Annotated in this window: 155 protein-coding genes (2 of these 155 running past the window's edge); 100 read left to right on the top strand and 55 right to left on the bottom strand. The window is 43.6% G+C overall.

The window, feature by feature from the left end:
- The 10 genes from DWW91_RS00945 to DWW91_RS00900 form a co-directional block, all read right to left on the bottom strand.
- A protein-coding gene (locus DWW91_RS00945; protein ID WP_010801245.1) for a FecR family protein crosses the window boundary here: on the bottom strand, positions 1-638 show its 5' portion. The gene continues 376 nt to the left of window position 1, outside the view; only the first 638 of its 1,014 coding nucleotides appear in the window; it begins with the start codon at positions 636-638; its stop codon lies off the left edge, out of view.
- A gap of 56 nt (positions 639-694) precedes the next feature.
- On the bottom strand, positions 695-1,258 hold the full coding sequence (locus DWW91_RS00940) for an RNA polymerase sigma-70 factor (RefSeq protein ID WP_009860543.1): 564 nt from the start codon (positions 1,256-1,258) through the stop codon (positions 695-697).
- 217 nt (positions 1,259-1,475) lie between these two features.
- Entirely contained in the window at positions 1,476-2,687 is a 1,212-nt protein-coding gene (locus DWW91_RS00935) for an ROK family transcriptional regulator (protein ID WP_010801244.1), read from the bottom strand.
- A 500-nt stretch (positions 2,688-3,187) separates the two neighbouring features.
- Positions 3,188-3,607: a DUF4405 domain-containing protein gene (locus DWW91_RS00930; RefSeq protein WP_028726265.1), complete on the bottom strand. Its 420-nt coding sequence runs from the start codon at positions 3,605-3,607 to the stop codon at positions 3,188-3,190.
- An 80-nt stretch (positions 3,608-3,687) separates the two neighbouring features.
- On the bottom strand, positions 3,688-4,221 hold the full coding sequence (locus DWW91_RS00925) for a Crp/Fnr family transcriptional regulator (protein WP_028726264.1): 534 nt from the start codon (positions 4,219-4,221) through the stop codon (positions 3,688-3,690).
- 30 nt (positions 4,222-4,251) lie between these two features.
- Positions 4,252-4,770 (bottom strand): GNAT family N-acetyltransferase, encoded by a 519-nt coding sequence (locus DWW91_RS00920; RefSeq protein WP_044191324.1) that lies wholly within the window; start codon positions 4,768-4,770, stop codon positions 4,252-4,254.
- Between the two features lie 97 nt (positions 4,771-4,867).
- Positions 4,868-6,235 carry a MobV family relaxase gene (gene mobV / locus DWW91_RS00915; protein WP_028726262.1) on the bottom strand — a complete coding sequence of 456 codons (1,368 nt, stop codon included), beginning with the start codon at positions 6,233-6,235 and terminating at the stop codon, positions 4,868-4,870.
- Between the two features lie 156 nt (positions 6,236-6,391).
- Positions 6,392-6,553 carry a hypothetical protein gene (locus DWW91_RS27785; protein WP_167331487.1) on the bottom strand — a complete coding sequence of 54 codons (162 nt, stop codon included), beginning with the start codon at positions 6,551-6,553 and terminating at the stop codon, positions 6,392-6,394.
- A 276-nt stretch (positions 6,554-6,829) separates the two neighbouring features.
- Positions 6,830-7,222: a hypothetical protein gene (locus DWW91_RS00905; RefSeq protein ID WP_028726261.1), complete on the bottom strand. Its 393-nt coding sequence runs from the start codon at positions 7,220-7,222 to the stop codon at positions 6,830-6,832.
- A 21-nt stretch (positions 7,223-7,243) separates the two neighbouring features.
- Complete coding sequence (locus tag DWW91_RS00900) at positions 7,244-8,476, bottom strand: site-specific integrase (protein WP_028726260.1); 1,233 nt, start codon at positions 8,474-8,476, stop codon at positions 7,244-7,246.
- Positions 8,477-9,557: 1,081 nt separating this feature from the next.
- Between DWW91_RS00900 and DWW91_RS00890 the strand changes: the two genes are divergently transcribed.
- The 9 genes from DWW91_RS00890 (at position 9,558) to DWW91_RS00850 (ending at position 25,134) form a co-directional block, all read left to right on the top strand.
- Positions 9,558-12,866 (top strand): TonB-dependent receptor, encoded by a 3,309-nt coding sequence (locus tag DWW91_RS00890; protein WP_010801242.1) that lies wholly within the window; start codon positions 9,558-9,560, stop codon positions 12,864-12,866.
- Between the two features lie 34 nt (positions 12,867-12,900).
- Positions 12,901-14,517 (top strand): RagB/SusD family nutrient uptake outer membrane protein, encoded by a 1,617-nt coding sequence (locus DWW91_RS00885; protein WP_010801241.1) that lies wholly within the window; start codon positions 12,901-12,903, stop codon positions 14,515-14,517.
- A 182-nt stretch (positions 14,518-14,699) separates the two neighbouring features.
- Positions 14,700-15,617: a dihydrodipicolinate synthase family protein gene (locus tag DWW91_RS00880; protein ID WP_122326672.1), complete on the top strand. Its 918-nt coding sequence runs from the start codon at positions 14,700-14,702 to the stop codon at positions 15,615-15,617.
- 5 nt (positions 15,618-15,622) lie between these two features.
- A complete protein-coding gene (locus DWW91_RS00875; RefSeq protein WP_122326671.1) occupies positions 15,623-16,825 on the top strand; it encodes an AGE family epimerase/isomerase in 1,203 nt (400 codons plus the stop codon).
- A 5-nt stretch (positions 16,826-16,830) separates the two neighbouring features.
- A complete protein-coding gene (locus tag DWW91_RS00870) occupies positions 16,831-18,075 on the top strand; it encodes an MFS transporter (protein WP_046145818.1) in 1,245 nt (414 codons plus the stop codon).
- Positions 18,076-18,138: 63 nt separating this feature from the next.
- On the top strand, positions 18,139-19,761 hold the full coding sequence (locus DWW91_RS00865; RefSeq protein WP_122326670.1) for a sialidase family protein: 1,623 nt from the start codon (positions 18,139-18,141) through the stop codon (positions 19,759-19,761).
- A gap of 5 nt (positions 19,762-19,766) precedes the next feature.
- The gene (locus DWW91_RS00860; RefSeq protein ID WP_122326669.1) at positions 19,767-21,776 is read left to right on the top strand and encodes a family 20 glycosylhydrolase; all 2,010 of its coding nucleotides are present in this window, start codon (positions 19,767-19,769) and stop codon (positions 21,774-21,776) included.
- 15 nt (positions 21,777-21,791) lie between these two features.
- On the top strand, positions 21,792-23,900 hold the full coding sequence (locus DWW91_RS00855) for a GDSL-type esterase/lipase family protein (protein WP_122326668.1): 2,109 nt from the start codon (positions 21,792-21,794) through the stop codon (positions 23,898-23,900).
- A gap of 4 nt (positions 23,901-23,904) precedes the next feature.
- Entirely contained in the window at positions 23,905-25,134 is a 1,230-nt protein-coding gene (locus tag DWW91_RS00850) for a cyclically-permuted mutarotase family protein (RefSeq protein WP_122326667.1), read from the top strand.
- Between the two features lie 351 nt (positions 25,135-25,485).
- Here the strand turns inward: DWW91_RS00850 and DWW91_RS00845 are convergent, their stop codons facing one another.
- From DWW91_RS00845 to DWW91_RS00830, 4 genes are read right to left on the bottom strand one after another with little or no spacing between them, the layout of a single operon-like run.
- Positions 25,486-26,256, bottom strand: a complete 771-nt coding sequence (locus DWW91_RS00845; RefSeq protein ID WP_122326666.1) for a TIGR02757 family protein — start codon at positions 26,254-26,256, stop codon at positions 25,486-25,488.
- A complete protein-coding gene (locus DWW91_RS00840; protein ID WP_122326665.1) occupies positions 26,249-27,274 on the bottom strand; it encodes a virulence RhuM family protein in 1,026 nt (341 codons plus the stop codon). The genes DWW91_RS00845 and DWW91_RS00840 overlap by 8 nt, the downstream gene beginning before the upstream one ends.
- 1 nt (position 27,275) lies before the next feature.
- Entirely contained in the window at positions 27,276-27,977 is a 702-nt protein-coding gene (locus DWW91_RS00835) for a DNA alkylation repair protein (RefSeq protein WP_009860529.1), read from the bottom strand.
- Positions 27,974-28,936 (bottom strand): 2-hydroxyacid dehydrogenase family protein, encoded by a 963-nt coding sequence (locus DWW91_RS00830; RefSeq protein ID WP_122326664.1) that lies wholly within the window; start codon positions 28,934-28,936, stop codon positions 27,974-27,976. Before DWW91_RS00830 ends, DWW91_RS00835 begins: the two co-directional genes overlap by 4 nt.
- 92 nt (positions 28,937-29,028) lie before the next feature.
- Here DWW91_RS00830 and DWW91_RS00825 point away from each other — a divergent pair, with 92 nt between their 5' ends.
- Entirely contained in the window at positions 29,029-30,261 is a 1,233-nt protein-coding gene (locus DWW91_RS00825; RefSeq protein WP_122326663.1) for a nucleoside recognition domain-containing protein, read from the top strand.
- Positions 30,262-30,405: 144 nt separating this feature from the next.
- Positions 30,406-30,840, top strand: coding sequence for an rRNA maturation RNase YbeY (gene ybeY / locus DWW91_RS00820; RefSeq protein ID WP_122326662.1), 435 nt, complete (start codon positions 30,406-30,408; stop codon positions 30,838-30,840).
- A 39-nt stretch (positions 30,841-30,879) separates the two neighbouring features.
- Here ybeY and DWW91_RS00815 read toward each other — a convergent pair whose 3' ends face one another.
- Entirely contained in the window at positions 30,880-31,506 is a 627-nt protein-coding gene (locus tag DWW91_RS00815) for a porin family protein (protein ID WP_009860520.1), read from the bottom strand.
- Positions 31,507-31,657: 151 nt separating this feature from the next.
- Here DWW91_RS00815 and DWW91_RS00810 point away from each other — a divergent pair, with 151 nt between their 5' ends.
- The 3 genes from DWW91_RS00810 (at position 31,658) to DWW91_RS00800 (ending at position 35,589) form a co-directional block, all read left to right on the top strand.
- Complete coding sequence (locus tag DWW91_RS00810) at positions 31,658-32,074, top strand: hypothetical protein (protein WP_122326661.1); 417 nt, start codon at positions 31,658-31,660, stop codon at positions 32,072-32,074.
- Positions 32,075-32,219: 145 nt separating this feature from the next.
- The gene (locus DWW91_RS00805) at positions 32,220-34,823 is read left to right on the top strand and encodes a sensor histidine kinase (protein ID WP_122326660.1); all 2,604 of its coding nucleotides are present in this window, start codon (positions 32,220-32,222) and stop codon (positions 34,821-34,823) included.
- A 10-nt stretch (positions 34,824-34,833) separates the two neighbouring features.
- Entirely contained in the window at positions 34,834-35,589 is a 756-nt protein-coding gene (locus DWW91_RS00800) for a LytTR family DNA-binding domain-containing protein (protein ID WP_122326659.1), read from the top strand.
- Positions 35,590-35,612: 23 nt separating this feature from the next.
- Here the strand turns inward: DWW91_RS00800 and DWW91_RS00795 are convergent, their stop codons facing one another.
- Positions 35,613-36,035 (bottom strand): hypothetical protein, encoded by a 423-nt coding sequence (locus DWW91_RS00795; RefSeq protein WP_122326658.1) that lies wholly within the window; start codon positions 36,033-36,035, stop codon positions 35,613-35,615.
- A 12-nt stretch (positions 36,036-36,047) separates the two neighbouring features.
- The gene (locus DWW91_RS00790) at positions 36,048-36,707 is read right to left on the bottom strand and encodes an outer membrane beta-barrel protein (RefSeq protein WP_010801228.1); all 660 of its coding nucleotides are present in this window, start codon (positions 36,705-36,707) and stop codon (positions 36,048-36,050) included.
- A 215-nt stretch (positions 36,708-36,922) separates the two neighbouring features.
- On the opposite strand from DWW91_RS00790, the gene mnmG reads away from it, so the two are divergent.
- The 5 genes from mnmG (at position 36,923) to deoC (ending at position 42,429) form a co-directional block, all read left to right on the top strand.
- Positions 36,923-38,800: a tRNA uridine-5-carboxymethylaminomethyl(34) synthesis enzyme MnmG gene (gene mnmG / locus DWW91_RS00785; protein WP_048314865.1), complete on the top strand. Its 1,878-nt coding sequence runs from the start codon at positions 36,923-36,925 to the stop codon at positions 38,798-38,800.
- Between the two features lie 83 nt (positions 38,801-38,883).
- Complete coding sequence (uvrC, locus tag DWW91_RS00780) at positions 38,884-40,692, top strand: excinuclease ABC subunit UvrC (protein WP_122326657.1); 1,809 nt, start codon at positions 38,884-38,886, stop codon at positions 40,690-40,692.
- A gap of 8 nt (positions 40,693-40,700) precedes the next feature.
- Positions 40,701-41,153: a D-aminoacyl-tRNA deacylase gene (gene dtd / locus DWW91_RS00775; protein WP_010801225.1), complete on the top strand. Its 453-nt coding sequence runs from the start codon at positions 40,701-40,703 to the stop codon at positions 41,151-41,153.
- Position 41,154: 1 nt separating this feature from the next.
- Entirely contained in the window at positions 41,155-41,487 is a 333-nt protein-coding gene (locus DWW91_RS00770; protein ID WP_009860511.1) for a nucleotide pyrophosphohydrolase, read from the top strand.
- Between the two features lie 3 nt (positions 41,488-41,490).
- Positions 41,491-42,429: a deoxyribose-phosphate aldolase gene (gene deoC, locus DWW91_RS00765; protein WP_046145833.1), complete on the top strand. Its 939-nt coding sequence runs from the start codon at positions 41,491-41,493 to the stop codon at positions 42,427-42,429.
- A 175-nt stretch (positions 42,430-42,604) separates the two neighbouring features.
- On the opposite strand, the gene DWW91_RS00760 is transcribed toward deoC, so the two are convergent.
- A complete protein-coding gene (locus DWW91_RS00760) occupies positions 42,605-43,579 on the bottom strand; it encodes a polyprenyl synthetase family protein (protein WP_009860509.1) in 975 nt (324 codons plus the stop codon).
- 99 nt (positions 43,580-43,678) lie between these two features.
- Here DWW91_RS00760 and polA point away from each other — a divergent pair, with 99 nt between their 5' ends.
- The 7 genes from polA (at position 43,679) to ychF (ending at position 50,347) form a co-directional block, all read left to right on the top strand.
- Complete coding sequence (gene polA / locus DWW91_RS00755) at positions 43,679-46,465, top strand: DNA polymerase I (protein WP_122326656.1); 2,787 nt, start codon at positions 43,679-43,681, stop codon at positions 46,463-46,465.
- A 44-nt stretch (positions 46,466-46,509) separates the two neighbouring features.
- A complete protein-coding gene (locus DWW91_RS27515) occupies positions 46,510-46,866 on the top strand; it encodes a hypothetical protein (protein ID WP_129697236.1) in 357 nt (118 codons plus the stop codon).
- A 67-nt stretch (positions 46,867-46,933) separates the two neighbouring features.
- Complete coding sequence (locus DWW91_RS00745; protein ID WP_122326655.1) at positions 46,934-47,953, top strand: hypothetical protein; 1,020 nt, start codon at positions 46,934-46,936, stop codon at positions 47,951-47,953.
- A 218-nt stretch (positions 47,954-48,171) separates the two neighbouring features.
- Entirely contained in the window at positions 48,172-48,408 is a 237-nt protein-coding gene (locus DWW91_RS00740; RefSeq protein ID WP_009860504.1) for a DUF3791 domain-containing protein, read from the top strand.
- Entirely contained in the window at positions 48,405-48,890 is a 486-nt protein-coding gene (locus tag DWW91_RS00735; protein ID WP_046145836.1) for a DUF3990 domain-containing protein, read from the top strand. Before DWW91_RS00740 ends, DWW91_RS00735 begins: the two co-directional genes overlap by 4 nt.
- Before the next feature lie 6 nt (positions 48,891-48,896).
- Positions 48,897-49,109, top strand: coding sequence for a hypothetical protein (locus DWW91_RS00730; RefSeq protein ID WP_009860502.1), 213 nt, complete (start codon positions 48,897-48,899; stop codon positions 49,107-49,109).
- 134 nt (positions 49,110-49,243) lie between these two features.
- A complete protein-coding gene (ychF, locus tag DWW91_RS00725; protein ID WP_048314875.1) occupies positions 49,244-50,347 on the top strand; it encodes a redox-regulated ATPase YchF in 1,104 nt (367 codons plus the stop codon).
- 175 nt (positions 50,348-50,522) lie between these two features.
- Here the strand turns inward: ychF and DWW91_RS00720 are convergent, their stop codons facing one another.
- Positions 50,523-52,247 carry an MG2 domain-containing protein gene (locus DWW91_RS00720; protein WP_122326654.1) on the bottom strand — a complete coding sequence of 575 codons (1,725 nt, stop codon included), beginning with the start codon at positions 52,245-52,247 and terminating at the stop codon, positions 50,523-50,525.
- A 494-nt stretch (positions 52,248-52,741) separates the two neighbouring features.
- Positions 52,742-56,707: an ATP-binding protein gene (locus DWW91_RS00715; protein ID WP_122326653.1), complete on the bottom strand. Its 3,966-nt coding sequence runs from the start codon at positions 56,705-56,707 to the stop codon at positions 52,742-52,744.
- A gap of 388 nt (positions 56,708-57,095) precedes the next feature.
- Here DWW91_RS00715 and DWW91_RS00710 point away from each other — a divergent pair, with 388 nt between their 5' ends.
- The 10 genes from DWW91_RS00710 (at position 57,096) to DWW91_RS00665 (ending at position 73,538) form a co-directional block, all read left to right on the top strand.
- Entirely contained in the window at positions 57,096-60,383 is a 3,288-nt protein-coding gene (locus tag DWW91_RS00710) for a SusC/RagA family TonB-linked outer membrane protein (protein WP_122326652.1), read from the top strand.
- A 36-nt stretch (positions 60,384-60,419) separates the two neighbouring features.
- Positions 60,420-62,036 carry a SusD/RagB family nutrient-binding outer membrane lipoprotein gene (locus DWW91_RS00705; protein WP_122326651.1) on the top strand — a complete coding sequence of 539 codons (1,617 nt, stop codon included), beginning with the start codon at positions 60,420-60,422 and terminating at the stop codon, positions 62,034-62,036.
- A gap of 121 nt (positions 62,037-62,157) precedes the next feature.
- Positions 62,158-64,557, top strand: coding sequence for a glycoside hydrolase family 3 N-terminal domain-containing protein (locus DWW91_RS00700; RefSeq protein ID WP_122326650.1), 2,400 nt, complete (start codon positions 62,158-62,160; stop codon positions 64,555-64,557).
- 143 nt (positions 64,558-64,700) lie between these two features.
- Positions 64,701-65,282 (top strand): RNA polymerase sigma-70 factor, encoded by a 582-nt coding sequence (locus DWW91_RS00695; protein WP_370449545.1) that lies wholly within the window; start codon positions 64,701-64,703, stop codon positions 65,280-65,282.
- 108 nt (positions 65,283-65,390) lie between these two features.
- Positions 65,391-66,356, top strand: a complete 966-nt coding sequence (locus tag DWW91_RS00690; RefSeq protein ID WP_122326829.1) for a FecR family protein — start codon at positions 65,391-65,393, stop codon at positions 66,354-66,356.
- Positions 66,357-66,523: 167 nt separating this feature from the next.
- Complete coding sequence (locus DWW91_RS00685) at positions 66,524-69,925, top strand: SusC/RagA family TonB-linked outer membrane protein (RefSeq protein ID WP_122326649.1); 3,402 nt, start codon at positions 66,524-66,526, stop codon at positions 69,923-69,925.
- A gap of 11 nt (positions 69,926-69,936) precedes the next feature.
- Positions 69,937-71,460, top strand: a complete 1,524-nt coding sequence (locus DWW91_RS00680) for a SusD/RagB family nutrient-binding outer membrane lipoprotein (RefSeq protein ID WP_122326648.1) — start codon at positions 69,937-69,939, stop codon at positions 71,458-71,460.
- Between the two features lie 13 nt (positions 71,461-71,473).
- Positions 71,474-72,382 (top strand): alkaline phosphatase, encoded by a 909-nt coding sequence (locus DWW91_RS00675; RefSeq protein ID WP_199722532.1) that lies wholly within the window; start codon positions 71,474-71,476, stop codon positions 72,380-72,382.
- 158 nt (positions 72,383-72,540) lie between these two features.
- Entirely contained in the window at positions 72,541-72,900 is a 360-nt protein-coding gene (locus DWW91_RS00670) for a hypothetical protein (RefSeq protein ID WP_122326647.1), read from the top strand.
- Positions 72,879-73,538, top strand: coding sequence for an ATP-binding cassette domain-containing protein (locus DWW91_RS00665; protein WP_122326646.1), 660 nt, complete (start codon positions 72,879-72,881; stop codon positions 73,536-73,538). The genes DWW91_RS00670 and DWW91_RS00665 overlap by 22 nt, the downstream gene beginning before the upstream one ends.
- Positions 73,539-73,822: 284 nt before the next feature.
- Here the strand turns inward: DWW91_RS00665 and DWW91_RS00660 are convergent, their stop codons facing one another.
- Together DWW91_RS00660 and DWW91_RS00655 are read right to left on the bottom strand one after the other, a co-directional pair.
- Positions 73,823-74,962 carry an acyltransferase gene (locus DWW91_RS00660; RefSeq protein WP_044245301.1) on the bottom strand — a complete coding sequence of 380 codons (1,140 nt, stop codon included), beginning with the start codon at positions 74,960-74,962 and terminating at the stop codon, positions 73,823-73,825.
- A 190-nt stretch (positions 74,963-75,152) separates the two neighbouring features.
- Positions 75,153-76,277 (bottom strand): helix-turn-helix domain-containing protein, encoded by a 1,125-nt coding sequence (locus DWW91_RS00655; protein WP_010801207.1) that lies wholly within the window; start codon positions 76,275-76,277, stop codon positions 75,153-75,155.
- A 205-nt stretch (positions 76,278-76,482) separates the two neighbouring features.
- Between DWW91_RS00655 and DWW91_RS00650 the strand changes: the two genes are divergently transcribed.
- The 15 genes from DWW91_RS00650 to DWW91_RS00575 all read left to right on the top strand — a co-directional run bounded on the left by DWW91_RS00650 (position 76,483) and on the right by DWW91_RS00575 (position 100,983).
- Positions 76,483-77,442, top strand: coding sequence for a fimbrillin family protein (locus DWW91_RS00650; protein WP_122326645.1), 960 nt, complete (start codon positions 76,483-76,485; stop codon positions 77,440-77,442).
- A gap of 623 nt (positions 77,443-78,065) precedes the next feature.
- A complete protein-coding gene (locus tag DWW91_RS00645) occupies positions 78,066-78,626 on the top strand; it encodes an RNA polymerase sigma-70 factor (protein ID WP_010801205.1) in 561 nt (186 codons plus the stop codon).
- An 85-nt stretch (positions 78,627-78,711) separates the two neighbouring features.
- The gene (locus DWW91_RS00640; protein ID WP_010801204.1) at positions 78,712-79,662 is read left to right on the top strand and encodes a FecR domain-containing protein; all 951 of its coding nucleotides are present in this window, start codon (positions 78,712-78,714) and stop codon (positions 79,660-79,662) included.
- A 148-nt stretch (positions 79,663-79,810) separates the two neighbouring features.
- A complete protein-coding gene (locus DWW91_RS00635) occupies positions 79,811-83,263 on the top strand; it encodes a TonB-dependent receptor (RefSeq protein ID WP_199722531.1) in 3,453 nt (1,150 codons plus the stop codon).
- 18 nt (positions 83,264-83,281) lie between these two features.
- Positions 83,282-84,901, top strand: coding sequence for a RagB/SusD family nutrient uptake outer membrane protein (locus DWW91_RS00630; RefSeq protein WP_046145847.1), 1,620 nt, complete (start codon positions 83,282-83,284; stop codon positions 84,899-84,901).
- Positions 84,902-84,930: 29 nt separating this feature from the next.
- Positions 84,931-85,299, top strand: coding sequence for a hypothetical protein (locus tag DWW91_RS00625; RefSeq protein WP_010801201.1), 369 nt, complete (start codon positions 84,931-84,933; stop codon positions 85,297-85,299).
- Positions 85,300-85,362: 63 nt separating this feature from the next.
- Positions 85,363-86,223 (top strand): sugar phosphate isomerase/epimerase, encoded by an 861-nt coding sequence (locus tag DWW91_RS00620; protein WP_157310087.1) that lies wholly within the window; start codon positions 85,363-85,365, stop codon positions 86,221-86,223.
- Positions 86,224-86,307: 84 nt separating this feature from the next.
- On the top strand, positions 86,308-86,502 hold the full coding sequence (locus DWW91_RS00615) for a hypothetical protein (protein ID WP_147426525.1): 195 nt from the start codon (positions 86,308-86,310) through the stop codon (positions 86,500-86,502).
- A 780-nt stretch (positions 86,503-87,282) separates the two neighbouring features.
- Positions 87,283-87,861, top strand: a complete 579-nt coding sequence (locus DWW91_RS00610; RefSeq protein WP_048314880.1) for an RNA polymerase sigma-70 factor — start codon at positions 87,283-87,285, stop codon at positions 87,859-87,861.
- Positions 87,862-87,936: 75 nt separating this feature from the next.
- A complete protein-coding gene (locus DWW91_RS00605) occupies positions 87,937-88,914 on the top strand; it encodes a FecR family protein (RefSeq protein ID WP_048314881.1) in 978 nt (325 codons plus the stop codon).
- Positions 88,915-89,172: 258 nt separating this feature from the next.
- The gene (locus DWW91_RS00595) at positions 89,173-92,397 is read left to right on the top strand and encodes a TonB-dependent receptor (protein WP_233584374.1); all 3,225 of its coding nucleotides are present in this window, start codon (positions 89,173-89,175) and stop codon (positions 92,395-92,397) included.
- A 6-nt stretch (positions 92,398-92,403) separates the two neighbouring features.
- The gene (locus DWW91_RS00590) at positions 92,404-94,035 is read left to right on the top strand and encodes a RagB/SusD family nutrient uptake outer membrane protein (RefSeq protein WP_122326642.1); all 1,632 of its coding nucleotides are present in this window, start codon (positions 92,404-92,406) and stop codon (positions 94,033-94,035) included.
- Between the two features lie 65 nt (positions 94,036-94,100).
- Positions 94,101-96,644, top strand: coding sequence for a GH116 family glycosyl-hydrolase (locus DWW91_RS00585; protein ID WP_122326641.1), 2,544 nt, complete (start codon positions 94,101-94,103; stop codon positions 96,642-96,644).
- A gap of 4 nt (positions 96,645-96,648) precedes the next feature.
- Positions 96,649-97,236 (top strand): hypothetical protein, encoded by a 588-nt coding sequence (locus tag DWW91_RS00580; RefSeq protein WP_122326640.1) that lies wholly within the window; start codon positions 96,649-96,651, stop codon positions 97,234-97,236.
- A gap of 138 nt (positions 97,237-97,374) precedes the next feature.
- Complete coding sequence (locus tag DWW91_RS00575) at positions 97,375-100,983, top strand: glycosyl hydrolase (protein WP_122326639.1); 3,609 nt, start codon at positions 97,375-97,377, stop codon at positions 100,981-100,983.
- 94 nt (positions 100,984-101,077) lie between these two features.
- Here the strand turns inward: DWW91_RS00575 and gadC are convergent, their stop codons facing one another.
- Positions 101,078-102,637, bottom strand: a complete 1,560-nt coding sequence (gene gadC, locus DWW91_RS00570; protein ID WP_122326638.1) for a putative glutamine/gamma-aminobutyrate antiporter GadC — start codon at positions 102,635-102,637, stop codon at positions 101,078-101,080.
- Positions 102,638-102,837: 200 nt separating this feature from the next.
- Between gadC and DWW91_RS00565 the strand changes: the two genes are divergently transcribed.
- Positions 102,838-103,608 (top strand): potassium channel family protein, encoded by a 771-nt coding sequence (locus tag DWW91_RS00565; protein ID WP_010801188.1) that lies wholly within the window; start codon positions 102,838-102,840, stop codon positions 103,606-103,608.
- Positions 103,609-103,710: 102 nt separating this feature from the next.
- On the opposite strand, the gene DWW91_RS00560 is transcribed toward DWW91_RS00565, so the two are convergent.
- The 3 genes from DWW91_RS00560 to DWW91_RS00550 form a co-directional block, all read right to left on the bottom strand.
- On the bottom strand, positions 103,711-107,157 hold the full coding sequence (locus DWW91_RS00560) for a hypothetical protein (RefSeq protein ID WP_122326637.1): 3,447 nt from the start codon (positions 107,155-107,157) through the stop codon (positions 103,711-103,713).
- Between the two features lie 158 nt (positions 107,158-107,315).
- Positions 107,316-108,074, bottom strand: coding sequence for a DUF4469 domain-containing protein (locus tag DWW91_RS00555; RefSeq protein ID WP_122326636.1), 759 nt, complete (start codon positions 108,072-108,074; stop codon positions 107,316-107,318).
- Positions 108,075-108,566: 492 nt separating this feature from the next.
- The gene (locus DWW91_RS00550) at positions 108,567-109,496 is read right to left on the bottom strand and encodes a site-specific integrase (protein ID WP_122326827.1); all 930 of its coding nucleotides are present in this window, start codon (positions 109,494-109,496) and stop codon (positions 108,567-108,569) included.
- Between the two features lie 135 nt (positions 109,497-109,631).
- Between DWW91_RS00550 and DWW91_RS00545 the strand changes: the two genes are divergently transcribed.
- Entirely contained in the window at positions 109,632-110,213 is a 582-nt protein-coding gene (locus DWW91_RS00545) for an ORF6N domain-containing protein (RefSeq protein WP_122326635.1), read from the top strand.
- 68 nt (positions 110,214-110,281) lie between these two features.
- On the opposite strand, the gene glsA is transcribed toward DWW91_RS00545, so the two are convergent.
- Together glsA and DWW91_RS00535 are read right to left on the bottom strand one after the other, a co-directional pair.
- The gene (gene glsA / locus DWW91_RS00540; RefSeq protein WP_046145853.1) at positions 110,282-111,247 is read right to left on the bottom strand and encodes a glutaminase A; all 966 of its coding nucleotides are present in this window, start codon (positions 111,245-111,247) and stop codon (positions 110,282-110,284) included.
- Between the two features lie 11 nt (positions 111,248-111,258).
- Positions 111,259-112,698, bottom strand: coding sequence for a glutamate decarboxylase (locus DWW91_RS00535; RefSeq protein ID WP_046145854.1), 1,440 nt, complete (start codon positions 112,696-112,698; stop codon positions 111,259-111,261).
- A gap of 257 nt (positions 112,699-112,955) precedes the next feature.
- Here DWW91_RS00535 and DWW91_RS00530 point away from each other — a divergent pair, with 257 nt between their 5' ends.
- The 7 genes from DWW91_RS00530 to DWW91_RS00500 all read left to right on the top strand — a co-directional run bounded on the left by DWW91_RS00530 (position 112,956) and on the right by DWW91_RS00500 (position 118,518).
- On the top strand, positions 112,956-114,176 hold the full coding sequence (locus tag DWW91_RS00530) for an MFS transporter (protein WP_010801182.1): 1,221 nt from the start codon (positions 112,956-112,958) through the stop codon (positions 114,174-114,176).
- A 153-nt stretch (positions 114,177-114,329) separates the two neighbouring features.
- The gene (locus tag DWW91_RS00525) at positions 114,330-115,229 is read left to right on the top strand and encodes a DMT family transporter (protein ID WP_010801181.1); all 900 of its coding nucleotides are present in this window, start codon (positions 114,330-114,332) and stop codon (positions 115,227-115,229) included.
- 124 nt (positions 115,230-115,353) lie between these two features.
- Positions 115,354-115,803, top strand: coding sequence for a DUF4252 domain-containing protein (locus tag DWW91_RS00520; protein WP_009860466.1), 450 nt, complete (start codon positions 115,354-115,356; stop codon positions 115,801-115,803).
- Entirely contained in the window at positions 115,793-116,305 is a 513-nt protein-coding gene (locus tag DWW91_RS00515) for an RNA polymerase sigma factor (RefSeq protein ID WP_044215113.1), read from the top strand. The genes DWW91_RS00520 and DWW91_RS00515 overlap by 11 nt, the downstream gene beginning before the upstream one ends.
- Entirely contained in the window at positions 116,295-116,696 is a 402-nt protein-coding gene (locus tag DWW91_RS00510; RefSeq protein WP_010801180.1) for a hypothetical protein, read from the top strand. The genes DWW91_RS00515 and DWW91_RS00510 overlap by 11 nt, the downstream gene beginning before the upstream one ends.
- A 4-nt stretch (positions 116,697-116,700) precedes the next feature.
- A complete protein-coding gene (locus DWW91_RS00505; RefSeq protein ID WP_010801179.1) occupies positions 116,701-117,162 on the top strand; it encodes a DUF4252 domain-containing protein in 462 nt (153 codons plus the stop codon).
- Positions 117,163-117,267: 105 nt separating this feature from the next.
- On the top strand, positions 117,268-118,518 hold the full coding sequence (locus tag DWW91_RS00500) for an acyloxyacyl hydrolase (protein ID WP_010801178.1): 1,251 nt from the start codon (positions 117,268-117,270) through the stop codon (positions 118,516-118,518).
- A gap of 2 nt (positions 118,519-118,520) precedes the next feature.
- Here the strand turns inward: DWW91_RS00500 and mutS are convergent, their stop codons facing one another.
- Positions 118,521-121,136: a DNA mismatch repair protein MutS gene (gene mutS, locus DWW91_RS00495; protein ID WP_370449552.1), complete on the bottom strand. Its 2,616-nt coding sequence runs from the start codon at positions 121,134-121,136 to the stop codon at positions 118,521-118,523.
- A 198-nt stretch (positions 121,137-121,334) separates the two neighbouring features.
- Between mutS and DWW91_RS00490 the strand changes: the two genes are divergently transcribed.
- Positions 121,335-122,774: an arylsulfatase gene (locus DWW91_RS00490; RefSeq protein WP_122326826.1), complete on the top strand. Its 1,440-nt coding sequence runs from the start codon at positions 121,335-121,337 to the stop codon at positions 122,772-122,774.
- A 59-nt stretch (positions 122,775-122,833) separates the two neighbouring features.
- Here DWW91_RS00490 and DWW91_RS00485 read toward each other — a convergent pair whose 3' ends face one another.
- Positions 122,834-124,654: a thiol protease/hemagglutinin PrtT gene (locus DWW91_RS00485; protein WP_122326633.1), complete on the bottom strand. Its 1,821-nt coding sequence runs from the start codon at positions 124,652-124,654 to the stop codon at positions 122,834-122,836.
- Positions 124,655-125,030: 376 nt separating this feature from the next.
- Between DWW91_RS00485 and leuS the strand changes: the two genes are divergently transcribed.
- From leuS to DWW91_RS00465, 4 genes are all read left to right on the top strand, one after another.
- Positions 125,031-127,868: a leucine--tRNA ligase gene (gene leuS, locus DWW91_RS00480; protein ID WP_122326632.1), complete on the top strand. Its 2,838-nt coding sequence runs from the start codon at positions 125,031-125,033 to the stop codon at positions 127,866-127,868.
- On the top strand, positions 127,868-128,749 hold the full coding sequence (locus DWW91_RS00475; RefSeq protein ID WP_009860457.1) for a YitT family protein: 882 nt from the start codon (positions 127,868-127,870) through the stop codon (positions 128,747-128,749). Before leuS ends, DWW91_RS00475 begins: the two co-directional genes overlap by 1 nt.
- Before the next feature lie 81 nt (positions 128,750-128,830).
- Complete coding sequence (locus tag DWW91_RS00470; protein ID WP_122326631.1) at positions 128,831-129,412, top strand: non-canonical purine NTP diphosphatase; 582 nt, start codon at positions 128,831-128,833, stop codon at positions 129,410-129,412.
- A 3-nt stretch (positions 129,413-129,415) separates the two neighbouring features.
- Positions 129,416-131,731 (top strand): two-component regulator propeller domain-containing protein, encoded by a 2,316-nt coding sequence (locus DWW91_RS00465; RefSeq protein WP_122326630.1) that lies wholly within the window; start codon positions 129,416-129,418, stop codon positions 131,729-131,731.
- Here DWW91_RS00465 and DWW91_RS00460 read toward each other — a convergent pair.
- Genes DWW91_RS00460 through nadA form a run of 3 tightly spaced genes read right to left on the bottom strand, consistent with a single transcriptional unit; the run spans position 131,715 to position 135,182 of the window.
- On the bottom strand, positions 131,715-132,686 hold the full coding sequence (locus DWW91_RS00460) for a hypothetical protein (RefSeq protein ID WP_122326629.1): 972 nt from the start codon (positions 132,684-132,686) through the stop codon (positions 131,715-131,717). The two genes, DWW91_RS00465 and DWW91_RS00460, sit on opposite strands and share 17 nt — an antisense overlap.
- Positions 132,687-132,692: 6 nt before the next feature.
- Positions 132,693-134,156: an MBOAT family protein gene (locus DWW91_RS00455; protein ID WP_122326628.1), complete on the bottom strand. Its 1,464-nt coding sequence runs from the start codon at positions 134,154-134,156 to the stop codon at positions 132,693-132,695.
- Between the two features lie 39 nt (positions 134,157-134,195).
- Positions 134,196-135,182, bottom strand: coding sequence for a quinolinate synthase NadA (nadA, locus tag DWW91_RS00450; protein ID WP_122326627.1), 987 nt, complete (start codon positions 135,180-135,182; stop codon positions 134,196-134,198).
- Between the two features lie 1,098 nt (positions 135,183-136,280).
- Here nadA and DWW91_RS00445 point away from each other — a divergent pair.
- Positions 136,281-136,811 carry an RNA methyltransferase gene (locus DWW91_RS00445; protein WP_009860453.1) on the top strand — a complete coding sequence of 177 codons (531 nt, stop codon included), beginning with the start codon at positions 136,281-136,283 and terminating at the stop codon, positions 136,809-136,811.
- Here the strand turns inward: DWW91_RS00445 and DWW91_RS00440 are convergent.
- On the bottom strand, positions 136,803-137,408 hold the full coding sequence (locus DWW91_RS00440; protein WP_048314139.1) for a DUF4294 domain-containing protein: 606 nt from the start codon (positions 137,406-137,408) through the stop codon (positions 136,803-136,805). The genes DWW91_RS00445 and DWW91_RS00440 overlap by 9 nt on opposite strands.
- A 222-nt stretch (positions 137,409-137,630) precedes the next feature.
- Between DWW91_RS00440 and DWW91_RS00435 the strand changes: the two genes are divergently transcribed.
- On the top strand, positions 137,631-138,437 hold the full coding sequence (locus DWW91_RS00435; RefSeq protein ID WP_122326626.1) for a hypothetical protein: 807 nt from the start codon (positions 137,631-137,633) through the stop codon (positions 138,435-138,437).
- 13 nt (positions 138,438-138,450) lie between these two features.
- Positions 138,451-140,514: a helix-hairpin-helix domain-containing protein gene (locus DWW91_RS00430; protein ID WP_122326825.1), complete on the top strand. Its 2,064-nt coding sequence runs from the start codon at positions 138,451-138,453 to the stop codon at positions 140,512-140,514.
- A gap of 9 nt (positions 140,515-140,523) precedes the next feature.
- Here DWW91_RS00430 and DWW91_RS00425 read toward each other — a convergent pair whose 3' ends face one another.
- Together DWW91_RS00425 and DWW91_RS00420 are read right to left on the bottom strand one after the other, a co-directional pair.
- A complete protein-coding gene (locus tag DWW91_RS00425) occupies positions 140,524-141,417 on the bottom strand; it encodes an SGNH/GDSL hydrolase family protein (protein WP_122326625.1) in 894 nt (297 codons plus the stop codon).
- A gap of 5 nt (positions 141,418-141,422) precedes the next feature.
- The gene (locus DWW91_RS00420) at positions 141,423-142,862 is read right to left on the bottom strand and encodes an MBOAT family protein (RefSeq protein ID WP_122326824.1); all 1,440 of its coding nucleotides are present in this window, start codon (positions 142,860-142,862) and stop codon (positions 141,423-141,425) included.
- A gap of 467 nt (positions 142,863-143,329) precedes the next feature.
- On the opposite strand from DWW91_RS00420, the gene DWW91_RS00415 reads away from it, so the two are divergent.
- Positions 143,330-144,109: a radical SAM protein gene (locus DWW91_RS00415; RefSeq protein WP_122326624.1), complete on the top strand. Its 780-nt coding sequence runs from the start codon at positions 143,330-143,332 to the stop codon at positions 144,107-144,109.
- A gap of 656 nt (positions 144,110-144,765) precedes the next feature.
- Here DWW91_RS00415 and DWW91_RS00410 read toward each other — a convergent pair.
- Both DWW91_RS00410 and DWW91_RS00405 read right to left on the bottom strand, forming a co-directional pair.
- A complete protein-coding gene (locus DWW91_RS00410; RefSeq protein WP_122326623.1) occupies positions 144,766-147,255 on the bottom strand; it encodes a T9SS type A sorting domain-containing protein in 2,490 nt (829 codons plus the stop codon).
- Positions 147,255-148,358 carry an acyltransferase family protein gene (locus DWW91_RS00405; RefSeq protein WP_122326622.1) on the bottom strand — a complete coding sequence of 368 codons (1,104 nt, stop codon included), beginning with the start codon at positions 148,356-148,358 and terminating at the stop codon, positions 147,255-147,257. Before DWW91_RS00405 ends, DWW91_RS00410 begins: the two co-directional genes overlap by 1 nt.
- A gap of 218 nt (positions 148,359-148,576) precedes the next feature.
- Between DWW91_RS00405 and DWW91_RS00400 the strand changes: the two genes are divergently transcribed.
- Positions 148,577-149,245 carry a porin family protein gene (locus DWW91_RS00400; protein WP_010801161.1) on the top strand — a complete coding sequence of 223 codons (669 nt, stop codon included), beginning with the start codon at positions 148,577-148,579 and terminating at the stop codon, positions 149,243-149,245.
- Between the two features lie 178 nt (positions 149,246-149,423).
- On the top strand, positions 149,424-150,101 hold the full coding sequence (locus tag DWW91_RS00395) for a hypothetical protein (RefSeq protein WP_010801160.1): 678 nt from the start codon (positions 149,424-149,426) through the stop codon (positions 150,099-150,101).
- Between the two features lie 3 nt (positions 150,102-150,104).
- Here the strand turns inward: DWW91_RS00395 and DWW91_RS00390 are convergent, their stop codons facing one another.
- Positions 150,105-151,781 carry a SulP family inorganic anion transporter gene (locus DWW91_RS00390; protein WP_046145872.1) on the bottom strand — a complete coding sequence of 559 codons (1,677 nt, stop codon included), beginning with the start codon at positions 151,779-151,781 and terminating at the stop codon, positions 150,105-150,107.
- Between the two features lie 300 nt (positions 151,782-152,081).
- Between DWW91_RS00390 and rbr the strand changes: the two genes are divergently transcribed.
- The 8 genes from rbr (at position 152,082) to DWW91_RS00350 (ending at position 168,714) form a co-directional block, all read left to right on the top strand.
- Complete coding sequence (gene rbr, locus DWW91_RS00385) at positions 152,082-152,660, top strand: rubrerythrin (RefSeq protein WP_009860442.1); 579 nt, start codon at positions 152,082-152,084, stop codon at positions 152,658-152,660.
- 142 nt (positions 152,661-152,802) lie between these two features.
- The gene (locus DWW91_RS00380; RefSeq protein ID WP_044215046.1) at positions 152,803-153,696 is read left to right on the top strand and encodes an ABC transporter ATP-binding protein; all 894 of its coding nucleotides are present in this window, start codon (positions 152,803-152,805) and stop codon (positions 153,694-153,696) included.
- Positions 153,697-153,717: 21 nt separating this feature from the next.
- Positions 153,718-157,035, top strand: a complete 3,318-nt coding sequence (locus DWW91_RS00375) for a xanthan lyase (RefSeq protein ID WP_122326621.1) — start codon at positions 153,718-153,720, stop codon at positions 157,033-157,035.
- 21 nt (positions 157,036-157,056) lie between these two features.
- Positions 157,057-158,553 (top strand): TolC family protein, encoded by a 1,497-nt coding sequence (locus DWW91_RS00370; protein WP_009860439.1) that lies wholly within the window; start codon positions 157,057-157,059, stop codon positions 158,551-158,553.
- A gap of 6 nt (positions 158,554-158,559) precedes the next feature.
- A complete protein-coding gene (locus tag DWW91_RS00365; RefSeq protein WP_122326620.1) occupies positions 158,560-159,621 on the top strand; it encodes an efflux RND transporter periplasmic adaptor subunit in 1,062 nt (353 codons plus the stop codon).
- A 185-nt stretch (positions 159,622-159,806) separates the two neighbouring features.
- Complete coding sequence (locus DWW91_RS00360; protein ID WP_122326619.1) at positions 159,807-162,965, top strand: efflux RND transporter permease subunit; 3,159 nt, start codon at positions 159,807-159,809, stop codon at positions 162,963-162,965.
- A 226-nt stretch (positions 162,966-163,191) separates the two neighbouring features.
- Complete coding sequence (locus DWW91_RS00355; RefSeq protein WP_122326823.1) at positions 163,192-167,934, top strand: efflux RND transporter permease subunit; 4,743 nt, start codon at positions 163,192-163,194, stop codon at positions 167,932-167,934.
- 66 nt (positions 167,935-168,000) lie between these two features.
- Positions 168,001-168,714, top strand: a complete 714-nt coding sequence (locus DWW91_RS00350; protein WP_009860435.1) for a hypothetical protein — start codon at positions 168,001-168,003, stop codon at positions 168,712-168,714.
- 240 nt (positions 168,715-168,954) lie between these two features.
- On the opposite strand, the gene DWW91_RS00345 is transcribed toward DWW91_RS00350, so the two are convergent.
- The 7 genes from DWW91_RS00345 to DWW91_RS00315 all read right to left on the bottom strand — a co-directional run bounded on the left by DWW91_RS00345 (position 168,955) and on the right by DWW91_RS00315 (position 181,034).
- Entirely contained in the window at positions 168,955-169,149 is a 195-nt protein-coding gene (locus tag DWW91_RS00345) for a DUF6722 family protein (protein WP_010801152.1), read from the bottom strand.
- Between the two features lie 70 nt (positions 169,150-169,219).
- Positions 169,220-170,761 (bottom strand): sulfatase, encoded by a 1,542-nt coding sequence (locus DWW91_RS00340; protein WP_122326618.1) that lies wholly within the window; start codon positions 170,759-170,761, stop codon positions 169,220-169,222.
- A gap of 18 nt (positions 170,762-170,779) precedes the next feature.
- The gene (locus DWW91_RS00335; protein ID WP_122326617.1) at positions 170,780-172,858 is read right to left on the bottom strand and encodes a Sip1-related alpha-galactosidase; all 2,079 of its coding nucleotides are present in this window, start codon (positions 172,856-172,858) and stop codon (positions 170,780-170,782) included.
- On the bottom strand, positions 172,855-174,252 hold the full coding sequence (locus DWW91_RS00330) for an alpha-L-fucosidase (protein WP_122326616.1): 1,398 nt from the start codon (positions 174,250-174,252) through the stop codon (positions 172,855-172,857). Before DWW91_RS00330 ends, DWW91_RS00335 begins: the two co-directional genes overlap by 4 nt.
- An 11-nt stretch (positions 174,253-174,263) precedes the next feature.
- Entirely contained in the window at positions 174,264-175,718 is a 1,455-nt protein-coding gene (locus tag DWW91_RS00325; protein WP_122326615.1) for a sulfatase, read from the bottom strand.
- A 157-nt stretch (positions 175,719-175,875) separates the two neighbouring features.
- On the bottom strand, positions 175,876-177,783 hold the full coding sequence (locus DWW91_RS00320; RefSeq protein WP_122326614.1) for a RagB/SusD family nutrient uptake outer membrane protein: 1,908 nt from the start codon (positions 177,781-177,783) through the stop codon (positions 175,876-175,878).
- A gap of 14 nt (positions 177,784-177,797) precedes the next feature.
- Positions 177,798-181,034, bottom strand: coding sequence for a TonB-dependent receptor (locus DWW91_RS00315; protein ID WP_122326613.1), 3,237 nt, complete (start codon positions 181,032-181,034; stop codon positions 177,798-177,800).
- A 295-nt stretch (positions 181,035-181,329) separates the two neighbouring features.
- Here DWW91_RS00315 and DWW91_RS00310 point away from each other — a divergent pair, with 295 nt between their 5' ends.
- Positions 181,330-185,361 (top strand): two-component regulator propeller domain-containing protein, encoded by a 4,032-nt coding sequence (locus DWW91_RS00310; protein ID WP_199722530.1) that lies wholly within the window; start codon positions 181,330-181,332, stop codon positions 185,359-185,361.
- A gap of 292 nt (positions 185,362-185,653) precedes the next feature.
- Positions 185,654-186,202, top strand: coding sequence for an RNA polymerase sigma-70 factor (locus tag DWW91_RS00305; protein WP_009860425.1), 549 nt, complete (start codon positions 185,654-185,656; stop codon positions 186,200-186,202).
- 64 nt (positions 186,203-186,266) lie between these two features.
- On the opposite strand, the gene DWW91_RS00300 is transcribed toward DWW91_RS00305, so the two are convergent.
- The 7 genes from DWW91_RS00300 to nadB all read right to left on the bottom strand — a co-directional run bounded on the left by DWW91_RS00300 (position 186,267) and on the right by nadB (position 202,929).
- Positions 186,267-188,294 carry a beta-L-arabinofuranosidase domain-containing protein gene (locus tag DWW91_RS00300; protein WP_009860424.1) on the bottom strand — a complete coding sequence of 676 codons (2,028 nt, stop codon included), beginning with the start codon at positions 188,292-188,294 and terminating at the stop codon, positions 186,267-186,269.
- 14 nt (positions 188,295-188,308) lie between these two features.
- The gene (locus tag DWW91_RS00295) at positions 188,309-191,593 is read right to left on the bottom strand and encodes a glycosyl hydrolase (RefSeq protein ID WP_233584370.1); all 3,285 of its coding nucleotides are present in this window, start codon (positions 191,591-191,593) and stop codon (positions 188,309-188,311) included.
- 100 nt (positions 191,594-191,693) lie between these two features.
- The gene (locus DWW91_RS00290; RefSeq protein WP_122326612.1) at positions 191,694-194,960 is read right to left on the bottom strand and encodes a glycosyl hydrolase; all 3,267 of its coding nucleotides are present in this window, start codon (positions 194,958-194,960) and stop codon (positions 191,694-191,696) included.
- 167 nt (positions 194,961-195,127) lie between these two features.
- Positions 195,128-196,759 (bottom strand): RagB/SusD family nutrient uptake outer membrane protein, encoded by a 1,632-nt coding sequence (locus DWW91_RS00285; protein ID WP_233584369.1) that lies wholly within the window; start codon positions 196,757-196,759, stop codon positions 195,128-195,130.
- An 11-nt stretch (positions 196,760-196,770) separates the two neighbouring features.
- Positions 196,771-200,085 (bottom strand): TonB-dependent receptor, encoded by a 3,315-nt coding sequence (locus DWW91_RS00280; protein WP_233584367.1) that lies wholly within the window; start codon positions 200,083-200,085, stop codon positions 196,771-196,773.
- 202 nt (positions 200,086-200,287) lie between these two features.
- Positions 200,288-201,223 carry a FecR family protein gene (locus DWW91_RS00275; protein WP_122326609.1) on the bottom strand — a complete coding sequence of 312 codons (936 nt, stop codon included), beginning with the start codon at positions 201,221-201,223 and terminating at the stop codon, positions 200,288-200,290.
- 131 nt (positions 201,224-201,354) lie between these two features.
- A complete protein-coding gene (gene nadB, locus DWW91_RS00270; RefSeq protein ID WP_010801140.1) occupies positions 201,355-202,929 on the bottom strand; it encodes an L-aspartate oxidase in 1,575 nt (524 codons plus the stop codon).
- A gap of 203 nt (positions 202,930-203,132) precedes the next feature.
- Here nadB and DWW91_RS00265 point away from each other — a divergent pair, with 203 nt between their 5' ends.
- Positions 203,133-203,828, top strand: a complete 696-nt coding sequence (locus tag DWW91_RS00265; RefSeq protein ID WP_046145883.1) for a hypothetical protein — start codon at positions 203,133-203,135, stop codon at positions 203,826-203,828.
- 88 nt (positions 203,829-203,916) lie between these two features.
- Here DWW91_RS00265 and DWW91_RS00260 read toward each other — a convergent pair whose 3' ends face one another.
- Positions 203,917-207,861 carry a two-component regulator propeller domain-containing protein gene (locus DWW91_RS00260; RefSeq protein WP_122326608.1) on the bottom strand — a complete coding sequence of 1,315 codons (3,945 nt, stop codon included), beginning with the start codon at positions 207,859-207,861 and terminating at the stop codon, positions 203,917-203,919.
- 324 nt (positions 207,862-208,185) lie between these two features.
- Here DWW91_RS00260 and DWW91_RS00255 point away from each other — a divergent pair, with 324 nt between their 5' ends.
- The 14 genes from DWW91_RS00255 to DWW91_RS00190 all read left to right on the top strand — a co-directional run bounded on the left by DWW91_RS00255 (position 208,186) and on the right by DWW91_RS00190 (position 225,419).
- A complete protein-coding gene (locus tag DWW91_RS00255; RefSeq protein WP_122326607.1) occupies positions 208,186-211,395 on the top strand; it encodes a TonB-dependent receptor in 3,210 nt (1,069 codons plus the stop codon).
- A 13-nt stretch (positions 211,396-211,408) separates the two neighbouring features.
- The gene (locus DWW91_RS00250; protein ID WP_010801137.1) at positions 211,409-213,169 is read left to right on the top strand and encodes a RagB/SusD family nutrient uptake outer membrane protein; all 1,761 of its coding nucleotides are present in this window, start codon (positions 211,409-211,411) and stop codon (positions 213,167-213,169) included.
- Between the two features lie 28 nt (positions 213,170-213,197).
- A complete protein-coding gene (locus DWW91_RS00245) occupies positions 213,198-215,960 on the top strand; it encodes a TonB-dependent receptor (RefSeq protein WP_009860412.1) in 2,763 nt (920 codons plus the stop codon).
- A gap of 11 nt (positions 215,961-215,971) precedes the next feature.
- The gene (locus DWW91_RS00240) at positions 215,972-217,612 is read left to right on the top strand and encodes a RagB/SusD family nutrient uptake outer membrane protein (protein ID WP_122326606.1); all 1,641 of its coding nucleotides are present in this window, start codon (positions 215,972-215,974) and stop codon (positions 217,610-217,612) included.
- Between the two features lie 90 nt (positions 217,613-217,702).
- Complete coding sequence (locus DWW91_RS00235) at positions 217,703-219,160, top strand: right-handed parallel beta-helix repeat-containing protein (protein WP_122326605.1); 1,458 nt, start codon at positions 217,703-217,705, stop codon at positions 219,158-219,160.
- 807 nt (positions 219,161-219,967) lie between these two features.
- Positions 219,968-220,351: a hypothetical protein gene (locus DWW91_RS00230; protein WP_009860409.1), complete on the top strand. Its 384-nt coding sequence runs from the start codon at positions 219,968-219,970 to the stop codon at positions 220,349-220,351.
- Between the two features lies 1 nt (position 220,352).
- Entirely contained in the window at positions 220,353-220,775 is a 423-nt protein-coding gene (locus tag DWW91_RS00225) for a PH domain-containing protein (protein WP_009860408.1), read from the top strand.
- A complete protein-coding gene (locus tag DWW91_RS00220) occupies positions 220,772-221,158 on the top strand; it encodes a hypothetical protein (RefSeq protein WP_009860407.1) in 387 nt (128 codons plus the stop codon). The genes DWW91_RS00225 and DWW91_RS00220 overlap by 4 nt, the downstream gene beginning before the upstream one ends.
- Before the next feature lie 10 nt (positions 221,159-221,168).
- Positions 221,169-222,518, top strand: a complete 1,350-nt coding sequence (gene lpdA, locus DWW91_RS00215) for a dihydrolipoyl dehydrogenase (protein ID WP_122326604.1) — start codon at positions 221,169-221,171, stop codon at positions 222,516-222,518.
- A 37-nt stretch (positions 222,519-222,555) separates the two neighbouring features.
- Positions 222,556-223,284, top strand: coding sequence for a DUF4271 domain-containing protein (locus tag DWW91_RS00210; RefSeq protein ID WP_199722529.1), 729 nt, complete (start codon positions 222,556-222,558; stop codon positions 223,282-223,284).
- Positions 223,281-224,048, top strand: a complete 768-nt coding sequence (locus DWW91_RS00205) for a uroporphyrinogen-III synthase (RefSeq protein WP_044215119.1) — start codon at positions 223,281-223,283, stop codon at positions 224,046-224,048. Before DWW91_RS00210 ends, DWW91_RS00205 begins: the two co-directional genes overlap by 4 nt.
- A complete protein-coding gene (gene rnpA, locus DWW91_RS00200; RefSeq protein ID WP_046145890.1) occupies positions 224,038-224,424 on the top strand; it encodes a ribonuclease P protein component in 387 nt (128 codons plus the stop codon). Before DWW91_RS00205 ends, rnpA begins: the two co-directional genes overlap by 11 nt.
- Complete coding sequence (yidD, locus tag DWW91_RS00195; protein WP_009860402.1) at positions 224,424-224,645, top strand: membrane protein insertion efficiency factor YidD; 222 nt, start codon at positions 224,424-224,426, stop codon at positions 224,643-224,645. Before rnpA ends, yidD begins: the two co-directional genes overlap by 1 nt.
- A gap of 84 nt (positions 224,646-224,729) precedes the next feature.
- Positions 224,730-225,419: a TatD family hydrolase gene (locus tag DWW91_RS00190; RefSeq protein ID WP_009860401.1), complete on the top strand. Its 690-nt coding sequence runs from the start codon at positions 224,730-224,732 to the stop codon at positions 225,417-225,419.
- A 243-nt stretch (positions 225,420-225,662) separates the two neighbouring features.
- On the opposite strand, the gene DWW91_RS00185 is transcribed toward DWW91_RS00190, so the two are convergent.
- Positions 225,663-225,989, bottom strand: a complete 327-nt coding sequence (locus tag DWW91_RS00185; RefSeq protein ID WP_122326603.1) for a hypothetical protein — start codon at positions 225,987-225,989, stop codon at positions 225,663-225,665.
- Between the two features lie 511 nt (positions 225,990-226,500).
- Here DWW91_RS00185 and tyrS point away from each other — a divergent pair.
- The 4 genes from tyrS to DWW91_RS00160 form a co-directional block, all read left to right on the top strand.
- A complete protein-coding gene (tyrS, locus tag DWW91_RS00180; protein WP_122326602.1) occupies positions 226,501-227,793 on the top strand; it encodes a tyrosine--tRNA ligase in 1,293 nt (430 codons plus the stop codon).
- Positions 227,794-228,024: 231 nt separating this feature from the next.
- A complete protein-coding gene (locus DWW91_RS00170; protein ID WP_048314113.1) occupies positions 228,025-228,594 on the top strand; it encodes an ORF6N domain-containing protein in 570 nt (189 codons plus the stop codon).
- A 171-nt stretch (positions 228,595-228,765) separates the two neighbouring features.
- Positions 228,766-230,280 carry a Gfo/Idh/MocA family protein gene (locus tag DWW91_RS00165; protein WP_009860392.1) on the top strand — a complete coding sequence of 505 codons (1,515 nt, stop codon included), beginning with the start codon at positions 228,766-228,768 and terminating at the stop codon, positions 230,278-230,280.
- A gap of 16 nt (positions 230,281-230,296) precedes the next feature.
- Positions 230,297-230,686, top strand: the 5' end (the start) of a protein-coding gene (locus DWW91_RS00160) for a sugar phosphate isomerase/epimerase (protein WP_046145894.1). Its footprint extends 462 nt past the window's final position; 390 of the gene's 852 nt are visible here — the first part of the coding sequence; its start codon is at positions 230,297-230,299; the stop codon falls past the right edge of the window.

The following is a 230,686-nucleotide window of genomic DNA, read 5'->3' as shown; positions in this document are numbered from 1 at the left end:
GTCGCAATCTGCCCTATTTCAGGATAAGCAAAAAGATTGAACCGGGTACCCAACACCTCGACATTCAGTGTCCGGGCTTTAACGATAAACGGTTGTTCCGCATTCTTTTCCACCTCAAAATAACCTTCACCTGACAAATAAACTTCACGTCTGTCTCCCACAAATATAGAAGGGTATATCAGTACACTACCGGAATTCAACCAAACCCGGCTACTATCAGGCAAAACAACCTGCTCACGCTTTCCCGCAGGAACAAAATGTTCTATCAGCGAAACAGTCGCCAACACATCTTTCACACTGGTTGCTTGCCAATAAAAATAAACGGATGTGGAAAACATAATCAATGGTAAAAGCCATATAGCTGTCAGTTTTACCCAAAACGGCATGATCCGCACATTTTTTGATGCAGATTTTTTCTGTTCCGTAAAACCTAAATTCCTACTCAATATGGAATAAGCCTGCCGGGGACGAGCTTCATTCATTTCCGGAAATCCCATAGTATCCCAAACCGATTGCAATGCCTCATCAACTTCCGGTCTGTCCTCTTTTTTCAATAGCCGTCGATGTATCTTCCAGTTCATCTCCTCCGGGAGATCATGGTGAAAGAAATAATCAACTATTTTTTTTATATAACTCATTTCTCCTTTACGATTATATTATAAAGACTACTCTCATGCTATTCACCCCTAATTTTTTAACACAAATAAAGTATCAATAGGTATAATAAGATTTTTCTTAACTCTTTTAACGCCAGATTCAAGTGATTCTCTACCGTCTTCTTGCTCAGATCCAATTTCTCTGCGATCTCTGCATTCGATAATCCCGCTTCACGGCTCAGCTGATAAATCAGTTTACGCTGAGGCGGCATATTAGCCACTACCATATCTATCAAAAGTTGTAAATCTTTTGCTATCAGATCTTCATCCGGTGAGTCATGAGCCTCTTCCTCAAAAGGCTTTTCATTCAACCTTTCTATACGTATTTGTCGAGCCTCCAAAAAATTAAAAGTAGTATTTTTAGATAAAATGAACAGATAAGCTCCCAAATTCCTGACATCGGCAAACATACTGCGACTTCCCCACACTTTTGAAAAAACCTCCTGGGTAATATCTTCCGCATCTTGTTGCGATTTAACCAAGCCGTATACAAAATTGTGGACTTTAGGATAATAGTGCATGAATATTGCCTGAAAAGCATCTTGGCTTCCCTGGACCAGTTCCTTCACTAATAGTTCCTCGTTGATAGATTTTGTTAGCATAGCAGCAAATATACGAAGCTAATATTTAAATCAAAACGAACACTGACAATTTATTTTGTCTAAGTTGATCTTAATAGGATATTTAAGGTATTTCAATTATAGTTCCATCCCAATGAAACTTTTTCCCCACTGTAACGGGTTTTATTCCCCACTGTAATGGGGAAAAATCCCCACTTCAATAAAATAGTGGGGAATATTGAGATAACAGACCGACAAATTAATAATGAATCATCCCAAGCATTTTACTTCTGGAAAGCAGACATGCTCCTAATGCACCTGCACGTTCTCCTAACTTAGAAACTTTGATCTCAGTATCCTGAGAAACCAGATTCAGTGAATATTTCCGTATCGCACTTTTAATAGGCAGACTGATATATTCGCTGGTCAAAGACAAAGTTCCGCCGAGTACCACCAGCTCCGGATTGAAAATATTCATAAGCCCGGCAATTCCACGACCCAGCTTCTCACCCATTTCTTCCAGGATTTCGATGCAAAGCACATCTTCCTTCTGGATTGCCTCTATCATATCGGCCATTTTTATCTTCTCCTTTTTCTCTATTTTCTCAGCGAGAATAGTACTGCTACCTTCGCGGTAACGTTCCAGCAACTTACGATGCAAGGCAGAGCCGGATGCTTCGGTTTCAATACATCCCTTTTTACCGCAGTGGCACAGAATTTCGTTATCAAAGAAACAGAAATGCCCGAATTCACCGGAAAAACCGGACTTACCATAATACAGTTCACCGTTTATAAAGATGGAAAGTCCTAATCCCCATCCCATATTAATGAACAATATATTTTTTTCACCCTTTACGACACCCTGCATATATTCACCATACATCATCGCACGAGTATCATTTTCGATATAAATTTTTATATTAATGCGTTCTTCCAGAATCTGGGACAACGGTTTCTCTTCGAAATAGAAAATACTGTAGCTATAACCTGACACAGGGTTGACACGCCCGGAAATATTAACGCCTACCGCCAATACTTTTTCGCGAGGGACACTCAACCGGTCAATAAAATCATTAATTAGATTGCATAACATCTCCAAAGCCTCCGGCGTATTCTCCAATGAATACGGGATATTTTCTTCCACACGCAGCTTGTCTCCTTTAAAATCGACTGCTGCAATATTAATTTTACTCCGGAAAACATCCACTCCGACAAAATAACCGGAAACCGGGTTCAAACCATAGATATTCGGCTTGCGTCCTCCATTTGTCTCCTGTTTTCCAAAATCCAGGATATAACCGTCATCTAGTAATTCTCCTACCAATTTCGTTACGGTAGGAATACTCAAATCCATTTCCTTGCATAACTCTGCAATTGTGGCATCGCCATTGGCTATATAATAATGTATAATCTTCTTTTTTAATAATGCACTACGATTGCTATCGGCCGTGATAAGGAATTTTGTATTCATGGTGTTCTTTTTTGTCTACTATAAATTTGAATAAACAAAAGTAGATAAATATTCTTCAAATAGTCCTCTGAGTAAATAAAAAAAATCGACAATAAACGTTCATATAAGCCCCATTCATAAGCCAAAGATGAGACTTACTTTCAAAAATAAGGTTTCCTTTTAAACAAAAAAATAGAGAATATCATAGTCTTTTAAGAACTAAGATACAAAAAGAGAGTGTTTTGGCATATTAACAGAGATCTCCGGCATCCTCATAGCTGATTCATTAAAAATTCGAAAATCATAAGTTTATTTTAGATTTTCATCGGTTTGACTTAACCGATTGAGGAATAAACTTTTAGCGAATTATTTGAGAAGTAATGGTAACGAGTTAGCAACCGTGCGAATTTCAGCGATTTGCGGTGCTATGCTGTCAAATAACTCTTTCTGAAAACAAAGATACAATAATTTTAATAATCCACAAAACAAAGGACTATTTATTTAGCCCTATGCTTTGTGTATTATTTCAGAGATTTACGTAATAAAGGAATTCGTTTTAGTATATGCCCAATACATAGAACGATTGTAATAATCCCTATTTTATAGTGCAATAGCCCTATGTAGGAGTTAGCCCCGTTTACTCCTAATAGGATAATTCCCGTAACCGATACAAGAAAGAATACAACTGACAGAACTACTGTAATTTTACTTTTTTTGCCAAGCCCATTTTTTATTATTCCTTTATACCATCCCCAATGTGTTGTTATATGGAATATTGCCGCCACAAAAAATAAAAAGCTGGTCAAAACATGAAATACAGCCCAATTATGCCATACTTCGTGGCTGTTGCCATATCCGGCAATATGCAATCCTATTCCGGAAAATGCAGATAAAACAAACACAAAAACCAAAATCCAGTCTATTACAAAAATCTTCTTCATTGCTTACCGTTTTCATATTTACGGTGCAAAATTCGGTATTCAAGTAGAATCAGAACGATAACAATTGTAAAGAAATGAAGTTAATGACGGTTTCTGATGCGTGATAAAGAAACGGGAGTTATGCCAAGATAAGACGCTATATAATGTTGCGGAACACGCTGTATTATGTTGGGATACTCTTTCAGCAATTCTTCATATCGCTGTTGTGGCGTGTTTTTTATTCTTGACAAGAACAGTTGTTGATAAGCATGAAAACGGTCTATGAGTTTTTCTTCATACAACTGTCTCAACGACAAATTATTGTTGATTAGGTTATAAAAATCCTCTCTCCTTATAGCCGTGAGTTCCGTTGGCTCGATACTCTCCAAATAGAAAAGACTCGGCGTGCGTTTATATAGGCTATCGAATGAGGCGACAAAATCCCCCTCAAAAAAGAATTGAAAAGTAATATCTTTCCCTTCATTATAGAAAAACAGCCGCAGACAGCCTTTACGGATTAGATAGAGTTTTTCTGCAACTTTTCCTTCCTCCAAAAGAATTGCTTTGGAAGGAACGGACAAGTATTCAGATTTTATCTGTGATTCAATATGATTTAAATGACTGTTTTTTATCATATAGTAAATGTAGGGGCATTCATAAATTTATCATTTTTTTACACAATATACCAAATGGGGCATATCAACTTCACGATAGTGTTTAACAATAGAATCAATCGGATTCATACCATTGCGAAGTGCCACTTTTTGTGATGCAACGTTGGTATCTCTAATAATTGAATATAATTCATCAAATTTCAGCGTATTAAACCCATACTCCCGACAAGCCGTTGCGGCTTCAACAGCATAACCTTTATGCCAATATTTATGAGCCAGCAAGTAGCCGATTTCGGGAACTTGCGCAGTCTTGTATTCCTGCATAGTAATACCGCATTGTCCGATCATTTCGTCGGTATCTTTAAGAAATACGCCCCACAATCCGAATCCATAATCTTTATATCGTTGAAGTTGCTTTTGCATCCAAACAAGAGTTTCTTTATCACTGAAAGCTCCATTATAAGCATACATTACTTTTTCATCTTGTAATATTAAGGATAATGCGCCCATATCAGAAAGTGTCATTTCTCGCAATAGCAATCTATTAGTTTCTAAAATTATACGATTCATAAACTTGTTCTATCATTTCGGGTGCAAAATTACAAAAAAGTACCGTTCATCAGTCATTTATGAACGGTACTTTTTGTTTTTCAGCGCAATAAGGCTGTTACAATTTCATTCCTCTGCTTTTCCTTTGCGGTTGTATGGGACGGCGTATGTTCTGCCTTAGCTTGTCGAATTGCTCCTTGAACCATTCGGCAATGGGCTTTCGGTCGATGGCAAGGACTAACTTCGTTTTGTCATTCGTGTCTTTCATCACTTGGAAGCCAGCCTTTTCGGTCGTGAATTTACGCTTGTGTTCCTCCGAATAGAGTTCCCCTGCATACTCCAACGGCTTGCCGCTGACGAGCGTTGCGGTCTGTCTTTCATCGAACCCGACAAGGCGGCAGAGGTTTTCGATACGGAGCATTTCACGCAGGTAGGGAAACCATGCCGCCGCCTTTGCGATTACCGTTTTCAGAAACGATATTTCCTGCTTGTGCCTTGTTTCTTTGTCCGCCATCTCCTTTCGGTGCTTCTGCTGCATATCCAACAGTTGTCGGCTATGGTCGGTCTGCATGGTCTGTATCTTGTCTTGCAGTGCCTCTATCGTTTCCTCGTGGTCGGCAACCTCCCTATGCAGGGCGGTGTTCTCCCTTTCCAATGTCTTGACCTTATTACTGCCGAAAAGAGAACCCACGCTTTCGGCTATGTTGGCGGCTGCGACGGTTGCCGCCCCTTTCAGCTTCTCGGTCTGTATTTCTTTTTTCGCCCGTTTTAGTTCCTCCCGTGCCGTTTCTTTCTGCTGCTGCAAATCCACCACTTCCGCTTTGAGGTTGTCGGCGAGTTTCTGTATGTCCCGATAATACTGCTGCGTGGACTTATGGCGAGCCTTCGAGCCGTCTATGCCCCTTTGCAGCCCGTATTTCGCCATCGCTTCGGCATAGGTATCTTGGTAGGACTTCAATTTCAGCCGTGTCATAATATCGTCTGCGCACAGCCTCACGGTATCGGTCGGCTTCTTGCGGTATCGCTTCTTCGCCTGCTCCTCCCTTTTCCTGCGTTTGCGCTCTCCCTTGACGATGGGGACAAGTGTAACGTGTATGTGCGGCGTTTCCTCGTCCCTGTGCAGGTGAGCCGCCACGATGTTCTCCTTTCCGAACGTGTCGGCGAAGTATTTCAGATTGTCGGCGCACCACTCGTCCAAACGCCCCTCCCTTTCGATGCGTTCCATGTCCTCGTGCGTTCCCGACACGTTGATGCGGATTGCCCGCACTTGGTTGCTTCCGATTTTGCGTGTCAGTCCCGCTTCTTCCAGTCTTCTCTGAACAGCCGCCGAACGGTCTTTCACCCCGTCGGGGTATTCGATGAGCCTGCGGTTCAGGTGCGTGCGTGTGGGATCGGCGTTCTTCGGTATGATGAACCGCTCAATATGCGCGGTCGTTCCGCTGTCGCTACCGTGCGCCTTTTCCATGTGTAAAACTACGAAACCCATATATTCTTCCTTTCTTTTTTTGGCTTGTGAAACAATGATTCTGACTATCTTTGAGGGCGGCGAAATGCCGCCCTCAACAGGGTGTGCAGAGGGGCTTGCCCCTTGCCTTATTGGGGAATTTTCAGCGATACGAAGTATTGCGGCTCGGAAAATTCCCTAATAAGCTACGGTATTTTCTCCGTAAATACCCTGCGGCGTGCCGTCCGTCTGCCTTTCGGTGGTGGCTGTCCCTGCCGTCTGCTTCCCCGTATAACCCCACCTTATTATTTTTCCCTTTCGGTCGGTGGTGGGCGGCGGGGCGGTCGTTTCCGTTTTCAAAGGCTCTTTTGCACGGGGCGGTTGGATACAAGGTTTTCCCGATAAATACGCTCGCAGCGAAGCGAGAGGAAGATTTATCGGGAAACGGCGTAGCCGCTTGACCTTTTAGCTGACATAAAGCCCCGTGCTTGCTTTGCCTTTGTAAACGGAAATGATTGCTCCGCTTTCCTCTGAAAAGAGGAATAGACCCTGCAATATATATCACCATAGTGATAGGTTTGCATGTTGGTATGCTGGCATGTTGGTATGTTTGCATGTTGATATGTTGGTATATCATCACGCTTTCCAACGGCTGTTGGGGTTGCCGTCCGAAACAACCGACACGAATACCGTCGTTTTTTTCTTTCGCCCGTGTATAATCCTCTTTAATAATGCCTTGCGGACTTTCGCCGCCCCGAACGATTCGATACGGAAAGCGAGGGCGGCTATCGTTTCGAGGTTGTAAACCTCCGCGCTGTATCTGTCCGATAGGCGGATAATGCGCTTTATGTCATATATACACAAAACTCCGCTTTTGCAGAGTGTCTTTATCCCTGCCCGAACAGTCGGGGCGATAACCCCGAACAGTTCGCAGATTTCCCACTCGGTCATGGCGGTTGCACCTATGTCGGTTGGCAAAGAGATACTGCCGTATTCATCTATCGTGATGATGTTTCTTTCTTCTTTCATCGCTGTTCTGTTTTAAGGTTGTTAAATGGCTCGGCAGATGCTCTTTTCCATGTCCTCTAACTTGTGCGACAAGGTTTCCATGTCTTGGCTTATCTTCTGGGCGGTGATTTTGGCGTAAATTTGGGTGGTTTTTATGTTCGTGTGCCCCAAAAGGCGGCTCACGGTTTCGATGGGCACGCCATGCGATAAAAGTACGGTCGTGGCGTTCGTGTGCCTTGCGACATGGTAGGTCAAACGCACCTTGAACCCGCATTGTCTGCCTATATCTTTGAGTATCTTGTTGCAACTGCCGTTGCTCGGAACGGGGAACACATGACCGCCCCTTGCCAGCCCCTTGTATTTCTCTATGATACGCTTGGGAACGTCCAACAGACGGATGTTCGATTCGGTGTTGGTTTTCTTTCTTCGGGTGATTATCCATAGATTGCCGTCGAAGAATGTTTGCAGGCGGTCGGCGGTGAGGTTCTTCACATCGGAATACGCCAAACCCGTGAACACCGAAAAGACGAACAAGTCCCGTACAAGTTCATGGGCGGCGTTCTTCATCGGTGCGTCCATGAGCGTTTGTATCTCCGTTTGGGTGAGGTAGCCCCTGTCCACGCTTTCGGGAGAGTTGATATACCCTGCAAAGGGGTTGAACGGCAAACGTCCGTCGTTCCTCGCTATGGAAACGATGTGTTTCAACACAATCATGTAGCCCCAAACGGTGTTGGTGCGGCATTTCTTCTCCGTTCTGAGGAAATACTCGAAGTCGTTGATGAAAGTAAGGTTGAGTTCCTTTAACGGAATGTCCTCACGCTTGTAGGTATGGGGCAGGAACTCCCGAATATGGTTGCAGACCGTTTGATAGCGTCGGAATGTTCCCTGCGCCCTGCTGTGCCCGACTTTCTTGGCAAACTCGGCGTTGTGCTGCTCAAACAGCTTCAACAGGGTTTCCTGCTTGACACCGATACCGAGATAGGCGTCTTTGAGCTTGGCAGCGGTAACATAACCGTCCGTCTGCATCAACTCTTGATAGCGGCGGTTTACCTCCACACGAATTTTATCTACCGCAAGATTGATTCTCTGCGCTTCGATGCTCTTGCCCGAAGCACGGTTGTTCTTCACGTCCCACAAGCGTAGGGGAACGTCCATCTTGCAACTGAACTGTTTAATCTCGCCGTCCACCGTGATACGGCACATCAAAGGCAGGTTGCCGTTCGGCTTTTCGCTGCCTTTCTTCACGTAAAATAAGACCTTGAATGTACTACGCATAACTCACTCCTTTTTTGGGTTACAAAATTAAGTTACAGTGAGTTATCGACTGCTATGCAAATCTACGCAAATCGCAGAAAAAGAACCTTTTAGCAAGAAATACGCACCCGTTACGGGAGTAATGAGGTGGTAACTGAACTCTTGCGCCGTTTGGCTTCATGTTGGCTTTCCGTTGGCTATGCCCAATAGAAAAACAAAGCGTAACGAACGCTGTTTCAGCCAATTCGCTACGCTTTGCTCAAATTTACTTTTTCGCTATGTGTTTATTTTAATTCATCTTATTATAATGAAAAAGTAAGCCATAGTTCATACAAGACTCAGGTTCATTACAATGAATAACATCCTTCACCTGTAACCAGACTGATGATATTTCGTGATTAAGAATATCATTTAGATCGCTAATATCCAACCCTTTGAGCATAAACAGATCATATTTATCTTTCTCATTCATACATATCACTTTAATAAAGATATAAAATTAGCATATTATCAAAGTAGGAATTAGGTACCAAAAAAACTCTTTTTCATTGTCAGCTCACAATACCCTTTTCGCTCTTTTTTTAAATACAGCGCAAATATAAATAAATATTTTTAATAATATACTCCACAAACAGAAAATTATTTCATATATATCGTAGAAAAGATCCATTTAGAAGGCATTCTTCAAATAAAACAATCTGTAATACAAAACTTTCCTAATTCCGCAAAACACATAATATTGCATATAAACAATGATATACAAAACATAGACACATATATCATATTTATAAAAAACATATAAGCTTCATTCAACACCTGAGTCTTGTATGAACTCTGGCGTACTCTTATCCTACTCTTTCCCATTCAATTATATCCAAAAGTCGGAAAACATTTCAGATTCTCTATCGAATTAAAATAAAAATATGTATCACCTAAAAATCAATGCTTATGAAAATGAGATGAATCTACCCGAATGCTACTAAACGTACATTGAATGCAAATGTTCCCACGGCTAAAAAACTGCCGTATTAATCGATTTATTTTAAAACAAAAGGATTATTGTATTACTCCTTTATACGATTCAAACAAAAATAACATCATTATGAAGAAGAATCTTTTTATTCTAATACTATTCTCTCTTTTACCGGTTATTACATGGGCTCAAGAGAGTATAAGTGTTAAAGGGGTTGTCTTTGATAACCTAAATATGACCGTGCCAGGTGCTTCCGTAGTTGAAAAAGGAACACAAAACGGAACCGTAACGGATATGGATGGTAATTTCACTCTACAAGCGAAAAAAGGATCTAAACTCGTAGTTTCCTTCATCGGATACAAAACGGTTGAAATTACAGCGACAGATAAACAAGTATTAAAAATCATTCTTAATGAAGATAGTCAAACATTGGATGAAGTCGTTGTTACCGGTTATTCCGGAACTCAGCTACGCTCCAAAACGACTAATTCCATAGCAAAAGTCAAACAAGAAACATTAAATGTAGGTTTGTTCTCCAATCCGGCGCAAGCACTCTCCGGAGCTGTCTCCGGATTGAAAGTAATCCAATCATCGGGAAGTCCGGGAGCCGCTCCGACAATCGTCCTCCGTGGTGGTACTAACCTCGATGGAACAGGATCACCTCTGGTTATAGTCGACGGACAATTGCGTGACGGCTTAAATGACATAAACCCGGAAGACATAGAATCAATGGAGGTTATGAAAGATGCGGGAGCAACTGCCATTTACGGAGCACGTGCCAGTAACGGTGTAATTCTCGTCACAACTAAAAAAGGAAAGGCCGGACACCGGGAAATAAACTTTAAGGCTAAAGTCGGTTTAAACTATGCTTATATGCCTTATGAGTTTTTAAATGGAGGCGAATATATCTCGGCTTTACGCCAAGCCGTCTATAATGCGGGTAATCTCTTTACCGACAAAAATGGAACTGTAAAAGGCTACGGTCCTTATTCAGGCGGTTCATTGGAAGGGGCACAACCTTATGGTACCGGTAACGTATATGGAAAATCAGTGTACAGTCCTATGTTTTTAAGTAACGAGAACGCTAACCTTCTGGAAAAAGGATGGCAAAAAATGACAGACCCGATCACCGGAAAAGAAATTATTTACAAAGACACGGACCTTGCCAGTTATAACCTGAACAACCCGTCTCTCACTCAAGATTATAACATAAATATGTCCGGAGGAAATGATCGTGCAACTTATTATGCAGGTCTGGGATACAATCATCAGGAAGCCGTCCCTATTAATACTTACTACGAACGGTATTCATTTGTAACTAATGCAAGTTACAAAATTGCAGATTGGCTGACCTCCAAATCCTCTCTGAATTACAACCGTGCAAACTGGAAAAACATGCCGGGATCAAACGGGTCGGAAGCAAACTATTTCGGTCGTATCATGTCTTTACCTCCTACGGTTATCTTCGAAGATGAAGAAGGCAACATGCAATTAGGACCGGGAACCGCTGACGGAAACCAGTCCTATCAACCGGAAAAATGGGAGAATTTTAACCAGTCCGACAAGTTCACGATGGTACAGGCATTTCAGGTTGACCTAATGAAAGGATTAACACTTAACGCATCTGCCAATTGGTATTACGCCGAGCAATTAACAGAATCTTTTACAAAAGATTACGAGAAAACTCCTGGGGTATTCGACCGTACACGCAGCAGCAAAGCTGATTACAGCCGTGATTTCAGACAAACTTACAATGCCGTCCTAAATTTCACACGAACTTTTGCGCGTGATCATAACGTTGATTTAATGTTGGGTACCGAATATTACGATAAATACTACCGGTATTATAAAGCGGAAGGTCAGGGTGCACCGACAGATGACTTTGGAGATTTAGGACTTACAGATAAAGGCGAAAACAAACGTACAATAGATTCAGAACATAAACAACTGAGAATACTTTCTTTCTTCGGACGTTTAAATTATGATTTTAAGAATAAATATTTACTTTCAGCTGTTTTCCGCCGTGACGGTTATTCTTCTTTACTGGGAGACAACCGCTGGGGATTCTTCCCAGGCGTTTCGGCCGGTTGGATATTTGGACGCGAAGATTTTGTAAAAGACAATTTGCCAGTCCTTTCCTTTGGTAAATTACGCATGAGTTATGGTATCAACGGAAATGCCTCTGGTATCGGAGAGTATACGCTGCAAGGCTCTTACAACACGCAGACATACAATGGCAACATCGGTTACCTCATAGGAAGTCTGCCTAATGCCGGATTACGCTGGGAAAAGACAGCGACATTTGAAGCAGGTCTCGATATGAGCTTTTTTGAAAACAGGCTGACAACCAATTTTACTTATTACAACCGCCTGACTTCCGATAAATATGCCAATCTGAGCTTTCCGACTTCAACCGGCTTCTCCTCTGTAACCAACAACAACGGGGAGTTACGTAATCAAGGTCTTGAAATTGAATTATCCGGAAAAATATTCGAGAACAAAGACTGGTCATGGACTGCCAGCGGTAATATTTCATTCAACAAGAATAAAATCGTATCGTTGCCTTATAATAATCTGGAAAGAAACAGACAAGATGCATTCGAAATCTATTCCGGCAATAAACTGCCAGACGGTTCATATGAAAAAATCTGGGTCGGTGGCTATCAGGAAGGATATGAACCTAATGTTCTGTATATGTATAAAGCCGAAGGTATTTACAAATCGAAAGACGAAATTCCAACCAACCTGATTGACAAACACCTGGGAGACAAGACTCTCTATGGAACAGGAGTATGGGATAACCTTAGCGCAAGCGAACAAAACGGTACCAGCAACCTACCGATCCAACCGGGTGATGTTAAATGGAAAGATGTAAACGGCGATGGTGTAATCGACCAGTACGATAGAGTAAAAGTCGGAAATACGGATCCGCATTGGACAGGCGGCTTCAATACAACCTTGCGCTGGAAAGGATTACAACTGTATGCCCGCTTTGACTTTGCCCTCGACTTCTGGATTTATGAGAACTCTGCCCAAAGTAAAACACCCTGGTATATGGGCTGTATGCAAGGTTCCTACAATGTACCGGCCGAATTATACTACGACACATGGTCGGAAGACAATCCCAATGCAAAATATCCGCGTTTCCTTTGGGCAGACCAGTTAGGGAAAGGCAATTATAACACAGCGTCCACCCTTTTCGCCTATAAAGGGAATTATCTTGCCATACGTGAATTGTCGTTAAGTTATTCGCTGCCTAAAACATGGACGGATATGGCTAAAATGCAACAAGCGTCTGTCTCTATCACAGGACAAAATCTCGGATATCTGACCGGAGCCAAGAATGTGGCAACACCTGAAGTGGCAGCCAACGGCCAGGCTGGATCCGGTTATGCCCTGCCCCGCTCAGTTTTATTTGGGATAAACGTTACTTTCTAATTCAATAGTAATAATAATTTAAAGTATACACAATATGAATATCTTAAAATCAACAATACGATTCGGTGTTCTGGCGACAACAGTTTATCTGTGTAGCGCTTGTGATGCACTTGACTTGTCGCCTATCGACTATTACGGTAGTTCGAATTACTGGACAAAGCCGGAGCATATCATAGGATATATGGACGGACTCCATAAAAACCTGCGTGACAAAACATACCAGCACCAGTTTATTTTCGGTGAAGTCCGCGGTGGTTCCAATGTGGAAACATTAGCCATAGATGGCACCAGTGTATCCGACCAAGGACTGAAACTACAGAAACTTTCAGCCGTTACTTCAGGCGTAAGCAAATGGGGAGAATTATATGGTCTCATAGCTAATATCAATATTTTCCTTCAAAATACGAAAGAAGCCACTTATATGTCGGATGCCGACAAGGCTTATTACCTGGGCCAGGCCTACGGCTTACGGGCTTTCCACTACTTCGATTTATACAGGACTTACGGAACAGCCCCGTTGCAACTGGACCCGAACAAAGTCGTAAACGGAAATTTCAATCCGGAAGATTTATACGAAGGCCGTGCAAGTGGTTCCGCCATGATGGCACAAATCAAATCAGACCTCGAAGAATCATTGAAATATTTCGGAGACAACAATTCCTTCGACCCATCCAACAGAAGCAACAAGAAAGCCTATTGGTCAAAGGCTGCTACCGAATGCCTGATGGGAGAAGTATATCTCTGGAACGCAAAAGTGTCGACCGATGACAATCAGGCCAATGAAGCAGATCTGGCAATAGCCAAAAATCATTTATTGAATGTTGTCAACAATTACGGTTTGTCGTTGCAAGAGGATTTTACCAATGTATTTTCCTCCACAAATAAAGGTAATTCCGAAATCATTATGGCTGTACGATACACTGAAGGTGAAGCGGCTAACAGCTATACCAGTTTCATGTACAATTACCAAACCGGACAATTCAAAACAATCGGTTATAATAGCGAAGATGGTGTTCTGATGGGCGATACTCTTCAGGTTGGGACCACCGCGCAACAACGACATGAGTTTAAAAAAGAGATGTTCCTGAAATATGATAAAGCAGACAGTCGTCGCGATGCTACATTTCTGGCAGCTTATTATCAGGTTTCCGACGAACATCCGAACGGAGAACTGGCCGGTACTTTTTTAAGGAAAATAATGGGACATTTCAATGTAAGCACTAACCAGTACGTATGGGATGCGGATGCTGTTATTTACCGTTTACCTCTCGTCTACCTGATGCTTGCCGAAATTGAGAATATGCAGAATGGCGATGTGGCTAAATATATCAACATGATTCGCGAACGCGCGTATGGTAATAATTGGGATATTAGCAAGTACGGTTATGTAAATGCGGATTTCACAACGAACGAACTGGCAATCCTCAACGAAAAAGATAAAGAATTCGTTGGAGAAGGACAGCGTTGGTGGGATGTACGGCGTATGACCCTCACCAAAGGAGGCAAACATTTAGTATTCTGTAAAGAAGGGAGCATCGGAACAACCGAGCCTATCCTAAGCGAAGCAGAGTCATATAAAGTGCTTTGGCCCATTGAAACAGAAATGTTGAACAAAGACCCCAAGCTGGTTCAAACACCAGGTTACGAATAATCTATTTCATCTAACTGTTACCTGTAAACCGACCTGTTTTTATCGACAGCCGGTTTACAGGTAACTTTATACACCATCTAGCACAAATTATTTCATATCGCTACAGCAATTATTAAATTATTTTATTATATTTGCCTCATATTTAAAATAACACACATAACAACTATTAAATACTGCGTACCATGGAAAAGATTAAAGGTCTGATTGATGCCCCTTTTACTCCGTTTTATGAAAATGGAGAAGTGAATTACGAACCCATTGAAGCCTATGCCAAACTTTTAGCCAACAACGGTTTGAAAGGTGTTTTCATCAACGGCTCATCGGGCGAAGGCTATATGCTGACGGAAGAAGAGCGTATTAAACTGGCCGAAAGATGGATGGAAGTTGTGCCGGAAGGGTTCAAAGTAATCGTACATGTAGGTAGTACTTGTGTAAAGACCAGCCGCAACCTGGCTGCCCACGCACAAAAGATCGGAGCATGGGGGATAGGCGCCATGGCTTCTCCGTTCCCTAAAGTAAACCGTGTGGAAGAACTGATGAAATATTGCGAAGAAATTGCTTGCGGGGCACCGGAACTGCCTTTCTATTATTATCATATTCCGGCATTCAACGGCGCATTCCTTTCAATGGTAGATTTCTTAAAAGCTGTAGACGGACGCATCCCTAATTTCGCAGGAATCAAATATACCTATGAAAGCCTTTACGAATATAACCAGTGCAGGTTATATAAAGACGGCAAATTCGACATGCTTCACGGACAGGACGAAACTATTCTGCCCTGCCTGGCTATGGGTGGCGCACAAGGCGGCATCGGCGGAACAACCAACTATAACGGCAAGGAACTGGTCGGTATCATCACAGCCTGGGAAGCCGGAGACCTGGAAACAGCCCGCGAAAAACAAAACTTCTCACAGGATGTGATTAACGTAATCTGTCATTACCGCGGAAACATCGTAGGAGGCAAGCGTATCATGAAACTGATTGGTCTGGACCTGGGCAAAAACCGTACACCGTTCCAGAATATGACCGATGCCGAAGAAGCGGCTATGAAAGCTGAACTCGAAGCTATCAATTTCTTTGAAAGATGTAACAAATTCTAACGACTATGGAAGCAAAAACAAACATATCCCAACCGGCAGAATATCTGGGTTACTGGGAAGAAACATACAAAAACGACCTCGTGAACGATGTCATGCCTTTCTGGCTGAAATACGGCATCGACAAAGAGAACGGCGGTTATTTCACCTGCCTCAACCGGGACGGTTCCCTGATGGATTCGAACAAATCGGTATGGTTTCAGGGACGTTTCGCTTTCATCCTGGCCTATGCCTACAATCATATAGAGAAACGTCAAGAATGGTTGCAGGCTTGTAAGAATGGCATTGATTTCATCGAGAAATATTGCTTCGACACGGATGGCCGCATGTTTTATGAGGTGACGGCAACCGGCGTTCCGGTCCGCAAAAGAAGATATGTCTTTTCCGAAACTTTTGCCGCTATCGCCATGGCGCAATATTCCATCGCATCGGGAGACAAAAGCTATGCGGAGAAAGCAGTCAACCTCTTCAAACAAGTCCTTCATTATAAAAATACACCGGGATTGCTTGAACCTAAATTCCGCGAAGGCTTCGTCGCCAAAGGGCATTCCTTATGCATGATACTGATTGATACGGCCGCCCGCATCCGCGAAGCTATCGACGATGAAATACTGACAAAACAGATAGACGAGTCCATCAGCGAACTCCGCCGCGACTTCATGAAGCCGGAATTCAAAACAATCCTCGAAACAGTCGGACCGAATGGCGAATTCATCGACTCCATCCCCGGACGAACCATCAATCCGGGCCATTCCATCGAGACAGCCTGGTTTATCCTGGAAGAAGCCAAGTACCGCAACTGGGACCCGGAATTGAAAGAAATGGGACTGACTATCCTCAACTGGGCCTGGGAATGGGGCTGGGACAAAACATACGGTGGAATCACTTATTTCAAAGACTGCAAGAACCTTCCGCAGCAAGAATACTGGCACGATATGAAATTCTGGTGGCCGCAATGCGAAGCCATCATCGCCACACTTTATGCCTATGAAGCTACCGGCGACAAGAAATACCTTGAAATGCACCGGATGATTAATGAATACACATACGCCCGTTTCCCGGACAGGGAATATGGGGAATGGTACGGCTATTTCCATTATGACGGGACATTGTCACAGCCGGCCAAAGGTAATATGTATAAAGGCCCGTTCCACATCCCCCGGATGCTTCTGAAATGTAACCAGCTTTGTAAAGAAATGCTTTCAAAATAAACGATATGAGCAATAAGAAAATCTATCCCTGGGTAGTTGTCGGCCTGTTGTGGGGCGTAGCCTTACTGAACTATATGGACCGGCAAATGCTCTCCACCATGAAAGACGCGATGATGATAGACATCACCGAACTGGAATCGGCAGCCAACTTCGGCCGCCTGATGGCCGTGTTCCTGTGGATATACGGATTCATGAGCCCTGTAGCGGGAATGATAGCCGACAGGGTAAACCGCAAATGGTTGATCGTCGGCAGCCTGTTCGTCTGGTCGTTCGTCACGCTGATGATGGGTTATTGCACGACTTTCAACCAGATTTATTTCCTGCGCGCCCTCATGGGGGTAAGCGAAGCCTTGTATATCCCGGCAGGATTGTCGCTGATAACCGATTACCACCAGGGGAAAACCCGTTCGCTGGCAGTAGGCATCCACATGACCGGCCTTTACACCGGACAGGCTTTAGGCGGTTTCGGTGCGACAGTGGCAAGCGCCTTTACCTGGGAAACGACTTTCCACTGGTTCGGGATTGTCGGTATTGCATACAGCGTGATTCTTATTCTGTTCCTGAAAGATAAAAAAGACCATATCGTTCATAAAATCAAAGAGGCGGGCGCTGCCGTCGAGAATCCGGTGAAAGGGGCTCTCAAAGGGATGGGTATGTTGTTTACGAACATCTCTTTCTGGATTATCCTGCTTTATTTTGCAACCCCGAGTCTACCGGGCTGGGCTACCAAGAACTGGTTACCGACATTATTCTCCGAAAATCTGTCAATCGACATGTCGGAAGCAGGTCCGTTATCAACGATTACAATCGCTTTATCTTCGTTTATCGGAGTCATTGCAGGCGGTATCTTATCCGATAAATGGATACAGACCAACGTACGCGGCCGTGTTTATACCGGAGCTATCGGACTGGCATTGACCATTCCATCGCTCTTATTGCTCGGTTTCGGACATAACTTCCTGATGATTGTCGGCGGAGGCTTGTGTTTCGGTATCGGTTTCGGTATCTTTGATGCCAATAATATGCCGATACTCTGCCAGTTCATCTCACCACGTTACCGGGCTACGGCTTACGGTATCATGAATATGACCGGTGTATTTGCCGGGGCAGCCATTACAGACCTGCTGGGCAGATCGACAGATGCCGGCAACCTGGGGCACGACTTTGCCATGTTGGCAGGACTCGTCGCAATCGCTTTACTCATTCAGATTTGCTTCCTTCGACCGAAAGTGGCAAATATGACGGATTAGTTGAAAATAATATGATTATATTTGACTCAGTATTTAACAAACAACACATATAGAACAATCACCATGAAAAAAAGCATCTTTTATCTCTGTCTTCTATTCATCGCACAAACCGCCTTTGCAGCAGACAGCTTGTACGTAAGGGAACAGCAGATTCCTATTCTGATAGACCGTACGGACAATGTACTGTTGGAAATGCGTATTCCCGCTCAGAAGGGAGATGTATTAAATAATTTCACACTCCAATTCGGAGAAGAGACGAACCTGTCTGACATAAAAGCCGTACGGTTATACTATAGCGGCACGGAAGCGCCATCCAGGGAAGGCACGCACTTCAACCCGGTGACATACGTTACCAGTTACACACCGGGCAAGACACGGGTAGCGAACCCTTCTTATTCTGTCAAACAAGATGAAGTTACCGCCCCGGCAAAGACAATCAGGCTGTCTTCCAAACAACCAATGATTAAAGGTCCCAACTACTTCTGGGTAAGCATCGAAATGAAACCGGAGACCTCTTTATTGTCGAGAGTATCCTTCACGATGCCGGAGGCCACCATCAATAACAAACCCGCAGCCATCGAATGGAAAGGGAAAGCAGAAACACCCCGTCGCGTAGGCGTCGGCGTACGCCAGGCAGGCGATGACGGCTCGGCAGCCTTCCGTATCCCGGGACTGGTTACGACCAACAACGGCACGCTTCTCGGCGTTTACGATATCCGTTACAACAGCAGTGTCGACTTACAGGAAATGGTCGACATAGGCGTGAGCCGCAGTACGGACAAGGGACAAACCTGGGAGCCGATGCGCGTAGCCATGACCTTCGGTGAAACCGGCGGTCTGCCTCATGCACAAAACGGAGTAGGTGACCCGTCCATCCTGGTAGACGAAAAGACAAACACCATCTGGATTGTTGCCGCCTGGACTCACGGAATGGGTAACGGACGCGCCTGGTGGAACTCCATGCCGGACATGACTCCCGATGAAACGGCCCAATTGATGCTTGTCAAGAGCGAAGACGACGGAAAGACCTGGAGCGAACCTATCAACATCACTTCGCAGGTGAAAGACCCTTCCTGGTATTTCCTGTTGCAGGGTCCGGGACGCGGCATCACCATGCAGGACGGCACGCTGGTTTTCCCCATCCAGTTCATCGACGCGACGCGTGTACCGAATGCAGGCGTGATGTACAGCAAAGACCGTGGCAAAACCTGGCATCTGCATAACCTGGCACGCACCAATACCACCGAAGCACAGGTAGCAGAAGTTGAACCCGGCGTGCTCATGCTCAACATGCGCGATAACCGTGGCGGTAGCCGTGCCGTAGCCGTTACCAAAGACCTGGGCAAGACCTGGACCGAACATCCCTCAAGCCGCAGTGCCTTGCAGGAACCGGTTTGTATGGCAAGCCTCATCAAAGTGGATGCGAAAGACAACATCACCGGAAAGAAACTGTTATTGTTCTCCAATCCGAACACCACGAAAGGACGCAACCATATCACGATTAAAGCCAGTCTCGACGGTGGCCTGACCTGGCCGGCAGAACATCAGGTATTACTGGACGAAAACGAAGGATGGGGATATTCCTGCCTGTCCATGATCGACAAGGAAACAGTCGGTATCTTCTACGAATCAAGTGTGGCACACATGACCTTCCAGGCTGTCAAACTAACAGACCTGATTAAATAAATACGATGAAACAAAAGCTGTTCATAACATTCATATTATGTGTATGGATACCGGTGGCCTATGCTACCGGTATCCCGAACTTACTTCCCTGGCCGCAACAGGTAGACTGGAACAAGCAAACGTTTTCCGGAAAAGAAATCGCCCTCCAGACAGAAGGAAATACGGAGCAGATGGTTACGGCCTGGTTGCAGGAGAATAACATCGGCATCAACCCCGCCAGCAAACACAAATTACAAATAAAACTTGTAAAAGAACTGCCGGAGGCAAAGCTGAACGCAAACGAAGCCTATAAACTACAAGTATCCTCCCAGGGTATCACCATCGAAGCCACCACGGAACAGGGAATATACTGGGCTATTCAAACCCTTCGCCAACTAACGGAAAAGAAAGGGGACAGAGCCTATATCACGGGATGCCGGATTACAGACTGGCCTGCCTTCCGTATCCGCGGATTCATGCAGGACGTAGGCCGCAGTTATATCTCCCTGGAAGAACTGAAACGGGAAATAGCCATTTTATCCCGTTACAAAATCAATGTTTTCCACTGGCATCTCACCGAGAACCAGTCCTGGCGCCTGGAAAGCAAAGTCTTTCCGATGATAAACGACAGCATCAATACAACCCGCATGCCGGGCAAATATTATACCCTGGAAGAGGCCAAAGAACTCGTTGCTTTCTGCAAACAACACCATGTGATGCTGATACCCGAACTCGACATGCCCGGGCACAGTGCCGCTTTCGAACGGACCTTCCGCCACGACATGCAAAGTCCGGAAGGAATGAAAATACTGAAACTGCTCATAGAAGAAGTCTGCGAAACATTCGATACGCCTTATCTGCATATCGGGACCGACGAAGTGGAGTTCACCAATCCCCGGTTTGTACCGGAGATGGTCGCATTCGTCCGGTCGAAAGGCAAAAAAGCAATCTCCTGGAACCCTGGCTGGCATTACCAACCGGGTGAAATAGATATGACACACCTGTGGAGCTATCGGGGAAAAGCCCAACCGGGAATACCGGCCATCGACTCCCGTTTCCATTATCTGAACCATTTCGATACCTTTGCCGACATCCGTGCTTTATACAACAGTACCGTCTACGGGCATACCGAAGGTAGCGATGATATGGCAGGTGTCATTCTGGCCGTCTGGAACGACCGCCTGGTACAACCGGAAGAAAACATGATACGGGAAAACCACCTGTATCCCAACATGCTCGCCATAGCCGACCGTGCCTGGCGGGGAGGAGGCTACGAATACTTCGATAAAGAAGGGACCAACCTGTCTTCCGAAGACAGCCGCGCATACACTTCCTTTGCCGAATTCGAACAACGAATGCTCTGGCATAAAGAGCATCATTTCAAAGGATATCCGTTTTCATACGTAAAACAGACAAACGTGAAATGGCGCATCACCGACGCATTCCCCAACAACGGTGACCTGAATAGCGTGTTCCCGCCCGAAACAGCCTTGCAAAACAGCTATACCTACGACGGGAAAACCTACGAAACAAACGAAACCATCGGTGCCGGAATCTATCTGCGCCACGTATGGGGCACACTCGTTCCCGGCTTTTACAAAGACCCGAAAGAAAACCATACCGCTTATGCCTGGACCTGGGTATATTCGCCCAAAGACCAGGAAGCTGGTGCCTGGATAGAATTCCAAAACTACGGCCGTTCGGAAATGGACCTGGCGCCACCACAGGGCAAGTGGGACTACAAAGGCAGCCGCGTATGGCTGAACGACCGGGAACTGCTTCCGCCGGAATGGACTGCGACCCATACCGTGAAATCGAATGAAATCGCGCTGGGGAATGAGAACTGTGTTGCCAGGGAACCGCTCAGGGTACATCTGCAAAAGGGATGGAACAAGGTTTTCCTGAAACTTCCCGTCGGAAAGTTCACGCTTCCCGAAGTCAGGCTGAACAAATGGATGTTCACATTCGTCTTTGTCACCCCGGACGGTGAAAAGGCGGTAGACGGCCTGGTCTATTCACCGGATAAAAAGAAATAAACAGACTATCATACAATGAAAAAAACTCTTTTACTATTATGCCTGTTACTTTGCACAACCGCCTACGGTCAAAATAAGATTAAGGTAGCTTGTGTAGGTAATAGTGTGACATACGGTGCAGGCATAGAGAACCGGGAGGTCAATTCTTATCCGGCTCAACTGCAACGCATGCTGGGAGACGGCTACGAAGTGGTGAATTTCGGTAAAAGCGGTGCCACGCTGCTCAACAAAGGACATCGCCCTTACTGCAAGCAGGAAGAATACAAAGCGGCACTCGACTTTGCCGGCGACAGGGTAGTCATCCATCTCGGACTGAACGATACCGACCCGCGCAACTGGCCTAACTACCGGGATCATTTCGTGAAAGACTATCTTTCTCTGATAGCGTCGTTCCGCGAAGCTAATCCGGATTGCCGGATATGGATTTGCCGGATGACACCCATCTCACACCGGCATCCGCGTTTCAAATCGGGTACCCGCGACTGGTACTGGATGGAGCAGGAGACAATCGAAGAAATAGCCCGACTGGCCAACACCGGACTGATCGATTTGCAGGAAGGACTCTACAACCGCCCTGACCTGTTACCCGATGCCCTTCATCCGAACACGGAAGGAGCCGGTATCCTCGCTAAAACGGTTTACGGGGAACTGACCGGCAACTACGAAGGTCTCCGTATGCCTGCTACGTTCTCCGACAATATGGTCTTACAGCGGGAAAAACCCTTACTCATCTCCGGGACTGCCAATGCCGGTGAGAAAGTAACCGTGCAGATTGCCGGACAAAAGAAAGAGTCTGTAACCGCCTCCAACGGCAAATGGTCTGTCACGCTCGCCCCGTTACAGGCAGGAGGTCCTTATGAACTGACCATCGAAGCCTCGCCCGCCACTGAAAAGAAAAGCAAAAAGAAAGTACCGGCTTCACAGAAACTGACCTATAAAGAGGTACTGGTCGGCGAAGTATGGCTCTGTTCCGGGCAGTCCAACATGGCTTTCCGGGTAGACGAACTGGCAGACAGCCAGCGGAAGGAACTACTCGAATATGCGGACAGCCAACCACAGATACGTCTCTTCAATATGCAGCCCCGCTGGTATACGAATGCGGTGGAATGGGACATTTCTGCCATGGATTCGCTCAACCGCCTGCAATATTACCACGACACCCGGTGGACGCCGTGCAACGAACAGACAGCCGATAAGTTCTCGGCCGTAGCCTTTGCCTTCGGACGGATGTTGTCGGACAGCCTGCAAGTTCCGGTCGGACTCGTCCTGAATGCCATAGGGGGGTCGAGTACCGAAGCCTGGATAGACCGGAAAACACTGGAATTCGAATTTACCGATATACTGTACAACTGGACACAGAACGACTTTATCCAGGACTGGGTACGCGGTCGTGCGGTTCTCAACACGAAGAAATCATCCGACAAACTGCAACGCCATCCGTATGAGCCTTGCTATCTGTACGAAACGGGAATCCAGCCATTGCAACAATATCCAATCAAAGGAGTCATCTGGTACCAGGGCGAATCGAATGCCCAGAATATCGAAACACACGAACGTTTGTTCCCGTTGCTGGTGGAAAGCTGGCGCAAAAACTGGGGAGAAGAGTTTCCGTTCTATTACGTTCAGCTATCGAGTATCGACCGTCCGAGCTGGACCTGGTTCCGCAACAGCCAACGTGAACTGATGGAAACGATTCCGAACAGCGGCATGGCCGTCAGCAGCGACCGGGGAGATTCGTTGAATGTGCATCCGGTATACAAACGCGAAATAGGGGAACGCCTGGCCCGTTGGGCACTCAACAAGACATACGGACATGCACTCACTCCGTCAGGTCCTTTATTCCGTTCAGTCGAATTCAGGGACAACGCCGCCTACATCACCTTCGATTACGCCGACGGCCTGCACACCTCCGATGGGCAACCGATACGCACATTCGAAATAGCGGAACACGACGGGCTATTCTTCCCCGCCCAGGCCGAAATAATAGATGGAAAGGTGAAAATCCGCAGTGAGAAGGTTACGAATCCGAAGCTGGTCCGCTACGGCTGGCAACCATTCACCCGTGCCAACCTGGTCAACAGCGATGAACTCCCGGCTTCAACATTCAGAACAAAGAAACAATAGTATCATGTACAACAAATCCATATTAACCGGATGTCTTCTCCTGCTGGCAGTCATGTTAGCCGGATGCAGTCAGCCACCAACATCTAAACCGAATCATATGATTACCTGTACCTGGAATAAACTACCCGATTTGCCGGGCATGGCAGACACCGCCTCATTAGGGGTTTCAGCCCCTTTTGTCGGCATCAGTAACGGAATACTGCTGGTTGCCGGCGGTTGTAATTTCCCCGACAAACCGGTCACCGAGGGAGGAGCCAAACGATATTACAGCGATATATTCGCCCTCGACCTTTCAGACAAAAACGCCCAATGGCAGAAAGCCGGCAACCTGCCTCTTCCAGTTGCCTACGGAGCCTCCGTCACGACGCCGGAAGGTATCGTCTGCATAGGGGGAAACAACAGCACCGATTTTTTAGCCGATGTCTATCTGCTGTCCATGTCCAGGTCCGATGAAAAGGCACATATTTGCAAATTGGATACACTTCCCGTATCGATGGATAATCTTTCTGCGGCCTATATCGACCACACGATCTATGTAGCCGGAGGAAATGAGAACGGGAAACCCGGCCATAGCTTCTATTCAATGAAACTGAACAAAAACCTCGATGGAAACTGGGAAAAACTGCCGGACTTCCCCGGTCAGACGCGCCTTCAACCGGTCTTAGCCGCCCAACAGTCGGCCGACGGAGTACGTATTTACCTGTCGAGCGGCTTTCAGCCTGTTTCCAAGGATGCGTATGGAAAGGATGTGGATGCAATTGTCTCTTCAGATATGCTCTCATACCATCCGGCTACAAAAAGTTGGACTACGGAGACTAAATTGCCTTCAGTCAAAGGCCAAGTCTGGCGTACCTTCACCGGAGGTTGCGCAATTGCTTACGGCGACAGTTCAATCCTACTTATGGGCGGCGTCAACTACGGCCGTTTCTTAACAGCCCTCAACCGTTCCATCTATATGGAGCGGGCCGAAGAAAGATTAGAGTTCGAAGGACTCGAAAGGCTGATAAAAGAGGGAAAAGAGTACATGCATTATCCGGTGGAATGGTACAAATTCAATACATTCCTCTTACAATACAACACCTTTACCAAAGAATGGACCGAGCTGGGAGATTACGAACAGTTAGCCCGTGCCGGGGCAGGAGCCGTATTGAAAGGTGACAGCCTGATCATCGTCAACGGTGAACTGAAGCCGGGTATCCGGACACCGCAGGTGAATTGCGCAGAGATTAAATAGTTCTACATAAAGTTTCTGGAAACAATCTGCCATCTGTCACCTCTTCCCATAAACTACTATCAATCAACAAATATAAGGTTGCAGATACATTCTTTTCATCTGCAACCTTATCTGTCATCAGCCACCAACACAGATGCTCCGGGTAAGAACTAACCCGAATATAGTATACAACTAACTTCAAAGTAATAAGGAACTAGCCCGAAAGTCCTTACCCACTAAAACTACCCTGTACAGGATAATCGACCAGGGTGTACAGGATAGTTACGCAAGGTGTACACCTTAATAAGCCAGGGTGTACAGGGTAATAATACAAAGTCATGACCCGAGGATTAGTTTCTCCCTTAGTTGACGCTAAAAGATGCCAGGGTTGGATATAGTTTGCCTCCGGTTTATATCATACCCGAACAAGGCGAAATCCCCTAGACACGGGTCATCCGGGAATACCTGCTTTAAGGCTTCGGTAATCTCGACAGCGGTTTTGAGGGTAGCATTCTTTTGCTCGGTCAATCCCAGTTCCAACGAAATCTGATGGACGTGGGTATCTAAAGGAATGATTAACTCATGCGGTTTGATGGCTGTTTCCCAGATGCCGAAGTCGACAATACCGTCTTTCCGGACCATCCACCGGAGGAACATGGCAAGACGTTTACAGGCAGACGTCCCCGTCAGTACGGGAATCCCTTCGATTCCTGAGAAAATATCCTGTATCTTTGTCACCGGATTCGGATAAGGACTGGCAGACAAAGCATCTTCCAGCGAGTCATATTCTTCATAAATACTTTTCAGCCGGTCGCACAACTGACGTAGATGGGAGTAGGTGTAGAAACGGTAAAAAGTATCTCTCTTACCGAGTTCTACCGAATTTCCCGCCAAGTTCTTATATCCTTCATTCCTAATCCAACGGTAAGGACTAGGGCCCATTGCATCATGCAGTTCGTTCGCTTTTCGGAGGATTAGTTCCCTGCGTCCGTAAGAAATCCAGGAGGTAATAAAAGCGGACACCTCAATATCCCTTTTCTCCGTGTACCGATGGGGAAACTGGACAGGGTCGTCCTTGATAAAACCGCTAACATTATATTCATTCGCCCACCGGCGGAGTTTTTCTTTTATTTCTTCATTCATTCTTTTTACCTGTATCAGTATCTTTCCTTTTCAATCGCTTTATATCTTCATCCAATTCCTTAATACTATTCAGACGTTCGGATGCACGCTGCACCTCTTTATATTGCGTATATTCCTGTCCGGCTTTTTGTACAGCCAACTGATGGGAAATACGTCCCGCATCTTCCAGAATACTTTTTTCATTCATAGTCAGAACCAGTTTCAACTTTTCTATCCAATCTTTCATATACAAAGGCTTATGAGCCATTGCCTGTGCTTCTGCGAAGGCTAAAAACTGTTCGACTATTAGTTTCAACATCTTTACTTCTTCTTCATTCAGATAGTTTTTACCAATAGCTATATCCGCTTTAAGTACTTTATCGGGATAGGTCGTAGAAGTCAATCCCATCATAGGTAACGACGCATTGGCCCGGTAATAAACCAATTCTGCGGCAGTTTTACCACAGACAGCCCAAAGTAGCTTATTCTGTACTTCCTTATAAAAAGAAAGCGTCATCTCATCAGACGGGTCGTAATCGATACTTGTGGCATAAATATCTTTGATTTGCTGGTAAAAGACTCGTTCCGAAATCCGGATTTCCCTGATACGTTCCAGCAATTCCTTAAAATAATTCATGGAAGAGCCTGTTTTGAAACGTTCGTCATTCAATGCGAAACCTTTAGTGATATAATCACGAAGCCGTTGAGTTGCCCAAATCCGGAATTGGGTACCTTGCTGTGATTTTACCCGATAGCCGACGGATATGATGACATCCAGATTATAGTAATTGGTATTATATTCTTTTCCGTCTTCGGCAGTTGTTCGGAAATTCCGAACAACTGCCGAAGAATCCAATTCTCCTTCTTCAAAGATATGTTTAATATGTTCACTTATGGTCGATTTAGACTTTCCGAATAAAGTACTCAACTGCGATTGTGACAGCCACACAGTTTCCCCCTCAAACAGAACATCCACTTTAATAGTTCCATCCTGTGATTGGTATATTAATATCTCGTTGTTATTATTTTTCTCATCCATGTTACTTCTTCTTCAGGAAATACTGCCGTTGTTCCTCCGGATAATGTTCGATGGCATAACGGAGAGCTGTGCGGGGGAGGCGTGTAGCGTGTTTTTCGAGAAAGTCGGTTAATGTTTCCCGGTCTTTTTTGCCGACTTCGCGGAGCATCCAGCCCACCGCTTTATGCATCAGGTCATGTGTATGCGTCATCAGCTTTTCTGCCAATGCCAATGTATCGGTATATTCGCGGTTACGGATGAAAGTGACGGTAGAAACCATAGCAATCCGCTGCTCCCACAAACAGTCGCTATCCGCCAGTTCATATAATCGGGTGCGGTCTTTATCCAGCAGGTAAAGACCTACCAGATGCGGACAGGTAACGTCTACCAGGTCCCAGTTATTGATGCGCCGGGCATTATCCAGATAGAAATCATACAATTTCTTACGGTCGGCCTCAGAGGCCTTCTTGAACTGCTCGACCGCAATCAGCAGGGCACAAAGGCGAGCTTCATGGTATTCGCTTTCAATCAATAACTGCAACTCGGATAAAGGCGTCTGCTTATTCGCTTTTGCAATGCTGCGGGTGAGGGGAACGACCAGCCCGAGGAACACATCACCTTCGGCATACTCACCAGGCCCCGTCTTGAAAAAACGTTGCAGGAAAGCGGCCTTCTCCGGATTTGCCACCGAGAGAAGTTCGCTCAACACAAAAGCTGCCGTCATGGACGCATGACGCGTGACACAGGACGGTCGCCTTCCAAGAATCCGATTACGTTGTTGCAAACGGTACGTGCCATAACGATACGTACATCCATCGTCTGCGTGCCGATATGAGGCGTCAGTACCACATTTTCCATTTCCAGCAATTCGGGCAGCGGATAGTCGCCAAATTCAAATACATCCAGTCCGGCGCCATGAATCGTTCCGTCCTGCAAGGCCTTTACCAGCGCATGTTCGTCCACCAGCGGGCCACGGGCGGTATTAATCAGGATAGCCGACGGTTTCATCTGCTTCAGTTCCGCTTCGCCGATGATATGGTAGGTATCGGGAGTATAAGGAGCATTCAGGGAGACAAAATCGGACTTCGCCAACAGCTCTTCCTTAGAGACGTACATCACATTCAGTTTCGTCTCTTCCTCCACGTAAAGTGGGCGACGGTTATGGTAAACCACTTCCATACCGCAGGCATTCGCACGTTTGGCCAACGCTTTTCCGATACGTCCCATGCCGATGATACCGAGTGTCTGTCCGGTAATATTCACGCCGAGATTTTCGAGTACACCCACCTTCATCTCTTTGCCGAGCGTACGCAGTTTGCGGTCGCATTCGGTGATACGGCGGGCGGTATCGATCATCAGTCCCAAAGCCAGGTTGGCGGTAGGGGAGGTGACGGGGTCGGGAGTATTGGCTACGGTGATACCTTTTTCCAGGCAATACGCCACATCTATATTATTATAACCCACCGCGTAGTTGGCTACCAACTTCAGATTCGGGGCATGGTCGACCAGTTCCTTATTCACCGGAAAGTCGAACATGGAACATAGAACATCGTATTCCGGAATCATTTCCAACACTTCTTCATAGGTGAAATCTCTTCCTTCGGGAAAAGTCACGTCATAATTGCTTTCCAGCTCGGTGAACCCTTCGCGGAACATGTCGTAGGTTACTAATATCTTTGCCATAAGTCTTTACGTTTTATTATTCAGGCAAAAATACAAATCTATTGTTAATTAATTCCTATTTTTGCAGGTATAATATCAATAACAACTAACATATGATTCTGAACTACATCTGGATCGCTTTCTTTCTAATCGCTTTCGTCGTCGCGCTGGGCAAACTTATCTTTGCCGGAGATACGGTTGTCTTCACAGAGATTATCAATTCCTCTTTTGTGTCTGCCAAGACCGGATTCGAGATATCGCTCGGACTGACCGGTATCTTGTCGCTCTGGCTGGGTATTATGAAGATTGGCGAAAGGGGGGGAGTCATCCAGTCGTTTGCCCGGTTGGGGGCACCGGTTTTCAGCAAGCTCTTCCCGGGCATACCGAAAGAGCATCCGGTAACGGGTTCTATCTTTATGAATATCTCCGCCAACCTGCTGGGGCTGGACAACGCTGCGACACCGATGGGTCTGAAAGCAATGCAGCAACTACAAGAACTGAATACTGAAAAGGATTCTGCCAGCAACCCGATGATTATGTTCCTTTGCATCAATGCTTCGGGGTTAACCCTTATCCCAATCACTATCATGATGTACCGGGCACAGATGGGGGCAGCCAATCCATCGGACGTTTTCCTGCCGATTATGCTGGCGACATTCTCATCCACATTGGTTGCCATACTAGCCGTCTGCATCAAACAACGCATCAATATACTCCAAAGAAATCTGGTACTGTTCTTCGGAGGCCTGGCTGCCTTTATAGGCGGACTGGTCTGGTTGTTCAACTCATTGGAACAGGAACAGGTTTCGCTTTATTCCACCTTGTTTGCAAACACATTATTGTTTACTATAATCTGCGGATTCATTGTCAGCGGCATACGAAAAAAAATCAATGTATATGACACATTTATAGAAGGAGCCAAAGAAGGCTTTAAAACGGCAATAACGATTATACCGTATCTGGTCGCCATATTGGTCGGGATAGGGGTATTCCGTGCCTCAGGAGCGATGGATTTTATCATTGAAGGAATCCGTGTGGGTGTCGGTGCATTAGGGATCAATACTGATTTTGTCGGTGGCCTGCCGACCATCCTGATGAAGCCGCTTAGCGGAAGCGGTGCACGCGGAATGATGCTGGATGCGATGAATACCTATGGTGCCGATTCGTTTGTCGGACGGCTGGCTTCCATCGTACAAGGCTCGACGGATACGACTTTTTACGTAGTCGCACTTTATTACGGAAGCGTTGGCATCCGCAATACCCGTTACACCATACAATGTTCATTGATGGCAGACCTGGTAGGGGCTATTGCCGCAATAACTTTGACATATATATTCTTTGCCTGACAACAAATTTCCGATTATCAAAATGTCACTACTATACCGGGTAAATCGGATTAATATGGCAGATATTTGAAAATACTATACCGGGTAATATTTTTTAACATATCATTCAGAAAGACAAATAATAATAATAATAATAATAGCATTATGACAATATCATTTTACGCAGAAGACATCGAACTTCCGGCCATCAAGAAAGAGGCTGTCAGCAACTGGATCAGGAAAGTTGCCGAAACATACGGTAAAAAGACAGGGGATATCAGTTACATCTTCTGTTCCGACGAAAAGATCCTGGAAGTAAACCGCCAGTATCTGCAACATGATTATTATACGGATATCATCACATTCGATTATACCAGCGGAAACAAGATATCAGGCGACCTTTTCATCAGTCTGGACACGGTAAAAACAAATGCGGAAAAGTTCGAAACTCCATACAACGAAGAACTGCATCGTACCATCATCCACGGAATCCTTCATCTGTGCGGCATCAACGACAAAGGGCCAGGGGAGAGGGAGATCATGGAAGAGAACGAAAATAAAGCACTGGCTATTTTGCCGGAAGAGTGCCGGGAGAGTTAATTCCGGCATTTTTCATCTGTTGTTTCTAATAAACCAAAATCAGAAACGCCATCCGACATTAAACTGGATAACGCCATTATGATCTTTTCCCCTGAAAAGATTACTGCCACCCAAAGTATATTCCGACTCCTTAAAGATATAAGTACAACCTAAATTATAATTGACGGAAACGATTAATCCCATATCAAACGTGTAACCGGCACCCATGGAAAAAGAAAGATCACACGGACTCATATCATCCTTTATATTCCTCGAAACGGTTTTTGTTTCAAAAGGAGGGTAACCCAACGAATATTTGAAGTTGGTTCCTTTTGCCCGGACATTAATACCTAATTGCGGACCACCAAACATATGGAAACCTTTATACAAATAGAACTTTGCATAAATAGGAATATTTAAATAATCAATGTCCAATTTGGATGTTTCACCTTTATATTTATAGCGGTATCCCTGCATGGAATAATAAACTCCCGGTTCCAGTGCAAACAATTTGGAAAAACGGATTTCTCCGGCAACTCCGACATTTACACCAGGCCGCATATCCGCAAAACTTTCCGGGTAGGTATTAGCCAGATTAAACCCGATACGGGGAATAAAATGAAACTCTTGTGCAGATATCTGAATAGAGATAAGGGCAACAAACAAAAGGAGTACTAACTTTTTCATAACATATCTAATAACATTGTTAAATATATAGATGCCGGATATTACTAATATGTTGCATGAGTACTTAATTTTTAATGTATAAAGTCATTGAAGCAATAAAACTGGTAAATACTTCGTTTATTAATTAGTAGTCACTCAAAAACATATTATCATGAACACAACCTCTTTAAAACTCGGAATCCAAAAAGCTATCAATAATATATCTGAGATTTGGTTCCTGTTGATTTTGGCTGTACCGACTATTTTCGACGCAATCTTCGAAATAGGAAGCAAAGGGAAATGGACAATTCCTTTCATTCTTCTTTCAATAGCGGTCATTTTAATAAACATACTTATCAAACAATTGATTCAAAAAACTGCATGGATAAGCCTTGTACTGGGAGTTGTTTTGTGTTTCTTTTCTTCATTTTTTATAGCAGCAGCCCTCTCCGAGTATGATGAATTTCCACTAGGAACCGAACCTAATGCCCTTTCATTACTTGCCTTCGGAACAATCGTCGGTGGAATATCATTCGCCTTGGCTATCAAAATGAGTTTCCAAGGAGCATACAAACTGTATACCGATTAACAGCAAAAATATCCTCTACAAACAAAAGTTTAAAATAAATCCTGATACTCATCAGAACTTGCCATTTACTCATTGTTCAAACAGATAAGAGTCTTTCGCCTATACTTTTGAACTGTAATCAGATTTTTCATTTAAATTTACAGTTATGAAAGCGAGACTCTTATTTTTATTCCTGTGCCTGACATGGAACGGCTGGGCGGACACATTCGTCCCTTACAATCCCGACTCACTGAAAAAGGGAGATTGGATAACCCTCGAAACTGTCCATTACTATCCCTATATCGCTCCGGGTATTAAAGAAGAAATCCCTTGGAGGGCGGAGAATATACGCCGGATCACCATACTAGCTACAGTGGCAGAAAAAACAGACAAGTCCATTTCTATCGACTATACGCTGGATAACCTGTACGATTGCCATAACGCCAAAGAGAAACCCGGCTTTTATTATTTCGACAGCCGTTATCAGCAGGATTTTGCTTTCGAAAATAATACGTCAGACAAACAGATTTTACATGTCACGTACGACCGGAAAAGCCGGAAACCACTCGTATTCGATAAAGAGAACTCATCCTATTCCTATTCGAAAACGTATGTTCCTTTCGGAGTAAGATCGGAAAGATTATCCGATTATATGGCAATTACTATCCGCGACTCGGTTAACCTGGAACAGTTACTGACTCCGATAACCTACGATATCCTGACCAAATGGAAAACAGATGGAACTATCTTATTCGCACCGGATACACGGGTTGTGGATGCCTCATTTGCTCTTCCTCCGAATACAGAATTTACCTGTAGTAATTATGGTCTCGATACATCTAAAGATTCGACTATTCACAAGAAAATATTTATCGCTTACCCGACAGAATATAAAGTAGGAGAACGAATAAAACTTCTGCTTACTCCGGGAGATTCCATTATTCAAGACAAAGAGGCATTTACGAATGCACATACCTATCGTTACGAGGGACGAGGTAGTGAACAGAATAACCTACAATACAACACTCAACGATTTTCTTATTACAATTCTGAATACGGCAACATTTCTCCTGACGAGTTAAAAAAATCCTTCCTGCACCGTGATTCTCTTTTTCAAACTACCTTAGAAAAAGATTTTAAGAAAATGGATCCTTATTGGAAGAGAGTATTTGAATTATCGGAACAGTATTTCAAAGGAGGATTTATCCTACGGTGCTACATGTTTAAGAGCGACAAAGAAGCCTGGTATGATAGCAGTTTACTCGATTGGCAAGCTCCTCCTTTCGCATCAGTCAATCCGCTTATTGATAATGCCTACCACTTGAAGAATCCTTATTCAGCACATTACGGTTTTTTCCTGCATATGTATGCTACCTATAAAAAGCAGGAGCTCAAATCGGACAATCTGTGTCTGAACAAACAAAAAATAACTCCACAAGAAGACTATCTGCTAAATAAACAAATCTTCTCTGGCTATCCTAAATACTTTTTAAACGGAGCGAACCTGACAAGTTTGATGTATAGTAAGACACTACATGAAATAGAAGATGATTATAACGATTTTATCGCTTCCTGTCCAGATACCAGCCTGACAAACGAAATACAAAGAGTATACAATAAACTATTACCTTTCGAATATGGTAAGAATATCAAGGAAACCGGTCTGATCATAACCGACAGCCTACATTTGGTGAAAGGAAGCGATCGGAAATATATCCTGTTATATTTATCCGGCTATCATGGTCTCCCTGCACCCTATCTTCAAGGGGCACTCGACTTGAAAAAACTCCTTCAAGAGAAAGGATTGGCCTCCACTGTACAATTCGAACTTTATTCAGACTTTGAGCCCCGCAATGCTGAAGTGGTAAAGCCATTCAAAGCTATACCCGAAAAACAGTCACAAGATTTGATGTTTAAATCGCGTTTTGGTGCCATAACTATCCTGATGCGTGAAGACGGGACTATTCTCTATCGGAGATTTGGAGGGTTGGAAACAGAGCCTATTCTTGGATTAGTTCAAAAAGATCTGAACAGAGAAGACAAATCTTTCAACGATTTTATGAAAGGATTCAAAGAGGGCATTTTAGGTGCGCTCCTAATCGCAGCAATCATCGGTATCATATACTATTTCCGAAACAAAAACAAACAGAAGCAGGAACGTAACCGCCGTCATATCCGCGAACTCGAACTCCGTGCCATTCGTTCCCAGATGAACCCGCATTTCATCTTTAATGCGCTAAGTTCGATACAGAATCTGATCAATCGCTCGGCCAATCAGGAGGCGAACAAATACCTGATCGATTTCTCACGTTTACTGCGCAAAGTTCTGGCTACATCCGAAAAGAAACTGGTTCCTCTCTCGGATGAGATCGAGCAACTGGAACTATATCTGAAACTCGAACAACTTCGTTATCCTTTCTCTTACTCGTTGACAGTCGATCAGAATATCGAGCCGGATGCAATCGAAATACCGGGAATGCTGATACAACCTTTCGTTGAAAACGCTGTTAAGCACGGAATCGCTCCGCGCGGTACGGGAGAAATCATAATTCGATTATCTTTGCAGGATCAGTTGTTGATAATCGATATCACTGACGATGGTCCCGGATTGAAAACAGAGGCAAATGGAGGCTTCGGTATCCGTGCCGTCACCAATGAGTTCGAAATATTAAAGACTTTGTACAATACGGAAATCGGTATTACGATCGAAAACAGGCAAGAGAAAGAGACTGTTTCCGGTTGCCACGTCCAATTATCCATTCCTCTATAAAAACAAAAATATGGAGACAAAAATAACCGCAGCAATTGTTGATGACGAGCAGGGGAACCAGGAAAACCTGCTCCGCATGCTCGGCACCTATTGTCCGCAAATCAAAATATCGGCTATTTGCAGTTCAGTCACGGAAGCTCGTACCGTCCTGCCCGAAGCTAAACCGGATATCCTTTTTCTGGATATCCGGCTGGGCGACGATACCGGTTTCTCCCTCCTGGAAAGTCTGCCGGATATTCCTTTTGAAGTGATCTTTGTAACGGCTTACGACAGCTATGCGATCCAGGCTATCCGCTTCAGCGCACTCGACTATTTACTGAAGCCTATTGACCCGGAAGAACTGACACATGCTGTAGATAAAGCCGTCCAGGTCGTCTTACGAAAACAGGAAAACAAGCGGATGCAAAACCTTCTACAAAATAAGCGGGCACTGGATAAACAAAAGAAAATAGCCCTGTCAGTCGCCGACAAAATTGAATTTGTTGAAATCGGCTCTATCGTCCGTTGCGAATCGGAAAGCAACTATACCACTTTTTATCTTAAATCGGGAGAGAAGCTGATCGTATCAAAAACATTAAAAGAATTTGACGACTTGCTGACACCTTACAATTTCCTCCGTGTTCATCAATCACATCTGATCAATCTGGAAGAAATAAAAAGTTTCATTAAAAGCGATGGGGGATATATCCGCATGAAGGATGGTTCTTCCATCAGCATTTCCCGTCAACGACGGAATTATGTGATGGAAGTTTTAAAGCAGTTGTAAGCCGTAGCGGCCCGGATTCCCGTTCACTCTTTATATTTCAGGTCGAAGCGTCCTTCTGTAATACGGTCTCCCTCAAAAGTCCCGCTGAATATCCCGTCAGACATCCGGGTAATGTGGACTTTTCCATCTCCGATTTTTTGGTTATCAAAAGAGACATTCGTGTACGGAAGCGTTTCTCCCTGTTTGGGATTGGGTATTGAAAAGCGAAGGTAAGAATCGAAGCCGATTTGTGCCGAAACCGTCATACTGGTACTATCTTCCAGCTGGGTAAATTCAGCAACCGGTAACCCCCAGCGGCCACTTACAGATACCCAACCGTCAACCAGGCAACCGAATGTATTCGCACCGGTCGCAGTAGCCTCAGGCATAAGAGTGGGATCAACCGATTTATTCTCTTCACAGGCTATACAGAAAAAAAGCAAACAGATAAATAATATATGTTTCATAATGGTGTCTAATTAAAAATGAAAATTCATACCGAACAACAACGATAATTGAGAAAAACAGCCGCCACCGCCATTCAATTCAGGTGACTCGACCTGCCATTTCTGACCATGGTATTTGACGGAATAACTGTCCGAAGAGGTAACGATCCAATTCACCTTTGCAGAGATTCCTATATGTTGGGAAAAGAGATATTCACCGCCTGCGGATAAGTTATAAGCGAGCTTGTTCATCGACACATTCCGCGGTTTATCGTACACCAAACTTTTATCTTTGTAAAGCTGGTATCCCAAACCCGTCGACAAAGACAAATTAAACTTCTGCTTGACGTAGAACAGGGCGATTTGTGGCGCAATGTAGTTCATCAGAATTTTATCGGAGCCTTCATCATGACTGTTTTTATACTGTCCACCCTGATAAATGAGACCGGGAGACAGTTTAAATGAATCGAAGATATATTTATCCCCCAGATAATAGTAGTTAACACCCCAGGAAACCCCGTTCCGCAAATCACTGCGATAAGCATCGGAGTTGTTTGTAATCCCGATCATCTTTCCCAAATACCAGGAGGGACCCGCATGGACAGAAAACAACGATTTTCCGACCGACGCCTCCTGGGCAAACAACGAAAGGGTTGACATCAACAGCCCCAATAAAAACAAATACTTTTTCATAACATTCTTTTTAGACTTATATTAATATATGATGGACTATAGAATTTAAAAGCTGCATAGAAACATATAAAAAACATATTTAGGATAAAGCCACCAACAGATCTGCATCCGTAGAATCTTTAACGAAACAAAGCATAAGCAAAATATCCTTTGGGATGGTGGCTAAAAGGCGGAGTATGACTATCTTTGCAAAAGAAACAAAGAGAATTACGACAATGACTTTCAATTACGATGTGATCGTGGTAGGTGCTGGCCATGCAGGCTGTGAAGCCGCAGCAGCTGCCGCCAACCTGGGTTCTAAAACGCTTCTTATCACCATGGACATGAATAAGATTGCACAGATGAGTTGCAATCCGGCCGTAGGCGGTATCGCCAAAGGACAGATCGTCCGTGAAATAGACGCGCTGGGTGGTTATATGGGGATTGTAACAGACCGCACTGCGATTCAATTTCGCATGCTGAACCGGAGCAAAGGGCCGGCTATGTGGAGCCCGCGTGCCCAGAGTGACCGTGCCCGCTTTATCGATTGCTGGCGGGGAATACTGGAGAACCTTCCGAACTTATACATCTGGCAGGATACTGTCCGCGAAATAATGCTGGACGGAGATACTGTCTGTGGTGTAAAAACCAATATGGATGTAGAATTCCGGGCAAAGAGCGTAGTCTTAACAAACGGAACGTTCCTGAACGGCTTAATGCATATCGGACGTACACAATTACGTGGCGGACGCATCTCGGAACCGGCAGCAACGGGGCTCACGGAACAACTGGTTTCTCTGGGAATAAAATCGGAACGGATGAAGACCGGAACACCTGTACGTATCGACGGTCGCAGCATACACTTCGATGAAATGGGCGAACAACCGGGAGAGAACGACTTTCATAAATTCTCTTATCTCGATTTCCAGCCGCGCCCGTTAAAACAACTTAGCTGCTGGACGACTTTCACAAACGAAGCATGTCATGATATTTTGCGTGAAGGTCTCCCCGACTCTCCCCTATACAACGGACAAATTCAGAGTATCGGCCCACGCTATTGTCCTAGCATCGAAACAAAGATCGTAACATTTGCAGATAAAACCCAGCATCAACTGTTCCTGGAACCGGAAGGCGAAACAACACAGGAGTATTACCTGAACGGCTTCTCCTCCTCTCTCCCATTAGACATCCAGTTGCGTGCGCTGCAAGCAATCCCTGCATTCAGAGATATTCAGATCTATCGCCCGGGATATGCAATCGAATACGATTTCTTTGATCCGACGCAATTGCATCATAACCTGGAAACAAAACAAATCCGTAACCTGTTCTTTGCCGGACAAATTAACGGTACGACCGGTTACGAAGAGGCAGGCGGACAAGGATTGATAGCCGGCATCAACGCACATATCAATTGCCACGGAGGCGAACCGTTTATCCTAGGACGCGATGAAGCCTATATCGGCGTACTTATTGACGACCTCGTAACGAAAGGTGTAGACGAACCTTACCGTATGTTTACCTCCCGTGCCGAATATCGCATCCTGCTCCGCCAGGATGATGCCGATATGCGCCTGACAGAAAAAGCCTACAAAATAGGTTTGGCTAAACAAGAGCGTTACGACCTGCTGACAGAGAAAAAAGAACACAGGGATGCTATTATCAACTTTGCAGAAAACTATTCCGTAAAGTCGCAATACATAAACGAAGGATTGGAAAAGCTGGGTACTACCCCACTCGCTCACGGTTGTAAACTGATCGACCTGATCCTTCGTCCGCAACTCACTTTGGAAAGCGTTGCCACCCTCGTCCCCGCACTCCGCACAGAGTTGGACAAGGTTCCTGCTTCACGTAAAGAAGAGATTATCGAAGCAGCAGAAATCCTGATCAAGTATAGCGGTTATATCCGGCGCGAACAGATCATCGCAGAGAAAATAAACCGCCTGGAGAATATCCACATCAAAGGTAAATTCGACTACAATTCGATCCAATCTTTATCGACCGAAGCAAGGCAAAAGCTCACGAAGATCGACCCGGATACGATTGCGCAGGCAAGCCGTATTCCAGGCATCTCCCCCAGCGATATAAATATTCTGCTGGTACTCCTCGGAAGATAAAACGCGAATTGTTCCACGTGAAACATTTACTTTAGGTAAAAGAAGCTAAAACACTGGGTATAGGACAGAAACAGTTAAACAAGATGAGTCCAGAAACGGAGAAACATATAAAAATGATACTTTCTATCTTGCCGGACAAGCCTGGTTGCTACCAGTACTTCGACGACAAGGGAACAATCATTTATGTAGGCAAGGCAAAGAACCTGAAGCGCCGTGTATCCTCCTATTTTAATAAGGAACACGACAGCAATAAGACACGTGTACTGGTGAAGCAAATCCGCGACATCAAATACATTGTTGTCAACACAGAAGAGGATGCCTTGCTGCTCGAGAATAATCTGATCAAACAGTATCGTCCCCGGTACAACGTCATGCTGAAGGATGACAAAACATATCCTTCGATTACCGTAAAGAACGAATATTTTCCCCGCATATTTCAGACCCGGAATATAGTAAAGGATGGCTCACAATATTACGGTCCCTACCCGTCCGTATACACTGCCAAAGTCATGCTTCAGATGCTGAAGGAACTTTACCCGTTACGTACCTGCAAATATCCATTGACACCGGAATCTATCGCAGCGGGGAAATACGAGGTCTGCCTGGAATACCATATCAAACGTTGCAAAGGGCCTTGCGTAGGTTTGCAATCTATAGAAGAATACCAGCAAAACATTTCCGAAATAAAGGAAATCCTTCGCGGAAATATTTCCCAGATCAGTAAACACCTCTATGAAGAGATGCAGGTTTTGGCCGGAGAACTGAAGTTTGAAGAAGCTCAAAAAATAAAGGAGAAATACGAAGTAATAGAAAACTACCGCGCAAAATCGACAGTAGTTACGCCTATGCTTCATAATATAGATGTATTCTCTTTTGCAGAGAATGAGAAGTCGGCTTATATCAATTTCATGCATATTGGAAACGGGGCGATCGTACAGGCTTATACTTTTGAATACAAAAAACGGCTGGACGAAACCAAAGAAGAACTGCTCAGCCTGGGTATCGTAGAAATGCGCGATCGTTTTAAAAGTACGGCACGCGAAATCATCGTTCCTTTCGAAATGGAAATGGAATTAGGTAATGTGACCTTTACGGTTCCACAGCGTGGCGATAAAAAGAAATTGCTGGAACTGTCTGAAATGAATGTAAAGCAATTTAAGGTAGACCGACTGAAGCAAGCGGAAAAACTCAACCCGGAACAACGAAGCACACGTATTCTGAAAGAAGTACAGGACGCTTTGCACCTGCCCAAATTACCGATACATATCGAATGTTTCGACAACTCAAACATACAGGGAAGCGATGCCGTGGCAGCCTGCGTTGTCTTCAAAATGGCGAAACCATCAAAGAAAGACTACCGCAAATACATTATCAAGACGGTGGTCGGCCCCGATGATTACGCATCCATGAAAGAGGTGGTACGCCGCCGTTACCAGAGAGCAGTAAACGAAGGTTCTCCCCTGCCCGACCTGATCCTTACCGACGGTGGAAAGGGGCAAATGGAAGTTGTCCGGGAAGTCATACAAGACGAACTCCATCTCGACATACCGATAGCCGGACTGGCGAAAGACGGAAAGCACCGGACCTCCGAACTTCTTTTCGGCTTCCCTCCCGTTACGGTCGGTATGCCGATACAAAGCCAGATGTTCCGTTTCTTTACACAGATACAGGACGAAGTGCACCGCTTTGCCATCACTTTCCACAAGGACAAGCGCAGCAAAAGCCAGACCCGCTCCGAACTGGACAGCATCAATGGAATCGGAGAAAAGACTAAAGTATTACTTTTGCGTCATTATAAGAGCGTAAAGAGAATACGGGAAGCCAGCTTCGATGAATTGAAGGAATTGATCGGGGAAGCTAAAACAAAAGCATTAATAAATGGTTTAAAGTAAACATACAAATGAGAACAGTTATACAGCGTGTACAGCATTGCTCCGTTACAATCGACGGACAACTCAAATCCAATATAGGAAACGGGATGCTGGTATTGGTCGGTATCGAGGACCGCGACACACAGGAGGACATTGAATGGTTGTGCAAGAAGATTGCCAACCTGCGCATTTTCGACGATGAAAACGGGGTTATGAACCGCTCTGTAATCGATACGGGCGGCGAGGTAATGGTGGTTAGCCAATTCACTTTACATGCCTCTACAAAGAAGGGAAACCGCCCCTCCTACATCCATGCCTCCAAACCGGACTTTGCCATCCCGATGTATGAATCATTCTGTGCCGAAATGGGACTGCAAATCGGCAAGAATGTCGCCACCGGAGAGTTTGGCGCAGATATGAAAATAGAGTTACTGAATGACGGGCCGGTCACTATCCTGATCGACTCGCAAAATAAAGAATAAGATGGCTGATATTACCTTGCAACAAGCCCAGGAGAAAGTGGACCAGTGGATCAAAACGTATGGCGTACGCTACTTCAACGAGCTTACCAATATGACGATCCTGACCGAAGAAGTTGGCGAACTGGCGCGGATCATGGCACGCACCTACGGCGAACAATCGTTCAAAGAAAGCGATAAAAACCGCGATCTGGGCGATGAAATGGCCGATGTGCTATGGGTATTGATCTGCCTGGCAAACCAGACCGGCGTGGACCTGACCGCAGCATTCGAAAAGAATATGCAGAAGAAAACCAGCCGGGACAAAGAACGACATATAAACAACAATAAATTATAATTTATGGCACACGAACACAATTGCAGCTGCGGTCACGACCATGATCATGAACATCATCACGATCATGAACACGAACACATGGACAAATACCATGAAGCGTTCGCCAAATTCGACCCGGCCGGAACGGAAGAAATAGTAGGAAAGCACGTCGCATCCATTCTGGAGAAACACGAAAAAGAGAACTTCACTCCCGAAGTCCTGAAACAAATCCACGGATGCATCGACCTGACTTCGCTGACCAGCATCGACACAAAAGAAAGTATCTGGAAACTGGTAGACCGGGTAAATGATTTCGAAGGTACCCGCCCCGACGTTCCGAATGTCGCTGCCATCTGCACCTATCCCCTATTCGTGGAAACAGTCAAGCAGGCATTGACGGCACAGGAAGTAAAGATCGCCTCGGTAGCTGCCGGGTTCCCCTCCTCACAGACATTCATCGAAGTGAAGATTGCAGAAACAGCCATGGCAGTCATGACGGGAGCCGACGAGATAGACGTAGTGATGAACCTCGGTTATTTCATGGAAGATAACTATGAAGAATTGACCGAAGAGATACAGGAGATCAAAGAAAGCTGCCGCGAAAGCAAACTGAAAGTGATTCTCGAAACCGGTGCCCTGGTCACTCCGGAGAATATCCGGAAAGCTGCTATCTTAGCCCTGTATTCAGGCGCAGATTTCATTAAAACATCCACAGGCAAAGGTTACCCCGGTGCAACCCCGGAAGCCGTCTATACGATGTGTAAAGTGATCAAAAAGTACCATTCCATCACAGGAAAGCAGATCGGTATAAAAGTATCGGGAGGTGTACGCACTGCCGAAGATGGTGTCAAATACTATACAATCGTCAAAGAAGTACTGGGCAACGACTGGCTGAACAAGGAACTGTTCCGTATCGGTGCCAGCAGCCTGGTTGAAGATATTGAGCACCGCCTGGGGATATAAATTCATCTCCGGAAAAGCGATCTTAGAAAAAAGGGACGCGGATTACGCAGACGGGCGCAAAGAAACGCAGATAATTATTGTTCAAAAACAAAAAGTCTGTGTTCATCTGCGCCCGTCTGCGTAATCCGCGTCCCCTTTCTAAGATATCAGATACAACCAACAAACTTGGAAGCTATTACTTCTGCCGTTCCATAATATAATCGGCCAACGCCAGCAAACCTTCGCGGGCATCCGATTCCGGAAGCTGCATAAGCACCTCCACTGCTTTGTCGTGATACTCTTTCATACGCATTTCTGCATATTCAATACCGCCGTTCGCCTTGGCAAACTCGATCAAAGCATCAATATTCCCGGATGAGAAATCCTTTTCATTAATCACTTTCAAGAAAGACTCCACCTCTTCTCTCCTGCCACTTTCAAGTGCATGCAGCAAAGGCAGCGTCACCTTTCCCTCACGTATATCGTTACCGGTCGGTTTGCCGATATTCATTTCTTTGAAGTAGTCGAAAATATCATCCTTGATCTGGAAACAATACCCCAGATACTCTCCGAACTTACGGCATTTAAGCACCAGTTCCTGCGGAGCATCCGCCGAAATAGCACCGATCTCCGTGCAGGAAGAAAGCAGCGTAGCCGTCTTTTTCTTAATCACCTGCATATAGCAAGCCTCGTCGAGGATACTCTCTTCGGCCGTTTCGAGCTGCTTGATCTCACCCTCCGATAGGTCACGTCCGAGGTTGGATACGATATTTATGATTTGCAAATTGCCTGTTTGAATAGAACGAATCAATGCGGTGGAAAGGACATAATCACCTACCAACACCGAAATGCGGTTATCGAAAATAGCATTCAGCGAAGGGACTCCCCTACGCTGTTTCGTCTCGTCGATAACATCATCATGTATCAGGGTAGCCGTATGCAACAATTCAAGGAAAACGGCCGAATTGATCGTATGGTCGGTTACTTTTCCACAAGCTTTTGCTGTGAGAAGTACCAGTAACGGGCGGACATGTTTGCCACTGGCATGCAAGAGCTGGTCGATAGCTGATTGCAACCTATGCGTCTCACTACGAAGTGAATCCGCAAACTCATCGTTAAAGCGTTTAAACTCTTCCGCAACCGGTTGTTCTATTTTCTTTCTATCATTCATAATCTATCCAAAGATTCGCAAAAGTAACAAAAAGTATTGAGTAAGCGAGTTTTTTCGTACATTTACCGTCTATTGTCACCCTAAAACGTGTTAAAAGAGATGAAGCTATTCCTCATAGACGCGTATGCACTGATCTATCGGTCGTACTACGCATTTCTTAAAAATCCGCGTATCAACTCGAAAGGCATGAACACTTCTGCCATTTTCGGTTTTATCAACAGTCTGGAAGACGTTCTGAAACGCGAGAACCCGACGCATATCGCCGTGGCTTTCGACCCGAAAGGCCCGACCTTCCGTCACGAAGCCTACGAGTTATACAAGGCACAGCGGGAAGAAACCCCAGAAGTGATCCGGCAATCCGTTCCTATTATAAAGGATATTATAGAAGCATACAATATCCCTATACTGGAAGTCCCCCGCTTTGAAGCAGACGATGTGATCGGCACCGTATCGAAGCAGGCCGAGAAAGAGGGATTCGAAGTTTATATGATGACACCCGACAAAGACTACGGCCAGCTGGTATCCGAACATATATTTATGTACCGCCCCAAGTTCGGAGGCGACTACGAGGTAATGGGCGTCAAAGAAGTCCTGAATAAATACTCGCTGACTTCGGTCGACCAGGTGATCGACCTGCTGGGTCTGATGGGTGACAGTTCCGATAACATTCCCGGCTGCCCGGGTGTCGGAGAGAAGACGGCGCAGAAACTTCTCGAGGAATATGGCTCGATCGAAAATCTGTTGGAGAATACCGACAAGCTGAAAGGTGCCCTCCAGAAGAGAGTGACGGAGAATGCCGAACAAATCCGTTTCTCCAAATTCCTGGCAACGATCAAGACGGACGTCCCCATCCAGTTCGATGCCGCGAAATGCGTCCGTGAAAAACCGAACGAAACCCGTCTGACCGAGATTTACACGGAATTAGAATTCAGAACATTTATTAACAAAATGACAGGCGAAGAGAAAAAGTCCGCCCCCGCCCCGCAGAAGGTAGTAGCGAAAGGCCCTGTTCAAGGCAATCTCTTTGACTTATTTGCGACCGAGGAGCCGAGTGTTCCAAAATATTCGACTCTCGCGAACTTAAAAACGATCCTTCATGTATATAAAACCGTTGATACTGAAGAAGAAATGGCTAAATTAGGCCGTTTTTTAGCAGATCAGGATTTTTTCGCTTTTGACACGGAAACAGATGGCATTGACCCGCTTACTGCCGGATTAGTCGGAATGTCGTTCGCGGTGAAGGAAAACGAAGCCTGGTACGTCCCGGTTCCGGCCGACAAGGAAGAAGCTACGAAAGTTGTCGCCCACTTCTCCCCTGCCCTCCAAAATCGCAAATCACAGAAAATCGGACAAAACATCAAATTCGATATTATCGTCCTCCGCAAGTATGGAGTCCGCGTGGCCGGTCCGTTATTCGACACGATGATCGCCCACTACCTGCTGAACCCGGAACTTCGTCACGGGATGGACTACCTGGCGGAAACGTATCTCAAATATAAACCTGTCCCCATCTCGCAGCTGATCGGTCCGAAAGGGAAAAACCAGCTTTGCATGCGCGACGTACCTCTCGCCCAGATCGCCGAGTACGCCGCCGAAGATGCCGACGTCACCCTCAAGCTCAAAAACTTCTTTGCCCCCGAATTGAAGAAAGCCGGTATCGAGTCTCTCTTCTTCGACATCGAAATGCCTTTAATATATGTATTGGTAGAAATGGAGGTGACAGGCGTCAAGCTCGACACGGTTGCGTTGAAGCAGTCATCGGAAGAACTGACCGCCGCACTCAACAATCTGGAAAAAGAGATTTACGAACTGGCAGGAGTCAAATTCAATATCAATTCCAGCAAACAGGTGGGCGAAGTCCTTTTCGAACATCTCAAGATCGAAGAGAAAGCCAAAAAGACAAAAACAGGCAGTTACAGTACGAGCGAAGATATTCTGGAAAAAATGCGTTCCAAACACCCGGTGGTAGGCAAGCTGCTGGAATATCGCGGACTGAAAAAACTGTTGAGTACCTATATAGATGCCCTTCCCGAACTGATTAATCCGGAAACAGGCAAGGTCCACACCTCGTTCAACCAGACCGTCACGGCTACCGGCCGCCTGAGTTCGACGAATCCGAATCTCCAGAATATCCCTATCCGCGACGAACTGGGACGTGAGATCCGTAAAGCATTCATTCCCGACAACGAAGATTGCACCTTCTTCTCGGCGGACTACTCGCAGATCGAACTCCGCATCATGGCCCATCTGAGCCAGGACGAGCACATGATCGAAGCCTTCCGCAGCGGCGCCGATATCCACTCCGCAACCGCTGCCAAGATATATGGCATCCCGGTAGAGGAAGTGACCGGCGACATGCGCCGCAAGGCAAAAACGGCCAATTTCGGGATCATCTACGGCATCTCCATATTCGGACTTGCCGAACGGCTGAACATTCCCCGGGCAGAATCCAAAGAGCTTATAGAAGGTTATTTCAAAAGCTATCCGGGTATCCGCGATTACATGGACGAGAGTATCCGCATCGCAAAAGAAAAAGGCTATGTCGAAACGATATTCAAACGCAAACGTTACCTGCCGGACATCAATTCGCACAACGCCATCGTACGCGGTTATGCCGAACGAAATGCGATCAACGCCCCTATCCAGGGTAGCGCCGCCGACATCATCAAGGTAGCGATGGTACGCATCTACAACCGTTTCGAAGAAGAAGGTCTGAAAAGCAAAATGATCCTTCAGGTACACGACGAACTCAACTTTAACGTCTGCCAAGACGAGCAGGAAAAAGTACGTCAGATCGTTCTGGAAGAAATGGAAAACGCCATCCAGCTCCAAGTCCCCCTGATCGCCGACTGCGGTGAAGGGAAGAACTGGCTGGAGGCACATTAAACAGAGGTCTGATAAAACATACTAGTATATGAAATACCTCATTCTTGCCCTGGCATTATCGTTCGTTTGCTCCTGTAAGCAAACGAACGATAAAAACATACAACTGGTCACAGTCGACGTCGCAAAGGACTATCCACCCAAAGAAGTCTGGTTGCAAGATATCGCCGAAATGGTGCGAACCGGTCTATCGCAACCGTGCCATAAACAACCGCGAGATGGACCCGAAGTTCATCAACACTACAGCTGTCCCCTACGGCTACGGCCTGATCGAACTGAATGCCATGGACCTGGCAGAAGCCTACGCCAATAACCAGATAACGGACGAGAAACTGAAAGAAATAGCCTCCAACCTAAAGGAAGAAGATAACCCGGTCTTGATGATCCTGAAATTCAAAAACTAAAAGACAGACGGATAGTGCATGAAACAGCATCAGTATAATACGGTAATATGAAATAAATCAAAGAAAGATGACTAAAAGAAACATTTTATCTGTTCTATTCGCAAGTTTACTGGCCGGCAGTTGCTCAGGGCCGGAAGTGAGATTAGAAAAGATCGACCCATACGCAGTCCCACAAATCTCAATCGAAGAAGAGGCATTGGCCGATCTTCCGGACCTGTTCGCTCCTCCCCTGCATCTGCTGAACGATACATTACTCTGCCTGCTGAACCAGCAGGATGCCTCCTCCATCCGTATCTTCCAGACTACAGGCAAAGAAATGAACCAGTATACGCTAAAGAAGAAAGACACCGCCATCGTCATATCTCCCGACAAGAATTTACAGGCCCGGCTCGAATATCTGAACCCGGCCAACAACGTTTATTACGAACTCGCTATAGACCGCGGAGAAATGTCGATCGCCGATTTCACCCGCCTGCGGTTAAGTAAATTCTCGCCCAAAGAAGCGTTCAAGGTAGGCGATAAACTGTTTGTCGGTCTCGGCCCTTACCTCAAAGGACTACTCAGTGTTTTCGACAAAGACAAACAAAGCAAAGAAATCAACTTCTTCGGAAATTATCCCGTTGCCGGCACGGAATATCAATACCAGGAATACCTCGACTATTTCCAGGGACATCTGGCCCGGCACGACAACCAGTTCATATACGCCAGCACCTATTTCGGTTATATCGCTTCCTATTCTTACGAAAACGAACGCCTGACCAAACAATGGGAAAAGCAAACATCCGACTTCCTGTACCAAAGGGTAAACAACCGCATCGAATTCGACAACCTTCACCACGAGGGATTCGGATGCATCACAGCCGGAAAAGAACATATCTACGCCTTCAGCCAGTACCTGTCGGAAAAACAGATGAAAGAAAACGGAATATTAGTATTCGACAAAAGCGGAAAGCTACTCTCCTGCCTCCGGATAAAAAACCCCGTCGTCTACCTGGTAACAGACAGCCGTGAGGAAAATTTATATGCCGTCTCTTACGACATAGAAGAACAACATTTGTACCTAAGCAAATTAAAAACAACCCTATAAACCCACCGATTATGTCACTCTACGATTACATCTGGAAAATAATGCTGCGTAAAATCCTTTACGAAAAAGAAGGCACCCGCTACACCGCAGGTCACAGGCATCTGGCCTTCTCCCGCAGCAGCATAAATTAACTGTAAAAACCAGGATAATCCCTGTTCTTGAAGAATATACAAGAAAGAATGGTTATCTTTGCCAACTCCAATTAACAACAAAAATCTATGAGCGATGCAGAATATAATAATATGACACCCCGGCAAATGGAATTTGCTGTTTTTTGTGTGATGTGCGTTGCTGAAGAACTGCAAAAACCGGCAACAGAAATATATGACCTCATGATGCAAAACCGGGTTCTGCAAGACTATATCGTCGAGTTTTATGATGTACTACACACACAAAGCCGGGAATATATAGTGGAAGATATTATCAACTTAATGAAAGAAAATCAGATCCTATGATTGTTTATCACGGTTCATATTGCAGGGTGGAGAGGCCGGAACTCACTTTCTCCCGGGAAAAGTTAGACTTTGGTAAAGGCTTCTATATAACCCCTATCCGCGAGCAGGCAGAACGTTGGAGCAAACGTTTTCTAAGAGCCCGAAAAGCAGCTATACTCAATGTATACGAACTGGATGAAAATCTTTTAAAGTCCTCCGGCTTCAAGGTAAAAACATTTACTGCCTATGATGAAGAATGGCTGGATTTTATATTCGCTTGCCGGAAGGGAGAAACTATTTATCTACAATACGATGTAATAATCGGAGGTGTGGCGAATGATAATGTGTTTGCCACATTGGATGCTTATTTTTCAGGATATATGAGTAAAGACATTGCATTGGACAGGTTGAAATATGAAAAGCCTAACCATCAGATTTGCATATTGAATGATGCTATCCTGGAGCAATATCTGGTATTTAAAGAAGCAATCGATTTGATATAAAAAGTTATGGATGCAGTCGGAACATTAAAGCTATTGAAATATGCACGAATCATCAAAGGGTTCGCAGAGCAAATGAAAATACCTTACGCAAAAGCTATGGATTTATTTTTCCATTCCCTTACATTTCAATTATTGCAGGATGGAGAAGCCGATTTACATTGCCGAAGCGATTTGTATCTGATAGACGAACTCAAGTTGGAAATCTACGGGAAACTATGAATAACCTCTTCAATAAATGAAAATTGCACATATACAAGAAAGAATGGTTATCTTTGCCCGCTGAAAAAGTCTGCCGGACGGCAGCTTCCGAGATGAAACAATACGAATAGATAATAAAAACAACATACTAATTTATGGCATTACAATGTGGCATCGTAGGTCTTCCGAACGTTGGGAAGTCTACCCTTTTTAACTGCTTATCAAATGCAAAAGCACAATCAGCAAACTTCCCGTTCTGTACGATCGAACCGAACGTTGGTGTAATTACCGTTCCCGACGAGCGTCTGAACAAACTGGCGGAAATTGAACATCCGCAACGAGTGATCCCGACAACCGTCGAAATCGTCGACATCGCCGGCCTGGTGAAAGGTGCCAGCAAGGGCGAAGGGCTGGGTAACAAATTCTTGGCCAATATCCGCGAAACCGATGCAATTCTCCATGTCTTGCGCTGCTTCGACGACGACAACATCGTGCATGTAGATGGCAAGGTAGACCCTGTGCGCGATAAAGAAATCATCGACGCCGAACTCCAAATCAAAGACCTCGAAACCATCGAAAGTCGCATCGCCAAAGTGCAGAAACAGGCCCAGACAGGCGGCGACAAACAAGCCAAGCAAGCCTACGAAGTATTAGTCAAATACAAAGAAGCCTTGGAACAGGGTAGAAGCGCGCGTACGGTCACCTTCGAGACCAAAGACGAGCAGAAGATCGCCCACGACCTCTTCCTGCTGACCAGCAAACCGGTCATGTACATCTGCAACGTCGACGAAGCGAGTGCTGTCAGCGGCAATAAATATGTCGAAGCCGTACGCGAAGCCGTCAAAGACGAAGATGCGCAGATCCTGGTGGTGGCCGCCAAGATCGAAAGCGAAATCGCCGAGTTCGAAACGTATGAAGAACGCCAGATGTTCCTCCAAGAGATCGGGCTGGAAGAGTCGGGCGTGAACCGCCTCATCAAATCGGCCTACCGCTTGCTGAACCTGCAAACCTTCCTGACCGCCGGTCCCGACGAATGCCGTGCCTGGACGTTCCTGAAAGGCTGGAAAGCCCCGCAATGTGCCGGTGTGATCCATACCGACTTCGAGAAAGGTTTCATCCGTGCCGAAGTAATCAAATACGACGACTATATCCACTACGGCTCGGAAACCGCCGTGAAAGAAGCCGGCAAGATGAGCGTGGAAGGCAAGGAATATGTCGTACAGGATGGAGATATCATGCACTTCCGATTCAACGTGTAAAAAATAAAATAGCGGTACCAGTCACACGATGGCACCGCTATTTTCACCTTCACAACATTACTACTTATCGCCTATCGTCACCTCTCCTTTTCCTGTCTCCCAATAAGAATGGAATCCGATGGGTAACGTGTATTCACAATACTTATCTTTCAAACGTGGTTCCATCATAAAATAATCAGCAATAGGCATCCACACAAACAACCCGTCCATCTTCCAGTATCCCTTCCAACACAACCCGATAGTTTGAGTGAGATGAGGGCATGTCGAACGATATGGAAAACTCCTTTTCCAACTTTACCGCCGGATTCCAATAGAAGATCGTATCTTTATCCCTTCCTTTAACCTCCGATAGCTCTACACGTTTTTCAGATGAATCATCCACAGAACGGGTAGAAATCACCAACGCATGTTGTGGTGTTATTGTCAAATTATTCCTATCCACAATCGGTGAACCTTCTCTTCCAAACATGGCCATCTTAGGACCGGAAATAACCCCCATAAAGGTAATAGCAGAAGGTTCTATCTGATTGATATCAAAATAAGGTTGCATCAACTCATCATTGAAAACCACCATACAACCATCCCCCTTAGGCGTTGTCCCGCCCGACAAAGCCCGATAAAAGTTCCGATATTTACTCATTCCCGGCAAACGAACCAACAACTCATCTGTAGTCGTTGCTTTCCTTTTTTCTATATCCTTCTTAGAAAGAGAAGAGGAACAATAGTGTTGATAACGGGAAAATCCTTTTTCGGAAGAAACCTTTTGCTTTCCATCTTCATCCAACCTGGTTGTTACCTGCCAATCGTCAGCTTCCGACAAAGCCGACTCATAAGGAATAGAAGGAACGACATAGCGGTTATTCAATACAGCTTCCATGTCATACCTCTTCCAAGATTGACGCATCACCGACAGGCCATCCTCAGGCACCTCCCCTTCCAACAAATCAGAAGTGAACAACATATTTGAATAGATACCTGAAGAACCTGCAACCTTCTTCTTGCCCGCCACTACCGCTATGGAAACGTAATTATCTGAAGCAATCAGCGTACTATCCACTAAAAAGAAATGCAACGTCATCCGTTCCCCATGCCGTTCGGCTTCGACCTTTATCTGTTCCTTCTCAGGTTGTCTCATGACAAGTAACCGTTCACTAAGCAAGCGATTCCTTCCATCCAACAAAAGCAATTGGGAAACACCGGCAGGCAAACGATCCTTATCCAAACAAAGCAGTTCCTGCCCCGGTTTCCAGCTTGTCAAAAAAAGCAGTTCACCCCGCGTATGCAACAACAGATACAAAGAATCGGTAGGATAGGCTACATGATCCGATTGTGTCACCTCTATAGCGATCTTATCCGATACTTCTTTCACCTGCAAAACATAGTTTTCTTGCTCCAAAAGTACCGTTTCTTGCTCTGCAATCGGGCATGCTTCTGCCAACACCTGAATCGTCTGCCGGAACAGGTACTCTTTATTCCCCGTATTCCTCATATAATCCGTGTACCCTTGCACCCGATAACTACCCGCCTCCAACGTTTTAGGAAGCAACAAATAACCATGGAACAGATGTAACGAATCGGCACGCACCTTCGCCAGGCTCACCACCCGTTCTTCCCGGTCAGCCAATTCCACATATACATAACCACTCTTCGTCACTGGCCGATGCGAAGCGGCATCCACCAGATAGGCTCTGAACCGGACCTGCTCGCCCGGTGCATACACCTGTTTGTCCAAATGCAGGTAAAGCTTTTCTTGCGGAAACAAGGCCAACTGGGTTTGTAACTTCTCGGCAACAATCTCTGCCGTTCGTCGTGCACAAAGCGAGCTGTCACGGGTTACCTTCTGAGCACTTAGTGCCAGACACGAAAGCGACAGGACTAAATAAAACATTACTTTTCTCATAAGGTATCTTTTTTACGCATATAATTTATGATATATTCCTTATAAAACCAAACAAAAATGTCTTTTTTTATGAAAAACGCTCTCCTACAATGGGGTTTTATATATTTACTTTCACCCTTCACCGATTATATTACGTTGTAATACAAATGATCCCCTATACACTATCGGGCGGTACCTTATAGCATAGTAATCCTACCATTAATCACACTACTGTGTCAGTATAGCTAGCACAATAGTGTGATTAATGGTAGGACTACTATGTGAATTATTCGAAAGCGTACGGTCTCCCAAACGGATAGGCATCGGTTGCCCGGTGGATAACTATCCGTTCCGGAACGGATGCCTACTCATTCGGAAGTTTTTTTCTTCTGAGCATAAAAATAATCGGGAAAGGCAGACTTCACCACAAAAAACTATAATACAACACATTACAGCTGTGAAGGATGAAGTTTAAAAATCATGGAGGGGGAAGAAAAGGATTCTTCTTGCTGATTTCAGGAAGAAGCATTCTTCGTTTTCCTGTACTGTAACGGAGTGACACCGAAATAGTCCTTAAAGTTTTTCCCCATATAACTGGAACTGGAAAAGCCGGTCTTCCAGCTAATCTCTGCAATCGTCAAATCTGTCTTTTCCAACAAAGAGGCACACTTACGAAGTTTCGTCTGAATGATAAAATCATTCAAGGTCAGGCCTGTTATCGCTTTGATCTTGGCACCCAGACGGGTACGGCCGATAGCAATCTCACGGCACCACATATCGATGTCAAAATCCTTATTCTCCATATTTTCCTCTATAATCCGCACAGATTCGTCCAAAAGCTGTTGGTCCAGACGATTGGTTGCCAACTCGGAAGGAACCGATGCCACCTCTGCATGAAAACGAGTTTGATGGCTTTTCAAAGTGGTAATGATATTATGGCACTTCAACAAAAGCAACTCAATATTGAAGGGCTTCATGATATAATCGCTAGCACCGCATTTAAGCCCTTCCAAGGCATTCTCCAAGTCGACACGGGCTGTCAAGAGGATAATCGGAATATGCGACGTCTCTAATTGACGTTTCAGCCGCTGGCACATAGCAGTCCCCGATATACCCGGCATCATCACGTCGCTGATAATAAGATCCGGCTGCTTCTCCTCAGCCAAACGAATGCCTTCTTCTCCATCCTCTGCCTTATAGACCCTATATTTGATGGAAAAAGCCTCTTCCAAGACTTGCAACAAATCTTTATTATCCTCTACAAGCAATACGGAAAAAGACTTTGCCTCCTCTCCGATGTCCGGCAAATCCAATAAACCGGCCACACCCCTCTCCTGCACCACCTCCTGTCCGGGCAACATGTCGGTAGATTGCGTCTCTGTTGATTTCTGTTCGGAAGTAAAATGCTCGTCACCCAAGCGCAAAGTAACCGTAAAGGTGGTTCCCTTTCCCAATTCACTCTCCACCCCGATCTGCCCTTTATGCTGCATAATGATCTCATTGGTCAGCGACAGACCGATACCACTTCCCGCCGAAGTAACCCCCGACGCATTATCCGCCTGATAAAATCGTTCGAAGATATGCGCCTGCTGGCTCCGGGGAATGCCGGAGCCAGTATCAGAGATACGTATCTCGACTATCCCTTTTTTACGAAGTAGACTCACCCGGATCGTTCCTCCTTTCGGAGTAAACTTAAACGCATTGGAAAGCAAATTATTAAACGCTTTACGTATTTGTATCGGATCGAACCATACAGGTATCTCATCTTCCACTGTTTCAAAACTATACTGAATCTGATTGGTCAAAGCATAATCCTTAAAGGAATCAAACAACCGGCGCATGAATACAACCATATTCTGCGGCCTGGCACGAAGCGGCATCTTCCCCTGCTCCAAACGTCTGAAATCAAGTACTTCAGTAATAAGCTGTTGCATCTGAGAGGTGTACTGACGTACTTTCAACAGTTTGCTCCGCAAGGCTCCTGTCAAGCCGTAATTTTGTAGAATAAGATCAATCTGAGTAATTATCAAGGTCAACGGCGTACGCAGTTCGTGCGATATATTAATATAGAACTTCAACTTCATCTGGTTCAACCGCTCTATACGCTCCTTTTCCTGTTGCTCCAGTTGCAACGAAGCCTTCAAAACCGCACGGCTCCTGTTAAAACGAATCAACCAGACCAAAAATAAAAGAATCAATAAACCATACAACGCAAAAGCATACCACGAGGCATAAAAAGGCGCACGTACCTGTACAGACAGGTTAATCTGCTTCCCCCCACCCATCTCACGAAGGCATAAAGTATACTTTCCCGGAGGAATGGAAGTATAGACAATCTGCCGGTGCCGTGTACGTGTCCATTGCTTGTCCAACCCCTCCATTTTATATTCAAACAGATTCTTTTCCACATGCCGGTAATTTGTGGAAGTAAAACCCAACGTTATGTTATTCCGGTCATAAGGCAAAGTAAATCCGGAGGTATAGAAAATCGATTTCTGTAAAATACCGGAAGAAGCAGAAGGCCCGACCGGCGTATTATTCACGGAAAGACTGTTAAACAATATCGTATAAGGCGTCTCCACCGACGAAAAGCCAGCTTCTTTCATCGCAATCATCCCCTCTATCCCACCGATAAAAATCATGCTGTCGGTAGGCGAAAGATACACGCCGCAATTGGCATTCAGACGGTGCAAAGGCGAAGATCCCCCCAATAGCGTATGAGCCGCTTTCCCGGTTTTCATATCCAACAACGTGATGCCCCGGCTCGAAGTAACCAACAACCGCCCCGTGGGAGTGACCAGCACACGAAAAGAATCGTTCGTCAGCAACTGCCCCTGCTCCTGGTTATAACACGACCAAAAGTCATCCACCGGATCATACGCCAGCAGGCCGATACCCGACACGGCAAAATAGATATGCCCGCGCCCGTCGCCCGCAATGCTTTGTACCGGTTTCTTTCCGATCCGGTTTCTCACCGAAGGAATCACCTCGACAACCTGGTCATCCATACGGACACAAACCACCCCCTTATTGGCCAGGGCAAGCCACAACCGGTTCTCCCTATCCAAAAAGGCAGACCTGATAATACCTCCCGCCTGCTCACGAAGGCCCTTGTCGGAAAATAAAGGCGACAACTGCCGGGTATCCAAATCCAGCAAAAACAATCCATCTTGCGAAACGACTATCAGCCCGTTCTTCCAAGGAATCAGGTCGGTTATGATACGCTGGCTATCATTCACAAGCAAATCTGTCCCCACCGCTTCGAGGCGACCCGACGAATAGCAATACAAACCATATTGAAACGTGCCGATATACAGACACCCGTTAGCAGCATCATACCAGACAGATTTGGTAGTAGAGGCCGGTAGCCCCGACAAGGCCGCATCGAGCGGCTTTACCCTCCGGGTATTACGATCCAGGCAGTTCAACTTCCCGTGTTCGGTGGCCACATACAAATTGCCCCTGCCGTCTTCAGTCATTTTGCCGAACAAAAAACCGTTCAAACCGCCCGCTCCGCCGACATTGGAATAGAAAGCATAATTCTCCGTATCCGGATTAAAATAACTCAACCCGCCATAATAGGTGCCAACCCACATGCCCCCCTGGTTATCCTTATAAATCGCATACACCGACGAATGCTTCAACGACCAAGGCGCCTGCTCCTTATGCAACAAATGATAATGATCGCGAAGAGAAGGATCTACCACAGTGATGCCATCGTAGGTTCCGATCCAGACATTCCCTTTGTCGTCTTGATTGATGACGCGTACCTGATTATTGACCAAAGGACGTACAGGGTCGTTTTCCTGCCATGACAGCCACCTCCCCCGATCAAGCATCTTCACCCCGTTCGACAGCGTACCTACCCACAATCTCCCGTCGCGATCCATAAACAAGGAAGTGACCGACTCGTCTTCCAACATCGCCTGCAACGTGTTCCTATCAAAACAATACACGCCACGCGTGGTAGCCATCCAACAAACCCCGTCCTGCCAAAACAAATCCTTGATTATAACCGACCGCTCAGGCAACGCACAGACCTTTTCCGCCTCCCCCTCCGGTAGATAGCGAAACACTTCATTCCCGACAGCATAATACAACACTCCCTCATGATATTCGATGGCTTGCGCCTTTACGCCTGCCCAGCGGAACTCTTCAGCCTGTTTGTCAAAAATAACCACATCCTTGTTGGCCAGCATATAAACCAACGCCTCTCCATCCCCACATATCCCGTGGATATTATTATCTTCCGCCCCTTCCAGATAATTGGAAAGGCGAAAAGAGTGTACCACTCTCCCATCATAGGCATTCAGATTATCATTTCCAAACCAAATCAGTCCTTGAGCATCCTGATAAACGGATATGGCAGAAGGTTGCGTAAAATCTTCATTCAAATCAATATGCCTGAAATATAAATCTTTCGGCAATACGGGAAGAAATACGCATAAACAAAGAAGCAGACAGAAGCATTTGGATTTCATGATTAGTAGGTATTTAATGCAAAAATAAACTATTTTCAACGATTAATGATAATGTTTATATATAATTATACCTCCAAAACGAATATCCGGCCGGACGGCGGGCCTCAAAATGACATACAAATAACATTTTATCGTATGTTTACTGCATTTACGTCACTGTTACGTCACTTCCCATGAGTGGACCTTCACTGGAGGATCATTAAAGGATCATTGAAGCAAGAGCGACTATGAAACAATAAAATAGCAATATCCGTCAAAAAAACGATAAAATCCGTCGCAAACCGCATTCAACACTTTAACAACCTATATTAATATATCATCCTTTAACAATCATATAGATTTGCAATCAAAAATTTCAGATTTCTTGAATCTACTTAAAAATTCGTTTATGAAAAAAGTATTCAGACCTATCGGACTTATTTTGCTTTCCGGTATTTTCTGCGCTCCCAACCAAGTGTATGCGGCAGACAGTAAGCCGGAAATGGCTTTTGCCATCAATCAACAAAAAAAACAGGTAACAGGAACCATTGTTGATGAATTCGGACCCGTTGCCGGAGCTTCCGTCTCTGTGAAAGGAACCAATGAAGGTACTATTACAGATATGGACGGTAACTTCTCTTTGGCAGTAAACCAGGGTGCTACTATCACGATCTCCTTTATCGGTTATATTTCGCAAGAAATCAAGTATACCGGACAGACTTCGTTGGATATCAAATTAGTGGAAGACACACAGAAACTGGATGAAGTAGTCGTAACCGCCATGGGTATCAAAAAGGAAAAACGCGCCTTGAGTTATGCCATGAGCGAACTGAAGTCGGACGATATCCAGCTCGTGCCGGTACAAAACGTAGCCAACTCATTATATGGTAAGGCTGCCGGCGTACAAATTGCACAGACGGCTGCCGGTCCTACGGGAGGTACAAAGATTCAAATCCGCGGTATCAACTCCGTAGAAGGTAATACACGTCCGCTAATCGTTGTTGACGGTATTCCTATTAACGATACAGACTCTAACTGGGCTGGTCGCGAACGTGACCAGACGCAACAGGGTTCTGCCTTGAACGATATCAATCCGGACGACATCGAATCCATGTCTATCCTGAAAGGTGCTAATGCGGCCGCCCTGTATGGTTCGCGTGCAACGAATGGTGTGATCGTGATCACAACCAAACGCGGCGACGGCGGAAAGAAGGGATTAGGCATCCAGGTAGGTACCTCCTATACATACGACCAGCGTGCTTACATGCCTGAATATCAGAACGTCTTCGGTGGAGGTAGCACGCCTTATTTCGTGGCTAACGAAAACGGAGATTATACCTACAGTGGTACTACTTACCGCAGCTTCGGTCCGCGCATGGACGGTACGGAGGTGGTTTGGTGGGATGGCGTGAAACGTCCGTTCTCTCCGCAGCCTAATAACTATCGCGATATCTTTAAAGATGGTTTTACCAACAATAACAGTATCTCTATTACAAACGGCACCGACAAGAACAACATCCGCTTGTCATATACCAATATGAACTATGCCGGTTACCTGGAAAACTTTAAACAGAACAAGCATAACTTCAGCCTCTCGGGCAACTTCAAAGTGCACGAACGTTTGACATTCGATGCTGCCGTCTCTTTCAACATTTCAGATACAAAAAATCCGCCCACGCGTATTGACCGCGTATCCAATTACCCGATGCCTCGTAACGAAATCACCCAGTTGTGGAAGGATCACTATAAGAACAGCGAAGGCTACTACCTGACCGACGAAATCAGTGGCATCAGCGGCTCAAACCGCGACAACATCATCAACTATCTGTTATGGCAGCAGAATGAAAACCAGTATACACAGACGCGCGAACGTTTGATCGCTTCGTTGTCTGCCAATGTCAAGATATTCGATTTCTTGAACTTCCGCCTGCGTGGGGGTACGGACCGTTACAACGACAAGAAGGAAGACAAGGAAATGTTCAAGAGATATGCCGATCCGGCAAACATGAGCGACTTGCAGGGGCTTTACCGCAAGACCGACAATCATTACCGCAAAGATTATGTAGAAGGTTTGTTGATGTTCAATAAAACCTTTAAAGAAGACTTCGACGTGACGGCCAACTTGGGTATCTCAGGCGAAGATATCGCGGAAACCGGTATGACCTGGAGCTCTGAAGGTTTGAAATACAACGGCATGTTCTCTACCAACAATAACAAGAAAGACCCGAAAGCTGCAGGTAGAGATACGGGCTACAACCGAGGTGAATTCCTGGGTGCCGTGTTTGCATCTGCCCAATTGGCTTACAAACGGTTCTTGTATTTGGATTTGACGGCCCGCAACGACTGGTCTTCACGCCTGAGCGCAGGCAACCGCAGTTTCTTCTATCCCTCTGCCGGTTTAAGCTTTGTGTTCACCGAAACATTGGATCTGCCGGATTGGTGGAATTACGGAAAAATCAGAGGTTCATACGCGGTTGTAGGTAATACGACACCGACTATTTATTTCACCAATACGGAATACAATTACGGTTCGTTCAACAACTCGGCCATTACCAACGACTTCGGCAACGACGTTCCGCCTACAAACATTATTCCCGAAAAGACGTATTCATGGGAATTCGGTTTGGAAAGCCGCATGTTTGACGGCCGCCTCGGTTTCGACCTGGCTTATTATACCAACAGAACCAAAAACCAGATTATCACCGTGCCGGTCGCTCCCTCTACAGGTGCCACAGGTATGCGTATGAATGCCGGTGAAATCGGTAACTACGGTATCGAGCTTCAACTGAACGGTACACCGGTTGAAACAAAGAATTTCACGTGGGAAAGTACGCTGAACTTCTCTTTCACGCACAATGAGTTGATCTCGTTGATTGATGGTATGGAAGACCGCCAGATCGGTTCTCCTTGGAGTGCGGCTATCTTCAAAGCTGTCCCGGGATATGCTACTCCTAGTGTATTCATCCGCAAATGGGTACGCGATGATCAGGGAAATATGATTGTAGATAAAAACGGTAATTACCAGCAGGAAGCAGAATTTACGTATGCCGGAAGCGCTGCACCCAAGATGGTAGCCGGCTTCACAAATACCTTCCACTATAAGAACTTCTCATTGAGTGCGCATATTGACGGTTCATTTGGCGGTAAATTGCTTTCATTCACCAACAACTTCTTGAAAGCCACAGGTGCCGGCAAAGAATCTTTGTTCGGCCGTGATGAAGAATATGGCGGTTTGGCTTACTATATTGACAAGAACACCAACCAGAAAGTAGCTTTGGATAGCCACAGTGCTTCGGCTCCTGCCAATGCGTTGGAAGGCCGCGTACATCATGACGGTATGATTGCAGAAGGTGTAAAGGCTGATGGCAGCAAGAACGACATCATCGTGGCAGCTTCGGATTACTACAATTCGCGTTATAACCGTAACGGTTCGGAAGATAACCTGTATGACAACACGTATATCAAACTGCGTGAGTTGAAACTGTCTTACCAGCTTCCTAACAACTGGGTGTCTAAAATCGGTTTGCAGAACCTGAATATTTCTCTTATCGGTAGCAACCTGTTCTACATCTATAAGAGCGTCCCCAACATCAATCCGGAAGCTACTTTGGGTACAAGCGGAACCAACGCTTATGTAGAATATACGACTTACCCGTCGGCTCGTAGTTTCGGTTTTGCACTTAAAACAAGTTTCTAAGTTTTTTGAAAATTAATGTACATAATAAGTAAATCTATGAAACAAACAATATATGGATTCATTTTAAGCGCAATGGTCGCTTTCTCTTCTTGTTCAGACAAGTTGGATGAAAAGCATGATAATCCGGATGCGTTTACTTCCAGCGAAATAGAATATCTGTTTACTAAAGGAGCGCTTCAAACAATCGCTATCGACTATGTAGATACATACAACTTGACGTTCCGCCGCCTGGGTGTTTATCTCCAGACAACGGCCCGCCAGGAAGGTGAAAACCGCAATACGTTGTATCAGAATATTACCGACGACCTGGGACGTTGGGAAAACTATTACGAAACGCGTATGAGAACGTTGACGGAAATCGATAAGATTTATGCCACGTTATCTCCCGAAGAACAAAAAAGCTATCAAAAATATTTCGAAGCGACAAAGGTGATGAAGGCCTTCAATACGGCTATCGCTAGTGACTTTTTTGGCAATATGCCTTACTCGGAAGCCTTTACCGCACGTAATGTTATCTACGGAGGAGCAGTGATTTTCCGCCCGAAATATGATACGCAAAAGGATATTTACTACAACATGCTGGACGATCTGAAGGCGGCTGCCGATTATTTCAAGACAGCAACTTCAGACGATACATTCAAACGTCAGGATATCATCTATGCAGGCGATTGCCAGCGTTGGTCTAAATTTGCTAATTCACTGCGCCTGCGTTATGCGATGCGTATCTCAAACGTAGATCCTGAAAAGGCCAAATCTGTACTGTCTGAATTGTCTATCGACCAATTGATTACAACCAACGATGATAATGCGTATATCAAAGTTTCAGGCCAGTCAACCGCTCCTGATGCCCTATGGCGTGCTATGAATGAAAGCCATTCTACGGGACAAGGTTTTTATATGTATGCGCCGGAGTTGATGGTCAACAAGTTCAAAAAAGCAAACGACCCTCGCCTGTATGTCTTGTATCAACCTGCAACAGATGACGAAGGCAAGGTATATGAAGACAGCAAAGAGATCCTAGGTTATCCGGCTTCAGCCGACAAGGCCATTGCTTTGATCAACGAATATAATGGAAACACTGAAAAAAGTCTGCGCGAAACCTATGGTTGTTTAAATTCGGTTACTTTCCGTAAGAACTTCCAGTTCCCTGTCGGAATTGGTATGACGGCTGCCGAAACTTACCTTTGCCTGGCGGAAGCTGCTCAACGTGGATTGTACAGCGGGAATGCAGAGGAGTTTTATAACAAAGGCATCGCTTTGTCTGTACAAAACTATTACGACTACTACAAGACCAGTGATGCGGAAGGCAAGGACGAAGAATTAGCCAGAACAGACGTTTCGGACGAGACTTTACGTAACTGGATTGCTTCTTCTGCCTACAAGTTTGATGCTTCAAAGGCGTTGGAACAGATCGCTACGCAAAAGTGGATGCATCTTAACTTCCTGCAAATCTATGAAACATGGGCTGAATATCGTCGTACAGACCTGCCTATATTGGATGACGACCGCTTGAACGGGGCTTTGCTAAACAAGGAAAATGCACCTGTACGTGTGTTGTATCCGGCAAAAGAGGCTTCTATGAATACTGAAAACTATAACACGCAAGCTGAATTCAACAAAATTGATGTACGTTTATGGTGGGATACTAAATAAGTATTTTTCACTTTGTCACTAATCTCTTGACCGTATGGTTGATAATCCTTATCTTTGTTGTAATGATTACAATCATACGGTTTTTATTATTACAAAAATATCATAATCAGCGAAGAAAAACATGAATGTGAAGTATCTATTACTTGCTGCCGCCTGTCTGGGTAGTGTGACTATACAAGCGAAAGACTCGATCTACAAAAAAGGGTGGATAGACCTTAACAAGAACGGCGTAAAAGACGTTTATGAAGATCCCGAAGCCCCTATCGAAGCGCGTGTACAAGACCTTCTGAACCAGATGACACTGGAAGAAAAAAGTTGCCAGATGGCCACCCTCTACGGCTTCGGGCGTGTCCTGAAAGACTCCCTGCCCACCGAAGGATGGAAGAATGAGATCTGGAAAGACGGTATCACCAATATCGACGAACAACTGAACGGTGTGGGAAGCGCCCGCCGCCGCACACCCGACCTGATCTACCCGTTCAGCAACCATGCCGAAGCGATCAACAAAACGCAGCGCTGGTTCATCGAAGAAACACGCCTGGGCATCCCTGTGGACTTCTCCAACGAAGGCATCCACGGCTTGAACCATACCAAGGCAACTCCCCTGCCCGCTCCCATTAATATCGGCAGCACCTGGAACCGCGACCTGGTTCATCAGGCTGGAGATATAGCCGGAAAAGAAGCAAAAGCTTTAGGATACAATAATGTGTACGCTCCCATCCTCGACGTAGCCCGCGATCCGCGCTGGGGACGTGTGCTGGAGACTTACGGAGAAGACCCTTATCTGGTAGGCGAACTGGGCACACAGATGGTAAAAGGTATCCAGCAGAACGGTGTAGCTTCCACATTGAAACATTTTGCCGTTTACAGCATTCCGAAGGGTGGCCGCGATGCCGCCGTCCGTACCGACCCGCATGTGGCTCCCCGCGAACTGCATGAGATCCATCTCTATCCTTTCAAAAGAGTTGTCCAGAAAGCGCATCCGAAAGGTGTGATGAGCAGTTATAACGACTGGGACGGTGTGCCCGTAACAGCCAGCTATTATTTCCTGACACAGCTGTTGCGCCAGGAATATGGTTTCAAAGGATACATAGTAAGTGACAGCGAAGCGGTCGAGTTCGTTCAGACCAAACACCATGTAGCCGATTCTTATGAAGAAGCCGTACGCCAGGTAGTAGAAGCCGGCCTGAACGTCCGCACCAACTTCACACATCCGAAAGACTATATCCTGCCGGTACGTAAACTGGTAAAGGAAGGCAAACTCTCCATGAAATCGGTCGACCGCATGGTTGCCGACGTATTGCGCGTTAAATTCGAACTGGGACTGTTCGATTCACCGTATGTAAAAGACCCGAAAGCCGCCGATAAGATTGTCGGAGCCGACAAACATCGCGACTTCGTACTGGATATGCAGAAACAATCCCTCGTATTGCTGAAAAACGAAAACAACCTGCTCCCATTGGATAAGAACCAGACGAAAAAGGTTCTTATAGCCGGTCCGTTAGCCAAGGAAACGAACTATATGATCAGCCGTTACGGCCCTCAGGGACTGGATAACATCACTGTTTACGACGGCATCAAAGACTATCTGGGCAATCAGACAGAAGTTGTTTACGCCAAAGGCTGCGAAGTGAAAGACGCCAACTGGCCCGACAGCGAAATCGTCCCGACTCCGCTGACCGACGAGGAAAAGAAAGGGATTGCCGAAGCCGCCACTGCCGCCGCCGATTGTGACGTTATCATTGCCGTACTGGGAGAAGACGAATCCTGCACTGGCGAAAGTAAATCCCGCACTGGCCTCGACCTTCCGGGCCGTCAGCAACAACTGCTGGAAGCCTTGCACGCCACCGGCAAACCCGTCGTGCTCGTCCTGATCAACGGACAGCCGCTGACTATCAACTGGGCTGATCGCAACATTCCCTCCATCCTGGAAGCCTGGTTCCCCGGCCAGTTAGGTGGAGAAGCGATCGCGCAGACCTTATTCGGCGATTATAACCCAGGCGGCCGCTTATCTGTTACCTTCCCCCGTTCAATCGGACAGATCGAGTTCAACTTCCCGTTCAAGCCGGGTTCACAGGACGGCCAATACTTCGAAGGCCCTAACGGTTCAGGAAGAACCCGTGTAAACGGTGCTCTTTACCCGTTCGGCTACGGATTGAGTTATACCACCTTTGCTTATTCAAACCTTTCCGTAAAACAGGAAACACCCTATTCGCAAAGTCCTGTAACCGTTACCGTAGATGTCACCAACACAGGCAAACGTGCCGGTGACGAAGTCGTACAGTTATATATCCGCGACAAAGTAAGCAGTGTAATCGCTTACGAATCCGTGTTACGCGGCTTTGAACGTATCTCCCTGCAACCGGGCGAGACAAAGACCGTATCCTTCGTCCTCTTGCCGGAAGACCTGCAAATTCTCGACAGACATATGGAATGGACAGTCGAACCGGGCGAATTTGAAGTCCGCATCGGAGCCTCTTCCAACGATATCAAATTAAAAGAGACTTTTGTTGTAAAGTAAAAGACAGGTAATCATAGCCTATCCGCATATTTTATTCCCTCCTGCTTTCGAAACAATCCACAGATTTCGTAAAGTAAGAGGGAATATTTATTTGAAAAAAGAAAGATTAATTATCTTTGCCACAGAGATAAAGGAGAAAAGGCTTGAAAAATCACAAGATACAACAGAGAAACTCACTGGAAACACAAAAGTGTTTCTCACAGATCTACTCGACATACTTTATCAAAATGACACGCTTCTCACAAGCTTATGTCATTGCTGAAGAAGATGCAGAGAATATCGTACAAGATATTTTTCTCTACCTATGGGAACATCCGGAAGTTTTAAAAACGATTGATAATATGGATGCTTTCCTGTTTACCCTGGTCAAAAACAGATGCCTAAATTTCCTTAAACACAACCTGTATATAAATGAAAAGAAAAGAACTTTAGAAACAGCTGAAGAACAAGAAATGCAAATGAATTTATATTCACTCCAACAATTTGACGAATCATTTCTCACGATTTCGGAGGTTGAAAATCTGATTGATGAAGTGATCGGCAAATTACCGGAACGTTGCAGGGAGATATTTATCCTCAGCCGCATGGAGGGATTAAAATACAAAGAGATAGCCGAACGATTAAACATCTCTGTCAATACGGTTGAGAATCAGATATCCATTGCTTTACGCAAATTAAAAATCGAGTTAAAGGATTACCTCCCTCTCCTGCTTTTCATAATATAAGAAGGACGGTAATATTCCTCCCCGTATAAAAAAACTACTTTTTTTCATTTTCCTTTGGTGGTAACTTCCGATGCTTTTGTCTTTATTATAGAGACAAACAAATATGCCATGAATGACAGATTAGATAAATATTTCTCCGGAGAAATGTCCACAGTTGAAAAAACAGCGTTTTTCCAATCGCTGGAAACAGATCCGGAAGCCAAAAAGGAATTTGCACGCACCAAGAATGCACTCGCAATCTCCGAGCTGGTCGACCGGAAGGAAGATGAAGAAAAGACCATCAGAGGAATCCGTGAGTTCGACAGGCGGCTTGGCAAACGCTCCGCCAGACAATTCCGGATCAATCTCCTGAAATATGCAGCGATAGCACTGATCTTGATAGCCGGTTCCTGGTTTGCCTCCCAACAGTACACCCGCCATCAGCAAAAGATTCTATTTACCGAAATAAACGTACCTAAAGGACAGCGTGTAAATATGACATTGGCCGACGGTACATCCGTCTGGTTAAGCCCACGAAGTAGAATCAGAATACCCAATGAATTCCAAGGAGATAACCGTACAGTCGAGTTAGACGGAGAAGGGTATTTTTCTGTGACAAAAGATCCCAAACGGCCATTCATCGTCAAGACGCAGCAGTTTAATGTGGAAGTTTTGGGCACAGAATTCAACGTGTTTGCCTATACTGAGATACCGCGCTTTGAAACCAACCTGGTCGAAGGTTCCGTACTTGTTTACAACAAGGACAACAGGAATGAAATGATCCGGCTGAAACCCAACGAGAAAGTATCGGTCATCAATGATGTCATGGTCAAATCGAGTTCCGATTTTGATAATAAGGATTATCTGGAGAGCGGTATCTTCAGTTTCAGGGCAAAGCCTTTTGTCGAAATACTGGACTGCCTGTCACTCTGGTATAATGTCAGGTTCAAAGTGACCGGAACAATTGCTCTTACCCAGAAAATATCCGGTAAATTCCGGCAAAGCGAAGAAATAGAGAAAATACTGGGTGCCTTACAGAACGTTTACCATTTCAATTTTAAGAGAATATCTGAAAATGAATTTGAAATCTATTAATCAACATATGTCTAACCGATAAAAACAAATGCCCATGAAGTAAGAAAACAGCTATTATGATAGGGCCAAAAAGGGTAAGTGCTGGAATCACTTACCCTATAGAGCCAATACTATCAAATCCATTTCGAGACAGATAACAGTATCAACTTTAAACTATCAGCAAAGTTATGAAAAAAAACTTGTTGCAACTATGCTATGTATTTAAACATGATGAATTAACACACATTATTCGTATTATGAGATTATCCGTGTTTTTTGTATTCGTACTATTTCTTCAGCTGCATGCGGTCAATATGCATTCGCAGGAAGCACGAATCACCATCACCAGAAATAATCTTTCATTCGGTGAACTGATTACCGAAATAGAAAGACAGACCGATTATTTGTTCCTGTACGGCGATAAGGATATCAACCTGTCCCAACCAGTCCAGGTCAATGCGAAAAACAAAACAGTGAAAGAAGTTTTGGACAATGTCCTGGCAAACAAAGGACTTACTTATAAAGTACTGGATAACTACATATCCATACATTCAACGAAAAACAAACGTTCCATCTCCTACTCCGAGCCGCCGGCCGGCACTCCTCAGGTTCCCGTTATCAAAGTCACAGGGACCGTGGTAGACCAGTCGAAAACTCCCATTATCGGAGCCAACGTGCTTCTGAAAGGAAGTACCTCAACCGGGACAGTGACCGATATCGACGGTCATTTCTCGATCGAAGTTCCGGCAAATGCCCATCTTGTGTTCTCTTATATCGGCTATCAAAACAAGGATATCGCCGTCAATAATCAAAAGACATTGTTAATCTCCTTACTGGAAGATTCTAAAAACCTGGAAGAAGTCGTCGTCACCGCCCTAGGTATCAAACGCTCGGAAAAAGCGCTGGGATATGCGGTACAGAAAGTTGGGGGAGATAAAGTCACAGCGGTTAAATCAGTAGATGTCGGCACAGCATTGACAGGTAAAATAGCAGGCTTGAATGTACAGAACAGTACGGAATTTAACGAAGCACCCAGCCTCCTATTACGCGGAGAAACGCCCTTATTGGTTGTAGACGGCGTACCTTACGGCAATATCTCCCTGCGCGACATCGCCTCCGACGATATTGAATCCGTAGATGTTCTGAAAGGCGCAACAGCGTCAGCCCTGTATGGAGCAAGAGGGGGAACAGGTGCCATCATGGTTACAACCAAAAGAGGTACAGAGGACGGCCTGAATGTAAGCATAAACAGTAGTACGATGTTCGAATCAGGCTTTCTACGATTACCCGAAGTACAAACATCATATAGTACCGGGATGAACGGGAAATATAACTCGGAAGACTTTGTATGGGGTGACAAAATGGACATAGGCCGTACAGCAACGCAATATGACCCATACACACACGAATGGCGGGAAATGCCTTTAGTATCCAAAGGTAAAAACAACTTCAAGAACTTCCTTGAATTCAGTTTTGTTACGAACAATAATATCAGCGTCACACAAAAAGGAAAATACGGAAGTTTCCGTACTTCTCTGACCCATATTTATAATAAAGGGCAGTACCCGAACACTAAATTGAACAAGATCAATTACACGGTTGCCGGAGATATGAAATACAAGAACTTCACATTTGAAGGCGGACTTACTTACAATAAACGTTTCTATCCGAATAACACCGGAACCGGATACGGGACCGGAGGGTATATATACAGTATGCTGGTCTGGACCGGAACGGACCTGGACATCCGGGACTATAAAAATTATTGGAAAAAAGAGAACGAAGAACAGAACTGGCCCAATAAAGTATGGTATGATAATCCTTATTTCATCGCTAATGAGATTGTCCATTCCAGCGATTATGATGTTGTCAATGGTTTCCTTACTGCCAGCTATGAATTCACCCCGTGGTTGAAAGCCTCATTAAGATCAGGTGTCGACACCTATAGCGAACGTGAGAAATGGAGAAACTCCATCGGAGCTTACGGCGGATGGAATAAAAAAGGATATTATGAAGAAAGACGAAAAGGCGGTTATAGCATCAACAATGATTTTATGGTAACAGCCGACCATAAATTCGGTGATTTTTCCGTTGATGCCTTTATCGGCGGTACCATTTATTTCTATCAGGACGACTGGCTCTCCGGTAAAACGAAGAACGGTCTCTCAATTCCCGGATATTATTCATTATACGCATCTGTCGATCCGGCACAGATAGAAAGTTCGATAAAGAAAAAGCAGGTAAACAGTATCTATGGAAAAGCATCCGTAGCATGGAAAAGTACGTTCTTCCTGGATATTACCGGAAGAAATGACTGGTCGTCGACACTCCCGTCGGAAACACGCTCTTATTTTTATCCTTCGGTATCGGCAAGTATTGTTGCTTCCGAATTAATCCCGATGCCGGAATGGATTGATTTCTGGAAAATCAGAGGTTCCTGGACACAGACCAAAAAGGATCTGGATGTCTATGATACCAACAAAAGTTATACCATCAAAACAAATATGTGGGACGGAATGAACGGAGCTACTTATCCGACAAAGATGAGAAGTGCCCTCATTAAACCGAGTTCAACCCGTTCATACGAAATAGGAACTGCTTTCCACTTCCTGAAAAACAGATTTCAACTAGACATCACTTATTACAATAAACTATATTACAACCTGACCCGTGACGCTTCTATCAGTGACGCTTCCGGTTTCGAATATACATTGATTAATATTGACGAAGAGCAACTCAGGAAAGGCGTTGAAATTACCATAGGCGGAAACCTGTTAAAGAAAAAGGACTGGGAATGGGATGCAACTTTCAACTGGTCACTCGACCGTTATTATTACTCCAAAGTAGACCCGATCTATTCTACACAGAAAGAATGGGTAAAAGCAGGCGAACGTTGGGACTGGTTGGGTTATTATGACTGGGAACGCGATCCGCAAGGAAATATAATACACGAAGGTGGTTATCCTATCCAAAGTAAATTCCAAAGCGTTGCCGGAAACGAGTATCCAGATTGGGTGTTTGGTTTCAACAATACACTCAGATACAAAAACTTTACATTAGGTTTTACGCTTGACGGCCGTATCGGAGGTGTCGCCCACTCTGTAATGGATCAGGCGCTTTGGATGACGGGAGCACATATAGACAGTGACAGTCCATGGAGATACGATGAAGTTGTAAACGGGAAAAAAAATTATGTAGGACAAGGAGTAATGGTTGTATCAGGAAGCGTAGACAGAGACTCTAACGGTAATATTATCAGAGACAACAGAGTCTTTGCTCCTAACGATAAAGCAGTATCTTATGAAGGTTATATGAAATTATATAACGGAGCCGGAAACGTTTGGGATGCCAAGCATCAGCATATATTGGATCAGACATTTATCAAACTGAGAGAACTGTCACTGACCTATGCAGTACCCAGTCCTTTCTGTAAGAAAATCGGTTTACAAGGAGCATCTGTCGCCTTTATCGGACAGAATCTGTTCATCTGGACAAAAGAATTCAGATTCTCCGATCCCGATAAATCCTCTGAAAACTTAAATTCCCCCTCTCTGCGTATGCTTGGATGTAATTTAAAAATCAACTTTTAATCAACAAATATATGAAAGCACTTAAATATATATTTTTGTCAGCCCTCTTTATTGCCGGATACGGATGTTCTGCATATGATGACATAAACACGAATCCGAATGCGGCAACCACAGTATCATCGTCTTTACTGGCAACCCCTCTCCTGCTTGATTTAACAGCTACAGGAGGTACTGCATCCGGTTTTATAAGCGACAATTGTCTGGCTAAACAAATGGTATGGTTAGAATCGTTACATGATTACAATTACAATGTTCTGGGGAGAGCTGGTCTCGGAGGATACAAAACTCTGATGAATGCCGTAAAAATGGTAGAACTGGCCCCGGAAGAAGACAAAGCCGCTTACCAGGGTTTAGGCCTTTTCATTAAAACATATAAACTGTTCTATACTTCCATGCAGCTGGGAGATATTCCTTACAGTGAAGCATTACAAGGTGAAGAAGGAAATGTCAAACCCAAATACGATCCTCAGGAAGACGTTATGATTGCCATCATGAACGACCTCGACGAGTCAGCTCGTTTCTTCAGTGAAGCCCACGATTTTGAAGGCGATCCGATCTTGCAAGGCAATATCTCGAAATGGCAAAAAACGGTAGATGCTTTCCGACTGAAAGTATTATTATATCTTTCCATGAAAGAAGACCACCCCGTGCTAAAAATAAAAGAACGGTTTGCACGAATCGTTACTGAAGGAAAACTGATGAAGTCAAACGAAGACAATTTCCAGTTGGTCTTCTCCAATAAGGCAGGCCAGACCTATCCTTTCAACACATCCGTGTCAAAACATTATATGTATTCGACCATTTCAAGTGTAATGGTCGATACACTTAAAGCCTATAATGATTACCGTCTGTTTTACTTTGCCGAACCGGCAAAAGCGCTTATCAGTCAGGGATTACAGGCGAACGATATGAATGCTTATGCAGGATTGGATCCGGCAGGTGACTTTTCCGACCTTCAATCTATGAATGCCGACGGAAAATGCTGTACGATGAACCTGAGATATACAGAGGTCGTTTCCGGTGAACCTTATATACGCCTGGGTTATGCCGAACAATGTTTTATTCTCGCCGAAGGTGTATTGCGGGGATGGATAAGCGGAGATGCCAATACATATTACAACAACGGCATTAAGGCCGCTATGAAGTTTGTTGCAGATAACACACCGGACGATAACAAATATCACCACGGAATGAAAATTACAGAAGCCTATATCACTGACTATCTGAACAGCGACCGTATCATCCTTTCCGGCAGTTTCGATCATAAACTAAAACAGATTATCGGACAAAAATACCTGGCTTACTACATGCAGCATCCTTTTGATGCATATTATGAATACAGACGCACCGGATATCCGGAACTTCCCATTAACCCGGAAACTAACCGGAACACAGTGAAAGACAAGATTCCTGTACGATGGATGTATTCCACCTGGGAATATGACTTCAACAGGGAAAGCGTGGAAGAAGCCGTTGCCCGCCAATATGGCGGACTGGATGATAACAACAAATTAATGTGGATCTTACAAAAATAAATAATCAACAGTTATGAAAAAGAATATCTTATTCATTCTACTTGGCATTTTCTTTGCCATGAACACCTACAATATATCAGCAGCATCCCCAAGAGCCAAACACGTGATTTTAATCGGTTTGGACGGCTGGGGAGCCTATAGTGTCTCAAAAGCAGAAATGCCTAACATAAAGAAACTTATGGACGATGGTTCATACACTTTGAAGAAACGGTCAGTACTGCCGTCTTCAAGCGCAGTAAACTGGGCTTCCATGTTCATGGGAGCCGGTCCGGAACTTCACGGATATACCGAATGGTATTCAAAGACGCCTGAACTTCCTTCACGGGAAGTAAATAAAAACGGAATATTCCCTACCGTATTCAGTTTATTGCATGAATCCGATCCCAAAGTTGAGATAGGTTGCATATACGAATGGGAAACTATCCGTTGTTTGGTAGATACTTTCGCACTCAATTATGATAAACATGTTTCCGAAGCAGAGAGTAACCCAGCAGCTGCTGCACAATATGCTGCTGATTATATAAAAAAAGCACATCCTAACCTGCTGGCCGTAATCATCGACAACCCTGACCATGTCGGACATGCAGCAGGTCATGACACTCCTGAATATTATGCAATGTTGAAAGAACTGGATAAGTATGTAGGCCAGATAGTCAATGCTGTAAAAGAAGCCGGGATGCTTGATGAGACTATTTTTATTGTCACTGCCGATCACGGTGGCATCAATAAAGGTCATGGAGGCAAAACCATGGAAGAAATGGAGACAGCCTTCATTATCTCTGGAAAAAATATCAAAAAGGGCCATGAAATAACCGAGAGTATGATGCAGTTCGATGTTGCATCGACCATAGCTCATATCTTTAAACTGGAACAGCCACAAGTATGGATCGGACGACCTGTATTATCGGCTTTTGAGAAATAAATAAAGTTATATGGGGCCGGTGAATGCCGGCTCCATTCATATCCCTCCCCTTTATTATTCATTCCTTTTTATACTTTATTAAAAAGAATCCCACCTCAATTCCCCCGGATTTGAATATCTTAGCGGAAAATCAGTTATCCTCTTAAAACCGATCGATTATGGATAGCCTGCAAAGATGGAAAACACAATACCGGTTTTACCGGACATTCTTCCTCAGTACATTAAAATTCAGTGTCCTGGTCAGCTTTCTCTTTGCATCTATGGGCGCCATTACTTTCATTATCCTATATAACGGAAACATTATGGATTCCGTCAAACTCTGGTTTCGCCTCATCCCTACGGTCGGACTGGGATTCGACTATATCTACAAGGAACTGACACGCAAAGAAGAATATTTTTTCTATTATAATCAGGGAATCGGCAAATATCAACTCTGGATCGTTACGTTTATCGTCATGTTCATCTGCTGTAATCTACTGAATCAAATCATCGAGCTATGTACACAGGCCTTGAAATAGACAGCATACTTAAATCGTTCGGCGAACGGACCATACTGGCAGACGTCTACCTGAAATGTTGCCGGGGAGATATTATTGCCCTTTTCGGACGAAACGGGACAGGCAAATCAACCTTGCTGAATATCATCTTCGGCACCTTGAAAGCCGACCGGAAGTTTATCCGCATCGACGGAAAAGTCATAAAAGGGCTGGCTTTCCGCTCCGGACTGCTTGCCTATCTGCCACAGCATCCCTCCTTTCCCTCACATCTGAAAGTATCACGGATAGCAGAACTTTGTATCGCTCCGGAAGACAGGAAACGCTTTTTCGCAGACCCAATACTATTTCGCATCCGGACCTCCCGTATCTGTGAAATATCAACCGGAGAACAACGTTACCTGGAAATCAAAACCACCCTTTTCAGTCCGGCCCCTTATATCCTGCTGGACGAACCTTTCAGCGGTGTCTCGCCCGTTGTTGCCGAACAGATACGCAAACTGATGACCGAAAGCGCCCAAAACCACGGAATCATTCTGACAGACCACAATTTCAGGGAAGTACACAAAATAGCGAACCGAATCACTCTGCTCGACGATTGTTACCTGAAAGAGATAAAAAACAGAGAAGAGTTAATACCTTACGGCTATTATCAGCCATAAAAAAGGGACACCCTTCCGGATATCCCCAACACTGAAAAACTTCATTTTATTCTATTCCATACTTTTGCATCGCATATCTACCCAAAACTTCCAGGTAGCTGAGACACTTTCTTGCTAACTTTTTCATAGCGCAATACTAATTATTTAAAACGATCTCTTTGTCTAAACATATTCTATAAATATGTTTTATAACACAAAAGTAGTGGTTATATAGATACGATATACTTCCCGGACCGGCTTTTAACATCATTTGCACAAAAGGCTGGCCGGGCCGTTGAAGCGCCTTACCCGATAATGTATTTGGAGTAAGGCAGTTTGCTCAATAAATAGACAAACAGCCAGGTCGCTGCCAGCGTAAAGACAGCCGATACCGGAACGATTGCCGGAATAGGAATACCCAACCAAAGCGTCAGTAAATAAGAAGGCCCTACAAAGAAATAATGTACGCAATAAACGCCGAACCCCAGTTTCGTCAGATTAGCCAACGCCCGGCAAATCAAAGGAGAAGTAATACGAACCTTCTGCATCAGAAGGAATATGGCCGCCGTCATCAGCATCGCATTCGGAGAACAATAAGTAAAGAACAGTTCCATACCTTCCTCACTCACATTCGGGTCCGATGTCATATATCTGAACCCAATGAAAGTGGCCAGATAGCCTATCAGGAACAAAGGAACAACAACAGCCAGTGTTTTGCCGACCGACCAGTCATTTCCTTTCCCTAAATAATGCCCGAGCAATAAATACCCGTTAAAACCGGCAAAATAATAGAACAGGCCATAAGCATTCCATGAACAAGTTCCGAAAAGATAATGAGAAACAAACTCCATCAGATAAGGAATAAACAACGAAGCTCCCCAAATATATAAGAACCAGCGTTTACCCTTTTCGGATGCTTTTTCCACCCAGGCAGAAAAGACAGGCATATAAAGATACAATCCGATTAAAGCATAAATATACCACATCGGCGTTGCGTAAACGGTAAAATTGAGCGGTATCATAGCTACATCTTTCAACCCGTCGGCCAAAGAAGCTGAAGGATTGGGTGCGTAAGGAAAAAAGTCTGTCACCAGTTCCGGACTCCCTCCTACCCATTGGATAAACCATGGAGCCAGATTAAACAGCACTGACCAGATCAGGAAAGGAAAAAAGACACGCGGAATACGTTTCTTATAAAAGACCGAAGCCTCCTGCTTCACCGGAAGCAACAAGAAACCTGTCATCATCACAAACAGAGGCACACAAGCCCTCAGCATTGATCCATAAGCCGATCCCCAGAAATTAAAATCAGGATTGGCACGCGACTCCGGAGAGGCATTAAAAGGGTCCGTACAATGGCAGGCAATCACCATCAGGATAGCAACGAAGCGAAGTGCGTCCAGCCAGACGATATGCGGACGGGCAGTAGTAGTTGTGTTATTCATGGTAAGCGTATTTTTTAATAGGACGTAAAAGTAGAAAATAGTTCCGTACATTACAACATATTTATTTCATATATTACGATAACAAAATATCATATATTATGATACAACATTTTCATAATATATGCGACTATAATATCATAATATATGATACTTCTCTCAGACCGTTATATAGTAAAACCGATAATACAACCTATCCCCTCTTGTACTCGGAAGGAACAATCCCTGTCTGCTTAATAAAGGCACGGCGGAATGTACTCATGGAATGAAAACCGGAACGTTCGGCAATCTCCTGGATACTGGCAAGCGGCTCGGCATCCATCAGGCGCTTACTCTCCTCCACCCGGAACTGGTTTACATAATCGGAGAACGACATTCCCAATTCCTTATTAAACAATTGCGAAAGATAGGAACGACTGATAGGGAACACCCGTTGAAGATCAGTTAACCGGAGGTCATCATTCAGATAAGGTTTCTCCCGCTCGAACCAAGTATTCACCTCTTCTGCATAACGTTTGAAAAGGGCACCCCGCTGTTCCTCGTCATCATCATCCTCTTCCTCATCATTCGAAGGAAGATCCCACCCGTTCTTAAAGGAATGCTCAAGCCGGATATTTTTAAGGAATAAAGCCTTATAGAAGAAATAAAACCATACTACCAGCATAACAGACTTAATAACGACATAAAGAATCGTCCGGTCGGTCAGCAACAAAATAACATAAAGGAAATACAGGATAGACAACACGATCATTGTCCGCCTCAACCACTCCAGGTCATAGTTTTCAGGGTCCGACACATTTTCACTTAAATAAGCTGTATATTCATCGGCATATTTTATAACCAGATATATCGGCACAATCATATAAAAAAGAGTAAGCGCCAAGACCAATAGCCGCAGAAATACATCCAGATTAAAATGCGTAAAAACATCTTTTATCGAATAAAAAACATGAATCTCCCCACCCGATAACCGATAAGTAAGATACGATAAACCACCTACTATAACAGGCGAAAGAAAAACCGAAAAACGCCTTAAAGTAAGGAAACCGGGACGTAGCTTTTCAATCACATAACTAGCAAGGCAGGCTGTCACAAAACAGCTTGCAATAAGAACGTCGGGATGGAACGCTTCCTTTGCTTCATCCACATAAGAATTAACGGAAATTCTGATTACAGCCATCAAAGCCCACATAATCATACTCCATGCCAAAATAAGTCGTGCTCGGTTACCAAATGACCTCAATAGCATCATAATGCCTCCTAATACGCACAGGCCTATTATTTGCATACTCAATAAAAACTGTATTTTGTCCAGCATATTCTTTCCCCTCGTTTTAGTATAAACAATTTGGTCCCTCAATTAGTTGATTTGCACTCTATTTAGACAATTTGACGCCTCTGGATTATTTGCACCATGCGTTTTTATACCATTTCATCGTGGTTTTATACCGTATGATCCCTCTCTTTCCCCAAACTGCCGGATATTTGCAATATGAAATTTGATACAAAAATAGCATAAAAGTATGAGAAATTTATTACTATTAATTACACTGATTTCGGGTTTGGCTGGTTGTTCGCACGAGAGCAATTTCTCAGCCATTGAGAGTATTAGCGCGAAAGAAAAGCCATTAAAAATTATTACACGTATTTTAACTACTAAATCGGCGAATTTCGTACAGGAATTCAAAGAAGGTTCGGAAATAGGACTGCTGATTACACGCGAAAGCGATGGCGGACTTTATGACGAGGATAGTGATTATATAAATGTAAAAGCAGAAGCAAATTTAATTAGTAATAAAATCTCCTGGCGGCAAACGCCGGAAGTCACACTTAATTTTGACCCGGCCACCGTGTATGCCTATTATCCATATCAGCCGCAGATGAAGCTCGGAACAGCAAGCATTCCTGTGAAGCTGTCGCCCGATGCCACTCAAACCCGCGACTATATGTATGGCACACACGCTCTCGGCCAAAAAATAGTAAACAGCATCTCCCCGGTGGTCTTGCTGAATATGGAACATGCGCTGTCGCTCATTTCTTTCCAGGTGAATCTGTCGGAAGGAGAAAATGAAAGCTATCAGCTAAGTGCCATACAGATAGGAAATAAAGCCGGAGGAAGCGCCCTGATATGCAAAGGTATGATGGACATCAGAAACGGACGAATCACTAAAATAGCCGGTTGCAGCACCTCGACCCGTCTGAATTTGCCGGAACCGGTTACATTAGGTAAGGAATATTGCAAAACCCAACAGATCAGGGTGATTCCGACAACGGCCCCCATAGCGGAAGGAGACATCGAAGCTCTTTTCATAATCAACGGGAATTCATATAAGTACAAGATACCTGCACAGACGATGTGGGAAAAAGGACATAAATACCTCTACAAATTAACTCTCAGCGGAGAGGCTCTTACATTGAAAGAGGTATCCGTTACCGACTGGATACAGGGTAACGGTGAAGATGCTACAAGCAGCATTATGTAAGTTTTATTTTATGTTTTGGTTATGGTTTAGAATCACTGGGTAACTGTATTTTGTTGCGATGCCGATGCACTGGTGCCCGGATGTACGGACGATTCGTCTGATAGAGCAGACAGTCCGGCATTGCAAGAAGAAATACAGTTACCGCCAAGGAAGGAAAGCAGTCTCCCTCACAACCCCGACATCCGGTTAAGAGGCCTAAAAAACAACCTTCCGACAGGATTCTATAAGTGTAAACGCCGTGGCAAGTTGTTCCATGCTTCTTGCCACCGGCCACTACACCGAAACAACCATCCGGGATACGGCAGCGGCCGATCCTTTCTGAAAAAGATTGAACGAACTAACTCGTGAGAGTTACGTATACATTTAATTAATACTAAAATAGTAGTAATGAAGCCGGCCCCGAATACCGCGTCCTGCACTCAACAGGACACATATTCCCTCTCAACTTATCGCCGACAACACTCTTTTATTTGACTATAAACCTTGCCGGGGCCGGTTTCATTATGCTACTATTTTCTTTTCCTCAAAAATTCAATACGTATTATTTCATCAAATAGAATTATATTTTCCATATTTTCCCTACTTTTGTTTTCCAATGACTATTGTGAATACAACGGAAATAAATGATCGGGACTGAAATACATAACTTCAACACTTTATATACTAAATTCTACAGAAAATCCTTTCTGTTCACTAAATCCTATGTACATGACGAATGTATCGCCGAAGATATTGTATCGGACGTCCTGATTAAATTATGGGAAATATTGAAGGAAAAGGAGATAGAACATATTGAAGCCTTGCTATTGACGACATTAAAAAACAAATCGCTCGACCACCTGAAACATGAAGCTGTCAAAACAGAAGCACTTCGCACCTTGACGGATATGAGACAAAGGGAACTGGATATCCGCATCTCTACGTTGGAAGCATGTAATCCCGAAGACATATTCTCTACCGAAGTGCAGCAGATTGTCACAGCAACTTTAGCTCTTCTGCCAGAACAGACCCGGCGTGTCTTTGAAATGAGCCGCTTCGAAAACAAAACAAATAAAGAAATAGCCGAAGAACTCCAACTTACAGTTAAAGGCGTTGAGTATCATATCACAAAGGCTTTAAAGCCTCTGCGTGAAAATCTGAAGGATTACCTGCCGCTCTTCTATTTCTACTTTTTTTTCCAATAATTTCTCATACTCCACTAGGGTTATCACTCAATGAATCGTTTTAATAATAACGGGGCATGAAACACATCCCCACAAAAGTAAAGGAATGAACCAGGAATTATTAAATAAATATATCGCAGGTGATGCAACTCCGGAAGAAAAAGAAGAGGTTGCCCGCTGGTTGGATACCGACAAGAAAAACATGAAAGAGTTTCTTGCCCTGCGTAAACTATATGATATATCTATCTGGCAGCAGGAAGCGAATTCCACTATTCAGGAAAACAAAGTGACAGACAAGAAGCAATGGACATTACGGACTATAGCCATTGAATTATCTAAAATAGCTGCCATTTTCTTCATCGCTTTTACCGTCGTGTACTCATTTATTATAAATGAGGAAACAACAGACCCGGCTAATATGCAAACAATTTTTGTTCCGCCTGGACAACGGGCCGAGCTGACACTGACAGACGGAACAAAGGTCTGGCTAAATGCAAAGACTACTTTTAGTTTCCCCGACAGATTTACAGCCGACAGCCGCAACGTCATATTGGACGGAGAAGGTTATTTCGATGTTGCTAAAGATGCAGAAAAGCCTTTTACCGTAAAAACCGAGAAATATGATATCAGGGTATTAGGAACAGAATTCAATGTCACAGCATATTCCGCTTCTTCTAACTTTGAAACTTCTTTGCTAAAAGGCTCTGTCGAAGTTTCGTCGTCAGACACCCACACCACCGTCAGGTTGGAGCCCAACACCCGTACTTATATAGAAAACGGTAAGCTGAAAAAAGGAATAATAGAACACGACACTTATTTCTTATGGAAAGAAGGACTAATATGCTTCTATGATGAACCTGTAGGTAAAATGATAGAAAAACTTGAATTATACTATGATGTAAAGATTGATGTACAAAACAAGGAATTGCTCAGGAACCGTTACTCTGGAAAATTCCGTACCAAAGACGGTGTAGAGCATGTATTGAAAGTTCTTCAATTAAAGAATAAGTTTACCTATACGAAAGACAATGACTTGAATCTGATAATCATTAAATAATTAATCACAAAAACAGTTAGCCTATGAGATAAAAGACATGAACAAACAAAAACCGGAAAGTGCTCCAACACTTTCCGGCCAAGAGTAAGTCAATACCCGACTTCTTTCCTTAAATATCTAAGTATTAACTAACACAGTTTACAAAAGTATGAAAAATATTTTGTACAGGGGCTCTTTTGTCCCGCTTAAACCACAATTTAAACACATATTTCGTATTATGAAACTAGCCTTTATGTGCCTCTTTGTATTTGTTTCCGGACTATTTGCAACGGAAGCCTCCTCACAGACTGCGAGAGTTTCCATTGTTGCCAATAGTATCTCTACAAAAGATCTTATCCGGGAAATAGAGAAACAGACAGAGTATCTGTTTGTATATAATAAAAATGAAGTTGACCTGAATCAAACAGTAACGATCAATGCAGACAACAAAACGGTAGCAGAGATCCTAAACAAGACGTTCGGTAATACCGATATCGTCTATGCAATGGAGGGCAGCAACATTATGCTGATGAAGAAAGAATCAAAAGCAGAGATTCAGGCTTCACAGCAAAAAGAAAAAACAGTTAACGGCATAATTACCGACGAGAACGGTGAAGCAATTATCGGAGCAAACGTATCTGTAAAAGGAACCACTATCGGAACAATTACCGATGTAGATGGTAACTTCTCTTTAAGCATACCTGAAAACTCTTTATTGCAGATATCATATATCGGTTATCTTACCCAAGAAATAGCTGTAGGAAATAAGAGTTCTTTTTCGATCAAACTGCTTGAGGATACGCAAAAGATCGAAGAGGTCGTAGTAGTAGGATACGGTGTCCAGAAAAAGCAGACGGTAACAGCATCCGCTTCTACTGTAAAGGTGAAGAGCCTGGAGTCATTGCCTTCTACCAACTTATCATCTTCGCTGGGCGGACGTGTCAGTGGTTTGCTGGTACAACAAAGTAGTGGTGAAGCGGGTTATGAGAATCCTAAAATCATTATCCGCGGTTCAAGTTCTCCTACGTCGTCAGATCCGCTGATCGTTGTGGACGGAATAGTCGGACGTAGCATGAGTCAGCTCGACCCCAGCGAGATAGAAAGTATGACGGTCCTGAAAGATGCATCTGCTGTTGCTCCTTACGGTGCACGCGGAGCCAACGGGGTTATCCTGATTACCACCAAACGCGGGAATACCGGAAAAACATCTGTCAATTATAGCTTCAAAGGTGGCTTTGGAGTCCCGACGCGCATGCCGAAAATAGCCAGTTCTTACGATCATGCACGCCTTATGAATGATGCATGGCGCAACAAAGAAATGAGCATGGGCAATGATCCGGGTATGTATGGTGTATATACGGAAGACGAATTGCAAAAGTTCAGAGACGGCTCAGATCCTTACGGATACCCGAACACCAACTGGACCAAAGAAGTCCTGCTGCCCAGAGCATGGCAACAACAACACAGCCTGACAGCCAGCGGTGGAAATTCGAGCGTAAAATATTTCGTAGGATTCGGTTTTGTAAATCAGGACGCCCTATATGGAGATACACGTACTAATACACCTTCTACTGATTTCAAACGTTATAATATCCGTGCCAATATAGACGCCAATATCATTGACAAATGGCTTACCTTATCGGCAGACATGGCATACAGACAGGAAGATAGAAATACAATTGCAGAAAGTACCTCTTTTATCTTCTCTAATATGTATCGTAATCCACAGACAGACCCGGGGCGGTTCCCTGACGGCAAACTGGGAAAGGTGTCGTTAGGATACAACCCGATCGGATTGGTTACAGACGGCGGTTATAGCCATGACAGGAAAAGCATCCTGAACACACGCTTTGTTCTTGACTTAAAAATACCCGGTGTAGAAGGATTAAATGTAAAAGGTATCTTCGCCTACGACAAGGACTTCGACAAAACAAAAACATGGACAAGCCCCGTCAATTTCTATATCTGGAACAAGATACTGGGTGAATACGACGGTAGCTCGCCTAACAAAGAAGGAGCCGACCTGAAAGAATCATTTGAACAAAACCAGCCTTATACCTTTGAGGCACAAGCCAGTTATAACAAAACGATTGCAAAAGATCACCAGTTAGGTGCCTTATTCGTATTCACGACATCACAGGGACAGGGAGATGACTTCTGGGCTGCCCGGTATAAATATCAAATATCATCTATCCATCAACTATTTGCGGGACCCGACAAAGATAAAGACAACAGCGGCAAGGCCAAGGAAGATGCAAAAGTTGGATCCGTGTTCCGTCTGACCTATAACTATAAAGAAAAGTATATGCTCGAAGCAAACGGACGTATAGACGGTTCAGAGAAATTTCCTAAAGCCAAACGATATGGTTTCTTCCCATCCGTATCTGCAGCCTGGAGAATATCATCGGAACCTTTTATGGAACCGGTAGAACACATTGTCAACAACCTGAAGATAAGAACATCGTGGGGTAAAGCCGGCACAGACAATATCGGGCGATTCAGATATATGTCTGCTTATGGAACCGGAGATAATGCTGTGTTCGGCGGTCAGTCGCCCGAAATTGCCATAGGATATACGGAAAACAGATTCCCGAACCCCAACATTACCTGGGAAACTTCAGAAATGTTCAATGTGGGTGTGGATGCTTCCTTCTTCAACAGTAAGCTGACATTGGAAGCCGACTATTTCTATAAAATTACCCGCGACATCTTACGTGAACGTACTGATATGCCGGGAATCTTAGGCTACAAACTACCGGCAGCCAATGTAGGTACGGTTGATAACCGCGGGATTGACATGAATCTTTCTCACCGAAATACGGTAGGCGAATTCAATTACTCGGTAACAGGAAACCTGACATGGGCCAGAAATAAGGTTATAGACCTGCTGGAACCCGCCGGACAGAAAAATAACCCTAACACAAGAATAACAGGACGTCCGATGAACCAGCAATTCGGTTATGAGGCTTTAGGATTATTCCAGTCCGACGAAGAAGCAGATAACTCTCCGCAACCACAATTCGGTAAAGCAAAAGCAGGAGATATCAAATACAAAGACCAGAACGGTGATGGTATTATTGATGCAGAAGATAAGGTGGCTATCGGAAGAAGCAAATTCCCCGAATTGGTATTCGGTCTAAATCTGAATGGTGAATACAAAGGTTTTGATATCCAGTTATTCTTTCAGGGAGCAGGGCTTACAACTTATGGTTACACCGGATTTCTGGCACATCCCTATTCAGAAGGTAAAGGTAGTACGTTGTTCGAACATCATATAAACAATACCTGGACACCGGAGAATAGAGATGCAGAGTTTCCACGCCTGTATTATGGCGGCAATCCCAATAACAACTATACTTCATCTTTCTGGCAACGAGACGGTTCTTACCTGCGCCTGAAAAACATTGAAATAGGATATGACTTCAAAAAGTATCTCCTGAAGAATGTAGCTATGATCCAGGGATTGAGACTGTTTGCCAGTGCACAGAACCTGTTTACAATCTCTGCCATCAAATACATGGACCCTGAGTTACGTACCGACAACGCAACAGATGCCGGTATGGATGGTTCGGCATATCCTCAGATGAAGAATTATACACTTGGAGTAAATATTACCTTCTAATAATAAAATTACCACAGTATGAAAAATATAAAATTATCACTTTTATTCCTGCTGGCATTCCTGTCGTATGGCTGTAACAGCATATTGGATAAAACTCCTTTGGATGAGATTGGAGATGATGCATTCTGGGCAGACCCGATATTAGTCGATTATTATGTAAATAATCTATATTCAATAATCTATTTGGACACACGTCTGGAGCAAGAAAACAGAACAGACAACTCCGTTTCGGCTCAAAGAGATAAGTTTCGTGCCAGTACTTACTTGTTTAATTATAATCTGGTGAGTGCCACCGATCCGAACGATAACATCTGGAACGATCACTACGAGAAAATCCGTAAGTGTAACCGTTTTCTCGAAAGAATAGGAGAGTCTAGTATTGAAGAAGATGAAAAAAATGTATTGACAGGACAAGTCCATTTCCTGCGGGCCATGTTTTACTTCGACCTTGTTAAACGGTATGGCGGAGTAGTACTTCTTGATAAAGTACTTACGATGGAAGATAACTGGGAAATTCCACGTAGCTCAGAAAAAGAAAGTTATGACTTTATCATTGCCGACCTGAATAAAGCGATCGAACTACTTCCGAACACGTGGAGCGGCAAAGACAAGGGAAGAGCAACTAAAGGTGCAGCCCTGGCTTTAAAATCGAGAGCAGAACTATATGACAAACGATATGCCGATGCCATTAAGAGTTGCGAAGCTGTCAGACAACTGGATTATGAATTGATACCCGGCACAACACCCGAAGATTATCGTTCCATCTGGTGGATAACGAATAAGGATAATAAGGAAATCATATTCGACCTACAATTCAAAAGCCCGGACGTATATAACAATATGATGGTTTTCAATCTGGTATGCTATATAAATAATCCCTATGGAGACAGAGGTTGGGGCGGCATCGGACCGACACAGGATTTGGTAGACGAGTTTGAATTGAAAGACGGAACACCTGCTCCCGCATTCTCACAAAAAGATAACGGAGAAGTGTTTGATGTCAATACCTCCAAAATATATGAAAACCGGGAACCAAGATTTTACGCTAATATAGTCTTCCACGGATCGGAAATATTTTTCAAAGGAGATAAAGGCCCCGTTACGGTAGATCATTACTTAATGGATACCCCCGACAAAGGCGATGCTTCACAAACCGGTTATAACGTATGGAAATGGATCGATTATGACAATTATAATTATCCATATGCAGGTGCTTCGGGCAAAGATCATAGTACGAACTGGATCATGATCCGTTACGCCGAAGTTATTTTGAATGAAGCAGAAGCCCGTGTAGAGACTAATGACATACAAGGTGCCTTAAAAGCCGTAAACGAAATTCGGGCACGCGTCGGGTTACCTGCCTATACAGAAACAAATCAGGAAAAACTCCGTCAGCTGATCCGGAAAGAACGCCGTCTGGAACTTGCCTTTGAGGATCATCGATTCTACGATGTTCGCCGATGGAGAATCGGTGCACAGACACAAGGTAAACTTCATGGACTCAAATTCGTTTCACCAACTGAATTTACTGTTGAGACAGTCGACACCAGAAGTTGGGACGATCGCCTTTATCTCCATCCTATTCCTTATGAGGAGATTATCAGAGTGAGTGCCATCAAACAAAATACTGGTTACTAAGCAATTGTATAACATAAATATGTATCATTATGAACAAATTAAAATATATAATAGCCATTATAACCTGTTTTGTCCTTTCCGCATGCGAAAAAACAGAAATTCCGGATGCACCTAACTTCGATAAAACAGAAATATTATTAGTGAATGCTTATGATAGAAACAAAGGAAATATCATCTCAGAAAATCCGATTATCGATACAGAGAAAGGAACTGTAACCATTTCTGTGAAAACAGGAACGGATCTATCCAGTATTTTCCTCACCTGCGGGCTTTCTTCAGGAGCTAACATTTCACCGGCATTAGATGGATACAGTGACTGGTCTTCAAAGACGAAGACGTTTACCGTCACTTCTGCCAGCGGTACACGCTCCCAACAATGGACAATTATTCTCAACTGATTAATATTCTGATAAACAATGAAAAAGATACATTTGATAATTGCTGCCACAGCCTTTCTCACGATGAGCTGCAGTCAAAAAAAGTCATCTCCACTAGACTACTGGAAAGCAGGTTCGGCCAACGATGACGTATTTATTGAAATGACGCAGGAAGAGATGGATGCACTCGCCAAAAACGATCTGCCGTATCTGGAAATAGACTGGCCTTATTCTGCTAAAAAAACGCAGGAGGAGATGGAAGAATGGGCCATAAAAGTCAAAAATCGGGCAGATAAGGCCGGAATCGTGATATGGTCTGTTCATTTGCCATTTGGCGGTCCTTACGATATTTCGCAAACGAACGATACTTTAAGGCAAAGAGCGGTAGAACTGAATATGAATGATATGATATTAAGTGCAAAAATCGTTGCACCTGAAAAGTTTGTCATTCATCCCAGTGCAGAGCCTATTTCCAATGAGGAACGTGCAACAAGGATAGTAGCCAGTAAGAAGTCTCTACAAGAACTGGCTGCTAAAGCAAAGGAACTGAATATTCCTTTATTGGTTGAAAATCTTCCCAGAACATGCCTGGGAAATACATCCACCGAGTTACTGGAGATCATTAACGGCATTGATAATACAGCAATATGCTTCGATGTGAATCACCTGTTAATTGAACCCCAGGTCACTTTTGTGAAAAATACAAAAGGAAAGATCCAAAATACCCACATGTCTGACTACGACCGTAAAAACGAACGACATTGGTTACCAGGAGAAGGAGTTATTGACTGGACAGAGTTACTCTCAGCTTTAGTAGAATCAGGCTATGAAGGCCCTTTTATTTACGAGGCCGGCAAAGGTAAAAAACCTAATATTGTCACGATTCAAAGTTTAGGAGACAGATGGAAAAAGTTGAAACAGGATTACGTAAACATGAATAAATAACGACTACTTTTCCAATCCACACATTTTCCGGTTCATACTTATTATAACAAAAGTATGAGCCGGAGTTTTTTTATACTGCCGTTTATGAATAACTTATTGCTTTATTTGTTAGAAATTGGTATGAAAGTGGCGGTAAACCCTGGTCAAGCAGACTTTATTCCCCGGAAATGTACCTGTTTTTTCCCTAAAGGGCAGCTGCCGCTTCTCTATATCCTGCCTGCTTATTCCCTTGAAGGTAGCAGTTGTTTCCCTATAGGCTGGATTTTAGTCACTATGTAATTGCATATAGATAACTATGTAACGTCACATACATAACTATCTATTCATTATACACGTTTCAGCTTTCAGGAGCTTCCTCCCTTTGATAATCAGATCATAATCCTGAAGGATGAAAATAGTTGGCAGAAATACAATCTGACAACTAAATTCAGGACGCTACAGTACATATTTTACCTCGATGACACGTTTTATTATCATTTCAGGATAACACTTTATAAATCAACACCTTGAAATAACTGAAGGCTGAAAGATAAATATATGGATCTCGCTTGTAGGAGCCATTTTAGATACCAACTACAGTCATTTGCAGTAGTTGCCGCGGTTATGAAAAATCACTGCGGCACTTATTTGAAATGGCTGCCTACCCATTCTGAAAAAAACGTAAGCTTTTTCTCTGAAGGTTTCACCTTTTTCTATAAATGAAGCAAAACAATGAAATCAAAACAGCTTCTCAGAACTATCGAAATCTGGATGGGCAACGCATCAGGTCAATATTCAAACAAATTGACTCTGGAAACAGGTTTTCTTTATTCAACAAAAAGGAAGGAAAAGCTTTTGAAATACTAAAACTGACTTAGTTCTAGAAGAACTATATCATTATTACAAAATCAACACACTGATTATTAAGATACATACTCATACTTACAACGTAAACATCCTTTTTATACAATTTGAGGAACTAAATGAATTGTTCCACATAATTAGGTACTTATCTCATAAATAACTTATATTTGCATTTGAATAAACATAGTAGTTCTTCTAGAACAAAGTTATTAACCTATGAAAATAAAGGCATTCCCTGAGCAAAGAGAAGAGACCAGATTTGAAGACATCTATCTCTCATATTTCTCAAAGATGAAGTATTTTGCCAAAGAATACGTTATCTCAGAGGAAGATGCCGAAAATATTGTGCAGGATGTCTTCGTTGAACTTTGGGAAAACAAAAAAATGCTCAATATGCATATGAATCTCATTGCCTATTTATTCACTACCATAAAAAACAAATGCCTGAATCATCTTCGTCACAAATTAGTCGTACAAGAAACAGCCAGTAAACTACAGGAAGAATACACCATTTCCCTACGAATGAATTTAGATTCATTAGAAGCATTCGATAATAACCTTTTTTCTGACCAGGATATAGAAAAAATTATTTCCCGTGCATTAGACACCCTTTCTGAAAAATGCCGGACAATATTCATTATGAGTAAAATCGAAGGTAAAAAACAAAAAGAAATAGCCCAGGAATTGAATATCTCTATTAACACCATTGAAACTCAAATGGGCATTGCTTATAAAAAACTCAGAATCGAACTTAAAGATTACTTTCCGATACTACTATTTATTCTTTGTCTTTAAGAAATCAGAAAAAAATATTTTTCCGTTTAGCGGATTTTTCATGCTTAGGTGTTTACTATATACAAGGACAAAATTATGAATGAACAAATAATAAAATATTTCCAGGGAGAGCTTAATACTACAGAAAGATTGCAGTTTTTAAGACAGGTGGAAACTAACAGTGAGTTGAAAAAACAATTCATTGAATATAAAAACATGCATGCCCTGCTAACTCTTTCCGACCAGTCAGATAATAAAGAGGTAAACAGACAGGGATATATACTATTCAACAAAATCATCCGAACAAAAAAGATACGCAAAATCATATTACATACTGCCAGTTATGCAGCAGCCATCACATTACTGGTTTTGTCTACCTACTGGTTTACCACCAGTCACTATGATATACAACAGTCTGTAGCGGACATTGAGAATACCCTGTATGTACCGGCCGGTCAACGTGTAAAACTGACTTTGCAGGATGGAACTGAAGTCTGGCTGAATTCACAAACAAAATTAACTTATCCCGCTTTATTCTCTGGAAAAGAAAGACGAGTAACCGTGGAAGGTGAAGCCTTTTTCGATGTCGCTAAAAACCCGGAAAAACCGTTTATCGTATCTTCACAGGGAGTAGAAATGAAGGTCCTGGGCACAAAATTCAATGTCCACAGTTATCCGGGGAAAGAGACAATTCAAACAAGCCTGCTTGAAGGAGGGTTAAAAGTATATTTTCCTCATGCCGAATCCAAAGGAGTTATCCTCAAACCGGATGAACAAGTGACAATAAAGGGAAACCAAATGAAAATAGGCTCCCTGCCCCATGCAGATTATTTCTTATGGAGAGACGGGATATATAGCTTTATCAACGAACCGCTTATCGACATATTGAAGAAACTCGAACTCTATTATGACGTAAAGATCATTGTAAAAGATCAATCCATATACAACTGGGAATACACCGGGAAATTCCGTCAACGTGATGGCATCGATCAAATTTTACACATGATACAGAAAATACACAAATTCAAAATCAGCAAAGATGAAGAAAAGAATATCTTCACATTAAGCAGATAACATGTATAATCATTAAAATTAGTATGCCTATGAAGAAACACTTTTAAAAGCAAAAACGGCAGATGCTGTAACATCCGCCGTTGACAATCAAGTAAACACATCAAGTCAAAAATTTTTAGTATTCACTTAATTATTAGCAAAGATATGAAAATAAAAACTTTGTTACCACTCTTTATTGTACATGATCAACACTTTAAAGAATATTTTAGAATCATGAGAGTATCGCTATTTATGCTATTCGTCTGTATTTTTCAACTGATGGCAACAAATACAGAAGCACAGAATGCCATTATGAAACTGGAAACAAATGTGATATCCATCGGGCAACTCATCAATCAAATAGAGAAACAAACAGACTATCTGGTAGTATTTCGCAACCGGGAAGTTGATACGGAACGGACAATACGTGTTCAGGAAAAATCAGGAAAAGTGATCTCATACCTGAAAGACGCTTTCGAAGGCACAGATATCAGTTACGAATTTACCAACAAATACATTTTGTTATCTAAAAAGAATCATTCCGATGCCGTTAATGATAACCAACAGTTAAACAGGAAAATTACAGGTACGGTTAAAGACAATAACGGAGAGCCTGTGATCGGTGCTAATGTATCTGTCAAAGGTACTACGAACGGGACGATCACAGATGTAGATGGCAATTTCAGCCTGGAAAATATATCTGATAATGATATTATCGTTATTTCATACATCGGTTATACTTCACAAGAAATCAAAGCCGGAAAACAAACCAGTTTGAAAATCATTCTGAAGGAGGATACCCAGGCTATCGACGAGGTGGTTGTGGTCGGGTTCGGTACACAAAAGAAAGTGAACCTGACCGGATCAATCGGTACCGTTAAAACAGATGAGGTCCTTAAATCCCGTCCTGTTACCAACGTACAGGAATTGCTGGCCGGTTCGGTACCGGGTATGGTCGTATCGAAAGGAAGCGGTGCAGCCGGTTCCGGTGCAAGCATCAACATACGTGGTACTTCCACTATCGGTAACAGTTCCGGCGTTCTGGTTCTCATCGATGGTATGCCGGGTAATATCTATACATTGAATCCCAATGATATAGAAAGTGTATCCGTATTGAAAGATGCTGCTTCTGCTGCTATCTACGGTTCACGCGCTGCCAATGGTGTTGTTTTGGTGACTACCAAAACGGCCAAAGCAACAGAGCGTCCGACTGTGGAGTTCTCCAGTAATATCGGTATACAAAATCCACAGTTTAAGCTGGACTTTATCGGATCAGAAGATTTCATGCGTCTATACGACCAGGCAATGATCAACGATGGAAAGGATGCTATTTACGGAGAACAGGGCATCCAGGACCTGAGAGCCGGTAAGTATGTAGATAATAAATGGTACAAAGAAATTTATAAGAAAAATACCATTATCAATAATACGCATCTGGCGTTGTCAGGTAAAGAGAGATCGATTGCTTACCGTTTCTCCATATCCAACGACTATCAGGATGGAAACTTACCGAATAATAATTACAATCGTCTGATATTCAAACCGGATATGCGTTTTCAGATATTGAAGAACCTGGAAGCACATGCCAGCCTGCAATATACACAGACAAATATCAAAAATCCGAATGGAGGTACTACAGGATGGCAATCACAGGCTGCCCGAATCTCTCCGATCACTCCGATCAGGAATTCCGACGGTTCATACGCTGCCGGTGGGGCAATGGGAGGCAACCCGATTGCGGGAGTAAACGAATCCGGCTATTCCAAAGAAAGGCATAAAGAAATGATGGCGATCTTCGATGTGACCTATTCTCCTCTGAAAGACTGGAATATTAAAGGAAATATAGCTACTTATTCCCATAATACGACTACCAAAAACCGTGTAAGTACATATTACTTATACGACGAAGAAGGCAATATCGCAAAAACGGAAAACCGGGTATCTTCTCTAAAAGAAACGAATACATACAATTTCCGTACACAGTTACAGTTTACAACCGACTATTCTTTTAAAATCGCATCCGATCATAACTTTAAAGTGTTAGCCGGTTACTCGCAGGAATATTATAAATCCGACGGTTTCTGGGCATCCCGGGATAACATGCCGTTTGATAATGTTGACGTATTAAACACCGGTAGCAGCAATAAACAAAATGGTAGTGCAGACGGTGACGGAAACGAATACGCCAATGACGTGGCGGTTCAATCCTGGTTCGGTCGATTGAATTATGATTATCAAGGAAAATATTTGTTCGAAGCTAGTTTACGTGCGGACGGTTCTTCCCGTTTTGCCAAAAACCACCGATGGGGGGTATTCCCGTCTTTCTCGGCTGGTTGGAATTTGCACCGTGAATCATTTATGATTGAAACGAACAATTGGCTGTCCGAATTGAAAATAAGAGCATCATGGGGTGTCCTGGGAGATGCCGAAAAAGTAGGTTACTATCCGACAGCTCAGATATTATCTTATAATCCAAAGATTTATGCCTTCAATGATAAACTGGTAGGGGGTGCATACAATAACATCGCCGTCAACCAGAACATCACATGGGAAGAATCCAAATATACCAATATCGGTTTGGATTTCGGATTGTTTGACCAACGGATCAAATTGTCTGCCGACTATTTTATAAACATGAGAGACAACATCCTGTACAGACCACCCGTTCCAAGCGAATTCGGCTTAAATGCTCCTTACTCAAACTTACTGAAAATGAAAAATCAGGGTATGGATATCATGGCAGGTTATCAGGATGGGAACGGTGATTTCCATTGGGGCATCGACGTCAACCTCAGTTATTCCAAAAACAAGGTGCTGGAAATGGGAGATTCTGAAAGATGGATTGAAAATAATACGGTAACCTATCTGAACGACCGTTATCAGCTACCGTTCGGTTACGAAGCGATCGGCCTGTTCCAGAGCGAAGAAGAGATTGCCAATTCTCCGAACCAGGGAAATGTTCTACCCGGTAATATCAAATATAAAGATCAAAACGGCGATAACATTATCGACGGGGAAGACCGCGTAGTGCTGAACCGGAAAATCCCTCTGAACTTCGGTATGAACCTGTCTTTCGGATACAAAGATTTCGATTTCTCCCTGAATATGTATGGAAAACTGAATACGAAAAAGTATCTGCAAGGATACGAAGGATGGGCTTTCTATCTGACAGACAATGCACGCCCTATGCACCTGGATGCATGGAACGAAAGTAATCCGGATGCCTCTTATCCACGATTGACACTGACAAACACATCCAATGATTATGATTCACGATATAATAGTTTCTGGTTACGTACAGCCGATTACCTGAAAATTCAAAACGTACAGGTCGGTTATACTGTCCCCCAAAGTGTGTTGGAACGTGTTAATATTAAATATTTGAGAGTATATCTGTCCGGCCAGAATTTAGCTACGATCACAGGTTATGACGGTTTCGACCCGGAAGGTGGATGGTATCCGCTGGCAAGAACATTCTCATTTGGTTTTAATCTTCAATTTTAATAAGTTATGAAACAATATAGTATAGCATTGATATTGGCTTCTGCCCTTACATTCGGCAGTTGTTCGGACTTTTTGGACCGGGATCCTCTTTCCCAAGCCTCAGAAAATACATTCTGGCAAACAGAGGCTGATGCGTTGGCAGGTGTAAACGCATTATACCCATTATTACCCAACTCCCGTGATTTCTGGAGAGATTGCCAAAGTGATAACTCATTAATGACCAATGCCTGGGGCGAAAGCGGGCTGGGATATATCTGTCAGGGATCACATAACGCAGCTACCGGTTACCTTTCCGAGGAGTGGAAATACGACCATATCCGCAGAATCCTTTATTTCCTGGAACGGTTGGAAGGTATGAACATTGATGAGAGCAAAAAGAAACGTTTCGAAGGGGAAGCACGGTTTATCCTGGCATTACGCTATTACCGTATGACACGTCACTTCGGCGACATTCCGCTAATCAAAGAAAAGCCGATAGACCTGGATGAAGCAGCATTGCCACGTTCGCCTAAACAGGAGGTACTCGACTACGCATTGGAAAACCTTAATAAAGCAATCGAATATCTGCCGGAAACCTATTCCGGTGATGATATCGGACGCATAACCAAAGGAGCAGCTCTGACATTGAAAGCCGATATGTACCTGGATATGGCTAGTTACGCAAAATTCCATCACAACCAGGACGGCACAGAGTTATGGAAAGAAGCCGCCCAATCTGCAAAGAAAGTGATCGACATGAACCTGTACAGTTTGGAAGATGACTTTGCAAGCATTTTTAAATCAGCAGCAAATAATAACAATAAGGAAGTTATTTTGGCTTACCAATATAAGGAAGATGAAATCACTCACATGTTACCGATTTTAGCATCTCCGGCCGGAACCGGAATTACCGGACAAGGATGGGCAAGTTTCTGTCCGACCCGCCAGTTGGTCGATTCTTACGAAATGACAGACGGTAAAACCATTTTTGAATCGGATTTATATGACATGAACAACCCGTGGGAAAACCGAGATGCCCGACTGAAGAAAACATTCTTCCTGCCTGGTTATGAATGCTTGCGTCCGAACGGTTCATACGAACCTTATATGCCACATCCGGCTTACAATAAAAACGAGAGAATAAATCATGAAGGAGGCGGTATTACAGGATATATGTATCTGAAATACAATGATCAGGAACTGGTGAAACCCGATGCCTCCTGGACTAATTTCAGCCTGTACCGGTATGCAGAAGTCCTCTTGATCTATGCAGAAGCGTTAAATGAATATGATCCGGGAAACCCACAGATAGCATGGGCTGCCAATCAGGTGCGCGAACGAGCAGGTTTGCCTGGTGTGGATCAACTAACAGGGAACCAGGTAGCAATGAGAGAAAAGATACGGGAAGAAAGACGACACGAATTCGTAGCGGAACATAAACGTTACTTTGATATTCTTCGTTGGAAAACAGCAGAAAAAGTTCTAAACGAACCAGGATACGGCATCAATAAGGATGAAAAGGCTCCTATTGGAGATTATTCCGTAGAACAATTCCTGGGACAAAACCGTACTTTTGACGCAAGTAAACATTACCTGTGGCCGATTCCTCAGTCAGCAAGAGATAAGAATCCTAACTTAGGACAAAATCCGAATTGGTAATTATATTAACAAGAAAAAGCCGATCCGAATAAAGTCTGATCGGCTTTTTATACTAACTTTAAAATATGAACAAATTAATATTACTAACAATTTGTACACTCGTTTCCGGAGCCATTGCATCTCAGGAATGGAAGCCACAAGAATGGCCGGTACTGAAAAACTACGATCAGGAACACCTTTACCAGATTGCACTTCCATTAGGAGGCATCGGAACCGGAACGGTATCGCTGGGTGGTCGCGGAGAACTCCGGGATTGGGAGATCATGAATGTACCTGCCAAGAAATACAGTACGGTAACAACCGGAAACAATGCCCCGTTCTTCGCAATCTATGCGAAGCCACAAAATCAGGAAGCCACCACCACTCTACTGGCCGGTCCTTTATACCCTCAGGAATATCTCCATTATGAAGGTCGTCCGGTAAATCATCATGGTTTACCTCGCTTTGCACAGGCTTCATTTGATGCTGCTTATCCGTTCGGACAAGTACACTTATCAGATAAAGACCTGCCGGTAAAAGTCACGATAAAAGGATTCAACCCGCTTATTCCGGGGGATGCAGAAGCAAGCGGCTTACCTGTTGCCGTACTTTCCTATGAAGTGACCAATACAACCAGTCAACCGATGGAAATTGCTATTTGTGGCTCCATGCGCAATTTTATAGGGAAAGACGGAAGCAAATTCCGTACCGACTGGAAAGGAGACTATATCCCAACCGGTGTAAAAGACAATAAAAACAAATACGTTGAAAACAAAGGAATAAAAGGAATCTATCTCTATTCAGACGGAGTGGATAAAAATGATCCTGCCTGGGGAACAGTCGCTCTCACGACACAGGCAACCAGTGGAGTAAGCTACCGTACTTCATCGAAAGCCGACAACTGGAATAACGGTATCCTGAACTTCTGGGATGATTTCAGTGCCGACGGTATGCTAACCGAGCGAAACAAACAGGAAGATGAAGACCCGATGGCCTCACTCTCCGTAAAAAAAACAGTAAAACCGCAAAGCACGGAAACATTCACATTCTATATCACCTGGAATTTTCCAAACCGGAAAGCTTGGTCCTCGACTGTTGTCGGAAATTATTACAGCCGTCAATATACAGATGCCTGGAAAGCGGCAGAAACAATCATTCCGCAAATTCCCAAATTGGAGAAGAAAACCTTATCTTTCGTAAACGCCTTACTCAATACTTCTTATCCGGATGTTGTAAAAGAAGCAGCATTATTCAACCTGGCAACCTTACGGTCGCAAACCGTATTCCGTTTACCCAGCGGTCATATGATGGGTTGGGAAGGCGTAATGGACCGTTTCGGCTCTTGTGCCGGTTCCTGTACGCATGTCTGGAACTATGAAACAGCTACTCCTTATCTATTCGGAGAACTGGCAAAAACAATGCGTGACGTAGAGTTCAATTACGCAACTAAAGAAAGCGGCCTGATGAACTTCAGGGCCTCTCTCCCACTAAATGAAGCAAATAAAGGAAACAGTGCCGCAGCCGACGGACAAATGGGCTGTATCATGAAGATATACCGCGAATGGCAACTTTCCGGAGACAATGATTTCCTGAAAAATAACTGGGGACAGATCAAAAAAGTACTTTCTTATGCTTGGACTGAAAAGGGTTGGGATGGCAATCAGGATGGCGTAATGGAGGGTTCGCAACACAACACTATGGACGTGAATTACTTTGGTCCTAATCCTCAAATGGGTTTCTGGTATATGGGAGCACTGAAAGCAGCAGAAAAGATGGCTATAGCTATGAAAGATAAAGGCTTCGCCCAAAAGTGCCAAACGTTGTTCGAACAAGGCAGTAACTGGATGGACAAAAATTTGTTCAACGGCGAATATTATGAACACAAAATAACCGATCCGGAGACATTTGAATACCTCGATATGAATAATCCGAATGTCAAAATTCCATCTTTCCAGCTAGGCCCCGGTTGTCTGGTAGACCAGTTAGTCGGCCAATACATGTCACATTTATGCGGGCTGGGTTATCTCGGAAACAAAGATCATATTCAGACCACCATGAACAGCATCATGAAATACAACTACGTATCAGATTTCAGCCGTCATTTTAACAATATGCGTTCATATGTGATGGGCTATGAATCCGGGCTACTTATGGCATCCTGGCCAAAAGGCCGTCTGGAAGTACCGTTTCCTTATTTTGCTGAGGTAATGACAGGATTTGAATACTGTGCAGCCGTAGGTATGATTTACGAAGGAATGGAAAAAGAAGCACTCACCTGTATCCGGTCCATCCGTGACCGCCATGATGGAGCAAAACGTAATCCATTCAGCGAGCCGGAATGCGGTCATCATTACGCCCGATCCATGGCAAGCTGGTCTGCTATTATTGCACTTAGTGACTTTCAGTATTCAGGCATTGATAAAAGTATGAAAATTACGGCACGCCCGGGAAATTATTTTTGGAGTAATGGCTATTCATGGGGAACTATCGACGTCAGCGACAAGGATATTACAATCGAAGTAATAAGCGGTTCTCTCCAATTGAAATCCCTTACCGTCGGTAACGAAAAAGAAATGCGGTTAAAGCATTTTGACCTGAAAGAAGGCGACAAACAAGTCATAAAACGATAAAGTCATGGGTAAATCAAACATTATCTACTACTTACTCGCTTGTTTGTTCCTGAGTGGAGGGTGTATCCAAAAAGAAGCAACCAACCACCACTCCCAACACAAAACAAACTGGCAAACCGTCCTGCAAGACAAACTCCCTCTGCTGGGACACCGTAACTGGATTGTTATCACAGATATGGCTTATCCGTTACAAACCCGGGAAGGTATCACCACTTTATATGCAAACGAGCCTTATACGGAAGTTTTGGGCACAGTAAAAAAGATGGTGGATAACTCTTTGCATGTGTATGCCCATATCTATCAGGACGAAGAACTATCTTTTCTGGAAGAAGGTTTTTGCCCGGGGATAAATGATCTGAAAACAGAGATGGGGAATGTCCTTCCGGCAACTGAAATAATGAGCATCAGGCATGATGACCTGATAGCCCGGCTGGATAGCATCAGCAATCTGTTTGAAGTAGTCATTATCAAAACAAAACTGACAAAACCCTATACTTCCACCTTCTTCGAACTCGATTGTAAGTACTGGGACAGCGACAAACAAACGATACTCAACGAACGAATCGCAAATACCGGAACAAATCAACTATAAACAGATCGAGGGATGCCATAACGAAGGCATCCCTCTGCTTTTTCAGCCAAAACACATAACATTAATATCATTATTGAAACATTATTCTTCTGATTAATAGCTATTTTTGCTTCAATACATATTCTAAACTAATCACCCATGAAAAAACTTTTTACCCTTATTCTATCTGTCTTGTCCCTGTCCTTTGCTGCACAGACGAGACAATTATCTCCCGGTCATCCGGACCGCACCGCTAAGGCAGACCTGAAGAAAGGTTTTGCAACGCCACCCAAAGGGTATGGTGAAGTACCTTTTTACTGGTGGATGGGAGATACACTAACCAAAGAACATCTCACCTATCATCTGGACCAGATGGCAGCTAAAAAAGTAACCAGCCTACAGGTAAATTATGCCCATTCGGACAAAGGAGGCGTCAGCTATGGACTGACTTTCCCTTCCAAACCGGCCCTGTTCACGGAAGAATGGTGGGACCTGTTCGGATGGTTCATAGAGGAAGCAAAGAAACGGAATATGACCGTCAGCCTCAGCGATTATACTTTAGGAGTGGGACAAGGTTCCTATGTAGACGACGCCCTCAATGAAAATCCCGGACTGACAGGAGCCGAACTGAAATTCGAAAGCGATACGATCCAGAATAAGTACACAAAAACATGCCACGACCAGCTACTCTCCCTCTACGCCTACCAATTGGGAACAGATGGGAAAATCATCGAAAACTCAGGCATAGACCTGTCCGGAAATCTTACAGGCAACAAAATAGAATGGCAATCACCCGCGGAAGGAAACTGGATCGTCACCCAGGTATACAGCGTTGCTAAAAAACCTTCGCTCGACCCGATGCACCCTCTTTCCGGAAAAAGCTATGTCAAACACTTCTTCCAACGGTTTGAAGACCGTTTCCCGGAACAATCCAAAGGAGGACTGAACTTCTTCTTCTCCGATGAGCTGAACTTCAATCTACATGGTTATATATGGAATTCAATCTTCAGAAACGAATTCCGGAAACGTAAGGGATACGATATCGTTCCTTATCTTACCGCCCTGTTCACCCATATCGGTCCGATTACACCTAAAATACGGCTTGACTACAACGATGTCATGGTTTCACTGAGCGAAGAAAACTTCTTTATTCCAGTATACCAATGGCACGAAGACCGTAACCTGATCTACGGTTGCGACCATGGCGGACGGGGAAAAGATGTCAGCGAATTCGGCGATTATTTCCGTACCCAGCGATGGAACCAAGCACCGGGTTGCGACCAGCCAAACTTGGGAAAAGACATTATAAAGAACAAAGTAGCCTCCTCCATCGCCCACCTTTACAAACGTCCAAGGGTATGGCTGGAAGGTTTCCACAGCAGTAACTGGGATACCAATACAGCCAATCTGACCGATGCCACCTTTGCCAACTTCGTGATGGGGCAAAACCTGCTCAGCCTGCATGGTTTCTACTACAGTACAATGGGCGGCTGGTGGGAATGGGCGCCTCCATGTAATCATACCCACATGCCTTACTGGGAAGAAATGGGACCGTTTCTGGAATGTACCGAACGTCTCAGCTACATTCTCTCACAGGGATACCACCGGGCCGATGTCGCTATCCTGTACCCGGTAGAATCAGTTGTAGCCGGCTACGACCAGACGGCTGTGCAAAAAGCATTCAGCCTGGGAGAATATCTATACCGGGAAGGTGTCGATTTCGACTTTATGGATTATGAATCGCTTGCAAAAGCCAGTATAAAAAACAGTAAGATCCATATTTCCGGCGAAGAATTCAAAGTATTGATCATCCCGTCCATGAAAGCAATCCGTCATTCTTCATTGAAAAAAGCCTTGCAGTTCAAACAGAATGGCGGGATAGTCATCAACCTGGGAGAGCTACCTGAAGCAACGGAAAAGAAAGGATTGAACGATCCCGAAGTACGTTCGTTACTAAACAAATTGTTTGGGTCCGACAGCAAGAACGCGTTTGTAGCCAAAGAGAACCAAGAAGTGCTCGACATTCTCGACACAAACCTTACCCGCGATTTCCGCATCCTGTCGCAGCAACTGCAAAAAGATATGCCATACATCATGCACCGTAAACTCGGAAATAAGGACCTGTATGCCGTATACAATGTTCCTTCCGGTACCGAATGCTTTTTCCGCGCCACCGGAGGAATCGAATTATGGGATCCCTGGACAGGTAAAACAAAAGAAATTACCGCCTCAAAAACAACAGACGAAGGAACCATTATCCAAATGCCGATGGAAAAACAAGACCTCCATCTATTCGTCTTCGATCCGGCCAAAAAGACTATAATTGCAGAAGTACCTCAAACGAGCGTCTCCAAAACCATATTACTCGACGGTGAATGGTCATTCGACCTCAAACCCTCTTTAAATAATAAATTCGGAGACTTCCACTGGCCTGCGACCGATGAACTGCTAGGCGCTTATATCTATAAAGCCAGATACAACCAGGCCTCTTCCGAAACAGCGGACTGGCAATCTCCCTCCTTCGACGATTCAGGATGGAAAAGCCAGACTTTCACCTACGGAACCAAGTTTATGATACTGGAAGCCACTCCCGAATTATCTGAGAAAGAACTTCTCACCCATCTTCCCTATCAAAGCAACAGGGTTCAAATCGATAATAAAGAATATACCTGGAAGCCTTATGAATTTTCATGGCGCTGGGGTGTTGAGAACGATTACGGTCATCAGGGATGGCATGGATTGAAAGCCACTGTTCACGATGAATTTATCCGCATGGGTAAACTCGAAAAAGAGTTTAGGGAAACAGTCCGCGTAGAAGATCCTAACGGAAACAAAAACTATTACCTCTATTCAAACGTTTTGGCTCCCGAAACGGGTAATTACCAACTGATATTCGGAGAACTAAAACCTGCCGATATCTACATCAATGGTAAAACAGTCAGCCCCTCCACTTCTACCGTCACTCTGAACCGGGGGACCAATGAAATCGTTCTCCATTACGATACATTCGGGGTAACTTACTGTGTGGTGCGTAAAGCCGGAGATACCCCTCGTATACTGAAAGAAGTTACCGCAGAAAAACCTCTCGCTACGAATTTCCGGGGGGACTTATCCCTTTTGCCATTCGATATAAACAGAACCGAAGAGCCTACTTACGGCCAATACCGCTTCACCTCTGCTCCCGGACTGAAGAAACTCGAGTTTTCGGCCTTCGGTGAGACCAAAATCTGGGTAAACGGTGCCTTATGCAATCTAAGCGTAAAAGAGAAACGTCCGGACGGCCTGACCCGGTATGAAGCCGTAGTGACCAATCCGTCCAAACGGATATCAACCGTAGCCATATCCATAAAAGAACCCTGGGGAAATGCCGGAGGCGCCGCTATCGACGGCCCGATTAAACAAACCTGCGGGGATGGTCTCATTTCCGCAGGAGACTGGACACAGATAGAGGGTCTTTCCACTTACTCCGGTGGTGCCTGGTACCGGAAAAACATTCATCTGGAAAAGAATAACGGAGATAAAGTATATCTGAACCTGGGACGAGTGGTTTCCACAGCAGAAGTCTGGATAAATAAGCAGAAAGCCGGACTGAAGCTCACCCCGCCCTGGCGTTTCGACATCACGGAATACATAAAGGAAGGAGATAACCAGATCGAGATATTGCTTTACAATACCGCAGCCAACTATTACCTGTCTGTCCCGACCATGTACCGGGGTAGTACGAAAGCCGGACTGTTGGGTACTGCATCCATCGAAATAGTCCGTTAATCCGAGACCCACACTGTATAATAAAGGGGCGAGACCATCACGGTTCCGCCCCTCCTCTTTTTAGTACGTAGAATAGAAATTACATAAGTATATATTATGCTTGTGTATTATTCGATTTAGTTGTATTCGTAGTTGTAGTTGTGCTATTTGTATTGGCAGTCTGAGTAGTAGCTGTTGCACCGGCAACAGGAACCTGTACTTTAGCTTCTTCCCAATGGAAAGGCTCAAACTGTGCGTTCGGATCAACCCAGGATGCTTTTTTAGAAGCATAGATGATGAATGGAGCAGCCACAACAACAATGGCACCGATAATCAATACGGCAAACCAGACGGTATTACTACCGACAGAAATCTGACTGGGTGGAATAAAGCTCAAGATGAAAGCTAATAACGAACCACAGAAACCAAGACCACCGATAAACCACATCAATCCGTTGCCATGTTTACCGATACGGAACGGACGGTTTGCCTTCTTCATCCGGTAACGCAATGCGATAGCACCGGAGAACATCAGCAGATACATAACCAGATAAAGGATCACTGTCAACTGTGACAAAATCTGATAGAAACTCTGTACGGAAGGCATTACCACGAACAGCAGGCTCAATAAAGTAACCGCACATCCCTGTACCAACAGAATGTTTTTCTGAACACCGATCTTATTTGTTTTCTGGAAGAAAGGAGGCAGATAACCTGCTTTACCCACGGTAAAGATACCTTTTGACGGACCGGCAACCCATGTCAATACACCTGCCAGCACACCGAATGCCAAAGCTACGGCAATGATCGGAGATAACCAGGAAGCATGAATAAATTTAAAGTAATTGTCGAAACCGACCAGCAGACTCTGTGTCAGGTTGATATCTTTCTGAGGAATAATAACACCCAGAGAGAAAGTACCTAATACGAAGATAAGAACAGTGATCAACGCACCGATAAATACGGCTTTCGGATAGTTCTTAGAGGGATTTTCCACATCCTTTACGTGGATACCTCCCATCTCCATACCTGCATAAAACAGGAAGATACTGGAGGCCAGCACCAGGTTGTCGAACTTAGAGAAATCAGGGAAGAAATCACCATGGAAGTCCATGTTTGAATGACCACCCATAGACAGATAAACGATTCCAAGGATAATCAACAGGGCAGCCGGAAGGATCGTACCGACAATACCGCCCACTTTAGCAACCTTACCAACCCAACTCAACCCCTTCAACGAAATAAAAGTAGCCAGCCAGTAAATGATCAGCACCACAGCCAGCGTGTACATTTTGTTTGAAGCCAGTGTCATATCATGCGCATCATTCATCCCGATAAAGGCGATGGAAACAGCACCGAAGGTCAACACGGTAGGATACCAGATCGTACTTTCAATCCATTGTACCCAGATAGCGAGAAAACCCCATTTTTTCCCGTAGGCTTCCCCCACCCATCGGAAAACCCCACCTTGTTTATCCTGGAACATAGCGGCCAACTCGGCTGCCACCAGCGACGTAGGGATCAAAAATACGATTGCCGCGAATAAGTAATAAAAGGCTGAACTTAATCCGTATACAGCCTCGGCAGGTAGTCCGCGGAGAGACACTACCGCCGTAACATTCATAATTGCAAGAGTAAAAACTCCAAGTTTTACTGCTTTTCCTACATTTGCCATGAATTTTACTGTTTAAATGTGAATTTTGTATTGTTTAGTTTCGCTTTAAATATGTCAGTAAAACAAATCGTTATTGTGTTAGTTTGTCAACAAGATGTCAAACTAGGTTAATTAACAGAATAGTGTTAAAAACAAAATCACGGTATCCTTTGTTAGATAACCTAAAATATTTCTATCTAAACGCCTAATAATTAAACGCAATGAAGTCTGCTTTCAATGACATTATTTACGAGAAAAGAGGAATATACGGAGTCTTGCATGTTATCATTTTGCTACTCTCCCTTTTCCTTATTGTAGTCATCTCAGTCGATACATTTAAGAACATCCCTTTCATGACACAGGGTTCCTATCTGAAGATACAGTTCTGGATCTGCATGTTCTTTATTGCCGATTTCGTTTTGGAGTTTTTCTTATCAAAACGTAAATTATATTATCTGCAAACCCACTTTATTTTCTTAATCGTATCTATTCCTTATCTTAATATTATCAGTTATTACGGAATTGAATTCTCCCCGGAAATCACCTATTTCCTGCGTTTTATCCCGTTGGCACGCAGCGGATATGCACTGGCTATCGTAGTAGGATGGCTATCTTCAAACAAGGCTTCAGGACTATTCGTATCCTACCTGACCATGTTGCTGGCAACGGTTTATTTCTCCAGCCTGATATTCTTCGTGATCGAACATAAGGTAAATCCGCAGGTCACCGGCTATGATGATGCTCTTTGGTGGGCCTTTATGGACGTTACGACAGTTGGCTCAAATATTTACGCCGTCACACCGACAGGACGGATACTATCGGTTCTGCTGGCTGCACTGGGAATGATGATGTTCCCGATCTTCACCGTTTATGTAACCAGTCTCGTACAGAACGCGAATAAACGGAAGAATGAATTATATAATGAAGATAATACGCCGCAACCGGAAGCAGCAAAACAGACGGCATCGAAACCTGCGGAAGGGGAAAAATAACATCGTAGGAAACAAGCTGTTTCGATCACTAACGTTCTATACAAAAAAACAGGCATGGACCTCATAAAAGAAACCCATGCCTGTAGTGAGTGTTTTATTCTACTATTTTATTACAATCTTTTGACTGAATCCTTCAAAGAAAATAATATATGTGCCTTTAGCCGGAACATCTATTTCGGTATAGGTTCCGTTCAACAAGTTTGTCTTAACGATACTTCCATTGAATGAAGTGATATATAAAGGCTTATTTCTCATCTCAGGATGTTTGATACAGAGTTTATAACCCCTTATTGCTATTTCTATCCCAGCAGAATGGATATCTTCATTGCCGACAGAAGTATTGACAATTACAGTTATAGTCTTATTTTCATGTATATCGTAAATAGTATATACAGAATTTATGGGCATCAATAATTCTCCATTGGCCCTGACCTGTAACTGGTCGGTTTTATACCTGCTTTCCAATCGGAACTTAAAGTTATTTCCGACCAGCACCCTATCCGGATTATAGCCCGTCTCAGCTATCATTTTTACATCTTCCTTCGGTTTAACGAACGTTACGCTAAATACTTCAGATAAAGTAATCACAATATTTTTGTCCGAGCGAATGTTTGACAGGGTATATATACCCCAGATATCAGGAGAAAGAAGAACACCGTTAACCCGTACCTGTATCTCCCAACCTTTATGTAAAGCATCTGATACAATGTGGAATTTAAAGTCTTCTCCCGGTTTTACCTTATTCTTATCATAACCGGATTCCGGAATCAGTGTTGCTCCTTCTTCTGCATTCCAAACAATATAGAACAGTTCTTCAATGGTTGGCGGAGTCACTTCTATTTTCACAATCAGATTGGCCTGTACATTTATAATGGTATATACCGATCCGCTGCCGGCTGTTATAAGCGCATTATTGACAAACACTCTTACAACGTGCTGTTCATACCCGGTTTTAGGTTTGATGCTGAATTTGAAATCAGCACCTTCCATTACAGATGATGCGTCATATCCTTCAACAGCTTTAATCTCAAAGCCGGTTTGAGAGGGAAGAGTTACCGTATATCTGATTTTATCCACCAACGTTATCGTTAATAATATATCTGCCTGAATATTGTAGAGCGTATAAACCCCATTTACATCAGGAGTTATCACAATAGAACCTTGCTTTACAATCACTTTTTTATCGGAAGGAAAGACGATTGTAAACTTGAAATCACCTCCTTTTACAATAGATGTTGCATTATATCCGCTTTCCGGTTTGACTGTTACACCGGAGGGAATATTCCAGGTTACTTTATAATTCGTACTTTGTATTTTTACTACTAAAATTTGGTTGTTACTCCAGATAAACTGCCAGTTTTCTGTTACACATACAAACTTATCCAAATAGGACTGAGAAAGAACAAACCCACTTCCTCCTTTAACTATGACAGTTGATGATTCACCGTCGGTTAATATTTTCAATAGATATTTGGGGGCACTGGTCATCGTTATCAAGGCACTTCCTGAAAGATAAACTCCGGTGTCTATTTTAACTGTCCCTGACAAGTAAAACAGACCGGAGGAACTTACCTGGCCATGAACCGTTCCATTTGTCAAATAGAGTATGCCCCCGCTCGATATGCATCCGGTGATAATCCCCTCGTTTCTCAACGTGCTTCCTGCTTCTATATAAATCAAATTCAAGTCTTTGGAGTTACTGCTGATGGTAGCTGTCGAACGGATTACCAGCGTTCCATTGCTGGACACTGTAATGAATTTACCGGAACTGCTCCATCCGGCAGATACTGCAATATTATCGAGAATAAGTCCGCCTTTTTTTATGTTGATCTTGGCAGAACTGTTAGATGATATCAGGCTTCCTCCATTGAAGGTTATATATTTGCCATCAATAGTAAGAGGCTTTGTCAATGTCACATTTTTGATGGGGATAATTGTCGGGGTAGATACTGTTCCCGGGGATGCAGCATCAAGGGCTTTTTGCAGGTCGTCTTCCGTCTCAATTACAGAGGAGGTTCCTCCGCCTATCTTTTCATAAAGAATCTGATTGTTTTTCCACACCATCTTGTAATCGGTATCAATACTCTCAAACATTGAAAGATATCTTTCTGCCAACACAAATCCGTCTCCTCCGCTCGCTACTATATTACCTTGGGTTAAGCTAAATTTAAGTTTATATTGAGGAGCGCTTGTCAATATAACTTGACACGAAATTTCGTCAGAAATTTGTACACTACCGCTCAATCTAACCGGGATCGTACTAAGTATAGCTGTGGCACTTCCGCTATTAAAGGTTATAGAGGAATTTAAATTTACTATAGCTCCCCTAATTGTACCCTGATTGATTTCTATAGATCCAGGTTGGAAACCCGCACTGATTCCTCCACCCTCGCCTCCGTCTATTAATGAATTATTTATTATCAACCGTCCTCCATCTACATAAATGGGTAAACCACCGTATGATCCTTTATTGGTTATTTTGATTTGATCTATATTAAGTCCTCCTCCTTCTAAACTAATCCATGCGTCATTGATGTTTCCTATAATATTTCCACCTGTTAAAGTGATATACTTACCGTTAATTGTGATACCTTTCGTGATTTCCACATTTCCAATGGATATAGAGGTAGGAGACCCTATGCTACCTATTGGAGCTGCATCTATTCTCTTCTGTAGTTCGTCTTCGCTGTTCACAGTGGAAGACTGTTTGGTACATATAATATTACCATCTTTTAGATCAAAAGACCAAGTATTTTGATAATCCTTGAATTTTGCAACATCAGCAGTTGTCAAAGTGTATCCAGCCGCAGCTGTCACGGCAATGGCACCTTCTTTTGCCAATATTCTCCAAATAGGAATTACATTTTCCAAGGCAGAAGAAAGCATCAGATGATACTCTCCATTTAGTCTAAAGTAAGATGTAATCTTGGCAGAACCTCCTATAGTAGCATTACCTTCAGTACAAACAGAACGAATAGTACCACCAGTCATTGTGAATTGTCCTCCTTTAGCAACATAGACCTGACCCATGTCATAATCATAACAGCCATATATTTCTCCTCCTGTCATAACAAAAGAAGAACTTCCGTCTACCTTAACACCTCCGGCTGTTACTTTACCTATAATATCATTATTCTTTATTATAGTCCCTGCTTTAACCGTTAATTCCGAACTTATCAAAGAAATGAGAGGACCTCTTGTATCCTTATTTTTTTCGTTGCCATCTACAACAACAGACTCTAACGTCAAATAACTATCCATCACATGCACAAATGTTCCGGGAGAATAAAAGTTATTTCTTAAAAGCGTACCATTCTTTAAAGTAATATTCCTTCCTCCGGTAATTTCCAACAGATCGGCCTGCTGATAGGTTCTCCCACCCAAATCGAGGACTTTTGTTCCGTTAGCCGGAACATCATTGATCAATTGTTGTAATTCGCTTACTGTACTTTGAGCTTTTACAGGCATCGATATTAAAACACCTCCCAAAAACATCAGCCAAATCAGAAAGGAGGTTCGTTTAGATTGGCTTGTATTAATCTTTTTCATGTACAAATAGGTAAATATTAGATTTTAAGCACTTTATATCATTTAACATATTTTAGGCGCATAGCCTAACCAACGTTGGTTAGAAGCCCTAACTGCCTCCAGTTAGATAGTGTCTCTGCCATTGGTTAGTCGGTCTAACCAACGTTGGTCGGATAGTATTACTCGATTTCAGGACGGTCTCCGCCTCCACCACTCGGTTTGTTACCTACGTAAAGTAATACAGGGAAGATATAAGTGCGCGGTTCTTTTACAAGTTTATTACCCGCAGCCGATTGGGTAACGATACTCAACGTATATTCGCCATCTTCGAGGGTTGGCATCATAACGGTCAATTCAGAAGGATTGTTATGAACTAGCAACGGACATTTCTGTGCAGTACCGCCTGTTTTTGTAAAGAAAATACCTATGCTGGCATCGTCGCCTGCCACTTTGATATTAGAGCCGCTGATAACGGCAGGGGCGGCAGAAGTGAGTTGAGTATTCATTTCGCCGGTGGTAGAATCGGTAATCGAATTGATGATTGGGCCCGTGACAGCAGGGCGGGTTTCAACCACTACGTTTTTCAATGTGTCACGCAGTAATTTACCGGGTACATAACTGGCAGTGAGTTTGTTTTTAGCAGGGTCGAAAGCTGCTTTTTCGCCTTCGAAAGGACCTGTGAGTGTCGCCATGTACTGGCCTACACCGTCAACAACGCTTTTACCTTCGGCAATAGCGGTTACCTTTTCCTGATCGCCCATGCCCAGGATATACTCGATGGTATCCAATCGCAATTCAGAACCTCTTGCCAGGATGCGTTCGGCAACCTGATGGTTTCGCACTGTTCCTGTAATACGGGGCTTCGCTGTGTAATCGCCTTTTCGCTCCGTGACGGCATTGTCGTAAAGATCGGCAGTCAAAATGATTTTTTCAGCCATAATAATAAATAATTAAGCCTGTTGGTTGGACAAGGCGTTACCTGTGTGATCCGTAACCTTATTTGTGAAATAAGGTATCAGTTTATCTTATGATTATCATAACAGAGAGTAACTTCCTCCCCTCTCGAGAGGGGGTAGGGGGTGTGTAAATTGCTGTACTAAAGCACGAACTACATAGATTGACGCGGATATTTAACTGTTTTATCTGTGATTTTCTATCTGGATAGTCTTTATTTAGAGTATTAACACACCCCCTGCCCCCTCTCAAGAGGCGAAAAGATACCCTCCGCCCCGCTATGTCCATATCTCACCAAAAACTGCCTGAATCTCACCTTTTTGCCTAAATTCTCCCCCACCCACTTAATTATAAGCAGATAAGTTTGTTCTTGTTTAAATAAAATTCCTATATTTGCCCCGTCCCCACACTAGTATAAACTTTGTTTTTCACAGCTTGTATCAAACGGGACAAAATACCTTATTTCACAAATAAGGTTACACCCTCACTCCTACCAGGACATCCAATCCTTTTGTAATAATCTCATTGGCAGAATTGAGTCTCGACTGGTCGAGTGCAGCCAGATAGTGACGTGTCGTCCGCTCCGATGTATGTCCGAGTGCCTGGCTGATGATGGCTACCGGTGTGTCGTTGTACAAAGCTGCCGTCGCCCAGGTATGCCGAAAGACGTACGAGGTGAGGCAGACCGGGACGGAAAGGCGCAATCCAATCTCCACCAGACAACCGTTGTAATGGTGCAGAGCCTGTTTATAGGCCTCATGTAACCGTTCGCCTTCCGCCTTTTCGGGCAAAACAGGAAAAAGATAGCGGCTGTCGGACAATGCATATTTATCGAATAGCCGTTGCATGCCGGGAGTAATACCGACACGCACCAGGACCCCCGTCTTGCAACGGTTGTAGACCAGTTCATTATCGACGATATTGTCGCGGGTAAGATGCGCCAAATCGATGAACGGCATCCCGCAGGCAAGGAAGGAGAAAAGAGCGAAGTCCTTCGCTGCCTGCAATTCCGGCTCGGCAGAGAGGTCCATCCGGGCAATCTCTTCCATTGTCTGAATACGGAGGGCGCGTTTAGCTGTTTCCTCCTGCCGCAGGTTGAGGTGTGCAAAAGGCGAGAGGCGGCCGGCCGGCGCCAGTTCCTCACGGACAGCGGTGTGATAGATGGCCCGGAAACTGCTGAGGTAACTGTTTACCGAATTTGTTTTCAGATGTCCCAATGCCAGAAGCCAGTCATAGAACCGGTCTATCATACCAGGGGTTATCGCGTCAAACGAAAGTTCGTCGGTCCCCCAAAACCGCAGCAACCAGTTGGAGGAAGCACGGTAAAGATCGGCGGTCGAATATTTGCCCGCCTTGCGTTTACGTTTCACCAACGCATCGGCGTAGGTGAAGAAGGTTGTTGTCATAAGCATAATAATAAATACATACTTGCATAAATGAGAATACTGAGAGCTAATTATTAAAAAGAGAATCAACTTCTATAACATATCAATTGCTTTTAATACCTTTGTTTCCATATTAACAATCAAAACAGATTAATTATGAAAGACAAAGATGAATTATTGGTGATACAGAGTAAGATATACGAGATCAGAGGACAAAAAGTCATGCTGGATCGTGATTTAGCTGAAATGTATGGAGTGTTGACAAAAGCTCTAAATCAAGCAGTAAAACGTAATCCAGACCGCTTCCCCGAAGACTTCATGTTTCAATTAACAAACGAAGAAACTCAAAATTGGAAGTCACAAATTGTGACCACCAATTCCATAAAGATGGGTGTTAGACGAAATCCATATGCTTTTACAGAATTGGGAGTTGCAATGCTCAGTAGCGTTCTTAACTCTAAAACGGCTATACAAATAAACATGAGTATCATGCGTGCTTTTGTAGCAATTCGTCATATTGCATTCACTCCTCCAAAGGATGAGTTGCAGGAGTTACAAAACGACGTCAGACAGTTGAAGGAATATATAGAAGATGTCTTTACCGATTACAACGACATTAACGAAGATACCCGTATACAACTGGAATTAATAAATAAAACATTGGCTGAGTTGCAAATACAGAAGAAGCTATTTAATAAGCCTCGTAACCCAATAGGATTTGTTAAACCTAAACAATAACCAAACAAGCCTCCCGCCCTCTGAACGAGGGACGAAGAGGCTTGCCAATTAAAAGAATAAACTGTTTGTTATTCAGTTATTGTTACCCGGTCGCCATTGAAAATGGACAGACCCAGTTTATTCATTATATATTTGATGGCCAATTGTGCTTTTACAGAATTACCCGCGCTATCAATTGGAGGGGCAAAGGCTGAGATACCGAACAGGCCGGGCATCACTCCCATCACACCACCGCCTACACCTGTTTTTGCAGGGATACCGGAGGTGTACAACCAATCGCCGGTATGTTCGTAGAAACCAACGGTGGCAATCAGCGAAGTAATCTTCGGTGACAATGAACCGTCGAATATCTGCTTTTTGGATATCGGGTTCAGGCCGTCGTTGGCAATCGTTGCTCCGCAGACAGACAATTGGGCAGCTGTGATTCCCAGCGAACACTGACGGGTATACAGGTCGAGCGACATATCCGGGTCATCGTAGATACGGTTGTAGTTCTTCAATAACCAGGCAATGGAGCGGTTGTTGAAATTGGTAGCCGATTCCGATTTGTACAATTCGTCGATCAGCTGAGGCGCACTGCCGCAAAGGTCGGTAATATTGGCAACGATGGCGTCCCATTTCTTAGCTGAGTCGCCTATCGGCTGAACCATACTACAGGCGGTGATTGCACCGGCATTGACCAACGGAGTAGACGGATGGTCTTTCTCCAACAGGATAGCCATGATGGAGTTGAAAGGCAGTCCGGTTGCATCGGCACCAATCATTTCCAACAATTTCTGTGCACCGTACTGGCGCAATGCCAACACGGCGGTATGTACCTTTGAGACGGATTCTATACCGAAACGATATTCAGAATCACCTAACTGGATAAGTGTACCGTCCATCAGACAGATACTGATACCGAACAAGTTCTTATCTATATTTGCCAGATAAGGAATGTAATCGGCATTCTTACCGCCTGTGTTCGTCTTGAACATTTCATAGGCTTCCTGAGCCACTTCTTTTATTTGTGAAACGGAAATCTTTTTATCCATAACCAAACAAATTATTTAGTTGATTTAGGACAGCCGGTATGAGTGAAGACAGAACCTTTTACAGCCTGTTGTCTGTCCTGTGCGATACGGGTCGGGGTCGGATATTCCAGTTTTTCCAGGTCGGTGATCGCATTGCTGATGTCGCCCAGCAACTGGTCTGCCATGTCGCGACTGAAGCCCTGACGGACAACGATACGCATAACGACCCAGTTTTCGAGATTTTCAGGCAATGTATAAGCCGGAACCATCCATCCGCTCTGTTTCAGTTTATCCTGCAAATCGTACAGTGTCCATTTAGCTGATTTAGCATAATCCGGTTTCAGATACCAGATGAACAATGGGTTCACAACATCTTTGCTGTAGTTCTGGAACGGAGCCATCTTGCCGATTTCAGCATGCAGGTAGTCGGCTACAGCCATACTGTTCTGCTGTACTTCCTTGTAACCCTGGAATCCGAGACGGATGAACTGATAGTATTGTCCCAGAATCTGAGCGGCAGGACGAGAGAAGTTCAAACCGACCTGAGTGATGTTTGCACCTAAATAATTTACACTGAAAGACATGGAGCCCGGCAGGTATTTTTTATCTTTCCAGACAACCCAACCCAGACCCGGATATACCAGACCGAATTTATGGCCGGAAGTACTGATGGAAAGTACCCATTTCAGGCGGAAGTCCCATTTCAGTTCCGGTTTCAGGAACGGCAGGATGAAACCACCGGAAGCGGCATCCACATGGATAGGAATATCGTAGCCTGTCTTTGCATTGTATGCGTCGAGTGCAGCGTCCAAGGCTTCCACATCGTCGTTCAGACCTGTCCAGGTAACACCCTGGATGGGGACGATACAGATGGTGTTTTCATCACAATACTTCAGGGCTTCCTGCGGGTCGAGTGTGATATGTTCTTGTGTCAATGGCACCTGACGCATTTCGATCTGCCACAGCTGGGCGAATTTTTCCCATACGACCTGGAATCCGGCAGAAATAACGAAGTTAGGTTTGTCGGTCGGTTTGCCCTGTGCTATTCTTCTTTCGCGCCAACGCAACCAGGCGGCAACACCACCCAACATACATGCTTCGGAAGAACCGATAGCCAAGGCTCCGGCTTTCCACTGTGCCTGTTCGGGGCTGTTCCACAGGTTAGCCATGATGTTGATACATTTAGCATTCATCACAGCAATACGCGGATACTCAGTTTCGTCGATATAGTTGATGTTGATTGCTTCGTTCATCAACTTTGTTGCATAATCATCCATCCAGGTGGTAACGAATGTAGCCAGGTTCAGACGGGGTTGTGTCTGGGCGAAAGTTTCGTCTTTTACCATCTGATAAGCAATCTCCGGAGTGGTCGGACCATCAGGGATTACATCTACTGGAGCGGGATGCAACATTGCATTCGAGCCAAAAATCGCGGTTTTGGCATCACCTTCTCTAAAACTTGAATCTTTCATGTCTTTTTGTTTTTAAATTATTAAGAATTGGCGCAACCGACATTCGTGCGTCGATTTGTAGTGCAAAAACAGCCTCTGAAAAGAATTGTTCTTCGATTTTGGTTAATGAGGGAATATTTGGGGTTTATTAAAACAATGTTATTTAAAATGAGAGAAAACAGTAATAAGTTCGTTAATGGCACACAGATGACAATTCTGTTAAAATGAACATTCAGCCATAAGAATTGTTTTTTGTCTTATAAAACAGCTATTTAATTATGAGAATAAAAACCGGACAGGGGACGATACCCCTTATTACATTAATAGGTATATGGTCGATCTCGGCGCTGAATGCACTGCCGGGATTGGCGGTCTCTCCTATCCTGGGAAAATTGTCCGCCATATTCCCCCACTCGACGGAGCTGGATATACAAATGTTATCATCCCTGCCTTCGCTGCTGATTATACCTTTTATTATATTATCGGGGAAGCTGACGGAAAAGGTCAACAACATCTGGTTGTTACAAATCGGGTTGAGCATCTTCGCCGTCAGCGGAGTATTGTATCTGCTGTCAACCAAGATGTGGCAGCTGATTGCAGTAAGCGCCTTGCTGGGCATCGGTTCGGGACTGATTGTTCCGCTATCGACCGGCTTAATTTCACGGTTTTTCGTCGGGGCATACCGGACAAAGCAGTTCGGTCTGAGTTCCGCCATCACCAACGTTACACTGGTCCTGGCAACCATCCTGACCGGTTATTTGGCGGAGGTGAACTGGCATCTGCCGTTCCTGGTTTATCTATTTCCGTTGATCTCGATCGTGCTGTCGTTCTATCTGAAAAAGAATATCGATCCCCTACCCGTTCATGCAACAGTTTCGGAGAAAAACAAAACTATTACTGCTGATCCCACATTCGGAAAACTGGGCATACAGGTTAAACACCTGATGCAGATCATGGGATTCTACGGGCTGGCGACTTATTTGGTCATCATAGTCAGCTTCAACCTGCCCTTCCTGATGAAAGAATACCATTTCACCAGTGGTAATTCAGGTATCATGATCTCGCTGTTTTTCCTGGCTATCATGGCTCCGGGATTTATCTTGAACCAGATCGTCGACCTCCTGGGCAAAAAGACGAAATTCTATTGTTTGCTCTCGATCGCTCTGGGTATGCTACTGATCCTGATTTCAAGAACGGAATGGCTGATCGGCTTAGGCTGTATCTTTACCGGATTTGCCTATGGCGTTATTCAGCCAATCGCTTACGACAAGACGACCCGCACGGCTATTCCATCGAAAGTAACACTGGCACTGGCTTTCGTGATGGCAATGAATTACCTGGCCATCCTGTTATGCCCGTTTATCATCAATGTATTCAAAGATATGCTCCACATAGAAACACAACAGTTCGCTTTCATATTCAATATGATCATTGCACTGGCTGCTGCTGTTTGGGCTTATATCAAACAGGATTCGTTCCTGTTTAACGATAAGTTTTAGATGATGTAACGGCTTCAACATTTCCGGAAATGGCATTTACATGGTGAAAGTTGACTTCCGGAAAAGCAGAAACGACTTTTCAACGTTTAAAGTCGGTTTCCTAGGCCTAAGAAGCCTTTACATCCGATTTTTAATCATTAAAACGCCAATAATATGAAGAATAAAAAGACAGAAGCCAACCTAAGTATGATCGTATCCAAAACCTTCAGCGGTTTGAATGCGAATGCCCTCAAATATCTCCTACCCTTATGGATTGCTCCGCTGACAGGAGTTATGTTTCGTTGTGTATTCGCTGCCATTGTGTTCTGGATCATCAGTATATTCTGGAAACAAGAGAAAACAACCCGGCGGGAGAAGATAACCCTGTTCCTGCTGGGAGCGATCGGATTATATGGTTTCATGTTCTTTTATTTGCTTGGAGTCAGCAAAACAACACCGGTCTCCAGTTCGCTGTTCAGCAGCCTGCAACCGATTTGGGTATTCATCCTTTCCGTCATTTTCCTACGGGAACATATTACGGCAATGAAGATAATCGGTATCGCGATCGGCTTGGGCGGCGCACTGCTCTGTATCCTGACGCAGAAAAGCGACGATTTGGCTTCCGATGCTTTTACGGGTAATATGCTCTGTTTGATCAGTTCTATAGCCTACGCTGCTTATCTGATCGTAAGCAATGTAGTATTGGGAAAAGTCAGTTCGCTCAATATGTTACGCTATAGTTTCCTCGGAGCAGCTGTTTCCTCTCTGATCGTGATGGCTTTTACCGGTTTCGACGGCCATCTGTTCAGTCATTTCGAATGGACGCCTTTCCTTGTCCTGATGTTTGTCCTTATCTTTCCCACCACAATCAGTTATCTACTCATTCCGATAGGCTTGAAATATCTGAGTACTACGCTGGTTGCCCTCTACGGCTACATTATATTGATTGTTGCCACCATCGTCTCCCTTTCCATCGGTCAGGACCGTTTCAGCTGGTATCAGATGATCGCCATCGCACTGATCTGTTCGAGCGTCTATTTCGTTGAAATAGCGGAAAGCAAGGATAAAAGATAATTTTTTTCCCTTTCTTTGTAACAACTTATTCTTTGTTCCCGTCTACCTTATGAAGCCTCTCCGAAGTGCGCACGAGGAAAGGCGGAAACAAACAGAATTAGTAATCATTTAATACAATAGAAAGATGAAACGATACTTTGTTATCCTGGCGCTGATCTTGATCTGCCAGGCAGGAAACAGCCAGACAATGAACCAATTGTTCAACGAGTTCTCGAAAATAGAACAGATCAACCATGTCAAAATAGGCAATATCACTATGAAACTTGCCAGCCTGTTCACCGAAACGATGGGGGTAAACGGCATCGAAGTCCTCGAGTTCGGCAGTTGTAACAGCGATGTAAAACAACGTTTCGAAAAAGCGATCAAGGAACTGAAAGACCCCGACTTCGAGACAATGGTCACCTCCAACGAAAAAGGCAGTCGCACAAAGGTCATGGTACGTATCGAAAAAGACATGATCCGCGAAATGGTAGTCCTCACCACCGGCAACAGCAATGCCTTGGTACGCATCAAAGGTAAGATCAAACCATCCGATATAGAAAAAGTGGTGAAAGATCATGGGAATGGATGCTGAGAACTTCAAACGAAAGTTCCTCTCCTTCCACCCCAAGCTTTTCCGGATCGCCTACGCACTTGTTGAGAATAAAGCCGATGCAGAAGATATCCTTCAGGATGCTTACTTCAAATTATGGAACAAACGGGACGAACTGCCCGACATAGAGAATCCCGAAGCCTTCTGTGTGACCCTGGTCAAGAACCTCTCTCTCGATTTCCTTCGTTCCCCACGTGCCAACCGACGGGAAGAAGAAATAGAAAGTGTATTTACGCTGGCAACCGATTCTTCACCGGAAAAGGAACTGGAAACGAAAGACAAGGAACAACAAATCCGGCAGCTGATCAACCGTTTACCCGAAAACCAGCGGCAGGTACTCCGTCTCCGGGGAATCGACGATTGCTCGATGGATGAAATAGAACAGATAACCGGCCTGAATGCCGTAAATGTACGTGTGCTACTTTCCCGGGCACGAAAAGTAATCAGGGAACAATTTGAAAAATTATACGAATATGAACGATAAACAGATAGATGAATTAATCAACAAGGTCCTCCGGGAGGATCAAACGTTACCGGAAGGACTTTCCGAACGGTTGGAGCAGCAGATAGATGCCTGGGCCGCCGCCGAAAAGAAGGAGACGATCCGTTCATCTTTCCGCCGCCGTTCTCTCTACTGGCTCAGCGGAGCCGCTGCCGTAGCACTGTTATGCATAGGCATCTTCCAGTTTACTACCCCCAATGAGGAACACCAACTGGCAGATACGTATACCAATCCGCAAGAAGCCGCCATGGCCGCCCAGAAAGCACTCGCTTTCATGTCTGTAAACCTGAATAAGGGAATCGAACAAGTGAACGAAGCCCAGCAGGAAATGAATAAAGTAAATGAAATACTGAATAAACATTTAAAAGATTAACAAGATGAAAACTAAAAATATATTGCTCATTCTCTTTCTGTGCTGCACAAGCATTTGCTTTGCCCAGAACAAACTTTTCGACAAATATTCCGAAATGGATAACGTCACCTCCGTCTATATCTCAAAAGCCATGTTCCAGATGATGCCCAAGATCGAAACAAACGGCCTCAACCTGATGAACCTGAAAGGGAAAATAGAAGGTCTGCAAGTCCTCACCACCGAGAACAACAGCATAAAGGAAAAAATGCGTGATGATTTCAAAAAGCTGATCAGTAAAGACCACCAGGAACTGATGCGGGTGAAAGACGGCAAGACACGCGCCACCTTCTATGTCAAACAGAAAGGAGACCTGATAAGCGAAATGATCATGTTGGCCGATACGGACAATAGCTTCAACGTAATCCAGTTATTGGGTAACTTCACCCTCCAGGACATTCAGGAGATCACAAAAGAAATGAATAAGTAAAAATGAAGCGATTATAGACCATAGTAAATGCTCTAAAATGTTATATTTGCGAAATATAAAGGATTTACCTTGATTATCTAAAATAACAAACGAGCAGAATAACGTATGAAAAGTGGAACAGAGAGGTTGAATGTACTGATTATCCTGATTGCTATGTGTTTTCCATCCGCCATTGCATTAGCTGATGAAGGAGCACATAAAAACGCATCGGGGGATATGACGGATTCCGTATCCTATTCACGTCGTTTAATCCATCGGTTAGGTTTCGACGTGCGGCCGACTTATATTTTCCCTACCAATTCTTTCCTGAAAGGAGAGAATACGGAAATGGAACCCATCCGGCGGTCTGTCTCTGCACATTTAAAATACTCGTTCCAATACTATCCGAACAGTTACACAGACCGGATTTACAGAGGCTCCTACCAAGGTATCGGATTATCGGGATACTCGTTCCAGAATAAGGAAGAACTGGGAAATCCGATAGCTGTCTACGTTTTCCAGGGAGCCCGCATCAAACGATTCAATCCACGTTTGTCACTCAATTATGAATGGAACTTTGGCGCATCTTTCGGCTGGAAACCTTTCGATGAAGTTGAAAACCGGTACAATAAGGTGATAGGTTCGAAAATCAATGCTTATATCAATACGAATTTCTATCTGGACTATATCCTTTCAAAAGAAATAGACCTGACAGCCGGAGTCGATTTGACGCATTTCTCGAATGGTAACACAAGATTCCCGAATGCCGGACTGAACACGATCGGATTAAAAATCGGATTAGTATATAACTTCAACAGGAAGGATGAATGTCTTTCCCGTCCCTTATTCCAACCTCCTGTTCCCCGCTTTCCCCGTCATATCAGTTATGATGTGGTCTTATTCGGTTCCTGGCGGCGGAAAGGTGTTTATGTAGGAGAAGGACAAATTGCCGCCCCCGGTGCTTTTGCAGTAGCGGGATTCAATATAAACCCGATGTACAACTTCGGATATAACTTCCGCGCCGGAGTATCATTGGATGGCGTTTATGATGAGAGCGCCAATATTTATGCCGACGAATATTCTTCGTCCGACCGCTTCTACAGGCCGCCTCTCAGCTACCAAATGGCGTTGGGACTTTCTGCCCGGGCAGAATATGTCATGCCTTATTTCACAGTCGGAATAGGATTGGGAGGAAATGTCATACATCGTGGCGGTGACCTGAAAGGTTTATACCAGGTACTGGCCCTCAAAGTAGAAGTTACCCGCAGTTCGTTTATCCACGTAGGATATAACCTGCAAAATTTCCATACTCCCAATTACTTAATGCTGGGTATCGGATACCGGTTCCATAATAAATATCCGACATTCCACAGGTAAACCTACTTTCCTGTAATGATCTTCCGTATCTCGCTTAGCTTGTTCAACGCATCGATAGGTGTCAGGTTGTTTACGTCGAGATTCTTGATCTCATCGCGAACCTGGCTTAATACGGGGTCGTCCAATTGGAAGAAACTCAACTGGAAGCCTTCGGCAGCAGCGGCAATCTCCTTGACTGGTTTCGCTTTTACCTTACCTTTAGCTTTCTCCTTGCAATCGATTCCCTCCTGGCGGTTATCCGTTTCCAGTTGTTTCAGGATTTCGTTGGAACGTTTCACGATACTTTTCGGCATACCGGCCATCTTGGCTACATGGATACCGAAACTATGTTCGCTACCTCCGGGAACCAGTTTACGCAGGAATATTACCTTATTTGAAACCTCTTTCACCGAAACATTGTAGTTTTTGATGCGTTTGAAAGAACGTTCCATCTCATTCAATTCATGATAATGAGTGGCAAAAAGCGTCTTTGCACGGGCATTCGGATGCTCATGGATATATTCAACGATCGCCCAGGCAATCGAGATACCATCGTAAGTACTTGTTCCGCGGCCCAACTCATCGAAAAGAACCAGACTGCGCGAAGACATGTTGTTCAGGATATTCGATGCTTCGTTCATCTCTACCATAAAAGTAGACTCACCGACAGAGATATTATCGGAAGCTCCTACACGGGTAAATATCTTGTCTACCATACCGATACGGGCAGACTCAGCCGGCACAAAACAACCTATCTGCGCCATCAGGGTAATTAATGCCGTCTGACGTAACAACGCTGATTTACCCGCCATATTCGGACCGGTAATAATAATAATCTGCTGCTTCTCACTATCCAGATACACATCATTGGCAATATAAGCCTCCCCCAACGGCAACTGTTTTTCGATCACCGGATGACGACCAGACTTGATGTCGATTACATCCGAATCATCCACATTCGGACGGATATAGCGGTTACATTCCGCCACTTTAGCAAACGACAACAGACAATCCAGACGACCTATCAGATTGGCATTCACCTGAATAGGTGGTATAAATTCTGCCAGACAGGTAACCAATTCAGTAAACAGGCGATTTTCGAGGGCAAGAATCTTTTCTTCCGCTCCTAATATCTTTTCTTCGTATTCTTTCAGTTCTTCCGTAATATAACGCTCGGCGTTTACCAACGTCTGTTTGCGTATCCATTCGGCGGGAACTTTGTCTTTATGCGCATTACGCACTTCGATATAATAACCGAATACATTATTGAAAGCAATCTTCAAACTCGGAATACCCGTTTTCTCACTTTCCCGCTGCTGCACCTGCAACAAATAATCCTTACCGGAATAGGCAATGGCACGCAATTCGTCCAGTTCCGCATTGATACCTTTGGCTATCACACCTCCTTTATTCAGCAAAGCGGGCGGGTCGTTATTGATTTCTTTCTCGATACGGTCACGTATTTCGGTACAGGCATTCAACTGCTCACCGACACGGGAAAGGCTCGGTTCGTCGCTGGCCATACAGGCTTCCTTTATAGGTTCGATTGCCCGGAGAGCAACTTTCAGTTGCACCACTTCCCGGGGAGAAACACGGCCTACCGCTACCTTTGAAATAATACGTTCCAGATCACCGATCTGTTCGATTTGTTCATCCAGTATCTCCTTCACCTCCGGATGACGGAAGAAATAATCTACGACATTCTGCCGTTCCTGAATAGGTTTCACATCTTTCAACGGGAAAAGTACCCAACGCCGCAACATACGTGAACCCATCGGAGAAACCGTCTTGTCGATTACGTCCAGCAGGCTGGTTCCTTCGTCATTCATCGTACCGACCAGTTCCAGACTGCGCACGGTGAACTTATCCAGGCGCACATAACGGTCTTCTTCAATACGTGACAATGCTGTAATATGCGAAATATGTGTATGTTGTGTCTGATCCAGATAATAAAGGATTGCTCCCGATGCGACGACGCCCAGTTTCAGATGTTCTACTCCGAAACCTTTGAGATTCTTTGTTTCGAAATGTTTCAACAGACGGTCGTTGGCGGCATCGGCCGAGAATACCCAGTCTTCCATTTCAAAGGTAAAGAAACGGGGACCGAAGGCTTCTTCGAAACGTTTCTTATTATTACGCTCGATCAGAACTTCCTTCGGAGAGAAGTTATTGAGTAGTTTGTCGATATAGTCGATTGTTCCCTCAGCAGTCAGAAACTCACCGGTGGAAATATCCAGCAGGGAAATTCCACAAACATCCTTACCGAAATGAATGGCGGCAAGGAAATTATTCTCTTTATGATTCAGGATATTATCGTTGATAGAGACACCCGGTGTAACCAACTCCGTCACTCCGCGTTTCACCAGCTTCTTAGTCATCTTCGGGTCTTCCAGCTGGTCGCAGATAGCAACACGTTTACCGGCACGGACCAGCTTGGGAAGATAAGTATCGAGGGCATGATGCGGAAATCCGGCCATTTCAATAAACTGGCCCGGCCCGTTGGCTTTTTTTGTTTGTACGATTCCCAGTATCTCGGCACCAATCACGGCGTCTTCGCCATACATTTCGTAAAAGTCTCCTACACGGAACAGAAGTACAGCATCCGGATGTTTCGCCTTTATATCGAAATACTGCTTCATCAATGGGGTTTCAACGATCTTTGCCACGGGATATATCTTTTATCATTTTATTTACAACCGCACAAAGGTACAAATTTTTATGAGAGAAAAATAACCTCTTCTTGTATCAGCTTCTTTATTAATTAGAAAACTTTCCTACACTTTTTAAATAAAAAATATAACTTTGCCAGCATGTCTGACAAGAAACATCTTAGAATCATGAAAAAAACTTTATTACTCGCTTCCGGCTTTATGCTGATTGTTCCTTTTGTACAAGCACAAAAGAACAAAGACAAAAAACCGAACATCGTATTTATTTTAGCAGATGACCTGGGATACGGTGACCTGAGCTGCTACGGACAGGAAAAGTTTGAAACTCCGAACATCGACCAACTGGCGCAAAACGGTATGCGTTTCACCCAGTGCTATTCGGGAACGACTGTCAGTGCCCCTTCCCGCTCCTGCCTGTTGACCGGTACACACAGCGGACATACTCCTGTTCGGGGAAACAAAGAACTCAACCCGGAAGGACAATTCCCGTTGCCGGAAGGTACCCGCACCATCTTCCATGTAATGCAGGATGCAGGATATAAGACTTCTGCCTTCGGTAAATGGGGATTGGGTTATATCGGTACTTCGGGCGATCCTAAAAACCAGGGTTGTGAAACATTCTACGGATATAACTGCCAGTTGCTGGCACATAGTTACTATCCCGACCACCTGTGGGATAACGACCAACGAGTGGAACTAAAAGATAATGTATTGGAAGTTCAATACGGAAAAGGTACTTATTCGCAGGATCTTATCCATTCAAAAGCACTCGATTATCTGGATAACCTCAAGGAAGACGAACCTTTCTTTATGTGGTATCCGACTATCCTGCCGCATGCCGAACTGATCGTACCGGAAGACAGTATTATTAAGAAATTCCGTGGCATGTATCCCGAAAAGGCTTACAAAGGAACAGAACCGGGCAGTCCGGCTTTCCGCAAAGGCGGTTATTGCACACAGCTTCATCCGCACGCTACATTTGCTGCTATGATATATCGTCTGGACGTATATGTGGGACAGATTGTTCAGAAGCTGAAAGATAAAGGTTTATACGATAATACAATCATTATTTTCGCCAGCGACAACGGTCCGCACATGGAAGGTGGCGCTGATCCTGATTTCTTCAACAGCAACGGTATGTACCGTGGCTACAAACGTGACTTATATGAAGGCGGTATCCGCGTGCCGATGATTATCTCATGGCCGGGACATATCCAACCGGGAACAGAAACAAACTTTATGTGTTCTTTCTGGGATGTATTGCCTACATTCGAAGAAATCATCAGCCCGAAAGCCAAACAGAAAGAGATGGATGGCGTAAGCATGTTGCCATTGCTTCAAAACCGTAAAGGTCAGAAAGAACATGAATTCCTGTATTTCGAATTTCAGGAAATGAACGGTCGTCAGGCTGTCCGTCAAGGTCCGTGGAAACTGGTTCACATGAACATCCGTGGCGATAAGCCTTATTATGAGCTTTACAACTTAGCAGCCGATCCTTCGGAAAGACATAACATCCTGGATAAATATCCTGAAAAAGTAGCCGAACTGAAAGAAATCATGGTTCGTGAACACATCGAAGACCCGAACTGGCCGTTGCTGAAAAAGTAAAACCATTGAAAATAGGGGATGTCCGACTTTTGGACATCCCTTCTACTTCTATTATATATTTACTTTTTTACCAACTTATGGCTGCTTCTTCCTTCCACAGTCTGTACTTCCATCACATAAATACCTGCCGGATATCCACTATAAGAAAGCGTAACGGTTGAGTTATTGCTTCCCGGCTGCTTTTTTAACAGGCGGCCGTTCATATCATACAAAGCAACTTCCAGAATAGCTACAGGAGAAGTTACATAAGCTGTACCATCCACATAGGAGACAGAAACATTCATATCCGAAGATATTTCTTCCGTCGAAGTCGGGTCGGCAGCCACCAGAATCTCGCCGGTCGTATTACCACCGCCTCTTACCCATTTCCATTCGCTGCCGTCACTGCTCTTATAAAGCAAACGGATACGATCACCCGGAGCGATTGCTTTGGTAATCGTACAAGGTATCTCCTGCCCCACTCCGCGTTCTATCTCGATAGTGACAGGTTCTTCGCTGGAAATAAATTCTTTGGTATTTCCATTCTTATCCACAAGGGCTGCAACAAGGTTACCGGTGAAATCACGGATACTCATATTTCCTACATAACCGTATTGAAGACCGAAAAGCTGGTTCTGTTCGAAATCGTCAGTCGTAGCAGACAGACCATTGAATACAGTACCCTCATTTTCACCATAGAAAAACACCAGTACGTCCTGATAGGTCGAACCTTCCACCGGCTTCATCATGCTGATAATGGCATTCTGGTCGAGGGAGAAACCACCGCCGCTATTGCCACCTGTTCCCTGTTCTTCGGGTTCGAGAACCGATAGCAGGTAATAACCGTTCGCCAGTCCGCTCCAACCCCAGTTCACATGATAATAATCGGATGTATTGTATCCGTCGATAATAAACTGATGGCCTTCGTTCTGATCATTTTCACCACCATAGATGACAGGGCGATTATCATCCAATTCACCTTTGATGATAGACTCCCACTCAGCCGTCTGATAGTTTTCACGTTGCAATACATGAAGAGACTTATCGTATTTCATATAATTGACAAGGCCCTGGGCTGCTGTAATTGTCAGCGCACCACTGTTTCCGGGCGCGTAATTCATTTCCGACATAACACCGACATCATACATCAGAGTGGCTACATTCTGCGCCTGCTGGGTAGTGTACTGCCCGGCAGTATAAGTAGAAGGCATATTATCCCATTGGTAAGGCGTATTGAAAGTAGCGGAAAGAGATAAGCCATACGTCTGTGAAGTATAGGAATGACTGCCCTGTCCTACATCCGGCCATTTATGGTATTGCATGGCAATAGCAGTGGAAGTCGCCACGCAACCGGTCGGAGTACGCTGGCTGTTTACCACCGGGCAAAGATTATTATAAGGCGTCATCTGGTCCCACAACACAGTCGTCAGTAATACACCATCCGAACTCAGTTGCATAGTGCCCTGCCGCAACTGATTCCAGGCGGCAGTTATCTCTTTACCGGCTACCGTTTTATTTCCGCGCATCCAGTTAATCTGACGCTGATAACTATCAAACCATGAACGCAGGTTAACCGGCATGGAATCTTTCCGGAACGGTTCCTGCATACCATATCCCAGAATAGGATAAACAACGTCATCACCGGCAACGACCACAAAACCGTTATCATCGCCCTGATTAAACACATAAAAAGTAGCATCCTGCGAACCGGCATCCGATTTGGTAGCGACTCCGCCATCCGACCAGACTAACGTCAGTTTCGTAAGCGAGGATTTGGTCTGCGGACGATTGCTTTTCAGAAAACTGAGCGCAACGCTCCGGGCCTGTTCCACATCGACAGGGGCAGCGCTTATCGACATTGTCAACAAGGCAACCAGGAAAACAATAGTACATCTTCTCATTACTTGTAATTTTTATAGTTTAAATTTAGCTTGCTTGTCAGAGGTCGGGTTAAAGGCATTAATGGCGTTTCAAATTTATTGTCATTCAATAACAAAGAGGATGGAAAGAAGGTTCAATTTCCTCCATAGGGAACTGTAATTTCCCAGGCAGGAAACACGTGTTTCCTATGGAAGAAACTAGAGTTTCCTGCTAAGGAAATTGTGACGGGGTAGAATGAGGCAAATAAGTATCCGCCGAAGCAGGCTCATTTTGTACGAGTCTTCGTTCAAAAAGAACGATAAACCCGGACCGAAGATTCGTTATGTGAAGTAAAACTAAATAAAATAACTAACTTTGTGGCTTTAAACTGAAAACGATAAAAAACGATTAGATATTATGGAGTACAATTTCAGAGAAATCGAGAAAAAATGGCAAGAATATTGGATTGCCAACGGGGTTTATAAAGTGAAAGAAAATAAGGATAAACCCAAATACTACGTGTTGGATATGTTCCCTTACCCATCCGGTGCAGGACTACATGTAGGTCATCCACTCGGTTACATCGCTTCTGACATTTATTCCCGTTTCAAACGGTTACAGGGTTTCAACGTATTACACCCGATGGGATACGATGCTTACGGCTTGCCGGCAGAACAATATGCCATCCAGACCGGACAGCATCCCGAAGTAACTACCAAACAAAATATCGCCCGTTATCGTGAGCAGATGGATAAAATAGGTTTCAGCTACGACTGGAGTCGTGAAATCCGTACCTGCGACTCGGAATATTATCACTGGACACAATGGGCATTCATCAAAATGTTCAACAGCTACTATTGCAACGATGAAAAGAAAGCACTTCCTATCGAAAGCCTGATTGAAGCCTTTGAAACCGTAGGTACTGAAGGTCTGAACGTTGCCTGTGGCGAAGAATTAAGTTTCACCGCCGCTGAATGGAAAGCTAAAAGTGACAAAGAAAAACAAGAAATATTACTGAACTACCGTATCGCTTATCTGGGTGATACAATGGTTAACTGGTGTTCCGAACTGGGAACCGTACTGGCAAATGATGAAGTTGTAAACGGCGTTTCCGAACGTGGAGGCTTCCCGGTAGAACAAAAAATGATGCGTCAGTGGTGTCTGCGTGTATCTGCTTACGCCCAGCGTTTACTGGACGGACTGGATACCATCGACTGGACGGATTCATTGAAAGAAACACAACGTAACTGGATAGGCCGAAGCGAAGGTGCCGAAGTCAATTTCAAGGTAAAAGACAGCGACCTGGAATTTACCATCTTCACTACCCGTGCCGATACGATGTTCGGTGTTACTTTCATGGTACTGGCTCCCGAAAGCGAACTGGTTGAGAAATTAACAACTCCGGAACAAAAACAAGAAGTAGACGCTTATCTGGACCGTACCAAAAAACGTACAGAACGTGAACGTATTGCCGACCGCCAGGTAACAGGTGTGTTCAGCGGTTCATACGCAATCAATCCGTTTACCGGAGATGCAGTGCCTGTATGGATTAGCGATTATGTGCTGGCCGGTTACGGTACAGGAGCCATCATGGCTGTTCCGGCTCACGATAGCCGTGACTATGCTTTCGCAAAACATTTCAACTTGCCTATCATCCCGTTGATTGAAGGTTGCGACGTTAGCGAAGAAAGTTTCGATGCCAAGGAAGGTATCGTCTGCAACTCACCGAGACCGGACGTTACTCCTTATTGCGAATTGTCACTGAATGGATTAACCGTTAAAGAAGCTATTGCCGCCACCAAGAAATTTGTAGCAGAACATAAGTTAGGACGTGTAAAAATAAATTACCGTCTGCGTGATGCTATCTTCAGCCGTCAGCGTTATTGGGGCGAACCGTTCCCCGTATATTATGATGCGGACGGAATGCCTCAGATGTTACCGTTTGAAGCATTGCCTTTACAATTACCGGAAGTAGACAAATTCCTACCGACTGCCACAGGCGAACCTCCATTGGGACATGCAACCAAATGGGCCTGGGATTCGGTTAATAAAGAAGTAGTTGAAACCTCCAAGATAGATAATAAAACAATCTTCCCGCTGGAACTTTGTACGATGCCCGGTTTTGCCGGTTCTTCCGCTTATTACCTGCGTTATATGGACCCTCATAACGACAAAGGTCTGGTAGATAAACAGGTAAATGATTACTGGAAAAACGTAGACCTGTATATCGGTGGTACGGAACATGCTACCGGTCACCTGATTTATAGTCGTTTCTGGAACAAGTTCCTGTATGATATGGAAGTTATCTGCGAGAATGAACCGTTCCAGAAGTTAATTAACCAGGGTATGATTCAGGGACGTTCAAACTTCGTATACCGTATCAAAGATACCAATACATTTGTCTCTCTGAACCTGAAAGACCAGTACGAAGTTACTCCTATCCACGTAGATGTAAACATTGTATACAACGATATCCTGGATGTCGAAGCGTTCAAAAACTGGCGTCCGGAATATAAGAATGCTGAATTTATCCTGGAAGACGGCAAATATATCTGCGGATGGGCTGTTGAAAAGATGTCAAAATCTATGTTCAACGTAGTAAACCCGGATATGATTGTTGAGAAATACGGTGCAGATACATTACGTTTGTATGAAATGTTCTTAGGCCCGTTGGAACAATCCAAACCTTGGGATACAAACGGTATAGACGGTGTTCATCGTTTCCTGAAAAAGCTATGGGCTTTATTCTACGGAAATACCGACAACCTTCAGATAATCGATGCCGAACCGACAGCTGAGGAATTAAAGTCATTACATAAACTGATTAAGAAAGTAACATTCGATATCGAGCATTTCTCTTATAATACTTCTATCAGTGCTTTCATGATCTGTGTCAATGAATTAAGCAGCTTGAAATGTAACAAACGTGCCATCCTGGAGCAACTGGTTATCCTGCTTGCCCCGTTTGCACCTCATACGGCAGAAGAGTTATGGCACGAATGCGGTCATACGACTACGGTTTGCGATGCTCAATGGCCCCAGCACAACGAAGAGTATCTGAAAGAAAAGTCAGTTACCTACGCTATCTCATTCAACGGAAAAGCCCGTTTCAGTATGGAACTTCCGGCTGACATGCCCCGTGAAGAGGTTGAAAAGGCAGCTCTCAGCCATGAAAGTTCCGCTAAGTGGACGGAAGGCAAAACACCTAAAAAGGTTATTGTCGTTCCGGGTAAGATTGTTAATATCGTTATCTGATGAAAGCTGCTCAGTTTTATAAAATTTATTTTTCAATACAGGATTATCTGATGATTCTGTTCGGGACCTTATTATATGGTTTCGGATTCAATGCATTTATCCTGTCGAATGAAATTGTTACCGGTGGCGTCAGTGGTATCTGTGCGCTGATATTCTTCGCCACAGGCGGCGCCATACCGGTATCGGTTTCATACTTTGTTATCAATGTAGTCTTACTACTGGCCGCACTTAAAATATTAGGTTTTAAGTTCCTGATAAAAACCATATTCGGAGTATTCTCCCTTTCCGCTTCCCTTTCATTTTTTGAATGGCTGCTAAAAGGAAACCCGATTCTGCACGACCAGCCGTTTATGGCTATCATGATTGGTGCCCTCCTTTGCGGAGCCGGACTCGGACTGGTCTTTTCTGCAAACGGAAGTACGGGAGGTACCGATATTATCGGAGCTATCGTGAATAAATACAAGAACATATCCATCGGACGTGCCTTGTTATTCTGCGATTTCTTCATTATCAGTTCTTCTTTCTTCCTCTTCCATAATGTGGATAAGATCGTGTTTGGTTTCGTAGAAATGATAATCAGCAACTATGTCCTCGACATGGTATTGAATGGTAACCGTCAATCGGTGCAATTCCTCATCTTCTCACAGAAATACGATGAAATAGCCGAACGAATCATTCATGACCTGGACCGTGGATGTACCATCCTGGACGGTGTCGGAGGTTATTCCCGCAAACCGGTCAAAGTTGTCGTATTATTAGCTAAGAAATCAGAATCAGTATCCATTTTCCGTCTGGTAAAACAGATAGACCATCAGGCATTCATCTCGCAAAGTATTGTCCGGGGAGTTTACGGAGAAGGATTTGACCAGATAAAAACATAAAAGATTCATTCAAACAATTAAAAGCACTTCCATACGTTATATATCGTACAGAAGTGCTTTTTTATTTAGACATTTACAGATATGAAACTCGTATTCGCAACAAATAACCAACATAAGTTGGATGAAGTACAAAAAATAACAGCCGGTCATACAGAAATAGTAAGCCTGGCTGCCATCGATTGTCATGATGACATACCGGAAACAGCCGATACCCTGGAAGGTAATGCACTCCAGAAAGCTCGTTACATTAAAGATAAATTCGGTTACGACTGCTTTGCCGACGATACCGGCCTCGAAGTAGAAGCGCTGAACAATGCTCCCGGTGTATATTCTGCCCGCTATGCCGGTCCCGGACATGATTCGGAAGCCAATATGAAAAAACTTCTCCGGGAAATGGAAGGGATGGAAAACCGCAAAGCCCGTTTCCGTACCGTTATAGCACTTATTCTGGATGGAAAGGAATATCTGTTCGAAGGCATAGTAAACGGTCAGATAACAAAGGATAAACGCGGAACAAGCGGATTCGGATACGACCCTATCTTTATGCCGGACAATCATACGGAGACATTTGCCGAAATGGGTAATGATATAAAGAATACAATCAGCCACCGGGCTGAAGCTGTAAAAAAATTAAGTGCTTTTTTATCTACATTATCAGAATAAATTATGAGAAGAATTGTATATACTCTTTTACTTTGTACGATAATATCCAATCTGATAGCTCAAAAAAGTGTTGGAGAATGGAGTACTTATCTGGCCTATTATACAACAACTCAAATTGCCGAAGGTAATAATCATGTATATGCCGTAGCTGATGGTTCTCTTTATAGTTATAATAAAGAAGACAACAGTATTACTCATTATTCCAAACAAACAGGATTAAGTGATAACGACATAAACTTCATCAGCTTCAATCCGGAAGTAAATACATTATTAATTACTTATAGTAATGGGAATATAGATCTGTTAGGTGATTTTGGTATTTATAATCTATCATATTTACTTGATAACTCAGGCATAACAGACAAAACCATTAACAATATATATCTTTATAAAGAAATCGCTTATATATCTACTAATTTCGGAATTATAGCTTTGAATATGGATAAAAAAGAAATTAAAGATACATATAAGTTAAACAGAAACATTTATTCCGTAGCCATAAATGGAAATTATATTTATGCTGCTACTTTGAATGGATTATTATATGCCTCACTGGATAGTAATTTATTGGATTATAATGAATGGGAACCCTACTCCTTATCTTCATTAGAATTAAATTCAAGTAGTATCAGACAAATATGTTTCTTTCAGGATAATCTTTGTTTATTTGCTAATAAAAAAGGAATTTACTATCAAGAACCAGACGGAAAAATAAAAAGTTTATTGAAAAATGAGAACTTAAAAAATATGGTTCTTCAAAATAACAAACTAATGTTTTATACTAATTCTGAATTATATATATATAATTCTTTATCAAGCTCTAACAGAGATGTTGTCAATGTTGGTATTATTGAAAATGTCACCTCTCTCAAAGATCCCAATACTTTTTGGATAGCTTCAGGTATAAATGGCATAAAAGGTATAGAAAAGAAAAATAACATATACGAAGTTATCTTAGAAAAGACAAATAATGATACCGAATATCCTAAGCGAAACTTCAACTATTTCATGACAATATATGAAAATAAATTAATGATTGTCGGAGGAGGACGCTGGACTGATCGTTTTGGAAGGCTTGGTACATTTATGGAGTATGAAAATGGAAAATGGTATAATTTCAATGAAGCAGAGGTATACAAAAAATCACCATATTTCCGAGATTATACAGGAGTAGCAGTAGATCCGAAAAATCCGAATCATTATTTTATTTCATCTTATGGAGAAGGTATAGTCGAATTGAACAATAAAGAAGTTATACAAGTATATAATAATACAGATAATAATTTGGATCCTGTTCCAGGTATTAGTGCAGATCCTTCTAATTATATACGTATCGGTGGAATTACTTTTGATAAAAATGGTAATTTATGGATAACAAATTGTGAAGTTCCTGATGTTCTTAAAGTATTGAAAGCTGATGGAACATGGGTTCGTTTCAATTTTAGCACACAAAAATTCACATCTGTTCCTATGGCTGACAAAATTACGATAACAACAGACAACAGAAAATGGATCAATGTCCCTTATGGAGATAAATCGGGTATTTTCATATTTGATGACAATGGTACGATAGACGATACGAGTGATGACAAATCTCGCTTTATCCCTACATTTACTGATGGAAACGGAACTATTGATGCCAATGGTTATTTTTGTATCACTGAAGATAAAAACAGACAAATTTGGATTGGAACCAATAGAGGTCCTATCATTGCAACAAATTCAACAGACATAAATAACATAACCGCTACTCGTATCATTCGCTCAAACAATGAAAACGGAGATCCTTATTATTTTCTCGATGGCGAACAAATCAATGCAATCGCTGTCGATGGAGGAAACCGTAAATGGATAGCAACAGAAAATTCAGGTATTTTTCTAGTAAGTGAAGATGGTATGGAAACAATTACCAATTTCACAACCACTAACTCTCCACTTCCTTCCAATAAAATAAATTCTTTAACTATCAATCAATTAACAGGAGAAGTATTTATCGGTACCGATAAAGGATTGGTTTCCTATATGGGAGATGCCACAGAAGGCAGTGAAAATTATTCAGATATATATGCTTATCCAAATCCTGTTCGTCCGGAACATAATGATCATGTGACCATTGTCGGACTAATGAATGATTCTAACGTAAAGATAACAGATCTGAAAGGTAATATCATTTATCAAGGTAAATCTACCGGCGGTACATTTACATGGGATTGCCGGAAAAAAGGAGGTGGTCGTATTGCTACTGGAATTTATTTGGTATTATCTGCAACACCGGAAGCCAAAGAAAACGTAGTAACCAAAATTATGGTAGTGAAATAATTATCTGGTTCGTAATTTTTTTGGCACCTCTGTCGTTTGGATGAATCGCATCATAGAAGTCAGATGCTTCCAGTAAATTATAACAATTGATGTAAGGAATATATCCAAACTCATCTATAAAAGACTGAAAAGCTTTTTGCTTTTCAGTCTTTTTTGCGGATATAATATCAGGATTATAAGGCATTATTACCAAAATATATTGAATGCCTTTCTTTTTAAATAAATTATAAGATTCCTCTATTAATTGCTTATACTCGATAGTTATTTCAAAATTCTCAAAAATATTCTGCTTATTCTGTTCTGCCAGATCACGTTCGTAAACCGTTTCATTCCTATAAGAAGTCTGTGATGTTGGATAATGAAGCTCATTATCTATAGAACTTTCAGGAGCATCATCATCCAGCAAATTACGGAGAAGAAAAGAAAAACCTGAAAATAAACAATTCTTAGCTTCATAATTATAATACCAATCAGATTTATTCAATTCATCATATAGTTTAGGTACTAATAATTTTGTCTGATTATCCATCTTATAACCATACATAAACAAAGCTACCTGATTAGGTATATTTATATCAATTGGCTGAGATAAATTATCTATATCGATACATTGAATAACGGTTTTTACTGAAACCGGCAAAGAAGTATAATACAAAGCACTTTCACCTAATCTTTGTCCCGTAGAAGTGAAACTGTAAACAACAGGATTACTATCTAAATTTTCTTGTAATAAATATCCATCTATTCCATTCATTCCCCTACTATTACCAAAAATAACTATATCCGGAGTTTGGGTAGTATCTTTTATAGTATTTATTATAAGTTTAGTACGAGCATAGTCATTAGGTAATAGTCGGAAAAAATAAGGAGTTATCTGATTTAATCCTATCATTAAAACTATCAAAAACAATAGAAAAAATAATATTTTATAAATCTGCTTTCCGGTTAGTTCCATAAGATTCTAAAATTGGAAATAAATAAAATTAGATGAATCTGCTCCAAAAAAATAGATAGAGAAAAGTATCCCGGCATAAATGGAATATCTGACAAATGAACTTTGTATATTCCGTATATCCAGTCCGAAAGGCTTCTCTCTGTTTATCCATTCTACTACTAATAAAAGAATAATAAATACTAATGACAACATAGCTGTCACATTATTTGCACCACTTACTTTCGGTATTTTCAACAACGAATCTGAAAAAATATCCGCAATATAATTAAATGCCATAGAAAGCGTTTCGGCTCTGAATATAATCCATCCCAATGTCACAAATCCAAAAGTTATCAACATGGAAATAACAGAACGAATCATATTCGAATCAGGCAGTTTGTTCTTATCCATCAACAACAGAGGAATGAATAAAAGGCCATGGTAGATACCCCACGTCACAAACGTCCAGTTCGCTCCATGCCATAAACCACTCAACAGAAATATTACCAAAATATTACGTATATGTTTATATTCTCCTTCCCTGCTTCCTCCCAATGGAATGTATACATAATCAACAAACCATGTATTCAATGAAATATGCCATCTACGCCAAAAGTCTATAATATTTCTTGAGAAATAGGGATAATTAAAATTCTGTTTTAAAGTAATGCCAAATAATTTAGCTGTACCAATAGCAATATCTGAATAACCGGAAAAATCACCGTATATCTGGAAGGCAAATAAAACAGCCCCCAAAACTAATGTACTTCCCGAATAATTAGTATAATTACTAAATATATCGTTTACGACTAATGCACAGTTATCGGCAATCACCATCTTTTTAAAAAATCCCCATAAGATCTGCCGCATGCCATTCACAGCATTCTCGTAAGTAAAAAAACGAGGTTTATAGAATTGTACCAATAAATTAGTAGCTCTTTCAATAGGACCGGCTACTAATTGAGGAAAAAAGCTCACAAAGGCAAAAAAAGCTACTATATCCTTGGTAGGTTTCAATCTCCTTCTGTATACATCTATTGTATAACTCAGTGCCTGAAATGTATAGAAGCTGATACCAACCGGTAAGATAATCTGTAAAGTAGTTTTATGTAAAGTAATACCCAGCAGGGAAAAAGCTTCAACAAAGTTATCAACAAAAAAATTAAAATACTTGAAGAAACCAAGAATAGCTAAATTCAGAAATATATTTATTCCTGTTATCCATTTACACCTTTTTTGTACAAACGAAGTATCTTCTGAGACTGAATTATTATCTTCCCGTATTTTATCAATCGCAATACCGCTTAACCAACTACAAAAAGAAGTAAATGCAATCAATACAAGAAAACGCCAGTCCCACCATCCATAAAACAGATAACTTACAATTACGATAAACAAGTTTTGCAGTTTTATCTTCCTGTTAAAAACAAACCAATATAATAAAAAGACAATCGGAAGATATATTAAAAACTCTATTGAATTAAATAGCATATAATTCTGTTCTATGAATGATGGGACAGTAATATAACATTATAAACCTAACTTCTCAGATATCTCCAACATCTTCCGAATCGGTTTAATAGCTTTTTTCTGCACTTCTTCGTCTACAAATATTTCCGGCATCTCATACTTCAGGCAGTTATAGAGCTTCTCCATCGTATTCAAACGCATGAAATTACATTCGTTACAAGCACAGGTACTATCGTTTGGCGGAGCCGGGATAAACTCCTTTTCCGGACTCTTTTTCCGCATTTCGTGAATGACGCCGCTTTCCGTCGCTACAATAAACTGTTTCTTGTCCGACTTGATAGTGTGCTTCAAAAGTGCCGCAGTCGAACCTACGAAGTCGGAAACCTGTATAACGGGCTGTTTGCATTCCGGGTGGGTGATTACTTCTGCATCCGGATACTGTTTCTTCAATTCCAATATCTTTTCCAGTGAAAATTGTTCATGTACATGGCAGGCACCATCCCACAGCAACATATTACGTCCGGTAATACTGTTGATATAATTACCCAGGTTACGGTCCGGGCCGAAAATCATATTCGTTCCTTCCGGGAAACTTTCAACAATCTGACGGGCATTCGTGGAAGTTACCACCACATCTGTCACCGCTTTCACAGCAGCAGTTGTATTCACATAAGAAATAACCACATGATCCGGATGCTGTTTTACAAATTCAGCAAACTCCGGAGCCGGACAACTGTCTGCCAGCGAACAGCCTGCATTCAGGTCGGGAACCAGTACCTTCTTATCCGGACAAAGAATCTTCGCCGTTTCACCCATGAAATGAACACCGCAAAGAACAATGATATCCGCCGTTGTTTTAGCCGCCCACTGAGCCAGTGCCAGGCTGTCTCCTACATAATCTGCTATATCCTGTATATCTCCTGTCTGATAATAATGAGCGAGGATAACCGCATTTTTCTCTTTACGCAACTTATCGATGGCCTCCTTCAGATTTATATCTTTGGGAACCGGTGCGTCCATATATCCGATCGATTGATTTGTCAACATAGTATATCTATTATATTATTCCTGATTTCAATAGCCTATCAACAAGGTTATCACCAGTCTTTATTATTGATATTCTTACTATTAGTATAGTTATTAACTTCTTGTTGATAATTTGCAAAGGTAAAAACTTTATTCATTCCCGCCGAAAAACAAAAGCAAAACTTAGCTATCCGATGACAAAAAAGGTATAAATTATTTACCTTATTCTATAGGGGCGAGCAGAGAGTTTGTCACACCTCATTATCAAACGATTACCCTTAAAAACGATTACAACCAGGGGTAAAAACATACTACATTTGCCCTTGAGTTTGTCACCGTTAACATTTAAATACATTCAATAGAAGTAGCTTATTATCATCCCGATGATGTTGAAATGCCATCCCGGTGTTGATGCCGCCTCACCGGGACGACAATATTCAAAGCTAATAGCTTTTATCATTAAAGCCTATTGCTTTTACGCTTAAAGTCTATTACCTTTGACCTTAGTCATAGCTATCCGGATAATAATACGAAGGTTTTAATTCAATGTTATTGACCGGATCCGGGGGTATTCACAGTTAGTCCCTTCGGGACATTCGCTGTCACTATTCTTAATCCGATGACAGGAGTTAATGACATAAGGTTTCATCAACCATTAGTTATCCACAATCATATATTATATTCTTATTAATCTTTAATTTTAAATTTAAATATGATGAATATGATATCCTGTTGAAACAGTTAATACATTTATCTTACAATATTTGTTTGGAGAGTTATTAAAGTATATGAACCGGTTATCAAGAGGATACTAACATGAATAATGATATTTTAATTGCTGTATATCTTTATATTACGTACTTTATTAGTTTTATGTTGATAACTGGTTGTGTGTAAAAGTTTATATCTCCGGATGGTTGTTGAAACGTGTATAACCCTTGTTAATAGCTCGTAATAAATAATGGGTTATAATTGTTGCATAATTAAAACAAGGGGGTGTATAACGGAGATTCTGAATAATGCAAGAACTTTTTTTCATTTTGTGTTCACTACTTATCAATACCTTTTCAACGGCATATCCACATTAATTCGCTACTTTTGCAACCAAAGAAAATAGCTATGCGTAAACTGAAGATAACAGAAATGAACCGCCTCACGCCGGAGGCTTTCAAGGAAAGTAAAAAGATACCTTTAATTGTTGTACTTGACCATATTAGGAGCCTGAACAATGTCGGTTCCGTTTTTCGTACTTCCGATGCGTTCCGGGTAGAGGCTATTTATTTATGTGGCATTACAGCCTGTCCTCCTCATGCAGAGATTCACAAGACGGCTTTAGGGGCGGAAGAAACGGTCGACTGGAAATATTTTAAAGATACACACGAGGCTGTTGATAACCTGAAACAACAAGGGTATGTCGTATGTGCCATTGAACAGGCAGAGGGAAGCGTGATGTTAGATAAGTTGTTGTTAGACAGGAATAAAAAATACGCTATTGTTATGGGAAATGAAGTAAAAGGTGTTCAACAATCCGTTGTTGATAACTGTGATATGTGTATTGAAATACCTCAGTACGGGACAAAACATTCATTGAATGTGTCGGTAACGACCGGGATTGTTATCTGGGATTTCTTTAAACAGTTGTCAGAGTAATCCTCTTTCCACCAGGATAACGACACGTTCCGTCATGGCATCTTTTCCTTTCGGGTCGTATTCGGATTTCAGGCTGGCTCCGAACATACCGGCAAACAGGTTCCAGAAGCCGGCCCTGAAACTACCCAGATAGGCTTTCAACAGGTTATAACTTGATTGGTTACATTCCCTGTCTATCAGTTTGATAAGTAATTTGCCTTGCGAGAAAGTCAGTTTTTTCAACTCCGGTTTATATTCTTTGAACAAGTCTTTTTCCATCCGCTTCAGATGAGCCTGGCGGGCTTTGTCATCGGGAAGGGTTTCCATATATTCGTATGTTTCTATTAATGTTTCGTAGACCATCTTGGCATAAGGTAACGTACGTTTGACGTCGCGGACCAGTTTGTTATACTTTTGTTCTTCCCGTTTGTTTTTAAAACGAACTTGCGGAAAGACAAAGACTTCCTGCAAGTTAACAACGGCAATGGTATCTTTCCCGTCGACATACGCTCTTTGTACACCTTCGGGAAGTGTATTTATTTTCAGTTTCTGCGCCTGGCTTCCAACTGCACAGAATAGAAATAAAATCAGGATTTTATACCATCTCTTCTTTATCATCGTTTACAAAAGTAGGTGATTTAGCAATAGCCTGTACCGGTTTTACAGAATTTGACTAATTATATGGAAATGATAATTTAGTTGTTAATAAGTTGTCAAGTCAATAAGAATCATTATATTTGCTCCGATTCTGATAATGACAAAACGGTATGACTATGAACATTGAATAGTATTTTGCATTAAAAGAGCGTTTATTTATTAACAACCAAAAATATCTTATCTATGAAACAATTGTTTTTATGCCTCCTGTTGGGGATTTCTCCCTGTTTGCATGCTGTTAATAACCTTCGTTTACCCGGTGTCCGTTGTATGGGAATGGGCGAGTGTGGTGTTGTGCAATCTGCACTTTTTAATCCTGCGGTAGTTGCTTTGGACAGCTATAAGTCTTTTGATATCAATTACTTTAATTATTACGGACTGAAAGAACTGGGGACGGTGGGAATGTCGGTCAGTTATCCGAACAACTTACTTTCTGCGGGTGTTAATATCTCTTCTTTCGGTTACGACCGATACCGGGAAAGTATGTTTCGTGTTTTCCTGGGAAAATCACTTACTGAAAAATGGACGGCCGGTATCAGTATTCAATATACATTTCTTCAGACCGAGCTGGTTGAAGAAAAGCCGCAATACTTGTCCGCCGATGTCGGTATCTTGTTTATTCCCGTTGAAAAGCTGTTGATTGGTATGTTGATACAGGATTTTCCATCTGTCAGCATTCAGAAAAAAGAGATTGATATAGAGTCTTTTATATCCTATTCATTGCAAATAGGTTTTCAATGGGAAGTAATTAACAACCTGTTGATAGCCGGAAATGCGGAGACGAATAAACAGACCGTATTAACAGGTTGCATCGGCATGGAATATCAGTTGCTTACTCATTTTTATGTACGCACCGGTATTAAGACAACCCCTCTCCTGCCTACCTTGGGAATAGGATACCGGTTATCGGGTTTTATTGTAGATGTGGCCGCTCTTTATCACCCGGTGTTGGGAATAAGTTCCGGTATTGGTTTGAAGTATTGTTTTTAACGGAATGATCACTATGAAAAGATTGTTGACAACTCTGTTGGTATACCTGTTTATAAATAGTTATAACCTTAATAGTCAGACTATATATTCTGTTGATAAGTGGATGGAATATATAGAAGAAATGGCTTCTGAAACGGAAGATGAAGCACAGATTGAAAACCTGTATTCGGACCTTTCCTATCTGTCGGAACACCCTTTTGAACTGAACAGTGTGACCGAAACTGAACTGAAACGCCTGCCTTTCCTGTCTGACCAACAAATAAATAGCCTGTTGGCTTATCGTGTGAAATATGGAAAGCTGGTCACTCTTTATGAACTGAAGAATGTGGAAGGAATGGATTTTTCAACGATTTCTTTATTGCTTCCGTTTGTTTATATCGGAGACATATCGGTTAATAAGCGGCCGTTTTCTGTTAAGAACATGTTGAAGTATGGTTCTAATGAATTGCAAATCAGATATGATAAGTGTTTTCAACAGAAAAAGGGATATTGTTCATATCCGGATAGTATCTTGCAGCAATATCCGAACCGGAAATATCTGGGGGAACCTTTCTATCATTCCCTGCGTTATTCGTATACTTTTGATGACAGGCTCCAATGGGGAATGGTAGCTGAAAAGGATGCCGGTGAACCGTTTTGGAATAACCATCATAAAGGCTATGATTTTTATTCGGTACACTTGTTTTTCAAAGATATGAATAAATGGTTGAAAACTTTGGCCATCGGTGATTATAAGGTTTCTTTCGGGCAAGGTCTGGTTATCAGTAATGATTTTACTCCCGGCCGCAGTTCGATAGTGGCACAGGCAGAAAGACGCAGCAATGGTTTCCGTCGTCACTTTTCAACAAATGAAAATGATTACTTTCGCGGAGTAGCTTCTACTTTAGTATTAAAACAGGTATATATCAGTTTGTTATATTCGTATAGAAAGTTAGATGCCGGTGTTGATAACTATGAAGTCAGTACATTTAAAACAGATGGTTTGCACCGGCTGGAGCGGGATTGGGAAAAGAAACATACGGTTCCTATGCAGACATACGGCGGAAATGTACACTATACGATTTCTAATTTTTCCATCGGGTTTACAGCTCTCTCCTACTCTTTCGGAAAATATCAGGTACAACCGGATCCGAAACCCTATAATCTTTTCTATTTCCGTGGAAACGATAATATCGACATAAGCGTTGATTACATGTTTAAAACAAAGAAAATAAAGTTTTACGGAGAAACAGCCATGTCCTCAAACAAGGCAGTTGCCACATTGAACGCCATCCGATTAACGCCTGTCTCCTATTTTTCTTTATTGTTGCTTCATCGTTATTATGACAAAAAGTATCAGGCTTTTTTCGGGAATGCTTTCGGACAGCATTCATCTGTACAGAACGAACAGGGTTTCTATACCGGGATGCAGTGGACGCCGTTTGCCCGTTTCAAATTGTCGGCGTATGCGGATTTGTTCCATTTCCCCTGGTTGAAATACGGTGTGGATGCTCCTTCTTCGGGACAGGAATATATGGTTCAGCTGGATTATAATTCGGGAAAGAACTTTACGACTTATTTACGTTATAAATACAGAAAGAAAGAAAAGAACCGGACATTGGAAAATGAATCGACATTGAGTATTCTGCCTTATTCCCAGCAGCGTATCAGACTGCAATTGCTTTACGGAATACAATCGACATGGGTGTTGAAAACATCGGCCGACGGTGTTTATTATGATGAAGGAAAAGGAAAACGAAGTCTCGGGTGGATGATTTCGCAAGGTGCAGGCTGGAAGCCGTCTTCTCTCCCATTCCAATCAGATATTTACCTGGCTTATTTTCATACGGACGATTATTACAGCCGTATCAATTCGTATGAGAAAAATATATTGTATGCTTTCAGTATGCCTTCGTTTTATGGGAAAGGAATCAGGTTGTCATTTTCTTTCCGATGGGATATACTAAAGAAACTTTCTCTTTCTGCTAAACTGGGACATAGTTATTATGCAGACCGCGACTTAATCGGTACGGATCAGGAAGAAATAAAAGGACATAATAAAACGGATATGTATATGCTTTTACGGTATAAGTTTTAGAATATATATTTACAATTCAATATCTAATTTATGCCTGATGGAATCCTTTAGTATTTTAGTAAACTTTTCAGCACCTTCTTCTGATAAATGATCGCCGTCTTTGAAATCGTTATCATTGAATCGGTCATCTTTTAGAAAGTTGAAATAAAATACATTTTCGTGATTATTATCCAGCTCTTTTGCGGTGGATAATAATTGGTCGAGTTGATGCTTATCCAGATGCTCATAATAACTATGCCAGGTTGGTGTAGTGACAAGAATTAATTGAATCTGTTTATCTTCACAGAACTGAATGATTTTGTGAAGATATTTCAGATTATCATCCAAATTTTTCCGGTTGTTTAATGTATGTCGTTTGGCTGCTTTTATACCATTTACTTCCAAATTATCTTTTGAAAATTTGTTTACTCTGAATCCTAAAGGAGAATATTGTGAAGTATCCTCTTTCAGATAGTCTTTTATTTTCTCATAAGTAATGCTGCTCGTTATTTCCACACTGTATTTATATTTTTCATATCCCATATAAATACCATAATATTTTAACCGGGATTTGTCCGTATTATCCATCTTGTCCTGAAGTGTACAATACGAAAAAGAAAGGATAACGCATTTTAAATTATTGTACATATTCTCATATTTAGTCAATACAAAATAGTCACGTTCCAAATCCTGTGAAGAATTTGCGAAATTGAAAGCGCTGTTGGTCAGGTATAAAGGATTGACTCCCGACATACAATGTGAATTACCCAATATGAGTGTATTCAGGCTATCTGCATGCTGTGACATCCACTCATTTTTATATTTGTAAGTGTTCGGTATTTGCCGGATAGCATATTCCAACAGGATGAACAGTATCAGGATAGGTATCAGGAAGATAATCAATCGTTTTATAAATTTCTTCATATCGTTTAGAATTGAAAATAAATGAAATCGGCCGGTGTACCTTGCAGAAAGACGATTATAAAAATCAGGATATAATAGATTCCCCAACGTACCACAGGTGATTTGATCTCTTTATTTATCTGTAATGCATGTTCTTTTTCCCGTTGCATCCATTCAATGATTAGTAGCACTAAGCAATATATCAACGCTCTTTTGCCGTGCGGAAAGGACACCTCGAATAAAGACGGGGAAAAAAGACGTGCTAAATAGTCGGATGCTTCGCCGATGTCGTTGGACCGGAAAATAATCCATCCGATAAGGACAAGGAAAAAGGTGGAAAACATCTGTACAGCTTCTTTGAAAGAGGGTAAAAGTTTACCTTCAGCGATTACATTTTTCGTATATCTCCTGTTTTTATTGAGCAGCAAGAGAGGCATAAACAACAAGGCATGATAAATACCCCATAGAATGAACGTCCAGTTTGCCCCATGCCAGAGTCCGCTTATAATGAATATGATGAAAGTATTTCTGATTATTTTTGTTTTCTTGCAACGGCTTCCTCCCAACGGGATATAGATATAATCGCGGAACCAGGTGCTTAATGAGATATGCCAGCGTCTCCAAAATTCGGATATGTCTCTTGAAAAATAGGGATAATTGAAGTTTTTCATTAAATCTATTCCGAATAACCGGGCACATCCGATAGCAATATCCGAATAACCGGAAAAATCTCCGTATATCTGAAAAGTGAATAAAAGACCGCCGAGTAAAAGAGTAAAACCACTCTGATACTGATAACTGCCCCATATTTCATTGACTGCCATCGCACAATTATCGGCAATGATCATCTTCTTAAAAAATCCCCATAACATCTGCCGGCAGCCGTCTATTGCCTTACTGTAGTCGAATGTACGTCGTTTATAAAATTGGGGTAACAGATTGGTAGCCCTTTCTATGGGACCTGCCACCAGCTGCGGAAAGAAACTGACAAAAGCGAAGAATGCAATCGGATCATGACAGGCGGATATTTTCTTCTGATATACGTCGATGCTATAGCTTAAAGCCTGTAAAGTATAAAAACTAATACCTACGGGAAGAAGTATATCCAGTGTTATCCAATCCGGTTCAAACCCTAATGAATGTAATGCAGTTTCAATATTGGTACTGAAGAAATCAAAATATTTGAACGTTCCCAGGATACCTATGTTGAGTAAAATATTGATCGTGTTGATTATCTTCTGTTTCTTCCGGTTACCTTCGGCTCGTTCGATGAGAAGTCCGCTGACAAAACAAAAGGAACTGGTCAGTATGATCAGAGAAAGAAAACGTATATCCCACCAGCCATAAAAGATATAGCTTGCTGTTACGACAAGGAAGTTCTGCCATTTCAAATGCTTGTCTGCTAACCAATATACAATGAAAACGATCGGCAGGAAGCAAATGAATTCTATGGAATTAAACAGCACAATATAAAAAGTTATGTCACTGATTCCCTGAAGTGACAATTGTTATAAAAGAAAACGCAGGAATTTACCGGTTTTTATCGTATCAACAGTCAGTCATCACAGTTTACAGCACACAATAAGGCACCCTGGTATATCACTACTTACCCGTAACAGGTAATGTGAAATACTAGTGTGTCGAAATTCTATAAACTATGAAATATAAACTGAAAAGGATAAAGCCGGACGCTTTCTATGATAAATATCGCCTATATATGATCATCGATCAGTCGCAAAAGTAGTGAAACATAGCTTATTGCCTATTTAATTAATAATAAATTATGTTTCAATAAAGCAAGGGGGATGATTCTCTTTTTAGCTTTTCTTCCTTGGTAATTATAAGGTCTTTTGTAGCTTTGTATCCGTAATTCAGGAAATATTGTTCTGTTCTTTGTTATATAGAGAACTTGATAGATAAAAACGTATTAGATATGTCAACGATTCTTTTTGATAAAATAGTGTTCGGTCCGGTACATAGCCGGCGGTTGGGTGTTTCTCTGGGTATGAACCTGCTTCCTGTGGACGGCAAACTTTGTTCTTTCGATTGCATTTATTGCGAATGCGGACTGAATGGGGAACGGCGTACACGTACCAAATTGCCGACCCGTGCAGAAGTGAAGGAGGCATTGACGGAAAAGTTATCGGCTATGCAGGCCGAAGGAATTGCTCCCGATGTGATTACTTTTGCCGGTAACGGAGAACCTACCATGCATCCGGAGTTCGAAGGTGTTATAGAAGAAACGATTGCCACCCGCGACCGTTTCTTTCCGAATGCCAAGATTGCTGTCCTATCCAATTCAACCATGTTGCATAAGGAAGGAGTATTCCGGGCATTGAATAAAATTGAAGATAATATACTGAAACTCGATTCTGTGCTCGACAGCCGGATACAACAGTTGAATGCTCCCAATTCTCCTGCTTTTACATTCGATAAATTGCTCGGACAGTTATGCCGTTTCGAAGGAAATCTGATTATCCAGACTATGTTCCTGAAAGGCGAAGTGAACGGCGAATCAGTGGATAATACAACCGAAGTAGAAATAACCGGCTGGCTTGAAGCCTTGAAGCAAATCAAACCGAAACAGGTAATGATCTATACCATCGACCGTGAAACTCCTTTGAAAGGACTTAAAAAAGTTCCCAAAGAAGCATTGGACGCCATAGCCGACCGGGCACGGAAAGAAGGGTTTGATGTGACGGTTTCCTATTAAAGAGATGAAAGGCGTTTCTCAAAACTATCACAGGGATAAAAGAACTATCATACTATCATATTTTTATATAATATACCTATAATCAATATGTTATCCTATGATAGTTCCTGTTTTCAACTGTCATTTACCTATCATGCAACTATCATAGTCTTATCCTGAAACCCAATATATGCTTCTTGTTTTACTGAAATATATGACTTATTATCAGCGAAATAGTTATTTATGTTGCTCGAGACCCGGGTGTCGACAATATTGAGACCCGGGTCTGGGCACGGTCAACATCCGGGTGTAAAACAGGCTGAGAAGGGCATCTTGAGAACAAAAAGTATGTATTCCTGTGAGATTAGTCTATATATTTTCGCAAAATATATAGTAGGGAAAGCAATATATAAGTGCGATTTATCCTATTTGTAAAGCCTTTTTTAGGTCTTAAACAATGTATGTTTAATTAAAATATAGTCCAAATGATGGTTTTATGACAGTATTATGATAGTTGAAAATGGCAACTGTCATAGAATAACATATTGATTATATGCGTATTGTATAAAAATATGATAGTATGACAGTGCATTTGATGAAGCATTATTATGAAACTCCAATATAGAAATAATTGAACTAATTGCTCTATTCATTAACACATTAGTAATGTTTGTTCATTATTGTTTGATGCCGCGAACGGTTTTGAAAGTCTTATCATTGCTTAGTTTGAAGAAATAAACACCTTGCGGGAGATTACCTGTCTCTATCCATTCTGCCGGATCGGTTAATTTCCGGATCAGTTTTCCGTCGGATGAATAAATTTCAAGGCTTTTGACTTGCTGGTAATTATTTATCTGTATCCGGTCTTTGAATATTGCAGGGGTGATATGGAAATCGGTTGTTTCCTGTATACTCTCCGTATTTACATTTGTTTCTGCTGTAGCTGTGGCTGCTCTGCTTTCTTTTGAATCGTATAGAGCAGAAACACTGTAGTCATGCTTGCCTCCGGTGACATTTTTATCTGTGTGTTGTAATGTGGAAGCAGGGATAGAAGCTAGTAACATCTGGTCTTTGTATATGTTATATCCGGTAATAGCAGGGAAAGCCGGAATCTGTATATCACTGTTTGCTGCGGGAAGGGGAAGTGTCGGTTCACCTTCTTCGGAAGTGACGGTAGCAGACAGGATAAAATTAATATTGAATTCTTCGTCCAGCAGATATTCCCATTCGTTTCCGTCAAAAGATACCAGATTCCCTTTTCCGTTAATGGCCGGACCATTATCTACGAAAGCAGGATAAACCGAACGTCCGTATTTCCTGGCATAGATGGAAACGATCAGATCCTGGTTGGCATCAATCGTGTAAGGTGTTTTCAACTCTATCGTGTTGGACCGGTTGGCCGTCAGATTGGTTATTTCCTGTTGATAGGTCCGTTCTCCTTGTTTGATAAAGATGGCATAATTCACACTGTAGACAGGAATGAATTTTACGTTTACCAATTTCTTTTTATGTATGTTTATCAATTCTTTAGACTCCCATCTTTGACCGAAATAAAAAGGAGTGCCATGGTATCCGATTTGTGCGTCCGAATTTTGTGTACCCCAGCTGATCAACTGTGTATATACAGGTGCATTCCATTGAATAAGAACATTATTGGAAGAAATGGATTGGGCAGTAACATTTGTCGGTGACTTATAATTGATAAGGCTCCCCTCCTCTCCGGTTTGCGACAAACCGGGAATTGTTGTTGCACCGGTGTTCAACGGATCGAGCCAGATATCCATACGTCCGGTATCAGCTTGGCTGTATTTATCCCAGTGATAAGAAAACTTGCCGTATAAGTTATTGCCGCTTGTCAGGCGGCAAGTAGAATTACCGCCGGTCAGTGTACCTACTATCTGCTTATTTTCATTGAAAAGCGGCGAACCGGAAGAACCGCCTTCCGTGATACTGTGCCCGTTGGTTGTTTTGTCGAAAATGACATTCCAATGGGCATTGAGAGCTCCGGCTTTGGATAGATTATCTATCCAGGTCGTTGTTTTTACCGAGTGATTACCGAAGGTCGATATTTTCATATAATCGCCGGAAGGATGATGAATATTCACTCCGGATGAAGTAGCCGTTTCACTTCTGTCCCAACCGTTGAAATGTACATTATATTCTGCCGGGATCTTGTCGTTCAGCAATAATAATAGTCCGTCGGAACCGCCCTCTATCGGAATACTTACAATCCGCCGGCAGCCGGTCATTGTTTTATGTCCGGCTATTGGCGAAGCGTTTTCGCATCCGGTATGTTCAAAATGGAAATAAAATACCCATTGGTTTAGATCTGTTTCCGAAGCAGTTGTTCCGTTATCGTAATCTTGTGTACAATGGAAAGCCGACAATATATAAGGTTTCATGTCTTTCGCCGTGTTGTTCACCAGTGAACCGGAACAGAGGTATCCAGCCTTCCCTATTTTCTCAACCATCATGCAAACACCGTTCTTTTCGTGTTGCCACTCCTCTCCTTCTTCGCAGTTGATATTGACCATGCAGGAACCGGAAGTTCCCGGACCGGTACTCCGTAAGTCAGTAGTTACATGCAGATGATTGTATCCGTATCCTATCTGATTAATGGCTATACGGGCTTTTTCGTCCGAAACAGGCGGTTCGTATTCGAGAATGATATCATCGCCGGCCACAAATTCCGTAGCAAATGATTTTCCGTCCGGATTGGTTTGCGAAGTATAGGCTCCCAGTAAATGCGTCTTTTCTGCATTGTATATGAATAGTTTTCCGCCTTCCGGCAGGTAAAATGTTTCGTAATATAACATTAAGGCAATCGCCCCTTTTGCCTGAAGGCGAAGCTGCCAGATTTTTTCTCCGCCGGGCAATACCCGCCATTCTCCGGCATTTTCCATGTTCAAATCCGTATCTATCAATGCAGAAACAGCCAGAGGTGCTCCCTGGCTTACCCGCCATTCATCGACCGCTATCCTGTCTTCCACACTGAAATTTACCGGTATCTGAACAGCCGGTTGCCAGCTTTTCAACGGGTTCTGATAGTTGAAACTAACCGGTTTTCCTCCTTCGCTTATCTGCGATTTTGCTTTGCCGGGGCAAAACAGGAATAAGCAGATGATACTTATATAAATGCAGTGATAAAACAGTCTGTAACGATTCATTATAATTTGATGTAGATACGTTTCTTATATAACCAATATCCCGGTATCCAGTTCAATACGACAAACAAAATAGCCCATGTCAACGAACCTCCGAAGTTTCCGAAGAGCGGGACCAGGACATCTGCATATACATACGGTGTCACTCCGCATTTATCGAGTACCACTGCAAATACATCTCCCTGTACATAGAGATATAACGGATTAATCCCGAAAGATTCGAAAAACAGCGACCATTTCTTTTTGCCGTTTATGTCGATGATCCAGATCAGCAACGCCAGAAACAACGAGCCGAATCCGCAAGTGGTTAATACAAATGTACTGCTCCATAGTTTTTTATTGATCGGGCAGCCGTAACTTAGCAGGAATCCCAGGAACAGAATAATTGTTCCAAAGATAAACAAATTCCTGATAATTAATTCATTGTTCTTTTTACAGTCGAGAATCATTTTACCCACATAGAAACCGAGCAATACATGCCCGATACTTCCCAGGCAACTCAGCAACCCTTCCGGGTCAAAGGCGATGCGGGTTCCGTCTGCCAGATAATCATGGTACATATGCGTATTTCCGAACAGTGCACGGTCGACTATTGCAATTATATTATCTTCCGACAACGTCTGGCTACCGGTAGCGGCTAAAAGTATCCAGTAAAACAGCAGTATTCCGGCTGCTGTCTGTAAAATATATTTATGCTTAACGGATAATCCGATCAGTGAGCCGATCCCATAAGCCAGTGCCAGCCGTTGCATAACTCCCAGGATACGCAGGTTTTCGAAATTGGAAAATCCGTTGTAGCAGAGATGTCCGAATAAATTCAAGGCAAATCCGACCAGGAAGATCAGCACGGTCCGTTTCAGTACTTTCGTAACGCTTTCTCCGGATAATTTGAAGTCGTATTTCCGCAATGAAAAGAACATGGAAACTCCCATAATAAACATAAAGAACGGGAATACAAGGTCGGTAGGAGTGAGGCCGTTCCATGATGCATGCCGTAGCGGAGCATATACATATCCCCAGCTTCCCGGATTGTTCACCATGATCATCCCTGCAATTGTAATACCTCTCATTACGTCCAGTGAGAGCAGTCTTCCTGATTGTGCCATAATTTTGATTATTCGGTTATAAGACGCAAATGTAAGTAAAAAGAACAGGATTATATCATATATAAAATAAAACCTTAATGTTCAGTAGAATATAGCTTATTTTTGTCTGTTATACTGACGCGACTTTTATTGGAAACGAAATCTGATAATAAAAAGTATCACTTCAAAGTAGGGGTATTTTATTAAAATCTGTCTATAAGATATAAATTTGAGACAATATGAAAATGAAGCTTTGTATTATTATGAGTATGCTCATGTGTTTGGGTATAGTGAAGATGAATGGACAAGTACGTTTAGGTGTTGAAGCTGGTGTTAATATGACTAGTTTGGGAGTCAGAGGTAATCATGCTCAAATTGTACCTGTAGGGGGTTTGGTTGTCGATTATCAGTTTGAAAATAATATGATAATCCAGAGTGGACTTCATTATGTGATGAAAGGTGCTAATAGCCTTGTCAATGGTTCTAAGGAATTGATGGTCCGTTTAGGATATATTGAATTGCCTGTAATGGTGGGGTATCGTCTCCCTGTGGCTGAACATATATATATGATACCTCAAATGGGGGCTTATTTTGCTTGCGGTGTGAACGGATATGGGGAATTTGGATCGAATTTTGTGAATACCGGGATCGGTAATACAGATGGAATATGGTATAATCCTTTTAAAAGATTTGATTTGAATACGGGGAAAGAGGAATATATTGAACCTTTTAAACGTTTTGATACTGGCTTAAGATTTGCATTAAGTACTGAAGTTTATAAATTCAATTTGACTTTGTCTTATGACCTTGGACTTAAAAAAGTATGGAAAGAATTTGATCCGGGACATTATTTTAAATATAAGAATAGAAGTGTAGCTATCACTTTAGGATATAAATTCAATTTGTAAATACAATCTCTTTTTCGTCTATATTCCGACATCATTGGTAACTTTCAAAGAAAGAATGTTTATTCACAGACTTCGGAAGGACGTCTTATGCTGACTTATAAATTATAGAAATTTCCTGCCGTAGGATAGGGGTATTTCTTGTTTTTCATGTCTTCACAATAGTGAAAACGGAAAAGATATGAAACGATTGTTGTTATGGATGGTGTTGTTGCTCCCTGTTGTTGCCGGGGCAAAAGAGGAAGAGGCATTCAGGAGATGGGAATTTGCTCTTTCAGGAGGGTTGAATAATAACTATTCCTGGGAGGTGGAGCCGGCGTTTACTTTCTTTGTTTGCCGGTATGTCGGTATAACAGGAGGTGTTAATTTTACAGGACAGTTTTACGATGAATATTATTCCGGCTCTGCTCCGGGAAACATGAGATGGTATATTGGTTCGGATGAATCGAATGTAAAACGGATACTTTTCCGTCCGGCCCTCCGGTTGCGTACACCCAATATAAACAGGTGGGGAGATCGTGACCTGAAGGTAACGTTCAATATGGAACCCGGCGCATATATGGTTGTTCCTGCCAACGAAACGCTTCGGGTGGGTTATGAAAATGAAAAACACCCCACTCCGGCTCTGCATACGGAAGATGTGACTAACCTGAAGGGGGATTGGTTATATTGGAATGTAAGGAGTTTTATGCAGATCGAAGTAGAAAGCTGGGTATTTTCAGCCGGATATACCATTTCTAACTATGATGTGTATGGCGGTCGCCGTAACCTCGTGATTGAACGGAAACCGCTAAACGATATGCTATGGAAAAAGAAGATGACGCATTCGTTCTTCCTTTCCATAGGCATTCAGTTTTAGAAATTATTTTACAGCTTCTTCCGCTTTCCTGACGGCTTCGTTGATGTTGGAGCAGATATTATCCGGTCCGATCTTCTTGTCGAATCCGGATTTGGTCAATACCCGGCGTACATCTTCGTTTACTCCGGATAATATCATATGGATATTTTCTGCTTTCGACAGACGGAACAGGCTTTCCAGATTATGCAGACCGGTCGAATCCATGAACGGGACTTTGCGCATGCGGATGATACGCACTTTAGGTTTGTCACCTATGATATTCATGACGTCGTCGAACTTATTTGCTATGCCGAAGAAGAACGGACCGTCGATTTCGTACACTTCTACGCCTTTCGGTAAAGTCAGCACTTCTTCATCATGATGGATTTCTCCTTCATCGGACAGGTCGATCTCGTCTTTGGAAACAGACACATGCGTCGTTTCCGCTACCCGTTTCATAAACAGGAACATGGCGATCAGCAAACCTATTTCAATGGCGATGGTCAGGTCGAAAATAACGGTCAGGAAGAATGTGACCAGCAAAACAGAAACATCGCTTTTCGGATTCTTCATCAACGAACGGAAGGTACGCCATTCGCTCATATTATAAGATACAATAATCAACACCCCTGCCAGGCAAGCCATCGGAATATGCTTGGTAAGCGGTCCGAGAAACAACAGGATCAGCATCAGTACGACTGCATGGATAATACCGGCAACAGGTGTACGGCCTCCGTTGTTGATATTGGTCATCGTACGGGCAATTGCTCCGGTAACGGGAATACCTCCGAAGATGGGAACAATGATATTGGCAGCTCCCTGGGCGATCAGTTCCGTGTTCGAATTATGTTTATCTCCCGTCACACCGTCGGCTACAGTTGCTGAAAGAAGTGATTCGATAGCTCCCAGCATGGCGATGGTAAAAGCCGCAGGAAGCAGGAGATTGATTGTTTCCATATTGAAAGAAATAGCTTCCGGTTGCGGGAGGGAAGCATTGATAGTGAAACGGTCGCCAATGGTTTCAATACCTGCGATACCCAGATGATTGCGCATAATATATACGATGACTGTCATGACGATAATAGCAATCAACGATCCCGGTATCTTTTTGGAAAATCGGGGAGAGATGGCAATAATAAGTATACTGACAATCCCTATTACAAACGACCAAGGATTGACCGTATGGAAATGTTCGAAGTAAGCAATCCATTTGGAGATAAAATCGGCCGGCACTTTTTCCATCGTCAGTCCGAACAGGTCTTTCATCTGTGTGGTAAAAATAGTCAGTGCGATACCGCTGGTAAAGCCGACAACAATCGGGTAGGGGATGAACTTAATGACTGTGCCGAGTTTTAATGCTCCCATAATTACCAGTATGATACCGGCGATAACAGTTGCAATGGCAAGTCCTTCGATACCGAAATTCTGTATGATACCGTATACAATGACGATAAATGCTCCCGTCGGTCCCCCGATCTGCACATTGCTGCCTCCCAGAAAAGAGACAATGAACCCACCGATAATAGCGGTGATCAATCCTTTTTCCGGACTAACTCCCGAAGCAATACCAAATGCGATGGCAAGCGGAAGGGCCACAATGCCCACAATGATCCCTGCCATCAGGTCTGCCATGAATTTTTCTTTGGAATAGTTTTTCAGTGCCGAGATCAACTTGGGCTGAAAATCAAATTTACGTTCCATCTTTCTGCCTAGTATGTTAAATTTTGATGCAAAGATACAATAATATTTAGCGTAAAGCATAAAATATAGGATATATTGTAATGTCGACATTGCAAATGTGGTAAAAATTGTATCTGTATCTGTCCTGAACTAATGATTACTTGTCTTTCGGGAGAAAAGTAATAGATGGAATTTATCTGTGGATAGATATATTTTAAGTAAAAGAATGAATTAAAGTATTAAACATTTTCCTACTTTTGAGAGTTATTTCAATAGGGCAATCTTACAAACTCATTTTATACTACATATATAATTAGCATTATGGAAAAAAGTATTAAAGGTACACGTACCGAACAGAATCTGCTTAAATCATTTGCCGGAGAATCTCAGGCAAGAAGTCGTTACACATTTTTTGCAAGCGTAGCTAAAAAAGAAGGTTACGAACAAATAGCCGGTGTATTTATGGAAACAGCTGAACAGGAAAAAGAACACGCTAAGCGTTTCTTCAAATTCCTGGAAGGTGGCATGGTGGAAATTACTGCTTGTTATCCGGCCGGTGTGATCGGCACAACAATGGAAAATCTGGCTGCTGCTGCTGACGGTGAGAACGAAGAGTGGGCTGACTTATACCCTGCATTCGCTGACATCGCAGAAGAAGAAGGTTTCAAAAACATTGCAGTTGCTTTCAGAATGATTGCTAAAGTGGAAGCTGAACACGAAAGACGTTACCGTAAACTGTTGGCTAACTTGACAGAAGGCAAAGTATTCGAAAAAGACGAAGCTATCTTCTGGCAGTGCCGTAACTGCGGTTTCGTGATCGAAGGCAAGAAAGCGCCGATGAAATGTCCGGCATGCGAACATCCTCAGGCATTCTTCGAACCGATGAAGCAGAACTATTAAAATCTGATTTTAATTAAAAAATTAAGCGTCCTTATCCAATATATTGGGGATAAGGACGTTTTTTATTTGTATTCATGCGAATAAAATATATCTTTACCAGCCATTAATACTTAATTCTAATTTCTTCTGAATAGTTGGCAGAATGAGCATATCGATAAAAGACCTAAATAAGGTGTATCCGAACGGAAACCACGCCTTGAAAGACATTAATCTGGAGATACCTACGGGCATGTTTGGACTGCTCGGGCCCAATGGTGCCGGTAAATCTACATTGATGCGTATCCTGGTTGCATTAATGGAACCGTCGTCAGGACAGGTGAATATTTGCGGATACGATCTGTTCAAACAGCGGAAGGAGATCAGGGGAATATTAGGTTATCTCCCGCAGGATTTCCGTTTCTTCGCCAAATATAAGACACATGAATTTCTGGATTATGCGGCCCGTTTATCGGGCATGACAAATGGTAAGCAACGCAAGCAGGCAGTCGATGCCATGCTGGAAAATGTCGGTCTTTTCGATGTGCGCGAACGGTATGCGAATAAACTGTCGGGCGGTATGAAACGCCGTCTGGGTATTGCCCAGGCATTGATCCACCATCCGAAGGTGATAATTGTGGACGAACCGACGACAGGGTTGGACCCGGAAGAACGTATCCGTTTCCGTAATCTGCTGTCGGAAGTCAGTGAGAATGATGTGACGATTATCCTTTCCACCCATATTGTGGGAGATATATCCAGTACCTGCAACTGCATGGCGTTGATGAACAAGGGACAGGTTTCCTTTTACGGTTCTCCGCAGGATATGCTGAAACAGGCGGAAGGGAAAGTTTGGCGCATTAAAGTGACAAGTGATGAACTGCACGAGGTGGATAAGAAATATCCTGTTATCTCTACGATTCCTTCCGGTTCGGGTTGGGAAGTGCAGGTGGTGGCCGACGAGATCGAAGGGTATGAGGCTGAATCGTATCCTCCCAATCTGGAACATGCTTATGTATATTATATGGAAAATAAATTGAATCTCTGGACCAATGATTAGTAACCTTTTACTTTACCCCCTATGTCGTTTGTCAACAATATACAATCGGTAGCAAAATACGAAAGCAAGATATTGATCCGAAGCTGGTTCTTTAAGGTGTTTACCGTACTGGCTCTTCTGATACTCGGATTCTTTGACTTTGGTATGTTGGTTGCCGACAATGGCGGAGGTATGTGGATGTTGAAAGCACTCCCTTCCAATCTCCCTTACCTGAACCTGCTTTTACTGAATACCGGGCAGGCAGTCATATCGATATTCCTTGCTTCGGAGTTTTTGAAAAGGGATAAGAAGCTGGATACCTCCGAGGTCTTTTATGTCCGTCCGTTGAGCAATGCGGAGTATGTGATCGGAAAGATATGGGGAAACCTGCGGGTCTTCCTGATACTGAACCTGATCGTCATGGGAATGGCTCTGATATTTAATTTTATAGGATCGGGCATGTCGGTAGACTGGCTATCGTATCCGGTTTATTTCCTGCTGATAAGTATTCCGACACTGATCTTTATCATCGGATTGTCCATCTTCCTGATGCTGGTACTGAAAAATCAGGCGCTGACCTTTATTATCTTATTGGGATATATCGGGTTGACATTGTTTTATATCAGCGATAAGTTTTATTACCTGTTCGATTATATGGCTTATAGTCTGCCGCTGGTTAAATCGACTATCGTGGGCTTTACCAATCTGGAAGTTGTATTGAATCACCGGGCGATCTATTTCTTTGCCGGATTGGCTTTTATCTTTTTTACGATCTTTCTGTTCAGGCGGTTGCCCAATTCGTCGCGCAGTAATTATCCGTGGTTGTTCCTTTCGTTTTGTATGCTGCTGATAAGTGGGGCGGCCGGATATAAACATGTTCATTCCATCCTGGGAGAAGGGGAGGTGCGTACCCTTTACACCGAGATCAATAATAAGTATGTGAATACTCCCAAGATGATAATCAATCAATACGATATATCACTCGAACAGCAATCGGAACGGGTGGTTTCGGAGGTGGAAATGAAAGGGATGGCTTTGCAGCCGGCGACTGTTTTCACTTTTTGTCTGAATCCCGGTTTGCAGGTGGAGGAAATAAAAAGAGGAGGGAAGCCTCTTGATTTCAAGAGGGATAATCAGATACTGCTGGTCGATTTCGGTGAGGAGGTTTTACCTGGCGATACGGTATCTTTCTCTATCAGGTATAGCGGGAAAATTGACAGTAAGTTCTGTTACCTGGATATTCCGGCAGAGGTTTTGCAGAAAGAGCGCAGGGATTTCCTGTTTAATATAGATAAGCAATATGTGTTTCAGACACCGGATTATCTGTTGTTCACTCCCGAAACATACTGGTATCCGCGCCCCGGAACCTCCTACAGCAATGTGAGTCCGGACTGGCAGCAGACTTATTTCAGTAAATTCGGTTTACGTGTGAAAACGCTTCCGGGTCTCACCCCGCTTTCGCAAGGGGAGGGAGTGAAAGGAGAGGACGGCGTTTATTCGTTTGCCTCCGAATATCCGGTACAGGCAATTTCCGTGATTGTGGGTAAGTACAAACAGCAAAGTCTGGAATCGGACAGTACATTATATAGTATATGGCACATTGAGGGAAACGATTATTATACGGCTACTTTCGACTCCATACTCGATACCATCCCCAGCTTTATCCGTAATATGAGAGATAATCTGGAACGTAACTATAAACTGAGTTATCCGTTCAGCCGCTTCTCGATTGTGGAAGTGCCTGTTCAGTTCTCCACCTATACCCGTGCCTGGTCGCAGGCTCAGGAAGCTGTACAGCCCGAGATGGTCCTGTTCCCGGAAAAAGGATGTATGTTCGGCCAGCTGGATGTGGACAAGATGTGGCGTAACCAGGTGAAGTGGTCGAAGCGGGGAGGACGTGAGATAACGGAAGAAGAGGCAAAGATACGTACACTGAACAACTTCTTCTGGATATTCCAGCGGCCGGAAGGAAACTATAATTTCTCATCCAGCGGCCGTGGTAATTATAATATCAGTTCGCAGGCAAACCCTTATTTCCTGTTTCCGCAATTGTATAATTACCGGTACAATATATTTTCTCCCGAATGGCCGGTCGCCAATACTGCGATCGAACTTTATCTGCAAAAGAAATCGGATAACTATGGCTGGGAGCGTGAGATCAATGGCATCAGTAACAATGAAAAAGCCAGCTTGCTGATGGAAAAGCAAACCTTTAAGGAGTTGCTGGGTAATGTGGAATACCGTGATTTGCTGGAGAATATTATCAGTTTAAAGACTTATCGGTTGTTTGCTATTCCTGAGATCAATATCGGGGTGAATGCATTCAGGGATTCGCTTTATACATTACTCGAACGGAATACTTTCCGGAATATCCAGTTTGAAAGTTTACTGGATACGTTGGGGATGATTAGCCATGCGGATATCCGGTCGGGATTGGAGGAATGGTCGCATCCTACGCCTCTGCCAATTTATAGTTTGGGACGACCGGAAGTGACAAAAATCACTAACCGGGGACAGGAATCTTTTGTCCTGAAAATGCAGGTCAGCAATAATTCGGATTATGATGGAATTATACATATCGATATTCAGGGAGTCGGAAGAAGCAGCCAGAACGATATCGATCCGCGTACCAGCCGGAAGATTCCGTTGGAAGCTCACCAGACAAAGGAACTGGTATCCGTTTGGGAGGATGCTCCCCGTGATGTAACCGTCAATACCTTGATATCCGGTAATTTGCCGAGTGTGATCAATCAACCTGTCGGAAATATCAGACAGGAGAGAAGGCAGAATATAGATGCAGAAGGAGATTTTATAATTTCCGATTCCTCTTTCGGGACGGAGGGAGAAATTATTGTAGATAATGAAGACAGTACATTGTTCATCCTTTCCGAACCGGATGTAGTGGGGTTATTACCTAAATGGCTGGATAAGGTGGAAGATACTTCATTCAAGTATTCAGGTGTTTCCAGCTGGCGGCCTCCATTGGAATGGACGGCAACCACCAATGCAAACTATTACGGTAAATATATTCGTTCCGCTTATGTGATAAAGAGCGGCAACGGTAGCCAGACGGCAACCTGGAAAATTCCTGTCCCGTCGGAGGGTACCTATGATGCCTATTATTATGTAAGTAAGGATAACGAACTCCGGTATAATGACCGGGCCCAGGGGGAATATCGTTTCAGGATCAGACAGGGGGAAGAAAGCGAAGATGCGTATATCAACCTCCGGAAAGCGAATGAAGGATGGGAACAGCTGGGCGTCTATTATTTTGTGGCCGATACGGCTTACATTACCCTGACGAATGAATGTAAATTAAGAAGTGTAACGGCCGATGCCGTCAAACTGGTAAAACGATAATCATTAAAACAGTCTACTTATATGCAAAGAGAGTTAGTATGGATGAAAAAGATGATCCTTGTGGTTGTTCTCCTGTCGGGAATCCCTCTGTTTTCCCACGGACAACTGTCACTGACCATCGAGAAGGCATTGGATATAGCAGAAGAGAACAGTCCGACCCTGCGCCGTTCGCACATGAACCTAGACCGGTATCAGGAAACGCTGATAGCCCAGCGGGCTTCCCTTAAATCCAAATTCTCACTGAACCTGAATCCCCTGGATTATAGTAAGAACAGGAGTTTCGACAATCGTTTGTCGCAATGGTATACAAATGAAAAACTCAGTACCAGCGGAACATTCCGGGTGGACCAGCCTATCTTGTGGACGGATGGTGAGATTTCGTTGATCAATACGTTCGGCTGGCAGGATAATAATTCGAATATCGACGGTGACAAGAATAGTAATAAGGCGTTTAACAACAACCTCTATCTGCAACTTTCGCAACCAATCTTTACTTACAATAAGCGAAAGATGGAGTTGAAACAGATCGAGTATGATTACGAGAATGCCCATATCAGCTATGCTCTCCAACGCTTGAATACCGAAAAAGACATCACCAACCAATTCTATAGTGTTTATATGGCGCAAAGTCAGTTGGCTATTACCCGCGAAGAATTGGTGAATGCCCAGCAAAGCTACGATATTATAAAGAATAAGGTGGAAGCTGATCTGTCAGCCAAAGACGAACTGTTTCAGGCGGAACTGAACCTGGCAACCGCCCGCTCTTCGGTAGAAGAACAGCAAGTCTCCCTGGAGAATGCAAAAGATAAACTAAAACAGGCATTGGGTATGAACCTGGATGACGACTTGATGGTTTTTGCCGAGATAGATATCAAACCGATCGATGTTAACCTCCGGCAAGCGATAGATCACGGTCTGCAATCGCGCCTGGAGCTTCGCCAGCGGGAAATTGAAAGTGATGAACTTGGTTTCGATATGATCAAGACGAAGGCCTTGAATGAATTTAAGGGAGATATCTCACTCTCTTTTGGTTTGATAGGTGACAACAAACGTTTTCAGAATATCTATGAAAACCCGACACAGAACCCGCGGGTGGCAATCAGCTTTACGGTGCCCATCTTCGACTGGGGAGAAAAGAAAGCCCGTGTCCGTGCGCAGAAAGTGGCCCAGAATATCAACAAACTCGATTTCCATGAAGATAAAGTCGATATCGAATTGAATATCCGCCAGGTATGGCGTAGCCTGGAAAACTTACGGACACAGATAGAGATTGCCGAACAGAACGTGCTGAATGCACAACGTACATACGATCTGAACCTGACCCGTTATCGTGAAGGCGATCTGACCGGAATGGAAATGAGTCAGTTTCAGACACAGTTGTCGAATAAGAAGATATCTTATACACAAGCCCTGATCAATTACAAAATCGAATTGTTGAATCTTAAAATACTTTCCCTGTACGACTTTGAGCTGAATGCTCCGATCGTTCCGATGAAAGACTTTATATCAGAAAAATAATCAGCCATGAAACAGTATAGTCATACCTTTGTATCTTTTGTATTACTTGCCATAGTAACAACCGGTTGTAACAATCAGCCGCAGAATCCTCCCAGCGATATAGCCACACCGGTTTCGGTAACGGAACTGAAAAAAGGTTCTATCAGTAAACTGATTAACACGACCGGGACGGCACAGCCTACATATGGAGTCGATCTTAACTCGGAAATGAGCGGTCTGTACAAACTCCAGATCAACCCGAAGACAGGAAGACCTTTCAAACTGGGCGACCAGGTCTCTAAAGGACAGTTGATTATCCATCTGGAAGATAAGGAATATGAGAACGGTGTTGCCATAGATGCCAAGGAATTGAGTCTGGAAATAGCGGAACAGGAACAGTCGAAACAGAAAGCCCTTTATGAAAAAGGCGGTGTGACCCTGAGCGAAATGCGTAATACCGAAGTGAAAGTGACGAATGCCCGTTATGACCTCGAGAATGCCCGGATCAATCTGGAGAAGATGAATATAAAGGCTCCTTTCGACGGTGTTATTGTCGATCTGCCTCATTACACGACTGATGTGCGGGTAGAACAGGGGAAACCGATGGTGGGTATTATGGATTATGCCCGGATGTACATGGATGTCAACCTGCCGGAAAGTGCCATCAGTTATGTCAAATCGGATCAGCCTGTATTTATTACGCATTATACATTGCCGGAAGATACATTGAAGGGAGTAATCAGCGAACTTTCGCCGGCTATCAGTACGGAAACACGCACATTCAAGGGAAAAGTGATGATACAGAACAATGACCTGAAACTGCGTCCGGGAATGTTCGTCAAGGCGGATATCGTCGTTGACAGGGCCGACAGCGCTATCATCATTCCGAAAGACGTGGTACAATCCAACCGTCGCCGCAAATTTGTGTTTATAGTGGATAAGAATACGGCTATCCTGCGGAATATCAAGACCGGAATGGAAGACGAGAACAATATCGAGGTTCTGGAAGGCCTTCGCGAAAACGACAACCTTGTCACCAAAGGCTTTGAAACATTGAAGGAGAACAGTAAAGTGAAAGTACAGAAATAGAAAAAGGTGAACTATCTGTTTGTAGTAACGGGAGTAACCAATTCCCCTTTTGAGAGGGGATAAGGGGTGTGTTAAAGCTAGTTATAGAGCGAAACTATGACACACCCCCTTCCCCCTCTCAAGAGGGGAGCCAGGTACAACCGGTCAATAATCGGACAGTTTATATCTGATAATATTGGAACATTATGAAGAACATTGTCAAATTTGCGGTAAGCAATCCGGTCACTATCTGTATGGTCGTGCTGGCCATCCTGCTGTTGGGAAAGATTTCCTACGATCAGCTGAGTGTCGACCTGCTGCCCGACCTGAATAATCCCCGGCTGTTCATCGAGTTGAAGGCTGGTGAGCGTCCGCCGGAAGAGATCGAGAAGCAGTTTGTGAAGAACATGGAGTCGATGGCTATCCGTCAGAGCGATGTCACGCAGGTTTCGTCGGTTGTTAAAGCCGGTTCGGCCCGTATCACAGTGGAATATACCTGGACGAAAGATATGGATGAGGCTTTCCTCGACTTGCAGAAAGCGATGAATCCGTTTGCCCAGAATAAAGATATCACCGAGTTGAAGATCACGCAACATGATCCGAACCAGTCACCGGTTATCCTGATCGGAATGTCCCATCAGAATATAACCGATATGGCGGAACTCCGGAAAGTGGCGGAAAGCTATATTCGCAACGAGTTGATCCGGTTGGAAGGCGTTGCCGAGGTAACGTTGTCAGGACAGGAGGAGAGTACCCTGACGATCCGCACCGATCCTTATAAACTCGATGCTTTCGGTCTGAAGATAGAAGATATCGCTTCGCGTATCGAAGCAAACAATCAGAGCATATCGGGAGGCCGTGTCAGTGAACTGGGCTTGCAGTATCTGGTGAAAAGTTCCAGTCTGTTCGGTTCGGAAGAGGATTTCGAGAACCTGATAGTCGGTTATAAACAGGTGGCTAAACAGGAAACAGGTACGAATGCTTCCGCCGGTACGGCAACGGCTTCGGGCGACAAGGCTCCGCTTTTCTTGCGGGAAGTCGCTACCGTAACTTTTGAAAATGCCCGCCCCGACAATATCGTCCGTATCAACGGCAAACGTAGCATAGGACTTTCGATCTATAAAGAAATGCGTTATAACACCGTGAAGGTGGTGGACGGTGTATCCCGCCAGCTGGGTGTTATCGAACAGGCGTTGCCCGGTTATCAGTTTAAAGTGATAACCAACCAGGGGACGTTTATCAAGAATGCGATCGGGGAGGTGAAAGACAGTGCCGTGCTGGGTATCGTCCTGGCGGTTGTCGTGCTGTTCGTTTTCCTTCGCCGGTTCGGGACGACGCTGATTGTCAGTATGGCGATTCCTATTTCGATTGTCGCTACTTTCAACCTGATGTTCTTTAACGGGCTTACGCTGAATATTATGACGCTCGGAGGTTTGGCTCTGGGAGCCGGTATGTTGGTGGATAATGCTATTGTCGTTATCGAAAGTATCTTTCGGAACCAGGAGAAAGGGTTATCCATACGTGAAGCGGCTATCAGGGGAACGTCGGAGGTGGCGGGGGCTGTTATTGCCTCGACGCTGACGACTATTGTGGTTTTCCTGCCGATCGTTTACCTGCATGGGGCTTCGGGGGAATTATTCAAGGACCAGGCCTGGACGGTGACGTTCTCGCTGGTATCGTCGTTGTTTGTGGCTATTTTGGTGATACCGATGTTGTATGATAGGTTGATGAACACACCCCCTGCCCCCTCTCGAGAGGGGAGCCGGATACCTTCGGATGCTAAAAAAGAAGTTGGTAATGAGACCGGAAGAGGTATCCAGTTATTAGGGTACAGCCATCTGTTGCGTAGCCTGATCGGACATCGCTGGATTGTTATTTCGGCGGCAGTCGGGTTGATGGTGCTGACGGTTTTTCTGCTTCCTTTCATTGGGACGGAGTTTATGCCGCGCATGGAAAGTAAGGCTTTTACTGTTGTGGTGAAGATGCCGGAAGGGACAAAACTGGAACGTACTTCTTCGGCGGTGGCGAACCTGGAAGAATTGCTTTATACCATTACGGGCGATAGCCTGCTGACCGTTTACAGCCATATCGGCGAGGGTAGCGGTTCGGAGAATGCCATCTTCGAAGGAGAGAACACGGCAATGATGAAAGTAGTCCTTTCCTCCGAGTGCCGGGTAGCTCCCGAAGCCGTTATCGAGCAGTTTGTCCATACGGCGGAGAATCCCGACGGACTGGAACTGACCATCAAACAGGAGGAAAATTCTCTCAGCTCGTTGCTGGGTAGCGAAGGTGCCCCTATCGTTGTTGAGGTGAAAGGGGAAGAACTGGATGAAATAGCCGATATTACGGAAGAAGTGAAAAGCCGGATGCAGGAGGTACCGGGACTCTATAATATTGTATCTTCCATTGAAGACGGTGCTCCGGAGATAACGATCTCCATCAACCGGACGATCGCGGGTATCAACAACCTGAGTGTATCGACCGTCATCGAACAATTGAAACAACAACTCAGCGGGAAAGAAGCCGGAAAGATGGAATATCGCGGAGAGATGCGCGACATCGTCATCAAGGTTCCTGATATTCCGTTGCGTGCCCTGGGTGATCTGGTTATCAAGAATGGCGAACAGGAGTTCCGCCTGCGTGAGATAGCCACCTTCGGTGAATCGCAGGCCCCGAAAGAAATATACCGCCGTAATCAGAACCGCATCAGCAAGGTAATGGCCAATATGGATGCCGGCAAGTCGCTGGACAAGGTGGCGGAAGAAATCCGTCAGGCGGTGAAAGGCATCGAACTGCCGGTCAACTATTCGGTTACGGTAACCGGAGAAGAGGAGAAGCGTCAGGAGTCGATGAACAGCCTGCTGTTTGCCCTTGCCCTGTCGGTCATCCTGGTGTATATGGTGCTGGCTTCCCAGTTCGAATCGCTGCTGCATCCTTTCACGATCCTGTTGACAATTCCACTGGCGGTGGTAGGTGCTATCCTGTTGTTCTTCCTGACCGGTACGACGATCAATATGATGGGAGTGATCGGTATCGTGATGCTGGTAGGTATCGCGGTGAATAACTCGATTATTCTCGTAGACCGTATCAATCAGCTGAAAGCAGACGGAACCGGCTTGACAGATGCCATCGTACAGGCCGGACAACAACGTATCCGTCCGATCATTATGACAACGCTCACTACGATACTTGCCCTGCTCCCGATGACGTTCAGCTTTGGCGAAGGTGCTTCGTTGCGTTCGCCGATGGCTATTGCCGTGATCGGAGGGTTGGTGACATCTACTTTGATGAGTTTGATGGTGATACCATGTGTCTATTATGTGTTGGAAAGACTCAAGAATAGCTGGAATAGAGGGAACAAATAATGTAAAATGCCGGCGCATGATGCGAAAGCGTTTTACAGGCGTGTAAAGTCCCGGCGCATGATGCGAAAACGTTTTACAGACATGCAAAGTCCTGGCGCATGATGCGAAAGCATTTTGCAGACGTGTAAAGCCTCGGCGCACGATGCGAAAGCATTTTGCAGGCCTGCAAAGTCCCGGCGCACGATACGAAGGTATTTTACAGGGTGTAATATATAAAAAAAAGAATATGAACTTTTTACTACATAGAAGAATAACGATCTGTATGCTGTTTATCGCACTGACCATGCTCGGTTATGTGTCGTATAAGCAGTTGCCGGTGGAGTTATTGCCCAATGCCGAACTGCCGATGCTGTTCGTACAGGTTTCGTCCCAGCAGGACATGGACCCTTCGTACGTGGAATCGGAAATCGTTATTCCGCTTGAAGGGGCGATCAGTTCGATCGGAGGGGTGGATAAGATACAATCCACCGTCGACAGCCGCCAGTCTACCATACAGATAGATTTCAAAAACACGGTGAACTTCAAGATCACCTCCCTCCGTCTACAGGAGAAGGTGAACGAACTGGCAGCCACTTTCCCCGACGGCTTCAATGTGCAGTTGCAAAAGGTCGATGTCGGCCAGATGGCCAATAACTTTATGGTTTTGCAGGTGCGCGGTTCGGGCGGTGTCGACAGGGTACGTAATATTGTGGATAAGGAGATTCGTTCCGACCTGGAGAATGTGGACGGGGTTGCTTCCGTCAATATCTACGGCGGCCGGGAGAAAGCGATCGAGATACGCCTCAATCCCGAGGCTTGCAAGGCGTTGAACCTGACGCCGTCTTCCATCAGCGGCCTGCTGACGCAGAACACGCAGGATAAGGCCTTTGTCGGTTTTGCCAATGAACCGGACAGCAAATACTTTATCCATGTCAATGCTCTCTATTCGAAGGTGTCCGACCTGGAGAATATCGTGGTCGCTCCCGGTCCTGTGCTGCTGAAAGATGTAGCCACCGTCTTTTTCGACCTGAAGGAAGAGACTTCCTATAGCCGTGTGAACGGAAAAGATGCGGTATCGGTCGCCTTGATGAGCGATTCGCAGGCGAACCTGATCGACTTGTCGCACCGGGCCGTCGAGGCAATCGACCGGCTGAACGAGAAGCTGGCTTATCTCGATGTGGAAGTGGTGGTGCAGGAGAATACGGCCGAGACAATGGAGAATAATATCGACCAGATCATCAATCTCGCCCTGGTGGGCGGTCTGCTGGCCATACTGATTCTCTGGCTGTTCCTGAAGAACCTGCGGCTGGTATTTTTTATTGCCCTTTCAATCCCTATATCCGTTTATACGGCATTTAATTTCTTCTATGCCTTCGGTATAACGATCAACAGTCTGACGCTGGTGGGGATGGCGCTGGCTATCGGGATGCTGCTCGACAATAGTGTGGTGGTGCTTGAAAATATCTACCGCCTTTCGGCTTCCGGTTGTACGCCCGAACGTTCCGTTACACAGGGTACAAAGGAGGTATGGCGTTCTATCGTGGCGGCTACGCTGACGACGGTGACGGTCTTCCTTCCCTTCGTTTTCTCCGACAACTTTATGATCAAGCTGATCGGGCATCATATCGGTGTTTCGATTATCTCTACCCTGACCATCTCCTTGTTTGTCGCCCTGCTGTTCATCCCGATGGCAACTTACCTGCTGCTGAGGAAGAAAAACGGGCAGAGCGTCTTTTATGAAAAGGTTTCGATTGTACAGCGTCCTGTACAGGTCTACCTGGTTTTGCTGAAAACCTGTATGCGGAATCCGGGCGTGACGATCTTCGGAGCGATCATCGTCTTGTTCGTCACCCTGATCCTTTCCATCTACATGAATGTGCAGCAGATGAAAGATGTGAATACCGACCGTATCAATATCTATGTGACGATGCCGACGGGCAGTACGCTCGATAATGCGGATAAACTGGTGAAGGTGATCGAAGCGCGCCTGGACAGTTTTCCCGGCAGGAAAGACTTGATCAGTCGTATAAATGAAAAGAATGCCGTCCTCACGCTTAACTTCACCGATGACTTTGTGAAGAAGGCGGGAAGTAAAATGGCTGAATATAAAGCCACGGTGCAGGCCACCGTATCCAATATCCAGGGAGCGGAAATCTCCGTGGAGGAATCGATGTCGGGTGGCGGCGGCGGAGGTGGCGCAGGAGGAGGAGCTATGGCCGGCCTGGGTAATTTCATGCGCCTGCTGGGTATCGGTGAGAACCGTGAACGGATCGTGATAAAAGGTTCCGATTTCGATGTGATGCAACTGGTAGCCGAAGATTTTCGCTATTACCTCGATGAACAGGAGTTTATCCGTGGTTCGCGCGTCTCCTACAACCGCCGGCAGCCTGAAATACATCTCGATTTCGATCCGATCCTGCTGACTTCATACGAGATTACCCGTGCCAATATTTCCTCCGGACTGGCGGCGCTTAATCCGGAGTATTCTTCGGGTACCTCTTTCAAGATCGGGGAGGATACCTACGATATTATTATCCGTAACGATATCCCCGGCGACGAAGAGAACGAGGAAGAAGAGGCGGAGACGGAAAAGAAAGACAAAACCGTCGATGACCTGCGCCGCGTACAGATACAGAATGCCAACGGCGGACTGCATGATTTGCAGGACCTGGCTTCTGTCAATTATGGCCGGGGACGTACCCGTATCATGCGGGTCAACCAGGATAAACAGATAGAGGTATTCTATAATTTCTCCAAAGACGTGCAATCGTCGAAAGACCTGCTCGAGGGATATCGCTCGGATATCGACCAGTTGGTTGCCAATTATAATCTGCCGTCGGGGGTTGCCGTGGAGGTGTTCCATGAAGAAGATGAGTTTGCCGATTTTAAGTTCCTGATACTGGCAGCTTTCATCCTTATCTTTATGATACTGGCCTCTGTCTTTGAATCGCTGGTGACGCCTTTCGTCCTGCTTTTCTCGATACCGCTGGCTGCTATCGGTTCTTTGCTGGCATTGTTGCTGACAAGCAATAGCCTGTTGAATGCGAATACGCTGACCGGTTTCCTGATCCTGCTGGGCGTGGTCGTGAATAACGGCATCATCCTGATAGACTATTCCAATATCCTCCGCAAACGAGGCTACAGACGCAACAGGGCATTGATGACGGCTGGCTTGTCACGTATCCGTCCGATCCTGATTACGTCGATAACGACAATTGTCGCCATGTTCCCGTTGGCGATGGGAGATTCGGAATATGCCGGTGCTATCGGTGCACCGTTTGCCATTACGGTGATCGGCGGGTTGACATTCTCTGCGTTGCTGACGCTGATCCTGATACCGACTGTTTGTATGGGGCTGGAGAATACTTTGCAGTGGTATCGGGGCCTGTCCCGTAAAATATGGATATTCCATCTGGTACTGTTCCTGTTGGGGGTTGCTGGTATTTGGCTGTATGCCGACGGGATGCTGTGGCAGTCTGTTTACATGGTTCTTCTGGTTTTCGGTATTCCGGGAGTGACTTATTTTGCTCAGACCAGTTTGAGGCGTGCCCGTTCGAAAGTAATCGATCCCGGGGAAGATATACATATCTCTGTCCGCAACCTGGTGAAGATATACGACTGGCCGGGACGTATCAGCCGTCAGTGGAATAGCGGCCTGAATATCCGCCGGCATCTGGGACTGAGCAATGAATATCGTTCGCTGAAAGACTTTGTCAACGTTCTGTGGCAGTTCGGTATGTTGCTTTTCGGTATGTATTTCACCTGGTTCTTCATCAATAACAGGCTGTGGATATTCCTGTTGTCGTTTGCCATCTATGCCACGATCCTTTATCTGTGGCGGAAGGTCCGTCAATACCTGTTCTACCGTTTCGGGGAAAATAAGCGGGTGAAATATATAAACCGTCTGATATTCTGGAGTATTCCTCCGATCATCCTGTTTATTCTGTTCCGGAAGATGGATAATACCGGACTGATTTCCGTTGTGGGCCTTCTGTGGGCCTTCTGTATTGCCGTATATGTTTCTTCGCAATACTTGTATGAAAAGAATGTCAATATAGAACGTATCAAAGGACGGCTGGCTGGACTTCGCCGCTCCTGGTTCCGTATGGTCAAAGGGATTCCGTTGATCGGGAAACAGCGCAGGCCTTTCAAAGCCTTGCGAGGTGTATCTTTTGAGATCCGTACGGGAATGTTCGGTTTGCTGGGACCTAATGGCGCCGGTAAATCAACTCTGATGCGTATTATCTGCGGTATCCTGGAACAGAGTTACGGCAGTATCTGGATCAATGGACTGGATACCCGCATTTACCGGGAGGAATTGCAGAGCCTGATCGGCTTCCTTCCGCAGGAGTTCGGAACTTACGAGAATATGTCTTCCTGGGAGTTTCTCGATTATCAGGCGATCCTGAAAGGGCTTACCGATAATAAGCTGAGGGAAGAACGTCTGGAATATGTGTTGAAAGCAGTTCATATGTACGAACGGAAAGACGACAAGATCGGTTCTTTCTCCGGCGGTATGAAACAGCGTATCGGTATAGCCCTCATCCTGCTTCATCTTCCCCGCATTCTGGTGGTGGATGAGCCAACAGCCGGTCTCGACCCGCGTGAACGTATCCGTTTCCGTAACCTGCTGGTAGAGTTGAGTAAAGACCGTATCGTGATCTTCTCCACGCATATTATCGAAGATATTTCCAGTTCATGCAGCCAGGTGGTGGTTATCAACAAAGGCGAGCTGAAATACTTCGGCGATCCGACCGATATGGTGGATATGGCTACCGGTAAGGTCTGGCAGTTCCATATCGACCGTGAGTCGTTCGAACAGGTGCTGGATAAAACGATGGTGGTCCATCATATACAGGATGGAGATACGATACAGGTGCGTTACCTGTCTGTCGGTTCGCCTTATGAGGGAGCCGTAGAAGTAGAGCCGAACCTGGAAGATGCTTATCTCTGCTTGCTGAAAAATATGGAAGGGAAAAGCGGACAATGAGTTTCTTGCTAATCTCAGGCGTGATGCGAGACACAAGTGGTAGATTAATGTTGTAAAAAGATAGTTATGACGATAAAGCAATTGATACCTTTATTACCCAAGGTGGTAAAATATAACCTGAAGATCATCTTCGCTGGCAAGTTCATCTGGTTCTTGCTGGCGGCATTCGCATTCTTTGCCTATTTCATGTTCCAGGCTGCCTGGAATAGGGCGGAGATCAACGAAGGACTGATCTATAACCTTTTGATGTTCCCTTGTGTCCTGCTGGTATTCTATCCTGCCGTATTCGGCATCCAGAATGATGAGGATAACCGGATACTGGAAATCCTTTTCGGTATCCCTGACTACAAATATAAAGTCTGGGGAGTACGCCTGCTGATGATTTATGTCGCTATATTCTTTATCCTGGTGGCTTTTTCTTATCTGGCTACATTATTGTTATATCCGGTCAATCCGTTCGAGATGTCTGTCCAGTTGATGTTCCCCCTTGTCTTTTTCGGGAATCTGGCCTTTATGCTCTCCACCATCACCCGCAGTGGTAACGGCACGGCTGTGTTTACGATTATCCTGGCTATTCTCCTTCTGATAACGAGCGAGATGGAAATAATAGAACGTTCATTCTGGAATATCCTCCTGAATCCTTTTAAAGTACCTGATAACTTCCTGCCGGTAATCTGGGAAGGGTTGATCGTCAAGAACCGTATTTTCCTTTTGATAGGTGGTATTGTGTGGATGATGATCGGGTTGCTGAATTTGCAGAAGAGGGAAAGGTTTATATAAATAATCAGGCACGGATCACATGCTTTTATTAATAAGTTGTGTGTAATTCGTGCCTGAACTGTATGATCTTAACTGTTCTTGTCTACCCAATCCCTACCTTTCTTAGTTTTGAAAAGGAGAATATATGCTATAAGGACAGCGCCTCCTAAAAGAGAATATAATAATATAGCAGGTCCCATAATTATTTATGTTTTAAAGTTAATACTATAAACCCAACAATACATAATGTAATGGCTAAACCTATAGCGATACTATTACCACATATTTATCGGAGTTAAGCTGTATAACTGTTGTAATAACAGCTCCTCCAATGATCAGCTTCGATAGATCCAATAAGTATCTTCCAAACTCTTTAGAGAAACGGATTTCCTCTTTCCGTATCTGCTCCTGTATGACAGGAACAGGTACAATCCTTATCTTATGCCTGTTCTTCATAGTTAAATAATTTTGTTACAGGCAAAGATAGGGTATAATATTGAAAGAGTACAGGAATAACTGCTAAAAATTATATCTCATCCGGCCAGGGGCAAGGTTTACCCGTTGCCTTGAATGACGGGCGCTGTGCTTCCATCTTTCGTAATTGTTTGCCCAGGTCTTTGGATAGTTTCTTTATCAAGTCGGGATGGGAAGCGGACAAGTCATTCTTTTCGCCTATATCGTCGGGAATATTGAATAACTCTTTTTTTCCTGTCTCATAATAATAGATCAGTTTCCAGTCACCCTGGCGGATTGTGCAGGTGGCTCCGATACCCGGTCCTGTGTTGCCCCAGAGGTTCGGGAAGTTCCAGTACAGGCTGCGCCCTTTGGAGGGATCGCCGGTATTGGTCAGCAGCGGCATGAAGCTGACGCCGTCTATTGGCTGGATAGTCTCGTATTTCTTTATTTCGGCCATTTCGAGGATGGTCGGGAAGAAGTCTTCGATGATCAGGTATTTATCGCATTTGGTCTGCGGCTGTACCTTGCCCGGCCAGCTGACGATCATCGGTTCACGAACGCCGCCTTCGTAAGCGGAACCTTTACCGCTGTTCAGCGGGGAGTTCTGGGTATGAGGTTTGCCGTCGCGCCATTCCGGTTCGGCAGCCAGACCGCCGTTGTCGGACATGAAGATGATGATCGTGTTATCCGCCAGCTTGTTCTTCTCCAGATAATCCATGATATCGCCCAGACTTTTGTCCATTCCCTCTATCAGGGCGGCATAAGCGGCTTCTTTCTCTCCCAGTCCTTTGTCGATATATTTCTGATAAAAACGCATATCCTTATCTATCGGGACATGAATGGCATAATGCGACATGTAAAGGAAGAACGGCTGATCGTATTGTTGCGCCTTATCCAGTGCTTTGGTAGCTTCCTGTGTCAGGGCTTCCGAGATAAAGATATCCTTTCCCCAGTATTTATCCAGGCCCGGAACGGCGAACCAGGGATTCGGCTTACCGTCTGTCCGGTTACCGAAATTGGCTTCTCCCAAATAACTGGCAAGGCCGCCGCCGGCATGTCCGGCAATGTTTACTTCGAATCCGAAATGATACGGGTTCTCTCCCGGTGTGTCTACCGCTCCCCAATGGGCTTTTCCGCAATGGATGGTATGATAACCGTTATCTTTCAGTATTTGAGCCATAGAGGTGACCTGGTAAGTATGTTCGATGCCTGCGACCTCACAGATACCGTTTACATTCCAGTCCGGCAATTCCAGCACATCGCTTTGCCGGTCTGTCGATTTGTTTTTGGGATACGTCCAGTTCGTTACCCGGTGGCGTCCTGCATTCATGCCGGTATAGAGGCTGCAACGGCTCGGCGAACTGATGCTGGATGCATAAGCCTGGGTAAACATCATACCCTGGCGGGCAAGGCGTTCCATGTTAGGCGTTTCGTATACTTCATTATAATGTGTCTTTTCCTTCCAGAAAGGGAGGGAAGTATCTTGCCAGCCCATATCATCTACCAGGAAGAGAATAATATTCGGCCGGTCCTGCGGTTTGGCCGCTTCGGCTTGCCCGGCTGCTCCCAATAATGGAAGTGTTGCCAGTGATAGAAATAGTCTCTTGTTCATGCTCGTATCGTTTTTAGTTCATTTGTTAATTGTTATAGTGCCCGGAGTTGTTACCGGAATGCTGCGTAATTCCTTTTTGTTCCCTGATTCTACCCATACACGGACAGTTCCGGAGCAGAGGACATCGAGGGTGAGTTGCTTCCGGTTGCAGGAGATGATCCTGACGGTTGCCGGCGACAGAAATTTCTCCTGTACTCCGATAACCGCCCAGCCATTGTTTACCGGACAGAGATGATATAACCGGTCGGTGAAACCTTCCAGTTCTGTCTGTTGGTCTGTATCCAGTTCGCTGGCCGTCTGTTCGTTCCAGTCGTAAAGAATGATCCGTTTGTTCTGAGGAATGGGTTTTCCTGTCATGGTTTCACGCAACAGGTAATCGGATCGGCTGATCGTAGCCTGTACCTTGCGGTATCGAGGCGATGTGTTGAGGTTATAGCAGATCAGTGAAATGGCCTCGTCTCCGGTCGGAGCAAATACACGGTATGCCTTTCCACCCTGTAAAGGATTGGTGATGATCGATTCGGGTGTCGGGATAGCCGGGGCTTCGGGACGGAATAACTTTCCTTCCTCGTCGATCAAAGGAAGAATGTTTTCCCGGGTGAAATCGACGGGAGAGTCCGACAGGTAGACCGGACCACCGGATAAGGCTTTCGAGCGGGCCATCAGGCTGCCGCAAACCGTATCGTAGGAATGGAACATATCATGGTCGGGCCAGACTGTCTGTCCTTGCAGTAACGTATTGATATACGACTGGAACAGATGCGATTTGGCCATATCTTCATCATATTTCTTATAGTCGATGCTGACACGGGTCACACCGCTGTATTGTGTATGGTCTATGTTCAGGATATTCTGTGCCATGCAGTTCATCAGTCCGACCTGCTGGTTATGGGTTTGCTCTTCCAATGCCAGGTTACATGCTTTAGATTGCTGTATGACCTCCTTGTTTCCCATATAAAGAGGCAACAGGAAAGACTGGTTGTCTATCTTGAGGAAATCGAAACCATATCCTTTCAATGTCCGGATATAATAGTGATAGAACGTGTCGATATTCTCCCTGCTTTGTCCGGGTAACAGGCTGCCGTTGTAAGGGTAAAGCGATTGCTTCACCTTTTCCGGGAAATCGTTTTCCGGAGATATTCCCATCCAATACCCGCAGAAGTTATACCATAACCCCATCCATTTCACTTTATCTTCTTTCTTCCGGGAGATGATGTTCTTCCATCCGTTGGGAAACCGTTCTCTATCCGGGATGAAGCTGGTAAGCTGGCGGTTCTTATTCGCCAGATGGCCGTCGTCTATCAGGACGTAACGGATGGGGAGGCCGGAAGCCTCGATGCCGTCCAGGTCGTTCAGTATCTTTGTTTCGTCGATATCGTAATGATAATGTTCCCAGGAACACCAACCCAGGTATTTAAAGGCTTCGAAATAATCTTTATCCGTCCTCTTCTGCAATGCCGAAATCTCCCGGTTGCCGGTTAAAGCGATATATGCTTTATGAATGGCTTCATAGGCCGTTTTCCCTTTTTCCATTAACAGGACGGGAGCTTGCGGAGCGAGATTGTCTGTTCCCAAAGTAGATAGGAAGACTGTTAACGAACCATCCCTGTTCACCCGGAACCAGCTGATACTATTCTCTCCGGCAACAGCTTTGGCAAACATATATTGTCCGTCAACCAGTTCCAGCAATAAGGCATCCCCCAGCAGGGAAGGCGCTCCGTTAGACGGGATACCCGGATAATCTTCCTTCGCCAGATCGTCGAGCCGGGTAAAGACCCAGGTCAGTAACCGGTTGGTATTATTGGGCCACTGATAATCGCCGGAGCGGGAGTCGCGACTAAAGAATATGCCTTGTTTATAGGAGGGTATATTCGTTTTATAAGAGACTGTTTGTTGCTCTCCCGGTATGTTCTTTTCATAATAGACAGGTGTCTGTTGCTTCTTCAGATCGATAGCCTGCTCCATCCGGAAAGCATCGACATCGTTGAACATCTTTCCCCGTTCATAGACAAAGGTTGTTTGTCCGGAGAGGGAAGGGCTGAGCCAGGCCGCACTGCTCAGGATCAATGTCAGCAAATATGTCTTGTTTCTTGTCATTTGTTTACTTCTTGAACGTTGAAAACACTGAAGTTACGTATATCCGGTTGTGCTACCGATTGAGAGATTGTCAGGCGCAAAGCGGAAGCCTCTACTGCCGGGAACTGTTCTATACGCTTGTGCCCTACCGATTCGCCTTCGCAAATGGTTTGCCATTTACCGTTTACCCTGGCTTCTACTTTATATTGACGGATACGCTCACCGTTCCGGATGTTTTCCTGGATAATGCAATGATTGACCGGTTGCGCCTTATCCAGTTTCAGTGTCAGGCTTTTCTTTTGTCCGGAGGTAGAGGCAATCGGAGAGGAGAAGCGGCGGTTTATCTCGTCGCCCCATTCTTTCAGTCGTTGCACGTCGCCGGATGGGATCAGACCTGTTGTATCGGGTGTCAGACCGACAATCAGTGTTGCATTCCTTCCGACCGATTTATAATACATATTCATTAAAGATTCAACCGGGTAAACCGTATTCTCGTCATCCGGCTCCCAGAACCATTCATGCCGTCCGTTCATGCCTCGCAAGGGAGTGTCTGCCATAGCCGGAACCCAGTATTTTCCATCCTTGTCGCCCTGTTTCAACAGATCGTTATGGTTTCGGCTCCCTTCCGTATTATTACTGTGTGAGTAAGGGTAGGGGAAAGAAGACCAGCAGGGATAACCGACCGTCCCTGTCTCGGAACCGCCCCAGCGGAAATCCGCCCGGTCTACGTTATGATAGAAAAGACATTCCGGCTGGTACTTGCTGACGATGGGCAATACGTCCGGCCCGTTGCCTTTCGGATCGTCTGCGCCACCGTCAAACCAGATCATAAACAAATCACCGTAGCGGCTGCAAAGTTCTTCAACCATGCGTTCGCAGAAATGCTTATACCATTGTTGACGGTTAGCGGCAAACTCTCCTTCTCCCTGTACCTTGAAATTATGAACGCCAAAAAGTGAGTTCCACCGGATACCGACATAGATCCCCGGCATTATATCGTATTTTCTACATGAATTGACAAAGTCGCGGATGATATCCCCCTTCCCGTCGCGCCATTTTACCGCTTTCAGGCAATAAGGATTGACATCGCTCTGGTAAATGGCAAAGCCTGTCTCGTGGGTGGCCGTCAGGACGGCAAACTTGGCCCCCGCTGCTTTTGCCGCCTGTACCCACTGGTCCGTATTTAGTTGGGTAGGGTTGAAGATATTGTAATCTTCTATCGGCTGGACGCGGTTGTTGCCCTGACCGTATTTGATGCCATCGAAGACATGGAGATCATAATGGAAGACGACGCCCATTTCCGACTCGTGCCATTTCAACTGGTGAGGGGCCGGACGGGGGATATCCGCCTCTTGTCCCGTTGCCGGGAAAATACTTGCTATCAGTAAGATTGCCAGATAAAGATGTGTTTTCATGTGTATATAATTTACAGACAGTTCATAAACGGATCGTTGGTCTTCTTCAGCCAGTCTTTCAACTGGTTTGAAAACTGTTTAATCAGTGTCGGCTGATCGGGGGCTATGTTGTTTAGCAGGAATGGATCCTGTTCGCGGTCGAATAATATCCATTCGTCAGTCCGGCCGTTTGTGGCGTGTACTGCAAATGTATATTTTTTCGTCCGTAATCCCCTGTATCCGGTTGTTAAATTTTCAGGGAGAAGATAATAATAGGGCTGTACGATCTCCTGTGTATTCTCCGGTGAGAGGATAGAAGCGGACAGGTCGAAAGTCTGGACCTCTGCCGGTATCCGGTCTTTGAATCCCATTAATGACAAGAGGGAAGGATACAGGTCGGCGAAAGCGATCATCAGGGTAGAATCCCGGCGCGGCGTGATCTTTTCCGGCCAGCTAATCATCATCGGGATGCGCATGGCTTCTTCGTAATAAATATTTTTACCGATATGCTCGTGCATCCCCATGCTGTCGCCATGATCGGAAGTAAACACCACAATTGTATTGTCGAACAATCCCTGTTCTTTCAACTGGCGGATGATACGGCCGACCTGTTCGTCGACACCTGTCATACAGGCATAATAATCCAACACACTCTTGCGGTAGAAGTCTCCCATTTTTGTCCCTTTGGGGGCGATGATGGGGGAGTTGCATACTGTTTCGACATCTACGTTGCGGTAGATTTCTTTGTATTTGTCGGGAACCAGCTCATATCCGGTATGAGGCGGGTTCATGGATACGACCAGGGCAAAAGGCTTGCCTGCGTCGCGTAATTTATTATCTCGATTGGCGATATAGTCGATGGCCCGGTCGGCTTCATATTCCGGTCCCCATTGGTCGACGAAATAGAACTCGTCGCGCGAAGCATCCGTATCCCAGTACATGGGTTTCAGATGATAATCGTATGTGCCATAGGCGATCCAGTGGCTGAAACCGTGGCGGCGTTCTTTGGGACACCATTCATTCCAGGCTATTTTTCCTTTGTTGTTATTGGTTTCAATGTAGGGCTGATAGGGGGAGTCGAGATGCCATTTTCCAATGTATCCCAACTCATATCCCTGGTCTTTCAGGACGTCGGACCAGCAACGGGCCGATTCGGGAAGTTCAACTCCGTAAGGGGCAGTATTGGAATTACAGTTGCCTGTTACCTTGCTGCTTACCGGATACATGCCAGTCATCAGCATGCCTCGGGCAGGGGATGAGACGGGATAACTGCTGATCGCATCCGTAAAGTGCACACCTTCGGAGGCCAGCTTGTCCAGATTGGGTGTCCGGACCGGTTCCAATCCCAGGCATCCTATAGCCTGTCCGCGCCATTGGTCGGCCATAATGAATACTAGGTTAGGAGAAGATGGCTTCTCTTTAGCTTGTATGGTGCCGCTGTATAGGCAGGAAGTAATCAAAAGTAAGTATTCCGGTAAGTGTTTCATATCTGCTTTGTAATGTTTAATATAGGACCTTTTATATAGTTGACCCAGGTGAAATACATGTTTGACCTGGGTCGAATACCCGTTTGACCCAGGTCAAAAGTATATCAGATAAGGACGTTTGTATTAGCAGGCTGTAGCTTTCTGCCTACTATGTCCTTTACTTCTTGGCACTTGTTCCCGGTTGTACGTCCCATCCCGGATTCTGGTAGATGTAAGCAGTGCTTATATCACCTCCCTTTTGAGGGGTACTCAGACGGATCACGTCGTAAGCGATAGGTGCCAGGTAATGAGCTTTCATGAAAGTATATCCCAGGTATGCCTTGTTGTTACGTTGTATTTGGTACGGGCGGAGATACTTGTTGTAACGGCTGGAAACGTTCGGTTCGTCTGTTTCACCTTCCACTTTCAGGTCGTCATACAACTTATAATTTTCATCCCAGAGGTTGAAACCTTCTACCTGGTAGTCTTTCATTCGATCGAGTGCTCTCCAACGGTACAGGTCGTCGAGGCGGAAGCCTTCAGCCAAAAACTCGATACGTCTTTCGCGGCGTATGTTATATAATGTAGCATCTACCAGTTGTTCGCCGGAATAAGTGGCAAAATCGTTTTCTTTCGACAGGTCGGTAGCTGCAATAGTTTTCTGAAAATCTTCATCCACACCGGCACGGTTGCGCAGGGCTTTCCAGTAGGCGGTACTCTTGGCATCCAGATTATGGTCGAGTTCGTAGTTTGCTTCGATATAATTCAGATATGCTTCTGCGGCACGGAAAATTACGCATCCGGTATTGCTCGGCAACGTCGGGCCCATGTTGATATCCTGGTTCAATCCTTTACGAAGGCAATAACCGGTGGTACTCTTGTTTTCCGTAACGATAGTTATGCCCGGGCGGGTGAAGTTGTTGAGGCTGTTGATCGGATCGCCCGGGATACTTATTGATTCGCGGAAACGATTGTCGCGGTCGGTCGCTACATCTTCCAATGTCTTATCGCCTTTATAACCGGAACCGGAGGCATAGATAGGCAGCCCGTTTTTCATCAGAACGCTTTCAACCAGCGTACGGGTAAAACCTGTATTTCCGCAACCGTTGCCGGAGGGATGAACCGTTTGCAGATAAGAAACAACGTAATGGAATACTTTCAGGCTGATGTCGTATCGTCTCCAAAGCAAAACCTCTTTCATATCGGACAGGTCAACACTGTTGAACATGCTTGAATAATCTCCCAGTGGGAAAGCATCGGCAACTTCCTGGGATGCTTTCTTTGCTTCCGAGAGGAAGAAGTTTATTTCCGAATTCAGGTCGATGGTGAAATCTTTCAGATAACTGGCATTGGCACCCGGCCAGCCTGGTCCGCCCGGAACACGATCGGTTCCTGCATGATATTTCAACCAGGTTCCTTCGTACAAAGCGACTCTCGATTTGAGCAGAAGGGCTACGTATTTAGTCAGACGGTTGGATTCGGGAGCTGTTTCTTTCATCATCTCTGTGGCTTTATCCAGGTCGGTCAGGATGAAACGTGCCACTTCGTTTTGCGGACGGCGTTGGTTGGCTTCGGCCAGTTCGACATAATCGTCCGACAGGATTTTATCTACGATCGGGAAGTCACCGTACTTTTTCATGAATGTGAAGTACTGGAAAGCGCGGAAGAAATACATTTCACCGATATAATGGCGGATGTTGGCATCTAAGCCGCTGATCTTACCTTCTTCATATTTGGGCAGTACGGTTTCGAGGAAATAGTTACAATCGCGTATCTTCTTGAAATCCCATTCTCCGCTGGTCGGTACGCGGCGTTCGCCGGGAACGAAGTTATCATCTTCTTTTGCAGCGCATTGGTTGTCGCTGTTGTTGTCTGTTTTGAAGACACCGATACTGTATTCACCCGGTTTGTGTGCCGGAAGTGCGTCGTATTGGGCAGCTCCGAAACTGGCTAACTCGGCTTCCGTATTCAGATAATGTTCGGAAGTGACGGACGACAGGGGTTCACGGTCGAGGAAATCGTTACACGCAGTGAAACTGAGGGAACCGACTGCCAGCGATAATATAATGATTGATTGCTTTTTCATGATGCTTTAATATTTTAGAATGAAACATTTACTCCGCATGACAGTGTTCTTGAAAGCGGATAGATTTTACCGTTACCCAATGCTCCGCCTACTGCTTCGGGATCGAATACACCGAAGATGGAAGAAATGGTAAACAGGTTGTCGCCGGAGAAGAATACGCGTGCTTTGCTCAGACCGATCTTCGAGGTGAGCTGGTTAGGCAACGTGTAACCGATCTGCAGGTTTTTCAGGCGCAGGTAAGCGGCACTTTGCAGATAACCGGACTGTGTTTTATGGTTCTTTGTTGCATTAGCGTCGAAATAGGGCTTTGGAAAGTAAGCGTTGAGATTGGCACCCATATCATCACCTTCCGGACGGAAGTAATCGAAATGTTCCTTATATCCGATAGATTGCCAGATACCGCCATCTACAGCGCCCCAGAAGAAGTTACCGTCCAGCCAGATGTCGCGTTTGCAGACTCCCTGAAAGAAAGCGCGGAAGTCGAAACCGTTCCAATCGGCTCCCAGTGTGATACCTACCTGATAGCGGGGAGTTTCATTACCGATGATTTTGCGGTCGCCCGGATCGCCAACCGTGTTGGAGCCTGTTGTGATCTTACCGTCACCATTGATATCTCTATACATGATGTCGCCTGCCCCCCATTTACTACCGATCTGTGACTGGTCTGTCGTTGCCAGATGATCCTGCATTTCCTGCTCTGTCCTGGCAATACCGATGGTTTCGAATCCCCAGATGTCACCCATGTATCTGCCGTTATAAGGGACATATTCCATGATTCCATCCGAATTCTTGCGGTCGATGATTTGCGCATCATTCGGGTATTTGGTGATTTTGGTACGGGCATCTGCCAAGGTAAATCCGACGGTATAGCCCACCTTACCGATCTGGTCGTTCCAGGTTAAAGCCAGTTCCCATCCTTTACTTTGCATGGCAGCGTTGTTGATACGCGGCAGTTTGTCGTTGTCGATACCGATGATAGAGGATTTCTCTTCGGGAGGACCGACCATGTCGTCTGTTTTTCTCATGTACCATTCGAACGAACCTGTCAGGCGGTTGTTCAGGGCACCGAAGTCGAAACCGATATTGGTGGTCGTGATCTTTTCCCATGTCATCAGGTCGCTGACCATCAATGGGGCAGTAGCCGTAGTCGGTTGCTGTCCGCCGATCAGGTATTTTCCGTTTTTCAGTCCCAGCGGCTGTGCCGGATAGAACGGATAAAATTCCTTCGTGTTCTGGTTGCCCAGCTTACCCCATGAGAAACGGGGCTTCAAAGTGCCTACATATTCCGAAAGATCTTCCCAGAATGCTTCACGTGCGATGTTGTATCCCAACGAGAAAGAAGGGAATACATTCCAGCGTTTATCACGCAGGAAGCGTGAAGAACCGTCGTAGCGGATATTGATCTCAGCCAGGTAACGACCGTCGTAGTCGTAGTTCAAACGTCCGAAGAAGCCGGCAGTTGCCCATTCCTTCTTGTTTGCAGAAGTATAATCTTTACCCATGCTGGTGTCGATACTCGGTACTTCGTCGCTGATCACATCGTCACGTTTAGCATACACATAGTTCTGCTTGTAGAGTTCGGTGTTGAAACCGACCATTACTTTGAAGTTATTCTTATTGAACGACTTGAAGTAATCGGTATACAAGCTGGTTGTCAATAAGTTATTGTCCTGTGCGGAAGACCATGCATAGGTTGCTCCCGGACCATAACTCCCGGCAAATGCCATAGGCACCGGTTCATTCTTTGAGTTCCATTCATACACTTTAGCCAGGTTTTCGTCTTTGTTTATATGTTCTGCCTTCAGGCTAACGTCTCCGCGGATATTCCAGTCTTTCAGCGGAGTGATAGTTACGTTGGCCTGTGTATAGATAATGTCTTTCCGGCGTTTATAACGTCCGCCGTCTTTGATCTGGATGATCTTGGAGTTACGCATGTAGTGGCCGTTTGGGTCCTGGAAAGGCATGGTCGGCCAGGTACGTGAGATGTCGTGGTAATATAAACCGACCTGGATACCGTTTGCCGTATTGTCCGGATCGTCATTTGCATAAGTCGGACGATCGAGTTCTTCACGGATGAAGCGGGTACTTAAACCAATCTGCAACCAGTCGTTTACTTTCGAGTTGATCTTAGCCGAGGCATTCATACGTTTGAAGTCATCATCGCCGTAACGCATGTTACCGCCCTGGTCCATAAAGGCACCCGACATGAAATAAGTCAGCTTTTCTGTACCGCCGCTTACATTAACATTATGTTCATGGCTGAAAGCTGTTTTGAAATGATTGCGGGTCCAGTTCTGGTTGTCATTGGCCAGTTGGTGGAACTGGTACATTCCGTTGGCACTGTTCGGTATGGTTGATGTCGTTAATTCTCCTTTCTGATAAGCGATAATGCGACCGATAGTTTCATCGTTGAATGATGCACTTTGTCCGCTGTTCAGGGCAGCTGCATTGAAGTACTTGGCAAACGTGTATGAGTCCATCATATCCGGCAAGTTGGTGGCGGTAGACCAGCGCAGGCTGTTATTATAGGTAACCTGTGTCTTTCCGCTTTTTCCGCTTTTGGTAGTAATCAGGATCACACCGAACGGGGCACGCGAACCGTAAATACTGGATGCGGCAGCATCTTTCAATACGGAGATGTTCTCGATATCATCCGGGTTCAATGCGTTCATATCTCCTTCGATGCCGTCGATAAGGATTAGTGGGGCATCGTTAGAACCTTCACCGATTGTACCTGTACCGCGGATATTTACTTTCAAAGCGTTACCCAGGGCACCTCCCTGGTTGTTGAGTGAAAGGTTCAGACCGGGAACAACACCTTGCAGGGCTTGTCCTACTTGAGCTACCGGGCGTGATTCGAGTGCTTTGGTGTCGACGGTGGAAACTGCTCCTGTCAGGTTTACTTTCTTTTGTGTACCGAAACCGACAACGACTACTTCGTCGAGTGTCTGTGTATCTTCACCCAACTGGATGGTGTACACCTTCTGTACTCCGTCAACTTTGATGGTTTGTGGCTGGTAACCGATATAGGAAATATGTAGTATATCTCCTTTTGATACATCCAGGGAAAACTTACCGTCCATATCGGTGACAGTTCCGTTGGTGGTTCCTTGTACCAGAATGGTTGCTCCGATAACCGGATCACCCAGACCCTTGTCTGTAACAGTACCAGTAATGGTTAACTGCTGTGCGTATATATAAGATATACTGGCCATCAGCAGTGCAATTAATAATGTGACTCTCTTCTTCATCCTCTTTTAGTTTTAAGGTTGTGAATACTAAATTTTAAATAATCTTTGTAAGCAAAAGTATCGGGTATGCCTGAATGGACTGGCAAGCGTTTTAGTCATTAACAATGGGTATTTTCTTTATTTCGCTTATTGATATTCAGTATACTTTGTATTTTATTCACGGATAGTGGGTATTTTGTTCATTCGTGCTATGCGGGTGGTTTTTCTTTTGTTTAATTGTCCTTACTCTCCTTCTTTTTTTGTTTCTTTGTATATGAACCTGATGTTAACCTCAGGGAGGTACGTGAATGTGGAAATGAGGAAATTTATTATAGTTATATCGTTTGTTATCTTTTATAGCTTTACAGGCTATGCTTTTTTTGAAAAGGATATCCGGGTACTTACTATGCAGAATGGATTGGCCGATAATACGGTTTCCTGCATCCATAAGGACCGGGATGGTTTCATGTGGTTCGGTACTGATAACGGACTGAGTCGGTATGACGGAAAAAACATTAAGAACTTCGGTTCGGATAGCCTTTATATGAAGGTGTTTCATATCAGCGAGACGGAGAACGGCTTGCTCTGGCTGATAGCCAACGGACAACTGTTTTGTTTCGACCGCCGGATGGAGCATTTCATACCGGTGAGGATCAGTGAAAAATATACCGGAGTTCAGGACATACTCATGCAAAACGATACTTCTTTCTGGTCTATATCGCCTGATGTTCTTTCCCTTGTCCTGATCGATTACAAAAAAAATAAAGATGGAAATATAGCAGAGGTTGACCTGAGGGTAGAAATGGAGTTTACCGGTTTAGGAGGAAACGATACCGATTATATGGCTTTTTGCCAGTCGCCGGAAGGCTTGATCTATATCGGGACGAATTGGGGAAATATCATTACATTCGATCCGGAGACATTCCAGGTAATAAGTAAAGGTGAGTTGCCGAAGGTTAGTAAAATGCATGTACATAGACTTTTATATTCCGAAGGATATGTGTGGATCGCCACTTGGGCGAACGGGGCGATCCGCTATAATCCGGAATCGGGAACTTATACGCAATATACTTATAATCCGGAGGACAAAGTAAGAACATTATCCCATTGGGATGTTTACCAGATGGTATCGATCAGCAACAGCCGTTACCTGGCAGCCACCTGGAATGGATATACGATCATGGTACCTGACAAAGATGATTCTACCCGTTTTACGACAGAAGTATATAATAATACAGCATCGCAGTTACATCGCAATCTGGAGACTCGTATGATCTCTGCTTATTATGATCCTGAAGGAATTATTTGGGTGGGAACACAGGGAGGAGGAGTTTATGCTTCTGATTTGCGTAAGCAGTTTTATCAGCGTTTTCATCAGGAGACGCATAATGAAATATGCGGAATGGCAACCGATAAAAAGCAATATATCTGGCTGGCAACTTTCCACAAAGGAATCCTTAGAAGTACGAAACCGTTTGACCCGCAAAGCCGTCTGTCTTTTGAACCGGTGTCGTCCGGTAGCGGAAATACGGTCTTGTGTGTTACCACTGATAAACGGGGTGATTTGTGGTTTGGTAATAACAGGTCTGAACTGATTCACTATCATTCGGATACCGGTAAGCTGAGTATTTTTCCTATTCGTGTATCCGATAATCCTCAATGGACGGGTTGGATCTGGACTTTATTGTTTGACAGCCAGGAGCGTTTATGGTTAGGGACATCAAACGGTTTGTTACTTTTCGATCCTGTTACGGGATTGTTTACGCATTATTCTACCGGTTCCGGTGCTATACGGGCAATGACAGAGATATCTGGAGAATGTCTGTGGTTAGGAACTATATACGGACTTAAAAAGTTTAGCTTCACAGATGGTACTATCCGTTCGGGATTTGAAAAGCAAACTAATATCCCGGCCAAGGAGATTCGTTCCCTCTTTTCTTCCTCTGACGGAAAGTTGTATATCGGTTTTACAGACGGGTTTGGTATAATGGATTTGTCTTCTGATACGATCGAGAGTTTTTATACAACCCATGATGGGTTGAGCAGCAACTTTATCGGCTGTATCAGCGAAGATTCGAAAGGACATCTTTGGCTGGGTTCCAACTCCAGCATTTCGCGTTACAGCAAGCATCAGAAACTCTTTTATAACTATTATATATCGGGTAATAACCGTTCGGTAATGCATTATAAGAATTTCTTGTTCTGGGGAAATAACAAGAATATGACCTATTTCCTTCCGGACGAAGCCATGAATGACCATCCAGTCTCTGACAAAGTGGTAATAACCCAATTGGAAGTCGATAACAAATCCGTCGAGATCGGACAAAAGGTGAACGATCAGGTCATTCTGGAGAAAGGTATTCCCTATACTAATGAGTTTACACTGACTGCTGCCAATAATAACTTTTCACTGATGTTCAGTAATCTGACTTATTCGGACGAGTTACAGAAGTACAGCTATCGGTTAACGCCGGCTCAGTCGGACTGGCTGATTGCTGCCGATGGGGAAAGGGTTTCCTATGCCAATTTACCCCCGGGAGAATATCTTTTTGAAGTAAGTAGTATTATGCCGGACGGTTCCAATGGGAATGCGACTTCGATGGTAATCCACATTTTGCCTTTCTGGTATGAAACAGCCTGGTTCCGTTTCCTGATAGCTACTCTGGCTGCCTTTCTTATTTATTACCTGATACGTCGTGTAAGGAGAGAGCAAGCCCGGCTGAGACAGGAGGAGCGCCTGAAACATGAGTTGTTTGTTTCCAATCTGGAACGCGAGAAAGAGAAGCAGATCAACCGTGAACGCGGAAACTTCTTTACGAACGTATCCCATGAACTTCGTACACCTCTCACACTGATTCTTTCTCCTTTACAGGAGTTGTTGCAGACGGAGCGTCTTTCAGAAACTTTGCATGATAAGTTATCGTTGGTCTATAATAATGCGACCTCATTATCTACCCTGGTGAACCAATTGCTGTACGTCCAGAAAATCGAGGCCGGAATGGTTCAGTTACATTTGTCGAAAGTGGAGATCGTTGCTCTGGTTGAACACGTAATGTCTTCTTTCAGGCATATGGCCGAGATAAAAAGTACTGAGTATGTCCTGAACTCCGGTATCTCGTCGCTTGATTTATGGCTGGATGCTCCGAAAATAGAATCAGCCTTGAAGAACCTTCTTTCGAATGCGCTCAAATATACCTCGAAGGGCGGAAAGATAAGGGTTACGATCACGGAGAAGGAGGTGGACGGGAAAATGTTCTGTTTATTATCCGTTGCAGACAATGGTCCCGGCATCGCTGAAAATTTGCAGGGACGCATCTTTGAATCCTTTATAACGGGCGAAAATGATCCCTCATTTTCTACCAAGGTGGGTATCGGTCTGCGTATCGTTAAAAACACGATGGACCTCCATCATGGGAAAGTCTTGCTGAACAGTGCTCCCGGCAAAGGCTCCGAGTTCATCCTTTACCTTCCGTTGGGGCGCGAGCATTTTAAAGAAGATGTATATCAACTGGTTGAGGATACCCGTGATGAACAGAAGGAGGAAGCATTCATTGCCCCGGAAAAGGTTCGTGAAGAGACATCCCCCGAATCAGGCAAGAAATTGCTGGTTATTGAAGATAACGATGAGATAAGACATTATATCCATACGCTATTCAAGAAGAAATACCGTGTCCTGGAGGCCCGGGACGGTGAAGAGGGCGTGCGGATCGCCCGTGAAGAGATCCCTGACCTCATCATTTCGGATATAATGATGCCGGTCAAAGACGGCTTTAGCTGTTGCCAGGAGATCAGGCAGGAGTTGCAGACGGCCCATATCCCGATCATCATGCTGACGGCCAAAGCTGAGGAGGAGGATTTGCTGAAAAGTACCCGGATCGGTGTGGACGACTATATCATGAAGCCTTTCAACCCCGAAGTACTCAAAGCCAAGGCAGAGAACCTGATCCGCATGCGTGAGCAGCTGAAACGTATCTATACGAAAACCCTGATGTTGAAACATACGGTAGAGAAGCCGGAGGAAGAAGAGCAGGCCGGCCTTTTCATGCAGCAGGTAATCAGTATCGTCGAAGCCAACCTGACGAACCCGGATTTCAGTGCCAAAAGCCTGGCAAGCCTGTTGAATCTCAGCCAGCCTACCTTATACCGGAAGATGAAGCAGCAAAGTAACCTGTCGATTATCGAAGTGATCCGCAGTATCCGTATCAGCAAGGCAGCTTCCCTGATCATGCAGAAGAAATATTCTGTTCAGGAGGTGGCCGAAATGGTCGGTTATAACGATATAAATACATTCCGCAAGCACTTTACGAATCAGTTTGGTGTATCGCCTTCCCGTTATAATGCTTTATAGTCTCCGTTACCCTTGGGGTAGAGCTGGTTACCAGGGAGAGACTGTCGTTAACCCGGTGTATCGTTTCCCTTACCATTGCATTCCCTTTGCATATCACAGCTGTGAAACAAAAGAAATCCATCTGTGAAACAAACGGAATCCAACTGTGATATGAAAGGAATGCAGTTGTGATAAGCAATAGAAAGATTAAAAAAAGAATTATTGCCAATGGATATTGACTATTATGGAATAAATCTTATTTTTGTATGATATTGGAGTAAATGGAGAGAGCCTTCTTTAGATTTCCTAGGAGATGAGTAATATAAGTTTCAGCGATATATATACAAACTACTACAAACGTTCGTTTTTGTTTGTGAAGTCATATGTCAGGGATGATATGGCGGCAGAGGATATTGTATCTGAATCTTTGATTAATTTGTGGGAGACCAGTAAGAAGGAGAAAGTTGAATATCCACTGGCACTGCTTGTCCAGATGTTGAAAAACGGTTCCCTGAACTATTTGAAGCATCAGGACGTGAAACAGGCTGTCTCTGAATCCATCTCTTCTAAGATGGACCGTGACCTGTATTATCGTATTTCGACTTTACAGGCTTGTGACCTGGAAGAAATATTCTCGTCTGAAATAACCCGTATTGTCAATGATACTTTACAGGCTTTGCCCGAACAGACCCGCCGCGTTTTTGAAATGAGCCGTTATGAATGCCGTACGGTCAAGGAAATATCGGAAGAATTGTCTATAAGCCCAAAAGGGGTCGAATACCATATTACCAGATCGTTAAAGGTTTTGAGGGTGGCTTTGAAAGATTATCTGCCTGTTTTCTATCTCTTGTTTCTAAGATAACAGATTGTTGTTATCTGACAGTATATATCCGATAAAACAATCTGTTAACTCAACTATTCCGCTACTATCTTACCAGCGGAAATTCAGAAATCCTGAGAGTCGTACATCCGAAAGGAATGAGTGTGATCTCTTCTACAGGCTGTTTGCTTCTCCCTGTAGAGAAAGGTAACGGACCGGCCATTTCGTTATACAATTGCCAGGAAGTTATTTCTTTCGCTTTTACTTTGATAAGGATGGGGGCATTCTCTACATTCCAGAAATAATTGCCGGCCTGCTTGCTCTTGTCGATCGTTACCTGGAAATTCTCCTGCATATTATCAGGATCGAAAGCAACTATGCCATAATTCCATTTGGTTGGTGAAGTCACTTCATAATAAGACTTTCCGAACTGGGTAATTTCATCTCCCTTAAATTCTTTCTTTTCCCATTTCTCATCCATTTTCAGGGCATATACCAATGGTCCGCGTTCAACGGCAACAGAGTTCTCATACCATTTGCTTGTTGAAACCTCCATGGGCAAATGTAAAAGAACCTGGTCCCCACTTTTCCATGTCCGCCGGATGATAGCCACGCTGTTTCCTTTTGCCGTTGATTCCGGGACGCCGTTGACAGTTACGGTTGCTTCCTTGCACCATCCGGGAATACGCAAATGGAGCGGAAATGCTATTTCTTTCGTTTTGTCGAGCAACCGGATTGTCAGTTGGATTTTATCGTCCATCGGGTAACAGGTTTCTTCCGTAATTTTAATTTTACAGCCGTTACCCACTTTGGCCGTTACTTCCGAAGGCGAGTAGGCCAATGCGGCAATACCGTTATCCGGGGTTGCATACCAAAGGCTTTGGGTGAACTTGGGCCATCCCTGGTGCATATTGGAGAAACAGCATGGATATCCGGTCCGTGTCCCGTATATAATATCTGTTTCTGCATGATTGGCATCTTCATAGAAATTGTGGGCGTGGCGGGTTATCATGACCTGGTTGGCTTGCTGGAAATATTGTTTGTCCATAAAGTCATCAGTGACCTGGGTCGGGAGGGCATTGAAGGCGATCCGTTCCAGATGATCCGTAAAAGCCAGGTCCCCTGTTATTTCCATAATCTTTTCCAGTGAATACATTAATTCGACGGCGGAACACAGTTCGGAACCTTGCGTAGGGTTATTACCGTGCAATCCTTCGTCTCCGCCATACATCCCCTGCGGTTGGCCGTTGTATTGCCGGATATCGGCAAATCCTTTCTTTACGGCATCCAGGTATTTTTTGTCAGGATGTTGTTGATAGTAAATGACCGGCTCTTTGATACCTTGGGCCAGATTGACACAATGGATGGTGTTGAAGCGGGTCAGGTCATCCCGGTTGAGGAACATGTCGACGAAGTCATAGCTCTGTTTATGTAATAAATGACCTAAATCGAGCAGGAAGGCATCTCCGGTTATATTGTAAAGCCAGTATACGGCCTGGAGATTGTCGCAGGCACGGTATTCAGCCCAGAAAGTCCAGTTTCCCAACGGGGTGGACGGAAGAGTTTCCAGCTGGTAGCGGAAATACCGGGTCATAAAGTCTGTCACCCGTTTATCTCCGGTTGCCGAATAATATTGCTGCATGATCTTCAACAGAACCATCCGGGGCCACCAGTCGGCAGAGTTGTCCCGTTGAAGTCCGGGTTCCGGTGCATAGTCTTTGGCCGGTCCGAAGAAACCGTCCTCACGCTGGCTCTTCAAAGCCCATTCTATCCAGGGTTGTACCTTTTGTTTCAGTTCTCTATCATCAAGGATATAAGCCAGGGGCAGCAATCCGTCTATCCAGTAAGGACCTCTTTCCCATTGGTCGCCGTCGCCTCCCAGCCATCCGTTACGTGCTCCCATTACTTCCGGATACAGGATATCCATCTGGCTGGATGCCCCTTTTTTCTGCCGTTCAAGCATTTCAAGGAGCCAGCCTTTAGGTTTGATGCTGCCCAAAGGTAGTTCTATATAAGGTTTTCTTACAAGCGGATAGCGGTTATTGGGGTAATCCGGATTATCGGCCTTCCCTGGAAAGGGAAGGCTATTCAATGCTGCTGCAATTAATAAGGATAGAATGATTTTATGTTTCATGACTCATTGTTTGTTTATTTTTCAATTGAAAGGGTTACCGGTCCCATAAGGCCGCTTTCTCTCAAGGGTTCGTTCTTATCCGGCCATCTTAACACCCATGTCTTCTGGTTACTTTCCGGTTGTCCTGCGTCATAGACAAGACGGTTGAACCAGGTACTGGTTACTTTTACCTGAAGTGTGTTTTTTCCGGGACGAACGGCTTTTGTTACATCGGCTTTGTAGGGTGTGGTCCAGACTGTCCGGACAGGTTTGCCGTTGATGATTATTTCCGCAATCATATCCACTCTTCCCAGATCAAGAATAAACCGGTTGCCGGATGTATTATCGATATTGAAGGTCGAAGAATATTCGACTGTTCCGGAAAATGCTTTCGCTTCTGTTGAAGTATCCAGATCTTTCCACGGTTTCAGTTCAGATATCTGAAGAGATGCAGGTGCTCCCCAACCGTCCGGGAATTTGAGTTCCCATGGCTGGCTGAGAGGAATCGTTGTTATGACTTGCTTTTCCACAGCACTTTTTGCAGGTATTTCGGGGTTGTCTTTGCGGAATACGACAAAATAAGATCCGGCCTGGGGTAAACTGATCTTTACAGATGTCCGGTCTCCCTTTTTTTCATATATGGCAGGAATAACATTTCCTGTCAGAGGGTCCCATATCTCGGCATGTCCGCTATTCCGGAAATCCAGCTCTTCCTGAAAACTTTTGTCTTTCGGTACTGTAACAAAATACCAGTCGGCATTCTCTGTCTTCCTGTGCAGCCACAGGGAACCCGAACCTTTTACATCCGGGGCAATATCCAGTTGTTCCAAAGCATCAGCCAAAGTTATACCGGAAATGATACGGCCTTTTCCTATCTGCCGGATACCTGTTTCCGACGTATTTCCCCATATTTTCTTTATGGTCCTGTCGAATCTTTTCTGTGCATCTTTTCCTCCTGAAAGTGTGGCAAGTCCGGATGGTGCTTCTCCGACGACAGTCGCTCCTTCATAAATGAGTTCATATAATTTTTCGACTGTTTCCGGGCGCATGCGCGGTACCTCCGGTAGCCAGAGGAGACGGTAACGTAAACCTTCCGGAGTCACCAGGTCACCGTTGTTTACGGAAAGCCGGTTCAACAGCACATCCGGATTGCAATAGTCATATTTGAATCCTTCCGGGAACGGTGCTTTCTGGTCTGGTTTATGATCGGTCTCGTCTCCCAGATACCAAAGCACATCGGAGACTGGTTTCCCTCTTTCCAACAGATAGTTGCATCGGGCTAAATAAGTCGTAAACTCAGGCATGTATTTCCACCAGGTCTGTCCGCGTAAGAACGGTGTACCGATGCCTGCTCCGGAGAAAGAAGTTCCGGGAGGGGGAAAACCTACTTGCGGATTATGTGTATATGTATGGAATACCAGGTGGGTAACTCCTTCCGTAGAATTGACATTGGCTACTTCTTTCAGCATTTGCCAATGTTCGTCCCAGGTATGGCTAAAGGAAGTGAATGCTTCTGCCGCAACGCGGGGTTTCCCATATATGCGGGCTGCGGAGGCCGCCGGTTTGATCGGTTTGAAATTGATTGAACCTACGAAATTCTCCGTCATAGGTTGCCAGAACTCGCACATAGGTACATCGGCAAATTTGTAATATTCCAGGATATCCGTGGGGAAACCGTCACCGGCACTGGTTTCGTATGTCAGGGAGAGATTATTCTCTTTGGCCAGCCTGGCTATATTCCCATAAAAGTTATTGACAAAAAGAGTATTGAGTACCCTGCGCCAATCGCATAAAAAGCGAAAAGTGGTTTCTTGATCTTCCACTATATAGCCGAAGAGTGCCGGAATCCATTTTTTCAGCGGATAACCTGTGATTTGTTCAAACTCTTTGTCGAGTCCGGCTGTCCAGGTCTGTGTGTAACACTCCCAGCTATCCATTAACAAGCCATTGAGCAACCCTCCGGCCAAAGGACCGTTTTCTCCTGAGAGCCGTCCGATATATCCGGCGAACTGTGCACTGGAACCTTCTACGGAGAGTTTGTTGCATTCCCATCCTGTACCTTCCGGTGGTGCTGGAGAATTACGTCGTCCGGTATTCACATGGCCGATGCGTAAAACAGTCCATTTTCCTTTCGGTGCTTTCCATGTCAAGTTGCCTTGTGCATCCATAAAGGTGGTTATATCTTTGATTTGTTTCGTATTCAGGTAGGTTTCCGGGTCGTGCTGTTTCAGATCGCCTGTCCGTTCGATGCTTCTTGATACCCATGCGGCCTGTGACTCCCAGCTGTTTTTGCGGGCAGCAGTGAATAAACGTAACGATTTAAGGGCGATATTATGTTGATTAATGAGGGTGATACGATATTTCTTTGCCCCTTTTGTCTCTGCACAGGCTAAAGAGATAGGGTAATTATCTTGTGTATTGCTCTGGGGAAGGTCTGTGTTCAGAACTTCCCGGGTTGTTCCGTCAGGCAAACAGGCCTCCAGCTTCACACGCATATCAGGTTCAAAGCACCACGGGTGGTTCATTTCGTTACTGGAAGGAAGTTCCAGTGTACGGATAATCTCGTTTTCCGGGAATTCGACTTCGATCCAGTACGGGTTCTCGGCAGTAGTTGCGGTGAGCTGTATCGGGTTTTCACTTTTTCCCTGCCATAAATGTTCCCATGCCGCCTCTTTATTGCTTTTGAACGAGGCCGGTATCAATGGCTTTCCGTCATCATCCACGGGCGTTGGGAATGCTATTACCATTAAGTCTTCATAATCCCTCCAATCTTCTTCACTGGGCTGGGGGAGAGGTAACTTTTGCATTATCTCATCCGAGTTCCCCTCTATGTCCGTGCGGCTCCAGGCCAGATGGCGCATGGCATTAGACGGTTTTATCCAGGGACCGCCCGCCATTGCCCATCCCGGGCAATTCTGCATGGTGAACCGTAACCCTAAACGCCGGCATTCTTCTGCCGTATGTTTCACCATTCCATCCCATAGCGGACTAAGGCAGGCTATTTGCGGGTCGACCCCCGGCCAGGGCCCGCCGAACTGTCCGTGAAACAGATGTATCCCGGAGAATCCGGCATCCGCAATCGCTTCCAGGTCAGCAGTAATACCTTTGATGGATACGTTACCCCCGATGTAGTGGAACCAGGTTTCGGGGTAGAAGACTTTGGGCGGTGATTTAAATTTATTTGCGTCCGCATTCTCAAAAGGACTATATAGTTCTTTATCAGACGGCACGACCGGTACCTGTGCATTTGCAAATAAAATATTTGCAAAAAGTCCTGTTATGAAGCAGGACAATAGAATGAGCGAATCCGTATGTTTCATGATATAAAGAATTGAGTTTGTAAATTTAGAAGAATTTAAACGATGTTGTTCTCAAAAAAAGATTAAAATGCGGACAAATATTCTCATAATCGGAGATATCCTATCTTTTAATCGTGACAGGTCCTATAAGCCCTGAAGGCATCAGCCTGTATGTTGGCGAAAAACCAATATTCGTTTTGGTAATCCTTTTTCCTTCAGGCTGTGAAGCGTCATAGACCAACCGGTTCCACCAAGTATTGGTTACTGCTATTTCAAGAATATTTCCTTTCGGTTTGCAATATTGAGAAATTTCAAGTCTCCATGGAGCGCACCATACAGTACCCAGGTCATTTCCATTTAAACGGACGGTTGCCAGGTCGTGAACTGTTCCTAAATCAAGGAAAAGATTTTCTTCGGACAATGCATCAAGATCGAATTCTTTACGATAAACCACTGTACCGGAATAATATTTGATTTCGGGTATATTGTTTGTTGTCAGATCCTGTAATGAATTGTAAATTACGGGCTCGCCAGGGCCTCCGGATTTAGGATCGAAATGCAGGTTCCATGAAGTATCAAGTGTTTTGACTACCGTATGCTCTGTGTAGTTAACTCCATCCTGTCGGGTATCAGAAGTAGGTTTACGGAAAACGACAAAAAGACCCTGGTAAGGTGCTAGCTGCATAGGTACGGTTGTGATCGAATCTGTGATTGAAAAGGCTTTTGCCGAACTTGTTGAACCATCAACCGGGTTCCAGAATTCCGGTACTTTTCCTGTCATACGGAACCTGGCATTTATATTTTCAGTTGTATTCCTTCGGTTGATAACAAAATATATATCAGTTTCTCCTTCTCTGCGATGGATAAAATCTATTTTTACCGGTGCTGTTCCATAGCTGGCGATTTCATTCTCATTCATGTATGAGAAATCTCTTTCAATAGCATTTTTCTTTAATACGTCTGCAATTTTGAATCCACTGATAACACGTCCTTTGCCTACAATGCGATCAACTGGTTCCTCCGTTTCGCCCCATAGTTTTTGGGCAATTTCATGAAGCATTTTTTCACTTTGGGGGAAATCTTTTAATCCTGGGGTTTTAACGAATCGCGGACCTATAACTGTTGCTCCTTCCTGAACTAATTCGAGAATCTTATGAGCAACTTCAACTGGAACAATTCCGGATTCAGGAAGAACAAGTACTTGATAATTCATTCCGTCAGGCAGGTAAATCCGGCCATCCCGAACGGATAAGCGGCTCATGATAATTTCTGTATTGCATACATCATAATCATATCCAAAACCACGGTCAGGATCTATATTCTTTGGAGATACGAAACAAGGTACAAGATCTCCTTCATAATAAAGTACATCTGCGACAAAATGTCCGCGTCGAAGCATGTATTGGCAGCGTGCCAGATAATCTGTAAATGATTTTGCCTGGTTCCACCATGTAATCCGGTTATTGAAATGAACTCCGGCTGCAAATACAGTTCCCGGCATACCATTGGCAGGACCGGATGTAGCAGAACCATGGAAGGTTATGTCGTTGATTCCTTCACAAAAAGCGACATTGGCTCGTGGTAATAGAGTGGCAGGCGAACTGACCCAATGAGTAAAACTGGTAAATGCCTCTGAAGCCGTCTTTTCTTTTCCATATAAATGGGAGGCACTGGCTGCCTGTTTAGTGTTGACATTCTGACGTCCTTCATACCATTCTTCCGAAAGTGATCCACTGTGATGCACTGCCGGGATCCATTGGTTTTCACTCCATTGGCCGCCATACCAGAATTCTCCGACTGGAACATCCATTCTTCCCAGATTTTTCAAACCGTCATTCATCATTAATCTTGGAAGATGTTGTCCTCCGGCTTCAGCACGAACCTGTACCCCTTTTTCATGTGCACGATCTGCCCATATTTTATAGTGTCCGTCAGCGACACAATCAGCAATCGTTCGACGAACATCATTCAAAAAACGTTCTGTAATATCCGTATTTTCAACTATTTCACCGGCCATAGCTGCAAGGTAAGGTTTTGGGTCATACCCCCGTCGATTACGGAATTCTTCCAACATATTCTCTGTCCATGAATAAATGCCATGAATTTCAACATTATCCTCATGTAAATATTTAAAAGTTGTTCCCTCTTGTTTTTCCGCTTCGCGGATCAGTACTCCACTGCTATGGTCAAAATCAAAGTCTGTGGATTCTACTGATAAATAGTCGGGCAGTAAACCTCCGCCTGCCGGAATTTCAACAAAAGCGGTTCCCACTCTAATGATTTTCCATTTTCCTTCCGGGACTTTCCAGTTCAAACTTCCGTCCGGTGATATTTTATTGGTCAAATCAATTGCATCTCCTATGCGAAGAGGAGAGTTTTTAGAAGAAGCCTGTAGTGGAGCCAAAGGGAAAGCTTGTTCTACTTCTAGTTTTGATGTGCCAATGGGGGTTAATGGATTCATCAGGCCACGTTTGGCATTCATTAAAGCTACTTGAAGAACGTCGCTTTTAGTTCCGAGAGATACCATACGGACAGATTCGCCTCTCCCCTTTTTCAGGACAAGCCGGAAAAAACGGGCTGTACGCTCGGGAACGGATTGAAAAACATTTTGATAAACATCACCAATCGAATGAAGTGTATCAACTGGTAGATATGTTTTTCCATCTTCTGAAGACTCGAGTATTGTTATTCCTTCCCGCTCAAGATAAACAAAATCAACCTTTTGGGGAGATTTAAAATCAAAAAGAATCCATGGCTCTTCCGTCTCATTTTCCGGATTCCAGGCGGTATTGTAATCGCCGTCCAGCATATTGTTGATGTCTTTGGCGTTACTGCTTACTGAAATAGATGGCTTAAATGAAATGGAATCATGGACTGGATAAGCCCAAACAGCATCGTCTTTGTATAATCCCGTAATTCCGGTTGGAGTATTTAATTTCCCTGAAAACAGAGATGGTCCTTCAAGGATTGTTTCACTAGAGGCTACACGTTTTGCCCCATTTTTCTGGTCAATCCAGGGACCACCGGAAGGCCAGCCGCTACTTACATTAGCCCCACATTCCAAGCCCAGGCGGGCACATTCCCGTACGGTATGGCGATATAGCTCGAGCCAGGCCTCACCTAAGAAAGGGACGTTGGGCATTCCGCCATGATAAAACACGAGAACTCCACCTATTCCCTTTTTACTAAGTTCTTCCAAATGCTCTGTAATAGCCGGTTTATCTACATTATCATACCACCACATAAACACCCACGGGCGGCTTTCTTTAGGTGGATTCAGAAAGTTATCGATTTCTGTATCTGATTTTTTAACCGCATGAACGGTTTCCGATATTAGGCTGGTAAAGAATAAGATAGCAATAATTACAGATATTATTTTTTTACTCATCGTTCTATTTTGATAAACTGTTTTTATAAAGCATTACATTCGTTTTCCTTATGGGGATATAGAGATTAACATTTTTCACATGTTCGGGACGCTTATAAAGTTCTAAGGACTGTATTAGAATATTACAGTCCTTAGATTCAACATATTTTTCAGAGTTAAAACTGAAACTATTTTATCTCATAACCGGAGTTTTGTTCCAGGCTATTATTACTTCTTTGAATTTCAGAAAAAGCGATAGGCAAACGATAAAATGCGTCTTTCCATTCGTTCTTCCGTGAATCCTGAGTCAATGGATGTCGATTATAAGTAAATGTTCCGTCATCATTCTTTATAATTTCCTGACCCATAATATGAGTAGTTTCTGTTTTTTCAGCAATCTTCCAACGACGTACGTCGAAATAACGATGTCCTTCAAACGCAAGTTCGATCATACGCTCATGGTATATTTTATTCAGTAACTCTTCTCCGGTGGCTGTAACAGGAGGCATTTTTACTCCTTCACGACCTCTTATCTTATTTATGTATTCACGTGCAAGATCTTCATTTCCCAAATGGTATTGAGCTTCTGCATAATTGAGATACATTTCGGATAACCGGAATAACGGGAAAGGACCTGTATAATGTCTGGTTTGAGAAATGCCTTTATCTTCCTCTATAAACTTCCTTATATAGTAGCCTGTCATGGTGGCATCCTGATTTGTTACATCATAACCTCCTTTATAAGTTTCTATTTTACGGTCCATAAAATCTGCACCATTATAATAGATCGATGCGTAGAAACGAGGGTCTCTGTTCACATAAGGATTGGATGAGTCGTACATCGATTTAGGATTGATTGTTCCTAACTCGCTATTGGTAACTGGTATTTCACCGTCTATCGTTTCGTAAGCATCCACTATATTCAAAGAAGGAACTGCCAATGCAAGTCCGCTATTACCCGCAGTGCCAATATAAAAGGTCAACTGACAGTAATAGGTCTCACTGAATTCTTTTGCGAATATAAATTCACTGCAGTTTACGTCCAGGAACATTTTCTGATAGTCTGTTGCCAGCGTATATCCTTTATCAAAAAGAGCTGCAGCAGCATCAGCTGCTCTCTGCCATTTCTGTTTATCATTGCTCGGATTATTCAATATACTTGCATCATAGAGTAATACTCGTGATTTAAGTGCGCGAGCAGCATTTCCACTGGCTCTGTTTCTTTCTGAAGGTCTGTCAGGAAGGTCAGCTATCACTTCATCCAGGTTCTTTACTATATAGGTAACACATTCATCCCATGAGTTTCTTTTTATTTGCGACCAGTCACTATTGATATCAAACGCTTCCTCTATAATAGGAACACCACCGTATGCCCAAATCAATTTGGCATAGATATAAGCACGTATGAATTTCATTTCTGCAATAAGTTCCTTTTTTACAGATTCGTCAATAGGTGATCCCTCTATGTTTTTAAAGAACACATTAATATTATGGATGAATTTATACGAATTATCCCATACATGTAGTATATTATTTAATGAACCTACATTATCGGCTGTCAATATATTTTCCCGGATAAGATCACAGCCTCCTTCATTGTATTTGGAGAAAATATCATCTCCAAAATACATTATTTTATAATAATTATCTTTCGTACAAATGCCACTGTATTGTTCATTTACAAACATTTTCAACAGATTCTCATCTTGCCAGACTGCCGGGTCAGGATATCTGTCTGTTGGTGTTATATCAAGCACATCACTGCAGGAATATAATAACATGATCCATGTTATGCTTACTAAATATATTATCTTTTTCATCATGTGTATTTTTAAAATGAAACGTTTACACCTAGATTTATTAATCGCATCGGATTCAAATCCCATCCTCCGTTGGCAACTTCCGGATCTATACCGAATTTGCTGGTATGGTCGATAGAGAATAAGTTCGTTCCGCTCACATATACCCGAGCTCTTGACAAACCGACTTTGGATATAATATCTTTAGGTATTCTATATCCTATTTCTGCATTTTTGAGTTTGAAGAAATTAGCGCTGATCTGAGTGAAAGTTGTTCCACCTATACCATATGCCGTACCTAACCGTGGTTTTGTTCCATTCGGGTTATCCGGTGTCATCGTATCTTCCGTCCACCATTGTAGAATATTTGCACCACCGTTTGATGTAGCCGGATTTACCCAGTCTTCACGAAGGTAAAAGACTGCCCGTGCCTGTCCCTGGAATCCTAACGTCAGGTCAAATTGTTTCCAACTGAGATTTATGTTAATACCGTAAGTTATATCAGGAATATTGGTCATATCCTGACGAACCTGGTCGAGTGAATTGATTTCACCGTCTCCGTTGACATCCCGTATCTTGATGTCTCCAGCTACTGTTCCGGGTCTTTTGGGAACATCCGGATTGGCAATATCAGCTTCGCTGTATATTCCGATCGCCTCATATTTTAATGCAGCACCAATAGGTTTTCCTTCTTCTTTCTGGTATATTTCCGCCATGGGCGTTTCATCTTTGAAAATTACTTTATTCCGGGCATAAGTCAGGTTGCCGGATACAGAATAAGAAAAATCTTTGGCGGGATCGTCCCTGAAACCAAGCATCATTTCAACTCCTTTATTTTCTGTTTCTCCGATGTTTTCATCAGGCAGGTTCAAACCTGTAAATGCCGGGATCGATGCATTACGTTTTGTCAGGATATCCTTTCTGTTTGTTTTGAACCAATCGAATTCAAATGTCAGACGGTTATTCAAGAATCCGGTTTCCAATCCAATATCATATGTTTCGGCTTTTTCCCAGGTAATATTGGGGTTAGGCACATTTGCCTGAGAAATTCCCGAATATTGTGTTCCGTTAAAAACCGAACCGTCTGCCAATGTATACATCGTCAGGTATTGGAATGAATCTCTGAGATAATCATTACCCATTTTTCCCCATGAACCACGTAGTTTCAAATTGTTTAACCAGGTAATATCTTTCATGAAATTCTCTCTGGATATTGTCCAACCTCCTGAAACTCCTGGGAAGAATCCAAACCGATTTCCGGAAGGGAAGTTATGGGAACCATCGTATCTGAATTGGAATTGCAGCATGTATTTATGGTCATAGTCATATAATACACGTCCGAAATAGTTTCTTCTGGCTGTTTTTGAAGAACTACTGTGATTTGTCTGTGTATTGGCATCTCCGGCATTCAGTTCTTCTAATGTACCTGTAGGAAAATTAGTACGTTTACCATCTAATGCCGTGCTTTTGGTTTGATTCTGTTCGAAACCGACAAAGGCATCCACTGTATGTACATCAGCAAATGTATTCAAATAATTGACACGTACATTTCCGTTGATATACTCAGTCCGTTTTTCCTCAATAAATAACTGAGGGGCAGAAGTATGACCCTTTAATTTTTCGTAAGTATTAGTACTTTCATCGTAACTATATACATAATATACATCTTCGAATTGTTTATAGTTCTGACCAAAATAGTCATAGGCTATACTTCCTTTTACCGACAGACCTTTCACCCAGGGTATCGATATGTCGATAGTAGATTGTCCGTTAAACACCCATGTTTTGGAAGCAGTGGTACCGGCATCTCCTGTAGAGATAACCAATGGATTATAATTACCCCATCCTTGATTTGTCGGATAATCTGTTCCGGGCCAGTATGCATGGGCTGTAGGAGCACTCAAACCGACCCAACTGTACATCCCGTTACCGCTGGCCTGACCATTATACGGTAAAGTCCGGTCTGTGTTTTTGCCGAACAAATCAAAAGTAAGTTTAATATAATCGTTTATTTTTGCATCTATATTTGACCGGATATTGTACATGCGATTCTTCATAGAACTTTCTCTATAAGGAGAACCTTGATCCAGGAAACCAGCAGATACAAGATAAGTTAAGTTATCCATACCTCCGGTAAGTTGTATATTCGCTTTGTCCTGACCTGACCAGTTTTTCTGTACTACATCATACCAGTTTGTGTTAGGATAATGTAATGGGTCTGACCCGTCGGCAAATTTTTGTATCTCATCTTCCGTCCAGCGAGGGCTGATTCCTCTGATTTCATTTGCCAAATTTTGTGCTCTTGCATATGAAGCGGAGTTTGCCATTTTTACAGTCCGGGTAGGTTGTGTAAATGAATGATTATAAGAGAGTGAAATGGTCGGTTTTCCCACTTTACCACGTTTGGTGGTAATCAATATGACTCCATTTGCGGCACGAGAACCATATATTGCAGCTGAAGCATCCTTCAATACTGTGATCGATTCGATATCTTCCGGATCGAACCGACTGAATATACCTCCTTCTTCAGAACGAACAACACCGTCGATTACATAGAGAGGATCGTTGGATACCAAAGAATTCTGGCCTCTGATGCGTATGGTTGACTCGTCTGCTCCTGGTTCACCGTTTCGTGTGTTAATAATAACGCCCGAAAGACGTCCTGCTAATCCGGAGGCCATATTGGCTGTTGGGCTGAGTGAAATATCTTCAGATTTTAAAGATGTGATAGCACCTGTAACCACTTCCTTTTTCTGGGTTCCGTATCCTACGACTACAACTTCATCCAATGCTTGCAAGTCTTCTTTCATGATAACATCCAATGATGTTTTATTCTGTACCCGGATTTCTTGTGTAAGATATCCGATATAGGATATTTGCAGCATTGAGGAAGGAGAAACTGTTAAAGTATAATTACCATTTATATCTGTCATGGTACCGTTTACAGTTCCTACTTCTATGACATTTGCTCCAATGATAGCTTCACCGTTTGAATCGGTTACCTTACCGGATATCCTTTTGCCACTTTGCTGCTTCTTTTCCGTTGTATTTTTCATTAACAGGATATTGTTACCTTCTACAGCATATACTACATCCGAGTTCTTAAAAAGAATTTTCAGAACTTCTGCTACGGAGATATCTGAAGCCTTTAATGATACTTTTTGTGACAGATCTACATTTTCATAATTGTAAACAAATAGATAATCCGTTTGTGACTCGATCTGACTGATAATATCCTTCATGTGCATATTTTCGGCCTGGATATTTACTTTAGTCGTCTGAGAATTGGCATTATTTGCCCAAACACTTGAAATACATAACAGAAATAATAAAAAGGTTAACTTCATAAGTCTGAATATGTGTTTAAAATTCGATAATAATAGGGCATACTTCTTCCCTATAGGTTTTTTTTTCATAACTTTGAAAAATCTAGAAAGTTAGTACTAAAATCAATTTGCTGTTGTGTCAGAGTACTGACTGTGATAACCGGGTTATGTTGGAGCATGATCCGGTTAATTTTTACATTTCATTTTTTATTTCATAGGCATTCTATTTTATAGTTATTAGATTTAAATCGTTATTTTTTGTATAACTGAATTTATGTTCTATCTGCAAGACTTTCAATACTTGCTCGATACCATCTTTTGTCCTGAATTTACCAGAATATCGACTGTTTAAGAATTTCTTATTGTGAGTTTCTATGTCGATGTCGTAGTATAGTTTGAGTTTCTCAATAATTGTTGCAACCGATTCATTGTTGAAACAGATGAGTCCCTCTTTCCATCTGAAATAATCATAGTCGGTAATATTATTTACAATCAGTTTGTTGTCTTTTAATTTGACGTGTTCTTTTTCTTTCACCTTATAGGTGGATGAAAGACTGGGTGAAGATAATTCTATACATCCTCTTAATAATGATACTTCAAAATCAGAAGAATAGGAAGTCACATTAAATTCTGTACCTAAGACCTGTATGTCCATTTGACGAGTTTTTACAATAAAAGGTTGTTTTTCATTATGAACAACGTCAAAATAGGCTTCCCCGTTTAATTCTACCTGACGGTTTCCTTTTCCAAAACTGACAGGATATATAAGTTTACTATGGGCATTGAGCCATACTCGTGTACTATCCGGTAAAATTAACTCGGCACGTTGTCCGGTAGGTACATATAGTGTCTGATAGGTAACAATACTTTCTTCGGTAGTGTTTGTTTCGAATAATTTCGTGCCTCCCCAGAATATGATTAGTATAGCTGCTATTTTGGCCAATTCATAGCCTATTTTCCGGAAAGAGATAGTCCTTTTCTTCTTTTGGTTATCGGCCCGGTTATCCGGTTGATTCAATAAGGATATATCATTCAATTTGTGTAACGCCATAAATTCCCGGACATGACTTTCATCTGCGTCCAGCCAGTCGACTACGGCAATGATTTCTTCCGGGCTGACATTTCCTTCTACATATCTTTGTAATATCTCTTTATCCATTATAGGCTAACTTATGTTGTTTTTATTGTCTTGTATAGAAAAGACAACACAAGTTCAGAAATCCCTAGTAGGAAAATGAAATATTTTAAACAAAAAGAGCATCCCGTGAATCAGAGATGCTCTTTTTTATTTTACTGTTCCTTCTTTACCGGCGGATAATCCAACGTATAATGCAATCCACGGCTCTCTTTTCGTTCGATGGCCTGGCGCATGATTAAATAACCTACATTAATCATATTACGCAGTTCGCAGATATCTTTCGAAGCGACCGAGCGTTTGAACAGGCTCTCCGTTTCTTCATAGATGATGTCCAGACGGTCCCAGGCACGTTTCAGGCGCAGGTCGGAGCGGACGATGCCGACGTATGTACTCATGATTTGTCCCACTTCTTTCACACTTTGGGTGATAAGGACCATTTCTTCCAGAGAGGTCGTGCCCTCGTCGTTCCATTCCGGGATGTTTTCCTGATACTTCAATGAATCAATGATTCCCAAACTGTGCTTGGCTGCTGCATCGGCATAGACAACGGCTTCGATTAGTGAGTTGGAGGCCAGACGGTTGCCGCCATGCAGACCGGTGCAGGAACATTCGCCTACCGCATAGAGACGGTCGATAGAAGAACGTGCATCCAGATCGACCTTGATACCTCCGCACAAGTAATGGGCGGCAGGAGCTACCGGGATATAATCCTTGGTAATGTCGATGCCCAGACTCAGGCATTTCTCGTAAATATTCGGGAAATGTTTCTTTGTCTCTTCCGGGTCTTTGTGTGTAACGTCCAGATATACATGGTCATCTCCACGGGTATCCATCTCGTTTTTGATGGCACGTGCCACAATATCGCGGGGAGCCAGTGAAAGACGTTTATCATACTTCTGCATGAACTCTTTTCCGTCCAGCGTACGCAAAACACCGCCGTAACCACGCATCGCTTCCGTAATCAGGAAGGAAGGGCGGTCGCCCGGATGGTACAAAGCCGTTGGATGGAACTGTACAAACTCCATGTCCTTAACGGTCCCTTTTGCACGGTAAACCATCGCTATGCCGTCGCCTGTGGCTACCAACGGATTGGTCGTTGTCTGGTAAACGGCACCTACGCCGCCGGTTGCAATCAGCGTTACCTTGGAAAGGAAGGTGTCGATTCGTCCGTTCGGGTCCATGATATAGGCTCCGTAGCATTCTATATCCGGTGTCTGACGGGTGACGGTGACACCCAGATGGTGCTGCGTCAGTATTTCGATTGCGAAATGATTCTCAAATACGGTGATGTTGGGGTGCTTTTGGATGGCCTGAATCAGGCTATCCTGTATTTCGGCACCTGTATTGTCTTTATGGTGCAGGATGCGGAATTCGGAATGTCCCCCTTCACGGTGCAGGTCGAAGTTGCCTTTCTCGTCCTTGTCGAAGTCTACCCCCCAACTGATTAGCTCTTTGATTTGCTGAGGGGCGTTGCGCACGACCTTTTCCACGGCATCGCGGTCGCTGAGCCAGTCGCCGGCTATCATTGTATCTTCAATATGTTTGTCGAAATTATCAACAATCAGGTTCGTTACCGAGGCGATGCCTCCCTGAGCGAAATATGTGTTAGCTTCTTCCAGATTAGTTTTGCATACCAGGGCTACTTTTCCCTTGCTGGCAACTTTAAGTGCGAAACTCATTCCTGCAATACCGGAACCTATCACTAAGAAATCGAATCTTTGTACCATAAGACATTACTGTTTAGATCACCAAAGTTAGGAATTAACTTTTATGGTTGTACCCTTCGATGCCCCCTTTCTTTATAAATAAGGGCGAAATAGGCATTCTTTTGCTATTTTTAAAAGAAAAGCCATAAACATTCGCAGGTTTCCCCTGTTTTAACTACGCATTGGATATCCGGCTTATTATTAATACTTAAACGTTTTGAAATATGAAATCTAAAGTTTTACTGGTAGCTTTGGCCGCTATGTTGGCAGGCGGGGCTATGGCACAAGATTGTACATTCTTTTTCCCTACGACAAAAGGTACAAAACTGGTGAAAAAGAGTTATGACGGCAAAGGAAACCTGTCAGGTGTGATGACTTATGTAGTGGATGAGGTGGAAAGTAAACAATCCGGCCTGGAAGTCGAAGCCGATTACGTGTTCGTCAATAATAACGGGACAGTTATCGATAAAGGCGAACTGGAGGCTTTTTGTCAGGATGGCGAATTCTTTATGGATATGAAAGAGGTGCTGTCCAATCCATCTTTTGTTACTACAACGAATACCGCAGTGGCGGCTACAGATGCCGTAATCAATTATCCGAGCGTAGCGCAGGGAGCATCTTCGGATGATGTCTATTTCGACGATGCCGTGATCAACATTTATTCAAAGAAGAATCGTAAAGACAGAAAGAACATTTCGATTTACGACCGCGAATATGTGAAAACCGAAGAGATCACCACTCCGGCAGGAACATTCGATTGTACGAAAGTAAAATTTAAAATCAAATCACGTTCCCCGAAAGAAACGATCGAAGGTTACGGATACGAATGGTATGCTCCCAATATCGGGGTAGTCCGTACGGAGCAATACAATAATAATAATGTATTACAATCTTATTCCGTACTCGAAGAAGTGAAATAAGTAAAATATATTCCTTTTTGGAATTGTTTGACCGGTTTAAGTGGATACGCTGTTGCTGTGAAGCGGCGGCGTATTTTCTTTTCCCCTGTCAGCTCTCTTTCCTTCTGTTTTCTTCTTTAAATTGGGTTGGAGTCATTCCTTTGACTTGTTTAAATATGGTACTGAAATACCGTTGATAAGTGAAACCTACATCATAAGATATTTCCGATATGGTCAAATCCGTTTGTATAAGCATCAAAGAGGCTTTCTCTATCCGGATTTTATTGATGTAATCGTTAACGCCCATACCGGTAAGAACCTTTACCTTATTATATAAGGAAGCACGGCTCATGGTCATCTTTTTCATCAGATAGCTTACATCGAGGTCCGGGTTGGCCAGGTTGTTATCTATCAGTTCATTCATCTTTGACATGAAGTGTTCATCCGCATTGCTGATCGTGACTTCCTGTGGCAGGAGCAGGGTAGAAGATTCCTTATATTTTTGTTTGACGGCTTCCCGGCTTTTCAGCAAATTAAGAATGATAGTCAGCAGGAAGTCTAACTCAAACGGTTTCGGGATATAAAAATCCGCACCGAGTTTATACCCTTGCGCAGTACTTTCCTGGTCGCATTTGGCTGTCAGCAGGATGATGGGGATATGGCTGATTTCAATATCGTTTTTTATATTCTTACAGAGTTCATAGCCGTCCATTTGGGGCATCATGACGTCGCTGACGATGATATCCGGTTGTTTGGCTTTGGTTATTTCCAGGGCGGCAAGACCATTTTCTGCGGTATAAACCTGCTTGAATATATCTTTGAACGAATCTTTCAGGAAAAGGCGGAGTTCATCTTTATCTTCTACGATGAGTAAAGAATATCCCGCGCAGGAAATTCCGGTCGCGGACAAGTCTAACGGTATAGATAGATTTTCGCTAATCTCTGTTTCCTGTACCTCTTGCTGTCCGGAGTTGATGCTATCGGTCAATGCGGGTAACTCATAATAGAATGTAGCTCCTCTGTCCGGATTGTTATAGGCGCCTATCCGCCCTCCATGCATTTCAATCAATACTTTGGCATAAGATAAACCGATTCCGCTACCGCTCTTATTATGTTCACCTTGATAAAAACGGTTGAAAAGCTTTTTCGGGTCCACATTTTGCAGACCGATACCCTGGTCTGCGACGGCGACTCTGACATAGTTATCTATTAGTTGGGTCGATATTGTTATTTGTGTCTCCGGTTCACTGAATTTGAGGGCGTTCATCAGTATGTTGGAAAAAATAGTCTGGCATTTCCATTCATCGAACCAGATTGAATCAATCTGAGTATCCAGCTGATATATCAGCTGGATACTCTTTTCCTTTAATTCAGTATTGAAATCTTCGGAGACGGATACTATCCATTTATTTAATGGATGAGGCTGTTTCTGTAAAGACTTCTGCTCCGTTTTGATACGGTTCAGGTCGAGAACCATGTTAATCAGGTTTTTCATTTTTCTCGACTGTTTGTAAATAGTATTTAACTGTCCGTGAATAACTTCGGGAGTCAGATTCTCATGGCTGGTGTCGATAAGTCTTTTCAGCGGAGCGTAAATGAGTGTAAGGGGAGTCCTGAGTTCATGGCTTATATTGACCAGGAACTGTATCTTTTCTTCGTTCATGGCCTGTTCATGTTCTTTCATTTCCCATTTCAGTCGGTTTTCTTTTTTCTTCAGGATAATATATACCGTGGCGGTAATGATTCCTAAGATTAACAGAATTATGCTGAAAATAAAAAGATTACTTTTATACCAAGGGGGAGTGATATGGAGTGTGAGTATCTTTTTGGGTTGGCTCCATATCCCGCTTTTCGTATTGTAGGATGCAATAATCGAATAACTTCCCGGGAGTAATACCGGTAGGTTTAGTTTGTTATTATAAGATTCGATGTATTGCTCGTTTGCCCCTTCTATTTTGTATCGGAACATTGTTTTTCTGAATATATCTTTCTGATTTATATTGAATACGACCGATAGAGATGTATAATTCCAGGGAATTGCAACCGACCGGTGAGTCGTGTTGAATTGTTTCAGATAGGTACTCCCGTTGAATAGAATATCGGATAAATCAATTTCCGGTTGAAGATCGTCATTATAGGAGATATTCTTATCTATTTTTACCAGTCCGTCGGTTCCTGCCAGATAAATATTGTTTGTCTTGGATTGTTCCTGATACATAAACAGGATTTCATTCGGCGAAAATCCATCGGATTCGCTCCAGATAATAAATCTCCCTTCATCGATAACATACGAAAAGAGCATATTCTGTGCGCCTATCCAGAGACGCCCTTTATCGTCGAGGAAAAGATAAGACACGTTATTGAAAAGCCGGGTATTGATTCGGTGTAATACTTTCTCGTTCAGATTGTAATAGCTGAGTCCCTGGTCGCTTCCTATCCAGACGGTCCCTTTTTTGTCATAACACAGGGTATGGATCGTTTCGCTTGGTTCAGTGGTGAATAGAAGGGACAGGCTGTCGTTCTTTTGTAATGTCTGTAAGACATAATTCTCTTTTATCATAAAAATAAGCGAATCGTCCGCATAGGTCAGGTTCAGCGCTTCCAGGGAGAAATCGGTTTCTTTTGTTTTTAGGGTAGAGAAGGTCTTTGTCTCAGGATAGTAGATACGTGCACTGAGCGACAGAATATATATTTTGTCATCGCTGACTTTATGCGCCAGGGGCATAAAGCCGTAATAACATTCTTCTGTATTGATCTGGTCGTTGACAATGGTAAATGGGGTGTATTTTCCCGTTTGCTTGTTGAAGACAACTATTCCCTGGTTGAATAACGAGACCAAAAGCTCCGTGTCGGATAAGCCGGTGATGGAAGTCACCTTATCGCCGTAGGTGGAGGTGAATTGTTTGAATGTATCGGTAAATGGGTTGTATACATTGATTCCTCCGCCGTCTGTCCCGATCCATAAAAGACTGTCATTGTCTTCGTACAGGCTGGTAATGGCTTTTTCGCTTAATCCGTTGGTGTTGTTTAAGGCTACGTCTTTGAATGTCTTGATATAAGTTTCTTTAATTCCGAATATACCGCCTCTCACGCTCCCTGCCCAGAGGTTATTTTCATTATCCATATAGAGAACAGTGATGGAATTGACGGGAAGTGAATTCACATCTCCCGGAATGTGTTGTAAGACGGTAAAATCTTTTGTGTCGGGATGATAAATATTGATTCCTCCTCCGTCTGTCCCTATCCATATGTTTCCGTCTTTTTCCAGAATACTGAGAATGATATTGTTACTGAGTTTAGAGTTTTCACTTTTATAGTGGGCGATCAATTTTCCTTTCGGATCGTAGCAGAAAAGTCCCTGTCTGTATGGTGACAGGTAAATATATCCTTTTTCATTGATAAAAATAGCGGATACGGTATTGGTAAACGGCAACGAGTTATCTTTATAAATTTCGTTTGTCGTATAATTATAGGTGAGCAGCCCATGTTTTTTTGTATTCAGTAATACTTTATTTCCTTCTATCTTTAATATGTTGAGAATGGAGTATTCTCCGGTTTCCCGTAGGTGGTTTTCCGTATGGAGAAGGATACGTTCGGTATTTTTGTTTTTGTAGTCGAATCGGTAGAGTGTTTTTTCTCCTCCGAAAAGAATCCCTCCGGGTATACAGAGATAAGAAAATATCTTTTCTTTTATGATCGGGTCGAAGTGGTTATAGTCCGGATTATATTTAACCAATCCCTTATTAGTAGAAACCCAAAGATTATTGAGTGAATCTTCCGCAACAAACTGTATGTGGTTACCGGGAAGCGAATATTTATTGTCTTTTTCGTTGAAGAAGCTTTTTAGCTCATGTTGGTCGTAGCAGTTTAATCCGGATTTTGTTCCTATCCATAATATTCCTTTATGATCACATAGAATAGAGTTGATGCTCGATTGTGATAATCCCTGCTCGATTGCTATTTGTTTGAAGTAATAGCTGGCGTTGTTACATTGTCCGATACCAGGTAAAAGACAGAGTAGAATAATATATGCTATGTGTGAAAAAAATTTCATAATTCAGTTTTACTTTTTTTACAAATATACGGCTAAACAATGAATTTCCCAACAAGGATAATAGCCTGAAGAGTGAATTTGTACTCAAAACCATTGATTGTTATCTGCTGATTAATAAATGATTATACGATAGAGGAATACTTTTAGACAGGATTTGACGCCCTTTTTGAAAGCAGACTATACATTTGTCGGTATATCTTAAATTTGAAATCAGATGAAAAAAAATGTAATTATTATGCAGAAAGGACCACCTCCGTCTAATTGACGGACTCTTAGAAAAATGATTGGTGAATTTGACTTTAAACTAAAAATACGATTAAACTTATGAATCAAGTACAGGCTAAGTATAAGCTGGTAGGTAGTCCCCTTCAAAAGGTTGGCGTACTGTTGCTGCTTATTTTGTTTATACGACCAGATGTACAGGCTGAAGCTAACAATCCAGCCTTTGCTTCCGGTCCGGATAGTAATGTCCCGTCTATAACCCAGCAAAAAGGACAAAAGAAGCTGGTAAAGGGAACGGTCAGCGACGATGCTGGCGAATTAATGATAGGAGCCACGATTTCTATCAAAGGAACGACCCAGGGAGTTCTTTCTGATATGAATGGAAATTATGAAATTGAATGTACGGATAATGATATTCTTCAGGTTTCTTATCTGGGTTATACGCCTCAGGATATAAAGGTTGGTAACCGAAAAGTCATAGATGTTATTTTGACTTCCGATAATGTATTGCTGGAAGAGGTGCAAATTATCGCTTATGGAACCCAGAAGAAACTGACTGTGACCGGCTCTGTTTCTTCGATAGACACAAAAGATTTGTTGAAATCGCCCACGTCCAGTATCGGTAATATGCTGGCCGGTTCTGTTTCGGGTATTTCAACCGTTCAGTATAGCGGACAGCCCGGAGCTGAAGACCCGGAAATATTTGTCAGAGGTATTGCTTCTTTGGATGGCGCCCGCTCACAACCATTGATTCTGGTGGATGGGGTGGAACGTTCTTTCTTCCGCATGGACCCTAATGAAATAGAGAATATTACTGTTTTGAAGGATGCTTCGGCAACGGCCGTATTCGGTGTACGGGGTGCGAATGGAGTTATCCTGGTAACGACACGCAGAGGAAAAGAAGGACGTACGGAAATATCGCTGTCTTCTTCGGTCGGTATCAGTGAAGCGATGCGTGTTCCGGAAATGATGGGGAGTTATGACCATGCCAAATATTTCAATGAAATGCAATTGAGCGACAATCCCGATTTAGGTCCCAACGATTTGAGATTCTCGCCTTATGTATTGGATATGTTCCGGACGAATGCCGATCCGATCATGTTCCCGAATACGAACTGGGAAGATTTGATGTTTAAGAAAGCATCTTTGCAAACCCAGCATAACCTGAATATCTCGGGAGGAACGAAGGATGTGAAGTTTTTTATTTCCCTGGGTTATCTGTATCAGGATGGTTTGCTGAAGAGATTTTATGAAAGTTATAATCCGAACTATAAAAACAATCGTTATAACTACCGGGCGAATCTCGACATTAACGTAACTAAGAGCACTACTTTGAAATTGGGGTTGGGTGGCCGTCTGGAAACAAAGAAAGATCCTAAGTTCGGCGAACAAAACAATTTATGGATGGAGATTCTCCGTGTACAACCATTCTCCAGCCCGGGCTTTGTAGATGGAAATCTGGTTCAGATTAAAAACCGTTATATCCCGATGACAATGCGTAACCTGTTCTCCATGTATTATGGAAAAGGATATACAGAGGCTTCGCAAAATACGATGAATCTGGATATGGATTTAACACAGAAACTGGATTTCATCACCAAAGGTCTTTCTTTTAATATTAAAGGAGCTTACAATACCTCTTATACGGGAAGTAAATCATGGAACGGCTCGATGGAATCGTATACTCCGGTCTACAAATCCAGTCTGACCGATCCGGGATTGGCTATTGATGATCCTAATTTTGATCATACGATTGTGTATCAGCTTGAAGGTACAGCGAGTGCTTTGTCTGCGTCGGAGGACTGGAGTACCAAAACGCGTGACTGGTATGTAGAGGCCAGCTTACGTTACGACCGTACTTTCGGGGATCATAAAGTCGGCGGCTTGCTCTTGTATAATATGACCAAACAGTATTATCCCAAGGCTAATACGGATATCCCGAAAGGATATTTGGGATTGGTTGGGCGCGTCACCTATGCTTATAAAGACCGCTATCTGGTCGATTTCAATGCCGGTTATAACGGTTCGGAAAACTTTGCACCGGGTAAACGGTACGGATTTTTCCCGGCAGCCTCACTCGGTTGGGTAATATCGGAAGAGAAGTTTATGAAGCAGGTAGATTTTATCAGCTTCCTTAAATTAAGAGCCTCTTACGGTCTGGTAGGTAACGATATATTGAATGAATATAAACGTTTCTTGTATTTGCCGGACTCATATTCAGCCAGTTCGGGCGGATATTATTGGGGAGTGAATACTCCGCAGGCTTATCCGGGCGCATCGGAACTGATTTTGGGAAATCCGGATGTTACCTGGGAGAAGGCTGCCAAACAAAACTACGGTTTGGATATGAATCTGCTGGATCAGCGTTTGAATTTCTCTCTGGATGTATTTTTTGAGAAACGTAAGGATATTCTTATTCAGCAAAATACAGTTCCGGGATTCGTTGCAGCCGACCTGCCTGCTGTCAATTTGGGTAAAGTGAACAATAAAGGATATGAAATCTCTTTGGGATGGAACGATAAAATTGGCAGCAAGTTCCGCTACTGGCTGAAAGGAAATGTCTCTTTTTCCAGAAATGAGATTGTTTATAAAGATGAAATTCCACAGAATGAACCTTATATGTATGAAACAGGACGTTCTATCGGTTTGAATTACGGATATGTTTTCGATCGTTTCTTCGAGGCAAAAGACTTTAATGAGGATGGTTCGACAATCACGGGAATCCCTACGCAGTCGGGAACATTTAAACCGGGTGATATTCTGTTCAAAGACCTGAATAATGACGGAGTAATCGATGGGGATGATAAAACTTATTTCGGTTATGGAGAAAATCCCGAATATATTTTCGGTCTGAATGCCGGATTTGAATATAAAGGTTTTGACTTCTCGATGAATTGGACAGGGGCAACTAACGTTTCCAGACGTTTGGAAGAAGACTTTACCCGTCCGTTCAATACCGGTGACGCTCCCCTGATGAAATGGATGGTCGAGGAACGTTGGACAGAAGAGAAAGGACAATCGGCCCAATTCCCGCGTTTTACCCAAACCAACAGAATGCATAATTCGCAAATGTCGGATTTCTGGGTGAGAGATGCCTCTTATCTGCGTCTGAAGAACCTGGAGATAGGATATACGCTGAATACGGATGTGTTGAAGAAAGTCGGTATCCAGAAACTCAGGGTGTTTGCCAACGGATATAACCTGCTGACATTTGACCATCTGGGATTTATCGACCCGGAATCAAAAATCAGTAATAAGAACAAGTATCCCAATACGCGTATTTACAATTTTGGAGTGAATGTAAATTTCTAATGATACAAATAGTATGAAAAGATTATTAATACCAATATCTATAATAGCCGCCTCTTTCTATTTCGGTTCTTGTAACGACCTGAAAATAGGCGATGATTTTCTGGAAAAAGCCCCGGGAGCAGATGTTACCCTGGATACGATTTTTGCATCCAAGCAGTATGCCGAACGTGCGCTGGCTGCGGCTTACAGGCATTTACCCTATGGGGTTATGTACAGTTGGGACCCTGCCGAAGACAAACTGGGAGTGGATCTGCTTGAATCGACAACCGATCTTTGCCAGTCTTACCTGGGATGGGGATGTGGTGCGGAACGCCATTATTATAACGGACAATATAATGCTTCGGTTGCCGACACCTATGATGTAATGTATGCTTACACAAAAGAACGCAGTTGGGAAGCCATCCGTAAAGCGTATATTTTCCTGGAAAATGTAGACCGGGTACCGGATATGACAGCAGAAGAAAAGGCTATCCGTAAGGGTGAAGCCAAGATGGTGATAGCAGTACAGTACACTCAAATGATGCGTCATTTCGGCGGCTTGCCTTTGATTGATAAAGCTATTTATCCGGGCGATGACTATAATTATCCGCGTGAAACCATTGAAAAGACGGTTAATTTTATCGTCAATTTGTGTAATGAAGCCGCATCCGTACTTCCCTGGCAGGTATCGGTGGAAGAAGACGGGCGCTTCACCAAGGCTGCTGCACTCGGATTAAAGGTGCGTGTGCTATTATTTGCAGCTAGTCCTTTGTTTAATGACAACCAGCCTTATCTGGATGGCGAAGCCAGTACGAACCTGATGGTTTGGTATGGAAATAAATCCGATCAACGCTGGCAGGATGTTGTGGATGCCTGTAAAGAATTCGAACAGGCGAACAACTCGGGTTCTTATAACTACCAGTTGGTTGAGACAGGGGATTACCGGCAGGATTTTCAGGATGCATGGTATAAAAGAAGAAACGGTGAAGTGCTGATATCTACGCGTGTAGCTTATACTTGCCCGGATATTTGGGATGGAAATTTTTATTTTATGCAGTCGGCCGGCTGGTATGGTTGTAGCTGTCCGACATTGAATTATATGGATATGTTCGGTAATGCCGACGGAACGTCTTTTAATATAGACTGGGATAATATACCGCAGGGCGTCAATCCGTTCGATGGCAGAGATCCCCGGTTGTATGAAACTCTTGTTATTAATGGCGACAAATGGCAGGGACGTACGGCTGAAACCTATATCGGCGGACAAGAACAGAATACTGAAAATTCGACGCGTTGCCGTACCGGTTCCGTTATGCGTAAGTTCCTTCGTGAACATGATTATGCCACTCTGACCGGTTCGGTTATTCACTGGCCTTACTTGCGTCTGGCTGAGATTTATCTGAGCTATGCGGAGGCTTTGAATGAACTCGGACGTACGGGTGAAGCTTATGAGTGGGTAGACAAAGTCCGCGGACGGGTCGGTTTACCGAAGTTGCAGCGTAATCTGTCACAGGAGCAATTCCGTGAAATGGTACTGAATGAACGTGCCGTGGAATTTGGTTTTGAAGAGATCAGATGGTTTGACCTGGTCCGCTGGAAACGTGCGGAAGATTTTACCAAACCTCTGTACGGTGTAAAAATCTGGCGTCAGGCAGACGGTTCTTATAAATATGAAAAATGGCAGTTGGCCGAACGTTACTGGAAGAAGAACTGGTCGCCCAAATGGTATTTGTGTGCATTCCCGCCTGAAGAGATTAATAAAGGTTATGGATTGGTCCAGAATCCGGGATGGTAATTCATTTGATAAATCATAAAAGCAGGTTATGAAAATAATAAAAGAAATATATGTAGCTGCATTTTTGTCTGTGTCTGTTTTCTCCTATGCACAGGATACAAAAATGATAAACCGTGGATTCAATTTATCCGGGCGTAGCGAAGAAAGTACGGCGGCAGTTTCCACGATATATATGGATGATTCTAAAACGTCTGATATTAATCCGGCTAATTCCCTGTATGGAAAACTTCCCGGATTGTTCAGTCTGCAAGGCTCGACTGTAGCATGGGATAATGATCCGACAATGTATGTGAGAGGTCTTGCCACGATGGGGGCAGGAACTCCTTTGGTTCTAATCGACGGTTTTGAACGCCCCCTCAGTTCCTTGTCACAGGATGAGATAGAGAGTGTTACGGTTCTGAAAGATGCTGCATCGCAGGCCTTGTATGGTGTACGGGGTGCAAACGGTGTCATTCTGGTGACTACCAAACGCGGTATTTTGGAAGGAATGAAAGTGCATGCAAGCTATCAGTTCGGGATAAATACTCCATTTCGTCTCCCCGATATGGCGGACGGATATACGTATGCATTGGCAATGAACGAAGCTTTACGGATGGACGGACTGTCTGCTTTGTATAGCAATTCTGATCTGGAAGCTTTTCGTACGGGTTCCAACCCGGAGCTTTTCCCGAATGTGAACTGGAAGGATGAAGTATTGAAAAATAAAGGAACGACTCATCAGTTTAATGCTTCTTTTACCGGAGGGGGAAAGAATGTGAGTTATTTTGCTGCAATCAATTACATCGGCGATAACGGTTTTATGAATGAGAACTATTTCAGCCCGGATTATTCCAGTCAGATGTCGTGGGATAAACTGAGTGCCAGGGCGAACCTCGATATTAATGCGACAAAACTCACGCTGGTAAAATTGAATTTGTTGGGTGAATTGTCGCAACATAATCGTCCGGCAACGGAGTATTCGACTTTGTTCCCGATGATCTATGATGTTCCGGCAGCGGCTTTCCCGGTAAAGACGAGTACTGGTGTATGGGGCGGTGATAATGTACGCAAAAATCCTGTTGCAGAATCGGTGGCTAAAGGTTTTTCCGTTGGAAATGACCGGGCTTTATATGCCGACTTACGGATTATCCAGGACCTGTCGGTTCTTACTTCCGGTCTGAGTGCAGAGCTTGCTATTGCTTATGATAACCGGGCCAGCTATTGGGATAATAAAACAAAGAATTATCTGTATGAAAGTTTGCAGCCGGTCAGGGATAACGGAGGTACTATTACCGACATAACCCGTACACGTTACGGACAGGAAACGGATTTGTCTTTCAGTTCCAGCCTCGGATATCAGAACCGTGTAACAACGTTTGAGGCAAAAGTCAATTACGAAAAAAACTGGCAGGATATGCATCAACTGAATGCTGCGGTCATTTATCATCAGGAAGAAAATTCCCTGAAAGGAATTAATAATACGTATAGACGGCAGAGTTATATAGGAAATGCAAGCTATGCTTATAAAAGCAAGTATCTGGCTGATTTGGTGTTGACTTATTCCGGGTCGAGTGTGTTGGGAAGTTCTGATAAGTATGCATTTTTTCCTGCCGTTTCTGCCGGTTGGGTCATTTCTTCCGAAGACTTTATGAAAGAAGTTACAGCGATAGATTATCTGAAAGCGAGGGCTTCATGGGGTATTACCGGAAGTGACCGGTTTGCTTATGATTATGATAAATATTATTTCAAAACGGGCATCAGCTCCTATTTTTTCGGAGATAATAATAACTCTGTATCCGGTAATGGCGAGTTCCGTTTACCTAATTTGAAGTTGAAGCCGGAAACAGCCTATAAGTTTAACTTCGGTATCGATATGGAAGTATTCAAACGGTTGTCTTTATCAGCGGATGCCTTTTATGAAAAGCGGACGAATATTCTGGTGAACTCCTCTGCTATTTACTCTTCCGTGTTGGGAGTCAGCACACCGATTTTGAATGATGGCGAAGTTAAGAACTATGGATTTGAAGCCGGTCTTTCCTGGCGTGACCGTATCGGAGATTTCACCTATATGCTGGCTGGTAATTTCACTTTTGCCCGTAATGAGATTGTAAATATGGACGAAGGATATAAACCGTATGATTACCTGAAAAATACAGGAAACCGGATCGGGCAGTATTATGGTTTGGAGGCTATCGGTTTCTTTCAGGATGAGGCAGATATAGCGGGCAGTCCTGCACAGTCTTTCTCCAATGTGGTTCCGGGCGATGTAAAATATAAAGACCAGAATGGTGATAAGGTGATCGATGATTATGATAAGGTGGCTATTGGTTACAGTACTGTTTTGCCGGAAATTATGTACGGGTTTTCTATTGGATTGGGATATAAGAATGTAAGCCTGAAAGCAGATTTCCAGGGAGTAGCCAACTATACGTTAGTTAGAAATATGTCAAGTATGTACCGTCCTTTGGTTGGTAATAAGAACGTCTCTCAACATTATCTGGAAAATCGCTGGACACCGGAGAATACTAATGCCCGGTATCCGCGTCTGACAACTAAACAGAATGATAATAATTTCAGGGAAAGTTCTATCTGGGCTGAAAACGGCAATTTCCTGAAACTGAGAAATGTGGAGTTGGCCTATACTTTACCTAAATCATGGGTAAACAAGATCAGACTCAGCAATATCAACCTGTTTGCCAGAGGTATGAATCTGTTTTCATTTGACCATGTGAAAGATATGGACCCGGAGCAAATGTATGCTACTTATCCATCTTTCAGATCATATAACATTGGATTAACTCTTGATTTTTAAAAATAGACATTATGAATAAGAAAATATTATCTGCCATATTTGCTTTTGCAGTGTGTATGTCTTCCTGCAATTATCTGGATTATAATGAATCGTCCGGATTTGACAAAGAAGATATGTTCACCTATTTTGAAAGAGCAAAAGGTATGCTTACCACTGTATATTCATATCTACCCGCCGATTTCGGTAATTTTGACGGAGCGACCCGGGCAGCGGCGACCGATGAAGCGGAATATGCTTGGAATACATCGGGCATCATCCGGTATAATAACGGTTCGTGGAGTCCGATCCTGACAATCGATAATGTGTGGGGCACTTACTATACCGCAATCCGCTCTGCTAATATGTTTCTGAATAATTATCAGGAAGACTTCACCAATATTGAATGGAATGATAATTATGAGACTTTGATGCAGCAATATCAGTACTATCCGTATGAAGCTCGTTTTTTACGTGCCTTCTACTATTTCGAGTTGGCCAAACGGTATAAGAACGTCCCGCTGATTACGGAATGCCTGGAACTCGATGAGGCGAATAGCGTGACTCCTTCTGATTTTGATAAAGTGATTGATTTTATTGTCAGTGAATGCGATGAGATCATGGATAAGCTGCCTGTATCCTATAAAGATGTGCCGGGATATGAAACGGGCCGTATCACCCAGGGAGCCGTGATGGCCTTGAAATCAAGAACGTTACTGTATGCAGCCAGCCCTTTATATGCCGGGACGGCTGGTCAGGAAAAATGGATTGCAGCGGCTAAAGCGGCCAAACAACTGATCGATAAGGTTGAATCGGACGGGCGGTATCAACTGGTAGATGAACAGATATGGAATAATCTGGCTTCCAAAGAACTGATTCTGGAAACGCGCAGAGGTAATTCAAATGATTTTGAAAAACTGAATTTCCCTATCGGTTATGAGGGAGGAAACTCCGGAACCTGTCCTACACAAAATCTGGTGGATGCTTTTGAAATGAAGGATGGAAGCCGGTTCGACTGGAGAAACCAGGAACATATCGATAATATGTACAATCCGGAAAAGAGGGATCCCCGCTTGTTTAAGACTGTTCTGACGAATGGCTCTACTTTCAAGAATGCGGCTGTTGAGACTTTTGTAGGCGGTAAAAACGGAGCGCCTCTGGATGGTGCGACACCGACAGGCTATTATTTGAAGAAATATGTTGTCGAAACAATCAGTCTGAATCCGAACAATACGACTACCGATCGTCATGTCTGGATACTTTTCAGGTACGCAGAGGTATTATTGAACTATGCGGAAGCTCTTTATGAGGCCTACGGCAATCCGGACTATACGGATAATACGTTTACGTTATCTCCAAGGGCAGCCATCGACAAAGTCAGGGCACGTGCCGGAATGCCGGGAGTTGCTTCGGATGATTTTCTTGAACGGATCAGGAATGAACGCCGGGTGGAACTCGCTTTTGAAGATCATCGGTTCTGGGATGTCAGAAGATGGAAAATCGCTCCTCAGACAATGGATATTTATGGGGTGAAGATTGAGAAACAGGGGGACGGATTGATTTATACCCGTCAGCTTGTAGACAAGCGTACATGGAGTGACAAGATGTATCTGTATCCTGTATCCAATGAAGAATTGTTTAAAAATCCACTTTTGAAACAAAATCCTGATTGGTAAGAATAGAATGAGCAGAGAAGCCACTCTAAACCTGTTTACGGTGGCTTCTCTTTATAATACCTCGATTTAGAAACAATAGAACTTTAGAAAATGAAAATGTACACTTTCGTACTGGCATTGTTATTATGTGCCTGTACCTCAACACAGCGAACCTTTTATGTGGATAGCATAACCGGAGATGACGCGAATAAAGGGTCTTCACCGACAGAAGCCTGGAAAAGTCTCGATAAACTGAACCAGCAAGTCTTTGAACCGGGTGATAGGATTTTATTTAAATCGGGGACTGAATATGTCGGGCAGTTTGAACCGAAAGGTAGCGGGAGCGAAGGAAAACCGGTGATGGTCGATAAATACGGAGACGGAGGGAAACCTATCCTGCATGGAGACGGTCAGAAACAACATACGATACTACTGGAAGGACTTGAGTATTGGGAGTTGAATAATCTGGAAGTTACCAATAAAGGGGAAAAACCGGATCCCGGTAGAAATGGTATTATTATTTATGCCTGGGATAAAGGTGACGTACATCATATCCATTTGAAAAACCTGACTGTCAGGGATGTGAACGGAAGTTGTATAAAGAATGAAGGAGCCGGAAACGGAATTTACTGGCATAACGGGGGAGATGAAGTGCCGACCCGTTTTGTTGATTTGCTGATAGAGAATTGCCATATTTACCGTTGCCAACGGAATGGAATAACCGGTAATGGTAATAGTGACCGTGATAAATGGTTTCCCAGTCTGAATGTCGTTATCAGGGGGAACCTGATCGAGCAGGTTCCGGGAGACGGGATTGTTCCTATAGCCTGCGACGGTGCATTGGTAGAACATAATATAGTAAGGGATAGTCCGGATCTTCTGCGGATAGAAGATGCCGCTGCCGGTATCTGGCCCTGGGGTTGTGATAACACGATTATCCAGTTTAATGAGGTAAGCGGACAGAATGCCAAATGGGACGGGCAGGCTTTCGATTCGGATTACAATTGCCGTAATACCGTTATCCAATACAATTTCAGCCATGATAATGCCGGAGGTTTTGTGATGGTGTGTAACGAGGGTAATACTTTGGGTAAACCTTATAATATAGGAACGGAAAATACGATAATCCGTCATAATGTAAGTATCAACGACGGTTTGCGTGCTTATCCGACACGTCCCGGCTGGTTCTCTCCGGTTATACATATTTCCGGACCGGCTAAACAGACCGCTATTGAAGAAAATGTGATTGTTATTATGAAAAAGCCTTCACCGGAGATAGACCGTTCGGTACTTATCATGGATAACTGGGGAGGGCCCTGGCCGGAAAATACGGTGTTCAATAAAAATATTTTTTATGTAATAAACGATGATCTGGAATATAAGTTCATAACAGGTGGTAGTAAAGCCACTCAGTTTGATGGAAATGTCTTTTACGGTAATTTTATAAATAAACCGGATGATCGGAATGCTATCGAAAAAGAACCGGATTTTACTTCCGGATTTCCTTTTCATGAGAATTTCCCCGACTACCTGAGGGAAAAGGTGATTAAAAGGCTAAAACAACAATAGGGAGTGTTGTTTAAAAGAGAGTGAATTCCTTGAAGGATATTAGAATTCACTCTCTTTTTTTATTCTATTCCGATAACGTTTCCAATATCTGTCTTCTTGTTTCCCGAGATATTCGCCTTTTGTCGTGATCAGGATCACACCGAAGTTTGTCTGTTTTATTCTTAATGAGATTTTATCAAAATGTTATTTTACCCTGGCTGTGGTTCGCATATTTAAGTGTGGAGTCTGAACGTTTGATTTTAATGCGTTTCTCGGAGAGATAGGAAATATCGTAAAGATGCATATTTGACGTAATGGTTGCTTTATGTTGCTGTTTTGTTGCTGATTGTATTGCTATTTTGTCTTAATAATATTTTTGTAGACATATTGTTAGTTGGAGTTTAACAGGATGTAATGTTGTTGTAGAGTGTAAAAACTGCTATATAGCAGTTTTTTTCTACTCTAAATGAACGTTTTTTTCCCTTTAAACGAAATAATATCTCGTTTAAAATGAATATTATTTCGTTTTAAATGGATTTATATTTTGCTTTAGACGAATTTTGGAGTTTGTTTGGGAGTAGGAAAAAAGAGAAAAAGCAGGATTTGGTGTTAATATATGTTTATTTTTGAATGCTGGAACGACTCTTTTTTTATTAATTGAAGTTACTGAAATAGTGCTTATTTTCTATTTTTGTTAGAATATCGTATTGTTTGATGTTATTTTGTATTATTTGTTTTTCTGCATGATAATATTTTAGTCCGGTAAACATTTTTAATGTGAGCAAAAATTCGTAATATTGCTTATTACTAACTTTAATACATAAGGTTATGGAAAAGAAGACGTTTGGAAAGAGAATAGTGACCCCGAAGCATGTTGCGATAGCGGTCAGCATAGTAATCCTGTTTGGATTGTTCTATTTGAACCAGATACAGTTGATTGCTTATATTTTGATCCTGATTTTCATTATACCGGTATTTTATCCTTATAAGATCGATAAAGGTTATCTGACGCAAGGTAATTTTGTGGCGATCCCTATCAAGGATATAGAGAAGTTATTTGTAAAAGAGTCTGGTAGTGTCGTGATTTATTACACTAAACCTTATAAAGACAAGGAGTACACCAACACGGTCTATCCGGTCGATACCGAAGGATTTGTGGCTGCTTTACAACAAGTAAATGAAGAAATGACTATCTTGCGCGAAAATTCGTAAAATGGATAGAGTCTTTAAATCTAAGATCGGCTGGTGGTATCATTTATTGATCATTGTGCTGGCAGTATTATGTGTAATATCTGTGTTACATCAGCATGTAGCGGCTATTGTTACATCGTTGGTTGCCAGCGCATTGACGTTGCATGTATTTTTTAATACCTATTATGTGATTACGGCAGACGGAATGTTGCTGCTCCGTTGCGGCTTCTTTCCTAAAAAAGAGATTGCCATTGCTGATATAGAGGCGTTACAACCTTCCATTCTGCCTGTATTTAGTTATTCCTTATCGTTGGACAGGATCGTTATCTGGAAAGAAGGAAAAATGTGGATGTTGATATCTCCGCAAAACGAGAAAGAGTTTGTAAAGCTGTTGAAGAAAATTAATCCGGATATTCAGATCAAGAGTAATGAAGGATTGTTATGAAAGCAACTTTTAAGAGAGATTATAGTTATTGGCCAGCTTGGTTGCCTATTACTGTCTATTTTCTTGCGGTAATAGGACTTTTTATAGTCATGGGGATAGGCGGCGATAATTATTATCTGTTGATGATGCCTGTTGCTTTTGTTTTTTACTTTGTGGCAATGATTCGAAATCCTTTTCATATAACAGATGATAATAAACTTACTGGAAACGGATTCATAGATGTTGAGTTGATCAATAGATTGGAAAGAAAACATAAGGGAGTAACTGTCTATTATCGTTGGCCAAACGGGAAAGCAGAGCAAAAACGTTTCTTCCCTTTGAAAGATATCGATACTTTTATATCAACTTTATTAGAAATAAATCCAAATATAAAACTTAATTAAATCTGAAAACATGAAATACGACGTTGCTATAATCGGGGGAGGACCTGCCGGTTATACGGCTGCTGAGAGAGCGGCTGCCAGTGGACTATCCACTGTGTTGTTTGAAAAAAATGCCTTGGGAGGTGTCTGCCTCAATGAAGGCTGTGTTCCTACAAAAACATTGCTTTATTCGGCTAAAGTGTATGATACTATTAAACATGCACAGAAATATGCTGTTAAAGCGGAGAATCCTGCATTTGATTTTCCTAAAATTATTGCCCGTAAAAATAAGGTGGTGAAAAAACTGACTGCCGGTATCCGGATGAAAATGACGGAACATGGGGTTGTTGTCGTTAGTGGAGAGGCTGAAATTAAAGGGCGTGCCGCCGACGGAACTATCACTGTCGCCTGTGGTGAAGAAACTTATAAGGCATCCAACCTGTTACTGTGTACCGGCTCTGAAACGGTGATCCCACCGATCCCCGGCCTGGCAGAAACTGAGTACTGGACGAGCCGTGAAGCATTGCAGACAAAAGAGCTTCCCGCATCCCTCGTTATTATCGGTGGCGGCGTGATTGGTATGGAGTTTGCCTCTTTCTTCAATAGCATGGGAACGGAGGTACATGTGGTAGAAATGCTGGACAAAATATTAGGTCCGATGGATAAGGAATTATCCGATATGCTTCAGGCTGAATATGCAAAAAGAGGCATCAAATTCTATCTGAGTCATAAAGTGACAGCTGTTCATAATGGCGAAGTCACCGTTGAGAAAGACGGGGAGAGCTTTGTCATCAACGGAGAAAAAGTATTGTTAAGCGTTGGCCGCCGTCCGGTAACCAAAGGTTTCGGACTGGAAACGTTGAGTGTCGAGCCTTTCCGGAACGGTATAAAAGTGAATCAATATATGCAGACTTCTTTGCCGAACGTATATGCTTGTGGTGATATCACCGCCTTCTCTTTGCTTGCCCATACCGCTGTAAGTGAGGCGGAAGTCGCCGTGAAACATATTCAGGGAAAAGCCGGTGGCGGAATGAGCTATAAAGCAATACCGGGTGTGGTCTATACAAATCCCGAGATAGCCGGTGTAGGTAAAACTGAAGAAGAATTGCAGGCGGAAGGAATTCCTTATACGGTAAAGAAGTTACCGATGGCTTTTTCCGGTCGTTTCGTGGCAGAAAACGAGCAAGGAAACGGTGTATGCAAGCTGATCCTGGCCGAAGATGAAACGGTGATTGGCGCTCATTTGCTGGGAAATCCAGCTTCTGAACTGATCGTGATAGCAGGTCTTGCCATCGAGAAAGGCATGAAAGCCGAAGAACTTAAATCAATCGTATTCCCGCATCCTACTGTCGGAGAGATAATCAAAGAAGCACTTTATTGATTTAAATCTCTATCTTTGCAAAGCTAAATCGCAGCGCATGGATATGTTTGAAGGGTATGTAGGCATTCGTTTATGGGACGGGCAGCTGGTGGATGATGTGATCTTCTCGCTGCTCTTGTCCCTGCTGATTGCCTTTGCTATTATATTTCGCTCTAATTCTCAGCATTTTGTAAAGATGCTGAAAGATGTCGTGTATCTGAAGGAGCGGCAAAACCTGTTTGACGAAACCATCGGTAAAAGTGGCTCTTTCTTCCGTAATTTTATGACTTTCCAGTCTTTGTTTCTTTGCAGTATTGCCTTGTTTGCAATTGCCCGGGCAAGAGGGATGGTCAATCATTTGGAAGAAAAGGATGTACTCTTTGCCATTCTGATTATTTTTTCAGTATTATTTCTGTTTTACCAGTTCAAACAGTTGAGTTATTATTTGTTAGGCTTTGTTTTTTCACCCCCTGATAAATATAAATTCTGGAAGAAGAATTATAATGCAATTATGGGGTCCTGGGGGATGTTATTATATATTCCGGTCGTATGGTTGATGTTCGTAGGAAGTAAAACATTAGCTCCCGTAATATTGTTTTGTATTTTCTATTTTTTGTGTCGTTTTGTAATAATTTATAAGACAATACGGATATTTCACAAGAATAATGTCGGTTTTTTATATATTAGTTTGTACCTTTGCACCCAAGAAATCCTACCCCTCATATTTTTGTATGAAGGTATGATTTTTTTGTATAACTTTATTGAGACGAGTACTCTATGGCATTGAACATCAAAAAGTTGCTGGTATCACAACCGAAGCCTGCATCCGAGAAGTCACCGTATTTCGACATTGCGGAGAAATATGGGGTCGAGATCGACTTCCGTCCTTTTATCAAAGTAGAAGCTCTTTCTTCCAAAGAGTTTAGACAGCAGAGAATTTCTATTCTGGACTATACGGCAGTAATTTTTACCGCCCGTACAGCTATTGACCACTTTTTTCATTTATGTGAAGAACTACGTGTAGCCATTCCGGAAACAATGAAATATTTCTGTATGACAGAAGCTGTTGCAGTTTATCTTCAGAAGTATATCGTGTACAGAAAACGTAAAATCTTTTTTAGCCAGACCGGAAAGCCTGAAGATCTGGTGACTGTTATCGGAAAGCATGCGAAAGAAAAATATCTGGTGCCTGTATCCGATGTGCACAAAGATGATCTGTTGGCTATGTTGGAAGCTAAGAAAATCAACTACACAAAAGCTGTAATGTATAGAACGGTTAGTAACGAATTTGCGAAAGACGAGAAATTCGATTACGATATGTTGGTATTCTTCAGTCCTTCAGGAATCTCTTCATTACTGAAGAACTTCCCGAACTTTAAACAGGAAGATATAAAGATCGGCTGCTTTGGTCCTACGACAGCGAAGGCTGTGAAGGATGCCGGACTCCGGTTGGATGTGGAAGCACCTACTCCCGAGGCTCCGTCGATGACGGCTGCTCTGGATTTGTATCTGAAGAAAGAGTTGGGTGGAAACAAAAAGAATGGAAAATAAAAGGTATACCCTTTCTAAAGAAGAGCGCCTGTCGTGGAAACGTTACATTGACCTGTTATTTGAAAAAGGACAATCGTTTGTGGCGTTTCCACTGCGGGTTGTTTATTTACCGCTGGAGGAAGAGATGTCTGCTCCCGTCTCTATCCTGATCAGCGTCCCCAAAAAGAAATTCAAACGTGCCGTAAAACGGAACCTGATCAAGCGTCAGGTGCGTGAAGCCTACCGGGTGCGTAAATACGATCTGATCGATCCGTTGACAGAAAAAAACAAGCGCATGCTTATTGCCTTCCTCTATCTGGATAAGGAAATCCATCCTTTTACCGATATGGAGAAAGCGATGACAAAAGCAATCAGGATATTGCGCGACAAGGAATAATGAAGAAATTCTTTACAACACTTCTCCTGTTGCCGGTTTATTTCTATAAATATTGTATCTCACCCATGACACCGGCTTCGTGCAGGTATACACCTACTTGTTCCGAATATGCTGTGCAGGCACTGAAAAAACACGGTCCCATAAAAGGTCTTTATCTGGCTGTCAAACGGTTGCTCCGATGCCATCCCTGGGGCGGAAGCGGATATGATCCGGTGCCGTAAAATCGTTTCCCAGTTTCTTATTTTACTTCAAACTCCCTTTGAAAGAGATATTCTTCCGTCTATTTGTTATATTTGTCGTTCATTATGAATGGATTGAAAAGGCAGATAAATACTGTATATTATGATATACATGCTCACTCGGCACAGACTTCTGTGGCGGAGGATGTAGTGGCTTGTTACAATGTAATTGTAGGAAAAGGCACTCTTTCAGATGTATCTTCCGGGCAACCTGTATCCTGCGGTATCCATCCGTGGTATATTCGGGAGGAGGCGGTGGTAGAGCAACTGGCGCGGTTCCGGGAATTGGCCCTGAATGAGCAAGTGATAATGATAGGAGAAGCCGGGCTGGATAAGCAAATATCCATACCGCTTGATTTGCAGGTCAAGGTATTTGAAGAACAGATTCGTGTTTCTGAAGAGTTGAAGAAACCCTTGATCATTCATTGCGTCAGGGCGTGGGAAGAGTTGATAGCCATCCGTAAGAAATACGCTCCGTCTATGCCCTGGATCATTCACGGCTTCCGTAAAAAGGGAGAGCAGGCTGAGCAATTATTGAAACAAGGCTTTTACCTCTCTTTTGGGGAACACTTCCAGGAATCGGCTTTGCGCAAAGCCTGGCCGGAACGTTTGTTGATTGAAACAGACGAATCCTCCTGTCCTATACAGGAAATCTATCAGCATATCGCTGCTGCCCTTCAAATATCTGTTGATGAGTTGGGTAACCAGGTTGAACTAACAGTACATCGTTTATGTTCCGGGGCAACCGCATCATAATCTTTTGTCCGTATCGTCTAATAGTTATTCCGACATGTATCCAATGACTTTTCATTTAGAGGTAGGTGTAAATCAATTTACACCTACCTCTAAATGAAAATAGACCTACCTCTAAATCTGTTTACACCTACCTCTAAGTAAAAAGACATTGAGAACTCTTCTCCCAGTCATTGCAATAAAATGATCGGATCAATAGGATGAGAGATCATTTTCACATCTGATAATAAGTTCGTTTGATCCGCGTCAGTTGAACATACTGTTAAAGAGGTCTTCGTCCGTATTGTCGAGGAAAGAAACCCAATGCTGGTGTGTTTTTCGGTCGAAATAATGCAGTGCTCCGTTATTACAAAGGATATAGAGTGTATTGCCTGTTCTTAATGTCCCATAAATAGTGGTTAGCGGCATGACGAGGACAGGGTTTCCATCTGTTATAAATACCAGGCAACCGTTCAAAAAAGCAAATTCCCACTCCTCACAGATGGAGTAAAGAAAGGCGGCAATCTCACAGGGGCATTGTTGCGGGATGCGGTCGGCGATGTTGCGAAGTTGTACTAGTGTTTTCTTTTTCATATCCTACGGAATTTTAAGTCAGATATGTTTCGCAACCGCACAAAAAAGGGGCACGTAACATATACATAAACCCTAGCTGTAGGTACTGGAATACCCCAAAGATGAGAATACATAATATGCCCGTACCCCCACTTATCGTAACAAAAATTACATAAGCGTGGCACGAACATCTAAATATCATCTTTGTTAAATTTCCAGTTTTACAGCTAGATAATTAAATGTTCTATAACAAATTACCGGATTTCTCCCCGGTAATGACAGCAAAGATAGAATATTGGTTTTAGATAGCAAAAATTATGGCTGGCGGATTTATGAATAATTAGTAGGAAGAAGAGAATAACTTTTAGTGGATGGTAATCTGCAATTTGGGTTATAATATATATAATCTGTCAACAAAGTGAATCTTTATTTTGATGCGGTTGTCTTGTTTATGTTTACTTTATGAATTGCGTATCCACATAAAGTCGTATCTTTGCCCACATTAACTATATAATAATGAATAATTAAAACGATGAATTTTGTTGAAGAATTAAGATGGAGGGGCATGATTCATGATATGATGCCCGGAACAGAAGAGCAGTTACAGAAAGAAATGACTTCTGCGTACGTAGGCATTGACCCGACGGCCGATTCATTACATATCGGACACCTTGTTAGTGTAATGATGCTGAAGCATTTGCAGCGTGCCGGACACCGTCCTATCGCTCTGGTCGGTGGTGCCACCGGTATGATCGGAGACCCTTCAATGAAGTCGGCAGAACGTAATCTGCTGGATGAAGCAACGCTTCGCCACAATCAGGAAAGCATCAAAAAACAGTTGTCAAAGTTCCTGGATTTCGATTCAGATGCTCCTAACGCAGCCAAGTTGGTGAATAACTACGACTGGATGAAAGAGTATACCTTCCTGAATTTTATCCGTGATATCGGTAAACACCTGACAGTTAATTATATGATGGCTAAGGATTCTGTTAAGAAACGTCTTAGCTCCGAATCGAGTGTAGGTATGTCCTTCACTGAATTTTCTTACCAGTTGTTGCAGGGATACGATTTCCTGTTCTTGTATCAGAACGAAGGTTGCCGCTTGCAGATGGGTGGTTCCGACCAATGGGGTAACATCACGACCGGAACTGAACTGATCCGTCGTAAAACAGGTGGTGAGGCATTTGCCTTGACCTGTCCGCTGATCACAAAGGCCGACGGTGGCAAGTTCGGTAAGACGGAATCAGGTAACGTATGGTTGGACCGTCGTTATACTTCTCCTTACAAATTCTACCAGTTCTGGTTGAACGTAAGCGATGCCGATGCCGCCAGATATATCAAGATCTTCACAGACCTGAGCAAAGAAGAAATTGCTGCATTGGAAGAGGAACAGGCCGCAGCTGCCCACCTTCGTCCGTTGCAGAAACGCTTGGCAAAGGAAATCACTGTAATGGTTCACTCCCTGGAAGATTACGAAGCAGCTGTTGAAGCATCCAATATCCTGTTCGGTAACTCTACCCACGAATCTTTGATGAAGCTCGACGAAGACACGCTGTTGGCCGTATTTGAAGGTGTTCCGCAGTTTGAAATCAGCCATGACGAACTGAGTGCCGGTGTGAAGGCTATCGACCTGCTCACAGAGAAAGCTGCCGTTTTCGCTTCAAAAGGTGAGATGCGTAAACTGGTGCAGAGTGGCGGTATCAGTGTAAACAAAGAAAAACTGGCTGATGCAGAAACTGTTATCGACTGTTCTTCTCTGTTGAATGAAAAATACCTGCTGGTTCAGAGAGGTAAAAAGAACTATTATCTGCTGATTGCAAAATAAGAAAAATGCTGAAAACGCTTGCAAGGTAAGATTTTATTCTTACCTTTGCATCGCTTTAGATAAAGCGCCGGATTGTCTCATGGTGTAATGGTAGCACTACAGTTTTTGGTTCTGTCTGTCGAGGTTCGAATCCTCGTGAGACAACACAATCTAAATAGACCGTTTATTATCAATATGATAGTAAACGGTTTTTTGTTTATGGTAAGAATATCAACATCAAAGTAGAATGATATGGAACAGCTGCAATTGATACAAAGTAAGATATACGAGATACGAGGGCAAAAGGTTATGCTGGACTTTGATTTAGCTGAGATGTACGGTACTGAAACAAAATACCTGAAACGATCTGTAAAGAATAATATTAGGCGTTTCCCGGCACCGGATTTCATGTTTGAGTTAACAAAGGATGAGTGGGAGTCTTTAAGGTGCAATTTTAGCACCTTAAACAAAGGTAGAGGGCAGCATCCTAAATACATGCCGTACGCTTTCAGTGAGTTAGGGGTTTCAATGTTGAGTAGTGTTCTCAACTCTGATACGGCTATTGAAATAAATATATCCATTATGAGAGCTTTTGTTGCGGTTCGTCACCTGGTATTAAATCCTCCGGTTGACAGAGTAGGACAGTTGGAGAATCAGGTAAGGGAATTGAAAGAGTACATAGAGGATGTATTCGCCGACTACAACGATATCAACGATGATACCCGTATGCAGTTAGAGCTTATCAACGAAACGTTAGCAGAGCTACAGAACAAGAATAAGGCACTAAACAAGTCACGGCCGAAGATCGGCTTTGTGAAATGAAAATACGGTATTTTTCTCAATGTATTCACTGCGTGCATTTTGACCAAGGTCTCCCCTTTAGTAGGAAGGATAGGTGCAAAGTGTTAAAGTTCTTTTCGATACATTTTTTTCTTCATAAAGATGAGTAATATTTCTTGTAATGGGTGTTCTTAATATAAATATCAGAATACCATGACGAACATTTCAAGAAGAACATTTATCAAGACCGGGGCCTTTGCCGCCGCCGGTCTTACCATCGTTCCCGGACATGTACTGGGGCGTTCTTTCGGGTTTACAGCACCGAGTGATAAACTGAATATTGCCGGGATCGGAGTCGGTGGAATGGGACGCCGTAACCTGGCGAACATGAGCACGGAGAATATCGTTGCCCTATGTGATGTGGACTGGCACTATGCGGATAAGACCTTTAAGGATTATCCTAATGCCCGCAGGTTCAAAGACTGGAGAGTGATGTTTGATGAGATTGGCAGTTCAATCGATGCTGTAATGGTGGCTACCCCGGACCATACCCATGCCGGTGTGACCGCCCATGCAATTACGCTGGGCAAGCATTGTTATACCCAGAAACCGCTTACACATTCTGTTTACGAATCCCGTCTGCTTACCCGTCTGGCTAAAAAATATAAGGTGGCGACACAAATGGGTAACCAGGGCAACTCTTTTGACTGGTGCCGCCAGGTGGCGGAATGGATACAATCCGGTATAATAGGAGATGTGTATGAGGTACATTGCTGGACCGATCGTCCTATCTGGCCGCAGGGTTTGCAGGAACCGAAAACGGTCGTGAAATGTCCCAAGACGCTGGACTGGGACCTGTTTATCGGCCCTGCCCGGAAACGTCCGTACAATCCCGTTTATACTCCCTGGAACTGGCGTGGCTGGTGGGATTTCGGTACCGGCGCACTGGGCGATATGGCCTGTCATATCATGGACCCGCTTTATTGGGCGCTCGACCTGAAGTATCCGACAAGTGTGATCGGCAGCTCTACCCTTAGCAACCTGTATTCCCCTCCTCATGCCCAAGTGGTGACTTATACCTTCCCGGCACGTCCGCCAAAAGGAAACGTGAAGATGCCGGAGGTGAAAGTATATTGGTATGACGGTGGCCTGATGCCGCCCCGGCCGGAAGAGTTGAAAGACGGGGAGATGATGGGAGATGAGAACGGAGGCATTATCTTCGTCGGAACGAAAGGGAAGATCATGACCGGTTGTTATGGTATGAATCCTACTTTGTTGCCGTTCTCTGCCATGGAGAATTTCAACCAGCCTAAACCGACTATACCTCGTGTCAAAGGAGGTAACGGCGATATCTGGAATACGAATGCACATGAACAGGACTGGATTCGTGCGTGTAAGGAACCGGCGGGTAGTAGAACGGAGGCATCGTCCAACTTCCAGTTCTCCGGACCTTTCAATGAGATGGTTGTGATGGGCGTTCTGGCTGTCCGTCTCTCCGGTTTATACGGTCTCCATCGTGAACTCCAATGGGATGGCGAGAATATGCGTTTTACGAATATTTCCCCCAATGATAAGATAAAGATTGTAACGGTAGACGATTTCAAGGTAATTGACGGAGATCCCCGTTTCGACCGGCGTTATGCCGACTTCAGTGCGGCAGATATGGCATCCGAATGGATCAGGCATACCTACGAAAATGGCTTCTCGTTACCCGATATGCCTGAATAATTAATAGAATAATGTTATGAAACAAATAAAGAAAGTATTATTCCCCGTTGTTTGTCTTTTGTTGTTTGCATGCTTTTTGTCTGCCTGCAAACAGGCGAAAGCGGAAAAACAAGATTGGAGGATAGCCATACAGTCTTATACATTCCATCTCTTTCCGCTGACGGAAGCGTTGGATAAAACTCAGGAACTGGGAGTGAAGTATATAGAAGTATATCCGGGCCATAAGCTGGGCGGAAAATGGGGCGATAAAGTCTTTGGTTTCGACCTGGATACCCAGACCCGGAAAGAGCTGAAAGAATTGGCTGCTTCCAAAGGTATAAAAATTATAGCTACGGGTGTGTATGTGGCCGATAAGTCGGAAGACTGGGAGAAGATGTTCAGATTTGCAAAAGATATGGACATGGAG

Source organism: Parabacteroides sp. AF17-3 (assembly GCF_003635445.1).
In the GTDB taxonomy this organism is placed as follows: domain Bacteria; phylum Bacteroidota; class Bacteroidia; order Bacteroidales; family Tannerellaceae; genus Parabacteroides; species Parabacteroides goldsteinii.
The sequence above is the reverse complement of the archived record's forward strand: the minus strand, read 5'-3'. Positions and strand labels throughout refer to the sequence as shown.

Bases quoted from the DNA above. Each gene is read 5' to 3' on its own strand.
- DWW91_RS00930 (WP_028726265.1), bottom strand. From the start codon at position 3,607: ATGAAGAAGATTTTTGTAATAGACTGGATTTTGGTTTTTGTGTTTGTT.
- DWW91_RS00390 (WP_046145872.1), bottom strand. From the start codon at position 151,781: ATGGAACGTAAATTTGATTTTCAGCCCAAGTTGATCTCGGCACTGAAA.
- glsA (WP_046145853.1), bottom strand. From the start codon at position 111,247: ATGGATAAAAAGATTTCCGTTTCACAAATAAAAGAAGTGGCTCAGGAA.
- DWW91_RS00795 (WP_122326658.1), bottom strand. From the start codon at position 36,035: ATGAAACATATATTATTTATCTGTTTGCTTTTTTTCTGTATAGCCTGT.
- DWW91_RS00225 (WP_009860408.1), top strand. From the start codon at position 220,353: ATGGATAGAGTCTTTAAATCTAAGATCGGCTGGTGGTATCATTTATTG.
- DWW91_RS00340 (WP_122326618.1), bottom strand. From the start codon at position 170,761: ATGAACAAGAGACTATTTCTATCACTGGCAACACTTCCATTATTGGGA.
- DWW91_RS00885 (WP_010801241.1), top strand. From the start codon at position 12,901: ATGAATATCTTAAAATCAACAATACGATTCGGTGTTCTGGCGACAACA.
- DWW91_RS00405 (WP_122326622.1), bottom strand. From the start codon at position 148,358: ATGGCACAATCAGGAAGACTGCTCTCACTGGACGTAATGAGAGGTATT.
- DWW91_RS00485 (WP_122326633.1), bottom strand. From the start codon at position 124,654: ATGAGAAGATGTACTATTGTTTTCCTGGTTGCCTTGTTGACAATGTCG.
- DWW91_RS00250 (WP_010801137.1), top strand. From the start codon at position 211,409: ATGAAAAGATTATTAATACCAATATCTATAATAGCCGCCTCTTTCTAT.
- rbr (WP_009860442.1), top strand. From the start codon at position 152,082: ATGGAAAAAAGTATTAAAGGTACACGTACCGAACAGAATCTGCTTAAA.
- DWW91_RS00505 (WP_010801179.1), top strand. From the start codon at position 116,701: ATGAAAACTAAAAATATATTGCTCATTCTCTTTCTGTGCTGCACAAGC.
- DWW91_RS00860 (WP_122326669.1), top strand. From the start codon at position 19,767: ATGAAACAAAAGCTGTTCATAACATTCATATTATGTGTATGGATACCG.
- DWW91_RS00845 (WP_122326666.1), bottom strand. From the start codon at position 26,256: ATGAATGAAGAAATAAAAGAAAAACTCCGCCGGTGGGCGAATGAATAT.
- DWW91_RS00535 (WP_046145854.1), bottom strand. From the start codon at position 112,698: ATGAAAGATTCAAGTTTTAGAGAAGGTGATGCCAAAACCGCGATTTTT.
- DWW91_RS00580 (WP_122326640.1), top strand. From the start codon at position 96,649: ATGGGTAAATCAAACATTATCTACTACTTACTCGCTTGTTTGTTCCTG.
- DWW91_RS00490 (WP_122326826.1), top strand. From the start codon at position 121,335: ATGAAAAAAACTTTATTACTCGCTTCCGGCTTTATGCTGATTGTTCCT.
- DWW91_RS00185 (WP_122326603.1), bottom strand. From the start codon at position 225,989: ATGAAAAAGAAAACACTAGTACAACTTCGCAACATCGCCGACCGCATC.
- DWW91_RS00500 (WP_010801178.1), top strand. From the start codon at position 117,268: ATGAAAAGTGGAACAGAGAGGTTGAATGTACTGATTATCCTGATTGCT.
- DWW91_RS00650 (WP_122326645.1), top strand. From the start codon at position 76,483: ATGAGAAATTTATTACTATTAATTACACTGATTTCGGGTTTGGCTGGT.
- DWW91_RS00635 (WP_199722531.1), top strand. From the start codon at position 79,811: ATGAAAAATATTTTGTACAGGGGCTCTTTTGTCCCGCTTAAACCACAA.
- DWW91_RS00275 (WP_122326609.1), bottom strand. From the start codon at position 201,223: ATGGATAAAGAGATATTACAAAGATATGTAGAAGGAAATGTCAGCCCG.
- DWW91_RS00745 (WP_122326655.1), top strand. From the start codon at position 46,934: ATGACTAAAAGAAACATTTTATCTGTTCTATTCGCAAGTTTACTGGCC.
- DWW91_RS00300 (WP_009860424.1), bottom strand. From the start codon at position 188,294: ATGAAACATAAAATCATTCTATCCTTATTAATTGCAGCAGCATTGAAT.
- DWW91_RS00235 (WP_122326605.1), top strand. From the start codon at position 217,703: ATGAAAATGTACACTTTCGTACTGGCATTGTTATTATGTGCCTGTACC.
- DWW91_RS00525 (WP_010801181.1), top strand. From the start codon at position 114,330: ATGAAGAATAAAAAGACAGAAGCCAACCTAAGTATGATCGTATCCAAA.
- DWW91_RS00670 (WP_122326647.1), top strand. From the start codon at position 72,541: ATGGATAGCCTGCAAAGATGGAAAACACAATACCGGTTTTACCGGACA.
- DWW91_RS00245 (WP_009860412.1), top strand. From the start codon at position 213,198: ATGAAAATAATAAAAGAAATATATGTAGCTGCATTTTTGTCTGTGTCT.
- mobV (WP_028726262.1), bottom strand. From the start codon at position 6,235: ATGGGTTTCGTAGTTTTACACATGGAAAAGGCGCACGGTAGCGACAGC.
- DWW91_RS00640 (WP_010801204.1), top strand. From the start codon at position 78,712: ATGAACCAGGAATTATTAAATAAATATATCGCAGGTGATGCAACTCCG.
- lpdA (WP_122326604.1), top strand. From the start codon at position 221,169: ATGAAATACGACGTTGCTATAATCGGGGGAGGACCTGCCGGTTATACG.
- DWW91_RS00520 (WP_009860466.1), top strand. From the start codon at position 115,354: ATGAAACGATACTTTGTTATCCTGGCGCTGATCTTGATCTGCCAGGCA.
- DWW91_RS00590 (WP_122326642.1), top strand. From the start codon at position 92,404: ATGAAACAATATAGTATAGCATTGATATTGGCTTCTGCCCTTACATTC.
- DWW91_RS00865 (WP_122326670.1), top strand. From the start codon at position 18,139: ATGAAAAAAAGCATCTTTTATCTCTGTCTTCTATTCATCGCACAAACC.
- DWW91_RS00460 (WP_122326629.1), bottom strand. From the start codon at position 132,686: ATGGAACTAACCGGAAAGCAGATTTATAAAATATTATTTTTTCTATTG.
- ybeY (WP_122326662.1), top strand. From the start codon at position 30,406: ATGACAATATCATTTTACGCAGAAGACATCGAACTTCCGGCCATCAAG.
- DWW91_RS00440 (WP_048314139.1), bottom strand. From the start codon at position 137,408: ATGATAAAGAAGAGATGGTATAAAATCCTGATTTTATTTCTATTCTGT.
- DWW91_RS00190 (WP_009860401.1), top strand. From the start codon at position 224,730: ATGAATGGATTGAAAAGGCAGATAAATACTGTATATTATGATATACAT.
- DWW91_RS00655 (WP_010801207.1), bottom strand. From the start codon at position 76,277: ATGCTGGACAAAATACAGTTTTTATTGAGTATGCAAATAATAGGCCTG.
- DWW91_RS00350 (WP_009860435.1), top strand. From the start codon at position 168,001: ATGACGATAAAGCAATTGATACCTTTATTACCCAAGGTGGTAAAATAT.
- DWW91_RS00700 (WP_122326650.1), top strand. From the start codon at position 62,158: ATGAATGTGAAGTATCTATTACTTGCTGCCGCCTGTCTGGGTAGTGTG.
- DWW91_RS00230 (WP_009860409.1), top strand. From the start codon at position 219,968: ATGGAAAAGAAGACGTTTGGAAAGAGAATAGTGACCCCGAAGCATGTT.
- DWW91_RS00680 (WP_122326648.1), top strand. From the start codon at position 69,937: ATGAAAGCACTTAAATATATATTTTTGTCAGCCCTCTTTATTGCCGGA.
- DWW91_RS00625 (WP_010801201.1), top strand. From the start codon at position 84,931: ATGAACAAATTAAAATATATAATAGCCATTATAACCTGTTTTGTCCTT.
- DWW91_RS00905 (WP_028726261.1), bottom strand. From the start codon at position 7,222: ATGAAAGAAGAAAGAAACATCATCACGATAGATGAATACGGCAGTATC.
- nadA (WP_122326627.1), bottom strand. From the start codon at position 135,182: ATGTTGACAAATCAATCGATCGGATATATGGACGCACCGGTTCCCAAA.
- DWW91_RS00395 (WP_010801160.1), top strand. From the start codon at position 149,424: ATGAAACGATTGTTGTTATGGATGGTGTTGTTGCTCCCTGTTGTTGCC.
- DWW91_RS00220 (WP_009860407.1), top strand. From the start codon at position 220,772: ATGAAAGCAACTTTTAAGAGAGATTATAGTTATTGGCCAGCTTGGTTG.
- DWW91_RS00360 (WP_122326619.1), top strand. From the start codon at position 159,807: ATGAAGAACATTGTCAAATTTGCGGTAAGCAATCCGGTCACTATCTGT.
- DWW91_RS00705 (WP_122326651.1), top strand. From the start codon at position 60,420: ATGAAACAAACAATATATGGATTCATTTTAAGCGCAATGGTCGCTTTC.
- DWW91_RS00770 (WP_009860511.1), top strand. From the start codon at position 41,155: ATGGCTGATATTACCTTGCAACAAGCCCAGGAGAAAGTGGACCAGTGG.
- DWW91_RS00925 (WP_028726264.1), bottom strand. From the start codon at position 4,221: ATGATAAAAAACAGTCATTTAAATCATATTGAATCACAGATAAAATCT.
- DWW91_RS00890 (WP_010801242.1), top strand. From the start codon at position 9,558: ATGAAGAAGAATCTTTTTATTCTAATACTATTCTCTCTTTTACCGGTT.
- DWW91_RS00870 (WP_046145818.1), top strand. From the start codon at position 16,831: ATGAGCAATAAGAAAATCTATCCCTGGGTAGTTGTCGGCCTGTTGTGG.
- DWW91_RS00515 (WP_044215113.1), top strand. From the start codon at position 115,793: ATGGATGCTGAGAACTTCAAACGAAAGTTCCTCTCCTTCCACCCCAAG.
- DWW91_RS00265 (WP_046145883.1), top strand. From the start codon at position 203,133: ATGAAATCTAAAGTTTTACTGGTAGCTTTGGCCGCTATGTTGGCAGGC.
- DWW91_RS00615 (WP_147426525.1), top strand. From the start codon at position 86,308: ATGAATAACTTATTGCTTTATTTGTTAGAAATTGGTATGAAAGTGGCG.
- DWW91_RS00675 (WP_199722532.1), top strand. From the start codon at position 71,474: ATGAAAAAGAATATCTTATTCATTCTACTTGGCATTTTCTTTGCCATG.
- DWW91_RS00410 (WP_122326623.1), bottom strand. From the start codon at position 147,255: ATGAATCGTTACAGACTGTTTTATCACTGCATTTATATAAGTATCATC.
- DWW91_RS00345 (WP_010801152.1), bottom strand. From the start codon at position 169,149: ATGAAGAACAGGCATAAGATAAGGATTGTACCTGTTCCTGTCATACAG.
- DWW91_RS00465 (WP_122326630.1), top strand. From the start codon at position 129,416: ATGAGAAGAATTGTATATACTCTTTTACTTTGTACGATAATATCCAAT.
- DWW91_RS00555 (WP_122326636.1), bottom strand. From the start codon at position 108,074: ATGGCTGAAAAAATCATTTTGACTGCCGATCTTTACGACAATGCCGTC.
- DWW91_RS00740 (WP_009860504.1), top strand. From the start codon at position 48,172: ATGAGCGATGCAGAATATAATAATATGACACCCCGGCAAATGGAATTT.
- DWW91_RS00255 (WP_122326607.1), top strand. From the start codon at position 208,186: ATGAATCAAGTACAGGCTAAGTATAAGCTGGTAGGTAGTCCCCTTCAA.
- DWW91_RS00660 (WP_044245301.1), bottom strand. From the start codon at position 74,962: ATGAATAACACAACTACTACTGCCCGTCCGCATATCGTCTGGCTGGAC.
- DWW91_RS00800 (WP_122326659.1), top strand. From the start codon at position 34,834: ATGGAGACAAAAATAACCGCAGCAATTGTTGATGACGAGCAGGGGAAC.
- gadC (WP_122326638.1), bottom strand. From the start codon at position 102,637: ATGGCAAATGTAGGAAAAGCAGTAAAACTTGGAGTTTTTACTCTTGCA.
- DWW91_RS00565 (WP_010801188.1), top strand. From the start codon at position 102,838: ATGAAGTCTGCTTTCAATGACATTATTTACGAGAAAAGAGGAATATAC.
- DWW91_RS00365 (WP_122326620.1), top strand. From the start codon at position 158,560: ATGAAACAGTATAGTCATACCTTTGTATCTTTTGTATTACTTGCCATA.
- ychF (WP_048314875.1), top strand. From the start codon at position 49,244: ATGGCATTACAATGTGGCATCGTAGGTCTTCCGAACGTTGGGAAGTCT.
- DWW91_RS00840 (WP_122326665.1), bottom strand. From the start codon at position 27,274: ATGGATGAGAAAAATAATAACAACGAGATATTAATATACCAATCACAG.
- DWW91_RS00875 (WP_122326671.1), top strand. From the start codon at position 15,623: ATGGAAGCAAAAACAAACATATCCCAACCGGCAGAATATCTGGGTTAC.
- DWW91_RS00585 (WP_122326641.1), top strand. From the start codon at position 94,101: ATGAACAAATTAATATTACTAACAATTTGTACACTCGTTTCCGGAGCC.
- DWW91_RS00510 (WP_010801180.1), top strand. From the start codon at position 116,295: ATGAACGATAAACAGATAGATGAATTAATCAACAAGGTCCTCCGGGAG.
- DWW91_RS00280 (WP_233584367.1), bottom strand. From the start codon at position 200,085: ATGAAGTTAACCTTTTTATTATTTCTGTTATGTATTTCAAGTGTTTGG.
- DWW91_RS00815 (WP_009860520.1), bottom strand. From the start codon at position 31,506: ATGAAAAAGTTAGTACTCCTTTTGTTTGTTGCCCTTATCTCTATTCAG.
- DWW91_RS00730 (WP_009860502.1), top strand. From the start codon at position 48,897: ATGGATGCAGTCGGAACATTAAAGCTATTGAAATATGCACGAATCATC.
- DWW91_RS00310 (WP_199722530.1), top strand. From the start codon at position 181,330: ATGAGGAAATTTATTATAGTTATATCGTTTGTTATCTTTTATAGCTTT.
- DWW91_RS00260 (WP_122326608.1), bottom strand. From the start codon at position 207,861: ATGAAATTTTTTTCACACATAGCATATATTATTCTACTCTGTCTTTTA.
- DWW91_RS00210 (WP_199722529.1), top strand. From the start codon at position 222,556: ATGGATATGTTTGAAGGGTATGTAGGCATTCGTTTATGGGACGGGCAG.
- rnpA (WP_046145890.1), top strand. From the start codon at position 224,038: ATGGAAAATAAAAGGTATACCCTTTCTAAAGAAGAGCGCCTGTCGTGG.
- DWW91_RS00940 (WP_009860543.1), bottom strand. From the start codon at position 1,258: ATGCTAACAAAATCTATCAACGAGGAACTATTAGTGAAGGAACTGGTC.
- DWW91_RS00825 (WP_122326663.1), top strand. From the start codon at position 29,029: ATGATTCTGAACTACATCTGGATCGCTTTCTTTCTAATCGCTTTCGTC.
- DWW91_RS00595 (WP_233584374.1), top strand. From the start codon at position 89,173: ATGGCAACAAATACAGAAGCACAGAATGCCATTATGAAACTGGAAACA.
- DWW91_RS00720 (WP_122326654.1), bottom strand. From the start codon at position 52,247: ATGAGAAAAGTAATGTTTTATTTAGTCCTGTCGCTTTCGTGTCTGGCA.
- leuS (WP_122326632.1), top strand. From the start codon at position 125,031: ATGGAGTACAATTTCAGAGAAATCGAGAAAAAATGGCAAGAATATTGG.
- DWW91_RS00170 (WP_048314113.1), top strand. From the start codon at position 228,025: ATGGAACAGCTGCAATTGATACAAAGTAAGATATACGAGATACGAGGG.
- DWW91_RS00830 (WP_122326664.1), bottom strand. From the start codon at position 28,936: ATGGCAAAGATATTAGTAACCTACGACATGTTCCGCGAAGGGTTCACC.
- DWW91_RS00630 (WP_046145847.1), top strand. From the start codon at position 83,282: ATGAAAAATATAAAATTATCACTTTTATTCCTGCTGGCATTCCTGTCG.
- DWW91_RS00240 (WP_122326606.1), top strand. From the start codon at position 215,972: ATGAATAAGAAAATATTATCTGCCATATTTGCTTTTGCAGTGTGTATG.
- DWW91_RS00790 (WP_010801228.1), bottom strand. From the start codon at position 36,707: ATGAAAAAGTATTTGTTTTTATTGGGGCTGTTGATGTCAACCCTTTCG.
- DWW91_RS00530 (WP_010801182.1), top strand. From the start codon at position 112,956: ATGAGAATAAAAACCGGACAGGGGACGATACCCCTTATTACATTAATA.
- DWW91_RS00920 (WP_044191324.1), bottom strand. From the start codon at position 4,770: ATGAATCGTATAATTTTAGAAACTAATAGATTGCTATTGCGAGAAATG.
- DWW91_RS00430 (WP_122326825.1), top strand. From the start codon at position 138,451: ATGAAAAGATTGTTGACAACTCTGTTGGTATACCTGTTTATAAATAGT.
- DWW91_RS00400 (WP_010801161.1), top strand. From the start codon at position 148,577: ATGAAAATGAAGCTTTGTATTATTATGAGTATGCTCATGTGTTTGGGT.
- DWW91_RS00295 (WP_233584370.1), bottom strand. From the start codon at position 191,593: ATGAAACATACGGATTCGCTCATTCTATTGTCCTGCTTCATAACAGGA.
- DWW91_RS00550 (WP_122326827.1), bottom strand. From the start codon at position 109,496: ATGACAACAACCTTCTTCACCTACGCCGATGCGTTGGTGAAACGTAAA.
- DWW91_RS00290 (WP_122326612.1), bottom strand. From the start codon at position 194,960: ATGAGTAAAAAAATAATATCTGTAATTATTGCTATCTTATTCTTTACC.
- nadB (WP_010801140.1), bottom strand. From the start codon at position 202,929: ATGGTACAAAGATTCGATTTCTTAGTGATAGGTTCCGGTATTGCAGGA.
- DWW91_RS00900 (WP_028726260.1), bottom strand. From the start codon at position 8,476: ATGCGTAGTACATTCAAGGTCTTATTTTACGTGAAGAAAGGCAGCGAA.
- DWW91_RS00470 (WP_122326631.1), top strand. From the start codon at position 128,831: ATGAAACTCGTATTCGCAACAAATAACCAACATAAGTTGGATGAAGTA.
- DWW91_RS00305 (WP_009860425.1), top strand. From the start codon at position 185,654: ATGAGTAATATAAGTTTCAGCGATATATATACAAACTACTACAAACGT.
- DWW91_RS00735 (WP_046145836.1), top strand. From the start codon at position 48,405: ATGATTGTTTATCACGGTTCATATTGCAGGGTGGAGAGGCCGGAACTC.
- DWW91_RS00375 (WP_122326621.1), top strand. From the start codon at position 153,718: ATGTCGTTTGTCAACAATATACAATCGGTAGCAAAATACGAAAGCAAG.
- DWW91_RS00320 (WP_122326614.1), bottom strand. From the start codon at position 177,783: ATGAAAAAGCAATCAATCATTATATTATCGCTGGCAGTCGGTTCCCTC.
- DWW91_RS00935 (WP_010801244.1), bottom strand. From the start codon at position 2,687: ATGAATACAAAATTCCTTATCACGGCCGATAGCAATCGTAGTGCATTA.
- mutS (WP_370449552.1), bottom strand. From the start codon at position 121,136: ATGAAGCAGTATTTCGATATAAAGGCGAAACATCCGGATGCTGTACTT.
- DWW91_RS00760 (WP_009860509.1), bottom strand. From the start codon at position 43,579: ATGAATGATAGAAAGAAAATAGAACAACCGGTTGCGGAAGAGTTTAAA.
- DWW91_RS00370 (WP_009860439.1), top strand. From the start codon at position 157,057: ATGCAAAGAGAGTTAGTATGGATGAAAAAGATGATCCTTGTGGTTGTT.
- DWW91_RS00335 (WP_122326617.1), bottom strand. From the start codon at position 172,858: ATGACAAGAAACAAGACATATTTGCTGACATTGATCCTGAGCAGTGCG.
- DWW91_RS00610 (WP_048314880.1), top strand. From the start codon at position 87,283: ATGAAAATAAAGGCATTCCCTGAGCAAAGAGAAGAGACCAGATTTGAA.
- DWW91_RS00545 (WP_122326635.1), top strand. From the start codon at position 109,632: ATGAAAGACAAAGATGAATTATTGGTGATACAGAGTAAGATATACGAG.
- DWW91_RS00445 (WP_009860453.1), top strand. From the start codon at position 136,281: ATGCGTAAACTGAAGATAACAGAAATGAACCGCCTCACGCCGGAGGCT.
- mnmG (WP_048314865.1), top strand. From the start codon at position 36,923: ATGACTTTCAATTACGATGTGATCGTGGTAGGTGCTGGCCATGCAGGC.
- DWW91_RS00285 (WP_233584369.1), bottom strand. From the start codon at position 196,759: ATGAAAAAGATAATATATTTAGTAAGCATAACATGGATCATGTTATTA.
- DWW91_RS00425 (WP_122326625.1), bottom strand. From the start codon at position 141,417: ATGAAGAAATTTATAAAACGATTGATTATCTTCCTGATACCTATCCTG.
- DWW91_RS00330 (WP_122326616.1), bottom strand. From the start codon at position 174,252: ATGAAAACACATCTTTATCTGGCAATCTTACTGATAGCAAGTATTTTC.
- DWW91_RS00165 (WP_009860392.1), top strand. From the start codon at position 228,766: ATGACGAACATTTCAAGAAGAACATTTATCAAGACCGGGGCCTTTGCC.
- DWW91_RS00475 (WP_009860457.1), top strand. From the start codon at position 127,868: ATGAAAGCTGCTCAGTTTTATAAAATTTATTTTTCAATACAGGATTAT.
- DWW91_RS00805 (WP_122326660.1), top strand. From the start codon at position 32,220: ATGAAAGCGAGACTCTTATTTTTATTCCTGTGCCTGACATGGAACGGC.
- DWW91_RS00645 (WP_010801205.1), top strand. From the start codon at position 78,066: ATGATCGGGACTGAAATACATAACTTCAACACTTTATATACTAAATTC.
- uvrC (WP_122326657.1), top strand. From the start codon at position 38,884: ATGAGTCCAGAAACGGAGAAACATATAAAAATGATACTTTCTATCTTG.
- DWW91_RS00690 (WP_122326829.1), top strand. From the start codon at position 65,391: ATGAATGACAGATTAGATAAATATTTCTCCGGAGAAATGTCCACAGTT.
- DWW91_RS00435 (WP_122326626.1), top strand. From the start codon at position 137,631: ATGAAACAATTGTTTTTATGCCTCCTGTTGGGGATTTCTCCCTGTTTG.
- DWW91_RS00325 (WP_122326615.1), bottom strand. From the start codon at position 175,718: ATGAAACACTTACCGGAATACTTACTTTTGATTACTTCCTGCCTATAC.
- DWW91_RS00620 (WP_157310087.1), top strand. From the start codon at position 85,363: ATGAGCTGCAGTCAAAAAAAGTCATCTCCACTAGACTACTGGAAAGCA.
- deoC (WP_046145833.1), top strand. From the start codon at position 41,491: ATGGCACACGAACACAATTGCAGCTGCGGTCACGACCATGATCATGAA.
- DWW91_RS00880 (WP_122326672.1), top strand. From the start codon at position 14,700: ATGGAAAAGATTAAAGGTCTGATTGATGCCCCTTTTACTCCGTTTTAT.
- dtd (WP_010801225.1), top strand. From the start codon at position 40,701: ATGAGAACAGTTATACAGCGTGTACAGCATTGCTCCGTTACAATCGAC.
- DWW91_RS00710 (WP_122326652.1), top strand. From the start codon at position 57,096: ATGAAAAAAGTATTCAGACCTATCGGACTTATTTTGCTTTCCGGTATT.
- DWW91_RS00855 (WP_122326668.1), top strand. From the start codon at position 21,792: ATGAAAAAAACTCTTTTACTATTATGCCTGTTACTTTGCACAACCGCC.
- DWW91_RS00315 (WP_122326613.1), bottom strand. From the start codon at position 181,034: ATGAAGAAGAGAGTCACATTATTAATTGCACTGCTGATGGCCAGTATA.
- DWW91_RS00355 (WP_122326823.1), top strand. From the start codon at position 163,192: ATGAACTTTTTACTACATAGAAGAATAACGATCTGTATGCTGTTTATC.
- DWW91_RS00715 (WP_122326653.1), bottom strand. From the start codon at position 56,707: ATGAAATCCAAATGCTTCTGTCTGCTTCTTTGTTTATGCGTATTTCTT.
- DWW91_RS00380 (WP_044215046.1), top strand. From the start codon at position 152,803: ATGAGCATATCGATAAAAGACCTAAATAAGGTGTATCCGAACGGAAAC.
- DWW91_RS00560 (WP_122326637.1), bottom strand. From the start codon at position 107,157: ATGAAAAAGATTAATACAAGCCAATCTAAACGAACCTCCTTTCTGATT.
- polA (WP_122326656.1), top strand. From the start codon at position 43,679: ATGAAGCTATTCCTCATAGACGCGTATGCACTGATCTATCGGTCGTAC.
- yidD (WP_009860402.1), top strand. From the start codon at position 224,424: ATGAAGAAATTCTTTACAACACTTCTCCTGTTGCCGGTTTATTTCTAT.
- DWW91_RS00850 (WP_122326667.1), top strand. From the start codon at position 23,905: ATGTACAACAAATCCATATTAACCGGATGTCTTCTCCTGCTGGCAGTC.
- DWW91_RS00665 (WP_122326646.1), top strand. From the start codon at position 72,879: ATGTACACAGGCCTTGAAATAGACAGCATACTTAAATCGTTCGGCGAA.
- DWW91_RS00575 (WP_122326639.1), top strand. From the start codon at position 97,375: ATGAAAAAACTTTTTACCCTTATTCTATCTGTCTTGTCCCTGTCCTTT.
- DWW91_RS00810 (WP_122326661.1), top strand. From the start codon at position 31,658: ATGAACACAACCTCTTTAAAACTCGGAATCCAAAAAGCTATCAATAAT.
- DWW91_RS00685 (WP_122326649.1), top strand. From the start codon at position 66,524: ATGAAAAAAAACTTGTTGCAACTATGCTATGTATTTAAACATGATGAA.
- DWW91_RS00415 (WP_122326624.1), top strand. From the start codon at position 143,330: ATGTCAACGATTCTTTTTGATAAAATAGTGTTCGGTCCGGTACATAGC.
- tyrS (WP_122326602.1), top strand. From the start codon at position 226,501: ATGAATTTTGTTGAAGAATTAAGATGGAGGGGCATGATTCATGATATG.
- DWW91_RS00455 (WP_122326628.1), bottom strand. From the start codon at position 134,156: ATGCTATTTAATTCAATAGAGTTTTTAATATATCTTCCGATTGTCTTT.
- DWW91_RS00835 (WP_009860529.1), bottom strand. From the start codon at position 27,977: ATGACGGCAGCTTTTGTGTTGAGCGAACTTCTCTCGGTGGCAAATCCG.
- DWW91_RS00605 (WP_048314881.1), top strand. From the start codon at position 87,937: ATGAATGAACAAATAATAAAATATTTCCAGGGAGAGCTTAATACTACA.